Annotated in this window: 207 protein-coding genes, 4 tRNA genes and 3 pseudogenes (2 of these 214 running past the window's edge); 98 read left to right on the forward strand and 116 right to left on the reverse strand. The window is 71.8% G+C overall.

The features are described from left to right. Both PHZ_RS11165 and PHZ_RS11170 read right to left on the reverse strand, forming a co-directional pair. Positions 1–134, reverse strand: partial view of a phospholipase C/P1 nuclease family protein gene (locus PHZ_RS11165; RefSeq protein ID WP_012522588.1) — the 5' end (the start) only. It extends 886 nt beyond the left edge of the window; 134 of the gene's 1,020 nt are visible here — the first part of the coding sequence; the start codon lies at positions 132–134; its stop codon lies beyond the left edge, outside the window. A gap of 40 nt (positions 135–174) precedes the next feature. Next, a complete protein-coding gene (locus tag PHZ_RS11170) occupies positions 175–756 on the reverse strand; it encodes a glutathione S-transferase family protein (protein ID WP_012522589.1) in 582 nt (193 codons plus the stop codon). A 105-nt stretch (positions 757–861) separates the two neighbouring features. Here PHZ_RS11170 and PHZ_RS11175 point away from each other — a divergent pair, with 105 nt between their 5' ends. The 4 genes and pseudogenes from PHZ_RS11175 to PHZ_RS11185 all read left to right on the forward strand — a co-directional run bounded on the left by PHZ_RS11175 (position 862) and on the right by PHZ_RS11185 (position 3,544). Next, a complete protein-coding gene (locus PHZ_RS11175) occupies positions 862–1,374 on the forward strand; it encodes a GNAT family N-acetyltransferase (RefSeq protein ID WP_236611819.1) in 513 nt (170 codons plus the stop codon). Between the two features lie 209 nt (positions 1,375–1,583). Continuing rightward, positions 1,584–2,063: a 3D domain-containing protein gene (locus tag PHZ_RS11180; RefSeq protein WP_041373442.1), complete on the forward strand. Its 480-nt coding sequence runs from the start codon at positions 1,584–1,586 to the stop codon at positions 2,061–2,063. 28 nt (positions 2,064–2,091) lie between these two features. Then, positions 2,092–2,211, forward strand: a pseudogene (locus PHZ_RS23835) (AAA family ATPase); the annotation flags it as partial. Positions 2,212–2,299: 88 nt separating this feature from the next. Beyond that, on the forward strand, positions 2,300–3,544 hold the full coding sequence (locus PHZ_RS11185) for a DUF2254 domain-containing protein (protein WP_041373443.1): 1,245 nt from the start codon (positions 2,300–2,302) through the stop codon (positions 3,542–3,544). Between the two features lie 7 nt (positions 3,545–3,551). Here the strand turns inward: PHZ_RS11185 and PHZ_RS11190 are convergent, their stop codons facing one another. The 6 genes from PHZ_RS11190 to cobA are packed head-to-tail and all read right to left on the reverse strand — an operon-like array spanning position 3,552 to position 8,482. After that, on the reverse strand, positions 3,552–4,367 hold the full coding sequence (locus PHZ_RS11190; protein ID WP_012522592.1) for a ferredoxin--NADP reductase: 816 nt from the start codon (positions 4,365–4,367) through the stop codon (positions 3,552–3,554). 19 nt (positions 4,368–4,386) lie between these two features. Next, entirely contained in the window at positions 4,387–5,124 is a 738-nt protein-coding gene (locus tag PHZ_RS11195) for a phosphoadenylyl-sulfate reductase (protein WP_041374119.1), read from the reverse strand. Between the two features lie 2 nt (positions 5,125–5,126). Beyond that, positions 5,127–5,627, reverse strand: a complete 501-nt coding sequence (locus PHZ_RS11200) for a DUF934 domain-containing protein (RefSeq protein ID WP_012522594.1) — start codon at positions 5,625–5,627, stop codon at positions 5,127–5,129. After that, on the reverse strand, positions 5,611–7,266 hold the full coding sequence (locus PHZ_RS11205; RefSeq protein WP_041373444.1) for a nitrite/sulfite reductase: 1,656 nt from the start codon (positions 7,264–7,266) through the stop codon (positions 5,611–5,613). Before PHZ_RS11205 ends, PHZ_RS11200 begins: the two co-directional genes overlap by 17 nt. A gap of 8 nt (positions 7,267–7,274) precedes the next feature. Then, on the reverse strand, positions 7,275–7,634 hold the full coding sequence (locus tag PHZ_RS11210) for a DUF2849 domain-containing protein (RefSeq protein ID WP_012522596.1): 360 nt from the start codon (positions 7,632–7,634) through the stop codon (positions 7,275–7,277). Continuing rightward, positions 7,631–8,482, reverse strand: coding sequence for a uroporphyrinogen-III C-methyltransferase (cobA, locus tag PHZ_RS11215; RefSeq protein WP_012522597.1), 852 nt, complete (start codon positions 8,480–8,482; stop codon positions 7,631–7,633). The genes PHZ_RS11210 and cobA overlap by 4 nt, the downstream gene beginning before the upstream one ends. Before the next feature lie 174 nt (positions 8,483–8,656). Here cobA and gcvA point away from each other — a divergent pair, with 174 nt between their 5' ends. Together gcvA and PHZ_RS11225 are read left to right on the forward strand one after the other, a co-directional pair. Continuing rightward, positions 8,657–9,613 (forward strand): transcriptional regulator GcvA, encoded by a 957-nt coding sequence (gene gcvA, locus PHZ_RS11220; RefSeq protein WP_012522598.1) that lies wholly within the window; start codon positions 8,657–8,659, stop codon positions 9,611–9,613. Positions 9,614–9,632: 19 nt separating this feature from the next. Further along, positions 9,633–9,953 (forward strand): chorismate mutase, encoded by a 321-nt coding sequence (locus PHZ_RS11225; protein ID WP_012522599.1) that lies wholly within the window; start codon positions 9,633–9,635, stop codon positions 9,951–9,953. On the opposite strand, the gene PHZ_RS11230 is transcribed toward PHZ_RS11225, so the two are convergent. Both PHZ_RS11230 and PHZ_RS11235 read right to left on the reverse strand, forming a co-directional pair. Continuing rightward, complete coding sequence (locus tag PHZ_RS11230) at positions 9,950–10,483, reverse strand: DUF1993 domain-containing protein (RefSeq protein WP_012522600.1); 534 nt, start codon at positions 10,481–10,483, stop codon at positions 9,950–9,952. The two genes, PHZ_RS11225 and PHZ_RS11230, sit on opposite strands and share 4 nt — an antisense overlap. Before the next feature lie 60 nt (positions 10,484–10,543). Further along, positions 10,544–10,861: an Hpt domain-containing protein gene (locus PHZ_RS11235; protein ID WP_187149070.1), complete on the reverse strand. Its 318-nt coding sequence runs from the start codon at positions 10,859–10,861 to the stop codon at positions 10,544–10,546. Positions 10,862–10,984: 123 nt separating this feature from the next. On the opposite strand from PHZ_RS11235, the gene PHZ_RS11240 reads away from it, so the two are divergent. The 6 genes from PHZ_RS11240 to spt all read left to right on the forward strand — a co-directional run bounded on the left by PHZ_RS11240 (position 10,985) and on the right by spt (position 16,757). After that, positions 10,985–11,060 (forward strand) — tRNA-Lys (locus PHZ_RS11240). Between the two features lie 137 nt (positions 11,061–11,197). Next, on the forward strand, positions 11,198–12,562 hold the full coding sequence (locus PHZ_RS22715) for a lipopolysaccharide biosynthesis protein (protein WP_012522602.1): 1,365 nt from the start codon (positions 11,198–11,200) through the stop codon (positions 12,560–12,562). Beyond that, on the forward strand, positions 12,559–14,250 hold the full coding sequence (locus PHZ_RS23460) for a fatty acyl-AMP ligase (RefSeq protein WP_012522603.1): 1,692 nt from the start codon (positions 12,559–12,561) through the stop codon (positions 14,248–14,250). The genes PHZ_RS22715 and PHZ_RS23460 overlap by 4 nt, the downstream gene beginning before the upstream one ends. After that, on the forward strand, positions 14,247–15,176 hold the full coding sequence (locus tag PHZ_RS11255) for an NAD-dependent epimerase/dehydratase family protein (RefSeq protein ID WP_041374121.1): 930 nt from the start codon (positions 14,247–14,249) through the stop codon (positions 15,174–15,176). Before PHZ_RS23460 ends, PHZ_RS11255 begins: the two co-directional genes overlap by 4 nt. A gap of 109 nt (positions 15,177–15,285) precedes the next feature. Continuing rightward, complete coding sequence (locus PHZ_RS11260; protein WP_012522605.1) at positions 15,286–15,537, forward strand: acyl carrier protein; 252 nt, start codon at positions 15,286–15,288, stop codon at positions 15,535–15,537. Positions 15,538–15,539: 2 nt separating this feature from the next. Then, positions 15,540–16,757 (forward strand): serine palmitoyltransferase, encoded by a 1,218-nt coding sequence (gene spt, locus PHZ_RS11265; RefSeq protein ID WP_012522606.1) that lies wholly within the window; start codon positions 15,540–15,542, stop codon positions 16,755–16,757. A gap of 6 nt (positions 16,758–16,763) precedes the next feature. Here the strand turns inward: spt and PHZ_RS11270 are convergent, their stop codons facing one another. From PHZ_RS11270 to PHZ_RS11280, 3 genes are read right to left on the reverse strand one after another with little or no spacing between them, the layout of a single operon-like run. Then, entirely contained in the window at positions 16,764–17,660 is an 897-nt protein-coding gene (locus tag PHZ_RS11270; protein WP_012522607.1) for a hypothetical protein, read from the reverse strand. Beyond that, positions 17,657–18,571: a diacylglycerol/lipid kinase family protein gene (locus tag PHZ_RS11275; RefSeq protein WP_041373445.1), complete on the reverse strand. Its 915-nt coding sequence runs from the start codon at positions 18,569–18,571 to the stop codon at positions 17,657–17,659. The genes PHZ_RS11270 and PHZ_RS11275 overlap by 4 nt, the downstream gene beginning before the upstream one ends. Further along, on the reverse strand, positions 18,568–19,689 hold the full coding sequence (locus PHZ_RS11280) for a CDP-alcohol phosphatidyltransferase family protein (RefSeq protein ID WP_012522609.1): 1,122 nt from the start codon (positions 19,687–19,689) through the stop codon (positions 18,568–18,570). Before PHZ_RS11280 ends, PHZ_RS11275 begins: the two co-directional genes overlap by 4 nt. A gap of 80 nt (positions 19,690–19,769) precedes the next feature. Between PHZ_RS11280 and PHZ_RS11285 the strand changes: the two genes are divergently transcribed. The 6 genes from PHZ_RS11285 (at position 19,770) to PHZ_RS11310 (ending at position 25,365) form a co-directional block, all read left to right on the forward strand. Beyond that, positions 19,770–20,681, forward strand: a complete 912-nt coding sequence (locus tag PHZ_RS11285) for a metallophosphoesterase family protein (protein ID WP_012522610.1) — start codon at positions 19,770–19,772, stop codon at positions 20,679–20,681. Positions 20,682–20,749: 68 nt separating this feature from the next. Further along, a complete protein-coding gene (locus PHZ_RS11290) occupies positions 20,750–21,184 on the forward strand; it encodes an HIT family protein (RefSeq protein WP_041373446.1) in 435 nt (144 codons plus the stop codon). A gap of 53 nt (positions 21,185–21,237) precedes the next feature. Further along, on the forward strand, positions 21,238–22,398 hold the full coding sequence (locus tag PHZ_RS11295) for an LptF/LptG family permease (protein WP_012522612.1): 1,161 nt from the start codon (positions 21,238–21,240) through the stop codon (positions 22,396–22,398). Beyond that, positions 22,395–23,450, forward strand: a complete 1,056-nt coding sequence (locus PHZ_RS11300) for an LptF/LptG family permease (protein ID WP_012522613.1) — start codon at positions 22,395–22,397, stop codon at positions 23,448–23,450. The genes PHZ_RS11295 and PHZ_RS11300 overlap by 4 nt, the downstream gene beginning before the upstream one ends. Further along, positions 23,450–24,616: a GNAT family N-acetyltransferase gene (locus PHZ_RS11305; RefSeq protein WP_012522614.1), complete on the forward strand. Its 1,167-nt coding sequence runs from the start codon at positions 23,450–23,452 to the stop codon at positions 24,614–24,616. The genes PHZ_RS11300 and PHZ_RS11305 overlap by 1 nt, the downstream gene beginning before the upstream one ends. Continuing rightward, on the forward strand, positions 24,613–25,365 hold the full coding sequence (locus PHZ_RS11310; protein ID WP_012522615.1) for a nucleotidyltransferase family protein: 753 nt from the start codon (positions 24,613–24,615) through the stop codon (positions 25,363–25,365). Before PHZ_RS11305 ends, PHZ_RS11310 begins: the two co-directional genes overlap by 4 nt. On the opposite strand, the gene PHZ_RS11315 is transcribed toward PHZ_RS11310, so the two are convergent. The 3 genes from PHZ_RS11315 to PHZ_RS11325 form a co-directional block, all read right to left on the reverse strand. Continuing rightward, positions 25,362–26,117, reverse strand: coding sequence for a phosphocholine cytidylyltransferase family protein (locus PHZ_RS11315; RefSeq protein ID WP_012522616.1), 756 nt, complete (start codon positions 26,115–26,117; stop codon positions 25,362–25,364). The genes PHZ_RS11310 and PHZ_RS11315 overlap by 4 nt on opposite strands. Positions 26,118–26,341: 224 nt before the next feature. Continuing rightward, the gene (locus PHZ_RS11320; protein WP_012522617.1) at positions 26,342–26,602 is read right to left on the reverse strand and encodes an SWIB/MDM2 domain-containing protein; all 261 of its coding nucleotides are present in this window, start codon (positions 26,600–26,602) and stop codon (positions 26,342–26,344) included. 117 nt (positions 26,603–26,719) lie between these two features. After that, positions 26,720–27,196: a hypothetical protein gene (locus PHZ_RS11325; protein WP_041373449.1), complete on the reverse strand. Its 477-nt coding sequence runs from the start codon at positions 27,194–27,196 to the stop codon at positions 26,720–26,722. Positions 27,197–27,385: 189 nt separating this feature from the next. Here PHZ_RS11325 and PHZ_RS11330 point away from each other — a divergent pair, with 189 nt between their 5' ends. Further along, positions 27,386–29,020 (forward strand): acyl-CoA synthetase, encoded by a 1,635-nt coding sequence (locus PHZ_RS11330; protein ID WP_012522618.1) that lies wholly within the window; start codon positions 27,386–27,388, stop codon positions 29,018–29,020. A 35-nt stretch (positions 29,021–29,055) separates the two neighbouring features. On the opposite strand, the gene PHZ_RS11335 is transcribed toward PHZ_RS11330, so the two are convergent. The 5 genes from PHZ_RS11335 to galE form a co-directional block, all read right to left on the reverse strand. Beyond that, complete coding sequence (locus PHZ_RS11335) at positions 29,056–30,375, reverse strand: M20/M25/M40 family metallo-hydrolase (protein ID WP_012522619.1); 1,320 nt, start codon at positions 30,373–30,375, stop codon at positions 29,056–29,058. Between the two features lie 17 nt (positions 30,376–30,392). After that, on the reverse strand, positions 30,393–30,779 hold the full coding sequence (locus tag PHZ_RS11340; protein ID WP_012522620.1) for a helix-turn-helix domain-containing protein: 387 nt from the start codon (positions 30,777–30,779) through the stop codon (positions 30,393–30,395). A 29-nt stretch (positions 30,780–30,808) separates the two neighbouring features. Beyond that, on the reverse strand, positions 30,809–31,036 hold the full coding sequence (locus tag PHZ_RS11345; RefSeq protein WP_148216844.1) for a hypothetical protein: 228 nt from the start codon (positions 31,034–31,036) through the stop codon (positions 30,809–30,811). A gap of 110 nt (positions 31,037–31,146) precedes the next feature. Continuing rightward, a complete protein-coding gene (gene glf / locus PHZ_RS23600) occupies positions 31,147–33,417 on the reverse strand; it encodes a UDP-galactopyranose mutase (protein WP_041374123.1) in 2,271 nt (756 codons plus the stop codon). 309 nt (positions 33,418–33,726) lie between these two features. Continuing rightward, positions 33,727–34,773, reverse strand: a complete 1,047-nt coding sequence (gene galE / locus PHZ_RS11355; protein ID WP_012522622.1) for a UDP-glucose 4-epimerase GalE — start codon at positions 34,771–34,773, stop codon at positions 33,727–33,729. Positions 34,774–34,888: 115 nt separating this feature from the next. On the opposite strand from galE, the gene PHZ_RS11360 reads away from it, so the two are divergent. Continuing rightward, positions 34,889–37,141 carry a family 1 glycosylhydrolase gene (locus tag PHZ_RS11360; protein ID WP_049758214.1) on the forward strand — a complete coding sequence of 751 codons (2,253 nt, stop codon included), beginning with the start codon at positions 34,889–34,891 and terminating at the stop codon, positions 37,139–37,141. 18 nt (positions 37,142–37,159) lie between these two features. Here PHZ_RS11360 and PHZ_RS11365 read toward each other — a convergent pair whose 3' ends face one another. Genes PHZ_RS11365 through PHZ_RS11390 form a run of 6 tightly spaced genes read right to left on the reverse strand, consistent with a single transcriptional unit; the run spans position 37,160 to position 42,332 of the window. Continuing rightward, positions 37,160–37,357 (reverse strand): hypothetical protein, encoded by a 198-nt coding sequence (locus tag PHZ_RS11365; protein ID WP_041373451.1) that lies wholly within the window; start codon positions 37,355–37,357, stop codon positions 37,160–37,162. A gap of 49 nt (positions 37,358–37,406) precedes the next feature. After that, positions 37,407–38,030 (reverse strand): 2-dehydro-3-deoxy-6-phosphogalactonate aldolase, encoded by a 624-nt coding sequence (locus PHZ_RS11370; protein WP_041373452.1) that lies wholly within the window; start codon positions 38,028–38,030, stop codon positions 37,407–37,409. After that, a complete protein-coding gene (locus PHZ_RS11375) occupies positions 38,027–38,938 on the reverse strand; it encodes a 2-dehydro-3-deoxygalactonokinase (RefSeq protein ID WP_012522625.1) in 912 nt (303 codons plus the stop codon). Before PHZ_RS11375 ends, PHZ_RS11370 begins: the two co-directional genes overlap by 4 nt. Continuing rightward, positions 38,938–39,690, reverse strand: coding sequence for an SDR family NAD(P)-dependent oxidoreductase (locus PHZ_RS11380; protein WP_012522626.1), 753 nt, complete (start codon positions 39,688–39,690; stop codon positions 38,938–38,940). The genes PHZ_RS11375 and PHZ_RS11380 overlap by 1 nt, the downstream gene beginning before the upstream one ends. Then, on the reverse strand, positions 39,690–41,414 hold the full coding sequence (locus tag PHZ_RS11385; RefSeq protein WP_012522627.1) for an IlvD/Edd family dehydratase: 1,725 nt from the start codon (positions 41,412–41,414) through the stop codon (positions 39,690–39,692). Before PHZ_RS11385 ends, PHZ_RS11380 begins: the two co-directional genes overlap by 1 nt. Positions 41,415–41,474: 60 nt before the next feature. Continuing rightward, positions 41,475–42,332 carry an SMP-30/gluconolactonase/LRE family protein gene (locus tag PHZ_RS11390; protein WP_041373453.1) on the reverse strand — a complete coding sequence of 286 codons (858 nt, stop codon included), beginning with the start codon at positions 42,330–42,332 and terminating at the stop codon, positions 41,475–41,477. Between the two features lie 134 nt (positions 42,333–42,466). Here PHZ_RS11390 and PHZ_RS11395 point away from each other — a divergent pair, with 134 nt between their 5' ends. From PHZ_RS11395 to PHZ_RS11410, 4 genes are all read left to right on the forward strand, one after another. Then, entirely contained in the window at positions 42,467–42,709 is a 243-nt protein-coding gene (locus PHZ_RS11395; protein ID WP_041373454.1) for a hypothetical protein, read from the forward strand. Between the two features lie 115 nt (positions 42,710–42,824). Then, positions 42,825–44,114 carry a family 1 glycosylhydrolase gene (locus tag PHZ_RS11400; protein ID WP_012522629.1) on the forward strand — a complete coding sequence of 430 codons (1,290 nt, stop codon included), beginning with the start codon at positions 42,825–42,827 and terminating at the stop codon, positions 44,112–44,114. Positions 44,115–44,118: 4 nt separating this feature from the next. Further along, on the forward strand, positions 44,119–45,195 hold the full coding sequence (locus tag PHZ_RS21690) for an aldose 1-epimerase (protein WP_012522630.1): 1,077 nt from the start codon (positions 44,119–44,121) through the stop codon (positions 45,193–45,195). A 25-nt stretch (positions 45,196–45,220) separates the two neighbouring features. Further along, entirely contained in the window at positions 45,221–45,502 is a 282-nt protein-coding gene (locus PHZ_RS11410; protein ID WP_041373455.1) for a hypothetical protein, read from the forward strand. 1 nt (position 45,503) lies between these two features. Here the strand turns inward: PHZ_RS11410 and PHZ_RS11415 are convergent, their stop codons facing one another. Then, positions 45,504–47,588 (reverse strand): response regulator, encoded by a 2,085-nt coding sequence (locus PHZ_RS11415; RefSeq protein WP_012522631.1) that lies wholly within the window; start codon positions 47,586–47,588, stop codon positions 45,504–45,506. Position 47,589: 1 nt separating this feature from the next. Then, entirely contained in the window at positions 47,590–53,448 is a 5,859-nt protein-coding gene (locus PHZ_RS11420; protein ID WP_012522632.1) for a HAMP domain-containing protein, read from the reverse strand. Positions 53,449–53,737: 289 nt separating this feature from the next. Between PHZ_RS11420 and PHZ_RS11425 the strand changes: the two genes are divergently transcribed. After that, positions 53,738–54,517, forward strand: coding sequence for a nucleotidyltransferase family protein (locus tag PHZ_RS11425; RefSeq protein ID WP_012522633.1), 780 nt, complete (start codon positions 53,738–53,740; stop codon positions 54,515–54,517). After that, a complete protein-coding gene (locus tag PHZ_RS11430) occupies positions 54,501–55,259 on the forward strand; it encodes a metallophosphoesterase family protein (RefSeq protein ID WP_012522634.1) in 759 nt (252 codons plus the stop codon). The genes PHZ_RS11425 and PHZ_RS11430 overlap by 17 nt, the downstream gene beginning before the upstream one ends. On the opposite strand, the gene PHZ_RS11435 is transcribed toward PHZ_RS11430, so the two are convergent. From PHZ_RS11435 to PHZ_RS11470, 8 genes are read right to left on the reverse strand one after another with little or no spacing between them, the layout of a single operon-like run. Beyond that, on the reverse strand, positions 55,256–55,807 hold the full coding sequence (locus PHZ_RS11435) for a DUF1003 domain-containing protein (protein ID WP_012522635.1): 552 nt from the start codon (positions 55,805–55,807) through the stop codon (positions 55,256–55,258). The two genes, PHZ_RS11430 and PHZ_RS11435, sit on opposite strands and share 4 nt — an antisense overlap. Before the next feature lie 37 nt (positions 55,808–55,844). After that, entirely contained in the window at positions 55,845–56,855 is a 1,011-nt protein-coding gene (locus PHZ_RS11440) for a UDP-glucuronic acid decarboxylase family protein (RefSeq protein ID WP_012522636.1), read from the reverse strand. A gap of 11 nt (positions 56,856–56,866) precedes the next feature. Next, positions 56,867–57,964 (reverse strand): CgeB family protein, encoded by a 1,098-nt coding sequence (locus PHZ_RS11445; RefSeq protein WP_012522637.1) that lies wholly within the window; start codon positions 57,962–57,964, stop codon positions 56,867–56,869. Next, positions 57,961–59,055, reverse strand: coding sequence for a CgeB family protein (locus tag PHZ_RS11450; protein ID WP_012522638.1), 1,095 nt, complete (start codon positions 59,053–59,055; stop codon positions 57,961–57,963). The genes PHZ_RS11445 and PHZ_RS11450 overlap by 4 nt, the downstream gene beginning before the upstream one ends. Continuing rightward, on the reverse strand, positions 59,052–60,161 hold the full coding sequence (locus tag PHZ_RS11455; RefSeq protein WP_012522639.1) for a CgeB family protein: 1,110 nt from the start codon (positions 60,159–60,161) through the stop codon (positions 59,052–59,054). The genes PHZ_RS11450 and PHZ_RS11455 overlap by 4 nt, the downstream gene beginning before the upstream one ends. Next, a complete protein-coding gene (locus PHZ_RS11460; RefSeq protein ID WP_041374127.1) occupies positions 60,158–61,258 on the reverse strand; it encodes a glycosyltransferase family 4 protein in 1,101 nt (366 codons plus the stop codon). Before PHZ_RS11460 ends, PHZ_RS11455 begins: the two co-directional genes overlap by 4 nt. Beyond that, on the reverse strand, positions 61,258–62,304 hold the full coding sequence (locus PHZ_RS11465; RefSeq protein WP_041373456.1) for an SDR family NAD(P)-dependent oxidoreductase: 1,047 nt from the start codon (positions 62,302–62,304) through the stop codon (positions 61,258–61,260). The genes PHZ_RS11460 and PHZ_RS11465 overlap by 1 nt, the downstream gene beginning before the upstream one ends. Beyond that, positions 62,301–63,413: an NAD-dependent epimerase/dehydratase family protein gene (locus PHZ_RS11470; protein WP_012522642.1), complete on the reverse strand. Its 1,113-nt coding sequence runs from the start codon at positions 63,411–63,413 to the stop codon at positions 62,301–62,303. The genes PHZ_RS11465 and PHZ_RS11470 overlap by 4 nt, the downstream gene beginning before the upstream one ends. Positions 63,414–63,905: 492 nt before the next feature. Between PHZ_RS11470 and PHZ_RS11475 the strand changes: the two genes are divergently transcribed. From PHZ_RS11475 to PHZ_RS11495, 5 genes are read left to right on the forward strand one after another with little or no spacing between them, the layout of a single operon-like run. Beyond that, the gene (locus PHZ_RS11475; protein WP_012522643.1) at positions 63,906–65,054 is read left to right on the forward strand and encodes an inositol-3-phosphate synthase; all 1,149 of its coding nucleotides are present in this window, start codon (positions 63,906–63,908) and stop codon (positions 65,052–65,054) included. Beyond that, entirely contained in the window at positions 65,054–65,830 is a 777-nt protein-coding gene (locus PHZ_RS11480) for a TIGR04290 family methyltransferase (protein ID WP_012522644.1), read from the forward strand. Before PHZ_RS11475 ends, PHZ_RS11480 begins: the two co-directional genes overlap by 1 nt. After that, the gene (locus tag PHZ_RS11485; RefSeq protein ID WP_012522645.1) at positions 65,827–66,747 is read left to right on the forward strand and encodes a glycoside hydrolase 5 family protein; all 921 of its coding nucleotides are present in this window, start codon (positions 65,827–65,829) and stop codon (positions 66,745–66,747) included. Before PHZ_RS11480 ends, PHZ_RS11485 begins: the two co-directional genes overlap by 4 nt. A gap of 2 nt (positions 66,748–66,749) precedes the next feature. Continuing rightward, positions 66,750–67,271 carry a protein-tyrosine phosphatase family protein gene (locus PHZ_RS11490; RefSeq protein WP_012522646.1) on the forward strand — a complete coding sequence of 174 codons (522 nt, stop codon included), beginning with the start codon at positions 66,750–66,752 and terminating at the stop codon, positions 67,269–67,271. 1 nt (position 67,272) lies between these two features. Beyond that, positions 67,273–68,820: a hypothetical protein gene (locus PHZ_RS11495; protein WP_012522647.1), complete on the forward strand. Its 1,548-nt coding sequence runs from the start codon at positions 67,273–67,275 to the stop codon at positions 68,818–68,820. A gap of 128 nt (positions 68,821–68,948) precedes the next feature. Here PHZ_RS11495 and PHZ_RS11500 read toward each other — a convergent pair whose 3' ends face one another. The 3 genes from PHZ_RS11500 to PHZ_RS11510 all read right to left on the reverse strand — a co-directional run bounded on the left by PHZ_RS11500 (position 68,949) and on the right by PHZ_RS11510 (position 73,378). Then, positions 68,949–70,223, reverse strand: a complete 1,275-nt coding sequence (locus PHZ_RS11500) for a spinster family MFS transporter (RefSeq protein ID WP_012522648.1) — start codon at positions 70,221–70,223, stop codon at positions 68,949–68,951. Positions 70,224–70,278: 55 nt separating this feature from the next. Continuing rightward, entirely contained in the window at positions 70,279–72,492 is a 2,214-nt protein-coding gene (locus PHZ_RS11505) for a TonB-dependent receptor (RefSeq protein ID WP_012522649.1), read from the reverse strand. Positions 72,493–72,685: 193 nt separating this feature from the next. Further along, a complete protein-coding gene (locus PHZ_RS11510) occupies positions 72,686–73,378 on the reverse strand; it encodes a TetR/AcrR family transcriptional regulator (protein ID WP_012522650.1) in 693 nt (230 codons plus the stop codon). A 150-nt stretch (positions 73,379–73,528) separates the two neighbouring features. On the opposite strand from PHZ_RS11510, the gene PHZ_RS11515 reads away from it, so the two are divergent. Continuing rightward, positions 73,529–74,812, forward strand: coding sequence for a DUF418 domain-containing protein (locus tag PHZ_RS11515; protein WP_012522651.1), 1,284 nt, complete (start codon positions 73,529–73,531; stop codon positions 74,810–74,812). A gap of 21 nt (positions 74,813–74,833) precedes the next feature. Here the strand turns inward: PHZ_RS11515 and PHZ_RS11520 are convergent, their stop codons facing one another. The 3 genes from PHZ_RS11520 to PHZ_RS11530 all read right to left on the reverse strand — a co-directional run bounded on the left by PHZ_RS11520 (position 74,834) and on the right by PHZ_RS11530 (position 78,955). After that, positions 74,834–76,180 (reverse strand): type II and III secretion system protein, encoded by a 1,347-nt coding sequence (locus PHZ_RS11520; RefSeq protein WP_236611820.1) that lies wholly within the window; start codon positions 76,178–76,180, stop codon positions 74,834–74,836. Between the two features lie 142 nt (positions 76,181–76,322). Beyond that, complete coding sequence (locus PHZ_RS11525; RefSeq protein ID WP_083770899.1) at positions 76,323–78,251, reverse strand: sensor histidine kinase; 1,929 nt, start codon at positions 78,249–78,251, stop codon at positions 76,323–76,325. Further along, the gene (locus PHZ_RS11530; RefSeq protein ID WP_201765239.1) at positions 78,230–78,955 is read right to left on the reverse strand and encodes a response regulator; all 726 of its coding nucleotides are present in this window, start codon (positions 78,953–78,955) and stop codon (positions 78,230–78,232) included. The genes PHZ_RS11525 and PHZ_RS11530 overlap by 22 nt, the downstream gene beginning before the upstream one ends. A 140-nt stretch (positions 78,956–79,095) precedes the next feature. Here PHZ_RS11530 and PHZ_RS11535 point away from each other — a divergent pair, with 140 nt between their 5' ends. From PHZ_RS11535 to PHZ_RS11545, 3 genes are all read left to right on the forward strand, one after another. Further along, a complete protein-coding gene (locus tag PHZ_RS11535; protein WP_041373457.1) occupies positions 79,096–79,635 on the forward strand; it encodes a hypothetical protein in 540 nt (179 codons plus the stop codon). 173 nt (positions 79,636–79,808) lie between these two features. Next, a complete protein-coding gene (locus tag PHZ_RS11540) occupies positions 79,809–80,345 on the forward strand; it encodes a hypothetical protein (protein WP_041373458.1) in 537 nt (178 codons plus the stop codon). A gap of 163 nt (positions 80,346–80,508) precedes the next feature. After that, the gene (locus tag PHZ_RS11545) at positions 80,509–81,036 is read left to right on the forward strand and encodes a hypothetical protein (protein ID WP_041373459.1); all 528 of its coding nucleotides are present in this window, start codon (positions 80,509–80,511) and stop codon (positions 81,034–81,036) included. Positions 81,037–81,103: 67 nt separating this feature from the next. Here the strand turns inward: PHZ_RS11545 and PHZ_RS11550 are convergent, their stop codons facing one another. After that, on the reverse strand, positions 81,104–81,358 hold the full coding sequence (locus PHZ_RS11550; protein WP_012522655.1) for a polysaccharide biosynthesis/export family protein: 255 nt from the start codon (positions 81,356–81,358) through the stop codon (positions 81,104–81,106). Between the two features lie 245 nt (positions 81,359–81,603). Here PHZ_RS11550 and PHZ_RS23605 point away from each other — a divergent pair, with 245 nt between their 5' ends. The 4 genes from PHZ_RS23605 to PHZ_RS11565 all read left to right on the forward strand — a co-directional run bounded on the left by PHZ_RS23605 (position 81,604) and on the right by PHZ_RS11565 (position 86,183). Continuing rightward, a complete protein-coding gene (locus PHZ_RS23605; RefSeq protein WP_236611821.1) occupies positions 81,604–83,658 on the forward strand; it encodes a hypothetical protein in 2,055 nt (684 codons plus the stop codon). Between the two features lie 170 nt (positions 83,659–83,828). Continuing rightward, complete coding sequence (locus PHZ_RS11560; RefSeq protein ID WP_012522657.1) at positions 83,829–84,821, forward strand: GSU2403 family nucleotidyltransferase fold protein; 993 nt, start codon at positions 83,829–83,831, stop codon at positions 84,819–84,821. After that, on the forward strand, positions 84,818–85,108 hold the full coding sequence (locus PHZ_RS22730) for a hypothetical protein (RefSeq protein WP_148216845.1): 291 nt from the start codon (positions 84,818–84,820) through the stop codon (positions 85,106–85,108). Before PHZ_RS11560 ends, PHZ_RS22730 begins: the two co-directional genes overlap by 4 nt. 397 nt (positions 85,109–85,505) lie before the next feature. Beyond that, entirely contained in the window at positions 85,506–86,183 is a 678-nt protein-coding gene (locus PHZ_RS11565) for a TetR/AcrR family transcriptional regulator (RefSeq protein WP_012522658.1), read from the forward strand. Here the strand turns inward: PHZ_RS11565 and PHZ_RS11570 are convergent. The 3 genes from PHZ_RS11570 to PHZ_RS11580 are packed head-to-tail and all read right to left on the reverse strand — an operon-like array spanning position 86,180 to position 88,934. Further along, entirely contained in the window at positions 86,180–87,343 is a 1,164-nt protein-coding gene (locus tag PHZ_RS11570) for an MFS transporter (RefSeq protein ID WP_148216846.1), read from the reverse strand. The genes PHZ_RS11565 and PHZ_RS11570 overlap by 4 nt on opposite strands. Then, positions 87,340–87,990: a class II aldolase/adducin family protein gene (locus PHZ_RS11575; RefSeq protein WP_012522660.1), complete on the reverse strand. Its 651-nt coding sequence runs from the start codon at positions 87,988–87,990 to the stop codon at positions 87,340–87,342. The genes PHZ_RS11570 and PHZ_RS11575 overlap by 4 nt, the downstream gene beginning before the upstream one ends. Next, positions 87,987–88,934 (reverse strand): carbohydrate kinase family protein, encoded by a 948-nt coding sequence (locus tag PHZ_RS11580; protein WP_012522661.1) that lies wholly within the window; start codon positions 88,932–88,934, stop codon positions 87,987–87,989. The genes PHZ_RS11575 and PHZ_RS11580 overlap by 4 nt, the downstream gene beginning before the upstream one ends. Before the next feature lie 84 nt (positions 88,935–89,018). Between PHZ_RS11580 and PHZ_RS11585 the strand changes: the two genes are divergently transcribed. Then, positions 89,019–90,296: an aminotransferase class III-fold pyridoxal phosphate-dependent enzyme gene (locus PHZ_RS11585; RefSeq protein WP_012522662.1), complete on the forward strand. Its 1,278-nt coding sequence runs from the start codon at positions 89,019–89,021 to the stop codon at positions 90,294–90,296. A gap of 48 nt (positions 90,297–90,344) precedes the next feature. On the opposite strand, the gene PHZ_RS11590 is transcribed toward PHZ_RS11585, so the two are convergent. Further along, a complete protein-coding gene (locus PHZ_RS11590; protein ID WP_012522663.1) occupies positions 90,345–91,895 on the reverse strand; it encodes a N,N-dimethylformamidase beta subunit family domain-containing protein in 1,551 nt (516 codons plus the stop codon). Between the two features lie 223 nt (positions 91,896–92,118). Here PHZ_RS11590 and PHZ_RS11595 point away from each other — a divergent pair, with 223 nt between their 5' ends. After that, complete coding sequence (locus PHZ_RS11595; protein WP_041374134.1) at positions 92,119–94,350, forward strand: TonB-dependent receptor; 2,232 nt, start codon at positions 92,119–92,121, stop codon at positions 94,348–94,350. Between the two features lie 240 nt (positions 94,351–94,590). Further along, on the forward strand, positions 94,591–95,052 hold the full coding sequence (locus tag PHZ_RS11600) for a hypothetical protein (protein WP_148216847.1): 462 nt from the start codon (positions 94,591–94,593) through the stop codon (positions 95,050–95,052). On the opposite strand, the gene PHZ_RS11605 is transcribed toward PHZ_RS11600, so the two are convergent. The 3 genes from PHZ_RS11605 to PHZ_RS11615 form a co-directional block, all read right to left on the reverse strand. Then, entirely contained in the window at positions 95,049–97,859 is a 2,811-nt protein-coding gene (locus tag PHZ_RS11605) for a TonB-dependent receptor plug domain-containing protein (RefSeq protein ID WP_012522665.1), read from the reverse strand. The genes PHZ_RS11600 and PHZ_RS11605 overlap by 4 nt on opposite strands. 104 nt (positions 97,860–97,963) lie before the next feature. Continuing rightward, on the reverse strand, positions 97,964–99,013 hold the full coding sequence (locus PHZ_RS11610; protein ID WP_012522666.1) for a tetratricopeptide repeat protein: 1,050 nt from the start codon (positions 99,011–99,013) through the stop codon (positions 97,964–97,966). Positions 99,014–99,042: 29 nt separating this feature from the next. After that, positions 99,043–100,110 (reverse strand): dipeptidase, encoded by a 1,068-nt coding sequence (locus PHZ_RS11615; RefSeq protein ID WP_012522667.1) that lies wholly within the window; start codon positions 100,108–100,110, stop codon positions 99,043–99,045. A 209-nt stretch (positions 100,111–100,319) separates the two neighbouring features. Here PHZ_RS11615 and PHZ_RS11620 point away from each other — a divergent pair, with 209 nt between their 5' ends. Next, complete coding sequence (locus PHZ_RS11620; RefSeq protein WP_012522668.1) at positions 100,320–102,095, forward strand: DUF885 domain-containing protein; 1,776 nt, start codon at positions 100,320–100,322, stop codon at positions 102,093–102,095. A gap of 9 nt (positions 102,096–102,104) precedes the next feature. Here PHZ_RS11620 and PHZ_RS11625 read toward each other — a convergent pair whose 3' ends face one another. Then, positions 102,105–102,560 carry an Lrp/AsnC family transcriptional regulator gene (locus PHZ_RS11625; protein WP_012522669.1) on the reverse strand — a complete coding sequence of 152 codons (456 nt, stop codon included), beginning with the start codon at positions 102,558–102,560 and terminating at the stop codon, positions 102,105–102,107. Positions 102,561–102,742: 182 nt separating this feature from the next. Between PHZ_RS11625 and amaB the strand changes: the two genes are divergently transcribed. Further along, on the forward strand, positions 102,743–104,281 hold the full coding sequence (amaB, locus tag PHZ_RS11630) for an L-piperidine-6-carboxylate dehydrogenase (protein ID WP_083770901.1): 1,539 nt from the start codon (positions 102,743–102,745) through the stop codon (positions 104,279–104,281). A 56-nt stretch (positions 104,282–104,337) separates the two neighbouring features. Here the strand turns inward: amaB and PHZ_RS21695 are convergent, their stop codons facing one another. From PHZ_RS21695 to PHZ_RS11645, 3 genes are all read right to left on the reverse strand, one after another. Beyond that, positions 104,338–105,018: an acyl-CoA dehydrogenase family protein gene (locus tag PHZ_RS21695; protein WP_012522671.1), complete on the reverse strand. Its 681-nt coding sequence runs from the start codon at positions 105,016–105,018 to the stop codon at positions 104,338–104,340. A gap of 5 nt (positions 105,019–105,023) precedes the next feature. Then, a complete protein-coding gene (locus tag PHZ_RS11640; RefSeq protein ID WP_012522672.1) occupies positions 105,024–106,175 on the reverse strand; it encodes an acyl-CoA dehydrogenase family protein in 1,152 nt (383 codons plus the stop codon). 67 nt (positions 106,176–106,242) lie between these two features. After that, on the reverse strand, positions 106,243–107,139 hold the full coding sequence (locus tag PHZ_RS11645; RefSeq protein WP_012522673.1) for a LysR family transcriptional regulator: 897 nt from the start codon (positions 107,137–107,139) through the stop codon (positions 106,243–106,245). A gap of 94 nt (positions 107,140–107,233) precedes the next feature. On the opposite strand from PHZ_RS11645, the gene PHZ_RS11650 reads away from it, so the two are divergent. From PHZ_RS11650 to PHZ_RS11695, 10 genes are all read left to right on the forward strand, one after another. After that, on the forward strand, positions 107,234–108,397 hold the full coding sequence (locus tag PHZ_RS11650) for a CaiB/BaiF CoA transferase family protein (RefSeq protein WP_012522674.1): 1,164 nt from the start codon (positions 107,234–107,236) through the stop codon (positions 108,395–108,397). Between the two features lie 149 nt (positions 108,398–108,546). Beyond that, positions 108,547–109,599, forward strand: a complete 1,053-nt coding sequence (locus PHZ_RS11655; protein WP_012522675.1) for a phosphotransferase family protein — start codon at positions 108,547–108,549, stop codon at positions 109,597–109,599. Beyond that, positions 109,596–111,293 (forward strand): class I adenylate-forming enzyme family protein, encoded by a 1,698-nt coding sequence (locus PHZ_RS11660; protein ID WP_012522676.1) that lies wholly within the window; start codon positions 109,596–109,598, stop codon positions 111,291–111,293. Before PHZ_RS11655 ends, PHZ_RS11660 begins: the two co-directional genes overlap by 4 nt. 161 nt (positions 111,294–111,454) lie before the next feature. After that, a complete protein-coding gene (locus PHZ_RS11665) occupies positions 111,455–112,945 on the forward strand; it encodes a flavin-containing monooxygenase (protein WP_201765240.1) in 1,491 nt (496 codons plus the stop codon). A 65-nt stretch (positions 112,946–113,010) separates the two neighbouring features. Then, a complete protein-coding gene (locus PHZ_RS11670) occupies positions 113,011–113,430 on the forward strand; it encodes a nuclear transport factor 2 family protein (protein WP_041373461.1) in 420 nt (139 codons plus the stop codon). 76 nt (positions 113,431–113,506) lie between these two features. After that, positions 113,507–113,746, forward strand: a complete 240-nt coding sequence (locus PHZ_RS11675; RefSeq protein WP_041373462.1) for a biotin/lipoyl-containing protein — start codon at positions 113,507–113,509, stop codon at positions 113,744–113,746. Position 113,747: 1 nt separating this feature from the next. Then, positions 113,748–114,731: a thiamine pyrophosphate-dependent dehydrogenase E1 component subunit alpha gene (locus tag PHZ_RS11680; RefSeq protein ID WP_012522678.1), complete on the forward strand. Its 984-nt coding sequence runs from the start codon at positions 113,748–113,750 to the stop codon at positions 114,729–114,731. 1 nt (position 114,732) lies between these two features. Further along, the gene (locus PHZ_RS11685) at positions 114,733–115,704 is read left to right on the forward strand and encodes an alpha-ketoacid dehydrogenase subunit beta (protein WP_012522679.1); all 972 of its coding nucleotides are present in this window, start codon (positions 114,733–114,735) and stop codon (positions 115,702–115,704) included. A 56-nt stretch (positions 115,705–115,760) separates the two neighbouring features. Then, positions 115,761–116,129 carry a TA system antitoxin ParD family protein gene (locus PHZ_RS21700; protein ID WP_012522680.1) on the forward strand — a complete coding sequence of 123 codons (369 nt, stop codon included), beginning with the start codon at positions 115,761–115,763 and terminating at the stop codon, positions 116,127–116,129. A gap of 3 nt (positions 116,130–116,132) precedes the next feature. Next, positions 116,133–116,759, forward strand: a complete 627-nt coding sequence (locus tag PHZ_RS11695; protein ID WP_012522681.1) for an AAA family ATPase — start codon at positions 116,133–116,135, stop codon at positions 116,757–116,759. A gap of 42 nt (positions 116,760–116,801) precedes the next feature. On the opposite strand, the gene PHZ_RS11700 is transcribed toward PHZ_RS11695, so the two are convergent. After that, on the reverse strand, positions 116,802–117,338 hold the full coding sequence (locus PHZ_RS11700; RefSeq protein WP_012522682.1) for a cupin domain-containing protein: 537 nt from the start codon (positions 117,336–117,338) through the stop codon (positions 116,802–116,804). Between the two features lie 112 nt (positions 117,339–117,450). After that, positions 117,451–118,140, reverse strand: coding sequence for a GntR family transcriptional regulator (locus PHZ_RS11705; RefSeq protein WP_012522683.1), 690 nt, complete (start codon positions 118,138–118,140; stop codon positions 117,451–117,453). A 312-nt stretch (positions 118,141–118,452) separates the two neighbouring features. Between PHZ_RS11705 and PHZ_RS11710 the strand changes: the two genes are divergently transcribed. Next, positions 118,453–119,685: a CaiB/BaiF CoA transferase family protein gene (locus PHZ_RS11710; protein WP_012522684.1), complete on the forward strand. Its 1,233-nt coding sequence runs from the start codon at positions 118,453–118,455 to the stop codon at positions 119,683–119,685. 49 nt (positions 119,686–119,734) lie between these two features. After that, positions 119,735–120,154 carry a GlcG/HbpS family heme-binding protein gene (locus PHZ_RS11715; RefSeq protein WP_012522685.1) on the forward strand — a complete coding sequence of 140 codons (420 nt, stop codon included), beginning with the start codon at positions 119,735–119,737 and terminating at the stop codon, positions 120,152–120,154. Positions 120,155–120,216: 62 nt separating this feature from the next. Here PHZ_RS11715 and PHZ_RS11720 read toward each other — a convergent pair whose 3' ends face one another. Beyond that, positions 120,217–121,566, reverse strand: coding sequence for a spinster family MFS transporter (locus tag PHZ_RS11720; RefSeq protein ID WP_012522686.1), 1,350 nt, complete (start codon positions 121,564–121,566; stop codon positions 120,217–120,219). A 113-nt stretch (positions 121,567–121,679) separates the two neighbouring features. After that, entirely contained in the window at positions 121,680–123,029 is a 1,350-nt protein-coding gene (locus PHZ_RS11725) for a spinster family MFS transporter (RefSeq protein WP_012522687.1), read from the reverse strand. Positions 123,030–123,267: 238 nt separating this feature from the next. On the opposite strand from PHZ_RS11725, the gene PHZ_RS11730 reads away from it, so the two are divergent. The 3 genes from PHZ_RS11730 to PHZ_RS11740 all read left to right on the forward strand — a co-directional run bounded on the left by PHZ_RS11730 (position 123,268) and on the right by PHZ_RS11740 (position 126,186). Further along, complete coding sequence (locus tag PHZ_RS11730; RefSeq protein WP_012522688.1) at positions 123,268–125,001, forward strand: thiamine pyrophosphate-binding protein; 1,734 nt, start codon at positions 123,268–123,270, stop codon at positions 124,999–125,001. Further along, the gene (locus PHZ_RS11735; protein ID WP_012522689.1) at positions 124,998–125,399 is read left to right on the forward strand and encodes a nuclear transport factor 2 family protein; all 402 of its coding nucleotides are present in this window, start codon (positions 124,998–125,000) and stop codon (positions 125,397–125,399) included. Before PHZ_RS11730 ends, PHZ_RS11735 begins: the two co-directional genes overlap by 4 nt. A gap of 133 nt (positions 125,400–125,532) precedes the next feature. Continuing rightward, on the forward strand, positions 125,533–126,186 hold the full coding sequence (locus tag PHZ_RS11740; RefSeq protein ID WP_012522690.1) for a GntR family transcriptional regulator: 654 nt from the start codon (positions 125,533–125,535) through the stop codon (positions 126,184–126,186). Positions 126,187–126,207: 21 nt separating this feature from the next. Here PHZ_RS11740 and PHZ_RS11745 read toward each other — a convergent pair whose 3' ends face one another. After that, positions 126,208–127,554 (reverse strand): spinster family MFS transporter, encoded by a 1,347-nt coding sequence (locus PHZ_RS11745; RefSeq protein WP_012522691.1) that lies wholly within the window; start codon positions 127,552–127,554, stop codon positions 126,208–126,210. Between the two features lie 156 nt (positions 127,555–127,710). Next, complete coding sequence (locus tag PHZ_RS11750) at positions 127,711–130,101, reverse strand: TonB-dependent receptor (protein ID WP_012522692.1); 2,391 nt, start codon at positions 130,099–130,101, stop codon at positions 127,711–127,713. Positions 130,102–130,644: 543 nt separating this feature from the next. On the opposite strand from PHZ_RS11750, the gene PHZ_RS11755 reads away from it, so the two are divergent. Beyond that, complete coding sequence (locus tag PHZ_RS11755; protein ID WP_012522693.1) at positions 130,645–132,381, forward strand: N-acyl-D-amino-acid deacylase family protein; 1,737 nt, start codon at positions 130,645–130,647, stop codon at positions 132,379–132,381. A 24-nt stretch (positions 132,382–132,405) separates the two neighbouring features. Here PHZ_RS11755 and PHZ_RS11760 read toward each other — a convergent pair whose 3' ends face one another. Beyond that, positions 132,406–132,651 carry a hexameric tyrosine-coordinated heme protein gene (locus PHZ_RS11760; protein WP_012522694.1) on the reverse strand — a complete coding sequence of 82 codons (246 nt, stop codon included), beginning with the start codon at positions 132,649–132,651 and terminating at the stop codon, positions 132,406–132,408. Between the two features lie 165 nt (positions 132,652–132,816). Next, a complete protein-coding gene (locus PHZ_RS11765; protein ID WP_012522695.1) occupies positions 132,817–133,707 on the reverse strand; it encodes a universal stress protein in 891 nt (296 codons plus the stop codon). Positions 133,708–133,973: 266 nt separating this feature from the next. On the opposite strand from PHZ_RS11765, the gene PHZ_RS11770 reads away from it, so the two are divergent. The 7 genes from PHZ_RS11770 to PHZ_RS11800 all read left to right on the forward strand — a co-directional run bounded on the left by PHZ_RS11770 (position 133,974) and on the right by PHZ_RS11800 (position 140,225). After that, positions 133,974–136,871 carry a monovalent cation/H+ antiporter subunit A gene (locus PHZ_RS11770; protein ID WP_012522696.1) on the forward strand — a complete coding sequence of 966 codons (2,898 nt, stop codon included), beginning with the start codon at positions 133,974–133,976 and terminating at the stop codon, positions 136,869–136,871. Beyond that, positions 136,871–137,203: a Na+/H+ antiporter subunit C gene (locus PHZ_RS11775; protein WP_012522697.1), complete on the forward strand. Its 333-nt coding sequence runs from the start codon at positions 136,871–136,873 to the stop codon at positions 137,201–137,203. Before PHZ_RS11770 ends, PHZ_RS11775 begins: the two co-directional genes overlap by 1 nt. 4 nt (positions 137,204–137,207) lie before the next feature. Next, positions 137,208–138,788: a monovalent cation/H+ antiporter subunit D gene (locus PHZ_RS11780; protein ID WP_012522698.1), complete on the forward strand. Its 1,581-nt coding sequence runs from the start codon at positions 137,208–137,210 to the stop codon at positions 138,786–138,788. Next, on the forward strand, positions 138,785–139,273 hold the full coding sequence (locus PHZ_RS11785) for a Na+/H+ antiporter subunit E (protein WP_012522699.1): 489 nt from the start codon (positions 138,785–138,787) through the stop codon (positions 139,271–139,273). The genes PHZ_RS11780 and PHZ_RS11785 overlap by 4 nt, the downstream gene beginning before the upstream one ends. Further along, entirely contained in the window at positions 139,270–139,551 is a 282-nt protein-coding gene (locus PHZ_RS11790) for a K+/H+ antiporter subunit F (RefSeq protein ID WP_041373463.1), read from the forward strand. Before PHZ_RS11785 ends, PHZ_RS11790 begins: the two co-directional genes overlap by 4 nt. Beyond that, positions 139,548–139,907, forward strand: coding sequence for a monovalent cation/H(+) antiporter subunit G (mnhG, locus tag PHZ_RS11795; protein WP_012522700.1), 360 nt, complete (start codon positions 139,548–139,550; stop codon positions 139,905–139,907). The genes PHZ_RS11790 and mnhG overlap by 4 nt, the downstream gene beginning before the upstream one ends. Before the next feature lie 132 nt (positions 139,908–140,039). Then, positions 140,040–140,225, forward strand: coding sequence for a hypothetical protein (locus PHZ_RS11800; RefSeq protein WP_041373464.1), 186 nt, complete (start codon positions 140,040–140,042; stop codon positions 140,223–140,225). Position 140,226: 1 nt separating this feature from the next. Here PHZ_RS11800 and PHZ_RS11805 read toward each other — a convergent pair whose 3' ends face one another. Together PHZ_RS11805 and PHZ_RS11810 are read right to left on the reverse strand one after the other, a co-directional pair. Then, positions 140,227–141,408: a mechanosensitive ion channel family protein gene (locus PHZ_RS11805; RefSeq protein WP_012522701.1), complete on the reverse strand. Its 1,182-nt coding sequence runs from the start codon at positions 141,406–141,408 to the stop codon at positions 140,227–140,229. A gap of 62 nt (positions 141,409–141,470) precedes the next feature. Continuing rightward, positions 141,471–141,974, reverse strand: coding sequence for a DUF2267 domain-containing protein (locus PHZ_RS11810; protein ID WP_012522702.1), 504 nt, complete (start codon positions 141,972–141,974; stop codon positions 141,471–141,473). Between the two features lie 138 nt (positions 141,975–142,112). Here PHZ_RS11810 and PHZ_RS11815 point away from each other — a divergent pair, with 138 nt between their 5' ends. Further along, positions 142,113–142,526, forward strand: coding sequence for a four-helix bundle copper-binding protein (locus tag PHZ_RS11815; RefSeq protein WP_012522703.1), 414 nt, complete (start codon positions 142,113–142,115; stop codon positions 142,524–142,526). A gap of 24 nt (positions 142,527–142,550) precedes the next feature. Here the strand turns inward: PHZ_RS11815 and PHZ_RS11820 are convergent, their stop codons facing one another. Genes PHZ_RS11820 through PHZ_RS11850 form a run of 7 tightly spaced genes read right to left on the reverse strand, consistent with a single transcriptional unit; the run spans position 142,551 to position 150,015 of the window. Beyond that, on the reverse strand, positions 142,551–143,324 hold the full coding sequence (locus tag PHZ_RS11820; RefSeq protein WP_201765241.1) for a 3-keto-disaccharide hydrolase: 774 nt from the start codon (positions 143,322–143,324) through the stop codon (positions 142,551–142,553). After that, positions 143,321–143,890, reverse strand: a complete 570-nt coding sequence (locus tag PHZ_RS11825) for a gluconate 2-dehydrogenase subunit 3 family protein (protein ID WP_012522705.1) — start codon at positions 143,888–143,890, stop codon at positions 143,321–143,323. Before PHZ_RS11825 ends, PHZ_RS11820 begins: the two co-directional genes overlap by 4 nt. After that, positions 143,890–145,617, reverse strand: coding sequence for a GMC oxidoreductase (locus PHZ_RS11830; RefSeq protein ID WP_012522706.1), 1,728 nt, complete (start codon positions 145,615–145,617; stop codon positions 143,890–143,892). Before PHZ_RS11830 ends, PHZ_RS11825 begins: the two co-directional genes overlap by 1 nt. Position 145,618: 1 nt before the next feature. Continuing rightward, positions 145,619–146,680, reverse strand: coding sequence for a sugar phosphate isomerase/epimerase family protein (locus PHZ_RS11835; RefSeq protein WP_012522707.1), 1,062 nt, complete (start codon positions 146,678–146,680; stop codon positions 145,619–145,621). Then, on the reverse strand, positions 146,677–147,804 hold the full coding sequence (locus tag PHZ_RS11840) for a Gfo/Idh/MocA family protein (protein WP_012522708.1): 1,128 nt from the start codon (positions 147,802–147,804) through the stop codon (positions 146,677–146,679). Before PHZ_RS11840 ends, PHZ_RS11835 begins: the two co-directional genes overlap by 4 nt. Continuing rightward, positions 147,801–148,760: a sugar phosphate isomerase/epimerase family protein gene (locus tag PHZ_RS11845; RefSeq protein ID WP_012522709.1), complete on the reverse strand. Its 960-nt coding sequence runs from the start codon at positions 148,758–148,760 to the stop codon at positions 147,801–147,803. The genes PHZ_RS11840 and PHZ_RS11845 overlap by 4 nt, the downstream gene beginning before the upstream one ends. 31 nt (positions 148,761–148,791) lie before the next feature. Beyond that, positions 148,792–150,015, reverse strand: coding sequence for an MFS transporter (locus tag PHZ_RS11850; protein ID WP_012522710.1), 1,224 nt, complete (start codon positions 150,013–150,015; stop codon positions 148,792–148,794). Positions 150,016–150,102: 87 nt separating this feature from the next. On the opposite strand from PHZ_RS11850, the gene PHZ_RS11855 reads away from it, so the two are divergent. Then, a complete protein-coding gene (locus tag PHZ_RS11855) occupies positions 150,103–151,119 on the forward strand; it encodes a LacI family DNA-binding transcriptional regulator (RefSeq protein ID WP_012522711.1) in 1,017 nt (338 codons plus the stop codon). Here PHZ_RS11855 and PHZ_RS11860 read toward each other — a convergent pair. The 5 genes from PHZ_RS11860 to PHZ_RS11880 form a co-directional block, all read right to left on the reverse strand. Beyond that, positions 151,116–151,802: a 3-keto-disaccharide hydrolase gene (locus tag PHZ_RS11860; protein WP_012522712.1), complete on the reverse strand. Its 687-nt coding sequence runs from the start codon at positions 151,800–151,802 to the stop codon at positions 151,116–151,118. The two genes, PHZ_RS11855 and PHZ_RS11860, sit on opposite strands and share 4 nt — an antisense overlap. Positions 151,803–151,813: 11 nt before the next feature. Next, positions 151,814–152,452 (reverse strand): gluconate 2-dehydrogenase subunit 3 family protein, encoded by a 639-nt coding sequence (locus PHZ_RS11865; protein WP_012522713.1) that lies wholly within the window; start codon positions 152,450–152,452, stop codon positions 151,814–151,816. Next, positions 152,449–154,149, reverse strand: coding sequence for a GMC family oxidoreductase (locus tag PHZ_RS11870; RefSeq protein ID WP_041373465.1), 1,701 nt, complete (start codon positions 154,147–154,149; stop codon positions 152,449–152,451). Before PHZ_RS11870 ends, PHZ_RS11865 begins: the two co-directional genes overlap by 4 nt. 234 nt (positions 154,150–154,383) lie before the next feature. Continuing rightward, positions 154,384–158,118, reverse strand: coding sequence for a DUF4347 domain-containing protein (locus PHZ_RS21705; protein WP_049758222.1), 3,735 nt, complete (start codon positions 158,116–158,118; stop codon positions 154,384–154,386). Positions 158,119–158,249: 131 nt separating this feature from the next. Further along, complete coding sequence (locus tag PHZ_RS11880) at positions 158,250–159,188, reverse strand: hypothetical protein (protein ID WP_148216849.1); 939 nt, start codon at positions 159,186–159,188, stop codon at positions 158,250–158,252. Between the two features lie 864 nt (positions 159,189–160,052). On the opposite strand from PHZ_RS11880, the gene PHZ_RS11885 reads away from it, so the two are divergent. After that, positions 160,053–161,396, forward strand: coding sequence for a nucleotide sugar dehydrogenase (locus tag PHZ_RS11885; protein WP_012522718.1), 1,344 nt, complete (start codon positions 160,053–160,055; stop codon positions 161,394–161,396). Positions 161,397–161,406: 10 nt separating this feature from the next. On the opposite strand, the gene PHZ_RS11890 is transcribed toward PHZ_RS11885, so the two are convergent. Further along, positions 161,407–161,970, reverse strand: coding sequence for a polysaccharide biosynthesis/export family protein (locus PHZ_RS11890; RefSeq protein ID WP_012522719.1), 564 nt, complete (start codon positions 161,968–161,970; stop codon positions 161,407–161,409). A gap of 397 nt (positions 161,971–162,367) precedes the next feature. Between PHZ_RS11890 and PHZ_RS21710 the strand changes: the two genes are divergently transcribed. The 4 genes and pseudogenes from PHZ_RS21710 (at position 162,368) to PHZ_RS11915 (ending at position 167,828) form a co-directional block, all read left to right on the forward strand. Next, complete coding sequence (locus tag PHZ_RS21710) at positions 162,368–163,168, forward strand: transglutaminase-like cysteine peptidase (protein WP_012522720.1); 801 nt, start codon at positions 162,368–162,370, stop codon at positions 163,166–163,168. 86 nt (positions 163,169–163,254) lie between these two features. Further along, the gene (locus tag PHZ_RS11900) at positions 163,255–164,550 is read left to right on the forward strand and encodes an O-antigen ligase family protein (RefSeq protein WP_012522721.1); all 1,296 of its coding nucleotides are present in this window, start codon (positions 163,255–163,257) and stop codon (positions 164,548–164,550) included. A 452-nt stretch (positions 164,551–165,002) separates the two neighbouring features. Beyond that, a pseudogene (locus PHZ_RS11905) lies at positions 165,003–165,776 on the forward strand (IS110 family RNA-guided transposase); the annotation flags it as partial. An 886-nt stretch (positions 165,777–166,662) separates the two neighbouring features. Then, positions 166,663–167,828, forward strand: a protein-coding gene (locus tag PHZ_RS11915) for an IS3 family transposase (protein WP_407946656.1) whose coding sequence is annotated in 2 segments (ribosomal slippage) — positions 166,663–166,921 and positions 166,921–167,828 — 1,167 coding nt in all. Because the reading frame shifts where the segments join, the coding sequence is not laid out codon by codon here. Between the two features lie 345 nt (positions 167,829–168,173). On the opposite strand, the gene PHZ_RS22160 is transcribed toward PHZ_RS11915, so the two are convergent. Next, entirely contained in the window at positions 168,174–168,392 is a 219-nt protein-coding gene (locus PHZ_RS22160; RefSeq protein ID WP_083771026.1) for a helix-turn-helix domain-containing protein, read from the reverse strand. 60 nt (positions 168,393–168,452) lie between these two features. Between PHZ_RS22160 and PHZ_RS11920 the strand changes: the two genes are divergently transcribed. The 4 genes from PHZ_RS11920 (at position 168,453) to PHZ_RS11935 (ending at position 175,677) form a co-directional block, all read left to right on the forward strand. Continuing rightward, positions 168,453–168,968, forward strand: a complete 516-nt coding sequence (locus PHZ_RS11920) for an RNA polymerase sigma factor (protein ID WP_049758223.1) — start codon at positions 168,453–168,455, stop codon at positions 168,966–168,968. 15 nt (positions 168,969–168,983) lie between these two features. Beyond that, entirely contained in the window at positions 168,984–169,961 is a 978-nt protein-coding gene (locus tag PHZ_RS11925; protein WP_012522724.1) for a FecR family protein, read from the forward strand. Between the two features lie 119 nt (positions 169,962–170,080). Then, positions 170,081–173,152 (forward strand): TonB-dependent receptor, encoded by a 3,072-nt coding sequence (locus tag PHZ_RS11930; RefSeq protein WP_012522725.1) that lies wholly within the window; start codon positions 170,081–170,083, stop codon positions 173,150–173,152. Between the two features lie 5 nt (positions 173,153–173,157). Beyond that, a complete protein-coding gene (locus PHZ_RS11935) occupies positions 173,158–175,677 on the forward strand; it encodes a prolyl oligopeptidase family serine peptidase (protein ID WP_012522726.1) in 2,520 nt (839 codons plus the stop codon). 1 nt (position 175,678) lies between these two features. On the opposite strand, the pseudogene PHZ_RS23610 reads toward PHZ_RS11935, so the two are convergent. The 4 genes and pseudogenes from PHZ_RS23610 to PHZ_RS22735 all read right to left on the reverse strand — a co-directional run. After that, positions 175,679–177,328, reverse strand: a pseudogene (locus tag PHZ_RS23610) (asparagine synthase-related protein); the annotation flags it as partial. Positions 177,329–177,353: 25 nt separating this feature from the next. Beyond that, positions 177,354–177,977, reverse strand: a complete 624-nt coding sequence (locus tag PHZ_RS11945) for a lasso peptide biosynthesis B2 protein (protein WP_148216850.1) — start codon at positions 177,975–177,977, stop codon at positions 177,354–177,356. An 80-nt stretch (positions 177,978–178,057) separates the two neighbouring features. Next, positions 178,058–178,180 carry a hypothetical protein gene (locus PHZ_RS23775; RefSeq protein WP_269079159.1) on the reverse strand — a complete coding sequence of 41 codons (123 nt, stop codon included), beginning with the start codon at positions 178,178–178,180 and terminating at the stop codon, positions 178,058–178,060. A gap of 92 nt (positions 178,181–178,272) precedes the next feature. Further along, positions 178,273–178,893, reverse strand: coding sequence for a GntR family transcriptional regulator (locus PHZ_RS22735; RefSeq protein ID WP_049758224.1), 621 nt, complete (start codon positions 178,891–178,893; stop codon positions 178,273–178,275). A 198-nt stretch (positions 178,894–179,091) separates the two neighbouring features. Here PHZ_RS22735 and PHZ_RS11955 point away from each other — a divergent pair, with 198 nt between their 5' ends. The 3 genes from PHZ_RS11955 to PHZ_RS23110 all read left to right on the forward strand — a co-directional run bounded on the left by PHZ_RS11955 (position 179,092) and on the right by PHZ_RS23110 (position 180,748). Next, entirely contained in the window at positions 179,092–179,535 is a 444-nt protein-coding gene (locus PHZ_RS11955) for a hypothetical protein (protein WP_041373469.1), read from the forward strand. A 58-nt stretch (positions 179,536–179,593) separates the two neighbouring features. Continuing rightward, positions 179,594–180,517, forward strand: a complete 924-nt coding sequence (locus PHZ_RS11960) for a toprim domain-containing protein (RefSeq protein ID WP_012522730.1) — start codon at positions 179,594–179,596, stop codon at positions 180,515–180,517. Positions 180,518–180,586: 69 nt separating this feature from the next. Then, the gene (locus PHZ_RS23110; protein ID WP_187149071.1) at positions 180,587–180,748 is read left to right on the forward strand and encodes a hypothetical protein; all 162 of its coding nucleotides are present in this window, start codon (positions 180,587–180,589) and stop codon (positions 180,746–180,748) included. 204 nt (positions 180,749–180,952) lie between these two features. Here the strand turns inward: PHZ_RS23110 and PHZ_RS11965 are convergent, their stop codons facing one another. Next, positions 180,953–181,246 (reverse strand): type II toxin-antitoxin system TacA family antitoxin, encoded by a 294-nt coding sequence (locus tag PHZ_RS11965; protein WP_049758225.1) that lies wholly within the window; start codon positions 181,244–181,246, stop codon positions 180,953–180,955. Positions 181,247–181,431: 185 nt separating this feature from the next. Here PHZ_RS11965 and PHZ_RS11970 point away from each other — a divergent pair, with 185 nt between their 5' ends. Together PHZ_RS11970 and PHZ_RS11975 are read left to right on the forward strand one after the other, a co-directional pair. Then, on the forward strand, positions 181,432–183,447 hold the full coding sequence (locus PHZ_RS11970; RefSeq protein WP_049758226.1) for a ParB/RepB/Spo0J family partition protein: 2,016 nt from the start codon (positions 181,432–181,434) through the stop codon (positions 183,445–183,447). Between the two features lie 274 nt (positions 183,448–183,721). Further along, a complete protein-coding gene (locus PHZ_RS11975) occupies positions 183,722–187,963 on the forward strand; it encodes a strawberry notch family protein (RefSeq protein WP_012522733.1) in 4,242 nt (1,413 codons plus the stop codon). 3 nt (positions 187,964–187,966) lie between these two features. Here PHZ_RS11975 and PHZ_RS11980 read toward each other — a convergent pair whose 3' ends face one another. After that, positions 187,967–188,281: a hypothetical protein gene (locus PHZ_RS11980; RefSeq protein WP_148216851.1), complete on the reverse strand. Its 315-nt coding sequence runs from the start codon at positions 188,279–188,281 to the stop codon at positions 187,967–187,969. 161 nt (positions 188,282–188,442) lie between these two features. On the opposite strand from PHZ_RS11980, the gene PHZ_RS11985 reads away from it, so the two are divergent. The 8 genes from PHZ_RS11985 (at position 188,443) to PHZ_RS12020 (ending at position 194,315) form a co-directional block, all read left to right on the forward strand. After that, entirely contained in the window at positions 188,443–188,802 is a 360-nt protein-coding gene (locus PHZ_RS11985; RefSeq protein ID WP_041373471.1) for a single-stranded DNA-binding protein, read from the forward strand. 32 nt (positions 188,803–188,834) lie between these two features. Next, entirely contained in the window at positions 188,835–189,245 is a 411-nt protein-coding gene (locus PHZ_RS11990) for a single-stranded DNA-binding protein (protein ID WP_012522734.1), read from the forward strand. A gap of 126 nt (positions 189,246–189,371) precedes the next feature. Next, the gene (locus PHZ_RS11995) at positions 189,372–189,629 is read left to right on the forward strand and encodes a hypothetical protein (protein WP_041373472.1); all 258 of its coding nucleotides are present in this window, start codon (positions 189,372–189,374) and stop codon (positions 189,627–189,629) included. A gap of 82 nt (positions 189,630–189,711) precedes the next feature. Further along, a complete protein-coding gene (locus PHZ_RS12000) occupies positions 189,712–190,182 on the forward strand; it encodes a GcrA family cell cycle regulator (protein ID WP_049758227.1) in 471 nt (156 codons plus the stop codon). Between the two features lie 64 nt (positions 190,183–190,246). Then, complete coding sequence (locus tag PHZ_RS12005; protein WP_012522736.1) at positions 190,247–191,026, forward strand: sulfite exporter TauE/SafE family protein; 780 nt, start codon at positions 190,247–190,249, stop codon at positions 191,024–191,026. A 242-nt stretch (positions 191,027–191,268) separates the two neighbouring features. Continuing rightward, positions 191,269–192,201: a DUF2493 domain-containing protein gene (locus tag PHZ_RS12010; protein ID WP_012522737.1), complete on the forward strand. Its 933-nt coding sequence runs from the start codon at positions 191,269–191,271 to the stop codon at positions 192,199–192,201. Positions 192,202–192,507: 306 nt separating this feature from the next. Further along, positions 192,508–193,752: a DUF3363 domain-containing protein gene (locus tag PHZ_RS12015; protein ID WP_012522738.1), complete on the forward strand. Its 1,245-nt coding sequence runs from the start codon at positions 192,508–192,510 to the stop codon at positions 193,750–193,752. A gap of 224 nt (positions 193,753–193,976) precedes the next feature. Further along, positions 193,977–194,315 carry a hypothetical protein gene (locus tag PHZ_RS12020; protein WP_041373473.1) on the forward strand — a complete coding sequence of 113 codons (339 nt, stop codon included), beginning with the start codon at positions 193,977–193,979 and terminating at the stop codon, positions 194,313–194,315. Between the two features lie 1,173 nt (positions 194,316–195,488). Here the strand turns inward: PHZ_RS12020 and PHZ_RS12025 are convergent. Both PHZ_RS12025 and PHZ_RS12030 read right to left on the reverse strand, forming a co-directional pair. Continuing rightward, a tRNA-His gene (locus tag PHZ_RS12025) sits at positions 195,489–195,565 on the reverse strand. 52 nt (positions 195,566–195,617) lie between these two features. Further along, complete coding sequence (locus PHZ_RS12030) at positions 195,618–196,376, reverse strand: LytTR family DNA-binding domain-containing protein (RefSeq protein WP_012522740.1); 759 nt, start codon at positions 196,374–196,376, stop codon at positions 195,618–195,620. Positions 196,377–196,535: 159 nt separating this feature from the next. Here PHZ_RS12030 and PHZ_RS12035 point away from each other — a divergent pair, with 159 nt between their 5' ends. Next, positions 196,536–197,690: an acyltransferase family protein gene (locus tag PHZ_RS12035; protein ID WP_012522741.1), complete on the forward strand. Its 1,155-nt coding sequence runs from the start codon at positions 196,536–196,538 to the stop codon at positions 197,688–197,690. Between the two features lie 61 nt (positions 197,691–197,751). On the opposite strand, the gene PHZ_RS12040 is transcribed toward PHZ_RS12035, so the two are convergent. From PHZ_RS12040 to PHZ_RS23115, 15 genes are all read right to left on the reverse strand, one after another. Continuing rightward, entirely contained in the window at positions 197,752–198,462 is a 711-nt protein-coding gene (locus PHZ_RS12040) for an energy transducer TonB (RefSeq protein ID WP_012522742.1), read from the reverse strand. Positions 198,463–198,472: 10 nt separating this feature from the next. Beyond that, positions 198,473–198,907 carry a biopolymer transporter ExbD gene (locus PHZ_RS12045; protein WP_012522743.1) on the reverse strand — a complete coding sequence of 145 codons (435 nt, stop codon included), beginning with the start codon at positions 198,905–198,907 and terminating at the stop codon, positions 198,473–198,475. A gap of 5 nt (positions 198,908–198,912) precedes the next feature. Then, positions 198,913–199,818 carry a tonB-system energizer ExbB gene (gene exbB, locus PHZ_RS12050; protein WP_012522744.1) on the reverse strand — a complete coding sequence of 302 codons (906 nt, stop codon included), beginning with the start codon at positions 199,816–199,818 and terminating at the stop codon, positions 198,913–198,915. 464 nt (positions 199,819–200,282) lie between these two features. Further along, positions 200,283–200,358 (reverse strand) — tRNA-Phe (locus PHZ_RS12055). An 85-nt stretch (positions 200,359–200,443) separates the two neighbouring features. Next, the gene (locus tag PHZ_RS12060) at positions 200,444–200,614 is read right to left on the reverse strand and encodes a DNA gyrase inhibitor YacG (protein WP_041373474.1); all 171 of its coding nucleotides are present in this window, start codon (positions 200,612–200,614) and stop codon (positions 200,444–200,446) included. Further along, entirely contained in the window at positions 200,611–201,651 is a 1,041-nt protein-coding gene (locus PHZ_RS12065; protein WP_041373475.1) for a ribonuclease E/G, read from the reverse strand. The genes PHZ_RS12060 and PHZ_RS12065 overlap by 4 nt, the downstream gene beginning before the upstream one ends. Next, a complete protein-coding gene (locus PHZ_RS12070; protein ID WP_012522746.1) occupies positions 201,648–202,235 on the reverse strand; it encodes a Maf family protein in 588 nt (195 codons plus the stop codon). Before PHZ_RS12070 ends, PHZ_RS12065 begins: the two co-directional genes overlap by 4 nt. A gap of 20 nt (positions 202,236–202,255) precedes the next feature. Beyond that, the gene (gene infA, locus PHZ_RS12075; RefSeq protein ID WP_012522747.1) at positions 202,256–202,474 is read right to left on the reverse strand and encodes a translation initiation factor IF-1; all 219 of its coding nucleotides are present in this window, start codon (positions 202,472–202,474) and stop codon (positions 202,256–202,258) included. A 108-nt stretch (positions 202,475–202,582) separates the two neighbouring features. Beyond that, positions 202,583–203,041, reverse strand: a complete 459-nt coding sequence (locus PHZ_RS12080; RefSeq protein WP_012522748.1) for an arsenate-mycothiol transferase ArsC — start codon at positions 203,039–203,041, stop codon at positions 202,583–202,585. Between the two features lie 8 nt (positions 203,042–203,049). Further along, positions 203,050–203,529, reverse strand: a complete 480-nt coding sequence (locus PHZ_RS12085; RefSeq protein ID WP_012522749.1) for a UPF0262 family protein — start codon at positions 203,527–203,529, stop codon at positions 203,050–203,052. 141 nt (positions 203,530–203,670) lie between these two features. Further along, positions 203,671–204,249 (reverse strand): SH3 domain-containing protein, encoded by a 579-nt coding sequence (locus PHZ_RS12090; protein ID WP_012522750.1) that lies wholly within the window; start codon positions 204,247–204,249, stop codon positions 203,671–203,673. A gap of 107 nt (positions 204,250–204,356) precedes the next feature. Continuing rightward, the gene (hisD, locus tag PHZ_RS12095) at positions 204,357–205,646 is read right to left on the reverse strand and encodes a histidinol dehydrogenase (protein ID WP_012522751.1); all 1,290 of its coding nucleotides are present in this window, start codon (positions 205,644–205,646) and stop codon (positions 204,357–204,359) included. Positions 205,647–205,689: 43 nt separating this feature from the next. Then, positions 205,690–206,115 (reverse strand): DUF2948 family protein, encoded by a 426-nt coding sequence (locus PHZ_RS12100; RefSeq protein ID WP_148216852.1) that lies wholly within the window; start codon positions 206,113–206,115, stop codon positions 205,690–205,692. 5 nt (positions 206,116–206,120) lie between these two features. Then, positions 206,121–207,413: a UDP-N-acetylglucosamine 1-carboxyvinyltransferase gene (murA, locus tag PHZ_RS12105; protein ID WP_041373476.1), complete on the reverse strand. Its 1,293-nt coding sequence runs from the start codon at positions 207,411–207,413 to the stop codon at positions 206,121–206,123. An 88-nt stretch (positions 207,414–207,501) separates the two neighbouring features. Continuing rightward, a complete protein-coding gene (locus tag PHZ_RS23115; RefSeq protein WP_187149072.1) occupies positions 207,502–207,648 on the reverse strand; it encodes a hypothetical protein in 147 nt (48 codons plus the stop codon). A gap of 97 nt (positions 207,649–207,745) precedes the next feature. Here PHZ_RS23115 and PHZ_RS12115 point away from each other — a divergent pair. The 3 genes from PHZ_RS12115 to PHZ_RS12125 all read left to right on the forward strand — a co-directional run bounded on the left by PHZ_RS12115 (position 207,746) and on the right by PHZ_RS12125 (position 209,743). Continuing rightward, a tRNA-Thr gene (locus PHZ_RS12115) sits at positions 207,746–207,820 on the forward strand. 94 nt (positions 207,821–207,914) lie between these two features. After that, on the forward strand, positions 207,915–209,042 hold the full coding sequence (locus PHZ_RS12120) for an MBL fold metallo-hydrolase (protein WP_012522754.1): 1,128 nt from the start codon (positions 207,915–207,917) through the stop codon (positions 209,040–209,042). A gap of 155 nt (positions 209,043–209,197) precedes the next feature. Then, entirely contained in the window at positions 209,198–209,743 is a 546-nt protein-coding gene (locus PHZ_RS12125; RefSeq protein ID WP_012522755.1) for a DUF2239 family protein, read from the forward strand. Here PHZ_RS12125 and PHZ_RS12130 read toward each other — a convergent pair. Continuing rightward, positions 209,740–209,928, reverse strand: a complete 189-nt coding sequence (locus tag PHZ_RS12130) for a hypothetical protein (RefSeq protein WP_041374159.1) — start codon at positions 209,926–209,928, stop codon at positions 209,740–209,742. The genes PHZ_RS12125 and PHZ_RS12130 overlap by 4 nt on opposite strands. A gap of 55 nt (positions 209,929–209,983) precedes the next feature. On the opposite strand from PHZ_RS12130, the gene PHZ_RS12135 reads away from it, so the two are divergent. Continuing rightward, positions 209,984–210,271 carry a hypothetical protein gene (locus PHZ_RS12135; RefSeq protein WP_148216853.1) on the forward strand — a complete coding sequence of 96 codons (288 nt, stop codon included), beginning with the start codon at positions 209,984–209,986 and terminating at the stop codon, positions 210,269–210,271. A gap of 157 nt (positions 210,272–210,428) precedes the next feature. Here PHZ_RS12135 and PHZ_RS12140 read toward each other — a convergent pair whose 3' ends face one another. The 6 genes from PHZ_RS12140 to PHZ_RS21720 form a co-directional block, all read right to left on the reverse strand. Then, positions 210,429–210,812 carry a BlaI/MecI/CopY family transcriptional regulator gene (locus PHZ_RS12140; RefSeq protein ID WP_012522756.1) on the reverse strand — a complete coding sequence of 128 codons (384 nt, stop codon included), beginning with the start codon at positions 210,810–210,812 and terminating at the stop codon, positions 210,429–210,431. A gap of 3 nt (positions 210,813–210,815) precedes the next feature. Beyond that, a complete protein-coding gene (locus tag PHZ_RS12145; protein WP_012522757.1) occupies positions 210,816–211,304 on the reverse strand; it encodes a MotA/TolQ/ExbB proton channel family protein in 489 nt (162 codons plus the stop codon). 92 nt (positions 211,305–211,396) lie between these two features. Then, positions 211,397–212,887: a L,D-transpeptidase family protein gene (locus PHZ_RS12150; protein ID WP_049758228.1), complete on the reverse strand. Its 1,491-nt coding sequence runs from the start codon at positions 212,885–212,887 to the stop codon at positions 211,397–211,399. A gap of 104 nt (positions 212,888–212,991) precedes the next feature. Then, positions 212,992–213,228, reverse strand: coding sequence for a hypothetical protein (locus tag PHZ_RS22745; RefSeq protein WP_049758229.1), 237 nt, complete (start codon positions 213,226–213,228; stop codon positions 212,992–212,994). 90 nt (positions 213,229–213,318) lie between these two features. After that, positions 213,319–215,634 (reverse strand): putative bifunctional diguanylate cyclase/phosphodiesterase, encoded by a 2,316-nt coding sequence (locus PHZ_RS22170; RefSeq protein ID WP_012522759.1) that lies wholly within the window; start codon positions 215,632–215,634, stop codon positions 213,319–213,321. Positions 215,635–215,723: 89 nt separating this feature from the next. After that, positions 215,724–217,448: a FecR family protein gene (locus PHZ_RS21720; RefSeq protein WP_012522760.1), complete on the reverse strand. Its 1,725-nt coding sequence runs from the start codon at positions 217,446–217,448 to the stop codon at positions 215,724–215,726. Between the two features lie 257 nt (positions 217,449–217,705). Here PHZ_RS21720 and PHZ_RS12170 point away from each other — a divergent pair, with 257 nt between their 5' ends. Next, entirely contained in the window at positions 217,706–219,256 is a 1,551-nt protein-coding gene (locus PHZ_RS12170) for a ShlB/FhaC/HecB family hemolysin secretion/activation protein (RefSeq protein ID WP_041373479.1), read from the forward strand. Between the two features lie 63 nt (positions 219,257–219,319). On the opposite strand, the gene PHZ_RS12175 is transcribed toward PHZ_RS12170, so the two are convergent. The 5 genes from PHZ_RS12175 to PHZ_RS12190 all read right to left on the reverse strand — a co-directional run bounded on the left by PHZ_RS12175 (position 219,320) and on the right by PHZ_RS12190 (position 222,607). After that, the gene (locus PHZ_RS12175) at positions 219,320–219,577 is read right to left on the reverse strand and encodes a GlsB/YeaQ/YmgE family stress response membrane protein (RefSeq protein ID WP_012522762.1); all 258 of its coding nucleotides are present in this window, start codon (positions 219,575–219,577) and stop codon (positions 219,320–219,322) included. Between the two features lie 262 nt (positions 219,578–219,839). After that, entirely contained in the window at positions 219,840–220,313 is a 474-nt protein-coding gene (locus PHZ_RS12180; RefSeq protein ID WP_012522763.1) for a response regulator, read from the reverse strand. A gap of 93 nt (positions 220,314–220,406) precedes the next feature. Then, positions 220,407–220,568, reverse strand: a complete 162-nt coding sequence (locus tag PHZ_RS23120; RefSeq protein WP_183281667.1) for a hypothetical protein — start codon at positions 220,566–220,568, stop codon at positions 220,407–220,409. A 195-nt stretch (positions 220,569–220,763) separates the two neighbouring features. Next, positions 220,764–222,104, reverse strand: coding sequence for a hypothetical protein (locus PHZ_RS12185; protein WP_012522764.1), 1,341 nt, complete (start codon positions 222,102–222,104; stop codon positions 220,764–220,766). Continuing rightward, positions 222,101–222,607, reverse strand: a complete 507-nt coding sequence (locus PHZ_RS12190; protein WP_041373480.1) for a terminase small subunit-like protein — start codon at positions 222,605–222,607, stop codon at positions 222,101–222,103. The genes PHZ_RS12185 and PHZ_RS12190 overlap by 4 nt, the downstream gene beginning before the upstream one ends. A gap of 81 nt (positions 222,608–222,688) precedes the next feature. Between PHZ_RS12190 and PHZ_RS12195 the strand changes: the two genes are divergently transcribed. After that, positions 222,689–222,901, forward strand: a complete 213-nt coding sequence (locus PHZ_RS12195; RefSeq protein WP_041373481.1) for a hypothetical protein — start codon at positions 222,689–222,691, stop codon at positions 222,899–222,901. Between the two features lie 25 nt (positions 222,902–222,926). On the opposite strand, the gene PHZ_RS12200 is transcribed toward PHZ_RS12195, so the two are convergent. Next, complete coding sequence (locus tag PHZ_RS12200) at positions 222,927–224,432, reverse strand: S41 family peptidase (RefSeq protein WP_012522765.1); 1,506 nt, start codon at positions 224,430–224,432, stop codon at positions 222,927–222,929. Between the two features lie 59 nt (positions 224,433–224,491). After that, positions 224,492–224,738 carry the 3' portion of a VOC family protein gene (locus tag PHZ_RS12205; protein ID WP_012522766.1) on the reverse strand. Its footprint extends 224 nt past the window's final position, so only the last 247 of its 471 coding nucleotides appear in the window; its start codon lies off the right edge, out of view; its stop codon occupies positions 224,492–224,494.

Raw genomic sequence — 224,738 nt, forward strand, 5'->3', positions numbered from 1 at the left:
GGCGGCAGGGCGCGCGCCGCGGCCTCGCCGGCCATGCGGTGGCCGGCGCTGCCCCAGGCGAGGGCGGCGGTCGGGGCGGCGGCCAGGGGCGCGGCGAGCGCGCCGGCGAGGGCCAGCGGGAGGAGACGTTTCATGCGCCCGGTTTGCGGGCTCGCACGGCCGAACGCAAGCGGCTCAGGCGATGCCGAGCGCCGGCTCGACGCGGCCGATCCAGGCCTGGACGCGCGGATAGTCGGCGAGGCGGAAGCCGCCCTCCCCGGCCATGCGGGTGTAGGCCACCAGCGCGACGTCGGCGAGGCTGAGGCGCTCGCCCACCAGGAACGGCGAGGCGACGAGGCCGTCCTCCAGCCGCTGCAGGGCGGCCTGCCCGCGCTCCACCAGCTTGGGATCGAGGTCGGCCGGGTCCTTGCCCAGGTAGCGCACCTGGAAGCGGGCGACGGCGACATAGGGCTCGTGGCTGTACTGCTCCCAGAACATCCACTCCAGCATCCGGGCGCGGTCGTAGGCCGCGTCGGGGATCAGGTCCGAGCCCTCGGCGAGGTGCAGGATGATGGCGTTCGACTGGGCCAGCGGCTGCCCGCCCGGCAGGACCACCGTGGGGACCTGGCCGGCCGGATTGATCGCCAGGAACTGCGGCGTGCGGGACTCGCCCTTCAGCACGTCCAGCTCGATCCAGCGGTAGGGCCGGCCCAGGTAGTCGGCCGTCCACTTCACCTTCAGGCAGTTCCCCGACTTGGAGTCCCCATAGATTTCCATGCGCCCGCCTCCCGGTTCCAAGCGGCGCTGTTATGCCAAATGGGCGCGGGATCAAGCGATTCCGCTCGGCTCGACATCGAGAGCCGACGTCCGCAATGTCCGCCCATGACCGACGATGCGCCCGCCCGCTGGCGGCCCATGGAGACCCGCGACCTGGACGGGGTGGTCCGCGTCGCCGCCCTCGCCTTCCCGCACCACTTCGAGGACCGCGGATGCTTCGCCGACCGGCTGGCGCTGCATCCGCAGGGCTGTTTCGCGCTGGAGGACGCCGGCGAGGTGGTCGGCTACCTGATCGCCTATCCGTGGCGGCTAGGTTCGGCGCCGGCGCTCAACACCGGCCTGGACGCCCTGCCCGAGGGCGCCGACGTCCTCTACCTGCACGATCTGGCGCTGGACCCGAGACTGCGCGGGCGCGGGCTCGCCAGGCCGGCGGTCGAGGCGCTCGTCCGCCGGGCGCGCGAGGACGGCTGGCCGGCCATCTCCCTCGTCGCGGTCAACGATGCGGAAGGCTTCTGGCGGCGGCTGGGGTTCGAGACGGTGCAGGACCCGCGCCTGGCCGAAAAGCTCGCCAGCTACGGCGAAGACGCCCGCTACATGGTCCGCCGACTCCCCGCCTGAGCCGACCGGCGGCTGCAGATTTGCATGCGACCCGGCCGGTCCGACGAGCGTCTGCACGCCAAAATTCCCCGCAAGATCAATTGGCTGACGCCCGCAGCGCGATGAGAATTTCTGACGAGCATGCGACGGATGGGCCCGCGGGGTTGCCGCGCGGGAGCGATACCGCTAGGACTCGGGCACCAGTTCAACGACGAAGGAGGACGCCGTCCATGCGACGCCGCCTCGCCGCCCTGGCCGCCTTTTCCCTCATCGCCACGGCCTCAAACGCGCAAGCCGCGCCGAACGATCCCGTCGGCGACCTGATCACCTCGGTGATGACCGGCAGCCTGCCGGGCGCGCCGGTCTTCAACCTGAAGGCCACGCTCTATCATGCGGGCGCCAAGGGCGTCGGCGCCCTGGACAGCCTGGGCTGCAAGGTCGTGGCCATGCGCACGGTCGCCATCGACAAGAAGCTGATCCCGCGCCGCAGCGTCCTGTTCATCAAGGAGACCGTCGGCCTGAAGATGCCCGACGGCAAGACGCACGACGGCTACTGGTACGCCTCGGACGTCGGCGGCGCGATCAAGGGCGAGCGCATCGACCTCTACACCGGAAGCGGCGCGTCCTCGATGAAGCCGGTCCAGAAGCTGAACCTGGCCAAGCTCACCGCCGTGAAGGTCGGCGAGTTCAAGGGCTGCCCGCCGGCGTAGCGCCTCGCTCGCCTAGGCGAGCCACCCCATGTCCGACCGCTTCTTCGCCCTCACCGGAGGTCCCGGCGCGGGCAAGACCACCCTGCTGCGCCATCTCGCCGGGCTCGGCTGCGCCGTCGCGCCCGAGAGCGCGCGCGCCGTGATCCGCACCGAGGGCGGCCGCCCGCCGCCGCCTAGCGCGACGGCAGGGCGGAGCCGAGCGGCCGTTGCCGCGTTCGGTCTGCGGGAGGCCGTCCTTGCCAAGCTGGCTCTTTCAACTCAGCCGGGCCCTCAACCGCCTGTGGGTCACGGTCGGCCTCTACAGCGCGCTCGGCATCGCCGCTGCGCTGGCCTCGGCGCAGTTCGGCCATCTGGTGCCAAGCGACTTCTCGCTGAAGCTCGGCTCGGACTCGGTCGACGACATCCTCTCGATCCTGGCCAGCAGCATGCTCGCCGTGGCGACATTCTCGCTGGCGACGCTGGTCACCGCCTACACCTCGCTGGTGGGAAGCGTGTCGCCGCGGGCCGCCGAGCTGCTCGTCTCGGACGGGGGCGTGCGCCGTTCGCTGGCCACCTTCGTGGGCGCGTTTGTCTACAGCATCGTCGGCATCATCGCGGTGCACACGGGCTACTACGGCGCCGAGGGACGGGTGATCCTGTTCTTCGTCACCCTGGCGGTGCTGACGCTGGTCGTGCTGGCGATGCTGCGCTGGATCGGCCAGCTGTCGCAGCTGGGTCAGATCGGCGACCTGGTCGGCCGGGTCGTGGCCGTCACCGAGAAGGCGCTGCGGGCGCGGCCCATCCTGTGCGCACGCGCCTCGGAGGGCCGGCCGGCGGGGGAGCCAGACTGCACGCTGACCGCCGACGAGGTGGGCTATGTGCAGAACGTCGACCTCGACGGCCTGGCCGCGTTCGCCGAGCGGCGCAGCGTCCGGGTGCATCTGGAGGTGCTGCCGGGAGAGCTGGTGCACGCGGGCGCGAGGCTCGTATCCGTCGAAGGCGCCCGGCTCACCGACGAAGAGACCGAGGAGCTGCGCGGCAAGATCGCGGTCGGCGCCCGGCGCACCTTCGAGCAGGACCCGCGCTACGGCCTGACCGTGCTCGGAGAGATCGCCGCCCGCGCCTTGTCGCCCGGGGTCAACGAATTCGGCGTCGCGCGCGAGGTGACCGCGCGGACCGTCCGGCTGCTGGCCGAATGGACGCGCGAGGCGGAGGAGCCCGACACGCCGCCCGACGTGACCGTCCCGCCCCTGGGGATCGACGCGCTGCTGGAGGAGGCCCTGGGCCCGGTGGCGCGATACGGCGCCAGCAATCCCTCGCTCCAGTGCGAGCTGCAGCGCGCGCTGCTGGCCCTGGCCCGGACCGACGACGCGCGCATGGCGGCGGCGGCGCGGAGGCTCTCGCGGGCGGCGCTGGGCCACGCCCGCGCGGCGCTGAAGCGCAGGGGAGATTTCCTGGAGGTCCGGCGCGCCTCCGCGCCGGTCCTGCGCGGGGACGCGTAGCGGCGCCTCAGGTCTCGACGAAGGCCTTCTCGAGCACGAAGTCGCCGGGCTGGGCGATCGAGCCCTCGACGAAGCCGCGGTCGAGGAGCTGCTGCTTCAGGTCCACCAGCACCGAGGGGCCGCCGCACAGCATTACGCGGTCGACGGCCGGGTCGAACGGCGGCGTCCCGAGGTCGCGGAACATCTGGCCGCTCTCGATCAGGTCGGTGATCCGGCCGCGGGTCTTGAACTCCTCGCGGGTGACGGTGGGGTAGTACTTCAGCTTGGGGGCGATCATCTCGCCCAGGTACTCGTCTTTCGGCAGGTCGCGCTCGAACAGCTCGCGGTAGTTCAGGTCGGCCACCTGGCGGACGGTGTGGGTGACGATCACCTCGTCGAAGCGCTCGTAGACCTCGGGATCGCGGGCCAGGGACAGCCAGGGGGCCAGGCCCGTGCCGGTGCCCAGCATGTAGAGGCGCTTGCCCGGCTTGAGGCCGTCGAGCACGAGGGTGCCGGTGGGCTTGCGGCCGATCAGGACCTCGTCGCCGACCTTCAGGTGCTGCAGGCGCGAGGTCAGCGGACCGTCCGGCACCTTGATCGAGTAGAACTCCAGCTCCTCGTGCCAGGCGGGGCTGGCGATGGAATAGGCGCGGACCAGCGGCTTGCCGTCCTCCTTGGTCAGGCCGACCATGACGAACTGACCGCTCTGGAACCGGAAGCCCGGGTCGCGGGTGGTGCGGAACGAGAACAGGCTGTCGGTCCAGTGCTGGACCCAGGTCACGGTCTCGACGAAGAAGGCGCTCGAGGCTTTGGCGGCCGGTTGCGCGGCGGTCACGGCGTTCATCAGCTTTCTATCCCGGCGATCAGATGTCGCCGCCCACGTTGTTCGCGGCCCCCGGCGCGCGCACCAGATGTATGCCGCACTCGGTCTTGTCCAACCCTTTCCAGCGCCCGGCGCGGACGTCCTCGCCCTCCTCCACCGGCTGGGTGCAGGGCCAGCAGCCGATCGAGGCGAAGCCCTGGGCGACCAGCGGATGCGCCGGCAGGTCGTTCTCGGCGGCATAGGCCTCGAGATCTTCCCTTGTCCAGTTGGCGAGCGGGTTGAACTTCACCTTCCCGTCGGAGGGCTCGACCACGGGCAGGTTCAGGCGGTCGCCGCCGTGGAAGCGCTTGCGGCCGGTGACCCAGGCCTCGAAACCCTCCAGCGCCCGGTCGAGCGGCAGGACCTTGCGGATGTGGCAGCAGGCGTCGGTGTCAGTGCGCCACAGCTTGTTCTGCGGATCGGTGGTCGCCAGGTCCTGGTAGGCGGGGCGCAGGTCGCGCACGTCGGTCAGGCCCAGGCGGGCGGCGAGCTGCTTGCGGTAGTCCAGCGTCTGGCCGAACAGCATGCCGGTGTCGAGGAACAGCACCGGGATGGCGGGGTCCACCCTGGAGGCGATGTGCAGCAGCACCGCGGATTCGGCCCCGAACGAGGAGACCAGGGCCAGCTTGTCGCCGAAGGTCTCCAGCGCCGCCTCGATCACCGTGCGCGGATGCGCCCGGCGCAGCTCGGCGTCGAGGCGGGCGGCCAGGGTGTCGCTGCGTGCGGCGTCGTAGGCCAGGCTCATGAGTCCCGCTCCACGAAGGCGGGTTCGCGATCGTCGGCCGCGCGCTGGTAGACGTGCCGGAAGCGGCGGGTGGCGGCCTCCCACTGTTGGGCGCCCGAGCCGTCGGCCGGCTCGAAGGCGTCGAAGCCGCAGCGGAGCATGAAGCCCGCCTGCTCGCGCAGGACGTCGCCCACGGCGCGGATCTCGCCCTTGTAGCCCAGGCGCTCGCGCAGGATGCGGGCGTTGGAATAGTGGCGCCCGTCGCGGAACTTGGGGAAGGCCAGCGCGACCACCGCGATCCGCGGCAGGTCGTAGGCCAGCGCCTCCACCTCCTCGCCCGCCTCGAGCCGGACGCCGACGGCGCGGCCCTCGGACAGCAGGCGGTCGCCCTCGGCCTGGAAGCGGGTCAGCGACAGGATCACGTCGCCGGGGACGAGTTCCTGGTCGTCGGCGACGTAGGTGAAGGGGTCCTCGACAGGCGCCATGCGCCCGTCGCGCAGCCTAATGTGCGTCGGCATAGACGGCCTCCTTGAACGGCGCCACGCCCGTGCGGCGGAAGGTGTCGAGGAAGCGCTCGCCGTCGCGGCGCTCGCGCAGGTAGACCTCGACCATCTGCTCGACGGCCTCGGTGACCTTGTCGGCGGGCAGCGCCGGACCGAGGATCTGGCCCAGGGCCGCGTCGTCCTCGCCCGAGCCGCCCAGGGTGACCTGGTAGAACTCCTCGCCCTTCTTATCGACGCCCAGGATGCCGATGTGGCCGACGTGGTGGTGGCCGCAGGCGTTGATGCAGCCGCTGATCTTGATCTTCAGCTCGCCGATCGTCTCGGCCCGCTCGGGATCGGCGAAGCGCTCTGCGATGTGCTGGGCCACCGGGATCGCCCGGGCGTTGGCCAGGGCGCAGTAGTCGAGGCCCGGGCAGGCGATGATGTCGCTGATCAGGTCGATGTTCGGCGTGGCGAGCCCGGCGGCCTCCAGCGCCGCCCAGACGGTCGGCAGGTCGTCCAGCTTCACGTGCGGCAGCAGCAGGTTCTGCTGGTAGTTCACCCGCACCTCGTCCAGCGAGTAGCGCTCGGCGAGGTCGGCGACGACCTCCATCTGGCCCGAGGTGATGTCGCCCGGCGTCTGGCCCGGCGTCTTCAGCGAGACGTCGACGATGGCGTAGCCCGGCTGCTTGTGCGGGTGGACGTTGTGCCGGAGGAAGCGGGCGAAGGCGGGGTTGGAGGCCTTGGCGGTCTCCAGCGCCTCCGAGCGCGCGGGCAGCGTCTCGAACGCCGGCCGGAAGTCGGTGCGGATGCGGGCGAGCTCGATGTCGGGCAGGTCGGCGTGGCCGGGGTCGGACTTGGCCCATTCGGCCTCGACCTGGCGGGCGAACTCCTCGGCGCCCAGCGAGGCGACCAGCACCTTGATGCGCGCCTTCCAGATGTTGTCGCGGCGTCCGTAGCGGTTGTAGACCCGCAGGATCGCCTCCAGGTACGACAGAAGGTGGCGGGTCGGCAGGAACTCGCGGATCGTCGCGCCCAGGTACGGGGTGCGGCCCAGGCCCCCGCCCACCATCACCTCGAAGCCCAGCTCGCCGTCGCGGCCCCGGCGCATGGCCAGGCCGATGTCGTAGATCTTGGCCGCGGTGCGGTCCTTGGCGGCCGCGGTCACGGCGATCTTGAACTTGCGCGGCAGGAAGCTGAACTCGGGGTGCAGAGTCGACCACTGGCGGATCGCCTCGGCCCAGACGCGCGGGTCGTCCAGCTCGTCGGCCGTCGCGCCGGCATAGGGGTCGGCGGTCACGTTGCGGACCACGTTGCCCGAGGTCTGCATGGCGTGCATCTCGACGTCGGCCAGATGCCCCAGGATCTCGGGGGCGTCCTTCAGCTTGATCCAGTGGAGCTGGAGGTTGGTCCGGGTCGTGAAGTGGCCGTAGCCCTTGTCGTAGGTCGAAGCGATCCAGGCCAGCTTGCGCAGCTTCTTCGAGGTCAGCGTGCCGTAGGGGATCGCGATCCGCAGCATGTAGGCGTGGAGCTGCAGGTAGAGGCCGTTCATCAGCCGGATCGGCTTGAACTGCTCCTCGGTGATCTCGCCGGCCAGGCGGCGGGCGACCTGTTCGCGGAACTCCGCCGTCCGGTCGGCGACGAAGTCCTTGTCGATGGCGTCGTAGCGGTACATGGCCGCCCTCACTTGCGCTTGATCAGGGCGACGCGGCCGGTGGAACGGGCCGCGCCATGGGCGCGCCGCAGGGCCGCGATGTCCTCGCCGCCCGCGGCCTGCTTGCCGTGCTGGGTGTGGTTGCTGGGCCCGAGGGCGCGGATACGCTCGCGGAAGCTGAGCGGCGCCCAGAGCCCTTCGGATTCGACGACGTCGATCAGGTAGGCGTCGACGACGACCGTGTGGGCGGACTTCGCCTGCCCCTCGGCCTCCTCGGCGCGTTCGGGCTCGTCGAACAGCTCGGCCTCGGCGAAGCGCTCGACCCAGTGGCCGGCCTTCCAGAAGACGACCTCCCCGTCGGAGAGGCGGTTGGCGGTCAGCACCTTCATGCGCGGGCCTCCCGGATCAGGGTTTCGGTCTGCGTCGCCCCCTCCCCGGCCGCCCCCTGCTCCTGGGCCAGGGCCATGGCCTCGCCGACGATCAGCAGGGCCGGGCCGCGCAGGGCGGCGGCGGCCTCGGCCAGGCCGGACAGGGTGGTGGTGAGGCGGCGCTCGTCGGCGCGCGAGGCGTTCTCGACGATCAGGGCCGGCGTCGCCCCATCGCGGCCGGCGGCCATCAGGCGCCCGGCGATCGCGGCGGCCTGCGACAGGCCCATGTAGATCACGACGGTCTGGTTGGCCCGCGCCAGGCTGGCCCAGTCGAGGTCGGGCTCGGCGCCCTGCGCGGCGTGGCCGGTGACGAAGGTGACCGCCTGAGCCGAGCCGCGGTGGGTCAGGGGCGCGCCGGCGCTGGCCCCGGCCGCCAGGGCCGCGGTGACGCCGGGGACGACGTGGCATTCGACGCCCGCCGCGCGGCAGGCCTCCAGCTCCTCGCCGCCGCGCCCGAAGATGAAGGGATCGCCGCCCTTCAGGCGCACGACGCGCAGGCCGTCCTGGGCGAAGGCGACCAGCATGCGGTTGATCTCGTCCTGGGCGTAGGAATGGCGCGACTTGCGCTTGGCGACCGAGATGCGCCGCGCCGAGGCGGGCGCGAGGTCCAGGATCTCGTCCGAGACGAGGCCGTCGTGGACGACGACGTCGGCGGCCTGCAGGGCCTTCAGCGCCTTGAGGGTGAGCAGCTCGGGATCGCCCGGGCCGGCGCCCACGAGCCAGACCGCACCCGGCTGCGCGGCGCGGGTTCCGCCGCCCAGCACCACGAGCCGGTCGGCGCGCCTTCGCTTCAGGTCTCGCTGTGCCATATTTTAGGTTCTCTAAAAGCGCTGTACTCTGGAATCAGAGCGGGACGGACTTGCGCCCGCCCCGCCTTTCGCCCGCCGGCGAAAAGGGCCGATACACCAGCGGACGCTTGCAATAAGTGGCCGGGGCGCCCAATTCGCAACCCAAGGACTTCTGCCGGGGCTGTCAGAGATTCTATGGAACGGAACAACCAGCGTCGCCGGCTGCCGCCGCTCAATGCGCTACGCGCCTTCGAGGCCGCCGCGCGCCACCTCAACTTCAGCCGGGCGGCCGACGAGCTGGCGGTGACGCCGGGGGCGGTCTCGCAGCAGATCCAGAATCTGGAGGACTACGTCGGCGCGGCGCTCTTCAAGCGCACCCCCAAGGGCCTGCTGCTGACCGACGCGGCCCAGACCGCCCTGCCCGCCCTGCGCGAGGCGTTCGACCGCCTGGCCGAGGCCGCCAGCCTGCTCACCGCCGCGGTGGACGGCCGGCGCCTGACCCTGACCGCCGCCCCCTCCTTCGCCGCCAAGTGGCTGGCGCCGCGCCTGGGCGCCTTCGAGCGGGCCCACCCGCAGGTGGACGTGTGGCTGAACGCGGGCATGGAGCTGGTGGACCTGACCGCGGGCGAGGTGGACATCGCCATCCGCTACGGCGCCGGCCGCTATCCGGGGCTGGAGGTCACGCGGCTGATGAGCGAGACGGTGATCCCGGTGATCAGCCCCGACCTGCTGGCCCAGCAGCCGCTCGACACGCCGGAGGACCTGGCCAACCACGTGCTGCTGCACGACGGCTCGCCCGACCTCGACGATTCCTGCCCCGACTGGTCGATGTGGCTGGCCGCCCGGGGCCTGCGGGGCGTCGACGGCCAGCGTGGGCCGCGCTTCAACCAGTCGAGCCTGGTGATCGAGGCCGCCGCCAACGGCCGGGGCGTGGCCCTGGCCAAGCGGGCGCTGGCCCAGGCCGACCTGGAGGCCGGCCGCCTGGTCGCGCCATTGCAGATCGCCACCGCCGTCGACTTCGCCTATTACCTCGTCCATCCCAAAGCCAAGGGTCGGCTGCCGCAGGTGAAGGCCTTCATCGGCTGGATCGAAGCGGAGGCCCGCGCGCACGAAGCGGCGCTCGCGGCCATCGACAACGGCGCCGGCATCTGACGACCAGACGACGAGAGTCATGACGCTGATCACCGAAGACCGCCCCGCGCCCGCGGACTGCACCACCATGGCCGAAGTCCGGAAGGGGGTGGACGCCCTCGACCGCCAGCTCGTGGCGCTGCTGGCCGAGCGCCAGCGCTACATGGACGCCGCCGCGCGCATCAAGCAGGACCGCGAGACGGTCCGCGACAACGCCCGGGTCGAGGACGTGGTGGCCAAGGTGAAGGCCGAGGCGCGGCGCATGGGCCTGTCGGAGGAGATCGCCGAACCCGTCTGGCGCACGCTGATCGAGCAGTGCATCCGCTACGAGTTCGGCGTCTGGGACCGGATCCGCAGCTAGGCGGGTTCGGCCTGCGCCAGCGGAACGGCGCCGGCCAGGTAGTCCAGCTTGCCCAGCGGCACGCCTTCCTTGCGCAGCAGCGCGTAGGCGGTCGTCACGTGGAAGAAGAAGTTCGGCAGCGAGAACTTCAGCAGGAAGTCGCGGCCGGTGAAGGTGAGCGTGCGGTTCGGCAGCGGCAGCTCGATCGTGGCCTCCTCGCGCCCGTTCACCTGCTCGGGCTTCACGCTCTCGACGAAGGCGATGGTCTTCCCGATCCGCTCGCGCAGCTCCGGGAAGGTGGTCTCGACGTCGGGGAAGCTGGGCGGGGCCAGCCCGGCGAGCCGGGCCGCGCCGCCCTTGGCCGCGTCGCTGGCCATGTGGATCTGCCGGTTCAGCGGATGCATGTCCTCGATCAGGCGCGCCCCGGCATAGGCGTCGGGGTCGCGCCCCTCCGCCTTCGCGTGGGCCTCGGCCTTGTCGAGGAGGGCCGCGAGGTTGCGCAGCATCTGCAGGTAGACGGGGATCGAGGCTTCGTAGAGCGAAAGCGACATGCGGCGGACCTCCAAGGCCAAGGTTGAGGGGTGGGAGATAGGCGCCGCGGCCGAACGCCGCTAGCCGCCGCCGATGCGGGTGAGATAGCCCTCGACCTCGGCCACCGCCGCGTCCAGCTCGGCCCGCACGGCGGCAAGGTCGGAGGGGGCGCCGTGCTCGGCCCGGTCGGCCGCCTCGCCCAGCGCCAGGGCGCCGATGCCCCGCGCCGCGCCCTTGATGGTGTGGGCCAGGTCGCGCCAACCCTCGCTTGGCCCGCCCTCGCCGGGATCGGCCAGCCGCTCGGCCCAGGCCTGCGCCTGCTCGCGGAAGACGACCAGGACGTCGGTGACCACCTGCATGTCGCCGGCGCAGTACGTCTCCAGGTGGTCGAAATCCACCGCTCCGCCGCCGCTTCCGGGCCCTGTCGACATTCCGCGCCTCAACCGCCTTGCCAACGCCGCTTTTTTGCGTATGTTCCGCGCCCTCGCCGCCGGCCCCCGCAAGGGCGCCGGAGCCGGGACGGGTGTATAGCTCAGTTGGTAGAGCAGCTGACTCTTAATCAGCGGGTCCAAGGTTCGAATCCTTGTACACCCACCACTTTCCCCCTCTGAATCCAGGCCGTTAGGGCGGGCGTCGCGGGGCGACGCGTCCGGAGCCCCCATGTTATCTGGCGACGGGCCATCTGCGGCGGGGGCGGCGCGGGCGAGATCGATGACCACGGACCGGAGCCAGGCATGACCGCGCAGGCCGAAGCCGGCGTCGGCGCCATCCTGAAGCGGGTGGTGGCGAATGCGGGCGTGCTGCTGGGCGGGCGTTCGGTGAACGCGGTGCTGGGGCTCGCGTACCTGGCGGTCGCCGGCCGCAGCCTGGGCGCGGCGCAGATGGGCGTGCTGGTGCTGATCACCGCCTTCGCCCAGTTCCTCGGCGACGTGGTCAAGTTCCAGTCCTGGCAGACGGTGATCCACTACGGCGCGCGGCCGCTGGCCGAGCACGACCGGACGGCCTTCCAGCGGATGCTGCGGTTCACCATCGTGCTGGACGTGGCCAGCACCGTGCTGGGCGTCGCCATCGGCGTGGCCGGCGCCTTCGTCTTCGCCGACGAGCTGGGCTGGGACGGGGCCATGGCGCCGGTCGCCGCGCTCTACATGCTGAGCATCGTGTTCCTGGTGTCGGCGACCCCGATGGGGCTGCACCGGCTGTTCGACCGCTTCGACGTGCTGGCCCAGCAGACGGCGCTGGTCGGCTTCGTGCGGCTGCTGGGCAGCGGGGTCGCCTGGGCGGCGGGCGGCGGGGTGCCGGCCTTCCTGCTGGCCTGGGCGGCGGGCAGCCTGGCCGGCTGGATCTACCTGATCGCCATGGCGCTGATCGAGCTGCGGCGGCGCGACCTGCTGGCGGGCTTCTCGTGGCGCGGGCGACTGGCCGAAGGCCTGCCGGGCGTCTGGCGCTTCGCCTGGAACACCAACCTGGCGGCGACGCTGGACGTGGCCTTCACCCATGTGGCGACCCTGCTGGTCGGCGCCCTGGTCGGACCGGCGCAGGCGGCGTTCTGGCGGGTGGGCCGGCAGGTGGCCGACGCCATCGCCAAGCCGGCCAAGCTGCTCACCCCGGCCCTCTATCCGGAACTGGCGCGGCTGCGGGCCGGCGACCGGCACGACGCGATGTGGCGGCTGGTGCGGCACGTGGCCGTGCTGGCCGGCGGCGTGGGGATCGTGCTGCTGGGCGTCGCGGCCGTCGCGGGCGGCCCGCTGCTGAGCCTGGTGATGGGCAAGGCCTTCGCCCCGGCGGCGGGGGTGATGACCTGGCAGGTGGCCGCCGCGGTGATCGGCATCTTCGCCCTGCCGCTGGAGCCGATGCTGGTCTCGCTGGGCAAGCCGGGGCTCGCGGTGCGGGTGCGGCTGGCGGTCAGCGCGGCCTTCCTTGTCGCACTCCCCTTCCTCGTGAGCGCGTTCGGCCTTACAGGAGCCGGCGCAGGCCTGGTCGCGGCGGCCGCCGCCATGGCCCTGGGCCTGCTCGGGTTCATCCTGAGGGAGAACGGGACCCGGCGCCGGGAGACGCCGCCCCCCTCCGGTTCCGACGACAGTCTGAAAGGCGAAGCTTGACCCCTACCCCCACCGCTCCCGACCGGCCCTTCCGACTGGGCGGGTTCGCCACCCTGACCGAGGCGCTGGACTTCGCCGCCCAGGGGCCCACGGGCGTGAACCTCTACGGCCTGCGCGGCGAGCTGGTGCTCGCCCTGTCCTACGCCGAGCTGCGCGAGCGGGCCCGCGCCCTGGCCGCGCGCATCCTGGCGGCCGGGATCCGGCCGTTCGACCGCGTGGGCCTCGTCGCCGAGACCGACGCCGACTTCGTGGTCGCCTTCTTCGCCTGCCAGCACGCCCGGGTGACGCCCGCGCCGCTGGGCGGCCGCGAGGCCTATGTGGAGCAGATCGGCCGGATGCTGGGCTCGGCGCAGGCCTCGGCCGTGTTCGGCCCCGAGGCCCTGATCCCGTGGCTGCAGGAGGCGGCGCAGGCCGCCGGCGTGAGGCTCGCGGCCCGCGTCCAGGACCTGCCCGAGGCGCCCGCCGCCGACCTGCCCGCGCCGACGCCGGACGATCCCTGCTACGTGCAGTTCTCCTCGGGCAGCACGCGGCACCCGACGGGCGTCCTCTGCACCCACAGCGCCTTGATGGCCAACACCACCGCGATCACCCGCGACGGGCTGAAGGTGGTCCCGGCCGACCGGGCGTTCTCGTGGCTGCCGCTCTATCACGACATGGGCCTGGTGGGCTTCCTGATGGCCCCGCTGGCCAGCCAGATGACCGTGGACCTGATGCCCACGGGCGCCTTCGTGCGCCGGCCGCTGCTGTGGCTGGACCTGATGTCGAAGAACCGGGCGACGATCTCGTACAGCCCGACCTTCGGCTACGAGCTGTGCGCCCGCCGCGGCGACGGCACGCGCGAGGGGCTGGACCTGTCGGCCTGGCGGATCGCCGGCTGCGGCGGCGACATGGTGCGGCCGGGCCCGCTGATGGCCTTCGCCGAGACGTTCGCGCCCGCCGGCTTCTCCCCCACGGCCTTCGTCGCCAGCTACGGCATGGCCGAGGCGACGCTGGCGCTGACCATGGCGCCGCTGGGCCAGGGACTGCGGTTCGAGACCGTCGACGTCGACCGGATGGAGCGCGACGGCGTGGTCGTCGGCGGCCGGGAAGGCCGCAGCCGGGCCTTCGTCCGCTGCGGGCCGGTGCTGCCCGGCCACGAGCTGGAGGTCCGCGACGAGGCGGGCGCCGCCCTGCCCGAGCTGAAGGTCGGCCGGGTGTTCGTGCGGGGCCCCAGCCTGATGCGCGGCTATTTCGGCGAGCCCGAGGCCTCGGCCAAGGTGCTGGGGCCGGACGGCTGGCTCGACACCGGCGACCTGGGCTTCCTGGTCGAGGGCGAGATCGTGCCGACGGGCCGCGCCAAGGACCTGATCCTGCTGAACGGCCGGAACGTCTGGCCGCAGGACCTGGAATGGTCCGCCGAGAGCGAGATCGGCAAGCTGCGCAGCGGCGACGTGGCCGCGTTCTCGGTCGACCGCGACGAGGGCGAGCAGCTGGTCGTGCTGGTGCAGGCGCGCACCAGCGATCCCGAGGCGCGCCGGGCGCTGGCCGACGACGTCGCCGCCCTGCTCCGGGCCCGGCACGGCGTGGAGGCCCACGTGGAGCTGGTGGGGGCGCACGCCCTGCCGCAGACCTCGTCGGGCAAGCTCAGCCGGTCCAAGGCCAAGGCGCTGTACCTGGCGGGCGCCTTCCGGGCGGAGGAGCCGGCCTGACGCGGCTCGCCGCCGTCACCGGCGCCACCGGCTTCCTCGGCCGCCGGATCGTCCGCGCGCTGGCCGAGGACGGCTGGCGCGTGCGCATCCTGGCGCGGCGCGATCCCTTCGATCCCCTGTGGCGCGACCTGGAGCCCGAGCTGGTGCTGGGCGACCTGGCCGATTCGCGGGCCCTGGAGGCCCTGTGCCGCGGCGCCGACGCCGTGATCCACGGCGCGGCCCTGGTGAAGGCCCGCAGCGCCGGCCATTTCGCGGCGGTGAACCGGGAGGGCGCGCGCCGGCTGGCGGCGGCCGCCGGCGAGGTCCCCCACGTGCTGCTGGTCTCGAGCCTGGCGGCGCGGGAGCCGGCCCTGTCGCCCTACGCCGCCAGCAAGCGCGCCGCCGAGGACGCGATGGCCGAGGCGCTGGGGCCGCGACTCACCATCGCCCGCCCGCCGGCGATCTACGGCCCCGGCGACCGCGAGCTGCTGCCGGTCTTCCAGGCGGCCTGCCGGCTGCCGGTGCTGCCCGTGCTCAACCGGACCGCGCGGGTGGGCATGATCCACGTGGAGGACGCGGCGCGCCAGATCGCCGCGCTCGCCGACCGGGCGCCCGGCCGCACCGTGGCGCTGAGCGACGATCGCCCCGAGGGCTACGGCTGGCCCGAGCTGATGGCCGAGGCCGCCCGCGCCGTGGGGCGCGCCCCGCGCCTCGCCCGGATTCCGAAGGCGCTGGTCCATCTCGTCGGAATCACAAATGATTTCAGCGCCGCGCTGGGGGCGGCGCCGATGCTGACCTCGGGCAAGGCGCGCGAGCTGCTGCATCCCGACTGGAGCATCCCGCCCGCCGAGCGGGCCGAGGACCTGCCGCCCCCGCGGCACACGCTTTCGGGGGGATTTCGGGACACGGTGGCGTGGTATAGGGCCGCCGGCTGGTTGAAACATTAGCTGCGGTTTTGTGACGTGCGGCGCAGCGGAAGGTGGAAATCCTAGGCCAACGTGCTTAGGTACCCCCGCTGCGCAAGCGATGTGTGCCGACGTGGGGGCGTACAAGATGGTGGAACTCGCGACGGATCTGACCGTACGCGAAGTCGCGAAAGCGGCCGAGACCGTTCTCGGCCGCCCCGTCAACGTGACCCACGAGACGGACATCGCGCGCGATCTCGCCGTCGATTCGCTGGCCCTGATGAACATCGTCATGGAGCTGGAGGATCGATTCGACCTGTCGATCCCGCTCGACCGGCTGGCCACGGTGCAGACCGTCGGCGACCTTTCCGAACTGATCAACACGCTGCGGATGAAGGCTTAAGGATGGGGCTTCTCGACAAGCACCTGGGCTATCGCGCCCCCCTGGAAGGCATCCGCGCTGCGGGCGCCGACCCGTCCAACGTCCGGTTCGACGCCGTGCTCTCGCCCACTGAGGGCGTGCTGGCCGGCCAACCGGTGATCCTGCTGGGCACCAACAACTATCTCGGGCTGACCTTCGACCCGGCCTGCATCGAGGCCTCGGCCGAGGCGGTGCGCGAATGGGGCACGGGCACGACCGGCTCGCGGTTCGCCAACGGCACCTTCGCCGGCCACACGGCGCTGGAGCAGGCCCTGGCCGGCTTCTACGGCCGCAAGCACGCGATGGTCTTCACGACCGGCTACCAGGCCAACCTGGGCACGATCTCGGGCCTCGTCGGCCGCGGCGACCATCTGATCCTGGACGCCGACAGCCACGCCTCGATCTATGACGCGGCCAAGCTGTCGGGCGCCGAAGTCATCCGCTTCCGCCACAACGACCCGGACGACCTGCACAAGCGCCTGCGGCGCCTGGGCGACGCGCCCGGCGGACGGCTGATCGTCGTCGAGGGCATCTACTCGATGATCGGCGACGTGGCCCCGCTGAAGGAGTTCGTCGACGTCAAGCGCGAGATGGGCGGCCACCTGCTGGTGGACGAGGCCCACTCCATGGGCGTGCTGGGCGAGAAGGGCCGCGGCCTGGCCGAAGCGGCCGGCGTCGAGGACGGCGTCGACTTCATCGTCGGCACCTTCTCCAAGAGCCTGGGCTCGGTCGGCGGCTTCCTCGTCTCGGACGAGGAGAACTTCGACCTGCTGCGCATCGTCAGCCGGCCCTACATGTTCACCGCCTCGCTGCCGCCGGCGGTGATCGCCTCGACCCTCACCGCCCTGAAGCGGCTGGAAGACGAGCCCGGTCTGCGCGCGCGGCTGTCGGCCAACGCCGACCGGCTCTACGAGGGCCTGCGCGACATGGGCTATGCGGTCGGCCCGCACGCCAGCCCGATCACCGCCGTCGAGATGCCCGACCAGGCCACCGCCGTCGGCATGTGGAACGCGCTGCTGCAGAACGGCGTCTACCTGAACCTCGCCATCCCGCCGGCCACGCCCGAGAACAAGTCGCTGCTGCGCTCCAGCGTCAGCGCGGCCCACACGACCGAGCAGATCGACACCGTCCTCGGCGTCTTCGAGCAACTGGGCCAGGAATTCGGCCTGCTGGCCGGCCGCCGCCGCGCCGCCACCGCCTAGCCCACGCTAGCCTCGGGGCCGGCGCGCCCGCCGCAGTCGCCACAGCACGCCGGGCGCCGCCAGGATCGGGTGGCGCTCGCGGAACGGCGTGACCTCCAGGGCGATCCCGGTGTGCTTCTCGATCTTGTAGGCGGCGTAGCGGGCCGCGCCCTCGAAGGTGAACGCCGCCTTGGCGAGCCGGGCGAGGTTGAGCGGCTTTCCCAGGGCCGCGCGCAGGCCCCAGCGCGGCAGCCCCCGCTTCCGCGGCCAGTAGACCCCGTCCATCTCGGCGAACTCGACCCCCGCAGCCTTCCAGGCGAGCGGCAGGACGGCGGCGAAGCGGCCGGCGTTCGGCCCCAGCACCTGGTCGGCGCGGTCGGGGCTCTCCACCCGGAACTCGGCGGCGTAGGTCCGGCGGAACAGGGCCGCCCAGTAGGCCTCGGCGGGCCCCTGCTCGGGCCCCAGGGCGGCGGCGTAGCGGGAGGCGGTCTTCACCGCCTCGGCCACCGCCGCCGGCACGGCCGCAGCCTCGCCGCCCGCCCAGGCGACGGCGGCCGGCTGGACGAAGCGGGTCCAGATGGTGGTGTCCAGCGTCCGCCCCTCGGCCGCCCGGCGGAAGACGTCCAGCGGCAGGGTCGCCACCTTGGCCTGCAGGCGCCGGCCCTCCCAGTCGAACTCGTGGTAGCTGACCTCGGGCCAGAGCACCCGCTCGGCGAGGCCGTGGAAGCCGCTGCGGTGCGGCCGGCGGGTCAGACGGTAGAAGTCCAGGAGGCCCGACAGGTCGCCCGTCCTCAGCGTCGAGCCGTAGTAGAGGATCGCCACGTCGCGGGAAGGGTCGGCCAGCCCGGCGGCGAAGGCCGTGACCGCGGCGGGCAGCGGACGGGCCAGCTCCTCGCCGATCAGGGTCTCCAGCGGCCCGCTCACACGAACACGAACTCCAGGTCCGGCCCCTGGCGCACGGTGAGGTCGCCGCCCGGATAGATCTCGCCGTCCAGGGTGAAGCCGCCCTCCATCGACACCGACAGGCTGGAGACGTCCCGCCGGCGGTAGCCTGCCCGCTCGAGCCACGGCGGCTGCGCGCCGCGCAGGATGGTGGGGACGGCCATCGGCAGGCGCCGCGGCGGCGCCTCCACAGCCAGGGCCTTGAGGCCCTCATGCGGCGGACCGAACGGCTGCAGGCCGAGGGGGAAGCGCTTGAGCGTCGCGGCCAGGACCAGGAACCAGTCGCGGGTCTCGGGGGCGGCCTCGCCCAGGGCCAGCGTCGCCGGCTCGCCCCGGCGCCAGGGATCCTGCGGGCCGCCCGCCAGCGTGCGCGCCGCGGCGCCGGCGATGGTCATGACGATGGCGGCGTTGTCGAAGAAGCCGAGGCCGTGGGTGCGCTGGGCCAGCTCGGTGCCGCGCACGAAGGCGCCCATGCCGAACAGGAAGCCGCGCAGCTCGGGCTCGTCCGCGCCGGCGCGGACCACCTCAAGGCAGGCCCGGACCTTGCGCTTGGCCGGGTCGCGGGCCGCCGCCAGCATGGCCCGCACGGGCGTTCCCAGCGGCACCCCCAGGTCGAGCGCAAGCGCATTGGTCTTGCCGTTGGGGATCACGCCGAAGGTCGGCAGCCGGTCGCCGTAGGCCTCGGTCGCCCGGGTCAGCACGTCGCGCACCGTGCCGTCGCCGCCGTCGATGACGACGAAGTCCACGCCCGACTTGGCGAACCAGGCCAGGGCCTCGGTGAGGTCGTCCGGCCGTTCGGGCACGGCCTCCAGCACGCCAGGCGGCGCAAGGGCGGGCGCCCCCGCCAGGTTGCGGTGGCTCTTGAGGTTGCGGATGACGCCGGCGCGGATCAACGCGAGAGCCAGGAGACGACCCGGCCTTTCGGCATGGCCATCGCCTGCACCACCTGGGCCAGGTGGACGACGAGGCAGATCGCCGTCCAGACCGCCACCAGGAACAGGCCGATCTCGGGCCTGCCCGCGAGCCATGCCAGGGTCAGCACGATCAGGTTCGGGTTCCGCCGGGCGGTGATCAGCCGGAAGAAGCTGTCGAACGGACGCCAGGCGTGCACGTGGAAGCCGAAGAGGCGCATGAACACCCCCTCCTCCACCCGCTGCAGCACGTAGCCGGCCAGGATCACGCCCAGGGTCAGCTCGGGGAACGGCGGCGGCAGGCCGACCTGGAAGCAGCCGACGTACCAGGCCCACCACCAGAAGGGCGGATGGACGAGGTCGATGCCGTGGTCGAAGACGTTGCCCCACTTCGACGAGGTCATGGTGGTGCGGGCCAGCTTGCCGTCCACCGTGTCGAGGAAGGTCATGATCCAGCCGGCCAGCAGGCCCCAGCCGAACTCGCCGATCCAGAACAGCCAGAAGGCGGCCAGGACCAGCAGGAAGCCCGCGAAGGTCACCATGTTGGGCGTCAGCTTCGCCTCAGCGCACCAGCGGGTGACGATCCGCGCCGGAACCGGCCAGACGTACTTGGTGACGACGTCGGTGACGCCCTTGTACGAGCCGGCGAAGGTGCGGGCCTCGATGGCGCGGACGTTATCGGCGGTCAGCCGCTCCAGCACCGGCGCCTCGCGCTTGCGCAGCGCCTCGTTGTAGGCAAGCTCGGCCGGCGACAGCGCCTGCAGCCCCGGAGGCGCGCGGCCGGCCTGCAGGTCCGCCGACGCCGCCGCGGCGTCCGCCGCCGGCACGTGGGCCGCCACCGCCCGGCCGTCGTCGGTCACCAGCACCGTTCCGGGGCGCCGGGACAGCGTCGCCACCAGCCCCTCGTCATAGACCCAGTCGCCCAGGGTCAGCACCACCGTGCGTCCCGAGGCGACGTCCGCCGCCTCGGCCGGCTCCACGCCCGCGCGCACATAGGTCCGGCGCAGCCGCTCGCGCGCCGTCATCCCCCACAGCCGCACCTCGCCCGAGCCCAGGATGAGCCCCAGCGGCGCGGTCTTGCCCTCGCCCGTGTTCGTCAAAAGTCTCGCGCGCCTCTCACGCAAATCACCGGAACCTGATACCCAGCCGGCGCGCCCCTTGGATAGAACGCGGCCCCGAATTGTCCACCTTCCGCCTCGCGCACCTGTCTGACCCGCACCTGCCGCCGCCGGCCCGGGCGCTGCGGCTGGCCGACATGGCCTCGAAACGGGCGCTTAGCCGCTTGGCCTGGCGACGCAAGCGCCATCGCCACAGCCCCGCCGTCCTCGACGCCCTGATCGCCGACCTGCGGCGATGCGCCCCGGACCACATCGCCATAACCGGCGACCTCACCAATTTCGCGACACACGAGGAATTCGCCGCCGCCGCCGAGTGGCTGAGGACCCTGGGCGATCCCGCCTCCGTCACCGTCAGCCCGGGCAACCACGACGCCCTCGTCGCCCACCGCACGCCCGACCGGTTCGCCCCCTGGGCCCCCTGGCTGGGCGATACGCCGCAGGCCGACTTCCCGCACGTGCGGGTCCGCGGGTGCGTGGCGATCGTCAACGCCTGCACGGCGGTCCCCACCGCGTGGCGCCTCGCCCAGGGCGCGCTGGGGCAGGACCAGATCGCGCGGCTCGAGGCCGCCCTGCGCCGGGCGAAGGCCGAGGGGCTCTACCGAATCGTCCTGCTGCACCATCCGCCCGCCGAGGGCGCCGTGTCGGCCCGCAAGGCGCTGACCGACGCCGGCCGGTTCCGGGCGGTGCTGGAGGCGGTCGGCGCCGAGCTCGTGCTGCACGGCCACGCCCACGACGCCCTGCTGCACCGCATCCCCGGCCCGCAGGGGGCCATACCGGTGCTGGGGGTCCCCTCGGCTTCGGCCCCGCCGGGCGGCCACGACCCCGCGGCCCAGTGGCGGCTGATCGAGGTGACGCGCCGGAGCGGCGGCTTCTCCACGCGCATCGAGGCGCGGGGGATCGCCCCCGGAAACACCGTCGAGCGCCTGGGCGCCTACGCCCTGGCCGCCGACCGGGCCGCGGGCCTGGCGGCCTAGCGCGCCGGGGCCCGGCTCCCTATGATCTGCCGGCGGCTGCGCCGCGCTTCACCGGACATGGACACGCCGTGACGAACCCCACCGCCCGCAAGTTCGGCTATCCGCGGACGAAGGTCGCCGAGACGGCGCACTGGCTGGTGCTGGTCCGACCGCAGCAGCCGACGTTCGGCTCGCTGGTGCTGGTCTGCAAGGAGGACGCGCAGGCGTTCTCGGACGTCAGCCCCGCCGCCTTCGCCGACCTGAAGGTCGCGGTGAGCGGCATCGAGGACCTGCTGCGGCGCGCGGTCGGCTACGAGAAGATCAACTACCTGATGCTGATGATGGTCGATACGGACGTCCACTTCCACGTCCTGCCGAGGTACGAGGGATCCCGCGAGCACGGCGGGCGGGCGTTCCCGGACGCCGGCTGGCCGGGCCAGCCGCAGCTTGCATCCCACGTCGCCCTGGACGATGACGAGGCCGCGGCCCTGGCCGCCGACTTCGCCGCGCGCTGGCAGGCCTGAAGCGCCCGCGACCCGGGGGGAATGTGAGCCTCATCGACCGTTACCTTCTCCGGATGGCGTTCTGGCCCATGGTCGGGGCCACGGCGGTGACGCTGGTCGCCCTGCTGCTGGAACGGATCCTGCGCCTGCTGGACCTGCTGTCGGAAAGCAGCGAGCGGTTCACCTTCGTCGCCCAGCTGGCCGTCAACCTCGTGCCGCACTACGTGGGCCTGACCCTGCCCGCGGCGTTCTTCATCGCCCTGATCATCGTCGTGAACCGGATGAATCAGGCCTCTGAGATCGACGCCCTGCTGGCGGCCGGCGTCTCGCTGACGCGGCTGGCGGCGCCCTATCTGGTGCTGGCGGGGGTTCTCAGCTTCCTGACGCTGATCGTGTTCGGCGCGCTGCAGCCCTACAGCCGCTACGCCTACCGCGCGGTGCTGCACGCGGCCCAGAACGCCGGCTGGAGCGGCCAGGTGCCCGAGGGGACGATCATCGCCCCCAACGACGACCTGATCATGACCACCGACCAGGCCGACGCCGCGGGCCAGCGGCTGACCCGGGTGTTCATCCGCCGCCTGACGCCCGAGGGACGCGAAGAGGTCACCACGGCGGGCGTCGCCGAGCTTCGCCGGACCGCCGACGGTAAGAACGTCACCCTCATGCTGAAGGACGGCCAGCAGCTGCGCTTCAACCGGCGCGGCGAGCCCGAGCTGCTCTCGTTCGAGGACTTCACCATGCAGCTGCCGCTGAGCGGGCCCGCCCGGCTGCTGCGCGCCCGCGGCGGCGACGAGCGCGAGCTCAACCTCTTCGAGCTGGCCAAGAAGGCGAACGATCCCCAGTCGGTGATCCCGCGCGAGACCCTGCTGGCCGAGCTCTACGGGCGCCTGGCGCGGGCGCTGGCCCTGCCGCTGCTGCCGCTGCTGGCCGTGCCGCTGGGCCTGTCGGCCAAGCGCAGCGGCCGCGCGCCGGGGGTGATCGTGGGCGGGATCTTGCTGCTCGCCTTCCACCACCTCATCCAGCTGGGCCAGAGCTTCGCCGAGACGGGCCGCGCGCCGGCCGAGGCGGGCGTCGGGATCCCCTTCGTCGCCTTCGCGGCGATCTGCTTCACCGTCTTCCTCACCAGCCGCAAGCGGCCGGGCGAGACCCCCGTCGGACGGGTGATGGAGCACCTGGCGAACGTCATCGTGCGCGTGCGCAAGCGGGTGAAGCTGCGCCGGAAGGCCCTGCCGTGAGCCTCGGCCTCTACCTCTTCAGGCTCGCCTTCGGCCGCATCCTGGCGGCGCTGGCGGTGCTGGTCGGCATCCTGCAGATCCTCGACCTGCTGGACGTCACGACCGAGATCCTCGACCGCGAGCTGGGGGCGCAGGGCGTGGCCTACTATGCGCTGCTGCGCCTGCCGCGGCTGGTCGAGCAGGCCGCGCCGCTGGCGGTGCTGGCGGGCTCGCTGTTCGCCTTCGCCAAGCTGGCCGGCGAGAGCGCGGTGACGGCGATGCGCTCCACCGGCATCTCGGCCTACCGGATCACGCTGCTGGCGCTGCCGGCCGCGGCCCTGGTCGCCGCCGCCCAGCTCGTCATCGGCATGGCCGTCGCGCCCCGCACCGACGCGGCCCTGACCCGCTGGTGGCAGGCCACCACCCCGCGGGAAGAGGTCAAGCCGCAGGACGTGATCACCTTCCGGGTCGGCGACGACATCGTCTCGGCGCGCCCGTCGGCCGACGCCCAGCGGATGTCGGAGGTCGTCATCTACCGGCGCGACGGCGCCGGCCGGCTGGTGCAGCGCACCGCCGCCGACGCGGCCGTCTACGATCAGGGCGCGTGGCGGCTGATCGCCCCGCGGTTCGAGGCCATCAGCGAGGGCGAGGTGCAGACCGGCGCCGCCGAATCCATGACCTGGACCCGGTCGCTGCGGCCCGCCGACGTCCGCGCCCTGCAGTCCGGCGGCTCGACCATCTCGGCCGCGGAGGCCCGGCGCGCGCTGCACGGCGGCGTCTCGGTGCGGCCCAAGACCTACTACGACACCCAGCTCCACCGCGCCTGGGCCGCGCCCGCGGCGTGCCTCGTCATGCTGCTGCTGGCCGCCCCGGCCGCCCTCGCCAACTTCCGCGGCGGAGGGACCACGCTGATGGTCCAGTGCCTGGCCGCGGGGCTGCTGTTCCTGGTCTTCGACGGCGCCTTCACGGCCCTCGGCGAGAGCGGCGCGGCGCCGGCCATGCTCGCGGCCTGGGGGGCCCCCGTCATCTTCGGGGCCCTCGGCGTCACGGCCCTGCTCTACCTGGAGGGCTGATGGCCTACGACCGCCCCGCTTCCGCCGTGCAGGTCGTCCCCGTGGCCTCGGCCGCCGAGCTGGAGCGGTTCATCCGCGTGCCGATGCGGCTGGGCGCCGGCGACCCCAACTACATCGCCCCCCTGCTGGCCGAGCGGCGCGAGGCGCTGAGCGCCAAGGGCAACCCGTTCTTCGCCCACGCCGACGTGCAGTTCTGGCTGGCGGTGAAGGACGGCCGCGACGTGGGCCGGATCAGCGCCCAGATCGACCACCTGAACCCGCAGACCCGCGAGGGCTACGGCAACTTCGGCCTGATCGCCGCCGAGGACGACGCCGAGGTGTTCGCCGCCCTGTTCGCCGCCGCCGAGGCGTGGCTGCGCGAGCGCGGCTGCCGCGCCGCCCTTGGCCCCATCAACCTGTCCACCAACGAGGAGGTGGGCCTGCTGGTCGAGGGCCACGACACACCGCCGATGTTCATGATGGGCCACGACGCCCCCTGGACCGGGAGCCGCATCGAAGGCCAGGGCTACGCCAAGGCCAGGGACCTCTACGCCTACGCCTGCGACGTCTCGCACGACCTGCCGCCGTCGATCCTGCGCCGGGTGCGCAAGGCGCCGCCCGAGGGCGTGGTGCTGCGCAAGCTGGACATGAAGCGGTTCGGCGAGGAGGTCCGCACCCTCACCGAAATCCTCAACGACGCCTGGTCGGGCAACTGGGGCTTCACGCCCACCACCGAGGCCGAGACCAAGCAGCTCGCCAACGCCCTGAAGTTGGTGCTGGACCCGGACCTGACCTGGTTCGCCGAGATCGACGGCGAGGCCGCGGGGTTCATGGTGCTGCTGCCGAACGTCAACGAGGCGATCGCCGACCTTCGGGGCCGGCTGGCGCCGTTCGGCTGGGCCAAGCTGCTGTGGCGGCTGAAGGTGCGGCGGGTGAAGACGGGCCGCGTGCCGCTGATGGGCGTGAAGCGCCGGTTCGCCGGCGCCCACCGCGGCCAGCTCCTGCCCTTCCAGCTGATCGACGCCGTGGTGCAGGAGGCCCGGCGCAAGGGCTACCAGCGCTACGAGCTGTCGTGGGTGCTGGAGGACAACCTGCCGATGCGGCGGATCTGCGAGGCGGGCGGCGCGCGGATCTACAAGACCTACCGGCTCTACGAGAAGGCCCTCGACGACAAGGGTCTGGCGTGAACGACCTTTCGGCCCTGATCCTCGCGGGCTCGCGCGGCGGCGCGGACCCGGTCGCCGACTACGCGGGCGTGGCGCACAAGGCGTTGATCGAGCTGGAGGGACGCACCCTGCTCGCGCGGGTCGCGGAGGCCCTGAAGGACGCCGGCGCAGGACGGATCGCCGTTTCCTGCAGCGACCCGGCCGTGGCGACGGCCGCCGAGGCGCTCGGCCTGGAGGTGCTGCCGGCCGCCGAGGGCCCGAGCCTCAGCGTGCGCGCCGCCGCCGAGCGGCTGGGCTTTCCCCTGCTGGTCACCACCGCCGATCACGCCCTGCTCCGCCCGGAATGGATCGCCCGCTTCCGCGCCGACTTGCCGGCGGACGTGGACGTCGCGGCGATGATGGCCCGCCGCGCCGAGGTGGAGGCGGCCGCGCCGGGCACGCAGCGCACCTACCTCAAGCTCTCGGACGGCGAGTGGTCGGGCTGCAACCTGTTCTGGCTGCAGAGCGAGCGGGCGCTGGGCGCGGTGGCGTTCTGGCGACGGCTCGAGGCCGAGCGGAAGAACCCGGTGGCCATGGCCGGTCTGCTGGGACCGGGCATCCTGCTGCGCTACCTCGCGGGACGCCTCGGGATGACCGACGCGGTCCGGCGGCTGGGCGAGCTGGCGCACGTGCGGGCCGCGGTCGTGCCGACGCCCTACGGCCTGGCGGCCGTGGACGTGGACAAGCCCGCCGACCTCGACCTGGTGCGCAGGCTGGTCGGCGAGGCCTAGGCCTTCACCATCTCCTTCGCGGCCCAGCCGGCCGAGAGCCTGGTCAGGTTGTCGACGTCGGCGGGGAAATCCATCTCGCCCCACTGCAGCCCCTCGATCGACTGGACGCGGACGTCCACGCCGGCCTTGGCCAGCTCGTCGATGACGCTGAGGTACCAGCGCTTGAGGCCCTCGGGCCGGCGCAGGGCCTGCTCCACGCCGGCCTGGAACTTGGCGGCGCCGGCGGGCGAGAAGCGCAGGAAGCCGATGGACTCGGCGTCGTAGGCCTCGATGGTCTTGCCGATGGCCAGGAGGCGGCCGTTGTCGGTCAGCACCTTCATGTCGTCGGCGTCGTAGCCGCCCTTGCGGTCGACGGTGACGGTGATCTCGGCGGGCGGCGCCTCGATCAGGCGCTCGACGATGCCCGGGCCCGGCAGGGTGTCGCCGTTCAGCAGCAGGACGTCGCGGTCGAACTCCTGGCGGACGATCCAGCACGAGGCGAGGTTGTCGGCCACCGAGTAGAAGGGGTTGAACGCGGTCCGCACCGGCATGCGCAGGCCCAGGCGCGCGACCTCGGCCTCCACCGCCTCGGCGCGGAAGCCGGTGACGATCACCGCCTCGTCGATCCCGGCGGCCTCCAGGCGCATCAGCTGCCAGGCCAGGAGCGTGCGCCCCGACAGCTCCACGAGGCACTTCGGGCGGGTTTCGGTGAGCGGGAGCAGGCGCTTGCCCTGCCCGGCGCTCAGGATGATGGCTCTGTTGGGCGACTTCACGAACGCATCCCTGGCAGACGTTCCGGCGAAGGTGAACCCTGAAGGGACGCGGGCGGCCCGCCCGTGATCCTTTGCCGCGGCTGCGGCGCCACCCCCGTTTTCGTCCCTTATCTAGTTTCCGTTCCGGAAATGTGAAGAAACCCCGCAGGGCGAGCGGCCCGCGGGGTTCCTTTTTTGTCGATCGACTGGCTGTCCGCGGCGCACGAGCGCCGCGGCGAACGCGCCTACTTCAGGTGCTTCGCCAGGTGCTTGTTCATCTCGAACATCGACACCTTGTCCTTGCCGTCGAAGATCGGCTTCAGCTTGGCGTCCGCGATGATCTCGCGCTTGTTCTGCGGGTTCTGAAGGTTGTTCTTCTTGATGTAGTCCCAGATCTTCGAGACGGTCTCGCCGCGGGACAGTTGCCCCGACCCGACCACAGCCGCCAGTTCCGACGAGGGCGTCAGAGGCTTCTGCAGGGCGTTCGTGTTCTTTCCAGTGGCCATGGGCTCCCCCAGCTAAGAGTTCCGCGACGGGCCGGCAGGGGCGCCGGGACTGAGTCGCTTGCTCGTATCCTAACGCGGCGTACGCTTCGCGCTACAGGGAAGCGCAGCCGTCCTTGCCTAGTGGTAGGCGCCGCCTGTGGACGGATCGACGGCCCGGGCCGCGTCGCGGTCCAGCGGACGGCGCGCCTCGGGCGAGCGGCGGATGTCGTCGTCGCCCCCGGCGGCCTCGGCCATGTCGTACTCGGCATGGGTGGCCGCCTCGGTCAGCGGGTCGAGGCGCTTGTTGCGAGTGGCGTACCGATAGGCCCCGTAGGCGAGCGCTCCACCCAGGATGAGCAGGCCGCCCACGAAGGTCATCAGCAACCAGCCCATGCCGCCGGCGTCCACCTCGCCCGGCCCCGGCCCGTTGGCGGCGGGATCGCCCAGGGCGCCCATGATGCCGAAGGCCGTGGTCAGCGTGAACGCCCAGAAGGCGGCGGCCAGCGCCCAGGCCAGCCAGATGAAGATCTTGCCGCCGACCCCGGCGCCGGTCGTCCCGGTTTCGGAGCTGACGGCGTAGCTGTCGTCGAATTCGCTGTAGGGCCGTACGGCCATGTCGCGTCTCCAGGTGTGGCTCGGCCGCAAGCGGCGGCCGTTCGCAGTTCCAACACCGACGGGCCGCAGGCGTTCCCGCTTCGGACCGGGGACGCGCCCGCGGGGGGGACCCGGCGGCGTTTGACTTCCCGGGCGTCCGCCCCCTCAACTGGCCGGCAAAAGACCAGAAGAGACGTTGGGAGGAATGCGATGGCGGGATGGACCCTGGTCGCGGTGTGGGAGGCGATCGCCGCGGCCCAGCCGGAGCGGCCGGCCCTGATCCAGGGCGAGCGGACCGTGAGCTGGGGCGCCTTCGACGCCCGGGCCGACGCCCTGGCGGCGCACCTGATCGGCAAGGGGCTGGGCCGGCAGGCCAAGGTGGCCGCCTACCTGTTCAACGGACCCGAGTACCTCGAGACCTATTTCGCCGCGTTCAAGGGCGGCTTCGCCCCGGTGAACACCAACTACCGGTACGGGCCCGAGGAGCTGCTGTACCTGTTCGACAACGCCGACGCCGAGGCGATCGTGTTCCACGCGGGCTTCGCCGGGACCCTGGAGGCGATCCGCGACCGCCTGCCGAGGGTGAAGGCCTGGGTCGCCGTGGCCGAGCCGGGCCACGCCGTCCCGGCCTGGGCCGAGGACTACGAGGCCATCGCGGGGCGCACGCCGGCGGAACGGCCCGCGCAGGCGCCCTGGGGACGCTCGGGCGACGACCTCCTGCTGCTCTACACCGGCGGCACCACCGGCATGCCCAAGGGCGTGATGTGGCGCCAGGACGACCTGTTCAACGTGATCGGGGCCGGCGGCCACGCGGCCATGGGCGTGGAGCCTGTGACCTCGCTGGAGGAAGTGGCGGCCCGCCTGGAGAGCCCCGGACACGTCCGCCCCACCGCCCTGATCGCCTGCCCGCTGATGCACGGCACCGGCCAGTTCTCGGCCTTCATCACCCTGAACCTGGGCGGGACGGTCGCCACCCTGCCCTCGCGCAAGTTCGACGCCGCCGAGCTGTGGAACGAGGCCGAGCGCCTGAAGGCCGACAGCATCGCCATCGTCGGCCTGGCGTTCTCCACCCCCATGCTGGAGGCCCTGGAGGCCCACCCCGGCCGCTGGGATCTGTCGTCGGTGAAGCTGATGAGCTCGTCCGGCTCGATGTGGAGCCAGGAGAACAAGCGCGGGCTGCTGCGCCACGCCACCAATGCGGTGATCTACGACAGCCTGGGCTCTTCCGAAGCCGTGGGCCTGGGCGCCTCGGCCTCGGCGCCTGGCCAGGAGGCGGCCACGGCGGCCTTCATGCTGGGCCCCAACTGCGCGGTGTTCACCGAGGACGGGCGGCGGGTCGAGCCGGGCTCGGGCGAGCGCGGCATGGTGGCGGTCTCGGGCTTCCTGCCGACGGGCTACTACAAGGACCCGGAGAAGAGCGCCAAGACGTTCCGGACCTTCGAGGGCCAGCGCTGGTCGGTGCCCGGCGACTGGGCCGAGGTGAACCCCGACGGCACGCTGAAGCTGCTGGGCCGCGGCTCGGTCTGCATCAACACCGGCGGCGAAAAGGTCTTCCCCGAGGAGGTGGAGGAGGCCCTGAAGACCCATCCGGCGGTGCGCGACGCCGTGGTGGTGGGCGTGCCCGATCCGCGCTTCGGCGAGCGGATCTGCGCCGTCGTCGAGCCCGAGGCGAACACCGAGCCCACGCTCGCGGACCTGTCGCAGCACGTGCACGGCCGCCTGGCCGGCTACAAGGCCCCGCGCGAACTGGTGCTGGTCGAGAGCATCGGCCGGGCCCCCAACGGCAAGGTGGACTACAAGGCCGTGAAGGAGCGCGCCCTGGCCGAGCTGGGGACGCCGGCCTAGCCGAGGGGCCTAGCCGAGGGGCCTAGCCGAGGGGCCTAGCGGCTGCCGCGCGGTTCGCGCGACAGGCGGGTCATCAGCAGCGCGGCCCGCTTGGCCTGGACCTCGAGGCTCGTGAGGTCGATCGTCTCGCCCGGGGCGTGGCTGTTCTCGCCGGCCGGACCCAGGCCGACCAGCCCGTCGATGAACGAGACGAAGGCGATGTCCCCCGCCCCGCGTCTGGCGGGGTCGCCCTGCGGCATCTCGGCAAGGCCGAGGGTGCGGTTCACCTCATTCAGCCTGGCCAGCAGGGCCTTGTTCCCCTCGGTCGGGGCCATCGGCGGATAGCCGGTCTCCTCGAAGGTCAGGACGGCCTCGGTCTTCGGCAGGTGGCGGGCCACGATCGCCTGCATCTTCGCCCGCACCCGGGCCTCCTGCTCGTTGGACAGCGTGCGGATGTCGCCCACGGCGACCGCCTCGGCCGCGATGATGTTGGACTTGCCGCTGGCCTGGCCGCCGGTCCGGCCTTCGTTGACCGAGGCGTTCGCGCCGCCGACGAGGATGCCCACGTTGTAGGTCAGGTTCGGCTCGGCCAGTTCGCGCCGGAACGCATCGAGGATCCGGGTCAGCTCGTAGACCGCGCCGCAGCCGGGCCCCTCCATGCAGACCCCCGAAGAGTGGCCCGAGCGCGCCGTGGCCCGCAGCGTCCAGGACGTCGCCGAGCGGCGGGCGATCGCCCCGATGTCCCGGCCGCCCTCGCGCGAGAGGCCCTCGAAGTCCAGCGCCACGTCGCTGGCGCGGCCGGCGGCGATCAGGTCGGCCCGGCCGATCGACAGCGGCGCGCCCGGCTTCTCCTCGTCGCCCGTCAGCACGACGGTGATGTCGGCGTCCTTCAGCGTCCCGGCCGCCTGCATCGCCCGCAGCGCCGCGATCATCACGACCATGCCGCCCTTGTCGTCGCCCACCCCCGGCCCCTCGGCCACGTCGCCGCGGCGGGTCCAGGCCTGGAACGGGCTGTCGGGTTCGAAGACGGTGTCGAGGTGGCCGATCAGCAGCAGCCGCTTGCCGCGCCCGTTCCCCTTGTGGACGGCCACGATGTGGCCGGCCCGGTCGGTCGCCTTCATGGGGACCCAGCGCACGTCGAAGCCCAGCGGCTCCAGCTCGGCGCGCATCATCCGCCCAACCTGCTCGACGCCGGGCAGGTTCATGGTGCCGGAGTTCACCTTCACCAGGTCTTCCAGCAGCTTCACGCTGCGCTCGCGCTCGGCCTCGACGGCGGCGATCATCGCGCGCTCGGCCGGCGTGGGCGGCGCGGCCTGCGCCGGCGCGGCGGACGCGAGGGCGAACGCCCCCAGGAGGGCGGCGCAGGCGGTCTTCATGGGAATGGCTCCGGGTTTCAGCCCGGCTGACTACGCAGGCTGCGGACGAATTCGACAAGGGCCGAGCGCGAGGCGCCGCGCGGCAGGTCGGCGTAGGCCTTGAGCAGTTCGAGCGCGCCGGGCTCGGCCAGCAGCGCGGCCACCTCGTCCACGGCGCTGGAGGTCGGAGAGGCCTCGCCGAACATCTCGGCGACGGGCACGCCCAGGGTCCGGGCGATGCGGGCCAGCATGGAGGCGCTGACGCGGTTGGCGCCCCGCTCGTACTTCTGGATCTGCTGGAAGGTGACGCCGGCCGCCTCGGCCAGCGCCTGCTGCGACAGGCCCTTCAGCTTCCGGAGCAGCCGGATGCGCGCGCCCACCGCGACATCGACGGGATCGGCGATCGCCTCGGGTTTGCTGGCCATGCGCGCTCCGGAACCTCTGCAGTAGTGCCCTATCGCGTCCGGCTCGCCTCGTCATCGGCGGGCGGGGCCACGCCTTGCGGGGCGCCCCGGTCCGAGATGGCGTAGCAGGCCTCGGCGATCACGATCCCGACGGCTCTCCGAAGGGCCCCGACCGCCGGATCGACCCGCTCCAGCGCGATCAGTTCTTCCTCGTAGGGCGCGAGCAGTTCCACAAGGTTCTGCGCCAGTCGCCTGGCGTGCTCGGGATTGTGACTCATCTCGGCCCCCTTGGGGCGAGCCTGAGCGAGGGGGCCTGCGAATGCAAGCAGCCCCCGGTTGGTGACCGGGGGCTGCGGCTCGCCGGGCTACACGCGGCGGTTGCCGGAACTCAATTGGCGGCGATGGCCTGGGCGGCGGTCTGGGCCTGGATGACGGCGCGCCCTTCCCGCTCGGCGATGCGGCGGAAGGTGGCGAGCGCCTGCCCGGTGACCTGGTCCATGTTGTAGTAGCGGTAGGTCGCCAGCCGCCCGACGAACAGCACCTCGGGCGTGTCCAGGGCCAGGGCCTCGTACTTCTTGTAGAGCGCCTGGTTCTCGGGCCGCGGCACCGGATAGTAGGGGTCGCCCTCGGCGCTGGGATACTCGTAGGTGACCGTCGTCCGGCGAGAGGCCTGGCCGGTCATGTGCTTGTATTCGCTGACCCGGGTGTAGGGGACGGCCTCGTCGGGATAGTTCACCACCGCCACCGGCTGGAACCACTCCTGGTCCAGGGTCTCGTGCCGGAACCGGAGGCTGCGGTAGGGCAGCTTGCCGAAGCGGTGGTCGAAGTACTCGTCGACGGGGCCGGTGAAGATCAGCCGGTCGAAGTCGGCCTCGTCCCGGACGTCCTCGTACTCGACCCCGAGTTCGATGGTCAGGCCCTTCTGGTCCAGCATGTTCTCGAACATGCGGGTGTAGCCGTCGAGCGGCATCGACTGGAACTTGTCGGTGAAGTAGCGGTCGTCGGTGTTGGTCCGCGTCGGCACGCGGGCGGTGACCGCCTTGTCCAGCTCGGACGGATCCATGCCCCACTGCTTGCGCGTGTAGCCGCGGAAGAAGGTCTCGTAGAGCTCGCGGCCGACCTGGCTGACCACCACGTCCTCGGACGAGCGGATCTTCTCCACCGGCTCGGCCCGAGAGGCCAGGAACGCCTCGGCCTCGGCGTCGGTCGACAGGTTCACGCCGTAGAGCATGTTCAGGGTGGTGCGGTTGATCGGCATCGGCACGTGCAGGCCGCTCTTCACGCAGGCCAGCACGCGGTGCTCGTAGGGGCGCCACTTGGTGAACTGCGACAGGTAGCGGAACACCTCTTCCGAGTTGGTGTGGAAGATGTGCGGCCCGTACTTGTGCATCAGCACGCCGCCGGCGTCCTTCTCGTCGTAGGCGTTGCCGCCCACGTGCGGACGCCGGTCCACCAGCAGGACCCGCTTGCCCAGCTGGCTGGTCAGCCGCTCGGCCAGCACCGAGCCGGCGAAGCCTGCGCCGACGATCAGGTAGTCATAGGGCTTGGTCCGGGAGGCGGCGCGGATCGCCGGCGCGGCGACCCCGGCCTCGGCCATCAGCTCGGCCCTGCCCAGCTCGCGCGCGGCGAGCACGCGGCCGATCTCGAGGTTCATGCGCGTGAACGTCTCGTCCCACGACAGCGCCGAAAGCGCCACGTCCACCGCCTTCAGCCAGTCGCCGCGGAGCCGCGAGAGGGCCAGGGCCTGGTCGCAGGCGGCGATGAAGTCGTCGTGCGAGGCGGCGACCTTCACCGCCTCCAGGTCGCCGTAGTGGCGCACCACGTCCACGATCGGGGTCGAGACCACCGGCCGGCCGCCCGACAGGTACTCGGGCGTCTTGGTCGGGCTGATGAAGCGGGTGGACTCGTTGATGGCGAACGGCATCAGGGCGACGTTCCAACCGCCGAGATAGGTGGGCAGCTCCTCGTAGGACTTGCCGCCCAGGTAGTGCAGGTTCGGCCGGCGCGGCAGGCTGTCGGGATCGATCTTCACCACCGGCCCGACGATCACGATGCTCCAGTGGGGACGCGCGTCGGCCAGCGCGGCCAGCAGGCCGAGGTCCATCCGCTCGTCGACGACGCCGTAGAAGCCGAACCGGGGCCAGGGCAGCTGCGCCTGGTCAGGCGCCTCCTCGCGCATCACCCGCGCCCTGGCGAAATGGGCCCGATCGACGCTGGAGGGGAACGGGTGGATGTTGGGGTGGCGGTCGCGCTTGGCCTCCCAGAGGCTGTAGCCGCCGGTGAAGACCACGTCGGCGGCGGCCATCAGCTCGCGCTCCAGGCTGGTCAGCTCGGGCGGGGCGAACTTGAAGTTCGCCAGCTCGTCCATGCAGTCATAGACCGTGCACGCCGCCTCCAGATGGCGCGAGAACGGCAGCATCATCGGGGTGTAGTACCAGCGCAGCAGATCGCCCGGGACGCTGGCGACCACCTCGTCCAGCAGGGTCTTGAGCAGCTCGTCGCGCCGCTCGGCCGTCAGCCCCTCGGGCAGCGAGGGCGTGGCGACGATCACCCCGCTCTCCGGGCACACCTTGCTGTCCAGGCGCGGCGGCGAGCCTTCGGGGGTCCAGACCGGCTCCTCCCAGAAGATCACCTTCCGGGTCTGGGCGAAGCGGGTCATCAGATGCTGGGGACGCTGGAAGACGAAATCCCACCGGAGGTGGGAGAAGCAGATCAAGGTCTCTCGACCTCGGGAATGCGATCCTGCTTGCGGAGGACACGGCTCAGCGCCGACGGCGCTCGGAACCCAAGGCGTGTTCAAGGGCGCATTCCTTTTGGATTGTAAGACACACGAAGCCCGCGGACTTAACCCCTGACAGCAGAATTGGTTCCCGCCCTCTTCTTGAGACTGGCCAAAAGTATTCAGTAATCAAAAGATAGCCGCAGAAAGCTAGACCGCGACTTTAGCTTAAGTCGGAAAGTCGACTGTTCAGCTCGCGGTTTCAGCTTTGCGGCCGCCGGCGCGGCGGCCCGATCCGTAAGCCGGCTGGGCCTCCCACCGCAGGGCGTCGGCGACGATGCGGTCGAGGGTCGAGCAGACCGGCTCCCAGCCGAGCAGATCCCGCGCCCGCGAGGCGTCGGCCACCAGGCTCGGCGGATCGCCGGCCCGGCGGGCGCCGATGCTGTGCGGCACGGGCCGGCCGAGGGCGCGGCCGACGGCCTCGACCACCTCGCGCACAGAGTGGCCCTGCCCCGTGCCGACGTTCACCGCCTCGTAGGCGCCGGCGGGCAGGTCGACCTCCAGGGCGGCGACGTGGGCGGCGGCCAGGTCGTTCACGTGGATGTAGTCGCGCAGGCAGGTGCCGTCCGGGGTGTCGAAGTCCTCGCCGAACACGGTCAGCGGCTTGCCCTCCCCCAGCCCCGCGGCGATGGCGAGCGGCAGGAGGTGCGTCTCAGGCTCGTGGGCCTCGCCGATCCGGCCGGAGGGGTCGGCCCCCGCGGCGTTGAAGTAGCGCAGCGCCACGGCCGTCAGGCCATAGGCGCGGCACTGGGCCTCGATCATCCACTCGCAGGCCAGCTTCGTGTCGCCATAGGGGCTGGCGGGCGCCTTGCCGGCGCTCTCGGGGATGGTCTCGAGCGGCCCTCGCCCGCCCTGGCCGTAGACCGCCGCGCTGGACGAGAACACCAGCCGCTCGACCCCGCGCTCGCGCATGGCGGTCAGCAGGCTGACGGTGCCGCCGACGTTGATCTCCCAGAAGATGTCGGGCTGGGCGACCGAGCGGCCCACCTCGATCAGGCCGGCGAAGTGGATCACCGATTTGACGCCGTGGTCCGAGATCGCCTCGGCCAGCGCGCGGGTGTCGCGGATGTCTCCGTGGACGAAGGCGCCCCACTGGACGGCCTCGCGGAAGCCTGAACTGAGGCTGTCGAACACCACGGGGAAGAATCCCCGCTCGCTCAGAGCCTTCGCGGTGTGTGCGCCGATGTAGCCGGCTCCGCCCGTCACCAGGACGGCGGGCTTCGATCCCCGATCCATGCGGCCGATAATTCCCGCCCCCGGGCGCCGGTTCCAGCCCCATTCGGCAGGATGGGGAACGATTGCTTCCGCGGCGGCTTTGAACCGTCGGGTTGTGACGGGAAAGCCAGGGTCGATGCCGACACTCGAGCTGTGGGGCGGTCACGAATGCACCGTGAACCGTGTGGGGACCGCGTTCCACGACCAGACGGTCAGGTCCGGGCACCACGACCGCATCGAGGACCTCGACCGCTTCGCCGAGCTGGGCCTGAAGGCGCTGCGCTATCCGGTGTTGTGGGAGCGGACGGCCCCCGATCGGCCCGGCGAGCACGACTGGCGTTGGACCGACGCGCGGCTGGCGCGCATCCGCGAGCTCGGCATGCGGCCGATCCTCGGCCTGCTCCACCACGGCAGCGGGCCACGCTACACAAGCCTGGTGGACGAGGGCTTCGCGCGCCTGTTCGCCGGCTACGCCCGCGCCGCCGCCGAGCGGTATCCCTGGGCGCGGGACTGGACCCCGATCAACGAGCCGCTGACCACCGCGCGCTTCTCGGCGCTCTATGGCCACTGGTATCCCCACCTGGCGGACGAGCCCTTCTTCTGGGCGGCCCTGCTCAACCAGATCGACGGCACGCGCCTGGCCATGCGGGAGATCCGCAAGGTCAATCCCGACGCCCGGCTGATCCAGACCGAGGACCTCGGCCGCACCTACGCGACCCGCCTCCTCGCCGGCCAGGCCGAGTTCGAGAACTGCCGGCGGTGGATGACCTGGGACCTGCTGGCGGGCCGCGTGACCCGCGGGCACCCGATGTTCGAGCGGCTGGCGGCCTGCGGCTTCGCCGACCGGCTGGCGGCCATCGCCGACGATCCCTGCCCGCCCGACATCCTGGGCGTGAACCACTACCTGACCAGCGAGCGGTTCCTGGACCACCGGCTAGACGCCTATCCCCCCGAGCGACACGGCGGCAACGACCAGACGGCCTATGCCGACGTGGAGGCCGTGCGGGTCGTCCTGCCCGCTCCCGGGGGCCTGGAGGGCGTGCTGGAGGAAGCCTGGGCGCGCTACGGCCTGCCGCTGGCCGTCACCGAGGCCCACAACGGCTGCACCCGCGAGGAGCAGGTCCGCTGGCTGCGCGAGGCCTGGGAGACCGCCGAGCGCCTGCAGGGCCGCGGCGTGGACATCCGCGCGGTCACCGCCTGGGCCCTGCTGGGCACGTTCGACTGGAACAGCCTGCTCACCCGCGCCCTCGGCCACTACGAGGTCGGCGCCTTCGACGTCCGCGCCGAGCCGCCGCGTCCTACCGCCATCGCCGCCGAGCTGAAGCGGCTCGCCCAGGGCGGGCCGCCGCATCCCGGGACGGAGGGCCCCGGCTGGTGGCGGCGCGACATCCGCCTGGAGTTCCGGCCGGTGTTCCGGCACGTGGAGACCCCCGAGCCGCGCTCGGCCTGGCAGGCGGGCCGCGGGGCGCGCCAGCCGCTGCTGATCGTCGGGGCCACCGGCACCCTGGGCAAGGCGCTGGCCCGCGCCTGCGAATGGCGCGGCATCGACTATCGCCTGACCAGCCGGGCCGAGCTTTCCCTGGACGACGCCGACTCCATCGCCGCCGCCCTCGACGGCTGCGGACCGTGGGCGGTGATCAACGCCGCCGGCTGGGTGCGGGTGGACGAGGCCGAGGCCTGCGCCGCGGACTGCCTGGCGGCCAACGCCGACGGCGCGGTGCGGCTCGCGCGGATCTGCGCCGAACGGGGCCTGCCCCTGGTGGGCTATTCCAGCGACCTGGTGTTCGACGGCTCGGCCGGGCGGCCGTACGTGGAGAGCGACCCGCCGGCGCCGCTGAACGTCTACGGCGAGAGCAAGGCCCGCGCCGAGCGCGAGGTGCTGGCCCTGGGCGGGCAGGCGCTGATGATCCGCACCGCGGCGTTCTTCTCGCCGTTCGATCCCTACAACTTCGCGGCCCATGTCGTGGGGACGCTGTCGGCGGGACGCGAGTTCGTGGCCGCCGAGGACCTGGTCGTCTCGCCGACCTACGTGCCGGACCTGGTGGACGCCAGCCTCGACCTGCTGCTGGACGGCGACGCCGGCCTGCGCCACCTGGCCAACGCCGGAGAGGTGAGCTGGGCCGGCTTCGCCCGGATGATCGCCGCCGAGCTGGGCCTCGACGCCGGCCGGGTGCTCGGCGTCCGGGCCGACAGCTTCGGCTGGGCCGCGGCGCGGCCGCAGCACGTCCCGCTCTCGACCGAGCGGGGCCGGGTCATGCCGAGCCTCGAGAATGCGGTCGCCCGCTACGCCGCCATCGTGCGGGAAGCCGAGTTCGCGCCCGAGGCCGAGGCCATGGCCGACCTCGCCCATCCGGAGACGCTGGTGCGCCGGGGCGCGCCGCCGACCTGACGGCGCGCGGCCGCCGCGTCAGTGGCTGGCCTGGTCGTCCTCGACCTCGAAGACGTCCTCCTCCACTTCCGAGAGCAGCTCGTCCAGGGCGTCGATGATCGCGTCCAGCTGTTCGGGCGAGGTGGCGAATTCGATGGTCTCGCCGCCGTCGGCCTCGAGGTGCAGGACGAAGTCCTCCTCGCGGACCGAAATGGCGAACTTCGTGAGCTGTCTCATGGGGGGCCCTCCAGATGGCCCCCCGATAACCGTTCGCGACCGCGAAGGTTCAGCGCAGGGCGCGCGCGGCCTCGACGACGCGCGCCGCCTTGGCCGCGGTGTCGGCGACCGGCTGGCCCGCCCGGTAGAGCTCGCCGCCGAGGCCGAAGGCGCGCGCGCCCGCCGCCCACCAGTCGGCCATGCTGTCCGGCCCCACCCCGCCGACCGCCCAGACCACCGCCTCGTCGGGCAGGACCGCCTTGAGCTGCTTCAGGTGCGCCGGGCCGTAGGTGACCGCCGGGAAGAGCTTCAGGTGCCGGGCGCCGGCGTCCAGGGCCGCGAAGGCCTCGGTGGCGGTGGCGAAGCCCGGCGCGGGATCGAGGCCGAGCGCCACGGCCCGGACGATCACCTCGGGCGAGGTGTTCGGCGCCACGATGATGCGCCCCCCGACGGCGGCGACGGCGTCCACCGCCGCGGCGTCCAGGACGGTGCCGGCGCCGATCGCCATGCGACCGACGAAGGCCTCGGCGATCCGGCGGATGCTCTCCAGCGGCTCGGGGGAGTTGAGCGGGACCTCCACGCCGCGGACGCCGGTCTCGTAGAGCGCCTGGACGTGGTCCACGGCCTCGTCGGGGCGGATCCCCCGCACGATGGCCACCACCGGACATTCCAAGAGGGCCGCTTCCAGCTTCATGACCGCGCCTTCCGATAGAGGTCGAAGAGGCCCGCGACCGCCGCGGCCTCGCCGTCATGCAGGTCGGAACTCACGCCGCGCGTCTCAAGGGCCCGGGCGTAGAGCGCGCACAGCGCCGGGTCGCCCAGCAGGTCGACGTGCGCCAGCCCCTCGCAGCCCAGCAGCCGCGGCAGGGCCGCGACCTCGGCGCCGATCAGCAGGCCCGAAAGGTAGGCCGGCGTGCTCTCGGCCGGCCGCCCCTGCCCCACCACCCGCGCCCGGGCGGTGAACAGGCGCGCGGCCAGGGCGTCGCCGTCGCCGGCGGCCGCGCAGCCCTCGTCGAAGGCGTCCATGTCGTCGGCCGGGGCATCGCTCTTCAGCACGCTGTGGGCCTTCAGCACCGCGAACAGCTCGCCCGTCATGGCGGTGACGAACCGCACCAGCCGACCCTCCTCGAGGACCATCCACTTGGCGTGGGTGCCGGGATGGCAGATCACCCGGCGGCCCTGGCGGCGGGCGGGATCGGCGGCCAGCCAGCCGAACGCCTGGGTCTCCTCGCCGCGCATGACGTCGCCGCGGCCGTTGAAGCCCTCGAAGCGGACGCCGGGCACGATCCGCACCCAGTCCGCCCCCTCCACCGCCATCAGCCGGCGCGCGAGGTCGTCCGGTCCGGCCGGGGCGTCGACGTAGGGCGCCTCGCGCCAGCCGAGGTTCGAGCCCACCATGCCGCAGAGAATGGCCGGCAGGCCTTCCGCGCCGAGGGCCGGCCGCACCTCCTCCCGGAAGCGCCGCTCGGCCTCGCCGGCGCCGATCTGCGAGACCCCCAGGCCGGGGAAATCGCGGTCGCCGACGATCCCGCCGCCCGCGTCCAGCGTCCAGGCGCGAAGGTTGGTCGTGCCCCAGTCGCAGGCCAGCAGCGCGGCGCCCATCAGAGCCGCCCCGCATCGACGATCAGGTTCTGGCCGGTCATCATCCGGCTCTCGTCGCTGGCCAGGAACAGCGCCGCCCGGGCGATGTCCTCGGGAAGGATGCGGTCCTTCAGGGCCACCTGCTCGCGCCAGGCGGCCTCGGCCTGCGGCGTCAGCCACAGCTCCAGCTGGCGCTCGGTCACCACCCAGCCCGGCGACAGGGCGTTCACCCGGATGCGGTCGGGGCCCCATTCGCGGGCCAGCCCCTTGCTGAGGGAGTTGATCGCGCCCTTGGCCGCCACATAGGTCGCCATGTGAGCCGGCCCCCACAAGGCGTTGATCGAGCTGACGTTCACGATCGAGCCACCGCCCGCCGCCTTCATCATCGGATAGACCGCCACCGAGGCCGCGAACGCCGGATCGAGGTTCACCGCCAGGCCCTTGCGCCAGGCGTCCATCGAGGTCTCGGCGGCCTCATGCCGCGTGTCGTTGGCGACGTTGTTGATCAGGACCGTGACGGGCCCAAGCGCCTGGGCCGCGTCGCGGATCGCCGCCTGCAGCGCCGGCACGTCGGTCACGTCGCAGCGGCGGAACCAGGCGCCCTGCCCCAGCCGCCCGGCCAGGGCCTCGCCCGCATCGGCCTGCAGGTCGACGAAGGCGACCTTGGAGCCCTGGGCGTGGAACTGCTCGACGAAGGCGGCCCCGATGCCCGAGGCGCCGCCGGTGACGAAGACCACGCGGTCCTTCATGCCGGGATAGATCGCCCCCGCCATCAGTGGGACTCGCGGGTGACGTCGGGGCTGGACTTGCCGACCAGGAAGTCGAGGTCGGCGCCGCGGTCCGCCTGCAGCACGGTGTCGATGTAGAGCTTGTACCAGCCGCGGTCGAACTGCGAGGGCGTGCGGGCGGCCTCCCACTCGGCGCGGCGGCGGGCCAGCTCGGCCTCGTCCACCAGCAGGTCGAGGGTGCGGCTGGGGCCGTCGAAGGCGATCTCGTCACCGTTCCGCACCAGCGCCAGCGGCCCGCCCGCCTCGGCCTCGGGCGAGACGTGCAGGATCACCGTGCCGTAGGCCGTGCCGCTCATCCGCGCGTCCGAGATTCGGACCATGTCGCGCACGCCTCTGTGCAGCAGCTTGGGCGGCAGGGCCATGTTCCCCACCTCGGGCATGCCGGGGTAGCCCTTGGGGCCGCAGCCCTTGAGCACCAGGATCGAGGTCTCGTCCACGGGCAGGTCCGGATCGTCAATGCGGGCGTGGTAGTCCTCGATGTCCTCGAAGACGACCGCGCGGCCGCGGTGGGTCAGCAGGGCCGGCGTCGCGGCGCTGGGCTTCAGGATCGCCCCGCCGGGACAGAGGTTGCCGCGCAGCACCCACACGCCCGAGGACGGCCCGACCGGCGCCTCCCGCGTGCCGATCACCTCGCGGTTCCAGACCTCGGCGGCCTCGGCGATCTGGCCCTGGGTATGGCCCGAGACGGTGATCGCCTCGCGCCGCAGCAGCGGCCCCAGCTCTTTCATCACCGCCGGGCAGCCGCCGGCGTAGCAGAACTCCTCCATCAGGTATTTGCCCGACGGCATCAGGTTCACCAGCAGCGGGACCTCGCGGCCGATGCGGTCGAAATCCTCCAGCGACAGCTCGATCCCGACCCGCCCGGCCAGGGCCAGCAGGTGGACCACCGCGTTGGTCGAGCCGCCGATCGCGGCGTGCATCAGGATGGCGTTCTCGAACGCCTCGCGGGTGAGAATCTGCGAGAGCCTGACGTCGTCCTTGACGAGCTGGACGATGCGGTTGCCCGTGAGGTGAGCGAGCGTCTTGCGGCGGGAGTCCACGCCGGGCAGCGCGGCGTTGTTCGGCAGGCAGACGCCCAGAGCCTCCATCAGGCTGGCCATGGTCGAGGCCGTGCCCATGGTGTTGCAGGTCCCGTGGCTGCGGCTCATCGAGCTCTCGGCCGAGAGGAAGTCCGTCAGGCTCATCTCGCCCGCCCGCACCGCCTCGGAGAAGCGCCACACATCGGTGCCCGAGCCGATGTCGCGGCCGTGCCACTTGCCGTTCAGCATCGGGCCGGACGAGACCACCATGGTCGGCAGGTCGACGCTGGCCGCGCCCATGAGCTGGCCGGGCGTGGTCTTGTCGCAGCCGCCCAGCAGGACCACCCCGTCGATGGGGTTGGCGCGGATGCTCTCCTCCACCTCCATGGCCAGGAGGTTGCGGAACAGCATGGCCGTAGGCCGCATCTGGGTCTCGGGCAGGCTCATGGCCGGGAACTCGATCGGCACCCCGCCCGCCTCCCAGACGCCGCGCTTCACGTACTCGGCCAGGTCGCGCAGGTGGAACTGGCAGGTGACCAGCTCGGACCAGGTGTTGCAGACGCCGATGATCGGCCGGCCGTCGAAGACGTGGTCCGGCAGGCCCGTGCCCTTGATCCAGCTCCGGTGGATGAAGCCGTCGCGGTCGTGCTTGCCGTAGCTCCGTTGGCTGCGCAGCGGCTTCCTGGCCATTCCCGACCCCTCGGCGTTCCCGTGATGCCCGAGAGATAAACCCCCGAGCGGGGCCGGGGTTCAGCCCTCGAACACCGGCAGCGGCAGGCCCTTCACCCCCACGTCGATGGCGAACAGGCCGCCGGCCAGCGGCTGCTTCGCGCGGGCCTCGTCCGACAGCTCGTCCCAGGCGCTGGTGACGTAGAGCGTGGAAAGGTCCGGGCCGCCGAAGGCGCAGCTCGTGGGCTGCTCCACCGGCATGCGGACGATGCGGTCCACCTTGCCGTCCGGGCTGTAGCGGACGATCCGCCAGCCGCCCCACTGGGCGTTCCAGAGGTAGCCCTCGGCGTCGACCGCCGAGCCGTCGGGGGAGGCCTCGGTTCCGCGGGTGTGGGCGAACTCGCGCACCTTCGACAGGTCGGCCGTCTCGTGCGCGAACAGCGTCTGCAGCTTGGAGTCGGCCATGTAGAGCGTGGCCCCGTCCGGGCTGAACGAGACGGTGTTCGGGATGTGGATGCCGGTCAGCACCCGCGTCGTGGTCCCGCCCGGGTCGGTGCGGAAGACGCTGCCCGGCCGCTTGCCGCCGTCGTCGTCCATGACGCTCCACCAGAAGCGCCCCGCCATGTCGATCTTGCCGTCGTTGGTGCGGAACCCCTCGCCCAGGTCGTAGGGCCGCACGACCTTGACCACGCCCTTGCCGGGGTCGGCCAGCGCCAGGCCCTTCTCGGTCGCCATCAGCAGCCCGCCCTTGGCGCGGGGCACGGCGGCGCTAGCGCGCATCGGCAGGTCGAAGGCCCCGCGCTCGCCCCCGACGGGCTCGTACCAGGACAGCCGCCGGCCCTTGATGTCGAACCAGTACAGCCGCTGCTCGGCCGGCGACCACACCGGCCCCTCCCCGAGACGGTCCGCCGCATTCACTACGCAATGGATATCGACCACATGGCCTCCGAGGTCGGACTTGAGAATCGTGCGACTTTCCGTGGATCGCCTGCGACACCCTGCCGTCGCCGTTTGGGTTACGTTCAGACGCCGCGGACTACTATCTTAGACAGAGAATCGGGAGGGGATCCCAAGTGTCGCTGTCCAGCTATTCCGACGTCTTCGCGATCAATCACGATCGCGGGTACGACGAGCACATCTCCGTCGGCGACCTCGTGCGCACGGGGCCCAACCTCTTCCCGCATTTCGAGGTCCTCGCCATCCACGGCGACAAGGCCTGGGTCCGCAACGTGCAGAACGGCTCGGACCACCTAGCCATGCTGTCCCGGTGCCGGAAGATCAACGGCCAGCCGCCGCTCGACCAGGCGGCCGAATAGGCGCCGCGCGCCGCCGATCACCGCAAACTGAACCCCCGTCCCGCCCCGGAGTTGTAGCTTCGGGGAGCGATGTCGCTCGCGCGAGGAAAGGGGAGGACGGACCATCTCCGCCTTCATGTTCGCCACCGGGATCGAGAACTCGATCCCGAAGATCCAGAACGGCAGCATCCGCATCGACCAGATGGAGGCGTGCGGCCACTACCGCCATTGGCGAAAGGACTTCGACCTCGTCGAGGAGCTGGGGCTGCGATACCTCCGCTACGGCCCGCCGCTGCACACCAGCTTCCTCGGCCCCGACAGGTTCGACTGGGAGTTCGCCGACGTCACCTTCGCCGAGCTGCGGCGCCGCGACATCAACCCCATCGTGGACCTGTGCCACTTCGGCGTGCCCGACTGGATCGGCGACTTCCAGAACCCGGACTTCCCCGAGCTGTTCGCCAGCTATGCGGCGGCCTTCGCCCGGCGCTTCCCGTGGGTCCAGCTCTACACGCCTGTGAACGAGATGTTCATCTGCGCCCAGTTCTCGGCCAAGTTCGGCTGGTGGAACGAGCAGGGCACCACCGACCTGACGTTCGTGACGGCGCTCAAGCACATCGTCCGGGCCAACGTGCGGGCCATGCAGGAAATCCTGAAGGTCCGGGCCGACGCGATCTTCATCCAGAGCGAGTCCTCAGAGTACTTCCACGCCGAGAACCCGCTGGCCATCAAGCCAGCCGAGATCGAGAACTCGCGTCGCTTCCTCTCGCTCGACCTGAACTACGGACACCGGGTCGATTCCGAGATGTACGAGTACCTGATGGACAACGGGATGACGCGGGAGGAGTACCACTTCTTCCTCGGCAACTCGCTGCGCCACCACTGCATCCTGGGCAACGACTACTACTGGACGAACGAGCATCGGGTGTCGGCCAACGGCATGCACCGGGCCTCGGGCGAGATCTTCGGCTACTCCGAGATCACCCGGCAGTACTACAACCGCTACCGCCTGCCGGTGATGCACACCGAGACCAACATCGCCGAGGGGCCGAACGGCGACGAGGCGGTGAACTGGCTCTGGAAAGAGTGGGCCAACGTCCTGCGCGTGCGCAACGACGGGGTGCCGACCGTCGGGTTCACCTGGTACTCGCTGACCGACCAGATCGACTGGGACGTGGGCTTGCGCGAACAAAACAACCGCGTCCACCCTGTCGGCCTGTACGACCTCAACCGCGAGATCCGCCCCGTGGGCCTCTCCTACAAGCAGCTGATCCAGGACTGGCACGAGGTGCTGCCCACCCAGAGTGTCTGCCTCACCGTGCCCATCGTCCCACCGGCCGAGTACGGAGATCCGATCTCCGAGCGCCACCGCGTCGAGGCGCGGCGCCTGCGAGCCTACGAACTGGCCACCGGCGGCGAGGGCGGCTGAGCCGATGCGGATCGGAGGCGCGCCGGTCGTCCGGCTGACCGCCGAGGCTCCCGCGGGCGCGCCGGCGGGGACTCCGGGCTTCGTGGAGGCCGAGATCCTGCCCGGCCGGGGCATGATGACCCTGCAGGCCAGACTGCGCCTGCCGTCGGGCGAGATCGTGGACGCGCTGTTCGCCCCGCCCGCCGCCGAGGCCGCCCGCGAGCTGGACGGCGGGGCCGAGGACTTCGCCGGCAACAAGGCCTTCGCGTTCGGCGGCGCGGTGCTGGCCCCCTTCGCCAACCGCATCCGCGGCCGCGCCCTGCCCGGCGCCCGCGAGATCGAGGCCGACCTCGACGGCCGCACGGCGCGCCTCCCGCGCAACTGGGGCGGCAAGGCGCCGGGCGCCGAGCAGTACGCCATGCACGGCCTGATCCTCGATGCGCCCGTCCCGTTCGAGCAGCCCTCCCCCGCCCGGGTGACCGGCGTTCTGGAGGCCGGCGACTTCGGCGGCCGCTGGCCGTCGCGGGCGGTGCTCGGCTTCGAGTATCGGCTGGAGGACGGCGCCCTGGCCCTCTCCATCACCGCCCGGAACGTCGGGGACGAGACGCTGCCCATCGGGCTGGGCTGGCATCCCTACTTCGCCCTGCCGAGCGGCCAGCGCCGGCAGGCGCGCCTGCGGCTGCCCGCCGACCTGCGGGCCGAGGTGAACGACTACGACGAGGTGCTGCCCACGGGCCGCCTCTCGCCCACGTCCGGCGGCCCCTATGACTTCGGCGGCCCGGACGGGGCGGCGCTCGGCGACCTCTATCTGGACGACTGCTTCACCGGGCTGCGCCGCGAGGACGGCCAGGCGGTGGTCGACGTGCGCGACCCGGCGGCCGGCGTCGGCCTGCGCCTCGCCTCGCGCTCGCCGCATGTGAAGGCGATCCAGGTCTTCGCGCCGCCCGACAAGCCGTTCGTCGTGGTCGAGCCCCAGTTCAACCTGGCCGATCCCTTCGGCGCCGTCTGGCCGCGCGAGGTGGACACCGGCATGGCCCGGCTGCAGCCCGGCGAGCAGCTCTCCTACGACGTGCGGCTGAGCGCCTTCGCCGTCGGAACCTGAACCCGCTTGGCGGCTTCTCCCGCCCATGAACCGCGCACGAAAGAGTGAAACGAGCGAATCCTCCTGTGAAGTCATCGACTTCGATGAGGCGCTGCTCGACTCGTGCCCGGCCGACGAGAAGGCCGAGCTGATGACCGAGGCCCGCATCCTCGCCCAGGCCTTCGCCGGGCAGGGCGCGACCGAGACCCTGGAGGAGATGGCCGAGACCCTCTCCGCTGGCTACCGCGACGCCGAGATGGACCGGCCGCACGCGCGCAAGCTGTCGGCGGCGCTGAAGCGGCTCGCCCGGGATCCGTGGACCGACTGAGCTATTCGGCGGCGGCCGAGGCCCGGCCGCGCTTGCGCTTCCTCTCGGACCGGTCGAGCAGCTTGCGCAGCATGGAGGCCATGGCCGAGGTCTCGTAGGGCTTGTCGAGCAGCGGGAACTCGGCGCCCTCCATCACCTGGCGCTCGCCTACGAAGCCGGAGGTCAGCAGCACCTTCAGCCCCGGCCGCAGCTCGCGGGCGGTGCGCGCCAGGCTGACGCCGCTGACCCCGCCCGGCATCACCACGTCGGTGAACAGGAGGTCGATCTCGGCGCCCGAATGGATGATCTGCAGCGCCTCGGAGGCGTTGGTCGCCGTCTGCACCTGATAGCCCAGGCCGGTGAGCACATCGAGCGTCAGGGCGAGCACGGTGGGATCGTCCTCGACCAGCAGGATCCGCTCGGCGCCGCCGACAATGGCGCGGGGCGTCTCCTCCGGCCGCACCTCGGCCTTGGCCCGGGTGGCGGGCAGCAGCAGGCGGAAGACGGTGCCCCGGCCCGGCTCGCTGTCGACCTCCACCTCCCCGTCGGACTGGCGCACGAAGCCGTAGACCTGGCTGAGGCCGAGGCCCGAGCCCTTGCCGACCTCCTTCGTGGTGAAGAACGGCTCGAACACCCGCTCGCGCACCTCGGGGCTCATGCCGCAGCCGGTGTCGCCGACCTCGACGACCACGAAGCCCAACCCCTCCGCCGCGGACCGCCGCTCGGTGCGCACGCACAGCCGCCCGCCCTCGGGCATCGCGTCGCGGGCGTTCACGGCCAGGTTCAGCAGCGCGGTTTCGAGCTGCGTCGGATCGACATGGGTGTTCAGGGGCTCGCCGTCGCCGCCCAGCTCGAGGTCGAGGGTCACTGCCTCGCCGACCGCCTGGCGCATCAGCGGCGCGAAGTCCTGGATCAGCGCGTTCACGTCCAGGGTCACCGGCGACAGGTGCTGGCGGCGCGAGAACGCCAGGAGCTGTCGGGTCAGGTCGCGGCCGCGCTCGGCCGCCTGGCGGATTGCGTCGATGCGCCGGGCCCGACGGGCCTCGTCCTCCTGCTTGCGGGCGAGCATGTCGATGTTGCCCAGCACCACGGTCAGCAGGTTGTTGAAGTCGTGCGCGACCCCGCCGGTGAGCTGGCCCACCGCCTCCATCTTGCGGGCCTGGGCGAGCTGCTCCTCGAGGCTGCGGCGGTCGGTGGCGTCGAGCAGGACGCCGAAGATCTCGCGCGCCTCGCCGTCGTCGCTGGGCGCGATCACGCCCTGGTCGTGCAGCACCCGGTACTGGCCGTCGGCGCAGAGCCAGCGGAACTCGCAGGCGTAGTGGCCGATCTTCACCGCCTGGGTGATGGCCTTGGTCACCCGCTCGATATCGTCGGGATGGATGCGGCCGGCGCCGAAGTCGGCCTCCTCCAGGAAGCGGTCCGCGGGGAAGCCGGTGATCTCCTTCACCGACTCCGAGACGAACAGCGGCGTAAAGGGCGGCTCGACGCTGCGCGAGGTGAAGACGATCGGCATGGCCTTCAGGATCGCCGCCTGCTGCGCCTCGGCCCGCCGCAGCGCCTTCTCGGCGCGGGCCTTCTCGGTCTTCACCCGGCTGTGCTCGTCCAGCAGCCACTGCTTGTAGGCGGACTGGCGGTTCGCCTCCTGGGTCTTGAGGTAGAGGTCCACGAAGACCTTGGTCTTGGCCTTCAGGATGAAGGGGTCCACGGGCTTGAAGACCACGTCCACCGCCCCGGCCGAATAGGCCTGGAAGATGTGCGCCTCGTCCCGGAAGATCGCCGTCAGGAAGACGATCGGCGTGTCGGCCGTGCGCTTGCGCGAACGGATCAGCGCCGCGGTCTCGTAGCCGTCCATCCCCGGCATGTGCAGGTCGAGCAGGATGAGGGCGAACTCCTCCGAGAGCAGGCGCTTGAGCGCCTCCTCGCCCGACCGGGCCACCACGAGCTCGTGGCCGAGATCCTCCAGCGCCTGCACGGCGGCGAAGGCGTTCCGCTCGTCGTCGTCGACGATGAGAATCCGGGCCTTCAGCGGCGCGTCCAGGTCGGGCGGGGCCTGAGCCTCCGCCCCGCCGGGGCCTGCCGGATATCTGGCGGGGACGGCGTTCGTCACATCAGCTCGCTTGCGGCATGAGGGAGACGACGGTGTCGCTCGCCAGCTTCATCGCGTCGGCCCGCTGGATCGAGACCCGCAGCACCGAGATGAGGTGGTCGATGTCGACCGGCTTGGAGACATAGTCCGAGGCCCCGGCCTGGATGCATTTCTGGCGGTCGCCCTTCATCGCCTTGGCCGTCACCGCCACCACGGGCAGGTCGGCGAGGGCCGGACGCGAGCGGATCTCGCGGATCGTCTCGTAGCCGTCCATGTCGGGCATCATGATGTCCACCAGCACGACGTCGACGTCCGACTTCGCGTCCAGCGCCTCCAGGCCGGCGCGGCCGCTCTCGGCGTAGCTGAGGTCGATGCCGTACTCCTCGAGCGCCGAGGCGAGCGAGAAGATGTTGCGGATGTCGTCGTCGATGACCAGGACCTTGCGGCCGGTCAGGACGGCGTCGTCATGCCGGTTCTGGCTGAGCTTGGCCTTGGCCGGCGGCGGCAGCTTGTCGATCGGCGCGTGCAGCAGGAGGCTGGCCTGGTCGATCAGCTGGTCCGGCGTGCGGGCCATGCGGACCAGCCCGCCGAACACCGCCAGGCGCAGGCGCCGGTCGTCCTCGGGCTCCAGCTCAACGGGGGCGAACACCACCACGGGCGTGCAGCGGCCCTCGGCCTGCTTCAACTGGTCGATCAGCTGGGTGGCCGGAAGGGCCGAGCTTTCGACCACCACCGCGTCGGGACGGTCGGCGGGCGGCCGGCCGGCGACGGCGGCGAAGTCGTCCACGATCTCCACCTCGGCGAAGCACTGCCGCAGGGCCTCGGCCGCCTCGCCGTCTCCGCCCACCAGGGCCACGCGGCGGTCGCTCTTGTCGACGAAGCTCTTCACGCCCTGCAGCGTCGAGACCACGACCTCGCGCTCCACCGGCTTGTGGGTGAAGCCGAAGGCGCCCATCGACAGCCCCAGCCCCTTCTGGTCGTCGGCCGAGATGACGTGCACGGGGATGTGCCGCGTCTCGGGCGTGCGCTTCAGCAGGTCCAGCAGGGCCAGGCCGTCCATGTCGGGCAGGCCGATGTCCAACATGATGGCGTCGGGGCCGAAGCGGCGGGCCAGCGCCGGGGCGGCGGCCCCCTCCCCGGTCACCACGCCCTTGAAGCCGGAGTCGTGGACGAGGTTCAGCAGGATGGCGGCGAACCGCGGATCGTCCTCCACGATCAGCACCACCGAGTCGCCCGCGCTGATGCTGTCGCGATCGTCGGCGACCGCCTCGGACGGCTCGTCCGAGAAGCCGGCGGGGATCATCATCGGCCGCGACAGCGTCGGCAGGCCCGCGCCGCGGGGCGCCGACGGCGCCTGGGCCGGACTGAAGTTGAGCGGCAGGTAGAGGGTGAACGTCGAGCCCTTGCCGGGCTTGGATTCCACCTTCAGCTCGCCGCCCAGCAGGCGGGTGATCTCGCGGCTGATCGACAGGCCCAGGCCCGTGCCGCCGTACTTGCGGCTGGTCGTGCCGTCGGCCTGCTGGAAGGCCTCGAAGATGATCCGCTGCTTGTCCTCGGGGATGCCGATGCCGGTGTCCTCGACCGAGAAGGCCAGGACCTGGCCGGCGGTGTTGAGGTGGTCGTTCGTCGAGCTCCAGCCGCCGTGCGCCCGGGCGATCTTCAGCTTCACATGGCCCTTCTCGGTGAACTTGAAGGCGTTCGACAGCAGGTTCTTGATGATCTGCTGCAGGCGCTTGTCGTCGGTGTACATCGACCGCGGCAACGCCCCGTCCAGCTCGACCTGGAACTCCAGCTTCTTGTCGGCGGCGATCTGGGCGAACGTCCGGTCGACCTGGTCCTTGAGGCCCGCGAAGGCCATCTCGCCGATGTCGAGCGTGACGGTGCCGGATTCGATCTTCGACAGGTCGAGGATGTCGTTGATCAGGCCCAGCAGGTCGGCGCCCGCGTCGTGGATGTTGCGGGCGAACTCCACCTGCTTGTCCGACAGGTTGCCCTGGGCGTTGTCGGCCAGCAGCTTGGAGAGGATGAGCAGGCTGTTCAGCGGCGTGCGCAGCTCGTGGCTCATGTTGGCCAGGAACTCGGACTTGTACTTCGAGGTCAGGGCCAGCTGCTCGGCCTTCTCCTCCAGCGCCAGCTTGGCCTGTTCGACCTCGCGGTTCTTGGCCTCCACCTGCTGGTTCTGGATCGACAGCAGGTGCGCCTTCTCCTGCAGCTCGGCGTTGGTCTGCTGCAGCTCCTCCTGCTTGGTGCGCAGCAGCTCCTCGGACTGGCGGAGCGAGGCGGCCTGCTGCTCCAGCCGGTCGTTGGTCTTCTTCAGCTCCTCCTGCTGGGCCTGCAGCTCGGACGTCAGGAGCTGGGACTGCTTCAGGAGGCCCTCGGTCCGCATGTTCGCGGCGATGGTGTTCAGCACGATGCCGATGGATTCCATCAACTGGTCGAGGAAGGCCATCTGGGTCTCGTTGAACTCGCCGAAGGTGGCGAGCTCGATCACCGCCTTCACCTCGCCCTCGAACAGGGCCGGCAGGACGATGATGTGGGCCGGCGGCGCCTCGCCGAGGCCCGAGCTGATCTGCACGTAGTCCTTCGGCACGTTGGACAGCAGGATCCGCGACTTCTCGTAGGCGCACTGGCCGATCAGGCCCTGGCGGAGCTTGAACTGGTTGGCCAGGTGCTTGCGGTTGTTGAAGGCGTACGAGGCCGCCAGGTTGAGGACCGTCTGGCCCTCCTCGTCGCGGTCGGAGACGTAGAAGACCGCGTGCTGGGCGTTGATCAGCGGCGCCAGTTCGGACAGCACCAGGTTCGACACCGTCGAGAGGTCCCGCTCGCCCTGCAGCATCCGCGTGAACCGGGCGAGGTTGGTCTTCAGCCAGTCCTGCTCGGTGTTCTTGAGCGTCTGCTCCCGCAGGTTGCGGATCATCTCGTTGATGTTGTTCTTCAGCTCCTCCACCTCGCCCGAGGCCTCGACGGTGATCGAGCGGGTCAGGTCGCCCTTGGTCACCGCCGTCGACACCTCGGCGATGGCGCGCACCTGGGTGGTGAGGTTGGCGGCCATGCCGTTCACGTTGTCGGTCAGGTCGCGCCACAGGCCGGCGGCGCCCGGCACCCGCGCCTGGCCGCCCAGCTTGCCCTCGATGCCCACCTCGAAGGCCACGTTGGTCACCTGGTCGGCGAAGATGGCCAGGGTCTCGATCATGCCGTTGATGGTGTCGGCGAGCGCGGCGATCTCGCCCTTGGCGTCCAGGGTCAGCTTGCGCTTCAGGTCGCCGTTGGCCACCGCGGTCACGACGTCGGCGATGTTCCGCACCTGACCGGTCAGGTTGGCGGCCATCATGTTCACGTTGTCGGTCAGGTCCTTCCAGGTGCCGGCGACGCCGGGGACCTGGGCCTGGCCGCCCAGCTTCCCCTCGGTGCCCACCTCGCGGGCCACCCGGGTCACTTCCGAGGCGAACGAATTCAGCTGGTCCACCATGGTATTGATGGTGTTCTTCAGCTCCAGGATCTCGCCGCGCACGTCCACGGTGATCTTCTTGGACAGGTCGCCCTTGGCCACCGCGGTGGTGACGTCGGCGATGTTCCGCACCTGGCCCGTCAGGTTGGCGGCCATCAGGTTCACGTTGTCGGTCAGGTCCTTCCAGGTGCCGGCGACGCCCTTCACCTGCGCCTGGCCGCCGAGCTTGCCCTCGGTGCCCACCTCGCGCGCCACCCGGGTCACTTCCGAGGCGAACGAGTTCAGCTGGTCCACCATGGTGTTGATGGTGTTCTTCAGCTCCAGGATCTCGCCGCGCACGTCCACGGTGATCTTCTTGGACAGATCGCCCATGGCCACCGCGGTGGTCACCTCGGCGATGTTCCGCACCTGGCCCGTCAGGTTGGCGGCCATCAGGTTCACGTTGTCGGTCAGGTCCTTCCAGGTGCCGCCGACGCCCTTCACCTGCGCCTGGCCGCCCAGCTTGCCTTCCGTACCCACTTCCCGCGCCACGCGGGTCACTTCGCTCGCGAAGGCGTTCAGCTGGTCCACCATGGTGTTGATGGTGTTCTTCAGCTCCAGGATCTCGCCCTTCACGTCCACGGTGATCTTCTTGGAGAGGTCGCCGTTGGCCACGGCGGTGGTCACCTCGGCGATGTTCCGCACCTGACCGGTCAGGTTCGCGGCCATGAAGTTCACGTTGTCGGTGAGGTCCTTCCAGGTGCCGGCCACGCCCTTCACCTGCGCCTGACCGCCCAGCTTGCCCTCGGTGCCCACCTCACGGGCCACCCGGGTCACCTCGCTCGCGAAGGCGTTGAGCTGGTCCACCATGGTGTTGATGGTGTTCTTCAGCTCCAGGATCTCGCCGCGCACGTCCACGGTGATCTTCTTGGACAGGTCGCCCATGGCCACGGCGGTGGTCACCTCGGCGATGTTCCGCACCTGGCCCGTCAGGTTGGCGGCCATCAGGTTCACGTTGTCGGTGAGGTCCTTCCAGGTGCCGCCGACGCCCTTCACCTGGGCCTGGCCGCCCAGCCTGCCTTCCGTACCCACTTCCCGCGCCACGCGGGTCACTTCGCTCGCGAAGGCGTTGAGCTGGTCCACCATGGTGTTGATGGTGTTCTTCAGCTCCAGGATCTCGCCCTTCACGTCCACGGTGATCTTCTTGGACAGGTCGCCGTTCGCCACGGCGGTGGTCACCTCGGCGATGTTCCGCACCTGACCCGTCAGGTTGGCGGCCATGAAGTTCACGTTGTCGGTCAGGTCCTTCCATGCGCCGGTGACGCCTTCGACTCGGGCCTGGCCGCCTAGCTTGCCCTCGGTGCCCACCTCGCGCGCCACCCGGGTCACTTCCGAGGAGAAGGCGTTCAGCTGGTCCACCATGGTGTTGATGGTGTTCTTCAGCTCCAGGATCTCGCCGCGCACGTCCACGGTGATCTTCTTGGACAGGTCGCCGCGCGCCACGGCGGTGGTCACCTCGGCGATGTTCCGCACCTGGCCCGTCAGGTTCGCGGCCATCATGTTCACGTTGTCGGTGAGGTCCTTCCAAGTGCCGGCGACGCCCTTCACCTGGGCCTGGCCGCCGAGCTTGCCTTCCGTACCCACCTCGCGGGCCACGCGGGTCACTTCCGAGGCGAACGAGTTCAGCTGGTCCACCATCGTGTTGATGGTGTTCTTGAGCTCGAGCACCTCGCCCTTCACGTCCACGGTGATCTTCTTGGAGAGGTCGCCGTTGGCCACGGCGGTGGTCACCTCGGCGATGTTCCGCACCTGGCCCGTCAGGTTGGCGGCCATCAGGTTCACGTTGTCGGTCAGGTCCTTCCAGGTGCCGGCCACGCCCTTCACCTGCGCCTGACCGCCCAGCTTGCCCTCGGTGCCCACCTCGCGGGCCACGCGGGTCACTTCCGAGGCGAACGAGCCCAGCTGGCCCACCATGGTGTTCACGACCTTGCCGATCCGCAGGAACTCGCCCCGCAGCGGGCGCTCCTCGTTCTCCAGGTCCATGGTCTGCGACAGGTCGCCCTTGGCCACGGCGCCGATCACGCGGGCCATTTCGGCGGTCGGGTGGATCATGTCGGTGATCAGGGTGTTCACCGCGTCCACCGAGGCCGCCCACGAGCCCTGGGCGCCCGGCAGCTTGGCGCGATGGCTGATCTTGCCCTGGCGGCCGACGGTGTCGCCGAGCCGCTCGAATTCCTTGGTCATGCGGTCGTTCAGCTCGACCACGTCGTTGAACGCCTCGGCCAGTTCGCCGGCCACGCCGGTCAGCCCGCGCGGCATCCGCACCGAGAAGTCGCCCCGCCGGAAGGCCCGCAGGGCGGCGAGCAGCTGGGCCGTGTCGACCTCTGTCTCGGCGTCGCGCGCGGCGCGCGACCTGGCAGGCTTCGCGGATTTCGCGGCGGCGTTGGCGGACATGGTTCCCCCGAGGGCGAGCGTTGCTGCGGTGGGGGGATACTGCCCCGCGCTTCGGCCTGACCTCGAAAGGCACAGGTCGGCGCCAAGACACACCCCGCCCGTTCCGGTGAACGTGGGGTCGCGCGCGGGGGTTCCACGGCCTGTCAAAATTTGCTGGGAGGCGGGAGAGCGGGCCCGAGGCTAGCCCATCGCCGGGAGGCCGCCAAGAATCCCGCACGGAACTTGACCCTGTGGGCGCCGTTTCCGGCCCAGGGGCGTCCGGTCCCCGGAAGGAGCGAAACCCCACTGCATGTCGCAGCCCTTTGACGACGCCGTCTTCGAGCCGCCGCCGGACGCCGAGGCGTTCTACGCCGAGAGCCTGAGGCTGCTCAACGAGTCCGGCATCCCGTTCCTGCTCTCGGGCACCTATGCGGTGAGCGCCTTCACGGGGATCGTGCGGCCGACCAAGGACCTGGACGTGTTCTGCAAGGCCGGCGACTACCCTAAGATCCTGGCCTACTTCCAGGAGCGCGGCTACCGCACCGACGTCGAGGACGAGCGCTGGATCGCCAAGGTCTGGGAGGACAACCGGTTCTTCGACGTGATCTTCGCCATGTCGAACGGCACGGCGCCGGTGACGGACGCCTGGTTCTCGAGCTGCGACACGATCCACGTCTATGGCGCCGAGGCCAAGATCACCCCGCCCACCGAGCTGATCGTCTCCAAGATGTTCATCCAGGATCGCTACCGCTACGACGGGGCGGACGTGGCGCACGTCATCCTGCGGGCCCACGACCGGATCGATTGGCAGCGGCTCATGACCTACATGGAGCCGTACTGGGAGGTGCTGCTGTGCCACCTCCTGAACTTCCGTTTCATCTACCCGACCGAGCGCGACCTGATCCCCCGCTGGGTGATGGACGAGCTGTCCGCGCGCCTGAAGGCCCAGGTCGGCTTGCCCCCCGCGCGGGTGAAGGTGTGCCGCGGCCGCCTGTTCAGCCCGCGGGACTACGTCATGGACATTTCGGAATGGGGCTTCGCCGACGTGGTCGGCAAGGGCCTGGAGGAGCGGCATGAACCCATCGCCTGACGCCACGCCGCCTGACCCCATCCACAACGGATCGGTCCGGGTCGCGGCGATCGGGGACCTGCACGTCGGCGAAGGCGCCCGCCAGCCGTACCGCGAGCTGTTCGCGCGGATCAGCCAGGAGGCCGACGTGCTGGCGCTGTGCGGCGACCTGACCAACTTCGGCAAGACGCCCGAGGCCGAGATCCTGGCCGAGGACCTGCAGGCCTGCACGATCCCGGTCGTCGGCGTGCTGGGCAACCACGACCACGAGTGCGGCCAGCCCCAGGAGGTCTCGCGCATCCTGCACCAGGCGGGCCTGAAGCTGCTCGACGGCGAGGCCTACGAGATCGACGGCGTCGGCTTCGCCGGCTGCAAGGGCTTCATCGGCGGCTACGGCCGGCACATGCTCTCGGCCTTCGGCGAGCCCGAGATCAAGGCCTTCGTCCAGGCCGCCGTGGACGAGAACCTGAAGCTCGAGAGCAGCCTGCGCATGCTGCGCAACGACCGCATCGTGGTCGTCACCCACTACGCCCCCGTTTTGGAGACCGTGGCCGGCGAGCCGCCCGAGATCTTCGCCTTCCTGGGTTCGGCCCGCATGGGCGAGACGATCGACCGCTTCGACGGGGTCAAGGTCGCCGTGCACGGCCACGCCCACCGCGGCGCCTATGAAGGCCGGACGGCGCGCGGGGTGCCGGTCTACAATGTCGCCAAGCCGGTGCTGAACCGGGACGTCGGCGTCGAGTTCGCCGTCTTCGACGTCTAGGGCGGCTCGCGCTCGTCCTGGGCCAGCTCCTCGAGCACGGCCTCGGGCGCGACCTCGCGGCTGATCTCGTCGATCTTGGGACGCTCGACCTCGACCCCGGCCTTCTCCGCCAGGGCCGTCGTCATCTTCACGAGCTGGGTGATCTCGTACTCGGCGAGCAGGTTGATCTGCAGGTCCAGGGCCGCGCGCTTCTCGCCGATCGCGGCGTTGCGGTTCTGGCTGATGAGCACGAAGGTCGAAAGGAAGATCGCCTCCACCGAGGCCACGGTGGCCAGGATCACAAAGGTCGGATCGAAGCGCTCGACCCCCGGCACGAACCCGAGGTTCACGGCCACCCACGCCGAGACCAGGGCCACGTGCAGGCAGACGAAGGTGAGCGAGCCGGTGAAGGCGGTGATCCGTTCGGCGATGCGCTCGCCGATCCCCGCCTGCGCCTCCTCGCGCGCCCGCTGGGCCCGCATCGCCTCGATGTTCCGCCGCAGGACGAGGCCCATGTCCTCCGCGGCGGGCGGCGGGTAGGTCAGCTTCTCGTTCGCGGGCCGGGACATGGCCGAGGAATTCCCGTGAGCGGGCGCCGTTCCGCCCTCAGGCCGAGAGCCGCACGACGTCCGCCCGCTTGCCTTTCCGGTCGCGGCCCTCGCGGGCCTCGAACCAGGCGATGGTGGCGCGAAGCCCCTGCTCCAGCGGCGTCTTCGGAGTCCAGCCCAGCAGCCGCTCGGCCTTGGAGATGTCGGGCCGCCGGCGCCTGGGATCGTCCACCGGCAGCGGCCGGTGGACCACCTCGGACGTCGAGCCGGTCATGGCGAGCACCAGGTCCACCAGCTCCAGGATCGTCCGCTCGGCGGGATTGCCGATGTTCACCGGCCCCGGCTGGGCGCCGTCGTATTCCATCAGCCGGACGAGGCCGTCGATCTGGTCGTCCACGTAGCAGAAGGAGCGGGTCTGCGAGCCGTCGCCGAAGACGGTGATGTCCTCGCCCGCCAGGGCCTGGCTGACCACGTTCGACACCACCCGCCCGTCGCTGGCGTCGAGACGGGGGCCGTAGGTGTTGAAGATCCGCACGACCCGTACCTCGGCCTTGCCCAGCCGGTCGTAGTCGAAGCAGAGCGTCTCGGCGGCCCGCTTGCCCTCGTCGTAGCAGGCCCGGGGGCCGGTGCAGTTGACGTTGCCCCAATAGCTCTCGGGCTGGGGATGGCTCGCCGGATCGCCGTAGATCTCGCTGGTGGAGGCCTGCAGGAACCGCGCGCCGGAGGCCTCGGCCAGCTTCAGCAGCTGCCGGGTCCCGATGACGCTGGTCATCAGGGTGTGTTCGGGGTCGGCCTGGTACAGCGGCGGCGAGGCGGCGCAGGCCAGGTTGTAGACGCGGTCGAAGCGCATCTTGGCCAGGCGCGACGGCAGGGCGTCGACGATGTCGGCCTCGACCACCTGGAAGCCGTCGCGCCCCTCCAGCCGCTGCAGGTTCTCTCGCCGGCCGGTCTGGAAGTTGTCGAGGCAGACGACATGGGCGCCCTCGGCCGCCAGGCGCTCGCACAGGTGGGAGCCCAGGAAGCCCGCGCCGCCGGCGACGAGGATGTTCTTGCCGTGTCCGTTCTTCATGGAAAAACCCTTCAGCGCCCGTCGCCTGCCAGCAGAAGTTCAGGAGAGTTGCGAGCCCCGGCCGCCGACAGATGCGCCTCCAGCTCGGCCGCCCGGTGGACGGCGGTGTGCCCGCAAAGGATCCGCCGGCGCGCGCCCTCGGCCATCGCGTCGCGCGCGGCGTCCGGCATGGCGAGCGCCGCCAGCACCTCGTCCGGCGCCTCCGCCAGGACGATCTCGCGCCCGGGCTCGAACAGCGTCTCCAGTCCCTCCCAGACGTCGGAGATCAGCGGGGCGGCGCAGGCGCCGGCCTCGAACAGCCGCACGCTGGGGCTCCAGCCCGCCGCGATCATGTCGGCTCGGGTGACGTTCAGCGCGAACCGGCTGGCCGAGTAGAACGCCGGGTGCTCGGCGGGCGGCACGTGCTCCAGACGCTCGACGTTGGCCGGCCAGTCGATGTCGGCGGGATACTGGGGTCCGGCGACGCAGAACCGCAGGTGCGGCGCGCGCCGGGCGGGCTCCAGCAGCAGGCGCTCGAGCGTCGGCTGGCGGTCCGGGCTGTAGGTGCCGAGGTAGCTGAGATCCCAGCGGTGGGGCGTCGGCGTGGGCCGGTAGGCCTCCTCGTCCACCGAGCAGTAGAGCGCCCGCGCCGCCGGGGAGCCGTAGCGCCGCTCCAGTTCGCGCAGGGTCGGACCGCCCGTGAAGGAGAGATAGACGCCATAGCCGGGAATGACCTCCGGCGAGAGATACTCGTGGTCGCCCGCCGCCAGTTTGGCCAGGGTGACCGGGGTGTCGATGTCGTAGAAGGCGGTCACGCCCCGTGCGGTCGCCTGCACCCAGCGGCCGACCTCGACGCCCTCGGGGACGTACGAGCCGACGATCACGGCGTCGGCGCGCTCGACCGCGCCCGCCCAATGTCGCCTCAGCTCTTCGAGATCGCGATAGAGGGCGAGCTGGCAGAAGCCGGGCTCGGGCAGGTCGCGGTGGCTCGCGTACCAGGGGGCGTCGCGCTCCAGGAACACCACCTGATGGCCGCGCGCCGCGAAGGCCCGCAGCAGCGCCCGGTAGGTGGTGGCGTGGCCGTTGCCCCAGGAGGACGACAGCGTCAGGCCAAGGACGACCAGCTTCACGCGAGGCTCCTTTCCCGCCTGGCGGCGGCTTCCTGCCTGAGGAGGGCGTCCACCTCGGCGGCCCGGCGGGCGTAGGTGTGCTCGGAGGCGATCCGCTGGCGCGCCGCCTCGCCGATGGCGCGGGCGCGCTCGGGCGTGAGGGCCTGCAGGTGCTCGGCCACGTCCTGGCCGTCCCGGGCCACCAGCACCTCCTCGCCCGGGGTGAGGAACAGCTCGATCCCCTCCCAGGCGTCGGTGATCAGGCAGGCGCCCGCGCCCGCCGCCTCGAACACGCGCGTCGCGGGCGAGAAGCCCACGTCGGCCATGGAGTCCCGGGCGACGTTCAGCACCGCCCGACCCGAGCAGTTGAAGGCGTTGTGGTCGTTGGTCCCCACGTGGCCCAGGCGCCGGACGTTGGCCGGCATCGGCTTGTCGTCCCAGCCGTTGCCGCCCAGCACGAAGCGGCGGTCGGCGAGCCGTTCGGCGGGCTTGAGGAAGAACTCCTCGACGCGCGCTTCGCGGTCGGGCAGCCGGTTGGCCAGGAAGTTGAGGTCGCCCGCGAACCGCTCCTGCGAAGGCGCCGGGTGGTGGGTGGCAGGATCCAGGGCGTTGTAGATCGGCCGGCACAGCCGGGCGCCGAAGCCTTCGTACGCCCGCACGACCGGCGGCCCGCCGCCGTAGGTCAGGACCATGTCGAGCTGCGGCAGCACCCGGTGCAACACCGCCTCGGGGCTGGCCCGCAGCTCCGCCAGGGTGGCCGGCGCGTCGACGTCCCAGAAGATTTTCACCGCGTGCGGCCGGGCGAGCGCCATGACGCCCTCCAGCAGCTCGTCGTCGAAGACCCCCACGCCGCTGGCCTTGACCACCACGTCGGCCTCGGCGGCCGCGCCCATCACCGTCTGCAGGGCCGTCTCGGTCGCCGGATAGACGACCACCTTCGCCCAGTCCGGCGGATCGATGTCGCGGTGCTTCTGCCGGTCGAAGGCGTCGGGCTCGTAGAAGGTCACGTCGTAGCCGCGCCGGGCCAGCTCGCTCAGCATGCCCCGGTAGTAGGTGGCCGCGCCGTTCCAGTAGGCGGACAGCAGGCTCGATCCATAGAAGGCGATCTTCATCCGGCGACCTCGAGTTCGGGGGCGGAGAGCCGGCGGGCCACCGCCAGCAGTTCGTCGGCGCGGTGCGCGCAGGTGTGGCGGGAAAGGATGGTCTCCAGCCCCGAGCGGACGAGTTCCGCGCGCAGACCGGGATCTTCGCTCAGGGCGCGAAGATGCGACGTCATCTCGTTGGAATCCCTGGCGATCAGATAGTCACGCCCCGGGCGGAAGAGCGCCTCGGAGTCGCTCCAGGGGGCCGAGACCAGCGGGACGCCGCACGCCAGCGCCTCGAACACCCGGATCGTCGGGATGCCGGGCAGGACCTGGGTGTAGAACCGCCGCGGCACGTGGACCGTGGCCAGGTGGCGGGCGAAGACCTGCGGCGCGCGGGCGTTCGGCAGCCAGCCGCGGTAGCGGGCGCCGTGCCGGGCCAGCATCGCCAGCGCCGCCTTGGGATAGCGCACCCCGTAGACGTCGAGCGGCAGGCCCGCGGCCCGGGCCGGCGCGAACAGGAACGCCTCCAGCTCGGCCGTGCGCTCGCCGTCGCCCCAGTTGCCGATCCAGACGAGGCCCTCGCGCGGGCCCTCCTCGGCCGGCGGACGGAACAGGCGCACGTCGGCGGCCTCGTGCCAGGTGAAGACCCGGTCCTTCCAGCCCCAGCGCCGGTAGACCTCGGACAGCGTCTCGCCGAAGGCCAGCACGCCGTCATAGCCGGACAGGTCGAAGGCGCGGATCGCCTCGGGATCGCTCACCGCGCGGTGGTGGGTGTCGTGGAACAGCAGGGTGAAGCGCCCGCCCGCGGCCCGGCGGCGGCCGACGGCGGCGACCAGCTTCGGATCGTTCCACTCATGGACGATGACGAGGTCGGCGCCGTCCAGCGCGCGGTCGAGGTCGAGATCCGGCCCGAAGGTCTCGGACGCCAGCTCGGGATAGGCCTCGCGGTAGGCCGCGAGCCCGGCCTCGCCGTGATCGTCCAGCAGGTTCTGCAGGCTCCAGGCGCCCTCAGGCTCCAGGACGCGAACGTCGTGGCCGCGGGCGATCAGCTCGCGCAGCACGCCGCGCAGGAAGTGGGCGTTGCCGTGGTTCCAGCACGAGGCCAGGGAATGGGTGAAGTAGACGACCCTCACGCCGCCGCCTCCTGGCCGGCCCGGGCGAAGAGCTGCGGGCGAAGGCGGCGGTAGACATCCAACATGCCGGCGCTCATCGCCTGGACGGAATAGGTCCCCGCCCGGACCCGCGCCTGCTCGGCCAGCGCCGCGCGCGCGGGCTCGTCCGCCAGCAGGCGTTCGATGGCGCGAACGAAGGCGGCGGGATCGTAGGGATCGACGAAGACCGCCGCGCCCTCCCAGAGCTCGCGAAAGGTGGGGATGTCGGACAGCACGAGGGCGCAGCCGGCCTGGGCCGCCTCCAGCACGCCCAGGCCGAAGGGCTCATAGAGGGCCGAGGACGCGAAGATGGGCGCGCGCCCGAGCCACTCCGCCACCCTGCCCGCCGGCAGCCGCCCCAGCGCCTGGGCATGCTCCAGGCGGGTGCGCGCGCCGTTCGGCCCCTCGACGGGGCCCGCCGCGTAGAGCGGGACCGGAAGCCGAGCGGCGGCGGCGTCGAGGACGGCGAGGTTCTTGCCCTCGTCCCACAGGCGGCCGGAGGTGAATACCATCGCCTCGCGCTCGGCGGCCGCGACGTCCGCCGGGGTCCGCCCGTTCCACACCACCTGCGGCGCGGGCAGTTCGTAGGTGAGCGCCGTCGCCTCGGCGAAGGCGCGCGTCGGGGCGACCAGCACGTCGCAGGCGTGAAGGCCCTGCCACAGCGCCTGGGTCCGCCAGCGGAAGTCGTCGGGCATCGGGCCGTCCTTCACCGCCGCCCACCAGGTGGCGAGGCAGGAATGGCAGGCGCCCACCACCGGCGCCGGGAAGCCGCCGATCGCCGCCAGCGCCGGACTGTTCAGGTGGATCAGGCTTGCGCCGACCCCGCGGGCAAGGCCGCGAATGGCCGCGCCGACCTCCAGGATCTCGGCTGGCTCGGTGGCGGTCCAGTCCAGCGGCAGGCCGGTGTCGACCAGCTCCAGGCCGGCGACCTGCTGGGCGGCGCGCACCTGGTCGGCGCGCGGCGGCGGGCCCAGGTTCACCAGCGTGGTGCGCACGCCGGCGCCGGCGAGGCCGGCCGCAAGATCCAGGGCGTAGGTCCAGACGCCGCCGACGGCGTCGGCCGTCATCAGCACCCGCATCAGGCGGCCTCGACGGGGCGGCGCGCCGTCCCGGCCGGTCCGCGCTCGGCCGCCAGCCACCGGGCGAGGTCGGCGACGCCTGCGCGCCAGTCGCGCGGATCGGCGAGCTGCAGCGCCTGCTTGGCCGCGGACGGATCCGAGACGTAGTAGCGCTGGTCGCCGGCGCGCCAGTCCGAGAACCCGACCTCGACCTTCCGGCCGATCACCTCCTCGATGTAGCCCAGCAGCTGCAGCAGGCTCACCGCATTGCCGGGGCCGCCGCCCAGGTTGAAGGCGCGACCGGCGACCTCCTCGATGCGCCGCCAGGCGGCCATGTAGGCGTCCACCGTATCGCCGACATGCATGATGTCGCGCACCTGCCGGCCGTCGCCGTAGACGACGATGGGCTGTCCCTCCAGGGCGCGGATCAGGAAGTGGGCGACCCAGCCCTGGTCCTCGGTGCCCATCTGGCGCGGGCCGTAGATGCAGCTCATCCGCAGGACGCAGGTGGGCAGGTCGAAGCTGCGGGCGTAGTCCAGCACGTACTGGTCGGCCGCCCCCTTGGAGCAGCCGTAGGGCGTGTGGAAGTCCAGCGGCCGGGCCTCGGAGACGCCCCGCGCGCGCAGGTCCGCATCCTTGGGACGATAGGCCTCGCCCGCGAGCTCCAGCGGAACGTCCGCCAGGTCGCCGTAGACCTTGTTCGTGCTGGCGAAGATCACCGGCGTGCGGCGCCTGCGCGCCGCCTCCAGCACGTTCAGCGCGCCGCGGACGTTGATCTCGAAGTCGTCCATGGGCTGCACGAGGCTGGTGGTCACCGCCACCTGGGCCGCCAGGTGGAAGATCACCTGGACGTCCCGGGCCGCCTCGGCGACGGCGCGGGCGTCCCGCACGTCGGCCTGGACGCTGGTGATCTTGCGGCCGTGCCGGGCCTTCAGCCAGGCGAGGTTCCGCTCGACCCCGGGCCGCGCCAGCGCATCGAAGACCACGACCTCGCAGCCCTCGGACGCCAGCCGGTCGGCCAGGTTGGCGCCGATGAAGCCCGCCCCGCCTGTGACGAGCGCCCTCATGCGACCAGCCCGCGCATTTCGAGTTCGCGCCGCGCCTCGACGACGCGGTCCTCGGCCTCCTGGCGGGCGACCCACTCGGCGAGCTCGGCGAGGCCTTCGGCGAAGTCCTCCCGGGCCTCGTAGCCCAGCACGTCGCGGGCCTTGGCCAGGTCGGGGATGCAGTGGCGGATGTCGCCCGCCCGCGCCTTCCCGGCGATCTCGGGCGTCAGGTCGGGGCGGCCCATGGCCTTGGCCTGCAGAAGCGCCACCTCCTCGACCGTGCGATCGACGCCCGAGCCGATGTTGAACACCTCTCCGTCGGCCCGCGGGTTGTCCAGGGCGAGCAGGAAGGCCCGCGCCACGTCGCGGACATGGACGAAGTCGCGCCGCTGCTGGCCGTCCTCGAAGACCATCGGCGCCTGGCCGTTGGCGATCCGCGAGGCGAAGATGGCGAGCACGCCGGTGTAGGGGTTCGACAGCGCCTGGCCGGGCCCGTAGGCGTTCCAGAGCCGCAGGGCCGAGCCGCCCATGCCGTACTGCTGCGTGAGGGTGAGCGTCAGCCGCTCCTGCACGAACTTGCCGATGGCGTAGACCGACTTCAGCCCGCCGGCCTTGGTCTCGGGCGTGTGGACCGGGGTCATCGGCCTGCCCTGCTCGTCCAGCGGATCCCACGAGCCGTCCGGATTGCGCCCCCCGCGGATCACGTCGTCCCGCAACTCGCCGTCGGCGGTGCGATAGAGCCCCTCCCCGTAGATCGACATGGACGAGGCCACGACGACCCGCTCGACCGGATTGTCGATGAGCTGCTGGAAGAGGACGGCCGTGCCGTAGTCGTTGACAGAGGTGTAGCGGTCGACCGCGTACATGCTCTGGCCCACGCCGACCTCGGCCGCCAGGTGGACAACCTGGTCCACGCCGGACAGCGCCTTCAGCACGGCGGCCTCGTCGCGGACGTCGCCGACGATCAGCTCGGCGTCCGCGGCCAGTTCGGCCGGACGGGCGCGGGTGGGGTGGACCTGCTCGATGAGGCTGTCGAGGATGCGGACGCGGTCGCCCCGCGCCAGCAGCGCCTGGGCCACGTGACGGCCGATGAACCCGGCGCCGCCGGTGATCAGGATGGTCTTGCTCATATACGGCCTACTCCGCGTCCAGGATTTCGGCGCGGCCCGGGCCGGGCGCCGCAGGTCCTTGCAGGTGGAGGAAGAGGTTCGGCCGCGGCGCTGTTCCTTCGCGTGCTAGGCGCCGGGGGCCGGCCGCCGCGCCCCCTTCCCCGCAACTGCGGATCGCGTCATGGTGGATCTGCTTCTTCGCCTGGCGCATTGCGTCCCTCGCAGCTGCCTTCCCGCCAAGCTAACCCTTCATCTTCATGTAAGTTCCCGCCCCTGCGGCAGTATTCGTTCCATCGGATACAGCTTTGCTGTCGCGAAAATTCTCGTGATCCGGAACACGCGAAACAAATGATGCAACCTCAGCCGTTCGCATAACTGTATTCCTCAAGCTCGACCTCCCAGATCAATTGATACAGTCGTTCCAACGGTGGAGCTCGCCAGGAACAAACCTTCTGCCAAGCTGTTTGTAGGGAACTGCCGGCGTGGGGGCCGGCAGGAGAATGCAGGGGTCCGATGAGCCGCAGGAAGCTTCGAGTTGGGATCGTCGGCGTGGGGAACTGCGCCTCCTCCTTCGTCCAGGGGTTGTCCTATTACGGCGAGGCCACGGCCAACGAACCGCCGCCGGGCCTCATGCACGTGGAACTCGGCGGCTATCACGTCGGGGACATCGAGCTCGCCTCGGCCTTCGACGTCCACGCCGGCAAGGTCGGCCGCGACCTGGGCGAGGCGGCGCTCGCCCCGCCGAACAACACCATGGTCTTCGCCAAACCCGGCAGGACGGGGGTGACGGTCGAGCGCGGCCCGACCTTGGACGGCATCGGCCAGTACCTCGCCGGAGACATCGAAGAGGCCGACGTCCCGCCCGTGGACGTCGCCGAGACGCTGAAGCGGACAGGCACCGAGATCCTGGTCTCGTACCTGCCCGTCGGCTCGCAGCGGGCGACGGAATACTACGCCGCCCAGGCGCTGGAGGCGGGCTGCGCCTTCGTCAACTGCATCCCGGTGTTCATCGCCTCGGACCCGGTGTGGGCGAAGCGGTTCGAAAAGCGCGGCGTGCCGATCATCGGCGACGACATCAAGAGCCAGGTCGGCGCCACCATCGTCCACCGGGTGCTCGCCAACCTGTTCCGGGAGCGCGGCGTGCGCATCGACCGGACCTATCAGCTCAACTTCGGCGGCAACTCCGACTTCAAGAACATGCTCGAGCGCGAGCGCCTGAGCTCGAAGAAGATCTCCAAGACCCAGGCCGTCACCAGCCAATTCGACGTGCCCCTCGACGCCGACGACGTCCACGTGGGGCCCAGCGATTTCGTCCCCTGGCTGACCGACCGCAAGTGGGCGCACATCCGCGTGGAGGGCACGACCTTCGGCGGCGCGCCGCTGAACGTCGAGCTGAAGCTGGAGGTGTGGGACAGCCCCAACTCGGCCGGCATCGTGATCGATGCGGTCCGCTGCGCCAAGCTCGGGCTGGACCGTCGGCTCGGCGGCCCTCTGCTCGGCCCGTCCAGCTACTTCATGAAGTCCCCGCCCGAGCAGTACACCGACAACGAGGCGCGCGAGCGGACGCTGCGGTTCATCGCGGGCGACGACCAGCCCCTGCCGACCCCCGTGGTCGCCCCCGGGGCCGCCAAGATGCGCGCGAAGGTGCAGCTGGCCTCCTGATGACGACGCTATCGAAAGACGAGATCCGGTCGCGGGCGCGGGCCCTTGGCCAATGGTTCCACAACATCGACCTGGACGGCGTGCCCACGGCGCCCGACCACTTCCTGAACGACTATCCGAACGTGAAGTGGCAGCGGTTCCGCCACGCCATCCCCGAGGACCTGTCGGGCAAGACGGTGCTCGATATCGGCTGCAACGCCGGCTTCTACTCGATCGAAATGAAGCGACGCGGCGCGGACCGGGTGGTGGGCGTCGACTTCGACGACCGCTATCTCGAGCAGGCCCGCTTCGCCGCCGAAGTAAAAGGCGCCGACATCGAGTTCCGCAAGCTGTCGGTCTACGACGTGGCCGAGCTGGGCGAGCGGTTCGACATCGTCCTCTTCATGGGGGTGCTCTACCACCTGCGCCATCCGCTGCTGGCCCTGGACCTGATCCACGACCACGTGGCCGGCGACCTCCTGATCTACCAGTCGATGCAGCGCGGCTCGCCCGAGGAGGCCCCGGTCCGCCGGGACTACGACTTCTTCGAGCAGGACCACTTCGACGCCGCCGGCTATCCGAAGCTGCACTTCATCGAGCACGAGTACGCCGGCGACTGGACCAACTGGTGGGCGCCCAACGCCGCCTGCTCGGCCGCCATGCTGCGCAGCGCCGGCTTCGAGATCCTCGAGCATCCGGAGGAGGAGGTGTTCGTCTGCCGGGTGACCGAACGGCCGAAGCCCTGGGGCGCCGTCTATCCGGCCCGGCCGCGAACCAACGGGAAGGGGCACGCGTGATCGAAGCCGCCAAGATCTGGAACGAGCCGAACAACAAGTCGCACTGGGACCCGAACCTCGACCCCGAGTGGGACCTGTTCGCGAACATGACGAGGCTCGCCGGCCAGGCCATCGCCGCCGAGAACGGCGGCCTCACGCGCGTCCTGGGCGGGATGTCGCCGATCGATCCGCACTTCCTGAAGCGGCTGGAAGCCCGCGGCGTGATGGACCACGTCGACGTGGTCGCCGTCCACGGGTTCCCGCTGGACTGGAACCTCTGGCAGATCGACGAGTGGCCGGCCAAGGTGGACGAGATCGCCGCCGTCACCGACAAGCCCGTCTGGATCACCGAGGTCGGCGTCTCCAGCTTCGGCTCGGAAGAGGTGCAGGCCTGGGGCGTGACGAAGACCGCCGAGCTCCTGGTGGGCAAGGTCCCGACGATCCACTGGTACTCGCTGTACGACCTGCCCAAGACCTGGGAGGCCACGACCCGGCACAAGGAGGCCGAGGGCTCGTCCTACTATCGGCACTTCCACATGGGCCTGCTGCGCGAGGACGGCTCGCCGAAGCCGTCGCTGGAGGCCTATGCGCCCCACGCGGCCGACATGGGCCTGTGCCAATGGTTCCACTTCGAGGATCACCGGCTGGACGAGGCGGTCGCCTGGATGAAGCGCCTGGGCGTGCGCAAGCTGCGCACCGGCCTCTCCTGGGCCGACAGCTTCCGGCCGGACGCCGACCGCTGGTTCGACCGGCAGATGGAGGCTCTGGCGGACTTCGACGTCACCGTCACCTTCTGCTTCACCCCCGAGCACCGCGGGATCGAGCCGCACCACACGAGCCCGCCGCAGGTCGCCGAGGAGTTCGCCGAGTTCTGTGCATCCATGGTTCGGCGCTATGCGCCCGCCACGGCCGGCCGGGCCGCCTTCGCGGCGGAGTGACGATGCAGGGCTTCTCGCCCAACTTCAGCTGGATCACCCATGACCTCGCGGTGGGCGGCGCCTTCCCGCGCGGCGCGGCGGCGATCCTGGCCAAGGACCACGGCGTCGGCGCGGTGGTGGACGTGCGGCTCGAGGACTGCGACGACCCGGACGAGCTCGCCGCCTGCGGCCTCAGCTTCCTGCACCTGCCGACCGTGGACCTCTGCGGTGTGAGCCAGCCCATGCTGGACGCCGGCGTCCGGTTCGCCCGGACCGTAGCGGCCGAGGGGCGGCGCCTGCTGGTCCACTGCCAGCACGGCATCGGCCGCTCGGCCACGGTCGCGCTCTGCGTGATGGTCGACCGGGGCTACGAGCCGCTCGATGCGCTGTCCGTCGCCAAGGACGCCCGGGCCCTCGTTTCGCCCAGCCAGGCGCAATACGAGGCCTGGACCGCCTGGATGCGCCGGCGCGCGCCCCAGGCCGCCATCCCCAGCTATCACGAGTTCGGCTGCATCGCTTACCGGCGCCTCGCCCAGCAGGCGTGAGATGCTGGTCTACGGCGACCACGTGCGGGCCGTCGACGTGGCGCGGACGCTTGCGGCTCCTGCGGGCGATCCCACGGCCGACTTCATCGCGCTCTCCGAGCTGGCCCAGGGCCTCCTGGACGCCGAGTTCGAGGCGCGCGGGTGCGACGACCTCACGCCCCTGCACGCCGCCGCCGTCGCCGACCTGAGAGCCCGCGCGGCCCGGATCGCCGCCGCCTGGGACGGGCGGCCCGCGCCGCCACCGCCCGTCGCCGCGCTGACGGGGCTCGCCCTGCCGCAGACCGTCAAGGCGAAGACCGCCGAGGGTCACGCCTTCTACGCGGTCTACCCCGAGGCCTACCTGGAAGCGGCGCGCGCGGTGGGATGGGCCGCCCCGCCGTTCGTGCTCGGCCTGCGCAGCATCGGCCTGGGCCTCGCGGCCATGGTGGCCGAGGGCGCAGGCGCCGCCGAGGTGGTCAGCCTGCGTCCGGTCGGCCCGCCGTTCCGGCGCGAGCTGCGGATCGCGCCGGGCCTGCGGGCGCGGCTGGCGGCGCACGCGGGCCCCTTCGCCGTGGTGGACGAGGGCCCCGGGCTTTCGGGCAGCTCCTTCGGCGCGGTCCTCGACCTGCTGGAGGGCCTGGGCGTCGGGCGCGAGCGGATCGTCGTCTTCCCCAGCCACGCGGGCGATCCGGGGCCCGAGGCCTCCGCCGCCCACCGGGCGCGCTGGGCCGGCCTGCGCAAGGCGGCCGTGGACTTCCCCGCGCTCGCGGCCCGGCGTCCCCTGCCGACGCGGTTCGAGGACGTGACCGGACCCGTTCACGCCGTGGAGGACCTCTCCGGCGGCGCCTGGCGGGCGGGACGTCCCCTCCCCGCCTTCCCCCGGCAGGAGCGGCTGAAGTTCAGGCTGCGCACCGCCTCGGGCGACTGGCTCGTCCGGTTCGCGGGGCTCGGCGCGGCGGGCGAGGCCAAGCTGGCGCGGGCCCGGGCCCTGCACGCCGCCGGGTGGGGTCCGGAGGCGGCGGCCCTGCGCTGGGGCTTCCTGCTGCTGCGCTGGGTGGACGGGGCGCCGGCGCGCCCCCGCCCCGACGAGCTGGCCGGCTATCTCGCCTTTCGCGCCTCGCTGGAGGGCGGCGCCGGGGCGTCCCTGGACGAGCTGGCCGACATGGTGCGCGTGAACGCTGGCGAGCTGGGGCTGGACGTCCGCGCGCAGGTCCCGGCCGTGACGCCGCGGCCGGTGCAGGTGGACGCTCGGCTGCACGCCTGGGAGTGGCTGAGGACGGCGGGCGGCCGGCTCCTCAAGACCGACGCCCTGGACCACGCCTGCGCGCACGACCTCGTCGGATGCCAGGACATCGCCTGGGACGTCGCGGGCGCGGCGGTCGAGCTGGGACTTTCGGAGCCGGAGGTCCGGGCGCTGGCGCAGGCCGCGGGGGCCGACATGCGGCTCGTGGCCTTCCACCGCCTCGCCTACCCGGCCTTCCAGGCGGGCCTGTGGACCTTCGCCGGCGAGACGGCCGAGGTCGCCCGCTACCGCGCAGCGCTCGACGGTGCGAGCCGGGCCGCGGCGTGAAAAAAAGGCCGCGCCGGTGAGGGCGCGGCCAAGTCATTAGGGAGGAAACGCCCAAAAGGGCGAGACCTTCATGCCTCTTTGCTGCACTGCACGCAAGTCACAAATTCAGCCCCACGTGAAATGATGCGTTACTCGACCCAGTCGTGGTGCAGCCGCCGCGCCGCCAGGACGAACAGCCCGGCGCTGACCAGATAGAAGCCGAGACCGGAATAGATCGCGTAACGTAGCGATTCCGCACCGAAATGCGGCGCGAGCGCATCCGAGACAGCGCCGAAGAACCAGGTCCCCAGCCCCAGACCGATCAGGTTGTTGACGAACAGGAAGCAGGCCGAGGCCGTCGAGCGTTCGGCGGGCGCGACAAGATGCTGCACCGCAGTAATCACCGGCCCCAGCCAGACCAGGTTGAGCCCGGTGGGGATGAGGAACAGGACGAAGGCCAGCCACAGGTTCTGGGCCTGGATGGCCAGGAAGAAGCAGGGCAGCGCCACGAGGAAGGCCGCCGCCGGCACCAGCAGGTAGAAGGCCGGGCGGGCCCGGCCCAGGCGGTCGCCCAGCCAGCCTCCGAGCCAGACCCCGGCGACGCCGCCGACGAGGGTCATCGAGCCCAGGAAGAGCGAGCGGTCCACGAGGTTCATGCCCAGGCTGCGCTCGAAGAACGACGGCAGCCAGAAGGCCACGCCGTAGCCGCAGACCGACGAGGCGGCCGCGCCCAGCGAGATGAGCCAGAACGCGGGCTTGGCGAGCAGCCGGCCGATGCCGCCGCGCGGTGGGGCGGCGCCGGCGGGGATGGGGGCCGCCGGCCCTTCCATGGCGCCCCGCGGCGGCTCCTTGACCACGAGGCGGAAGATCGGCGCCAGGGCGACCCCGGCGAGGCCGACCACGATGAAGGCCGCCCGCCAGTCGATGGCGTGGGCGATCAGGCCGCCGAACAGGATGCCGAGGGCCGAGCCGATCGGGATGCCGAACGAATAGGCCGCGAGCGCCCTCGCCCGCTGCTCCTTCGGGAAGTAGTCGGCGATCAGCGAATAGGCCGGGGCGACGCCGCCCGCCTCGCCCACGCCAACGCCCATGCGGCACAGGAACAGCTGCCAGAAGCCGCCGGCTAGGCCGCACAGGGCGGTGAATCCGCTCCACAGCGCCAGCGCCCCGGTCATGATCCAGGTCCGGCTCCAGCGGTCGGCCAGCCAGGCGATCGGAATGCCGAGCCCAGTGTAGAACAGCGCGAAGGCCAGGCCCCCCATCAGCCCGAGCTGGCTGTCGGTGAGCCCCAGCTCCTGCTTGATGGGCCCGGCGAGGATCCCGAGGATCTGCCGGTCGAGGAAGTTGAAGGTGTAGGCGAGGATCAGGATCGCGAGCACGACGATCCGGTAGCCGCCGCTGGCGGCGCGGGCGTCCTGGGCCATGGAGACTCCGGCGAAGGAAAACGCCCGGCTCGGGTGAGCCGGGCGTTGGCCGATACTAGAACTTCGCTTCGAGCGAGAGCGTCACGGTCCGCGGCGGGCCGTAGTAGGCCGTCACCGAGTTGCCGAACAGGCCGCCGGGGAAGTTGTAGCCGCCGATGCGGTACTCCTCGTCGGTCAGGTTCCGGCCGTGCAGGCCGACGCGGTACTTGTCGTCGGCCGAGGTCCACACCACGCTGGCGTCCACCAGCCAATAGCCGTCCTGGTCGAGGATCGAAGGCACCTCGAACATGTTGAACGACGAGCGGTAGGACGCCGAGGGAATGAACGCGATCGAGCCGTTGTCGCCGAGGTCGTGGGTGTAGGTGAGGTTCACCGACCCGTTCCAGTCGGGCGTGTTCTGGAACACGCGGCTGTCGGCGAAGTCCTCGGTCTGGCCGGTGGCCGGGTTGAAGGCCTGGTACTCGTCGAACTCGGCCTTGATGTAGCCGAGCGAGAAGTTGGCGGTCAGGCTGTCGGCGAGGACCGCCGAGCCTTCCACTTCCAGGCCGTACATGTGCGACTTGCCCACGTTCAGCACCTGGCTGGCGATCGACGTGCCGACGGGGGTCTGGATGGTGACCTGCTGGTCCTCGTACTTGGCGTAGAACACCGCGGTGTTCAGCGTCAGGCGACGGTCGAAGAAGTAGCCCTTCAGGCCGCCCTCGTACGACTGCACCTTCTCCGGCTGGTAGCCGTCGGCCGAGTCCGGCGTCAGGATCTGGTCGGCGCGCATGTCGAAGCCGCCCGATTTGAAGCCCTGGCTGTACGAGACGTAGCCGGTCAGGTCCGGGCTGATCTCGTAGCTGGCGCTCACCCGCGGGGTGAACTTCTCGTAGGTGTCGGAGCTGGTGAAGTTCGACCGGAGCAGGCCCGGGACGGCGAGATTGTTGCCGAACAGCGGGCTCTTCAGGCCGGTGAAGTTCTGGCGATAGACCTGGCCGGTCTTCTCGTCGCGGGTGTAGCGGCCGCCGACCGACAGCGACAGCTGCTCGGTCACGTCGTAGCTGACGTCGCCGAACACCGACCAGCTTTCGGTGTCCACGTGACCGGCCGTGGCGGTCGTGGTGTTGAGCTGGCCCAGCACCGTGTCGAAGGCGCCGGCGGCGGTGGCGTTCAGGTAGTAGACGCCGAACACGCCCTGCAGCCGGTCGCCCGAGTACAGCAGCTGCAGTTCCTGGGTGAACTGGTGGTCGTTGTAGCGGGCCGGAATGTCGAGGTACGGCGCCTGCTCGGCGTCGAAGTCGATGGTGCCCTCGGTTTCGCCGGCGCGGTAGGCGCTGATCGACTTCAGGGTGATCACGTCGTTGACGTTCCATTCGCCCAGGAACGAGACGCCGCGGGCTTCCACGAAGTTGTGGTCGCCCGAGCCGGCGCGGGTGTCATAGACGTCGTCCAGCACCTCGCCGCCCGGAACGGGCTGGCCGAGGACGTTCAGCGTCGGCAGCTCGCGGTGGCCGTGGCGGGGGTTGGAGCGGTCGGTGACGATGTCGCCCGCCAGGCGGAAGAACAGGTCCTCGGTCGGGGTGAACTCGAGGGTGGCCCGGGCGGCGGTCACGTCCTTGTCGTAGTGCTCGGCGCCCGTGACGATGTTCTTGCCGAAGCCGTCACGGTTGAAGCTGGCCCAGGTGAGGCCCACGCCGACGTAATCGTTCACCCGGCCCTTGGCCGAGGCGACGATGTCGCGCTGGTCGTACGAGCCGACCTGGCCCTTCAGCTTCAGCTCGGGCTCGCCCTCGATCTTGGCGGTGACGTACTTGATGGCGCCGCCGATGGTGTTGCGGCCGTAGAGCGTGCCCTGCGGCCCGCGCAGCACTTCCACCCGCTCGATGTCGAAGATGTCGAGCACCGCGCCCTGGGGACGGGCGATGTAGACGTCGTCGATGTAGAGGCCGACGCCCGGCTCGAAGCCCCACAGCGGATCCTGCTGGCCGACGCCGCGGATGAAGGAGATCAGGGTCGAGTTCGAGCCGCGGGCGACCTGCACGGTCGTGTTCGGCGTCGACTGCTGGAGCGTGGTCAGGTCCACGGCGCCGGTCGCGGCCAGGCGCTCGCCCGACAGCGCGGTCACGGCGACCGGGACGTCCTTCAGGCTCTCTTCGCGGCGCCGCGCAGTGACCACCAGCTCCTCGACCAGGCCGGGCTCTTCCGCGGCGACCTGGGCTTGGGCGAGAGCCGGAACGGCGGACCAGGCGGCGCCCGCGAAGAGGGCCGCCTTCACAAAGGCTTTCATCTGCATCCTCCCGATGACGCGGTTGCCGATCCCCCTCTGGGTCCGGTGGCGTCAGGCAATTTCACCAATAGGCGAATTAGCCGCAGTGTTGAGTGATCCGCGGGCGGCGCGCCAGAGGGCGGCGGACACCGCCTGACCGTTTTTTGATCAGGTGATGAATTTTTGTCACAGCACCGCTTGGCGGCCTTGCGGCCTACGGCTTGCGGCGGACGACCTCGCTGATTCCCGCGGCGCAGTAGGCGTAGAGCCGTGCGCGGACCGCCTCCAGGTCGGTCGAGCGGCACAGGCCGTCCGACAGCTGGTCGATGCGGCCGGTCTCGGACAGCGCCAGCATCATCGAGCCCGTGAGGAACTGGTAGCACCAGTAGAGGTCGCGGATCTCGGCGTCGGGCAGCGCCTGCTTCAGCGTGTCGATCAGCTTGTGCACCACGGGATCGAAGAACCGGTGCATCGTCTCGCCGCCCCAGGCGGGCGTGTTGTTCACCAGCGCCACGAGGCGGAAGTAGTTCGTCCAGCCCTCGTCGTTGGTCATCGACAGGTCCAGGAGCGGGCCGATGAAGGCCTCGATGACGCCCTCCACCTCCAGCCGCCCGGCGTTAGCCGCCTTGTAGGCGCGCATGGCCTCGAGGCGCGCGGTGTTGAGGATCTCGGCGCGGCGGGCGAAGACGCTGTCGAACAGCTCGCGCTTGGCGCCGAAGTAGTAGTGGATCAGGGCCGTGTCGACGCCGGCCTCGGACGCCACCTGGCGCACGGTCACGCCGTAGAAGCCGTGGCGCGAGAACAGGGCCTCGGCCGCGTCCAGGATGGACTCCCGCAGGTCCGGTCCCTGCCCCTTGGGCCGCCGTCCCCGCGCCGCCGCGCCCGATTTTCCGTCCGCCCGCGCCATCCGCTCCCGCCCAAGCCTCATCCGGCGCTAGGTCGCAGAAACCCGCCGGTCAAGCCCCCTGGCCAAGGTCCATAGGGGTAACGCGGTTCGCCGACGTTGACATGCCGCGCGGGGCGCACATGCTCGCCCGCTCAACGGGGGAAGCAAGGAATGTCGGCCGCCACGACGCCCGCGGGCGAGCGTCACCAGTCCATCGACGCCGTGCGCGGCTTCGCCGTGCTGGGCATCCTGCTGATGAACATCGTCGGCATGGGCCTGCCCTCGTTCGCCTACCTGGACCCCACCTACGCCGGCGGCGCCGAGGGCGCCGACCTGTGGACCTGGGCGGCCAGCAACGTCCTCGTCGACGGCAAGATGCGGGCGCTCTTCACCATGCTGTTCGGGGCCAGCGCCGTGCTGATCGCGGAGCGCGCAGCGCGCAGCGAGGGGGGCCTAGGCCCCGCCCAGACCCACTATCGCCGACTGTTCTGGCTGCTGCTGTTCGGCTTGGCGCACGCCTTCCTGGCCTGGTACGGCGACGTGCTGACCCTGTACGCGGTGGCGGGCCTGCTCATCTTCCCGTTCCGCAAGCTGCCCGCGCGGATGCAGATCGCCCTGGGCGCGGCGATCCTCCTGCTCCTGCTGACCAAGAACGTCTGGATGTCGGGCCAGATCGAGGCCCTGCGGGCCGCCGCGCTTGCGCCCGGCGCCGCCGCCGAGACCGTCCAGGCCTGGCGCGAGACCTCGATGACGATCTCGCCCCCGCCCGAGGCGAAGGCCGCGGAGATCGCCCTCTTCCAGGGGAGCTTCGCCGACGCGATCCAGGCGCGGGCGAACCTGCTGGGGCTGTTCTACGCCTTCCTGTTCCCGACCGAGATGCTGCCCGAGGCCGTGGGCCAGATGTTCGTCGGCATGGGCCTGTTCCGGCTGGGCTTCTTCACCCTGGGCTGGAGCGGCCGCGCCTACGGCGCCCTGATCGCCTTCGGCTACCTGGTCTGCGTCCCGGTCACGGCCTGGCTGGCGTGGCTGATCTGGAAGAGCGGGTTCGATCCCCTGACGCTGCACGAAATGCAGGTGTGGCAGCAGCTCACCCGCCCGTTCATCGGCCTGGCGCACGCCGCCGTGCTGCTGCTGGTCGTCCGGGCCGGCGTCGCACGCGGACTGGTCGGGCGGCTGGCCGACGCCGGCCGGATGGCGTTCAGCAACTATCTGATGAGCTCGGTCCTCACGAGCCTGGTGTTCTGCGGCTACGGCCTAGGCCTGTTCGGCGAGCTGTCGCGCTTCCAGCTCCTGGGCGTGGTCGCCGGGGTGTGGGCGTTCATGCTGGGATGGAGCACGCCGTGGCTGCGGCGCTTCCACTACGGCCCGTTCGAGTGGGCCTGGCGCTCGCTGGTGCAGTGGCGGCTGCAGCCGTTCACCCGCAGGCCGGCGGGAGCCGCCGCGGCCGCGGGATAGGTCGACCGGCCGCCTACGCCGTCACCTGCGGCCGCGGGCGACGAGGGCCTCAAGCCCCGGATCCGGCGTGTCGGACGGCCGCGCGCCGTAGGCGGCCGGGGCCGGCAGAACCTCTCCGAACAGCCGCCCCGCCACGGCGGCGGCGTCGAACGCCGGGCCGCTGTCGTCCTCGGCGCGGCGGACCGAGATCAGCGCCAGCACGTCCCGGCGGCTGGCGCCTCGCCCCTTGGTGGAGAGGCCCGGAACCGGCGCCGCCGTGAGCGAGCCGGTGCGCGTCTTGCGGCGGGTCAGCGAGCCGGTGGAGCCCACGACCACCGCCTTGCCGAAGGGCACACGGGCGGAGGCCTCGACCCGCGACTTGTCGGTCTGCAGGAGGCTCGCGCCGCGGCCGGCGTTGTTGACGCTCTGGCCGGTGATGTTCGACAGCTCCAGCGCCACCGTCAGGTCCACGTCGTGCTCCCCGATCCGCTCGGGCGTCACCTCGAGCGAGATGCCGACATCCCGCTCCACCGGATCGCTGTCGTCGGACAGCGGCACGATCAGCACCGAGCCCCCCTCCAGGAACTTCGACGTCTTGCCCTGCCGCGCGAGCACGACGGGGCTCGCCTCGAGCGAGACCCGCGAAAGGTCGCGGCTGGCCAGGTTCAGGGAATAGGTCACCGCCGGCAGGGTGACGGTCACCTGGCCGTCTGTCCCTTCATCCTCCCCGCCGTAGCTGTAGTTGACGAGGGTCCCCTCGAACTGCAGGGCCAGGCTCTCCAGCAGGTTGACGCCCTCGTTGAAGTTGGCGCTGCGCGTGTCGCGGATCAGGAACGCCTCGATGAGGATGTTGCGTTCCTCGTCGGCCGCGACGGGCGGCCGCGCAGCCGGCGCCGGCTGCGGGCGCCAGGCCTCGCCCCCGGCGAACGCCTGGCGAAGGAACGGCGCCTCGCCGCCGGCCGCCTCGGCCTGCCGGAAGGCGAGCCGGGCGAGCTCGGGCTCCTGCGCGCGGTAGGCCGCCAGCGCATAGGGCAGCGCCAGGTCGCCGAGGCCGCCACGCCGCTCGGCCGCTTCGGACAGCGCCGCCAGGGCCTCCCGGTATTCGCCCAGGCGGTAGTGCGCCGCCGCGAGCGCCGCCATCGGCTCCCACAGGTCGGGCGCCAGGCGGCCCGCTGTGCCGAAGGCGCTCTTGGCGAGCTCGACGTCGGCGCGCGTACGGCCGGCCCGCTCCATCAGCGCAAGGCCCGTGGTCAGGTGGGCGCGCGCGTTCAGCGGCTCGCGCCGGGCGGCGTCGAAGCCAGCCGGCTCGCCCGGGACGCCGGCCAGCGCCATCGACCGTTCGAGGCCCGGGGCGGCGCACCCGCCCATCGTCGCGGCGAGCGCCGCCAACGAGACGGCGAACGCGGCCGCCCGTCGGTCCCGCGCACTGTTGCGAGCAAATCCGTCCACCACCGTCCCCCGTGTCAGCCCAGCCGACGCGATAGTCAGCGGGACGGCTGAGGGACATCCCATGTTTATGGGACCGCCGTGGCTAGGAGACGGCTTCGCGCTCGGTCCCCTGCCCCGCCCCCTGCCCCACCCCCTGCCCCACCGGGGCGGCCGGCAGCCGCAGGACGACGCTGGTCTCGCCGTCGGACCGGCCGACGGTCAGGCTCGCTCCCAAGCGCTCGGCCCTGGCTTTCATGTTGCCGAGGCCGCGCCCGGCTCCCTCCGCCTCGAACGGCGCGTCCGCGAGCTCCTGCCCGTCGTCGCGCACGGCGACGACGACGCCGTCCTCGTCGGCGAAGACCTCGACCCGCACCCGCGTGGCGCGGGCGTGCTTGACCACGTTGGTGACCGCCTCCTGGACGATGCGCAGCACGTCGAGGGCCTGGGCCGGGCCCAGGGTCTCCAGCGCCGGCACGTCGCCGACGCGCCACTCCAGCGTCAGGCCCGAGGCGCGAAGCTGCGGTTCGGCGCGCTCGCGCCAGGCGCCGAGCACCAGCGACAGATCCCCGCCGTAGTCCTCCAGCGAGCCGATGATCAGCCGCATGTCGGTCAGGGCGGCGCGGGCGTGGCCGGCGATCTCGCGGTGCGACGGGTCCGGGCTGTCGGCCAGGGCCAGGATCGAAGCCAGCTCCCCGCCCAGCCCGTCGTGCAGGTCGCGCATCAGGCGCGCGCGCTCGCGCTCCACGGCCTCCGCCTCGCGGCGGGCGCGCAACTCCTCGAAGGTCTCGCGCAGCTGGGCCTCGACCTCGGCCACCCGCTCGCGCAGCACGTCCGCCGTCTCGTCCACCTTCCGCATGGCCCGGATGAAGCGCAGGGTCATCAGGGTGGCGACGGTCGCCAGGAAGCCCGTGTAGGCCACCCGCATCAGGAAGACCCGCGAGGGATCGGCGGTCGCCACCATCATCACGTCCCGCGCCAGGAACACGAGCACCATGACGAGGCCCAGCGAGACCAGCAGCGCGTCGCGGTCCCCGCGGAAGGCGGCGCGAAGCAGGATCAGGGTCGAGGCCGTGAAGTAGAGGGCGACCGTCGCCACCGCCGCCCGCAGGACCCAGAAGACGACTTCGGGCGGCGGCCAGGCGACGAAGATGGCGGTGAAGGCCAGCGGGGGGACGGCCAGCAGCCAGCTCCAGCGGCCCGGCCGCTGGCCGCTCAGGACCCGGCAGAACATCAGCGTCGCGGCCGCCTCCCAGCCGACCAGGACGTTCCAGAACGGGCGCTCCAGCGCGCCCAGGCCGAAGTCGGGAATCAGCACCGAGCCGCGCAGGGCCGCCAGCATCATGGCGGCCGCGAGCCAGCCGAACTCGGTCTCCCGCGGCCGCGCCACCCAGATCAGGCCGAACATGCAGGCCAGGGCGATCTCGGCGCCGACGGCCACCGTGGGCGCGACCGCCGCCGCGAACCACCGGGCGTGGTAGAACGGCCGCAGCTTGTCCCTCGGGCCGATGAAGATGCGGTCCAGGGCGATCGGCCGGCCCGGCCGCGCCGAGACCATGATCTTGAACTGGTTCGCTCCCGGCTCCAGCACCTCGGCCAGGTTGGGCACATAGGCCGGCAGGGTCGCGAACCTGAGGTCGCGCATCATGTACAGCTCGGCCATGGCGATGCGCCGCCCGTTCACCTGGATCGCCACCGCATCGGCGAAGGAGGGGATCAGGAGCGCCGCGTCCCGCGCCTCGTCCTTCGTGAGCCGCAGCTCGAAATCGCACTCCAGATGGCTGCGGTCGCCCGGGTTCGACCGCGTCGCGAACGGCAGATGAAAGATCTTGGCCTGGCCTTCGAACGCGTCGGGGACAACGCGCCGGCACTCCACGGTCTGGACCGCAAGGCTGTAGTCGGGCTCGCGCGAGGCGGTCAGCATGCTCGCCACGCCCAGCAGCGCCAGGACCGCGATCATCCAGCCGAGGGCGATCGCCTGGCGCCATGCCGCCGTCGAGGCGGACCCGCCGCTCAGATCCGGATCAGGCCGCACTGGACCGCCTCGTAGACCGCCTCGCCTCGGGTCGCGACCTGGAGCTTGCGATAGATGGCCTTGATGTGGCTGGGAACGGTGTGGCGCGAGAGGCCGAGCCGGTCGGCGATCTCGTTGTAGGTCAGTCCCTTGGCGATGCCCCAGAGGATGTCCAGCTCGCGCGGGGTCAGGTGGGGCGCCTCCTGCACGGGGGCGGGACGCGCGCCGCTTTCGGCGCGGGCGCGCTTGACGATGAACCGGGCGATCGAGGGGGAGATGGGCGAGCCTCCCGCCAGCACCTCGAGCGCGGTCGCATGGACGTCCTCGGGCAGCGCGTCCTTCAGGATGTAGCCCGAGGCGCCGGCCGCGATGGCCGCCAGGATGGTGGTCTCGTCGCCGAGGACCGAGATCACCAGGATCTCCACCTGCGGATAGCGTTCCCGCGCCTCGGCCAGCAGGTCGATGGCCAGGCCGTCGGGCAGCCGAATGTCGGCGACGATCAGGTCGAAGGCGCGCGCCTCCAGGAGCCTGCGCCCCTCGGCGAGGGTCGCCGCGGTCGAGACCGCGCAGTCGCCCGGCTCGGACAGGGCCGCCGCCAGACGCTCGCGGATCGCCCGCTCGTCCTCCACCAGGAGCACCTGATGGGTCCTGCCGCCTCCAGCCCCCGCGCCGACGCCCATTCCGGCCCCGGCCGCCCCGGCGCCCACTGCCTCGTCCCCCGCCATGGCGCAAGCTTAGCCGCAGCCGGCGGGCTCGGGCCACCCCATGAATATGGGACCATGGTCATGGGATACTGGCGGGACGCTGCCTGGCGCATGTCCTTCGCCGCCCCGATCCGGGGGACCGCAGGATATCGAGGTACGACATGCGCATCCTATTCATGGCCGGGGCCGCCGCGGCCGTGCTCGTCACCACGCCCGCCACGGCGAAGGAGCTGCACTGCAACGTCCGCAAGGACATCGTCGACCAGATCGACGGCAAGGAGCTCAAGCTGATCAATGAGAAGTACAACATCAAGGTCAAGGACACGTACACGAAGAAGAAGGACCGGGTGACGAGCAACGACTACAACAAGTTCGTCCACATCAAGTTCGGGGAAGAACTGTCTAAGGACTACTGGACCAACGTGCAGATCCGCCCGCGCACCAGCGGCGAATGCCTCAACAGGATCACCGGAAGCGACAGGCGGTACGGGGACGTCGACATGTGGTCCGGCGCCTACTGCGACACCCGGCAGCACAAGCGCGCCGGGAAGCTTGGAATGGAGCCGACCGCCACGCCCGACAGGCTCTGGGTGGCCGTGGGCAAGGCGTTCACGACCACGAAGATCAGCCACTTCGCGAGCTTCTGGGATGACACTCACGACGGGTTCGTCCTCGTGGGCGTCTGCGTCGAGAACAAATAGCGCCCCTCACGCCGCCTCGACGGCGCGCGGGTCTGCGGCGGAGGCGCATCAGCCCACCGACGCAGACCCGGTCCCATGATCGGGGCGCCATCTTCATGGGATACAGTCCGGCCGCGGCCCGGCGCATGTCCTCATCCCACCCCGATCCGGGGGGACGCACATCGAGGTACGACATGCGCATCATCGTCACCGCCGCGGCCGCCGCCGCGCTCCTGGCCGCCGCGCCCGCTGCCGCCAAGGAGATGCACTGCAACGTCGATCGGGACATCGCCGGCCAGATCGACGGCAAGGTGGTCAAGCACCACGGCACGACCTACCGGCTGAAGGTCAAGGACAAGTTCAAGGGGACGCCCGACGGCGTGTCCACCCGGGACTACAACCGGTTCGTCAACGTCAAGTTCGGAACGGAGAAGTCACCGCTGCACGACCCCAACATCAACGCGCGCGTCCGGCCACGCCGTGGGGACGAGTGCCTCAACCGCATCGAAGCGATCCACCCCGACCAGGTCGTTCCGCTCTGGGAGGGCGCGCACTGCAACACCAAGCAGCACAAGAAGGCCGAAGCGGTTTGGCTGGTTCCGATCGGGGAGCCGATCTTCTGGGGCGTCGGCGCCGCCCGCACCACCACGAAGGTCAGCCATTTCGCCACCCTGTATGTGAAGCAGGACGATGGCTACCACCTGAGCGGCGCCTGCGTGGAGAACAGGTAGCCGCGCAAGGCCCGGACGCCGGGGCGGCCAAGGCTGCCCCCGGCGCGCCGCCCCCGCCATCCCATGAACGGGGGACCATGGTCATGGGATACCCGCAATCGGCCGAGCGGCGCATTTCCTCGCCCACCCCGATCCGGGGGGAACGCACACACCGAGGTACGACATGCGCATCATCTTCACCGCCGCGGCCGCCGCGGCCCTCATGATCGGCACGCCCGCCCTGGCCAAGGACATGCACTGCAACGTCAACAAGGACTTCGCGCCGATGATCGACGGCAAGGAGGTCAAGTCGGGCGGCACGACCTACAAGTTCAAGGTCAAGGACACGTTCAAGGGCGTTCCCGACAGCGTGTCGACCAGCGACTACAACGGCTTCGTCAACATCAAGTTCGGCGCCGAGCGGACGACGAGCAAGTCGGTGAACGTCCAGGTCCGCCCACGCAAGTCGAGCGAATGCCTGAACGGCGTCTACGACGACAACAAGAAGCAGATCTGGGGCGGCGCCTACTGCGACACCAGCAACCACAAGAAGGCGTCCAGCCTGACCCTTCGGAAGTCGGACTCGAACCCGGCGCTGTACATCGCCGCCGGCGCCGCGACGACCACCTCGAAGCAGAACCACCTCATGGGGCTCTACACGCTCCAGGGCTCGGAGTACGTGCTCTCCGGCGCCTGCGTCGAGAACAAGTAGCCCCACGCCTCGCCCGCCCCCGCGGGGCGGGCGAGGCTCTCCGGCGCGAGCGCCAAGCGGCGCGCGCCTAGAAGAACCGTTCGCCGATGCGGATGGTGTCGCCGGGCGCGACCTGGGTGGTGCTGGTCAGGGGGAAGGATTCCTCCTCGTCCCCATCGGCGCGCTTGATGAACACCTTGTTCTTGTTGGCCCGGTAGGTGAAGCCCTCGGCGGTGGCGACGGCGTTCAGCACCGTCAGCCCGTTGGTGTAGGGGTACTCGCCCGGCTTGTTGACCTCGCCGTCCGGATCGAACGGAGGACCTCCAGAGCCACAATCTCCCACTTCTCAAGTAGATTCCGCGACTTACCGGCCGAATAGCCGAGCCGGCGGCCGCCGCCGGGCCGGTTTGGCGGGCGAATTTCCGGGCGCCGGCCGAGGGGTTTTGGCCCCGATCCGCGTCTCTACCTTGAAGGCCGGGAAGGGCGGACATGGACGAGAGATGGCGCGACCCCGCGCTCGGGCGGCGCATGGCCGACTTCGCGCACCGACGCGCGAGCGCGCTCCTCTCGCCGCCGGAAGCGCGCGCCTTGAGCGACTACCTCCAGCAGCTGGTCCGCGAGGGACGCGCCCCGCCGCCGCGCGGCCGCGGCTTCGACTGGCGCGCCATCGCCGCGGCCACGGCCATCCCGCTCGAGAGCCTGCAGCGGGCCCGCGACGGCCTGCTCCCCGGCCTGCAGGCGCTCCGCCGCGAACTGCGCAAGCCGCCGAGGCTCCGCCCGCCCCGCCCCCCACGGGGACGCCCCTGCGGGCCCATCGAGGACCTGCCCCCCGCCGCCCACGACCCCACGCCCGAGCCGGCGGCCTTCCACCTGTCCCTGGCCCGGCAGATGCGCCGACACGGCGACACCGTGCACGGCCTGACCCGCTGGCTGCGCGCCAAGGGCCACCCCACGGCCCGAGGCACGCTGAAGGCCTGGCTGCGAGGGACCAAGGCGCCGCGCCACCGCGACAGCCTGGCCGTCCTCGCCCGCCTGGAGACCCGCTGGGGCCTGGCGGCCGGCCATTTCCGCGCCAGGCTGCCCCATCCGGGCCGCGCCGTCGCCGGCCAGAGGCTGGAGGCCGTCCCCGAAAGCGAGCGCCGGCACCTCGCCTGGCACCTGCCCGAGGATTTCGACCGCCGCCCCGCCACCGAGCAGGAGGAGATCCTGGCCTGGGTGCACCGGGTGATCATGCGCGGCGCCACCGACTACCGCCGCTACCAGGCCTTCGCCGTGCGCGCCCGCTACGGCCTGCGGTTCCCCGGGCTCCAGCCGGTCGGCGAGGCCGCCCGCCTCGCCCCGCCTGGCCTTACCGCCGAGGTCGAGGCGCTGGTGGCCTTCAAGACCGCCCGCTTCGCCCCGGTGGGCCTCGCGCGCGAGGGGGTCTGGTCGGCGGCGACCGCCGGCCAGAAGGCGACCCATCTGGGCCTCTTCTTCGGCGCCCTGGCGGCCGCCCCCGAGGGGCCGGCGCGCGGCTACGGCGCCCCGGCCGAGGCCTTCACCCTGGCCATGCTGGTCTTCCCGCGGCTCTGGGACTGGCACCTGGCCTGGCGCGAGGCGCGTCGCGGCTTCTTCACCGCCTGGGAGTACGACATGCTGGCCTTCGCCCGCAGTCTCACGGCCGCCCAGACCGGCTGGCTCACCCAGTCGCCGCAGCTGGCGCAGCGACTTTCCCCCCTCCCCGGCCTGATCGAAGCCTCCGACATCGCCCGGGCGCAGGCGGACTGGGCGCGGGCCTGCGCCGACTTCCATCGCCATGCCGGCGTCCGGCGCCGCGAGATCGACCGCCTGCGGCGCGTCCACAACGATCCCTTCGAGCCGATCGCGCCCGTCCTGGAGGCCCAGAGCCCGCTCGGCGAATACCGCAAGATCGCCGAAGAGGTGGCGCGCCGGCGGCCCTGTCCCCGCCGCTATCCCCTGGCCGCGGCCGAGGCCAGCCGGGCCGTGCTGATGATCCGGCTGGGCCTGCACCTGGGCTTCCGGCAGCGGAACCTGCGCGAGCTGCTGGTCTGCCGGCGCGGCGCCCGGCCGCGATCGGAACGGGAGCTTGCGGAGCTGCGGCGCGGGGAGCTGCGCTGGAGCGAGAGGGCGGGCGGCTGGGAGGTGTTCGCGCCGTGCCTGGCCTTCAAGAACGCCCGCTCCTCGTTCTTCAGCGGCCGGCCGTATCGCCTGGTCCTGCCGGACGTGGCCGGCCTCTACGACGAGATCGAGGCCTATCTGGCCGAGGCGCGGCCGCGCCTGCTGCGCGGCGCTGACGATCCCGGGACGTTCTTCGTCAAGACGATGAAGTCGCCGAACGGCGCGGCGGCCTACGACGGCACGGCCTTCTACCAGGCCTGGCGATGGATCATCCAGCGGCACGGGGTCTTCAACCCCTGGACGGGCCGCGGCGCGATCGCGGGCCTCCTGCCGCACGGGCCGCACAGCGTGCGCGACGTGCTCGCCGCCCATGTGCTGAAGCACACCGGCTCCTTCGAGCTTGCGAGCTATGCGATCCAGGACACGCCCGAGACCGTGGCCCGCCACTACGGCCGGTTCCTCCCTCAGGACAAGGCGGAGCTGGCCGGGCGGGTGCTGAACGCCGCCTGGAGCGATGAAGACTGACCGTATCCACCGCATACGTCCCGCAGCTGGCGCGCCTCCCGCCACAAAGGTCGACGGCTCGGCGCCCTGGCGGTCGGGCGCTGGGTCGGCAGGCCCCGCGCCTTACAGACAAACCTCTCGATGGTGTCTGTAATTGGATGTATACAGACACGATACAAGGACCTGTCTGTATGTCCCTCGACACCCTTTCACCGGCCCTGCAGACCTTGTTCGCCGAGCTGCTGCAGCAGACGGAAACCGCGCCGCAGGCCGGTTCGGTCTACCGCCGGACGCTCGCCGGCGGCGAATACATCTACGCCAAGGTTCCCGTAGGGGCGACGCGCATCGACCGCTTCGTCGGCAGGAGCGGCGACCCGGAGGCGGAAGCCCGCGCCGCCGCCTTCCAGCAGGGCGCCCGGCTGGCCGCCCAACGCCGGCGGCTCGTGGGGATGCTGCGACGTGAACGGCTCTCGGCGCCGGATCGCACCACCGGGGCCGTGCTCGACGCCCTGGCCCAGGCGGGCCTGTTCCGGGCCGGAGCCGTTCTGGTGGGCACCGCCGCCTATCTCCTCAGCGAGCCGCTTGTCGGCGCACGCCTGCCGTCCGCGACCTTGATGACCGCGGACCTAGACCTTGCAGCGGCCAGCGTCGCCCTTGCAGCGGAACCGCCCGAACCGCTCGAGACCATCCTCAAGCGGGCGGATCCCTCCTTCGAGGGCGTGCCGCAACTGACGCCGAAGGCGCCGCCGTCACGATACCGCAACGCCCAAGGGTACCTCGTCGACCTCGTCACCCCCACCCGCACGCGGAACGACTCCAACCCCGTGCCGCTCCAGGGGCTGGACGCCGGCGCGGCCCCTCTCCAGCACCTGGCATGGCTGATCGAGACGCCTGTGCGCACGGTCTCGCTCTGGGGAGCCGGGGCGGCGGTGACCGTGCCGCACCCGGCCCGCTTCGCGACCCACAAGCTGATCCTCGCCCAAAAACGGGACGGCGCCGGCCGCCTGAAGCGCGCGAAGGATCTCGCCCAGGCGCGCGCCCTCATCGAGGCCCTGCAGACGCAGGATCCCTTCGCCCTCGAAGACGCCATCCAGGACGCCGCCGGACGGGGGGAGAGTGGATGGCGCGCGCCCCTCATGCGATCGCTGAAGGAGCTTGGCCTCGTCCACCTCCTCGAAGGGTGAACGCCGTTAAATCGTCATCGCGGCTGACCTCGCCGGCTATAATCGCCGGAGCTCCGCCCGCAGATCCCCGGCAGACGGCCTGCCCCCGGGACCTGGCCTGCGCCGATCTCGATCAGGCGCGCCGCGCGGAGGTCCTGGCACGATTGCGCAGTGCGCTTTCCTCTAACAAGACCTTCAACAAGTTCGACACCATCGACAATCAGGTCGCCCGTGATTTCGACGAGTACGAGCTCGAGCGCGAGACGGCCGGTCCGGTCTTCCAGCTCGGGGCGCGGATGACGTTCTGAGCCGCACCCGCGGCCGCGGGGCGGCCCGGCCCGGGGGGCGCCAGGCCGAACTACGGCGTCGGAGACCGCCACTTCGTCGAGAGCGCCCCGAGCGGCCGGCCTCGCCCGACATCACCCGCAAGCACATCTATGAGGAGCGCGCGGCCGCGCCCCGGGCCGCCGACGAGGTGCGCACTCGATGCCGAAGGACTTCCCGGACGCAGTTCACGGATCCATCGCCCGCGCGATCGCCGCGCGTCTCCATCGTCTGAACACCGCCGATGAGCCCCTCCGCGCCTGACGCGCCTGGGCGCGATCCAAGGCCGTCGCGAGCAGCGCCGAGGATGACCTCCTAGGATCAATGGGCTAGCTTGGCGCGCCCTGGCGCCCGGCGCCTGTGACTTTCCGACGAGGTGAGATGCCCAAGCGCGCCACGACCGCGGAGACGGCCCCGGTTGAACTCGACGCCCGCGCCATCCCCTCCCAAAGTCGGGCCCGCAACACCTACGAGGCGGTTCTGACGACCGCCGGGGAGCTGCTCGGCGAGGTGGGGTTCGAGCGGCTGTCGACGAACCTGGTCTGCGAGCGTGCGGGGATGACTCCGCCGGCCCTCTACCGGTACTTCCCGAACAAGTACGCGATCCTCAGCGCGCTGGCGCGGCGTCTGATGGAGGCGCAGGACGAGGCCGTATTCGCCTGGGTGCAGGCGGGCGGCCTGCAGGCGGCGAGCCTGCAGGAAAACGTCGAGAAGAACGCCCGGATGCAGCAGGAGGTGAACGAGATCACCCGCCGCAGCCCCGGCGGCGTCTGGATCATGCGCGCCCTGCGCGCGGTGCCCCTGCTCCGCGACATCCGCATCGAGTCCCGCGACAAGGTCGCCGCCCACATCAGCGCCCAGCTGACGGCCATCTATCCGCACGTGCCCGAGGCCGAACTGTTCCGCGCCGCCCGGCTCACCACCGAGATGATGTACGCGGCGACCGAGATGGTGCTCGAGGATCCCGCCGAGGACGAGGCGCGGATCAATGAGGACGTCTGCTGGATGGTGGTCCTGCACTACCAGCGGCTGTCCGACCGCTACGCCGCCGCCCGCTAGAGCGCCACGGCCGCGCGACGGCGGGCCGTCACCGCGACGACGCCGACGATCAGGGTCAGCGCCAGGACCAGGCAGGCCCCCGCCAGCTTCATCGCGCCCGCCGCGTCGCTGTCGCCGACGAGAAGCGAGGCCGCCAGCGGTCCGGCGCTGCTGCCCAGCAGCTGGGCGGCGCCCAGCTGCATGGCGGCGCGGCGCGACGGGTCGATGGCGATCAGCAGCACGGTGTGGAACGGCAGCACGAACAGCCAGAGGAAGCCGAACACCGCCACCAGGCCCATGAACGCCGCCCCGGAGGGGTGCGAGGACAGCGCGGCGACGAGGCCGAGGTTGATCAACCCGGCGCCGATCAGCACCGGACCGGGCCGGAGGCGGCCGCCGGCGACGGTGGCCACCAGCCCGCCGAGCACCTGCATGGCGAGCGCCGCGGCGACGGCGTCGTGCGCCTGGGCGGGCGGCAGGCCCGCCGCGGCGGCCAGGGGCTCGAGGTACACCCAGATGGCGACGATGAAGGCCATGTAGAGGAAGACCGCGGCCAGCCCCGCCCAGGCCAGCGGCGACAGGCCGCCGCCGCCTTCCGCACGGTGCGGCAGCGGGGCGTATCCCCGGGGCGCCGCCAGGGCCGCGCCGGCCGCCGTCGCGGAGATCACCGCCAGGACCACGAGCGCGCCGTCGACGCCCCAGGCCGCCATCGCGGTCCGGGGCAGCAGCGCCGCCAGCACCATCTGCGCGAGGGTCTGGACGGTGACGAAGACCCCGGCCTGCCGTTCGGGCCGCGCCGAGCGCGCGATCATCCCGACGGTGGACCAGAGCATCACCCCCGCGAAGACGCCGGTGGCGGCGCGCAGGCCGATCAGCGCGCCGTCCGCCATCCACAGCGTCGCCAGGTTGCACAGGGCGTGGGCCAGGGCCGCGACCGCCAGCTTGGCCCGCAGCCCCGTCGGGCGCAGGAGCGCGGCCGACGCCCCGCAGGCCAGGCCCAGCGCCAGCAGCTCGACGGTGGCGGCCACCCCGATCCCGGCGACGGAGAGGCGGCCCGCCTCCATCAGCCCGCCCAGCACCACCGGCTGCAGGCCCGCGATCAGCAGGGCGACCACGCCGATGTAGAGGACGGGAAGGCTCAGCGGCTGCGGGGTGCGCAGCGGCTCGGCCGTCACGCTCACGCCTTCTGCCCGTAGGCGCGGAACTGGACCATGATCTCTTCCATCTGGGCCTCGGAAAGCAGCTTGGGCCCGCCGATGGCGAGGCAGCCCCAGTAGACCGCCGCCTGTTCCTCGATCTCCTCGGCGATGAGCAACGCATGACCCAGGCTCGGCGCCACGGCGATCTGTCCGTGGTTGGCCATCAGGGCGGCGTTGCGCCCGTCGAGCGCCTCGACCACCGCGTCGGCGAGGGCTTCCGAGCCGAAGGTCGCGTAGGGCGCCACGGGCACGCTCGCGCCGCCGCTGACGCCGACCATGTAGTGCACCGCCGGGATCGGCCGCCCGGCGCAGGCCAGGATCGTCGCGTGGCGCGAGTGGCAGTGGACCACCGCCCCCGCGTCCGGGCGCCGTCGCAGGATCTGCAGGTGCATCCGCCATTCGCTCGACGGCTTCAGCTGTCCCTCGGCCACGGCGCCGTCGGCGCCGACCCGCACGATCGTTTCCGGCGTCAGCCGCTCGGGTGGAACCCCGCTCGGGGTCACCAGCATGCCGTCGCCGCAGCGGGCCGAGACATTGCCCGAGGTGCCGCGGTTGAGACCGCGGGCGTCCATCGCCCGCATCACCTCGACGATCCGGACCCGGAGCTTCTCCTCGTCGGGCGCGGTCATCCGGCGGCGTCCTTCAGGGTCATGGTCTTCATCGCCTCCAGCACCCCCGCGTAGCTCTCCAGGCGGCCGAGCGTCGCCAAGCCCTGGGCCACCAGGGCCGCGACCGCGGTCGCGAAACGCGCCGCCTCGAGGGGCGCCATTCCTCGGTCGAGCGCGGCGATGAACCCCGCGCAGTAGGAGTCGCCGCAGCTGGTGGTGTCCAGCGGGGTGATGTCATAAGCCGGCAGCATCGTCCGCTCGGCGCCGAGCGCGACGTACGATCCCGCGCCGCCGTTCTTGATCAGCACCGCGCCCGCGCCGAGCGCAAGGAAGAACTCCGCCGCCGCGTCCAGGCGCTCGGCCCCCGACAATGCGAAGGCCTCGCTGACGCTGGGCATGAAGTAGTCGACGTGCGGCAGCAGGCGCTCCAGTTCGGCCAGCGCCGTCGGCTGGGGCGAGATCAGGTCGCAGGTCACGATCGCCCCGGCGGCCTTGGCCGCCTCCACGACGGCGAGACCGGGCCCCCCGTCCGCGCCCGGCCCGCCGATCGCCGCATAGTGCAGGAAACGGCACCGCCCGGCGGCGGCGATCACCGCCTCTCCAGTGGGCGCGAACAAGCCCGCGCCCAGGGCATGGAAGTTCGGGCGCCGGCCCTGGGAGTCGATCGTCAGGACCGTCGCCGACGTGGGATAGCGGTCCAGGACCGCCAGGAGGCCGGTGTCGATCCCCTGCTCTTCCAGGCCCAGGCGCACCACGCGCCCCATGAAGTCGGCGCCGATGCTTCCGGCCAGCCGCGTCGCGACGCCCAGCCGGGCGGCGACCATCGCGGCGCCCGCCGCCGTGCCGGCCGGGGCGACGGCGATGCCATCCACCAGCCGCGTGCCCTCGCCCGTCGGCAAGGCGTCGATCGGCCGGGCCACCATGTCCAGCGTGGTCAGCCCGATCGCGAGAAGCCCGTGACCCATGATCCCCCCTGATGAACTCCGGTTGATTTGTACCCACGCGGCGATAAGCTAGTCAAAACTATCTTTCTGCCTGGGGGCTGACCGATGTCCTGGACGAACAGCAAGAACACGGACCTCGTCGAACGGGCCCAGGCGGTGATCCCGATGGGCATGTACGGGCACCAGTCCGTGCTCCTGCTGCCGGACGACTATCCGCAGTTCTTCCGCCGGGCGAAAGGCGTCCATCTCTGGGACGTCGACGGCAACCGCTATCTCGATTTCCTCTGCGGCTACGGGCCGAACCTGTTCGGCTACGGCGACCCCGAGATCGACGACGCCTACATCGCCCAGCTGCGCGAGGGCGACACCATGACCGGGCCGGGCGAGGTCATGGTCGAGCTGGCCGAGGCGATGGTCGGCCTCATCGCTCACGCCGACTGGGCCATGTTCTGCAAGAACGGCACCGACGCCACCACCATGGCGCTGATGATCGCGCGGAACCACACCGGCCGGAACACCGTCGTGCTGGCGCGGGGCGCCTACCACGGTGCCGCGCCCTGGTGCACCCCGCTGAAGAAGGGGGTCGCGCCCGGCGACCGGGCGAACCAGGTGTTCTACGACTACAACGACGTCGAGAGCCTCGAGGCGGCGGTGCGCGAGGCCGGCGACGACCTGGCGGCGATCTTCGCCTCGCCGATCAAGCACGACACCTTCGTCGACCAGGAGCTGCCCGATCCGGCGTACGCCCGCCGGGCCCGCGAGCTGTGCGACGAGCGCGGCGCGCTGCTGATCGTCGACGACGTGCGGGCCGGCTTCCGCCTCGCGCGCGACTCGAGCTGGTCGCTGGTGGGCGTGAAGCCCGACCTGTCGAGCTGGGGCAAGGCGATCGCCAACGGCCACCCGATCTCGGCCCTGCTGGGCGCGGACATCTGCCGGATGGCGGCGGCGACCATCTACGCCACCGGCTCGTACTGGTTCTCGGCGGCGCCTATGGCGGCGGCGCTGAAGACCCTGGCCCGCATCCGCGACACCGACTACCTGGAGCGCACGCAGGCGCTCGGCCGGCGCCTGCGCGAGGGGCTGGACGAGAGCGCCGCCCGACATGGACTGGCGCTCCGTCAGACCGGCCCGGCCGAGCTGCCGCTGATCATGGTGGACGACGATCCGACGCTCGCGAAGGGCTATTTCTGGACCCAGGCGCTGATGAAGCGCGGGGTCTACTTCCACCCCTGGCACAACATGTTCATCTGCGCGGCCATGACCGAGGCCGACATCGACTTCGCCGTCGAGGCGGCGGACGAGGCGTTCAAGCTGCTGAAGGCCGCCGGTCCGCTGGAGGCGCCCGCCAAGCTGGGCTTCATGAACCAGATGCTCGACCACTAGGTCCGGCGGGAGGGGCTTGCGCGCCCCTCCTGCGGCCGTCCTCGCCGCTCACGCCGGCCGTCCGGGCCGGCTCACCCCGAACCGGCGCAGCACGTTGTGGGTGACGCCCTCCACGAAGGGGTCGCGGGCGCCGAGGCCGTGGGCCCATTCGGTCGTGCCGCTGTTGAACACCTCGCCCTTGCCGCGCCTGAAGCTGGCCAGCACCGCGTGCCCGCGCAGCACCTTCTGCTGGGCCTTCGCGCTCGTATCGCCGAACATGACGTCGGCGATCACGTCCAGCTTCTCGGGGGGAATGATCGGATTGTAGCCGCGGCCCGCCTCCTCGCCGAAGGCGCAGGGCGCGACGCCGATGATCTCCAGGTTCGCGGGCACGCCCAGGGCGGGGATCGCCCGCGGAAGGCCGTCGTCGCCGAACTCGAACCGGCAGCCGTCGCTCTCGTAGCCGATCAGCGGCAGGTCCGCGCCCAGCAGATCCCCGTAGAAGAGGTCCGTGCCTTCCAGCGCCCAGTGCCGGTCGTCGTAGACGGTGAAGCCGCCCTGTCCGCGGGATACGCACATGCCGAGCCGGTGGTAGCCGGCGAACACGAAGCTGAGGCCGGTGATCTCAGCCTCGGGCTTTCCGAAGGCGGGATGCGACCACAGGTGCGTGGCCTCGGCCGGAGGCGCGTCTTCGGCCTCGAAGCCCTTCCACTTGTGGCAGACGTAGGTCTTCCCGCCGTCCTCCCACCGGACCTTCCAGAAGCAGGTGTTGCCGGAGAAGATCGCGGCGTAGCCGCCGGCGTCCACGAACCGCTCGACCTGCTCGCGCTGGCCGGCCGACCAGTACTCGCTGTGACCGACGAACAGGACCGCCGCGTAGCCGGACAGCAGGTCGGGCTCGGCCTCCAGATCGTAGTCGGTGGCGTAGTCCAGCGTGTAGCCCTCCGCCTCGGCCCAGGCGACGAAGACGTGCTCCCACTTGTGGAGGAAGCCGGCCGACCCGTCGTAGGGCGAAGCGCGATGGGCGGCCATCCACGCGGGATCCGAGGCCCACGGCTTTTCGCGGAAGCCGCGCTTGCGCAGGTTCACCAGGCGGGGCGGATCGGCCGGCGGAGCAACGATCAGGGGCGGAAACGGCCGCTGCGTCGACAGCACCCCGATCGCCTGGTCCATCGCCTGGGCGAACGGGACCTCCCCGCTCATCAGTCCGGCGACGTTGGCGTAGGCGTTCGCGCCGCCCCAGTAGTTGTAGGACTGGTAGGTGTTGGTCGCCAGCACCAGCAGGGCGGTGGCGCGCCGCTCGCCCACGGGCGGCTTCACGCACACGAAGTGGTGGGCGTCCTCGCCGTCGGCGTCGGTCAGCACGATGTCGTAGTAGCCGGACGCCCAGTCCCGGCCGACCTCGACCTCCAGCGCGGCGGGCCAGCCGCAGCCGTCGCGGTCGGCGTGCGGCGGGACGGGATGGTCGCCCACCTCGATCCCCTCGAGCCGCAGCACCTCGGCGCGGGCCGCGCCCACCCGGGCGACGGACAGCCGGCAGGGGCTGCGCGCCGCGCTGGCGTGCAGCGTGAACGTCTCGCCGGGGCGGACGCTGAGGCGGTCGGTGTAGCAGGCTGGCATTGTCGGCTCCCTCACATCGCTGAAACTTGGCTGTCACCGTCGCCCGAGACCGTCCCTCAATCGGCCTCGACCTTTCGGCGCCTGCCCGGGCGTCACCGCCACGGCAGGGCGCCGCAAATCACGCCACCGGCGGCCGGCCCCAAGGCCGTCGTCGGCGAACTTGGCTTTTCATAGCTTTTACTATCGTATACCTCTCGTCGCAAACACGACACGGGGGATGACCATGAGAGCCATACTGCTTGCCGGCTGCGCGGCCTTCGCGCTGACCGCCGGGACCGCCGCCGCGCAGGACGGCCCCGAGTTCGCGATCGAAGAAGTCGTGGTGACGGCGCAGAAGCGCAGTGAGAACCTGCAGGACGTGCCCGTCTCGGTGACCGCGCTGTCCGGCGAGGCCCTGGCGGACCGGGGCGTCACCAACGTCACCGGGCTCAACAACCTGGCGCCCGGGCTGCGGGTCAGCAGCGGCGACGCCGCCGCCAACCCCAAGATCTTCATCCGCGGCGTCGGCCTCAGCGACTTCAACCCCAATTCGTCCAGCGGCGTCGGCATCTATGTCGACGGCGTCTACGTGAGCTCGCCGCTGGCGCAGATGGCGGGCTTCTTCGACATCGGCCAGATCGAGATCCTGCGCGGGCCCCAGGGCACGCTGTACGGCCGGAACACCAACGGCGGGGCGGTGAACGTCACGACCAAGCGCCCGACCCGCAGCTTCTCGGCCGAGGCCTCGGCCGAGTACGCCACCTACGACGCGGTCAATCTGACCGGCGCGGTGAGCGGGCCGCTCATCGAGGACGTGCTCTTGGTCCGCGCCGCGGGCCAGCTGGTGAAGGACGACGGCTACACCTACAACCGCTTGACCGGGAACGACCTGAACGACACCGACTATTGGGCCGTGCGCCTGTCGGCGCTCTACACGCCCCGCGAGGACGTCGAGGCGCTGTTCCAGGTGAACCGCTTCGCGAACCGGGGCGACGCCACCCAGCCGCAGCATCGCGCCCTGTTCCCCCTGACGGCGGAAGCCGCCGGTGCCGACGGCTTCTGCGCGCCGGGCTTCTATGGCTCTGGCCAGTGCGGCGACGCCTTCGGCTACGCCGATCTCGACGACGACGACCGGGCGACGGCGGTGAACCAGGAGGGCAAGGACAAGATCGACCTCTTCGGCGCGTCCGCCCACGTCACCTGGGACCTCGGCCCTGTCTCGCTGGTGTCCGTGACCGCCTACTCGTGGGCGCACCGCAACGCCTTCGAGAACACCGATTCCAGCCCTGCCCGGATGATCGAGATCAACTATCTCGCGCGGCAGCGGCAGTTCACCCAGGAACTGCGGCTGCAGTCCGACGGCGGTCCGGACGCCCGCCTCAACTGGGTGCTCGGCGGCTACTACATGGACGAGACGGTGAAGGACGCCTCCACCCAGGACGTGCTGGGCGATCTGCGCCCGCTGTTCCCCGACGGCTTCAGCCTCGCCGACAGCGTGGGGGCGTTCAGCTATCCCTACACCCAGGAGACCAAGAGCTATGCGATCTTCGGCCAGGCCGACTACCGCCTGACGGAGCGCCTCGTGGGGACCGTCGGCCTGCGCTATTCGGCCGACGACAAGTCCTTCGATTATCGCAGCCAGGCCGAGGGCGGCCTCATCGTCCTGCTCACCTCGCAGCAGGACAAGACCTTCTCGGCCTGGTCCGGCCGCCTCGGCCTGCGCTACGAGGTCAGCGACGACCTCAACGTCTATGCGACCTACAACCGGGGCTTCAAGAGCGGCGGCTTCTTCGGGGGCCTGGCCACGACGCCCGAGGAGCTCATCCCCTACGACAACGAGCAGCTCGACGCCTACGAGGTCGGCCTGAAGTCGCAGCTGTTCGACCGCCGCCTGCGCCTCAACCTCTCGGCCTTCTACTACGACTACCAGGACCAGCAGGTCTTCGCCCAGGCGCTGCGCAACGGGCTGACCGTGCTGGTGCTCGACAACGCCGCGAACTCCGAGGTGTACGGCGCCGAGGTGGAGGCCACGGCCCGGCTCAGTCGGAACCTGACGATCGACGCGGGCCTGTCGCTTCTGGACGCCAAGTACGGCCAGTATGTCTCGGAAGGCGACGATTTCACGGGCAATCGCCTGCCGCAGTCGCCGAAGGTCACGTTCAACGCCGCCGCCAACTACGTCCGCCCCCTGCCCTGGGGCGGCGACGTGGTGGCCACGGTGGACGCCGCCTATTCGTCGAAGATCTACTTCGACAACTCCAACGCCCAGCGCCTGTCGCAGGACGGGGTCTGGGTGTTCGGGGCGCAGGCCGGCTGGCGCGCTCCCGGCGGCGGGCTTGAAGCTGGCCTCTTCGCCCGCAATCTCTTCGACGAGACCTACGCCGTGTCGATCTCGAACATCGACAGCCTCGGGGTTGACCTGCTGACCCTCAACCGGCCGCGCAGCCTCGGCGTCTATGTGCGGTATCGCTACTAGAGGGTAGAGGGCCGCCGGGACAGTCCTAGGCCGTCACCCCATGACCTAGGCAGCGCGAGGCGTTGAAGCGACGGCCCAGAGCGCCTCGTCCATTCCTCCTCCTTCGTCAACGCCTTGACCCCGCTCAAGGCGTCCCCTGCTGCACTCGCCAGTCTGGCGGTGGGGGCGAGAGGGTGGAATGCGGACCTTCAGCTGCTTCACGACCGAACCGGGGGCCGCGGTCCCACGCTGTCCTTCGTCATGGCGTCGGACGCCGCCCGCGCCCGCGCGCTCGCGCGCCGCGAACTGCGGGACTGCCGGGCGCCGGCGCGGATGGAAATGTACGAGGGCGACGAGCTCGTCTTCGTGGAGGCCGGGGGCGACGGCGCCGCGCCGGCCGCCGCCCGGGGGGTCCACACGACCGCGGACCGGACCGCCGCACGTCCCGACGAACTGGGGCGGCTAATCAATCGGCTGCAGATCTGGCGTTACAGCCTGGATCTCGCCCTCGCCCGGTCGTGGGCGCATCGCGCCCTGCTGGAGGCCTTGCTGCATCTGGAGAGGACGCGGTTCGCTCCGCCCCCTTCGGTCCCGGAAGCGGCCGAGGCCCTGCGGGCGCTCCGGCGCGCCCGCCAGGGCCGCCTTGCCCGATTGAGGCCAAGAAAAAGGGGGCCGGCGCGAGCCGGCCCCCGATGGAGCGTCAAGTCCCTGTGTGGGGCCTAGAACTTGGCGCTCACGCCCACGAAGAGGTAGCGGCCGATCATGTCGTAGGTGTTCGGGTCCGTGTTGGACTCGATCGGCGACGACAGCATCGGCGGGTCCTTGTCGAACAGGTTCCGCACCCCGCCGTAGACGGTGAACCGGTCGAGGTCGTAGGCCGCCCGGACGTTGTGGTACCAGTAGGCGCCGACCTTCGGATTGGCGATCCCCGCCTTCGGGTTGGCCACGCCGGCCGCCAGGTTGTTGGCGTACTTGCGGTCCTTCACCGACGACAGGTACTCGACGTTCCAGGTCAGCTCGAGGCCGGCCGAGGCGTAGTTCAGGGTCGCGTTGGCGCGCCATTCCGGGATCGCCGGCGTGTCGCCGCCCACCGTCCCGACCCGGTCCGTCGGCGCGGCGGTGTCGTTGGCGCGGAAGACGTTCTTGTCGACCCAGGTGCCCATCAGCGTCGCCCGCAGGTCGGCGTCGTCGTCGCCGATCCCCAGGCTGTCCATCGACCAGCGGTAGGACGCGGCCATGTCGACGCCCGAGGTCTTCAGGCTGGCGACGTTGGCGAGCGGCACGCCGAAGTCGACGATCTCGTAGGTCGTCGGCGAGCGCGAGAAGGTGCGGCAGAATGGGTTGTTCGCATCGCCCGAGGCGAAGCACCCGGCCAGCACGCCCTGGGCGCCGCCGCCCAGACGCTCGATCGCGTCCGAGATCTCGATGTCGTAGTAGTCCAGCGTCAGGCTGAGGCCCGGGATCTGCGAGGGCGTGTAGACCATGCCCAGCGTCAGCGTGTCGGACTTCTCGGGATCGAGGTTGGGGTTCGAGACCAGCCGCGCCTCGAGCGCCGCGCCGTTCTGCTGGTAGCTGCCCAGCGCCGAGGCCGGCACGCCCTGGGCGACGCAGAGCGCCGCGACCTGGCCCGACGGGTTGGCCGAGGCCGAGCAGGGGTCGACGATGAACGGATAGGTGTTCACCAGGCCGCCGAACAGCTCGGTGATGTTCGGCGCCCGCACCGCGCGCTGGTAGAGGGCGCGGAAGCGGATGTCGGGGTTCACCCGCCACTCGCCGCCGGCCTTGTACGTCCACACCTCGCCCGCGAGGGAGTAGTCGGAGTAGCGGGCCGCCAGCTCGAGGCCGACGTAGTCCATCATCGGGGCGTCGGCGATCAGCGGCACGATCGCCTCGCCGAACAGCTCCTTGACGCTGTACGAGCCGGCGGTGCGGTTGCGCTCGCCGAAGCCGGCCGAGGCGAAGTCGAGCAGCACCGGCGCCGGGTTGTCGACGCTGGAGATCTTCCGCCACTCGGCGCCGATGGCCGCCTTCACCTCGCCCGCGGGCAGGGTGAACAGGTCGCCGGTGGCGTAGGCCGAGGCCACCTGGTCGGTGATCTCGGTCGAGCTGATGTTGTCGACCAGCAGATAGTCGACCAGCTCGGGCGACCAGTTGGTCAGGTTGGTGACCAGCACGCAGCGCGGGTTGCCGTTGGCGCACTTGGTCGGATCGGCCGCGCTCGGCGTCGAGGCCTCGACGAAGGTCCGGCGGGAGATGTCGCCCTTCTGCACCTCGGTCGTGGCGACGTGGCTGTAGCTGTAGCTCACGCCCCACTGCCAGCTGTCGGACAGGCGGCCCTCGAAGCCGCCCAGCAGGCGGTAGATGTCGCGGTTGAAGGCGATCTCGCGCTTGGGGAACGGCTCGGGCGCCAGGAAGCGCAGCGAGAACGGCGCGTTCGGATCGGGCCGGGCGTTCAGCAGCGCGCGGATCTCGGGCGTGATGAACGAGGCGTTCGCCGGCAGGCCGGGGACGTTGGTCGTCTGGCGGATGTTCGGCGCGGTCGGCGACAGGATCGCCCGCGAGTCGAGGTTGTTGTAGGTCACCTCGACGAAGCCGGAGATGTCCGGGGTGAACTCGTACTCGCCGCGGCCGTAGACGTTGACGCGGTCGAGCGGGATCTGGATCGCGTAGTCGCCGCGGGCGTCGAAGTTGAAGTCGGAGTTCACGAACGGACGCGGGATCATGTTGTCCAGCGCGTAGTCGCGGTTGACGAAGCCGCCCGAGCCGTTCGGCGTCGGAATGCCGACCAGGGTGCCGCCAAGGCGGCCGGCCGAGCCGGACGGCACGAAGTTGCCGTTGGCGTCGATGTAGCTGACGACCGAGATCGGACGCTCGGTGCCGCGCAGCTTCTTGCGCTGCTCCAGGCTGACGTGCAGCCAGGCCGAGGCCTTCTCACCCGCCGCGCCCATGGTGGCCGAGGCGTTCCAGGCGTCGGCGTCGCCCTCGTCAGAGACGCCGTACTGGGCGTCCATCTCGAGGCCCTGGAAGCGGTCCTTCAGGATGAAGTTCACGACGCCGGCCATGGCGTCCGAGCCGTACACGGCCGAGGCGCCGCCGGTGACCACCTCGACGCGCTCGACGAGCGAGGCCGGGATGTTGTTGACGTCGACGATGCCTTCCTGGGTGGTCGGCACGAAGCGGCGGCCGTTCACCAGCACCAGCGTCCGCTTGGCGCCCAGGCCGCGCAGGTTCAGCGTCGCGGTCGCGTCGGCCGAGCCGGCCACGTTGGTCGACTTGGTCGCGCCGGCGATCAGCTGCGGCAGCGAGTTGAGATACTCCTCGACGTTGTTGGCGCCGACGACCGCGATCTCCTCCTGGCTCACGGTGGCCACCGGGCTGGAGCTCACCAGGTCCTGGCGCGCGATGCGCGAGCCGGTGACCACGACCTCGGCGACTTCGCCGTCCTGGGCCTGTGCCGCGGGCGCGACCGCCAGCAGCGCCGCGGTCGCGGTGGAGGCGGCCAGCGCCCCCCGCCATGCGGATCGAAGCATAGAAAACCCCCTTCTCTCTCGTTGTGTGTAGGTGTCGTCAGGTCATGCGGGGGCGGCCGCGGCCGCCCCCATGGTCTGGCCTCGTGGTACGGCTTGGGGTCCCGTCAGGGGGCCTCGGCGCCGTAGAGCAGCACCCAGTCCGCCTCGGCCTGCACCCGGGCGAAGAAGCTCCAGGTGTCGATCTGCATGGCGCGGCGCAGGTGCTCCTTCGCCTTCTCGGTCTCGCCCTTGATCAGCCAGTAGTTGGCCAGGCTGTAGCTGGACGAGGCCTTGATCCCGTCCGAGGTGGAGAAGGCCTTTCCGGAGTCGCGGTCCGAGAAGAAGTCGGCCGGATCGCGCAGATGCTTGAACAGCATCACGCCGTCGAAATAGTTGTTGCCCTCGAGGTTGGTGCTGAGGTCGCGCAGGTCGTAGTCGTAGGCGTCGAGCAGGGCCTCGGCCTTGTCGGTCTCGCCGCCCCGCGCCAGCGCCAGGTACTGCCAGTAGGTCGCGGCGGTCACGTCGGGCGCGCCGCCGGTGGCCAGCGCCACCTCGCGCGACTTGCTGAACCACTTGGCCGCATCGTCGTAGTCGTGCTTGGCGAAGTAGGCCTGGCCGAGGTGGTAGTAGAGGTAGAACTGCACCACGTCCGGCGTGGACGGGAAGTAGTCGGGGCCCAGCTTCTCGCGCTCGAGCGGCTTGTCCTTGTAGAGCTCGGCGGCGCGCAGGCCGTCCTGGATCGACTTGTCGAACTCGCGCAGGTTGAAATAGCGGTGCGCCCGGTGGCGGAGCAGCTTGGCCGAGTTCGGGTACTTCTTCAGGCCGGCGCTGTAGACCTCGATCGATTCGCGCGCGAGGCCCTGGTAGCCCAGCAGGCGGCCGTACCAGGTGGCGCTGTCGATCGTCATGTCGCGCTCGTAGGCGGCCTTGGCCTCGGCGACGGCGCGCAGCAGGTTGTCGGTCGCTCCGACGTTCACCGGGTTGGGGCCGCGGGTGTACATGGGCCGGCCGAACAGGTCCTTGCCCTGATAGACCTGCGGCTCGGCGCTCTGCTGGCTCCCTTGGGCCTGACTTCCCTGGGCCTGACTTCCCTGGGCCTGAGCTCCCTGGGCCAGGGCGACGCCCGGCAGGGCGAGCAGGACGGCGGCCGCGATCGGCGCAAGCTGACGATGCATGGAACTCCCCTCGTTCGCGGGCGGCCGGCTCAGCCGACCACCTCCGCGTAGATGCGGCGCACGTTCGCGCCCAGAAGCTTGTCGAGTTCGGACGGGCGGAAGCCGCGCTTGCGCAGCTCGTCCCGCACGACGGTCATCCGGTGCGGCCCGTTCAGCCCCTCGAGGTACATGGGCCAGTCCGCGGCCGAGAGCTGGGGGCCCTCCTCCTTCAGCAGGATCCGCAGCTCCTCCTCGGTGTCCGGGATGACGCGGTGGTCGCGGTCGCTGCCGATGCCGACGTGCTCGATCCCGGCGACCTTCACCGCATGGACGATGTGGTCGAAGTAGAAGCCGAGGTTGTCGCGCTTCAGGTCGGTGACGAACCGGCGGATCTGGGTGATGCCGATCACGCCGCCCTTGGCCGCCACCGCCCGCAGGTTCGCGTCGGTGGTGTTGCGCGCATGGTCGCGCAGGTCCTTGCAGGCGGTGTGCGAGATGATCATCGGCCGCCGCGCCGCCGCGATGGCCTCGGCCATGGTCTTCATGCCCGCGTGGGACAGGTCGAGCAGGACGCCCTCGGCCTCCAGCCGAGCGATCAGCTCGCGGCCGTGGGCGGTGAGCCCGACGTCCTGCGGCGCGTAGCAGCCCGACCCCGACAGGTTGGTGTCGTTGTAGGTCAGCTGGATGCTGGTGACCCCGCGGGCCTTCAGGGCCGGCAGCCGGGCCGCATCGCCCTCGACCGGCGTGGAGTTCTGCAGGTTGTAGTAGACGGCCAGCTTGCCCTCGCGCGCCGCGCGTTCGGCGTCGGCGATCCGGCGCGCGCGGATGTAGTGGCGCGGCATGCTGTCGAGATAGCGGTCGTAGAGGTCGAGGTCGGCGTTGGTCTGGGCGTAGGCCTCGGCCGCGGCCACCTTCGGGTCGGTCACCGTCACCGCGATGGCGCGGGTCCCGCTGGCCAGGATCTGGTCCACCAGCTCGGGCGTGTAGACCGTCCGGATCTCGCCAAGGGCGTCGAACACCAGCGGCGGTTTCGGGGCGGCGGCGCGGGCCGCGCCGGCCGCCGTCAACGCCAGCAGGCCGCCCGCCAGAAGGCGGCGACGATCCAGACCCTGCGACATCCTCTCCCCCTGTTTTCCGGCCCGCGCGGCTTGATCCGAGGCGAGAATTCCCGCACCAATCAATCCGCCGGCGAGCTCTTACAATCTGTAAGCGAAACCTCGCTAGTTCTTGACATATTAGTGACCATCTTTTCCTTTTTGGCAAGCGCCTCCCGCTTGTCAGCCCACTTCTGTGCGGCAGCCGAGGTCGGCGCGGGGGGATTCTGCAGATGCGACTTTCCATTTTGGCAATCCGGAGCGCCGCAGCGGGCGTGGCCGCCCTGCTGGCGACGACCGCCTGGGCCGAGCCGTCCGCGGACGGCCGGTTCGATTCGCTCGCCCGGGAGCACTGGGAAGCCTTCATCCAGGAGCGGCCGCTGTTCGCCACGGACGCCGGCGATCCCCGCTACGACGATCGCCTCGAGCGCGTCCGTCCCGAGGACTTCCAGCGCCGCGGCGCCCTGGCGGCCCGCTATCTGGAGCGGCTGCGCGCAATGGATCCCGCCACGCTCGGACCCGAGCGCCGCACGGCGTACCGGGCGCTGGAGCGCGACCTGACGCTGCAGGCCGAGATGGGCTTAAGCCCCGGCGCGCTGCTGCCGCGCCTCTATCCGATCAACTGGCACCAGACGTTCGTCGAGTACGCGCACCGCGTCCGCCTGCAGACTCCCGAGCAGCACCGGACCTATGTCGGAAGGCTCGAGGCCTTCGCGGTGCAGCTCGACGATTTCCGCGTCCTGCTCGAGGCGGGCCTGCGGCGCGGCTACACCCAGCCGTGTGGCAGCCTCGACCACTTCTCGGCCGAACTGCGCGCCGCCCGCAGCCGGACGCCCGAGGAGAGCGGCTATTTCACGCCCCTGCGCGCGCCGGCGGACCTGCCCGCCGCGACCGCGGCCGAGCTGCAAGCGGCGGCGGCCGGAACGATCCGGGAGCGGATCCATCCGGCGCTGGATCGCCTGATCGCCTTCGTGGACGGGCCCTACCGCACCCGCTGCCGCACCAGGGTCGGCCTTTCGGAGGTCCCGGGCGGGGCCGCCTGGTATGCGACCCTCGCGCGCCACTACACCACCACCGACACGCCGGTGGCCGAAATCGAGGCCCTGGGCCTGGCCGAGGTCGCGCGCCTGCGCGGCGAGATGGAAGCGGTCATGCGCGAGACCGGCTTCACCGGCGACTTCCAGGCCTTCGCGGCGATGCTGCGCGAGGATCCGCGCTTCTACGCCACGACCGAGGCCGACTACCTGGCCCGCTCGGCGGTCGTGGCCAAGGCGGCGGACGCGGTCCTGCTGCGCTACTTCCACCCGGAGGACCTGCCGCGGCTGCCGTTCGCGATCGAGCCGATCCCGGCCGAGCTCGCGCCGGGCGCCTCGGCGACCAACTTCTACCCGCCGAACGCCGGCGAGCGGAAACCGGGGATCCTCTACCTCAACACCTACGACCTGAAGGCGCGGCCGCTCTACGAACTGCCCGGCCTGACGCTGCACAACGCCATGCCGGGCCACCACCTGCAGATCGTCCTGCAGCAGGCCATGGCCGACCTGCCGCCGCAGGTGCGCTACGGCGACATGGTCGCCTACACCGAGGGCTGGTCGCTCTACGCCGAGTGGCTCGGCGGCGAGATGGGCCTCTACTCCGATCCCTACGTGCGGTTCGGCCAGCTCAACATGGAGATGTGGCGCGCGCTGCGGCTGGTGGTCGATCCGGGCCTGCACCTGCACGGTTGGACCCGCGAGCAGGCGGTGACCTACATGCTGGAGAACTCGGCCATGTCCCGCCGGGCGATCGAGCACGAGGTCGACCGCTACATCTCCTGGCCGGCGCAGTCGCTGTCCTACCGGCTGGGGGACCTGAAGTTCCGCGAGCTGCGGGCCAGGGCCGAGGCCCGGCTGGGCGAGCGGTTCGACATCCGCGACTTCCACCACGCCGTGCTGGCCACCGGGACGGTCCCGCTGTCGGCCCTCGATGCGGCCGTGGAGGACTGGCTCGCCGCGCAGGAGGCTCCCTAGCGGGAGCCTCTAGGCGGGCTCCCTCGGAGCAGGCTCCGCCATCAGCCGATCGCCCAGCACCATGTAGGTCTGGGTCCTCTCCACGCCGTCGAGCATCTCGATCCCATGCAGTATGCCCTCCAGGTCCTCGTACCGATCGGTCTGCAGTTCGACGAGCACGTCGAACTCGCCGGTCACGGTGCAGACGTAGCGCACCTGCGGGAAGCGCCGGATCACCTCGAGGATCTCGGTGGCTTTCTGCGGATTGCGATTGAGCAGGACGTAGGCCCGGATCGCCGTTCGCGAGAAGCTGGGCTTGAGCTCGACGGTGTAGCGTTCGATCGCCACCTCCTCGAGCTTGCGCAGCATGTTCTGGAGCGTGGGCCGCGAGACGTTGAGGTCGCGGGCCAGGTCCGAGACCGTCCGGCGCGCGTTCTGGCGCAGCAGGTCGAGCAGCTGGTGCTCCTTGCGCGTGAGCGTCGTCATCCGTCCTGTCCGCACCGCCTCTCGGGCCTGGTCCCGGAACGGTGTCACAGCCCCGCCCCAAGGTCATCCGCCCTGCCCGCGCCCTCCGGCGCGCGCCGCCAATCTGCCAATCGCAATGGCAGATTGGCGGCCACTCTGCAAACAGCACCCAAAAAAGTGTCAAATTTCGAGTTGGAGATTCCATGAGCGTGCGTCCCACCTTTTCCGCCGCGCCGGCCGAGCCGGCCGCGACTCAGGCCGTTCGCATCCTGCAGAGCTGGGGGCTCGACGGCCTCGATACGGGCGACCTTGAGGTCCGGAGCCCGATCGACGGGACGCGCCTGGCGCGCCTGGCCTGCGACAGCCCCGAGGACATCGACGCCAAGGTGGGCCGCGCGCAGGCGGCGTTCGAGACCTGGCGGCAGACTCCGGCCCCGGTGCGGGGCGCCTTCGTCCGCGAGCTGGCCGAGGTGCTGCGCGAGCTGAAGTCCGAGCTCGCCGCCCTGGTCACCCTCGAATGCGGCAAGATCCGCAGCGAGGCCGAGGGCGAGGTGCAGGAGATGATCGACATCTGCGACTTCGCCGTCGGGCTGTCGCGGCAGCTCCACGGCCTGACGATCGCGTCCGAGCGCCCGCAGCACAAGATGTTCGAGACCTGGCACCCGATCGGCCCGGTGGGGGTCATCTCGGCCTTCAACTTCCCGGTCGCCGTGTGGTCCTGGAACGCCGCCCTGGCGCTCGTGTGCGGCGACAGCATCGTCTGGAAGCCGTCGGAGAAGACGCCGCTGACCGCCCTGGCCTGCGCCCGCGCCTTCGCCGAGGCGGCGCGCCGGTTCGGCCGCGCCCCCGAAGGCCTGCTGGAGGTCGTGATCGGCCGCGCCGAGGCCGGCGCCCAGCTCGCCGCCGACCGGCGCCTGCCGCTGATCAGCGCCACCGGCAGCACCGCCATGGGCCGCAAGGTGGCGCAGGCCGTCGGCGCCCGGCTCGGCCGCAGCCTGCTGGAACTGGGCGGCAACAACGCCATCGTCCTGACGCCCAGCGCCGACCTCGACCTCGCCGTCCAGGCCATCGCCTTCGGCGCCATCGGCACGGCCGGCCAGCGCTGCACCACGACCCGCCGCCTGTTCGTGCACGAGACCGTCTACGACGAGACCCTGGCCCGGCTGGAGGCGGCCTACGGCCGGGCGCCGGTCGGCGACCCCTTCGAGGCGCAGACCCTGGTCGGGCCCCTGATCGACCGGCAGGCGTTCGAGGGCATGCAGGCGGCCCTGGCCAAGGCGGCCCAGGACGGCGGGCGCGTCGTCGGCGGCGAGCGGGTGCGGGAGGACCTGGGGGCCGAGGCCTACTACGTGCGGCCGGCGCTGGTGGCGCACTCGGGCGCGGAGAACGTCTTCGAGGAGACCTTCGCCCCGATCCTGCACGTGTTCCGCTATCGCGACCTGGAGGACGCCATCCGCCGCAACAACGACGCGCCCCAGGGACTCTCGTCGGCGATCTTCACCACCGACCTGCGCGAGGCCGAGCTGTTCACCTCTGCGACGGGCAGCGACTGCGGCATCGCCAACGTCAACATCGGCACCAGCGGGGCCGAGATCGGCGGGGCGTTCGGGGGCGAGAAGGACACCGGCGGCGGGCGCGAGAGCGGCAGCGACGCCTGGAAGGCCTACATGCGGCGCCAGACCCAGACGACCAACTACGGACGGACGCTGCCGCTGGCGCAGGGCGTGCGGTTCGAGCTCTAGGCCGTCCGCGCCTCCCGGCCCGCGTCGCGATCAGCCGCGTGGGCCGGGCGCCTCGCTCAGAGCGCCCGCGCCAGGGAGGTGAAGTCGCGCGGATCCTGCATGGCCCAGTCGCCCAGCCGCCGGGCCCACCAGCTCTCGCCGCCGTGGGCCAGGGACAGGGCGCGCAGCCGGCGGGTGAGGCGGTGCAGCACGTACTCGTCGCTGACGCCGATGGCGCCGTGGACGGCGTGGGCGATGGCCGCCACCCGGCCGGCGGCCTGGTTGCAGCGGATCTTGGCCGCCGCGGCCCGGCGTTCGGAGACCTCCAGGGGGCCCCCGACGAAGGCCGCCTGGGCCGCCATGCGCGCGGCCATCGCCTCCTCGGCGAGGACCGCGATCTGGTGCTGGACCGCCTGGAAGCGGCCGATCTCGCGGCCGAACTGCTTGCGGGTCAGGGCGTAGTCCGCGGTCAGCGCCTGCACCGCCTGCATCGCCCCGGCCATCTCCCCGGCCGCCAGCGTGGCGGCCAGCGCCCGCGGGACCGGATCGGCCGCCCGCGCCGCCATGGCCTGCAGCACGTCGGGCGCGCCGGCCTTCGCCCCTGTCGCCAGGGCGAGCGGGAAGACCTCCTCCAGCGTGAGGCCGGCGTCGGCGGTCAAGAGGTCCAGGAAGCCGGACTCCTCGAGCGCGGGCCAGGGATCGTCCGCCGGCAGGCTGTCCAGCAGGCGCGCGTACTGTTCGGCGATCAGGTCGCTCATTCGGGTCACCTCAGGCCGAGGCCGCGGGCGATGATCCCGCGCAGGATCTCGCGCGTGCCGCCGCGCAGGGAGAACGTCGGGCACATGCCGGCCACGTATTCCAATGCCGCCAGCAGGTGACCCGGGACCGAGCCCTCGGGCTCGCCCGCCAGATGGTCGGCGATCAGGGCGGGGATCTGCTGTTCGAAGGCGGTCCCCAGGTCCTTCACGACCGAGGCCTCGACCACCGGGCTCTTGCCCGCCGCGAGCATGGCGGTGACCGAGAGCGACATGTTCCGCAGGGCCGAAAGCTCGGCCAGCAGCCGGCCGGCCAGCACGCGCTCGGCGTCGGTGACGTTCCCCCTGCCCCGCACATGGTCCAGCCAGGCGTCCACCAGCACGGTGGAGGAATAGATCCGCTCGGGGCCCGAACGCTCGAAGGCCAGCTCGGCGTTCACCTGCTCCCAGCCGGCGCCCTCGCGGCCCAGCAGCGCGTCCTCGGGCAGGACAACCTCGTCGAAGTGCACCTCCGAGAAGTGCTCGTCGCCCGCGAGGTCGCGGATCGGCCGCGCCGTCACGCCCGGGGCGCGCATGTCGATCAGCATCTGGGACAGCCCGGCCGAGCGGTCCTCGGGCGTCCCGCTGGTGCGCACCAGGGCGATCATGAAGTCGGCCTTGTGGCCGTAGGTCGTCCAGATCTTCGTGCCCGACAGCTTCCAGCCGCCGTCCACCTTCTCGGCGCGGCTCCGCACGCTGGCCAGGTCCGAGCCCGAGTTCGGCTCGCTCATGCCGATGCAGAAGAAGGCCTCGCCGCGGCACACCGCCGGCACGATGCGCTGCTTCTGGGCCTCGGTCCCGTAGCGCAGGATCAGCGGCGCGCTCTGGCGCTCGGCGATCCAGTGGGCGGCCACCGGCGCCCCGGCCGCCAGCAGCTCCTCGATCAGCACGAAGCGGGCGAAGTGGCTGCGCCCGCCCCCGCCGTACGCCTGCGGCAGCGTCAGGCCGACCCAGCCCTTGGCCGCGAGGGCGCGGGTGAATTCGGCGTCGAAGCCCATCCAGGTGCGGGCGCGGGTCGCGGCGGGAACGCCGGCCAGCCGCTCGGCCAGGAAGGCGCGGACGGGGCCGCGCAGCGCCTCGTCCTCGGGCGGAATGGTCGCAAGATCCAGGGTCTCCAGCATCGACGGCGACGCTACGGCCGGATGGCGCCCGGAGCCAATATCGAATTCGGGCAAACCAATATGCCGCCTAGATCGTTTGGGCGGCTTCCCGCGCCGTGGCCGCGAACGCCTGCACGGTGAGGCGGCGCTCCCCCTGCCGGGTCGCCAGGCCGAAGCCGATCTGCAGCGGACGTCCCGCGGCGGTGAGCTCCAGGCAATGGACCCGCCCCTCGGCCGCCCGCCGCATCACCGACGGGACGAAGGCCAGGCCCAGGCCGCTCTCCACCAGGGCGATGAGGGTGTGGATGTTGGCCGCCTCCTCCGCCACCCGCGGCAGGAAGCCCGCCGCCTCGCAGGCCATCAGCGTCTGGGCGCGGATGTTCGGCGCGTGCACCCGGTCGTACATGACGAAGGCCTCGTCCTTCAGGTCCTCCAGCCGGACGCGGCCGGCGGCGGGCGGTCCCCATGCCGGCGGCGCGATCAGCATCAGCGGCTCCTGGGAGAGCGGCTCCAGGGCCACCGAGGCCTCCTGCAGCAGCGGCGTGCGCACGAGGGCGACGTCGAGCTCGCCCGCCTCCAGGCCGCGCAGGCCCTCCAGGCTGGTCGCCTCCTTGAGACTGAGCTCGATGCCCGGATGCTGGGCGTGGAAGCGCGGCACGATGGCGGGCACCAGGCCGTAGGTGGCCGATCCGACGAAGCCGACGCGGACCCGCCCCCGCTCGCCCCGGGCGGTCTGGCGGGCCGCCTGCGCGGCTGCGTCGGCGGCGGCGAGGGCGTCGCGGGCGGGCCCCAGGGCCGCGCGCCCGGCCTCGGTCAGCGTCACGCCGCGGGCGTGCCGCTCGAACAGCGCCGCGCCCAGCTCGTCCTCCAGCTTGCGGATCGACAGGGACAGGGGCGGCTGGGTCATGTTCAGCGCCGCCGCCGCCCGGTGGAAGTTCAGGGTCTCGGCGAGGGTGACGAACTGCCGAAGCTGGCGCAGCTCCACGATATGCCTCCGCTATCGATCATCGACGCAATGATATTGGCCGGAGGCCCACGGGGCCAATAGGGTCGCGCCGCAAAAGGAGGCCCGGGCCCGCATGCTGCCGCTGGAAGGCGTGAGAATCCTGGATCTCGGCGCGGTGCTGATGGCGCCCTATGCGGCCCAGTGGCTGGCCGATTTCGGCGCCGAAGTCATCAAGGTCGAGCCGCCCGCCGGCGACACCACCCGCCGGATCGGGCCGACCGCCGAGCCCGGCATGGCCTCGGTGTTCCTGGGGGCCAACCGCAACAAGAAGAGCATCGTCCTCGACCTGAAGACGCCGGCCGGCCGCGATGCCCTGCTGGCGCTCGTCGACGGCGCCGATGCGCTGCTGCACAACAACCGGCCGCAGAAGATGAAGGCCCTGGGGCTCGGCCCCGAGACGCTGCGGGCGCGCAATCCGCGCCTCGTCTACGCCTGCCTGCACGGCTTCGGGGAGACAGGCCCCTACGGCGGCCGCCCGGCCTACGACGACATCATCCAGGGCATGTGCGGCCTGGCCGACCTGGCGGGCCAGCGGACCGGGGCGCCGGCCTACCTGCCCACGGCGGCCGCCGACAAGACCGCCGGGATGGTCGGCGCGATCGCCATCCTCTCGGCGCTCGTGCGCCAGCAGCGGACCGGCGAAGGCGCCTATGTCGAGGTCCCGATGTTCGAGGCGCTGGTCGCCTACACTGCCGTCGAGCACCTCTACGGCCGCCACTTCGATCCGCCCAAGGGACCCGCCGCCTATCCGCGGGTGATGACGCCCGAACGGCGCCCCTTCGCCACGGCGGACGGCCACATCTGCGCCCTGCCCTACACCGACGCGCACTGGCGGCGGTTCTTCGAGGCGGCCGGGCGGCCCGAGCTGGCCGACGATCCCCGCTTCGACGGCGTGGCCGCCCGCACCGAGAACATCGGCGAACTCTACGCGATCGTGGCCGAGATCCTGGCGACCCGCACGACGGCCGAATGGACGAAAATCCTCGACGGGATCGAGGCGCCGAACGGGCCGGTGAACAGCCTCGACGACCTGATCGCCGACCCGCACCTGGAGGCGGTCGGCCTGTTCGAGACCCTGGAGCAGCCGGACGGGGCGCGGCTGCGCATGACGGGCGTGCCGGTGCTCATCGACGGCGAGCGTCCACCGGTGCGCATGCCGCCGCGGCTGGGCGAACACACCCGCGAGGTGCTGCTCGCCGCCGGGCTCTCGCCGGAGCAGGTCGAGGCCCTGGCCTGACCGCACGAGAGGCCCTGGGGCGCAATTTGCATCCAGTCGTCGCGGCGGAGTCGCCCCATCTCCGTGAAGAGACCCTCGGAACGGATTGCATACTTGAATGCAATCTTGAGTCCCAGCTAAGCTGGCGCCGACAACAAGGAAGGACGCCCATGCCCTCGGAGACCGAGGCCCTGCCCCGCGCCGACGACGTCGACGCCACAGCGCTCGGACGCTGGATGCAAGGCTCCGTCGAGGGCTTCGCCGGACCGCTAGAGGTCCGCCGTTTCGCCGGCGGCCAGTCCAACCCCACCTATCAGCTCGTCACGCCCGACCGCCGGTACGTGCTGCGGCGCAAGCCGCCCGGCGCCCTGCTGGCCTCGGCCCACGCGGTCGATCGCGAGTTCCGGGTGATGCACGCCCTGGGCCGCGCCGGCTACCCCGTCCCGCGGACCTACGCCCTGTGCGAGGACGAGGCCGTCATCGGCTCGATGTTCTACGTCATGGAGATGGTCGAGGGCCGCATCCTCTGGGACGGGCGCCTGCCCGACCATGCGCCCGAGGAAAGGGCCGGAATCTACGAGGCGCAGATCGAGGCGTTGGCCGCCCTGCACAGGCTGGAGCCGCAGGCCGTGGGGCTGGCGGACTTCGGCCGGCCCGGCAACTACTTCGGCCGCCAGGTCGCCCGCTGGACCCGGCAGTACCGCGCCTCGGCCGGGCCGGACTATCCCGAGATGGAACGGTTGATCGAGTGGCTGCCGCAGAGCCTGCCGCCCGAGCGGCCCGCCCGCGTGGTCCACGGCGACTTCCGCCTCGACAACATGGTCCTGCATCCCGACGAGCCGCGGGTCGTCGCGGTTCTGGACTGGGAGCTCTCGACCCTGGGCGATCCGATCGCCGACCTGACCTACTTCCTCATGCACTGGGTGACGCCGGCGCATGAGCGCAATTCGCTGAACGGCCTAGACCTGCCGGCGCTGGGCATCCCCACCCTGGAGCAGGCGCTGGAGCGCTACCTGGAGCTCACCGGCGACCGGATGGCGGTCTCGCTGGACTGGTGCCTGGCCTACAACCTCTTCCGCCTCGCGGCGATCCTGCAGGGCGTGGCGGGACGGGCCCGCGCCGGCGCCGCCAACAACGCCCGCGCCTTCCAGGCCCAGGACCGCGTCGGCCCGCTGGCGACCGCCGCCTGGAGCTTCGCACGCCGCGCCGGAGCCGCAGCATGAGCTGGCCGGCCGCAAGCATCGCCGAGACCCTGGCCCGGCTCACCGCGCCGGGCATGCCGTTCGAGACCGCGCCGGTGGAGGTCCATGGCCGGACGGTCCGCGCCTATGTCCGCGCCAAGCCGCACATGCGCGCGGTGCTCGACGAGAGCCGGCGCTTCGGGGACCGCCCTTATCTGGTGTTCGAGGACGAGCGCCTGTCGTTCGAGACCCACTGGCGCGCCGCCAGCGCCTTCGGCCGCCTGCTGGTCGAGCGGTACGGGATCGCGAAGGGCGACCGGGTCGCCGTGGCGATGCGCAACTTCCCCGAATGGTCGGTCTGCGCCTGGGGCGCGCTGGCCGTCGGGGCGGTGCTGACCCCGCTGAACGCCTGGGAGCCCGGCCCCGTGCTCGCCCGGATGCTGGCGGACAGCGGCGCCAAGGTGGTGGCGGTGGACGCCGAGCGGCTGGAGCGCCTGCGCGGCGAGGCTGTCGACGCCGAGCTGATCCTGGCCCGGGGCGCGGGAGACGCCCCGACGCTCGCGGACCTGATCGGCCCCTACGCGGACCTGCCGGACGCGCCGGCGCCCGATCCCGGCCTGTCGTCCGACGATCCCGCGACGATCTTCTACACCTCCGGCACCACCGGACAGGCCAAGGGCGCCTGGGGCACGCACCGGAACATCGCCACCAATCTCGTGAACACAGGCTTCAGAGCGGCCCGGGCGGCGGTGCGCCGGGGGGATCCGTGGCCGCCGCCTGCCGCCGCGCTTCCCGCTCCCCGTGCGCAGCTCCTGCCCCTGCCCTTCTTCCACGTCACCGGATTCCATTCCGCGCTCGTCCCCGCCATGGCGAACGGCGGGACCCTGGTGCTGATGTACAAGTGGGACGCAGGCCGCGCGCTGGACCTGATCGCGCGGGAGCGCATCCAGGGACTGACGCTGGTGCCCACCCAGGCCTGGCAGCTGGTCGAGGCGGCCGAGGGCTCCGAGGTCGACCTCGGCTGCGTGGACACCGTGGGCTACGGCGGGGCCGCCGCCGCCCCCGAGCTGGCCGAACGGGTCCGCGCCGTCTTCCCGGCCGCCTGGCCCGGCCAGGGCTACGGCGCCACCGAGACCTCGTCCCTCACCGCCGCCAACAGCCACGAGGACATGATGGAACGCCCGGGCAGCGTAGGGATCGCCGCCCCCTGCTGCGACCTGCGCGTCGTGGACGCCGAGGGCAGCGACGTCGCGCCGGGCGAGCCCGGCGAGCTTTGGGTGTCCGGCCCCAACGTGGTGCTCGGCTACTGGAACCAGCCCGAGGCCACCGAGGCGGCCTTCGGCGGCGGCTGGTACCGCACGGGCGACATCGTGCGCCGGGACGCCGAGGGGTTCATCACCCTCCTGGACCGCGCCAAGGACATGCTGATCCGCGGCGGCGAGAACATCTACTGCGTCGAGATCGAGGACGTCCTGATGAGCCATCCGGCGGTCGCCGAAGCCGCCGTGATGGGCGTGCCGGAGCGCGTCCTGGGCGAAGTGGTGGGCGCGGTCGTGCGCCTGCGGGACGGATGGGCCGCGGCGCCGGAGGATCTCAGGCGCCACGCCGCCGCCCGCCTGCCGTCCCACAAGGTCCCGGTGATCCTGCAGCTGCGGGACGCGCCGTTCCCCCGCAACGCCGCCGGCAAGGCGCTGAAGCGCGAGCTCCGGAGCGAGCTGCCGGCAAGGCTCGCCTGACGGAGAGGACGCTCAGAACGCAACCTTGCATCCAAGTTTGCCCGCCGGACACGGGCAGGTGCTGAATTTCGCCAATAATTGCATCCAATAAATTGCGTGCGGTGGGCCGTTGAGCTAGGACTTGGGCAACCGTCACGGAACAGTGCGGAGGGAGGGCGCCGGTGAGCCACGCCTTGGAGAATGCAGACGCCGCAGCCGCCGGTCAGGGCCTGCGCCCGATCCGCGTGGCGGTGATCGGCGCGGGCATGGCCGGCATCCTGGCGGGCGCCAAGCTTCGCGAGCGCGGCGTCGACTGCGTGATCTTCGAGAAGGCGGACCGCGTCGGCGGGACCTGGCGCGAGAACACCTATCCGGGCCTGGCCTGCGACGTGCCGGCCCACTGGTACACCTATTCCTTCGCCCGCAATCCGGAGTGGGACACGCTGCTGGCCGCGGGGCCGGACATCCAGGCCTATTTCGAGCGTGTGGCGCGCGACTACGGCGTGCTTCCGCTCGTCCGCTTCGGCGACGAGGTGGTGAGCCTCCGGTACGTCGACGGCGGCTGGGAGGTCGCCACCGCGTCGGGCCATCGCGACCGGTTCGACGTGGTGATCAGCGCCGCGGGAGTGCTGCACCATCCCAACATCCCCAAGTTCGAGGGGGCGGAGTCCTTCAAGGGGGCCATGTTCCACTCCGCGCGCTGGGATCACAGCACGCCGCTGGACGGGCGCCGCATCGGCGTGATCGGCACCGGTTCGACCGCCGCCCAGCTCACCGCCGCGCTCGTGCCGCGCGCCGAGCGTTTCGACCTCTTCCAGCGCACCGCCCAATGGGTGCTGCCGCGCCCGAACCTGGCCTACACCGACGAGGAGAAGGCAAGGTACCGGGCCGACCCCGCGGCCCTCGAGGCCCTCGTCCAGCAGTACCGCTCCAAGACGATCGACGGCTATGCGACCGCCGTCCTCGACTACGACTCCCCGCAGCTCGCCGAGATCGAGCGCCTGTGCCGGGAGAACCTGGAGACGGTGCGCGATCCCGACCTGCGCCGCCGGCTGACGCCGGACTACCGGGCCGCGTGCAAGCGGTTGGTGATCTCGAGCGAGTTCTACGGCGCGATCCAGCAGCCCAACGCCAACCTCGTCACCGCGCCCATCGCGCGGATCGAGCCGGAAGGCGTGCGGACGGCCGACGGGATCCTGCACGAACTGGACGTCCTGGTGCTCGCCACCGGCTTCCACACGGACCGCTTCATCCGCCCGGCCAAGGTGATCGGCCGTGGCGGCGCCGACCTGGACGCGGTGTGGGGCGACCACCCGGTCGCCTACCTCTCGGTGACGGTGCCGGACTTCCCGAACTTCTTCATGCTGGGCGGGCCGAACAGCCCGGTGGGGAACTTCTCGCTCATCGAGACCTGCGAGTGGCAGCTCGGCTACATCCTGCAGCTGCTCGAGGGCATGCGCCGCGGCGACTACCGCGAGGCGAGCGCCACCCACGAGGCGATGGACCGCTTCGAGGACGAGCGCCGGCGGGCGGCCGAGCGGACCGTGTGGGTGACCGGCTGCAAGAGCTGGTACCTCGACCGGCACGGCGTGCCGGCGTCCTGGACCTTCACCTACGCCCGCTTCGTGGAAGAGATGACCGCGCCGCGGATGGAGGACTTCGAGACACGATGAGGCCGGCCGGTGCGGCCCGCCCTCGTGGCGGCGCTCCGGCGCGATGGACAACCAGGGAGGAGAGGATGGTCACTCGGGAGATGATCGCCAGCGCTCTGCGGCGACTGAACGAGGCGGAGAACAACCGCCCCCAATCCACCGTCGAGGAGACGAGCGCCCGCATCGACAAGCTGATGGCGCCGGACGTCCACGGCTGGCGCAACGGCGTGGCGGTCCCCGACCGCGCGACCGAGCGGGCGGCCGAACGCATCGGCTTCGGGGCGCTGGAGGACTACCACCGCACCATCGAGCACATGATCATCGAACCGCCGATGGCCTCCATCGGCTGGACGATCCGCGGCTCGTACAAGGACCACAAGGTCGTCGCCCCCGGCGCCTCGATCTTCGAGTTCGGCGATGACGGCCTCATCCGCCGCTACTGGATGTACACCAACCCGGCCGACTTCTCGTACCGCGCCGACTACGCCGCGAGCCTCAAGACCTGAGCCGCGCCGCTCCCGACAGGCGGGGGCCGCGCGCCTGGCCCCGCCCCACATCCGACTACGACTGGAGAGACCCGAGATGGCAGTCAGCGTGCTTTTTCCCAAGAGCGGGATGGGCATCACCGAAGGCACGATCGTGAAATGGCTTAAGGCCGTCGGCGACCGCGTCGAGCAGTCCGAGATCATCGCCGAGATCGAGACGGCCAAGACCGTGCTCGAGATCGAGGCGCCGGTGGCCGGCGCGCTGGCGAGCATCCGCTTCCAGGAGGGCGACGAGGTCGAGGTCGAGGCCGAGATCGCCACGATCGAGGAAGGCTGACATGGCGCTCGAGGCGGCCCAGCAGCTGGACCTGTTCGCTCGGATGCTCCGCATCCGACGGTTCGAGGAAGCGCTCATCGCGCATCGGCCGGTGGGGCACCTCAGCATCGGACAGGAAGCGGCCATTGCGGGCGCCTGCCTGGCGCTGCGCGACGACGACTACGTCACCGGCACCCACCGCTCCCACGGCCATCCGATCGGCAAGGGCGCCGAGATCGCCCCGCTGATGGCCGAGATCTTCGGCAAGCGCACCGGCATCTGCCGGGGGCTCGGCGGGTCCATGCACCTGACCGACACCAGCCGCGGCCTGATCGGCGAATCCGCCATCGTCGGCGGCGGCCTGCCGCTGGCCACCGGCGCGGGCCTGAGCATCCAGGTCCGCAAGACCGACCAGGTGAGCCTCTGCTTCTTCGGCGACGGCGCGGCCAACCAGGGCACCTTCGGCGAGAGCCTGAACATGGCCGCCGTCTGGAAGCTGCCGGTCATCTACTTCTGCGAGAACAACGGCTACGCGGTCACGACGCCCGTCGAGAAGTCGCACGGCCAGCCCGACATCGCCCGCCGGGCGAACGGCTACGGCATGCCCGGCGTGATCGTGGACGGCCAGGACGCCGAGGCGGTCTACGACGTGACCCGCGCGGCCGTCACGAGGGCGCGTTCGGGCGCCGGCCCCACCCTCATCGAGGCCAAGACCTATCGCTTCGACGAACACTCCAACCGCCTGGCGATCCCCATCCGCTATCGCAGCGAGGAGGAGATCGAGCACCACCGGACCCAGCGCGACCCCATCACGCTCTATCGCGCGGTGCTGGTCTCGCGCGGGCTGCAGGCCGACGTGGAGGCGATCGAGGCCGAGGTCGCCGAGACCATGGCCGCGGCCGTCGAGTTCGCCAAGGAGAGCCCCGAGCCCGAACTGCAGGACCTGCTGGACTGCATGTACAGCCTTCCCATCCATTTTCCGCCGCGCGGCGAAGGGGTCTTCTGACGTGCGCAACTCGACCCAGAAGCTCACCTACTTGCAGGCGATCATCGAGGCCCAGCGCGAGGAGATGCGGCGCGACGAGCGCGTGATCCTCATGGGCGAGGACATCGCCGTCTACGGCGCCCAGACGCTGTTCGACGAGTTCGACGAGAGCCGGCTGCGCAACACGCCCATCTCGGAGAACAGCTTCACCGGCGTCGGCGTCGGCGCGGCGCTGACGGGCCTGCGGCCGGTCGTGGACCTGACCATCGCCAGCTTCGTCTACCTGGCCTCCGACCAGATCATCAACCAGGCGGCCAAGCTGCGGTTCATGACCGGCGGCCAGCTGAAGGTGCCGCTCGTGGTGCGGACCAACACCTTCTACAACAACAGCACGGCCGCCCAGCACGCGGACCGCCCCTACCCCCTGTTCATGAACGTCCCCGGCCTGAAGGTCGTCGCGCCGGCCACGGCCGCCGACGCCAAGGGCCTGCTGAAGTCGGCCATCCGCGACGACGACCCGGTGATCGTCTTCGAGGACATGAACCTGTGGGCCAAGAAGGGCGAGGTGCCGGTCGACGACGAGTTCCTCGTGCCCATCGGCAAGGCCGACATCAAGCGGCCCGGCTCTGACGTGACGATCGTCTCGATCGCCGGCTGCCTGATCGCCGCCCTGGCCGCCGCCGAGACGCTGAGCCAGGAGGGGATCGAGGCCGAGGTGATCGACCTGCGGACGATCGCGCCGATGGACCGGGAGACCATCCTCGGCTCGGTGGCCCGCACCGGCCGGCTGGTGATCGTGGACAACTCCCACAAGGTGGGCAGCGTGGCCTCGGAGATCGCGGCTGTCGTCGTCGAGGAGGCCTTCGAGAGCCTGCGCAAGCCAATCCGGCGGGTGGCCACGCCCTCGGTGCAGATCCCCTACAACCTGAACCTGGAAAAGCAGCTCTATCCGAACAAGGACCGGGTCGCCGAGGCCGTCCGCAGCCTGCTGTAGACCGCGCCTTGAACCGCACGCGCCCAGGTGTCATTATGGCACCCAAGGAGCGCGCCATGGCCTCGTCATTCGCCACCGTGAAGCTGAACACCCGGCTCGTCGACGCCGCGCGAGAGGAAGCCGAGCTCTTTCACCGCTCCCTCTCGGGCCAGATCGAGCATTGGGCCACGCTCGGCCGGGCGCTGGAGACGGCGCAGGGGGTTTCGCTGGACCGGGTCCGCGCGGCCCTGGCCGGCGGCCTGAAGATCGAGGACCTGTCGGATGTGGAGCAGGACGCGTTCTTCGCGAACCTCGGCGAGGCGTTCGACAATCCGGCGCCGGACCTGAAGGCCGGCTACGCCGCGCTTGGCAGGCAGACCAAGGCGGCCAGGCGCAAGTCCTCCGGGCGCAAGTCCTCCGGGGCCAAGGGGCGCAACGCGGCCTAGGGCGTGGCCGCCCCGCTCTTCCACGTCATCGCCGGGCCGAACGGCGCCGGCAAGACGACCTTCTACGAGCAATGGCTGCGGATCCGGAGCGCGGCCGAATTCGTGAATCCCGACCTGCTCGCCCGCGCCGCCCTCGGCCGTTGGTCGCGCACGCGTGAGGACGCCCAGCTCGGGCAGGACCTTGCCCAGGCGCGGCGGCAGGCCCTGATGGCCGCGGGCGAGAGCCTGGTGACGGAAAGCACCTTCTCCCACCCCTCCAAGCTCGAGCTGCTGGCCGAGGCGAAGCGCGCGGGTTACCGGGTCGCGGTCTATCACCTCAGCGTCAGCGACGCGGACTTCGCCGTCGAGCGGGTCGCGGTCCGCACCGCGCTCGGGGGACATCCCGTTCCGGAGGCGAACATCCGCGGGCGCTACGCACGCAACGGCCCGCTCATCCGGTTGGCCGTCCTTGCGGCCGACTTTGGCCTGGTCTTCGACAACAGCGTCGATGGCCAGCCGCCCCGACAGCTGGCGACGTTCGCCTCCGGCGTCGCCACGCGCGCGGCGGCGGACCTGCCCGGCTGGGCGGAGGCGCTTTACGGGGACGATGTGGAGGCCGTGCGGCTGCCGGCCGCGCCGGGTAGACCCTGAGGCCATACCCCGGCGCGCCGCCTAGGCCCGCGCCCCCCGGGCCTAGGAACCCACGCCTTCGGCGACCGGCTCCACCAGGCCGAAGGGCTGGGCCTCGTCCTGCCACGCTTCGCGCCGGGCGGCGGCCTTGTCGGCGATCTTCGCCCAGGCGGCCGGGTTCTTCGACTTGAAGACGATGTTCCAGGAATTGGCGTGGCGGAACTCGATGAACTCCACGCCCTCAGCCCCGGTGAAAAAGGTGTAGGCCGACCCCGCCGGGACGAAGAAGCCGTCGCCCTTGCCGAGGGTCTCGGTCCCGACCGTGAGTTCGCCGGCGATGACGAGGTAGCAGCAGTCCACGTCGTGGCTGTGCAGCGGCAGGGGGTAGTCGCTCTTGTGCCAGGCGTAGGCCAGGCTGAACCCGGGCACGTTGATGAGGATCTTGGCGAAGCTGCCGTCCCTCACCCCGGCCGCGACGGCGCCCTTGAGCCCGTCGGAGATCTCCGGGGTGAGCCCCTCGAAGCGCAGCACCTTGGACTCGTCGAGCGTCGGCGCCGTAGCGGCGCGAAACACCTGGAACCTGGGCTTCTCGTCGGCCATGGGAGCGCTCCGGTTTCGCAAGACTGCATGCAGACTAACGCGCCCAGTCAAGGCGGTCCACACGTCAGCGACAAGGAAATCCCTGCCCTTGCATGCAATGGGCGCTGAGGCCCTATCCGGCCGCCCTATCCGGCGCGGCCTGGGCCTGCGAGGCCGCCTCGGTGGCGAACGAGCGAAGCAGCGCGTTGCGGCCCGAGAGGATGTGGCTGGTCATCACGCTGCGGGCCCAGACGCCGTCCCGCGCCGCGATGGCGGCGACGAGCTCCAGGTGCTGGGCGGCGCTGCGGCGCATCTCCTCGAGGCTGTAGCGGCGGAAGGTGCGCAGCACGAGCGGCACCTCCACGATCGAGGCGAGGGCCACATCCAGGCGGGGGTTGGCGGCGGCGGCGATCACCAGCCGGTGGAAGTCGCTGTTGATCTGCGCCACCTGGTCGACCACGTCGGCGTCCTGGCGCTCGACCGCGTCGGCCATTTCGCGCGCGAGGCGCGTCAGCTCGGCGACGGCGGCCTCGTCCGCCTCGAGCGCGGCGGCTTCGGCGGCGTACCCCTCCAGCAGGACCCGCAGGTCGTAGATCTTGTGGATGTCCCGTTCGTTCCAGCTGGCGACGAAGGCGCCGCGGTTCGGGTAGATCACGATGAGACCTTCCGACTGCAGCCGCCGCATCGCCTCCCGCACGGGAGTGCGGGAAAGCCCGCTCGCCGCCGCCAGGTCCTGCGCGGTGATGTGCGCCCCCTGGGGGTACAGCCCGTTCATGATGCCGTCGCGAATGGTCCGATAGGCCCGCTCAACCGCATCCGCCATGACGCCTTCGCCCCCGTCCGTCTCACCGGATTGAGTACGACATCCGGGCGCTCGTCGTCGAGCGCAGGCGACTCGGCGCGCCACCTTGCGCCATATGGATACAAATCTCGGATCGGCCGATTGCCGGCCCGCGCAGCAGCCCGCAACCAAAGCCCCTCAAGATGGCGCATTCGTTTGTTGTTTTTATTGGCTTTATGAGATGATCGGCCGCGATGAAGCGCCACAGACGGGTTGCGCCCCCTTCCAATGATCGCATACAATTTCATCGAAGCGCTCGAGCAGGGCGCCACGGGAAGCGTTGGGGGATCGAGCATGGCGGCGCAGCAGGGTCAGGGCGCGGGCCGCGCCTTGGAGGGCGTGACGGTCATCGACCTCACCCACATGCTCTCCGGCCCCTACGCCACCATGCTGATGGCCGACCTGGGCGCCCGGACCATCAAGGTCGAGCCGCCGGGCGCCGGGGAAGGCACCCGCAAGCTGCTGCGCGACACGCCCGAGTACGCCCGGGACGGCATGGGCGCCTACTTCCTGACCCTGTGCCGCAACAAGGAGAGCGTCGCGCTGGACCTGAAGTCGGCGGCCGGCCGCGAGGTCTTCTACGAGCTCGTGAAGCACGCCGACGTGGTGGTCTCGAACTTCGGGGTCGGCGTCCTCGAGCGGCTGGAGATCGATCACGCCGTCCTCGTGCGGCACAATCCCCGGATCATCACCTGCGCCATCTCCGGGTTCGGCGAGACCGGCCCGGCCCGCAACCGACCGGCCTTCGACCTCGTCGCCCAGGGCATGGGCGGGGGCATGTCCCTGACCGGCCACCCGCACGACGAGCCGCTGCGCGCCGGCATCCCCATCGGCGACCTCGGCGGCGGCCTGTTCGGCGTGATCGGGATCCTGTCCGCGCTGCAGGCGCGCGAGCGCACCGGCGTCGGCCAGCATGTCGACATCTCGATGTTCGACTGCCAGCTCTCGCTGCTGAACTACATGGCCACCATGTCGCTGATGTCGGGCAAGTCGACCGCCCGCGCCGGCAACGGCCACTTCGTCCACGTGCCCTACAACACCTTCCGGACGAAGACCCGCCACCTGATCATCGCGGTCATCACCGACGGCTTCTGGCGCAGTCTGGTGGACCTGCTGGACGACGAGGAGCTGCGCCGGCCCGAGTTCGACCACCAGCCGGGACGTCTGGCCGAGAAGGCCTACATCGAGGCGCGCGTGCAGGCCGCCTTCGAGCGCGAGACGTGCGAGTACTGGCTGGAGCGGCTGGCGCAGGTGCGCATTCCCGCCGCGCCGGTGAACGACATCGCCCACGCCTTCGCCGACGAGCAGGCGATCGCGCGCAACATGCGCGTCCGCGTCCCCCTGCCGGGCGGCGGAGAGATCGAGCAGCCGGGCAACCCGGTGAAGCTCTCGGAGACCGCGGCCGAGGTCTACACCCCGCCCCCGCGCCTGGGCGAGCACACCGCCTCGGTTCTCGAGACGCTCGCCGGCGTCGGCGCCGAGCGCCTCAAGGACCTCGCCGAAGCCGGCGTCGTGCAGTTGGGCTAGGCCCAGACGGCCGCGCGGCCGGATACATCCCTTTCCCCAGGAGGACGCCATGACCCTAACCATCCCCCACGCCAGCATCTCGCAGGCCGCCGCCGACAGGCTGATCGAGGCCGCCACCGCCAAGGCCGCCGAGATGGGCCTTTCCATGGTCATCGCCGTGGTCGATGACGCCGGCGTGATGAAGGCCTTCCGGCGCATGGACGGCGCCCCGCTGCTCAGCGTCGAGATCGCCAAGGACAAGGCCTACACCGCCGCCGCCTACAAGATCCCGACCCACGCCTGGTTCGACTTCATCAAGTCCGACCCGCCGCTGCTGCACGGCATCGTCCACACCAACCGCCTGGTGGTGTTCGGCGGCGGCTATCCGGTGGAGGTCGACGGCCAGGTGGTCGGCGGCATCGGGGTCAGCGGCGGCCACTACAGCCAGGACCAGGAAGTGGCGGAAGCCGCCCTCGCCGCCCTGAAGTAGGCGGCGCGAAGACGCCCCCCGCCGCCCCTCTCCGTTCGGGCGCGGCGGGGCCGGCGTCGCGGTCAGCGGATCGCCTGGGCCTCCGCGGCCTCCGCATCCGCCAGATCCTGCCGCAGGTAGCGTCCCGCCACGAGGAAGCTGACGCAGGCCAGGATATCGACGGCCGCGCACAGCACGATGGCGCGGCGGAGGCCCTCGGCCTCGCCCAGGGACGCCGAGAAGGCGTCGCTCATCAGGCCCACCGTGAGCGGGCCGAACCCCATTCCCAGCGCGCTGCCCACGAACAGCACCAGGGCGATGGCCGTCGCCCTCGCACGCTCGCCGGCCAGGTTCTGGACGGCCAGCGAGGCCGGCCCGTTCCAGAGGTTGTTCAGGAAGGCCGGCGCCGCATAGAGCGCCAGGGACCACGCGCCGCTGGGGACCGTGAACATCGCCATGTAGGCCAGCGCGCCGAGCAGCGCGCCGCCAGCCGGGATCCAGGCGTAGGCCCGCGGATCACGGGCGCCCCAGCGGTCGCCGACATGGCCGCCGAACCAGCTGCCGAGGGCGCCGGCGCTGGCCCCGATCAGGCCCATGCCCAGGCCGATCACCGCCAGCGGCCCCACGCCCAGCGCCTGGCCGATCCGCGCGACGTCTTCGCCGTGGACCCGCAGGTAGAAGGAGGCGGCGAAGGCGTTGGCGCCGTAGCTCATGAAGGCCAGCAGGCCCACGCCGACCATGATCAGCACGAAGGCGCGTCGGCCGGCGAGCTCGCGGAGCACGGCGCCGAGCGGCCGCTGGACCGCCGGCGCGACGGCGGCCGGGGCCCGGCGGGGGTCCTTCAGCGTCAGCAGCACGAGGAGGCCGATCACCAGCCCAGGAGCCCCGGCGATCACCAGCGTCCAGCGCCAGCCCACCGCCTCGGCCAGGAGGCCGCCCGCGGCCAGGCCGACGGCCGCGCCCACCGGCTTGCCCAGCCCGAACTTGCCGAGCGCGCCCGCCCGCCGCTCGGGCGGATAGTGGTCGACGATCAGGGACTGGGCGGGCGGCTGGCATCCCGCCTCACCGACCCCGACGCCGATCCGCAGCAGCAGCAGCTGGACGAAATTGGCGGCCGCCCCGCTCATCGCCGTGAAGGCGCTCCAGGCGAGGATCGCCAGGCCGACGATGCGCACCCGGTCCCCGCGGTCGGCGAGCCGCGCGATGGGCACCGCCGCCAGGCTGTGCAGCAGGGCGAACGACAGGCCGGTCAGCGCCCCAAGCTGCCAATCCGCCAGGTGCAGGTCGCGCTTGATGGGCTCGGCGAGGACGTTGAGGATCTGCCGGTCGAGCAGGTTCAGGGCATAGGCGCTGGTCAGCAGCACCATCAGGTAGGCGCGGTAGGCGCCCGCCGGCGGCGAGGCCGGCCGATCCTGCGTCTTCGCAAGCGTCATGATCGCCCCGCCGGCTGTGGAACTCAGATCAGCTGACCGTAATGGATGCAATCTGCTTGTCTACAGCGATGATCCCGCCCGCATCCTCTAGGTCGGGAAGATGATTGCATTCACTAGAAGAGCGTCTTGGCCTCTTCGTCCGCCACGGCGCGGGCCCGGGCGCGGGCCAGGCGCATGCCGATGACCAGCAGCAGCGCGGCCAGGCCCAGGGCGCCGGCGGTGGTGGCCGCCAGCGACTTGCCGATGTGCTCGGGCCCGCCGAACACATAGTCGGTCATGGCCGCCGTGGCGGTGGGCGCCACGCCCAGGCCCAGGACGTTGACCACGGTGAGGTAGACCGCCCCGGCCTGGCCCCGCATCCGGTTGGGCGTGAGCACCTGCACCATCGCCCCCTGCAGGCCGCCGATCATGCAGGCGGTCAGCATGCCGGCGCAGAACAGGACCAGGGCGACGGTGGCGTCGGGAGACAGGTAGGCGCCCAGGAAGAACGGCGCCTGCAGCCCCGCGATCCACAGGGCCACCCAGATGGGAGCCACCGGGTCGCCGGCCTTGCGTACGCGATCGGCCCAGGCGCCGCCCAGCAGCACGCCGATCGTGCCGAAGATGGCGTAGCCGAGGCCCATCAGCAGCCCGACCCGCGCCACGCTCATCTCGTGCACCCGCATGAAGTAGGTGGGGCCCCAGACGGTGAAGGCGTAGTTGCTAATGGCGAAGCCGGAAAAACCCAGGAACATCAGGATGAACAGCGTCCGGTGCTCCAGGAAGTAGGCGGTCACGTCGCGGGAGGCGACCGGCGCCGCGCTCTGCCCGCGCCGCGGCGGGTCGCGCAGGGTGAAGCGCACCAGGAGGGCCACCAGCAGACCCGGCAGGCCAAGGCCGATGAACAGCGCCTGCCACGGCGCCAGCGGCCCCACGATCGGCAGGGACGGCTGGGCGATCTCGGCCCAGGCCAGGATGAGGCTACCGAGATAGACGGCGAACCCGCCGCCGATCGACGCGCCCGAGGCGTAGATCCCCATCGCGAAGCCCCGGCGGTGCGGCGGGAAGCTGTCGGGGATCGTCGAATAGGCGACCGGATTGACCGCCGCCTCGCCAACGCCGACCAGCATGCGCCCGACGAACAGCTGCCAGAAGTTGGTGGCCAGGCCGCAGCCCGCCATGGCCAGGCTCCAGACGCTGATCCCGAGCGTGAGGGCTGGCGGCCGCGCGCGGCGGTCCACCCAGCGGCCGAACGGGAACGAGAAGATCACGAAGCAGACCACGAACGCGAGGCCCGCCAGCGCGCTGACCTGCGTGTCGGTCAGGCCCAGGTCGCGGCGGATGGGATCGACCACCAGGCCGAGCGCGATCCGGTCCACGAACGCGAAGATGTAGGCGAGCATCAGGACGCCCACGCTGTAATAGGCGTAGGCTGGCGACGGATACGGCTGCCCCTCGACGGCCCCCGACGGCATATCCCGCATGCGCTCCCCCTCGATCCTGGCCGCCTTTGGCGACGGCTCGCCACCTGTCATTGCATACAAGCTGGATGAGCCAACAGATATTTTTCCGCCACTCGCCCATCCAACCCTAGACATTGAGGGGGGTTTTGGGTCACCTGTCGAGGATATTGGATGCAGATTTTGCACCCTGCATCCGCGCGAGCCATCCGCCGGACAGCCTAAGCCGGCGAACCGAGTCTAAGAACAGTTTGGGGGAAACATGACCAAAAAGCGCGCAGCGGGCGAGTTGGCGGCCGCCGCCCTGGCGGGCCTCGGCGTCACGGAGGTGTTCGCGCTGCACGGCAGCCACCTCGATCCCCTGTTCATGGCCTGCGAGGAGTTCGGCATCCGGCTGACCGACACCCGCCACGAGGCGTCGGCGGGCCACGCGGCCGACGCCTACGCCCGCGCCTCCAACGGCAAGCTCGGCGTCTGCGCCGTCACGGCCGGGCCGGGCTTCACCAACGCCCTGACGGCGATGGCCAACGCGCACCTCGACCGGATCCCCACGCTGTTCATCGCCGGCGCCGCGCCGCTCCGGGAAGCGGAGGCCAACACCCTGCAGGGCGGCTTCGACGCCGTCGCCATGGCCCGGCCCGTCACCAAGTGGGCGCAGCGGGTCAGCGAGCCCGACCGCATCGTCGAGTTCATCCGCCGGGCGGGCGAGATCGCCCTCAGCGGCGCACCCGGGCCGGTGTTCCTCGAAATCCCCATCGACGTGATGTTCTGGCCGATCGACCAGGCGCCGCCGGACGTCTCCACCTGGAAGCGGCCGCCGCGCCCGGCGCCGGCCCCGGACGTCGTCGAGGCCGTGGTCGAGATGTTCCGCAAGGCCGAGCGGCCGGTGATCATCGCCGGCGGCGGAGCGGTCCTGACCAACTCCGGCGAGCGCCTGCGGCGGCTGGCCGAACTGGTCGGCGCGCCGGTGATCGCCAGCCAGAAGGCGCTGGGCGCCCTCCCCGACGACCACCCCTACTACGCCGGCGCCGCCGCAGGCCTGGCCGCGGCGGCCGCCTCGGGCGAGCCGGCCGACGCCGTGCTCCTCGTGGGCGCCCGGATGGGCATGTTCCTCGGCGGGGCCATGGGCGCGATCATCCCCGAGGGCGCCTATGTCGCCCAGATCGAGTCGAACCCGGAGGAGATCGGCCGGGTGCGCATGGCCGACCTGCCCATCGTGGCGGACGCGGGGGCGACCCTGGACGCCCTGATCCAGCGGGCGGGCGGCGAGGACTGGCCCAAGCGGGAGGCCTGGGCGGCCAAACTGCGCAGCTTCCGCGGCAATGTCCGCAAGGCTTTCGCCGACGCGCCGGTCAATTCCCGGCCGGGCGCCATCCATCCCGGCCACGCGGTGGCGGCGATCATGGACGCCCTGCCCGAGGGGACCACCGTGGTGGCCGACGGCGGCGAGGCGGGCAACTGGGTGGGCGACCTGGTGCGCTCGCCGGGCGCCGGCCGGTTCCTGCGCTGCGGCTATCTCGGCTGCCTGGGCATCTCGCCGGGCTTCGCGATCGGGGCGGCCCGGGCCACCCCCGGCCAGCCCGTGGTCTGCTTCGCCGGCGACGGCGGGGCGGGTTTCCACATCCAGGAACTCGACACCATGGTGCGGCACAAGCTGCCGATCGTCACGGTGATCCTGAACAACGCCGAATGGGGCATGTCGCGGAACGCCCAGAACCTCCTCTACGGCAAGAACCGGGAGGTGATCGTGGCCTTGCAGGACACCCGCTATGAGGACGTGGCTCGCGGCTTCGGCGTCGAGGCGGTGCGCATCGACCGCTACGAGGACCTCGAGCCGGCGGTGAAGGCCGCCTTCGCCGCGGGCGAGCCCCGCTGCCTGAACGTCATCATCGACGCCGGCGTCATGCATCCGCGGACCCGGATGATGGTGGGCGACGTCAGCGGCGCGGACGGGGTTCCGATCCCCTACTACGCCAACATCCCGACGGGCCGGTGAGCGAGCCCTGGCCCGGGGCCGCGGCGGCGCTGGCGGCCGCGGAGCGGCTGTTCTGGACGGTGGAGCACGGCGACCTGGAGGCGCTGCGCGACATCTTCGCCGACGGCGCCGCGGTCTGGCACAACACCGACGAGGCGCTGACCGACATCGAGACCACCATCCGCAACCTCGCGCGGATCCGCGGCGAGGCCCTCGACTTCCGCTATGTGGACGTGCGGCGCCGGCCGACGCCGGACGGCTTCGTGCAGCAGCACACCCTCCTCGTCCGGATGCCGGACGGCCGTGAGATCCGAGACCTCTGCTGCTGCGTCTGCCGCGTCGAGAACGGGCGCATCGCCACGATGGAGGCCTATCACGACAGCGCCGCCACGGGCGTCATGCCGCACAAGGCCGGCTGAGCGATTCTGCCGGCCTCAGGCGCAACCAGTGCATCCAAGTCGCGGCCACCCAGACTCAGTCGAGGCATTGCAGCCTTGCAACCTCGCCCGTTTTGAATGCAATACAGGCTGAGAGGCGGGGAATACCGAGACTATGGCGGCGGCAGTCGACAAGGCCTACCAGACCATCCGCGACGGCATCATCAGCGGGGTCTACCAACCGGGCGCCCACCTGACGGCGCAGGACCTGGCGGCCGCCAGCGGCCTCTCGCGGACACCGGTGCGCGAGGCCATGCGCCGGCTCCAGTCGGAAGGGCTCATCACCCTCATTCCGCACCGCGGCGCGTTCGTGGCCAACATGGACGAGCGGGACATCCACCGGATCTACGACCTTCGCGTCGTGCTCGAGAGCTACGCCGCCGAGACCGCCGCGCTGGAGGCCGACGAGGCCAGCATCGCGGCCCTCGAGGATCTGGCCGCCCAGATGGAGGCGGCGCTGGATCGCGGCGGGCCGCACGTCGTCGAGGAGATCACGCGGCTCAACAACGCCTTCCACAAGGCGATCGTCGCCGCGGCGGCCAGCCCGCGGCTGGAGGTGGCGCTGGCCGCGATCGTGGAAGCGCCGCTCGTCCTTCGCACCTTCCGCCGCTACAGCCTCGAGGAGATGCGCCGCAGCGCCACCCAGCACCTGGAGCTCGTCTCGGCGATCCGGGCGCGCGACGCCGCATGGGCGCGCAGCGCCATGGCCAGCCACATCCTCTCCGGCCGCAACGCCCTGCTCCGCTCGCTGGCCGCCGCGGCCGGCTGAGGCGCCGCCGCCGCCGCCACGTCAGCCCGCCAGGGCCTCGCGTTCGGCGACCTCCGCCAGGTCCGCGCGGATCGAGCGGCTCGCCAGCACGTGGCAGAGCGCGGACAGCACCCCGACCGTCGCACCCAGCAGGATGGCCAGGCGCAGCCCCTCGGCCTCGCCAAGGGACGGAGCGAAGGCGTCGCTCATCGCGCCGATGAGGAGCGGCCCGAGGCCGAGGCCAAGCGCGCTGACGACAAAGAGGACGAGCGCGAGCGCGGTGGCCCTGGCGCGCTCGCCCGCCAGGCTCTGGATGGCGTGGGCGCCGGGGCCGTTCCAGAGGTTGGCGAAGAACGAGGCGGCCGCGAACAGGGCCAGGGAGCCGGCGCCCGCCGGGACGGTGAACATGGCGGCGTAGGCGAGCGCCGTCAGCGCCGAGCCCGCGGCGGGGATCCAGACGTGGGCCCGGACGTCGCGCGCGCCCCAGCGGTCGCCGAGACGCCCGCCGATGAAGGTTCCGGCCGCCCCGCCCGTGGCGCCGAACAGCGCCATGCCGACGCCGATCACGCCCAGAGGGCCGACGCCGAACGCCGCGCCCAGGGCGGCGATGTCGTCCCCGTGGACGCGCAGATAGAAGGAGCCGGCGAACGCCATCGCGCCGTAGTTCACGAACGACAGCAGGGCCACGCCGAGCGTGACGAAGACGAAGGCGCGACGTCGGGCGAGGGCCCGCAGGACGAGGCCGAGCGCGGGCTGGGGCGGCCTGGGCGCGGCGCGCGGACCGGCCAGCGGATCCTTGAGCGTCAGGAGCACCAGCAGGCCGATGACCACGCCGGGCGCTCCGGCGGCCACCAGCGTCCCGCGCCAGCCGATATGCTCCACGAGCAGGCCCCCGGCGGCCAGGCCGATGGACGCGCCCACGGGCGCGCCGAGGGCGAACACGCCCAGGGCGCCGGCCCGCCGCCCCGGCGGATGATGATCGGCGATCAGCGCCTGGGCGGGCGGCGCGCAGCCGGCCTCGCCGACGCCGACGCCGACCCGCAGCAGCAGCAGTTGCACGAAGTTGGCGGCCGCGCCGCAGGCGGCGGTGAAGAGGCTCCAGGCCAGCACGGCGAGGCCGATGATGCGGACCCGGTCGCCCCGGTCCGCGAGCCGGGCGATCGGCAGGGCCGCGACGCTGTACAGCAGGGCGAACGACAGGCCGGTCAGGGCGCCGAGCTGCCAGTCTGCGAGGCCCAGGTCCCGCTTGATGGGCTCGGCGAGGACATTGATGATCTGCCGGTCCAGCAGGTTGAGCGCATAGGCCGCCGTCAGCAGGACCATGAGATAGGACCGGTAGGCGCCCGAGACCGGCGCCCGAGCTTCCTGCGCTTCAGCGGCCGCCGTCATCACGCTCTCCCTGCCCGGCCCCGGCTTCACCCACCGCCCGGTCGCGCCGCCCCGCCGAAAAAGAAGAGGAGCGGCCGCTGGGGCCGCTCCATTGCGCGCAGCTGCGGGGGGAGGGTCCGCAGCCCGCGTCCGTCACTGGCGGCGAACCGCCGACGATCAGAAGTTGACCTCGAGCTTCACCCCCACCGTACGGCTGCTCTCGATCGAGGGGATGTTGGAGTAGCCGACGGTCGACAGCGGGGTGCTGCCGGCGGTCCCGGCGTCCAGAGGCGTCTTGAAGATGCCGGTGACGAAGTACTCGTCGAGCAGGTTGCGGGCGAAGCCGCTCACCCGCCAGCGACCGTCGTCGGGTCCGAAGCTGACATTCGCGCCCAGCAGGCCGTAGGACGGCACGATGCTGTTGGGGTCCGCAGCCCCCGTGTAGGTCTCGTCACGCCAGTTGTAGGTCAGCGAGGCGCCGAACAGGTACTCGCCCAGGACGGGACGCTCGTAGTTCAGGCCCACGTTGAAGGTGTGCTTGGGCGCGAAGACCAGGGGATAGCCGCCGGCGTTGAACTGCAGCACGCCCGGCGCCCGCGGGCTGATGTAGGTGCACTGCCCCGGAACGGTCGCCGGGTTGGCGTAGCGGTCGTTACACTGGATGGCGAAGTCGATGTACTCGGTCGGCACGTAGGCGTACGCGCCGCGAAGGGTCAGCTCCGGGGTCGCCTGGAAGACGACGTCCGCCTCGAGGCCCTTGGTCTTCAGCCCCCCGGCGTTGGTGGTGATCAGGCTGCGCACCGCCGGGTTGTTCGGGTCGACGACCGTGGTCTGGCCCTGGAAGTTGGAATAGCGGGAGCGGAAGAGCGCGACCGTGGCCACCAGCCGGCGGTCGAAGAAGGCGCCCTTCAGGCCGACTTCGTAGTTGGTGACCGTCTCGGCGTCGACCTCGAACAGCGGCTGACCGCGCGCGTAGGAGATGAGCGGACCCTTGTAGCCCGTCGAGTAGGTCGCATAGACGTTCACGTCTGGCACGACCTCGTACTGGACCGAAACGCGTCCCGAGACGTCGTCCACGCTCTTCGAACGCGTCGCGACCTCGTTCATGCCGGGGACCTTGCAGGCGCCGCCCAGGGCGAACGCCACCTGGCACACGTTGCCGGCGTCGTAGGCGATGCTGTCCAGGGACACCTTGTCGTCGGTGTAGCGGATGCCGCCCGTGATCGAGAGCCGGTCGTCGAGCAGCCGCAGCGTCCCCTGGGAGAACGCGGCCAGGCTCTCGGTGGTCGAGTCCTGCGCGGAGATGCAGCACCGGACGGGACCGAAGGCGGTGGTCAGGCTGATGGGCGAGCTGTCGGGAATGAGGGCGAAGGTGCCGGCCTGCAGGCCGATCGTGAGGTTGCGCGACTTGTAGTAGAAACCGCCCACCGTGTAGTCGAGGTTGCCGTAGGTGCCCTCCAGCCGCAGCTCCTGGCTGAACTGCCGCTGGCGAAGCTGGGTCACGTTGGTGGAGAGGATCCGCCGCGGCGATGAGTCGACCTCGAGGTCCTCGTTCGTGTCGATCTCGTAGTAGCCGGTGATCGCCTTCAGCACCGCCCCGCCGCCGAGGTCGTAGGTCAGGCGGCCGGAGACGCTGTCGTTGACCGTCTTCACCCCGGTGGGGCCGTCCCAGGCCCCGGCGAGGTTCTTCGGGCCGGCCGTAACGCCGTACTTGGCCACCTCGTTGCAGGGAACGATGACCCCCTGCGTGCCGCTGAAGCCGCTGCCGCAGCTGCGGAGCGTCCAGATGCCGTTGCCGGAGTCCTCGTTCTCGATGTGGGCGCCGACCAGGTAGAGCTCGGCCCGGTCGGTCGGCTTCCAGAGCAGCTTGGCCCGCCAGCCGCGCATCGTGTAGCCGGAGAGGTCCTTGCCGGTGAAGCGGTTCTCCACAAAGCCGTCGCGGCGGTTCACGAAGCCCGAAAGCCGGAAGGCCGCCGTCTCGCCGAGCGGGATGTTGACGTTGGCGCCGACCCGCATCTCGTTGTCGGTGGCGTAGGAGACCGTGGCGTCGCCGAGGTATTCGCCCAGCGACGGCTTCTTGGTGATGATCTGGACCACGCCGGCCGAGCTGTTCTTGCCGAACAGCGTGCCCTGCGGCCCGCGCAGCACCTCGACCCGCTCGATGTCGGTCAGGGCCTGGTAGGACGGACCGGCGAAGCTGATCTCGGGCAGCCCCTGCACGATGTCGTCGATGACGATGGAGACGCTCTGCTCGCTCGAGATGAGGACCGACTGGGTCCCCACGCCGCGGATCAGGAAGCCGCCGCCGAAGTTGGTGTTGTAGGTCAGGCCCGCGGCCAGCTGAGTGAGTTCGGTCACGCTGGCGAGGTTCGCGTCCCGCAACGTGTCGCCGCCGACCACGGCCACCGACAGCGGCACGTCGAGCAGGCTCTGCTCGCGACGCTGGGCGGTGACGATCAGTTCCTCGACCGCCGTCGTCTCGCCGCCGGCCTGGGTCAGCGCCGGCGAGGCGACCCCCAGCAGGCTGGTGGTCGACAGCAAGGCCAGCAAGTACCGCTTGTGGTTCATCTACTTCCCTCCCCGTTGGCCTCTGCAGGGCCGATCCGCGACAGCGCTTTGATCGGCGAGGGTTGGCCCCTCGCCCGTTTACTCCCTCAATGCATACACATCGATTAGACTGGATGCAATCTGCTTTCCATCGCCCCGGCATAGGCAGGATAATCCGGAGATATGGACATATGTGAATGCAAACGATCGCGCATGGCGTGCAACTTGAGGTCGCGTCAGCGCCGGCTGAAACGCCAGAGGCTCGCCCCACGCACGTCGCTGCCCCATCGGAGCCCCTGGAGGCCCATACATGACCCCTGCATGCAATGACCCTGCAAGACGCCAACGCCGCCGCTCCGGCCGCGCGCCGCCCGGACCGGACAGCCGGCTCCACATCGCGCGGATAGCGAAGGCGAAGCTGGCCCCCCTCCCCGTGCTGCGCCGGCAAACGTGACTTGACCGACTTGGCGCGAGGCGTCATCCGTGAGCACCTAATTGCATACAATTGCATCGATCGCGCGCGCCGATCTGCGCCCGCGGTCCAGGCGCTCAGGGAGGGCGACCATGGAGAAGGCCTTCGACCTCGTTCTGCGGGGCGGCTCGGTCATCGACGGTTCCGGCAAGCCGGCTTTCGTGGCCGACGTCGGCGTCAAGGCGGGCCGTATCGCGGCGGTGGGCCGGATCGCAGCCGCCGGCGCCGAGGAGATCGACGCGCGCGGCCAGCTGGTCACCCCGGGCTTCGTGGACGTCCACACCCACTACGACGGGCAGGCGACCTGGGGCGAGCAGATGCAGCCCTCCTCCTGGCACGGCGTCACGACCGTGGTGATGGGCAACTGCGGGGTCGGATTCGCGCCCTGCCGTCCGAACGACCGCGAGCGGGTGATGCGGCTGATGGAAGGGGTCGAGGACATCCCCTTCCCGGTCCTCGACGAGGGCCTGCCCTGGAACTGGGAGACCTATCCCGACTACCTCGACAGCCTCGCGGGCCGCCGCTTCGACCTCGACATCGGGGGCCTGCTGCCGCACGCGCCGCTGCGGGTCTACGTCATGGGCGAGCGGGGCGCGAACCGCGAGCCGGCCACCCCGGACGACATTGCGGCCATGGCGGCGATCGCCCGCCAGGCCATCCGGGCGGGCGCCCTCGGCTTCTCCACCTCCAAGACGCTGAACCACCGCACCAAGGACGGGGAATCCACCCCGACCCTGGGGGCCGCTGAGGACGAGCTCACCGGGATCGCCATGGCTCTCGCGGCCGAAGGGCGCGGCGTGATCGAATACATCGGCGACTATTTCGACCCGGCCGAGGAATTCGCCATGCTGCGGCGGCTCGTCGAGAGGTCGGGTCGTCCCCTGTCGTTCGGCCTGGCCCAGATCAGCGACCGGCCGGGCGACTACAAGATACTGCTTCAGAAGCTCACCGAGGCGGCGAAGGCCGGGCTGCCGATGGCGGCGCAGGCGGCCCCGCGAGCGATCGGCATCCTATTCGGGCTGGAGCTGACGCTGAATCCCTTCCTGCAGCACCCCTCCTACGCCGAGATCCGCGACCTTCCGCACGCCGAGCGGGTCGCGCGCCTTCGCGATCCCGATTTCCGCGCCCGACTGCTGGCCGAGGGCGGCTCGGCGGAGCGGCTGCGGGTGATCGAGCTGCAGAAATGGGACCGGATGTTCCTGCTGGGCGACGAGCCCGACTACGAACAGGCGCCCGACCAGACCGTCGCCGCCATCGCCGCCCGCCAGGGCCGAACGCCGGCCGAGGTGGCGCTGGACCACATGCTGGACCGGAACGGCCGCGGCATCCTCTACCTGGCCTTCGCCAACTACGTCTCAGGCGACCTCAGCGCCGTGCACGAGATGCTGAGCCACCCCGCCGTGGTGCCGGGTCTGTCCGACGGCGGCGCGCACGTCGGCACCATCTGCGACGGCAGCTTCCCGACCACGACCCTGGTCCACTGGACGCGGGACCGCACCCGGGGACCGAAGCTTCCGCTCGAGGAGATGATCCGCAAGCAGACCAGCTATGCGGCCGACCTCGTGGGCCTGGGGGATCGGGGCCGCATCGCCCCGGGCTATCGGGCGGACCTGAACGTCATCGACTACGAGCGTCTCCGGCTGAAGAGCCCGCAGGTCGCCTACGACCTTCCGATGGGCGGGCGCCGGCTGATCCAGCGGGCGGAAGGCTACACCGCGACGATCGTGGCCGGCGAGGTCACCTATCGGGACGGCGAGCCGACCGGAGCCCTGCCGGGACGGCTGCTTCGGGGGCCGCAGTCGGCGCCGGCGGCGCTCGCCGCGGAGTAGGCGCGCGCTGCAGGAGCCTCGCCGCTAAGCGCGGGCGCTCCGCCAATAGTCGTTGGCCGCCGCGACGGTCTGGAAGTTCACCGCCACGACGTGGGCGATCTCGATCAGCTCGCCGGAATCCCGCTCGTATTGCGTCCTGAGCTCGTCGCGCACCTCCGCCGACGGCTGAGTCAGCTTGACCGCCATCCGCGAGAGCTTGAGCGCGAGCTGATAGCCCGCCTCGGGCGTATCGGTCTTGAGGGTGGGGAGCCAGGATCCTGCATCAGCCATGGGAAACGCCTTTCACGAAAGCGGCTCGGAGGCCGCGAAACGGCGGGCGCGCCGCGACGACGGCGATGCGCCGCGACCGGCGCCGGGACCCGCAGCGCAGACACCGTACGAGACCCCGTCCCGGTTCGCCAGACCCGGGCCCGCGTCCATCGGCCGGCGCCGGCGTCAGTCGGCTGGCCGCTCGGCCCGCACCACCAGGACGTCGCTGGGGATGCTCTCGACGATGCGCGGCCCCTTCCCGACCACCACGACGTGGAAGAGGCGGTTGCGCTCGTAGGCGCCGATCACCGTCAGGTCGGCGCCCTGTTCCATCACATAGGCGCCGAGCATCACCTCGGGCGGCCCATGCTCGACGAGCGGCAAGATGCGCTCGCGACGCCCCTGCGGAAGCTGGGCCTCGTCGAGGAAGCCGCGCAGGGTCCCGGTCTCGAGCTCGGCGAAGTCATGGCCCAGCTTGGTGTCGAGCATGTAGCCCCGGTAAGGGAGCTCGTAGGCATGCATCACGGTCATGGCGGCCTCGGGAAAGAACTCCGCCGCCACCTCGACGCCCCGCCGCGACTCCGGCGTGAAGTCGACCCCCGCGAGCACGTGGCCGTAGGGGCCGTTCGGCCGGCGCTTGACCACGAGCACCGAGACCGGGGATCGCCGGAAAAGCTCGTCGATCGTCCGGCCGACCCCCGCCAGTCCGAACGGCCGGTGGCGACCCAGGCCCAGCACCACCAGGTCCGCGCCTTCGTTCGCCACCGCGTTGAGGATCACCTGGGGCGCGGGCCCCTCCTCCACCACCACGCGCAGGCGGGGGCAAGGTCCGCGCACGTCCTCGCGGATCTGCCGCTCGACCAGCGCCGCCGGCTCGGGCGGTCGTCGCCAGGAGGGGAGCCGTCGATAGTCGGGCAGGTCGCCCGCGCCCTCGATCGCATGCACCACCGTCAGCTCGGCGTGCCACTGGGCGGCAAGTTGCGTCGCCCGATCGAGCGCCCGGTCGCCCCGGCCGCTCAGGTCGGTGGCGAGCAGGATCTTCTTCGGTGGGATGGACGCCTTGGGCTGATCGGACACGGCCTCACCTTGGTGACATGCACAACCGCCGCGCGGGATCACGGGATTGTGGAGATTTTCCACCCGATGATCTAGGTCGCCCCAATCAATATTCAAAACAACTTCGCGTTATGCTTCGAGTGGAGCACCCCGCACCCTGAACACCCCGCGGACCGACGTTTTTTCTTTCCTGAGTTCCGCGCCCGCAGCTTGAACCCTCCTTCCGAACCGGGGAGGATGGCGCGCGGCGCGAGACACCGCCGATACACGATCCGGAGGAGCCCTGGGTGACGCGCGAATGGCTGCTGGTCCTGCTGCTGGCCCTTCCGTTCGTCGCGAGCTTCGCGGCCGCGCTGCTCAAGCCCCATGCCAGGAACGTGGCCGCCGGCCTGGCGATCGGCGCCATGCTCGCCGGCCTCAGCCTCACCGTCGCGCTGTCGGGCGAGATCTCGGGCGGCGAAGCGGCGCGGTTCACGGTCGCCTGGGCGCCCAGCCTCGGCCTCGAGTTCAACCTGCGGGCCGACGGCTTCGGCTGGATCTTCCTGATGCTGATCTGCGGCGTCGGGCTGCTCGTCAGCATCTACGCCCGCTACTACATGTCGGCGGCCGATCCGGTCCCGCGGTTCTATTCGCTGCTCCTGGCGTTCGCCGGGTCGATGATCGGCCTCGTCCTGTCGGCCAACGTGATCCTCCTCGTCGTCTTCTGGGAGATGACGAGCCTGCTGTCGTTCCTCCTGATCGGCTACTGGCACCGCGGCGCCGCCGCCCGCGAGGGCGCGCGCACCGCACTCATCGTCACCTCGGCCGGCGGGTTCTGCCTGCTGGCGGGCCTGCTGCTGCTTGCCCGCATCGCCGGCAGCCTCGACCTGGGCGTGATCCTGGCGCAGGGCGACGCGATCCGGGCCAGTCCCCTGTACGCGCCGGCGACGGTGCTGATCCTGCTGGGAGCCTTCACGAAGAGCGCCCAGTTCCCGTTCCACTTCTGGCTGCCCCAGGCCATGGCGGCGCCGACGCCCGTCTCGGCCTACCTGCACTCCGCGACGCTGGTGAAGGCCGGCGTGTTCCTGCTCGTGACGCTCTGGCCGGTGCTGTCGGGCACGGAAACCTGGTTCTGGATCGTCACCACGGCCGGGCTGACGACGCTGCTGCTCGGCGCCGTGCTGGCCACCTTCCAGAACGACCTCAAGGGCGTGCTCGCCTATTCCACGATCAGCCACCTCGGGCTGATCACCTTCCTGCTCGGCCTGGACAGCCCGCTCGCCTGCGTCGCGGCCATCTTCCACATCGTCAACCACGCGATCTTCAAGGCCTCGCTGTTCATGGCCGCCGGCGCGGTCGACCACGAGGCAGGCACACGGGACATGCGCCGGCTCGGCGGCCTCGTCCGCTGCATGCCGGTGACGACGGTTCTCGCGACGGTGTCGGCCGCCGCCATGGCCGGCGTGCCGCTGCTGAACGGCTTCCTGTCGAAGGAGATGTTCTTCGAGGAAACCCTGGCCGCGCGCCGCGCCCTGCCGACCCTCGTCGCGCTGGCGGCGAGCGTCTTCTCGGTCCTTTATTCGCTGAGGTTCGTCGGCGGCGTCTTCTTCGGCCCGGCGCCGGCGAATCCGGCGAGGCAGGCGCATGAGCCGCCCGCGTGGATGGTCGCGCCGATCGGCCTGCTGGCGCTGGCCTGCGTGGTGGTCGGCGCCCTGCCCGCCCTGACCGTCGGCCCGTTCCTTCGGCGCGCCGCCGAATCCGTCCTCGGCGACCAGGCCCCCGCATACAAGCTCGCGATCTGGCACGGCCTCACGCCGGCGTTGGGCCTGAGCATGCTGGCGCTTGCGCTTGGGGTCGCGCTCTACCTGGTCTTCCGGCGGCGCCTGCTGTGGCCGCGCGACATCCGCCTCGGCCTGCCGAGCGGCAAGGCGCTGTTCGACCGCGGGCTGGACATCGTCGCCGACGTCGTCCCCGGCTGGATCGCCCGCCGGTTCCCCGCGGGACGGCTGCAGCCGCAGCTGGTGTTCGTGCTGGCTTCGGCCCTGGCCCTGGCCCTCCTCGCCCTGACGACCGGCGGCCCCGTCCCGGCGTTCGGCCCCTCGGCCGTCGACCCCGCCTTCGCCGGCCTGTGGACGATCGGCGGCGCCTGCGCCATCGGCGCGGCCATGGCGGCGAAGTTCCACCGCCTCGCCGCCCTCGTGCTGCTCGCGGGAGCCGGCCTGATCTCGTGCATCTCCTTCGTCTGGCTGTCAGCGCCCGACCTTGCGACCACCCAGCTGCTGGTGGAGGTGGTGACCACCATCCTCATCCTGCTGGGCCTGCGCTGGCTGCCGCCGAGGATCCCCATGCCCGAGGCGCGCGGGCTGGCCACACGCCTGCGGCGCGCCCGCGACGGCGCCCTGGCGCTGGCCGCCGGCGCGGGCATGGCCGCCTTCTCCTATGCCGTGATGACCCATCCGATCGACGACTCGGTCTCGGCGTTCTTCCTCGGCCAGTCCTATGTCGCCGGCGGCGGGCGCAACGTGGTCAACGTGATCCTGGTCGACTTCCGGGCCTTCGACACCTTCGGCGAAGTGACCGTGCTGGCGATCGTGGCCCTGTCGGTCTTCGCCCTCCTGCGGCGGTTCCGACCGAGCCCCGAGAGCATCGCCACGCCCGTCCAGCGCGAAGGCCAGCAGGCCGCCGAGGCCATGAACGTCGAGGGCGCCCGCGCCCACGCCTTCATGGAGTACTTGCGGGTGCCGGGGCTGATCATCCAGCTGATGGTGCCGGTGATCCTCCTCTTCGCGGCGCACCTGTTCCTGCGGGGCCACGACCTGCCGGGCGGCGGCTTCTCGGCGGGCCTGACGGCGTCCGTCGCGCTGATCCTCCTCTACATGGCGGGCGGGGTGCGCTGGGTGGAGGCGCGCGTCCGGGTGCTGCCGCTGCGGTGGATCGCCAGCGGCCTGCTCCTGGCCCTCGTCACCGGCGCGGGGTCGCTGGTGCTGGGCTATCCGTTCCTGACGTCCTACTTCACCTATCTCGACTGGGGTCCTCTCGGGCGGACGCCTGCGGCGACGGCCGTGCTGTTCGACCTCGGCGTGTTCGCCGTCGTCGTCGGGGCGACGACCCTCATCCTCGTGTCGCTGGCCCACCAGTCCCTGCGCCGCGCGCGCCAGGGGGCCGCGGACCGGCGGCCCGAGTCCGAGCTCGGGAAGGCGCTCTGATGGAGATCGTGCTCTCCGCCGCGATCGGCGTCCTGACGGCCTCCGGGGTCTGGCTCCTGCTACGGCCGCGCACCTTCCAGGTGATCGTCGGCCTGACCCTGCTCTCCTACGCGGTGAACCTCTTCATCTTCTCGATCGGCGGCCTGCGGATCGGCGCCGAACCCATCCTGCGGCACAAGGCCGGGACCCTGGCCGAGTACGCCGACCCCCTGCCCCAGGCGCTGGTGCTGACGGCGATCGTGATCAGCTTCGCCACCACCGCCCTGCTGCTCGTCGTGGTCCTCGCGGCGCGCGGCCTGACCGGCGCCGACCACGTCGACGGCAAGGACTGACGCGGTGGCCGAGCACCTCCCCATCCTGCCGATCCTGCTGCCGCTGGCCTTCGGCGCGCTCCTGCTGCTGGCCGGCGGCCGCCGGCGGCGCCTGGAGGCCGCCCTCGCGCTGGGCGGGTCCCTGGCCACCCTTTTCGCGGCGCTCGCCCTGGCGGTCGCGGTGGACGGCGCCGAGGGCTCGCTCTCGCTCACCTACCGACTGGGCGACTGGCCGGCGGCGGTGGCGATCGTGCTCGTGGCCGACCGGCTGGCCGCGCTCATGGTGCTGCTCGCCACCACCCTGGCGCTCGTCACGAGCGGCTTTGCCCTCGTCCGCTGGTCGCGCCTTGGCCCCTACTACAGCGCGCTCACCCAGTTCCTGCTCATGGGGCTGAACGGCGCCTTCCTGACGGGCGACCTGTTCAACCTGTTCGTCTTCTTCGAGATCCTGCTCGCCGCCTCCTACGGCCTGCTGCTGCACGGATCAGGCGAGCGGCGGGTCGCGGCGGGGCTGCACTACATCGTGCTGAACCTCGCCGCCTCGCTGCTGTTCCTGATCGGCGTGAGCGCGATCTTCGGCGTCACCGGCACCCTCAACATGGCGCTCCTCGCCGAGCGCATCCCCGAGGCTTCGGACGGGGCGCGGGGCCTGCTCCATGCGGGGGCGGCGATCCTGACGGTGGCCTTCCTGGTCAAGGCGGCGGCCTGGCCGCTGGGGTTCTGGCTGCCCCGGGCCTACGACGCCGCCGTTCCGCCCGCCGCCGCCATGTTCGCGATCATGACGAAGGTCGGGATCTACGCCGTGCTGCGCTTCGGGCTGCTGCTGTTCGGCGACGAGGCGGGCGCCTCCGCGGGCTTCGGGCGCGACTGGATCTTCGCCATCGGCGGGGCGACGCTCGCGGTCGGCGTGGTGGGGATGCTGGCGGTGCGCGACCTCGGCCGCATGGTCGGTTACAGCCTGCTCGTCTCGGTCGGCACGCTCCTGGGCGTCGTCGCCTTCGCAGACGCGCAGGCGCTCGCCGGGGCGCTGCTCTATCTGGTGATCTCGACGCTGGGCGCGGCGGCGTTCTTCCTGCTGAACGGGCTGATCGGGCCCGACGAATTCGAGGACGCGCCGACGCTGGAGGCCTACGACCCCGAGGACGATGGCCTGTCCGGGGATGAGGACGAGCGGCCGATCCTGATTTCCGCCCCGATCGGCGTCCTGAGCGGCGGGTTCCTCGTGTGCACCCTCATCGTCGCCGGGATACCGCCCCTGCCCGGCTTCCTGGCCAAGGTCGCGATGCTTGCGCCGCTGCTGCAGGGCCCCGCCGGACCGCTTCCAGGCGCCGCGCCGGTCATGGCGGCGATCATCATCGGCTCGAGCCTCTTCGCGCTGATCGCCCTGGCCCGCGCCGGCATCCAGATCTGGTGGGCCGAGCCGGACCGGATCCCGCCGGCGATCCGCCTCGGCGAGGCGGCCCCGCTGGGGCTGCTGCTGGTTGCCCTCCTTGCGCTCACGTTCGTCGTGGAGGCCCCGATGGGCTTCATGCAGCGCACCGCGGCCCAACTCCTGGCTCCCGACCGGTACATGGGCGCCGTCCTCGACCGGGAGGGCGGGTCGTGAGGCGGCTGCTCCCCTATCCGACCATGAGCCTCTTCCTGATGGGGACCTGGCTGGTCCTCAACCAGAGCCTCGCGGCGGGCCATCTGCTGATCGGCGCGCTCCTCGGGCTTTCGCTCGGGGCGGCCTTCGGCAGGCTGCAGCCGCCGCCGCTTCGCATCCGCAACCGCCGAAGACTCCTGCGCCTGGCGGTCGTGGTCTTCGGCGACGTGATCCGCTCCAACATCGCCCTGCTTCGGATCCTCGTCTCGGGCCGCATGCGCACGGTGCGCTCGGGGTTCGTCACCATCCCGCTCGGCCTCACCGATCCCTACGGCCTGGCCGTGCTCGCCTGCATCATCACCGCCACGCCCGGCACCATCTGGATGAGCTACAAGGCCCGCGAGGGCCTGCTGCTGATCCACGTCTTCGACCTGATCGACGAGGACGAGTGGATCCGCACGATCACCCAGCGCTACGAAGCGCCCCTGAGGGAGATATTCGAATGAGCGCCGCCCTGCTGACGGCCGCCGTCACGCTCGCCCAGCTCATGCTCGTGGTCGCCATGGGCCTCTACATTTTCCGGATGGTGCGCGGCCCGCGCGCCCAGGACCGGGTGATCGCACTCGACGCCTTCTATGTCTGCGGCATGCTGCTCCTCGTCACGCTCGGCATGCGCACGAGCAGCACGCTCTACTTCGAGGCCAGCGTGATCATCGCGCTGCTGGGCTTCGCCAGCACCGTGGCGATGGCCAAGTTCCTGATGCGCGGCGAGGTGGTCGAATGAACGGGGCGGCGAGCATCCCCCTGCCCGTGGCGGCGCTGATCGGCGTCTGTCTCGTGGCGGGGGCCTTCCTGGCCCTGATGGGCGCCATCGGCCTCGTGCGCCTGCAGTCCTTCTACGAGCGCGTGCACGCCCCCACGCTGGGATCCAGCCTCGGCATGATGCTGATCCTGACCAGCTCGGTCCTCTACTTCTCGACGATCCGCGGGGAGCTCGTCCTGCACGAAATCCTGATCGCCGTCTTCCTCACCCTGACCACCCCGATCAGCCTCATGCTGATCGTCCGGGCCGCCCTCGCCCGCGACCGGCGCGAAGGCGCGCCGGGGGTGCCGCCGCTGGAACCCGAAGACGCGAGTTGACCCCGGCGGTCCGGATTGAGAGCCCATGCGCCTTCAAGTAGTTTTGAAGCAAGATTACTTGAGCGCTTTCGATTTGTTGTTGTTGAAAACGCCTCACCGCCTCCCGATGTATTCGGGCATAAGGAGGCAAAGATGCAATTCGCCAGCAACCAGAACACTCATGGCCGCCGATCGGGCCGCGCCACACGTGGCGCGCCGGGTCTTGACGTGGCAGCGCACGCCATGCGCGCCCAGGCCCGCCAGGAGCAGCTGCTGGACGAGGCCCTCGAGGAAACCTTCCCTGCGTCCGACCCCGTGGCCGTCATGCGCCTGACGTAGGCTAGCGGCGAGCGCCGTCGTCCGGCGCGGGCGCAGGCGCCACGGCGAACCCGCCTTCCGGGTACGGCAGGATCATCCGGCCGTCGGGCGCGGCGGTGAAGGTGGTCTGGGTGGGATAGGCGAATTCCAGGCCTTCGGCGTTGAACCGGCGCAGTATGGCGAGCCCGATGCGGTGGCGGATGGCGTAGATCTCCTCCCAGTCGGGTCGGTAGACGTCGAACTCCACCTCGAAATCCAACGAGCTCGCGCCGAAGCCCACGAAACCCGAGCGGACGAAGCTGGCCCCTTCCGCCTCGACGATCCCGCGCAGGACGTCGGGGATGCGCGCCGCCAGGTCCGGGTCGGTCTGGTAGATCACCCCGATGGCGAACTTCAGACGCCGGTGATCGAGCGTCTGGTAGCTGGTGATCTCCTTCTGCAGGAGATTGGCGTTGGAGATGATCTTGCGCTCGCCGCTGATGGCGCGCAGGCGCGTGCTCTTCAGGCCGATCTTCTCCACCGTGGCCGTGGTGGTGTCGTAGTTGATCGTCTCGCCCATCCGGAACGGCTTGTCGAAGATGATCGAGAGCGCCGCGAACAGATCGGAGAAGATGCCCTGGGCGGCGAGGCCGATGGCGATGCCGCCGATGCCCAGGCCGGCGACGAGGGCGGTGACGTTCACGCCTACGTTGTCCAGCACGACGATCACGGCCACCGCGAAGATGGCCACGGTCACCAGCAGGCGGATGATGCCCATGGCGTTGGCGAGCGTCTCCCCCTGCCCCTCCTCGGCCGTGCGGCGCTCGATGAGGCCGAGCACCACCTCGCGAAGCCAGACGGCGGCCTGGAACGCGGCGACGATGGTGAAGAGGAAGTCGATCGTCCGGGCGAGCGGCGCCGGCGGGTCGGCGTAGCCGCCGACCAGCTTGGCCGCGGCGAGCATCAGGAAAAGCTGGGTGGTGCGGCTGGCGGCCCGCCCCACCAGAGCGCGGAAGCCGAGCGGCGCGCCGGGCTTGTCCTTCAGGCGCGCGAAGACGCTGCGGGCCAGGCTGAGGCCCAGGTAGACGACGAGGCCCGCCGCGAGCGCGATGACGATCTCGGTCCCGTTGGCCTGCACCCAGGTCTGCAGGTCGCGCCAGACCTGGTCGGGGGCGACCTGGACCTTCGGCGCGGTGAAGACGGCGGGCTTCTCGCTGCTCTGCATGCCCCTTCCGTAATCGGGCGGAGGGGGCCTGAACAGGGGTCAGGACGCGCCGGCCGACCGGGTCAGGCCCGCGCGGGCTCGCCCGTCTCGCCGTAGCGCCCGCGCTCGCCCTGCACCGGCGGCGGGTGCACATCGAGCGCAGCGTTGCGCCAGGCCTCGCGGATGTCGCCGGGCAGCGCCTCCTGGACCTTGCGCACCTGTCCCTCGGGCAGGTGGCGCGAGAGGGCGCGGAAGACGGAGAGGATCGCGTCCTTGGGATCCACCGGCCGGGTGTCCGTGAGCCACTCGGAGACCTCGGCCGTGAATTCGTCGAAGTCGCGGCAGTCGCTGGGTTGCCGGGCCGGCTGGTACTGATCGTAGAAGACGCCGCGGATCAGGAGCGGCAGTTCGGCCGACAGGTGCGCGCACACCTCCACCGGAAGCCGGTCGCGCAGCTTGTGCAGCACGGTCGACAGCACCTTCCAGGCGACCTGCCGGTCGGGCCCGATCTCGGCCGTGATCTCGTTCAGCCAGATGTGCGTGGTCTGCAGGGTCTTGTCGAAGACCTCCAAGCCGTTGGTGCTCATTGAGCCCTCCTTGGTGAGATCTCCCCCACCGGCAGTCTCTCACGGAACGGTGTTCCGGTCCCGGCCAAATGTGGTCGTGGGAACATCGGAGAGCGCCCAGGGTTGGGTTCGCAATCCCCTCAGCCCAAGGAGCCTGCCATGCACGCCATGCAGATGATTTCCACGCATCCGCACGTCCGCGGGAACACCAACGACGCCCTCATCCGCTGCATCGAGGACTGCTACGACTGCGCCCAGACCTGCTCGTCCTGCGCCGACGCCTGCCTGGGCGAGGACATGGTCAAGGACCTCGCGCAATGCGTGCGCACGTGCCTCGACTGCGCCGACGTCTGCTACACCACCGGGGTGCTGGCGACGCGCCGGACCGGGTCGAACGAGGCGCTGATCGCCTCGATGCTCGAGACCTGCGAGGCGGCCTGCCGCATCTGCGCGCAGGAGTGCGAGCGCCATGCCGACATGCACGAACACTGCCGCATCTGCGCCGAGGCCTGCCGCCGCTGCGAGCGCGCCTGCCAGGAAGCCCGGGCCACCTTCGGCCAGACGGTGCAGTAGACGGGCGCGGAGGGGCGGCGCCTCTCAGGGCAGCTCCAGCACCTCGATGCGGCGGAACTCGATGGGGTGCCCCTCCCCCTGCAGCGAGATGTAGCCGCTCTCGAGCGGCGCGGCCTCCGCCGGGAAGGCCGACGGGTCGGCGCCGAGCTGGGCGTACTCGGCCGGCGCCAGGCGAACGTCGGTGTATTCCATGACGACCTCGCCGTTGATCCTGTGGCGGACGAGACGGCCGCCCCGCACCTCGGCCTCGAAGCGGACCCACTCGCCCTCGGGATAGGTCGGCGAGGCCGAGCTGAGGCAGTGCTCCCGGCGCGGCGCCCCGGCGATGGAGATCGTCACCCCCGGCGTGCAGACGTTGCCGGTCGGCCGGGTCTCGCCCGGCGCGCCGCCCAGGAGCTGGGCCTCCACCGAGACCGGGAAGCTCTGGTCGAGGCTCATGGTCTCGGGCGCCTGGCCGTGCAGCATCACGCCGCTGTTGCGCACCGCCCAGGCCGGGGCGCCCGGCGTCTGCGGTCCCACGAAGCGGTACTCGAAGCGCAGCCGGTAGGACGACAGCGGCGTGCGGTAGATCAGGTGGGCGAACTCGTCCTTGAACACCTCGTACCTGTCGTACGAGACCCGCAGCACGCCGTCGTCGACCCGGAAGGTGTCGCGCCAGTTCTCGCCCAGCGGGCGATGGTTCACCTTGGGGATCCAGCCCGACAGGTCGCGGCCGTTGAAGATCGGCCGCCAGTCCTCCGCCGCCGCGGCGGGCGCGGCGGCGGCGAGGGCCATGGCCAGCAGGCCAGCGCGGATCACGTCGCCCAGCCCCGGCCGATCTCGGCCAGCGGCACGCAGCCGCGGTAGGCGCCGGGGACCGGATCGTAGCGCAGCGCCTGGGTCGCTCCGGCGCGGGACGTGAAGTAGCCGACGGTCGCCAGCTCCCGCACGGCCGGGAACCAGTGCGGGCGGGGCGGCCGGGCCGTGGCGGCGGCGCGGCCCTCGGCGTCGGCGGTCCGGAGCAGCTCGTCCTGCCGCTCGGGCGGCAGGGCGGCGAAGGCGGCGCCGAACCGGGCCCGCGCGGCGGCGTCGAGGCCGGCGAGCCCCGCCCGCAGCCGCTCGGCCTCCTGCGGTTCGCACCAGCCGGCCAGCGCCCGGTCGATGAACTGGGGCACGCCGGCCGCGGCCGCCCCGGGCGTGTCGGTCGCAGGGATGATCCGCTCGCAGGCGGCGGCGAGCGTCCTTGCCTCGTCGGTCGAGAGCGCCGTCGGCGTCCAGGCGGGCACCGCGGCGGCGGCCTGCGCGTGGGCCACCACCGGCGCGATCCAGAGCGCGGCCAGCGCGCCGGCGAACGCTTCGCGGCGGTTGAGGATCGGGGTCGCCATCAGAGGTCTCCCTTCCGGCCCGCCTCGGCCGCGTACGCGGCGGCCCGAGCGGTCAGCGCCATGTAGGTCAGCGACGGGTTCACGCAGGCCGACGAGGTCATGGCCGCCCCGTCGGTGACGAAGACGTTCGGGCACTCGTGAAGCTGGTTGCGGGCGTTGAGCACCGAGGTCGTCGGATCGCGCCCCATGCGGGCCGTGCCCATCTCGTGGATGCCCAGGCCCAGGGCGTAGTCGCCCTCGTAAGGCGCCACGTTCTTGAAGCCGGCGGCCTCCAGCATCTCGGCGGCGGCCGCCGCCATGTCCTTGCGCATGGCCGCCTCGTTGTCGCCGATCGCGGCGTCGAAGCTCAGCGTCGGCAGGCCGTAGCGGTCCTTCACCTCGCGGTTCAGGGTCATGCGGTTGTCGGCGTAGGGCAGGATCTCGCCGAAGCCCCCCAGCCGCACGCCCCACGGGCCCGGCTGGCTGAGAGCCTGCTTGCGCTCGGCGCCGAAGCCTTCCGTCGGGCGGTCCCAGCCGAGCCGCCCGGCGCCTCCCTGGTAGCCGAAGCCGCGCAGGTAGTCCGGCCGACGGCTGGCGGCGTCGCCGAGATTGCGGAAGCGCGGGATGTAGAGGCCGTTCGGCCGCCGTCCCGAATAGTACCTGTCCTCGAACCCGTCGACCAAGGCCGAGGCGCCGACCCCCAGGTGATGGTCCATGAGGTTGCGGCCGACCTGGTCCGAGCCGTTGCCGAAGCCGTTCGGGAAGCGCGCGCTGGCCGAGTTCAGCAGGATCCAGGCGCTCGCCACCGCCGAGGCGCAGAGGAAGACGACGCCCGCGTAGAACTCCTCCTCCTGGCCCGTCTCGGCGTCGAGGATCCGCACGCCGGAGGCCCGCTGCCGCCGCTCGTCGTAGACCAGGGTGGTGACGATGGAATTCGGACGCACCTGCAGGCGGCCAGTCCGCTCGGCCGCCACCAGCGTCGCCGCATTGGAGCTGAAGTAGGCCCCGAACGGGCAGCCGCGGATGCAGAGGTTGCGGTACTGGCACTGGCCGCGCCCGAGCGCGAGCTGTTCCTGCGTGGGCGCCGTCAGGTGCGCCGTGCGGCCGATGGTGATCCGCCGGTCGGGAAAGCGCGCCTCGGACCGTTCCTTGAAGGCCTTCTCGACGCAGTTCATCTCCATCGGCGGCTGGAAGACGCCGTCCGGAAGCTGCGGCAGGCCCTCGGCCTGGCCCGAGACCCCGATGAACCGCTCCACATGGTCGTACCAGGGGGCGAGGTCGGCGTAGCGGATGGGCCAGTCGACCGCGATCCCCTCGCGCGCATTGGCCTCGAAGTCGAGGTCGGACCAGCGGTAGCTCTGGCGGCCCCAGGTCAGCGAGCGGCCGCCGACGTGATAGCCGCGGATCCAGTCGAACCGCTGGGTCTCGGCGTAGGGGTTCTCGTCGTCCCGGACGAAGAAATGCCGGGTGTGCTCGGTGAGCGCGTAGCCCGTGCGCTGCTGCACCGGGTACTTCGCCCTCAGCTCGGCGGCGGGCAGACGGCCCCTGGGATATTGGGCGTCCCAGGGATCGGCGGCGGCGGTCGGGTAGTCGAGGACGTGCCGCACCGGCCCGCCGCGCTCCAGCACCAGGGTCTTCAGCCCCCGCTCGGTCAGCTCCTTGGCCGCCCAGCCGCCGGTGATCCCGCTGCCGACCACGATGGCGTCGTAGGTTCGCTCGGCCCGCGCGCGGTTGTTCAGGTTGGCCATCTCAAGCGTCCCCCAGCCCAAGAAGTCGCCGGTTGGCGGCCGCGTCCGTGCCCGCGCCGGCGAAGTCGTCGAACGCCCGCTCGGTCACGCGGATGATGTGGTCGCGGATGAAGGGCGCGCCCTCGCGCGCGCCGTCCTCGGGGTGCTTGAGCGCGCACTCCCACTCCAGCACCGCCCAGCCGGGATAGTCGTAGGCGGCCAGCTTCGAGAAGATCGCGCCGAAATCGACTTGGCCGTCGCCCAGCGAGCGGAAGCGACCGGGCCGGTCCACCCAACCGAGATAGCCGCCGTAGACGCCGGCGCGCCCGGTCGGCCGGAACTCGGCGTCCTTCACGTGGAAGGCGCGGATCCGGTTGTGATAGCGGTCGATGAAGGCCAGGTAGTCGAGCTGCTGCAGCACGAAGTGGCTGGGGTCGTAGAGGATGCTGGCGCGCGGGTGGCCGCCGACCGCATCCAGGAACCGCTCGAAGGTCGCCCCGTCGTGCAGGTCCTCGCCGGGATGGATCTCGTAGCAGGCGTCGACGCCTGCCTCGTCGAACGCGTCGAGGATCGGCCGCCAGCGCCGCGCCAGTTCGGCGAAGGCCTCCTCGATCAGGCCCGCCGGCCGTTGCGGCCAGGGATAGACATAGGGCCAGGCCAGGGCGCCCGAGAAGGTGGCGTGGGCGGACAGGCCGAGCCGCCGGCTGGCCTTCGCCGCGGCCTTCAGCTGGGCCGTCGCCCAGGCCTGGCGCTCGGCGGGCCTGCCGCGCACCTGCGGCGGCGCGAATCCGTCGAACAGCTCGTCGTACGCCGGATGCACCGCCACGAGCTGGCCCTGCAGGTGGGTGGAGAGCTCGGTGATGGCGAGGCCCTTGTCGGCCAGCATGCCCTTGACGTCGTCGCAGTAGGCCTGGCTCTCGGCGCCCCGCTCCACGTCGAAGAGGCCCCCGACGCCGGTCGGCAGCTGCAGGCCCACGTACCCCAGGCCCGCGGCCCAGTCGGCCAGCGTCTCCAGCCGATCGAACGGCGGCTCCGGTCCCACGAACTGGGCGAGGAAGATCCCGGGCCCCTTCAGCGTCCTCATGCGATCCTCCCGTCCAGCGCGACCCAGCCGGACTCGTCGCGGCTGGCGGCGACGGCGGTCTCCACGAAGGCCATGCTGCGGACGCCCTCCTCGATATCGGGCACGGGGTGCGCGTCCGCTCGTCCCTCCGCGATCGCGTCGGCGAAGTCGCGGTAGAGGTTGGCGAAGGCCTCGATGAAGCCCTCGGGATGGCCCGTGGGAATCCGCGAGGCCGCCTGCGCCGGCCCCGACAGATAGACGGAGGCCGCGTGCAGCGTCTGGCTGGGGCCCTCCAGCCGGTCGATCGTGAGCTCGGACGGCCGCTCGTGCGACCAGGTCAGGCCGCCGCTCTCGCCATAGACCTGGAGCTTCAGGCCGTTGCGGGCGCCGGCCGAGATCTGCGAGGCGATCAGCACGCCCCGCGCACCGCCGCCGAACCGCAGCAGCACGTTGCAGTCGTCGTCCAGCCGCCGTCCCGGGACCACCGTGCCGACGTCGGCGCACAGACGCTCCACGCGCCGGCCAGAGACGAATTCGGCGAGGTTGAAGGCGTGCACTCCGATGTCGCCGATGCAGCCCGCCCCGGCCAGGGCGGGATCGGTCCGCCACTCGGCCTGCTTGGCGCCCTCGCGCTCGCGCGGCCGCGACAGCCAGCCCTGCGCGTACTCGACGACGACCTTGCGGACCGACCCGAGATCTCCCCGGCGGACGATCTCCCGCGCCTCGCGCACCATCGGATAGCCCGTGTAGGTGTAGGTCAGGCCGTAGAGGCGCCCCGAGGCGGCGACGGCGGCGGCCAGCTCCCGCGCCTCGGCCAGCGTCCGGGTCGCGGGCTTGTCGCTGATGACGTGCAGCCCGGCCTGCAGCGCGACCCGCGAGACGGCCAGGTGGAGGTGGTTCGGCGTGACCACCGCCACCGCCTGGGCGCCGTCCTCGCGGCCCGCCTCGGCGGCGATCATCTCGGACCAGTCGGCATAGCCGCGCACACCCCAAGCCTGCGCTGCGGCGGCGCTCTTGTCCGGATCGCGGCTGAAGGCGCCGGCCACCAGGCGGATGCGGCCGTCCAACTCGGCGGCCATGCGGTGCACCGGGCCGATGAAAGCGCCCGGCCCGCCGCCGACCATGGCCAGCCGCAGGACGCTCATGCCTGGAGCCCTCCCAGGAAGTCGTGGCTGATCCGGGCGGCCTCGAGCCGGGGCCGTTCGAACGGCGGCTCCTGCTCGACGAAGAAGCCGCGCACCCCGGCGGCGTGCGCGGCCGGCAGCAGGCGCTTCCAGTCGAGACGCCCCGAGCCCACTTCCGTGGGCTCCATGCGCAGGTCGAAGTTCGGCCGGGTCGAGGCCTTCACGTCCTTCACGTGCATGAGCGTGAAACGACCCTTGTGCTTCTGCAGATAGGCCGCGGGATCGACACCCGCCGCGGCCATCCAGCCGACGTCGGCCTGGAAGGTGACCAGCGCCGGATCCGTGCGCGCCAGCAGGATGTCGAGGCCGGTCGGGCCGCCCTGCCCTGCGCCTTCCTGCGGCGCGAACTCGAAGTTGTGGTTGTGGTAGCCGACCGTGATCCCGGAGGCCTTCAGCGCCGCGCCCTTCTCGTTCAGGAAGTCGGCGTTCATCTTCCAGTCGTCGCCGGTCAGGGCGCCCATCATCCGGCGGTAGACGTCGGCGCCGCTCGCGCCCTCCGCCGCCTTCCGCGCGTGGTCGGGGACGTAGGGACTGGGCATGACCGCCTGGGTGACGCCGAGGGTGGCGAGGTCGTCCGCCAGCTTGGCCAGGTCGCCGTCGAAGCCGCCGCGGGCCTGGATGTGGGCGCTTGGGCAGGCCAGGCCCGCCCGGTCCAGCGCCGCCTTCAGCTCGGCGGCCGTGCGGCCCATGAAGCCCGGGATCTCGACCGTGCGGTAGCCGATGGCGCGGACCGCCGCGAGGGTCGCGTCGAGGTCCTTCATGCCCTCCGGGCCGAAGGTGTAGAGCTGCACGCCGATCGGCAGGCCGGTGCGGGCGAAGAAGGCCGCGGCGGCCGCCTCCCCCGCCATGCTCAGGCCCGCCGCGGCCGCTCCGGCCGCCAGGAAGCCTCGCCGATGGAGTTGGGGCATGGACGGCATGGAGCGCCTCCTTCGCTTGTCGGTGGAGCGGTCACGGCGTGACGGGACCCGCGGGCCCCTTCTGCGGCGGGCGGAAGAAGAGCGCGAGCAGCAGCACGGCGACGAGGGCCATGCCGGTGGGGACCAGGAACAGCGTCTGGTAGTCCACCTGCGGCCCGGCGGCCGTCGCCGTCGTCAGGCGGCCCATGAGGTGCGGGAAGAGGAAGCTCGCGACCACGCTGCCGACGCCGAGGATCAGCAGGTTGAACAGCCCCTGGGCGCTGGAGCGCACGTCCTCCGGGAAGGCGGCGTCCACGAAGATGTAGACCGTCGCGAAGAAGAACGCGTAGCAGATCCCGTGCAGCAGCTGCACCGCGACGATCACGGGCACGCTGTCGGGGAAGAAGGCGAAGACGGCGAAGCGCGCGGCATGGCCCAGGACGCCGACGATCAGCGTCGCCTTCCAGCCGATCCGGATCAGCACGCCGCCCAGGATGAACATGGTGACGATCTCGGCCAGCTGGCCGAGGCTGAGGACCACCATGGAGAGGTTGCCGGCGATCCCCACGCGCTGGGTGAGGAAGGCGTCCGCCATCACGAAGTAGCCGTTGTGGATGACGCTATCGACGAAGGTCACCACGAAGAGCACGGCTACGAAGGGCACGCGCAGCAGTCGGAAGGCCTCGCGCCAGGCCAGCGGGTCCGCGGCCTCGCCGCCGCGCTTGGGCGGCGTGTGCGGCAGGGTGAGGCTGTAGGCGGCCAGTGCGAACGAGACGACGGCGGCGACGATGAAGATCGAGCGCACCTGCTGCGGCTCGGCCCCGGCGCCCAGCAGGAACACGAAAGGCCAGCTCACCAGCATCCAACCGACCGTGCCGCCCATGCGGATCGCGCCGAAGTCCCGCGCCGGCTCGGCGAGGTTGGCGAAGGCGACCGAGTTGGCGACCGACAGCGTCGGCACGTACAGCAGGCTGTAGACGAGGTAGCCGGCGAAGAAGGGCCAGAACTCCGCCTGGAAGGCGGTGAAGAGCAGCGCCAGGCCGCTCAGCAGATGGCTCGCCGCCATGAACCGCTCGGCGGCGAAGTTGCGGTCGGCGAACTGGTTGGAGAAGAAGATCCCGAGCAGGGCGGCCACGCCCCACGAGCTGCCGACCAGCGACTGCTGCCACGGCGCGAAGCCCAGCATGCCCATGTAGGGGAACAGCTTCGGCGCCCAGGCGCCCCAGACGGCGAGCTGGAGCACCATCATCAGAAACAGCCGAGCCTTGACGCCCATGCCTCGCCTCCCCCGGCGGCGAGAACTCTTGTGCGGCCCCGCTCGCGCGATGTAATCGATTACACGTTCAAGCCGGCGGTGCAAGCTATGGCCACGATCCAGGATGTCGCCCGCGACGCGGGCGTCTCGACCGCGACCGTATCGCGCGTGCTGAGCGCCCCGGAGCGCGTGGCCGAGGCGACGCGGGCGCGGGTGCTGGAGTCGGTGGAGCGGCTGGGCTACGCGCCCAACGTGGCGGCCAAGAGCCTGCGCACGCTGAAGACGGGGAAGATCCTCGTCACGGTCCCGGATATCTCGAACCCGTTCTTCTCGCAGGTGATCCGGGGGGTCGAGGAAGCCGCGACCGCGGCCGGCTACGCGGTGCTGCTGGGCGACACGCGCCAGGAGGCGGCGCGCGAAGACCAGTACGCGCTGCTGCTGCGCCGCAAGGAGGCCGACGGGCTGATCTTCCTCGGCCACCGGCTGCCGCCGGCCCTGGCCGAGCTGGTGGCCGCGCAGGGCGCGAAGGCCCCCATCGTGAACGGCTGCGAGTTCAGTCCCGAGCTCGGCGTGCCCAGCGCCCATATCGACAACGCCCGCGCCGCGGCCGAGGCGATGGAGCACCTCTACGGACTGGGCCACCGGCGTGTGGGCGTGATCACCGGTCCCCTCGCCAGCCCCCTGAGCCGCGATCGCCTGGCCGGCGTGCAGGCCGCCGCCGCGCGCCGGGGGGCCTGGGGCCTGAACATCGTCCAGGGCGACTTCTCGATCGAGTCTGGCCTTGCCCAGACGCTGGCGCTGCTCGACGCCGAGCCGCGGCCGACGGCGATCTTCTGCTTCAGCGACGAGATGGCCATGGGCGCGCTGACGGCCCTGCGCCGCCGCGGCCTCTCATGCCCGGCGGACGTCTCGGTCGTGGGCTTCGACGACATCCGCTACGCCCGCCACATGGACCCGCCGCTCACCACCGTCAGCCAGCCGAAGGAGGCGATCGGCCACGAAGTCGTGCGCCTGCTCCTCGACGTGCTCTCGGGACGGGTGGACACGGTGCGCCACGTCACCCTCGCCCACCGCCTGGTGATCCGGGCGAGCACCGGGCCAGCCTTCGGGCCTGCGGCGGGCTAATCCAGCGGCCGGATCTTGATGTTGCGGAAGAAGACCGGGTCGCCGTGGTTCTGGATGGCGATGTGGCCGGACTTCGCGGCGGCGAACTGCGGCCAGGCCCTGAATTTGGTGGCGGCGACCTTGGCCCTGAACGCGTCAGAGTCGAGGTCGTACTCGGCCACCTTCACCCCGTTCAGCCAGTGCTCGCCCTTGCCGCCCCTGAGCACCAGGCGGCTGTGGTTGAACTCGCCCACCGGGCGCGTCGCATCGGTCGTCGGCGCGTAGAGCCCGTAGAGCGCCCCGGCCTGCTCGACCACCGGCTCGCCCCGGGCGTTGTCGACGATCTGGTACTCGGGCCCGCTCTGGTAAGTCTGCGTCCCGGCCTCGGTGACCCGGAACATCACGCCCGAGTTGCCCTTGGGCCCCACCTTCCAGTCGAACGCGAGTTCGAAGTCGCCGAAGGTCTCCTTCGTCATGATGTCGCGGGAGGTCTTGGGATCGGGCCCCAGCATTCCGTCCGTCACGGTCCACCCCGCGTCGGGCTCGGGCGTCTTGAAGCCGCGCCAGCCCTCGAGCGAGCGGCCGTCGAACAGCAGCCGCCAGCCCGCCGCCTTCTCGGCCGCCGTGAGGGTGTTGTCGGCGGCGGACGCCGCCTGTCCGACCATCGCGATCGCCATCGCCAGACCAAGCACCGCAGCGCGCATCGCGTTCCCCCTCACAGGCCGAGCGCCTTCAGGCGCTGTTCCAGCACCGCCCGGACCTCGGCCGAAGGGCCCGGGTCCGAGGTGCGCACCTCGTTGCCGATGTAGCCGATGTCCCTGAAGCCGGCTTCGGTCGTGTAGTAGGCGCCGACCGTCAGCGCCCGGAAGCGCTTGAAGAACGCGCGCGTCGCCTCGTCAGGCGAGCGCGGCAGGGCCGCCAGCGCGGCGGACCGGCGGGCGCCGTCGCCCCGCACCAGGTCGGGGATCAGCGCCTTCAGCCCATCGCGGATCACCGACCGGTCGGCGGCCTGATCCGGATAGGGCGCGCTCACCCATTCGTCGATGAAGTCGGGGATTCCCAGCGCGCTCGCCGCCGGCGCGGTCGCCGTGGCCGGCAGGATGAAGTCGGCGAGGATCGCCGCCGCCTGCAGCTCGTCGTCCGAGAGCAGCCGCGGCCAGGGAGCCTTGACCGGAGGGTTCAGCTTGGGGTCGGTCCCGTAGCCCGCAGCCGCCGGCCCGGGCGCCACCGCCTGCCGATAGACGACGACCCCGGCCCCGCCGGCGGCGGCGGCCGCGCCGACCGCGCCGACCCAGATCAGGGCCGTGCGCCGGTCGATCTTGCGCTGGTACGGTTTGGGGGCCTGATCGCTCACAGCTCACCCCGCTTGGCCAGGTTCGCCAGGTGATCGCTCGACCGCCAGGCGAGCGCCAGGATCGACAGCGTCGGGTTCTTGTCCGGGCTGGAGACCAGCACCGCGCCGTCGGTGACGAACAGGTTCGGGACCGCCCAGGCCTGGCCGTACTCGTTGACCACCGAGTCCCGTTCCGAGGCGCCCATCCGCGCCGTCCCCACTTCGTGGATCATCTCGCCGCCCTTCGAGATGGCCTTGCGGCCGTCGCGCTCCACCTCTCCCACCGGCTTGCCGCCCAGCCGGTCGATGACTTCCAGGAAGGTCGTGACCATGTGGGCCGCCTGCCGCGTCTCGGCCTCCCCCCACCGCCAGTGGAAACGCAGGACCGGGATGCCCCACTTGTCCTTCGCCTGCGGGTCGAGCTCGCAGTAGCAGTCGTCGTTGGGGATCATCTCGCCGCGGCCGTTGAAGCTGATCACGCTGCCGTAGCGGCGGCGCAGGGCGGCGCGCAGGTCCTCGCCGACGCTGGCGTCGTCCTCTAGCAGGCGGGCCACGCTCATCGAGGGCATCTGCCGCCCGCCGCCGATCTCGATGTGGTAGCCGCGCGGAAAGCCGAGGGCCTCGTGCCGGTCGTAGCCCCACCAGGGCACGTAGGTGTGCGAGACGCTCATGCCGTCGTCGTTGGTCGGCGGCAGGTCCTCCAGCGCGGGGAACCGGCCGGTGACGTTCACGCCCACGCTGTCCATCAGGTAGCGGCCGACCATGCCGTGCGCGTTGCAGAGGCCGTCGGGAAACGCCGCGCTCTTGGAATTCAGCAGGATGCGCGCCGTCTCGCCCGAGCCGGCGGCCAGCACCACCGCGCGGGCGGTGACGGAATGGTGCGCGCCGGTGGCGCGGTCGACGAAGGTGACGCCCTTGGCCTTGCCCGTGCGGTCCAGGTCGACCTGGTAGACGAGCGCGTTGGTCCGGATGGTCAGGTTTCCGGTCGCGAGCGCCGGCGGGATCAGCACGGTCGTGGACTGGAAGTTCGCCCCGATGGCGCAGCCCCGGCCGCAGGGCGTGGCGAAGACGCAGGTGTTGCGCCCCTCCATGGCCTGGGTGACCACCGCCCCGTGCATGGGCACGACCGGAATGCCCATGGCCTCGAAGGCGCGAGCATAGAAGATCTCGAAGGCGCGCGGCGGCGGGCTTTCCATGAGGCAGCCCGGCGGCGAGTCCGGCGTGTTGACGAGACCGCGCGGCGGCGCCGCTCCCGTCACCCCAATCAGCTTCTCGGTCCGGTCGTACCAGGGAGCGAGGTCGTCGTAGGTGATCGGCCAGTCGTGGCCCAGGCCGTCCCGGCTCTTCGGCTTGAAGTCCAGCGGCCCGAAGCGCAGCGAGATTCGGCCCCAGTGGTTGGTCCGCCCGCCCAGCATCCGGGGCCGCCACCAGATGAAGGGCTCGGAGCCCTCGGCCACGGTGTAGGGCTCGTTCGGCACCTCCCAGCCGCCGTCCACGGTGGCGTCGTAGAAGCCGAAGGGCTTGTCAGGCGTCGAGACCCCGCGCAGGGGCGCCTCGGCGTTGGTGTTGTACATCGGGGTCTCGGCGACCGGGTCGTAGTCGCGGCCGGCCTCCAGCATCAGCACCTTCAGGCCCGAGCGCGTCAGGTGGTAGGCGCTCATCCCGCCGCCGGCGCCGGAGCCGACAACGATCACGTCGTAAGGCTCGGTCGCGGCCACGCTTGCACCCCCGAAGCAAGACAGTTGCAGGCCCGAGGTTGGCGCCGACACGCCCGCTCGCCAAGAGGCGTCACCGCGCAGGCGGCGTAGCTCTGGAAGCTGCGGGCCCGCCAACACCCGCAGGGCGACGCCGGGGCGGACCCGCTCCGGGGGAGAACGCCGAACGAGCGCCTTTGGGCGAGCCGGCTGTCCCTGCAGCGCCGGAACTGCGCGGACGGGGGCCGGCGGCCCTCGTCAGCCGCCGACGATCCAGCCGTCGCCGAGGGTCTCCAGGCGCACGTCCGCAAGCACGACGCGCTGGCCGCCGCCGAGGCCGACGATGGTGTCGGCGCCGTCCTGGCGAAGCGTGTAGCTGAGACCGGCGTCCAGGTGCAGGCGGTCGCCCTCCTGAACGTCGAAGTCCAGGATGCGGTCGACGCCGCCGCCGGCGAACACCAGGAAGCGGTCGGCGCCGGCGCCGCCGATCAGGACGTCGTCTCCCTGGTCGCCGGACAGCGTATCCGCACCGTCCCCGCCCTCCAGCCGGTCGGCGCCCTGGCCGCCGTGGACGACGTCGGCGCCGAGCCCGCCCAGCACCGTGTCGTCGCCCTGGTTGCCGTGGACGAAGTCGCTGCCCTCGCCGCCGTCGATCCAGTCGCCGGCGTCCGCGCCGGGGACCAAGCCGCCGCCGCCCCAGACCACGTCGTCGCCCGCCCCGCCCTGCAGCACGTCCGCGCCGAGGTCGCCGAAGAGGGTGTCGTAGCCGAGGTCGCCGAGGGCGATGTCGTCGCCCTGGCCGCCCCGGACCACGTCATGGCCCTGACCGCCGTGCAGGGTGTCGCGCCCCTCGCCGCCGTGGACGAAGTCGTCGCCGACGTTGCCGTGGACATGGTCCTCGCCGGCCCCGCCCCAGACCTGGTCGGCGCCTTCGCCGCCGGACACCGCATCGTCGCCGTCGTCGCCGAACAGGCGGTCGTCGCCGCCGGCCGAGGCGACCGTGTCGGCGCCGCCGCCGCCGTGCAGCACATCGTCGTCCGCGCCGAGGAAGAGGGACTGGTCGGCGCCGTCGCCCCAGACGCTCTGGGACCCTGCGCCGCCGATCACCCGGGCCGCCCCGACCACCGCGGCGAAGCCGACGTTGTCGAGCTGGAGAGTCACGCCCGAGGGCAGGCTGCGCGTGTCGATCACCAGGGCCGTGTTCGGCGTGCCGGGCGCGATCGGAGCGCCGCTGATCACCAGGGGCGCGGTCGGCGGCGCCACGCCGGTCGGCGCGGTCGGCGTCAGGGTCTGGACGATGAGCGGCGCGTCGGGCGAGAGGCCCTGCAGGAAGCCCGAACCGCCCCCGGTGAGCTGGATCTGGTCCGTCGAGCCGGGGGCCGTATGGGTCTGGATGGCGCGGATGAGATCGGCGAGCGAATTGCCTGCCGGCTGTGGGGCGCCGGGGCCGGTCGCCTGCAGCCCGAGGCCGACGGGGACTTGGGCAAGCAGCGGCGGCGGCCCGGATCCGCCCGTCACCAGGGGGATGTCGGCCACCGTCGTATCGCCCACCTGCTCGGGCCGGGTCGAGGTCACGACCGGGATGGTGATGACCTGGGACGTGGAGCCGTCCGGGTTGGTCACGGTTCCGGTCTGCACCGGCACGCCGTCGATGGTCTCGTTCGAGGTCGGGGGCGGCGGAGGCGGCGGCGGCGGCTCCGGCTCCGGCGGCGGGGAAGGCGCCGTGACGTCCAGCTCGATAGCCCGGGTCACGGGCTCGGCCGCCAGGCCGTCGCTGACGTGGAGGTCCACCCTCGCCGGACCGGGTGCGGCCGCCGTGAAGGTCGCGGCCGCCAGCTGGACGTTGATCTCCGCCGCGGACCCCGCGAGCTGGACCCCTTCCCGCTCGGGATCGGTGTCGGTCACGCCGTCCAGCAGGCCGTTGACCGCCACTAGGGTGACCGTGAGCGGGTCGCCGTCCGGGTCGGACACGGCGACACCGGTCAGCGCCACCGGGGCGCCGACAAGGACCTTCAGCGGCTCGGCCGGCGCGCCGGAGATGGACGGGGCTCCGTTGGCCTTGGCCCACAGATTGATCCAGGTGATGGTCTCGTCGCGGCCATCCGTGACCTCGACCCGGATCAGCCCGTGCCCCTTGTGCCCCGCGGTGTAGGTGAGGCCGGCGAGCTGGGCGTTGATCTCGCCCGCGTCGCCGACGAGCTGCAGGCCCTCCGCGGCCTCGTCCGCGTCGGCCGCGCCCGCGATCTCGCCGTGCTCGGCGACGAGGGTCACCGTCAACGGATCGTCGTCCGCGTCAGCGACCGTGAAGTCCGGCAGCGGCGAGGCCACCCCCCAGCGGACCGTCACGTCGTCCAATGTCAGGCCGTGCAGGGTCGGCGAGGCGTTGGGGGGCGCGCTGAGCCACAAGGTTCCCCAGGTCGGGAACAGCTGGCGGCCGTCTTCCAGGCTCATCTGAAGGAAGTCCAGCCCGCCCTGGTCCACCTTGACCGTGGCCGCGGCGAGTTGGGCGTTGATCTCCTCCGCCGTGCCGACGAGCTGGATCCCGTCGGCCTCCCCGTCCGCATCGGCGAGCCCGATCAGCTCGATCGCCCCGGGAATGATCGTCAGCACCAGGGAGTCCCCGTCCGCGTCCGAGACGGTGAAATCAGGCAGGTCCACCGCCCGCCCCGCCGCCACGGGCGCTGGGCTGTCGGCGTCGTTCAGCCCCGCGAAGGCCGGCGCGGCGTTGCCGCCCGTGGCGGTCATCATGATGACGCCCGAGGCCGACAGGGCGCCGTCGCTCACGGCGATGTCGATCCAGGCCAGGTCGTCGCCGCGGTCGGCGGTGAAGGTCATGCCGGACAGCAGGGCGGTGAGTTCGGCTGCAGACCCGCTCAGCTGGATTCCGGCGACATCCGGGTCCGCGTCCGTCAGTCCGCCGATCACGCCGTTGTAGCTGGTCAAGGTCGCCAGCAGCGGATCGTCGTCGAGGTCCTCGACCACCGGGTCGAGCACCTCGATCTCGACGCCGGCCGGCGCCTCCGGCTGAGGGACGATCGGCACGAGGATGCTGGGGGCGCGGTTGCCGGCGGGCGGGTCGCCGCCCTCCCCGTCCCCGGAGCCCTCGCCGCCCGCGGAGACGTTGTACATCAGCGATCCGGCGGCGACGTCGATCCCGTCGGTGACCGAGATGTTGATCCAGGCGAACCCTTCCGCATCCGGCGTGAAGGTGAGCCCGGCGAGCTTGCTGTTGAGGTCCGCCGCCGTCCCCCTCAGCTGGACGCCCGCCATTGTCGGATCCTCGTCCGTCACCCCGCCGATGAGGCCGAAGCCGGGCGAAAGCGTCACCTCCAGGAGGTCGCCGTCGGCGTCGCCCACGGTCAGGTCCGGGGCCTCCACCGTCGCGCCCGCCGCGGCCGTCGGCCAGGGCCAGGGCACGCCCTCGAGCGTGGGCGGGGTGTTGGCGGCGAGCAGGCCGGCATAGGCCTCGAGGGCGGGCGTCACGAACGCCACCGCCGGGCTGCCGGCGTCGCCGTCAGAGGCGACGTCGAGGTTCCAGTCCCCGCCAAGCCCGGCGCCTCCGGTCGGCGTGGCCGACGCCGCGACCCGGGCGCCCATCGCCTGGGCCAGCGCCGCGACGAACGCCCGCCCCTCGGTCCCGGCCCCCGCCCGGCAGCCGTAGACCAGCACCTGGCCGGCGGGCCCCAGGGCCTGCCCGAAGGCGGCCAGGTCGCGGGACCGCGCCCCGAGCCCGGCCCGGTCCAGGCGCAGCGACCCCAGCGTCAGCGCTCCGGGTTCGCCATGGGAGACCAGGTGGATGGCCTCCAGGCCGCGGCGCGTGCGCAAGGCCTCGGCGATGCGGGACAGACCGTCGTCCGACTCAGGCAGGACCTGGACCTCCACGCCTTCGCGCAGGCCGGCGAGCAGCACCTCGATGTGCGGCACGTCGGACAGGATGAACAACAGTTCGGCGTCGTGGGCAGGCGCGCGAGCCGGCGCGGCGTGATGCGGCATGGTTCCCCCCGGAACGGACGATCAGGGCCCTCGCCGCTATCACGAGGCCGCGGCCGCGGGTCCGGGCGCGCGCCCCGAATTGGGGGATTTGGGCGCCGCGGCGCCCCAGAATGGGGGGCGCGCCCGCCTCGCTAGCGGGTCGGCTCCAGGGCGGCGCTTCGCTCCGCCTCCCATTCGGCGAGCAGGCCCTGGGCGTCCAACGCGGCGAAGAACCGGCGCAGATTGGCAAGGTGCGCCGAGGTGAACGCCCCCCACTCGGGCCGATCGAGGACGTCCGGGGGCAGGACCAGGCCCCTGGTCGTCCGCAGGCAGCGCCCCTCCGCCGTCAGCCGCAGGATGTACCGGCGGACCGTCTCCTCGGGCAGCCCCTGGCGACGCGCGAGCGCGGCGACGGACACGGGCCGGGGGCTCGTCCCCGGGCCCCCTTCGGTGTTCGCCCGCAGGATCGACAGGAGGAGCATCACGGTCACCAGATCGCCGAGGTTGCGGGTGACGCTGTCCAACGATCGCAGCAGGTGATCGCCCCAGATGCGCATGACCCTGCGGTGGGGGAAGGCGCCGGGCGACGGCGCCTCCGCCGGGTGGCGCGGCGGACCGAGCGCGCCGAGCGCACGCAGTTCGCCATAGAGCCGGCCCAGGCGGGCGCAGGTCTCGAGCGCGGGGCCTGTGTAGTGTTCGGACGCCAGCACCCGCTGGGGCACCACCACGCCGCGCGGGCTCAGGACGCAGACGCCTTCGGCGGCCATCCGGTGGACGCGGCGTCGCACGGTCTCGGCCGGCAGCCCGAGCGAGTCCGCCAGCGATCGGATGCTGACCGGCCGGCGGAGCTCGTCGGGCGGCGGCGCATCCAGCCCGTCGAAGGCCGTCTGGCGATCGGGGTCGCGCAGCAGCGGGGCGACGTTGGCCTGGGTGATCGCGATCATGATGGCCGCGTCGAGGGTCGACCGCTCGCCCGGCGCCGCGCCGGCCCGCTCCGGGCGACGCAGGAAGCCGATCTCATTGAGGTCCGCCACGAAGGCGGCCGTCAGGCGTGCGGCCTCCTTGTCCACCCAAGACGACGTCGTACTCAACTGACGCTCCTCGTTCCCGCCGAGGGGCCCCATGGCGCGAGAGCCCCGGCGGTGCGCGCCCGCCAAGGTTAGGATCGTTCGGCGCCCCTCTTCAACCGCCCCACCCCTTGCAGGCCGCCCCCGTAACCAGGGGCCGGCCGCCGGCCAGTGGGGAGCGGTCGCCGCCGCTCGTTGATCCGCGTCAAGGGCGATCCGCCGCCAGCGCCCTATGACGGCGTCGGCGAGGACGCCGCCGCTGGCGGACGCCCACTCTGCCGGAATGTCCGAATCAAGGGATGGTGGGCGACATACCGCCCGCGCGGCGGACGCGGCCTTGCGCTGCATTGAGGGCTTGGGGATTGCCGATGGCGGCCGCCGATCCGCGCACAGCCTTGAGCCTCTCGGCCGGTCACCTGCTCGACAAGGTGAGACCGGCCGCATGCTCCTCGACCTCGTGGACGCCCTGATCGTGGTGACGATCACCCAGGCGAACGTCGAGCCGGTGTTGCGCGATCCTGCGCTCGAGGCCGCCTAGGCGACCTACGAGGCGCCCCCGCCGGACGACATCCGGCGGCGATCAGCATCAACGGGGTCGCCCGGTCGCTGAGGCTGCCCTTCGAGACCGTGCGCCGCCGGGTGGTCCGGCTCACGCGGTTCGGCCTCTGCCGGCAGGGGCCGGACGGCCTCGTGGTGCCCACGGCCCGCGTCAACGGTCCGGGCCATCGCCGGGCCCTGGACGCCGCCTACGAGCGGCTAGGGCGGCTGCACGCCGCCCTCTCAGACCTCGGGCTCCTCGATGCGGCCTCGCCGTCGGCGGGCGGGCGAGCGTCCGCTGGCGCTCGATGCGGGTTTGTGCAGACGAGCGTACGCCTTTAAAGGCGCGTCATGGACGACGCTGACGCGACCCCCTTCGACCGCCTGCGCGCCGTGCTCGCCGACCGAAGCGCCGTAGTGGGCGTGATCGGGCTGGGCTATGTCGGCCTGCCGCTGGCCGTGGCGGCCGCCCGGCGGGGGCTGTCCACCATCGGCTTCGACATCGATCCGGCGAAAGAGGCCCGCATCAAGGCGGGCCGCTCGTACATCGACGCGGTCGCGAGCGATGAGCTCGCCGCGCTGGTGAAGGCCGGACAGCTCACCGCCACCACCGCCTACGACCGCCTGGCGGAGTGCGACGTCATCGTCATCTGCGTGCCCACCCCGCTCAGCCGGCACCGAGATCCGGACCTGTCCTACATCGAGACCACCGGCCGCGAGATCGCCCGGCGCCTGCGCCCGGGTCAGCTGGTCGTGCTGGAGTCCACCACCTACCCCGGCACGACGCGCGAGGTTCTGAAGCCGATCCTGGAAAGCTCGGGCCTCGTCTGCGGCCGCGACGTCTTCGTGGGCTTCTCGCCCGAGCGGGAGGATCCCGGCAACGCAGCCTTCGACACCGCGTCCATCCCCAAGGTCGTCGCCGGCGACGGGCCGCAGGCCTCGGAGCTGGTGCAGGCGTTCTACGGCGCCGTCGTGCAGCAGGTGGTGCCCGTCTCCTCGCCCGACGTGGCCGAGGCGGTGAAGATCACGGAGAACGTCTTCCGGGCCGTGAACATCGCGCTCGTCAACGAGCTGAAGCTGATCTACGGCGCGATGGGCATCGACGTTTGGGAGGTCATCGAGGCGGCCAAGACCAAGCCGTTCGGCTACATGCCCTTCTATCCGGGCCCGGGGCTGGGCGGCCACTGCATCCCCATCGACCCCTTCTATCTCACCTGGCGCTCCCGCGAGTTCGAGGTGCCTACGCGCTTCATCGAGCTGGCGGGCGAGATCAACACCGCCATGCCGAACCATGTCGTCGACGTGCTGGCCCGCGCGCTGGACGAGCGGCTCCGGCTGGCGGTCAGCGCCTCGCGGGTGCTCGTCGTCGGCCTGGCGTACAAGAAGAACGTCGAGGACGTGCGCGAGAGCCCGTCCTTCAAGCTGATGTCGCTGCTCGAGGCGCGCGGCGCCAAGGTCGCGTTCCACGACCCGCACGTTCCCGAGGCGCCCGTCACCCGCGAGCACCCCGAGTTCGCGGGCCGCAGGTCCGTGGCGCTGTCGGCGGAGACGCTCAAGGACTTCGACGCCGTCCTGATCGCCACCGACCACGACGCCGTCGACTACCGCCTCCTCGCCGAGGCCCCGCTGGTCGTGGACACCCGCAACGCCATGGCCCGCCACGGCGTCCAGGGCGAACACATCATCAAGGCGTAGAGCGAAGCCGCTAGAAGAACCGTTCGCCGATGCGGATGGTGTCGCCGGGCGCGACCTGGGTGGTGCTGGTCAGGGGGAAGGATTCCTCCTCGTCCCCGTCGGCGCGCTTGATGAACACCTTGTTCTTGTTGGCCCGATAGGTGAAGCCCTCGGCGGTGGCGACGGCGTTCAGCACCGTCAGCCCGTTGGTGTAGGGGTACTCGCCCGGCCGGTTCACCTCGCCCAAAATATAAAAAGGCCGATAGTTCAGCACCTCGACGCTGACCCGCGGCTCCTTCAAGTAGCCGTCCTTGAGCGCGGCCTCGACCCGATCCTGGAACTCGCGGGCGGTGAGTCCGGCGGCCTCCACTTCGCCGATCAGCGGCAGCGACACCTTGCCCGATCCGCCGACTTGGAACTCACCGGTCAGGGAGGCCTCGCCGTAGGTCAGGACGCGGATCTTGTCGCCCGATCCCAGGCGGTACTCCGGCACTTCGCGGGTGGATTCGGACTTCTGGGCGAACGCCTGGGCCGGAAGCAACGCCCCGACGGCGATGAGGGCTGCGGCCACGAGCAGCCCGACGATGGTCTTCATGAAGCAACGCTCCCGCACGCGCGGTCCCCTCGAACCCGGGCTTTGTACTTCACGGGGGCTCCGCACGAAATACCCGGCGCGCGCGCCCTGCCGCAACCCATGGACGCACCAAGCAGGCGGGATGCGCCGCAAAGCATGCCTAACAAGGCACTAAGTTCATATCACCGATATTCATAACTCATTTAAGGTAAACAACCGTGGAACCATAGTTGTTCTATTTGAATAAATCATACCTCTACAGCCGCCGTTAAAGCGCAGCGAGGCAAAAGACACGCAACAACCCAAGAAATGGGGTGTGGTGGTGTCTTATATCAGAACAGTTGCGCAGTACGCGCTCATGCTTGGTCTTGGCCTCTCCGCCGCCGCCTGCGCGACGATGCCGGAGCCTTCGGCCCCGATGGCGCTGGGGAGCGCAGCGAGCGCCCCGCGCGGCTTCGTCGAATTCTGCGAACGCCAGCCGGCCGACTGCGGCGCGACGACGGAGGAGCTGGCGACGCTGCGGGACTCGAGCGTCCAGCAGGCCACGATGGCCGGCCCCATACCGGTCCGCTTCGACTGGAGCGGCGTCTTCGGCGCCACCGGCGCGGTCAGCCCGGCCGCAGCCCCGCGGCCGCCGGTCGCCGGCGGGGAGCTGGCGGCGGTCTCGTTCGACTGGTCGGCGACCTTCGCCAAGCAGCCGACCGCGGCGGCGCCCGTCGTGGAGGCGGCGACCGAAGCCTCCCCGGAACCGGCGGCCGCCGCGCCCGCCGAGGCGCTCGCCCTGACGCCGCAGCTTTGGGCGCAGGTCGTCCGCGCCAACGACCAGGTGAACCGCGCGATCGCCCAGAAGACCGACGCCGAAGCCTATGGCGCGCCGGAGTTCTGGAGCCTGCCGATCGCCGCCGGCGCCCGCTACGGCGACTGCGAGGACTATGTGCTCGAGAAGCGCCGCGCCCTGCTGGCCGCCGGCGTTCCCCAGCGGGCTCTGTCGATCGCCGTCGTGAACACGCCCGAGGGCGACGCCCACGCCGTCCTGCTGGTCGAGACGGCCGCCGGCGCCTACGTGCTCGACAACCTGACCCCTTGGGTCCTGCCGTGGACCAAGACCGCCTATCGGTGGCGTGAGCGCCAGGTGGCGGGCTCTGCGGCGCGATGGGCTATGGCCGCCCCCGGCGCCCAGCCGGCCGACGCCGCTCTCTTGCTCGCCAGCCTCCGGTAGGGTCTCCTCCGCCGACGAGCGGGGGCGACGTGCAGATTCGGCCGGAGACAGGGCGTCCGGCGGCGTGGTGGACGCCGCGATGGTGGATGCAGGATGCGCGCTGGCTTGCGCTGGCGGCGCCCGGGCTGATCTTCGCCGGCCACGCCTTCTACGGCGCCATGCTGCCGAAGACCGCGCTGACCCTGGCCTTGCTGGCCGCGCTGACGCTCGCGGGCGCCGCGCTTGCGCCCGGCCTGCGGCGCGACCTGGACCGGCTCCGCCCCCCGCTCCTGCCCGCGGCGGCGTTCGCCCTGGTCCTGCTGATGGCTCTGTGGTCGCTGACGCCCTTCGCGCCCGGGGGGCCCCACCCCGTCTGGGACTACGTCGATGCGGGGACGGCCGCGACGACGGTAGACAAATCCCAGACCCTGCTCGAGTTCACCAAGCTGCTCGGTCTTGCCGCCGTGTTCGGCCTGGGCCTCGCCCTCGGCGGCTCGGACAGCCGCGCCCGGGCCGGCGCGAACACGATCGTGGCGTTCGGCGCCGCCCTGGCCGCCTGGTCGTTCTTGGACTGGGCGGGCGGCGACCTCGATCGGGGCGTTGGACGTCACCGGCTGGAAGGCCCGTTCGAAGCGGCCAACACCTCGGCGACCCTCTTCGGCGTCCTGCTGGTCCTGACCCTCGGCCTCGCCGCCTCGGCGGTCCGCGGCGCGCCCCCGGGCCGGCGGCTGACGGCCATGGCGCCGTTCCTGGCCGCCGCCCTCCTCTTCCTCTTCTCGCTGATCGCGACAGCGTCCCGCGCCGGCCTCGCCTCGACCGCCGCGGGCCTGGCCGTCTTTGTCGGCCTGCAGCTGTTCGGCAGGCGCCAGGCGTGGCCGCGCGCGGCGCTGCTCGCCCTGGCGGGCCTCGCCCTCCTGGCGGGCGCCATCTTCGTCGGCGGCGACGTCCTCGTCGACCGCTTCCTGGAAGACGATCTCGCGGAGGACGGCCGGGCGATGCTGTTCCAGGCGCACTGGGACGCGTTCAAGGCCGCCCCCTGGCTCGGTTACGGCCTGGGCTCGTTCGACCTCGTCAACCGCCTGATCCTCAACGCCGGTAACATCGAGGAGATCTGGGCCACCCGCGCGGCGCACAACGTCTATGTCACCTGGCTCGAGCAGGGCGGCGTGCTGGGCGCCGCGCCGATGTTCGCCTGCGTGGGCGCGCTCATCTGGACGAGCTTGCAGGGAACCCTGCGGCGCAGCCGCCTGACAAGCCCGCTCTATGGCCTGCTGGCGGCCAACGTGGTGTTCCTCGTCCACGGGGCGTTCGACTTCGCGCTGGAGACCTATTCCATGGCCGCGCTGTGGAGCCTGCTGCTCGGCCTGCAGTTCGCCGCCTCGCAGGGGCGGCCGCGCCGATGAGGCCGCCGCCCCTCCCCTCGCTGCTCCTGGCGGTCGCCGGCGCGACGGCCGGCGCCAGCCTGCTGGGTCTTGTCTCGCTCAACACGGGAGCTGCGGTGGTCGCGGGCCCGCTGGCCCTCGGCCTCACCGGCGGGGTCGACGAGGCCGCCTATCAGGCCCTCTCGCCGCCGGCGCGGCTGGACGTCGCCGAACGCAAGGCGCGCCAGGCGCTCGCCCTTTCGCCCTACCAGAACAACGCCCGCCTCCGGCTGGCCTACATCGAGACCGTCCGCCACGGCCACGTCACGCCCGCTGCGTCGGCCCTGATCGACCAGTCTTACGATCTGCTGCCCGTCGACGCCGATGTGGCGGCCTGGCGGATCCGCTTCGCCCTCGAGCACTGGTCCGAAGTCTCGGTCAGAACGCGGCAGGCGGCGCACGCCGAGGTCGAAGCCTTCTCGCGGGTGGGTGGCAGCGAGACCGACGCCAACGACGCCGAGGCGATCTGCGAGGCGGTGACGCGGCCGACGATGCGGTTCGTGGCGATCAAGTCCGAGCAGCAGCAGGCGGCCCTGGCGCTGCACCGGACCCGAGATCTGCTGGTCAAGCAGCGCACCCAGCTGGTCAACATGATCCGCGGCCTCCTGGCTGAGTTTGGGATCGAGATGGCGCGCGGCCTGCATCATGCCCTCGACCTAGCCGCACGGGTTGCTCAAGGCGCTGCGCCGGACGTGCCCGAGCTGGCGGCGCGAGTCATCACCGGCCTGGCGGGCCAGATCGGCGATCTGCAGGTCCGTCTCACGGCGCTGGAGAAGGAGCTGCTGACCTGGCATCGGACAAACGAGCTGTCTCAGCGCCTCAGCACCATCCCTGGCGTCGGCCTGATCTCGGCCACGGCGCTTGCCGCCTCAGTCACCGACGCCAGCCGCTTCCGCTCCGGGCGGCAGTTTGCGGCCTCGCTTGGCCTAACACCGCTGCAGAACTCCAGCGGCGGCAAGGAGCGGATGGGGAGGATCTCACGGATGGGCGATCGATATCTGAGACGCCTGCTGGTCGTCGGCATGACCTCGCTCGTGCGCCGTGCACGAACAAGACCGGACTCGGTCGACCCGCGCATCGCTGCGATGCTGGCGCGCAAACCCGCTCGCGTGGTGACGGTGGCCGCGGCCAATCGCACCGCCCGTGTCGCCTGGTCGATCATGGCCCGCGGCGGCGTCTACCGCGCGCCTCAGGGCGTGACCGCCTGACAGATTAGCTGATCGTCGACGACCAGCTTCCGGAGGTTGCGAGCGCGATGTGAAGTGATGGCGAACCGGTCAGACCGGGAGCTGGGACACCCCGCGTAGTGTCCAAGGCGTCGAAGCCTGCAAAGCAGAGTGGGACCCAGCTTGCGGACACCATCAGGGCCAGCAGTCCTTGAAACGACTGCATCAACAGGCCGGACACAAGACTGCACCCGACCCAGCCGCCAAAACATCAAATCGAGCCTTGCAACGCGGGAGCCATCCACACAGGACATGACGGCCAAGCCTATGAACGAGAAGTGCGGATGAGCCAGCAGACGGAATGGTACTATTGGTTCCGGCAAACGACGCCAAAGCCGCCAGGCGGCTGGGTTTTGTGTGGTCCGTTCAAAACGTAGGACGAGGCAAAACACGACCGCGAAGCCTCGAAGGCCTGGGATGCGGAGCTCAGCACGCCCTTCTCCGCTCCAAGTCGGCAGGATGCCGAGAAGGCCATGCCCGCCTGAGCTCAGGCATTCTACCTACTCGTTGGCCACCACTGCGCGCCGTCACAGACGGCGTGCCCGCGCCAGGAGGACTGTCACACGCTCATGAGATCTGGGTGAGAGTGCGGCAGGTGGCGGCGAGAGAGGGAACCCCCTCGCGGCAGTCGAACCCATTGTAAAGACACGCCATCTCTGCCGTCGGGCGTGACGGTTGCGATAGCACTTGGTAAGAGTTCCTCTTCGAGGAGAGATGACCACAGCAGCAGAGCGCGCAACCCTTGCGACTCTGTCTCTGCTCCGCTTATCGTTGGTTGCGGGCTCTTGTGCAAAAAGGGTGGGCGGTGACCTGCCCCCTTCCTGATCCCTCGGTTTGAGTGAGAGTCCGTCACCCTGAGGAGACGGACGTGAAGAAGAGCAGGTTCAACGAGGCGCAGATCATCGGCGTGCTGCGGGAGCAGGAGGCCGGGAGCCCGACGGCGGAGGTTTGCCGGCGGCATGGGATCAGCGAGCAGACCTTCTACCGGTGGAAGGCGAAGTACAGCGGCATGAACGTGTCGGATGCCCAGAAGCTGAAGACGCTGGAGGACGAGAATCGGCGACTGAAGAAGCTCTTGGCGGAGTCCATGCTCGACGTGTCGGCGCTGAAGGACCTGCTGGGAAAAAACTGATCGGGCCTGCAGCGCGCCGGGAGGCCGTGCTTCGCCTGATGGCGGAGCGCGGCTTCTCGCAGAGGCGCGCCTGCGGGCTGGTCCAGGTCGATCCGAAGACAGTGCGCCGCGTGGCCCAGCCAGGCGATGCGGAGGTACGCGCCCGGCTGCGGGGCCTGGCGGCGGAGCGACGCCGCTTCGGCTACCGGCGGCTCGGCATCCTGCTCGAGCGTGAAGGCGTCAGCATGAACAAGAAGAAGCTCTTCCGGCTGTACCGCGAGGAGGGCTTGGCGGTGCGAAGGCGGCGCGGCCGCAAGCGCGCCACCGGCACGCGGGCGCCCATGGCGCTGCCGGACGGGCCGAACCAGCGCTGGAGCCTGGACTTCGTGGCCGACACGCTGAGCTGGGGCCGGCGCTTCCGGATCCTGTGCATCGTCGACGACTTCACCCGCGAGGCGCTGGCGCTGGTGGTCGACACCTCGATCGGCGGCCATCGCATGGCCCGCGAGCTGGACGCCCTGATCGCCCGGCGCGGCCGGCCGGCGACCATCGTTAGCGACAACGGGACCGAGATGACCAGCCGGGCCATGCTGGAATGGACCAACCGCACCGGCGTCGACTGGCATTACATCGCGCCCGGCAAGCCGCAGCAGAACGGCTTCGTCGAGAGCTTCAACGGCAAGCTGCGCGACGAGTGCCTGAACGAGGAGGTCTTCGCCAACCTCGCCGAGGCCCGGGCTGTCATCGAGCGCTGGCGGCTCGACTACAACCACGTCAGGCCGCACTCGGCGCACGGCGGACTGACCCCGGAAGCCGTGCGTCTGAACCCCGCGGCCGGCCGGCTGCGCAACTTGATCAGCTCCACCGCCCGGCCGCTACCGCCGGCGCTGGAGATCAGCTACCAACCCCCTGGGCTCTCATAATGATCGAGGGACCGGCGGGGGGCAGGTCACGCAGGCTCGCAAGTTCTGAGTTCTGCGCCGGCCTGATCAGGGGCGGTGATCGCCCGTAAGCGCATGGCGCCGGGTCGCGCGAAGTAGGCAGCAAGAGATGATCTTGTGAGCCAGCCAGCGCTGCACCCGAAAGCGGCAGGGCTCGTGCCCGCGACCTCGGCAGGCACCCGGAACGAGCGGACCAGGTGCGGCCGCCTTGGCCAACAACTGTAGGCCGACCCATTTGCTTAGTCGCCGCCAACTAGGTGTGATCGGCCGCTAGCCCGCTCAGTTGACGGGACCCCTGCCGCTATCACAGGCGGCGAGCGATGGGCTTCAGCTCTTGGGAGTTGGGGTAACGAGGTCAACAGGCGTGCTGTCGAGGGCTTGCGAGAGCACGAACAGCGAGACCACCGTTGGATTTCGCCGCCCAAGCTCCAGCTCACTGATGTAGCCTTGGGTGAACCCTGTCCGCTCGGACAGCTGCTCCTGCGTAAGGCCGCGTGCAAGGCGCAAGCGCCTTACATTGCTCCCGACCAGTCGCCGCATATCCATGCGGCCAAGCTGGACGGAGCTGATGGGTCGGGTTTATCTACTATAGTAGATATTCGGCAGGTGCCCGCCGTGTCCCTGGGAAAAGCGCTCGACCGCAGCCACTCTGATGCCGCTGAAATCGTGACGGCCACAGACGCAGGTCTGCTCTTCAGACAACACCGGTCTTGGCTACAGAGCTTCCTAGCCCGTCGCTTCGGTGCCGAACTCGCGGAAGACTTAGTCCAAGAGGCCTTCTCCAGATGCGCCCGCGTAAGCGGCGCCATCTCGAACCCGCGGGCGCTGCTCGCAACCCTCGCGAGGCGCGCGGCGGCCGATCAGTTTCGGAGGGAGCGGGCGCCTGAGACCGTCGGGGTCGCGGAGCCCGAGGGCGGCTATCTGCCGGACCAGCTCGAGCGGGTGCTGGTGCAGCAACTTGTGCGCGAGCTACCGCCCAAGGTTCGGGAGGTGTATCTGTTGGTTCGGGTGGTAGGTCTGACCTACGCCGAGGCGGCGGAGCGGTGCGGGATCTCGGTCAAGCGCGTGGAGGCGCGGATGACCGAGGCCCACAAGCGCTTCGCCGCCCTGATGCGGGATTAGCGGCGGCGCTTTGGCATGACCGATCAGGCGGAGCTCTCGCGGGCGGAGGCGGAGGCGGCCGAATGGTTCGAGCGGCTGCGCCGGCCGGCCGTGACGACCCGCGCCCTTAGGGATTTCCACGCCTGGAAGCGGTCCGAAGTGAACGCGGCGGCCTTCCGGCGGGTGGAGGCCGGCTGGCGGGCGACCGGGGCCCTGGTCGGCGATCCGGAGGTGCAGGCGGCGGCGCGGGAGGTCCTGGCGCGGCGGCCGCTGCGGCGCCGGCGCGACTGGCGGCAGATCCTGGCGCCGGTGGCGGCGGGCGGGGCCCTGGGCCTAGTGCTGCTCGGGGCCTGGGTCGACCGGGCCCTGATCCCCGCCTACCGCACGGGCGTCGGCGAGCAGCGGTTGGTGGTGCTCGAGGACGGCTCGCGGGTGCGGCTGAACACCGACAGCGCCGTGCGGGTGGCCTACTGGGGCGATGCGCGGCGGGTCTTCCTGCGGCGGGGCCAGGCGTTCTTCGAGGTGGCGCACGATCCGGCCCGCCCCTTTCGGGTGGACGCCGGCGAGGCGGAGGTGCGCGCGCTCGGCACCCGGTTCGACGTGCGGCGGGAGGCGGACGGCGTGGCCGTCACCCTGCTGGAAGGGCGGGTGCGGGTGGAGGACGACCGCGGCGAGGCGGCCGACCTCGAGCCGCGACAGCAGCTGCGGGTGACCGACGCGGGCCTGGGCCGCGTGCGGCCGGCCGCGCCCGAGGCGGCGAGCTGGACCACCGGTCGGCTGGTGTTCCACGACGCCCCGCTGGCGGCGGCGATCGCCGAGGCCAACCGCTATTCGGCGCGCAAGGTGGAGCTCGTGGGCGCGCCGCGGCTGGCGGCGGAGCCGGTGAGCGGGGTGTTCGACGCCGGCGACGTGGAGGCCTTCGCCGCGGCGGTGGCCGAGGCGTACGGCCTGCGCCGCACGGCGGGGCCGGCCGGGGCGATCCGCCTGGCGCCGGCGGCGGGCGCCGCGGGCTGACAGATATTTCCGAGGGTGTTTGGCGTCTTCTTCCGACTCCACCCCATGACGACGGAATTGGCCGTGTTCGGCCGGGCTGCTGTGGCCCGGCGGGCCCTCACCGTCGCAGTGGGGGAAACATGATCCAGGCGAAAATGGCCGGGCGCGGCCGGCGCCGGGCGCTGCTGGGCGCGGCGATGGCGGCGCTGCTGGCGGGCGCCGCCCAGGCGCAGACGCTGCATGCGGTGGACATTCCGGCGGGGCCGCTGGACGCCGCCCTGCTGGCGCTCGGCCAGCAGACCGGCGAGCAGCTGTTCTTCCGGCGCGACGTGGTCGCCGGGCGGCAGGCGCCGGCGCTGCGCGGCCGCTACACCCCGGAGGCGGCGCTGGCGCAGCTGCTGGGCGACGGCGAGCTGGCGGCCCGGCGAACCGGCCCCGGCGTGCTGGTGGTGCAGCGGCGCGGCGAGGCGCCGGCGGAGCCCGGCGCGGAGGCGTCCCGCCCTTTCGGCCACGGTGAGGGGGACGCCGACGCCTTGGGGTGGGATTCGAGATCGGCCGGGATGCTGGCTACCGCGCCGCCCGCGCCGACGGCTCCCACCACCGTCGAGGAATTGCAGGTCACCGGCAGTCACATCCGCGGGGGACGGAGCCCCTCGCCCTTGATCGTGGCCACGCGCGCCGACCTGGAGCGGACCGGCCAGACGACCATCGCCCAGGCGCTGCGCAGCCTGCCGCAGAACTTCGGCGGCGGGGCGGCGGAGGGAACGGCGCTGACCGGTGCGGACCGCTCCGGCAAGAACGGCGCCTTCAGCACCGGCATCAACCTGCGAGGCCTGGGCTCGGGCGCCACCCTGGTGCTGGTGAACGGCCGCCGCATCGCCGGCTCCGGGGCGTTCGGGGACTTCGCCGACGTCTCCAGCATCCCCACGGCCGCCGTGGAGCGGGTCGAGGTGCTGCTCGACGGCGCCTCCGCCCTCTACGGCTCGGACGCGGTGGGCGGGGTGGTGAACATCATCCTGCGCCGACGTTTCGACGGCGGCGAGCTGCGCCTGCTGGGCGGCGCCGCGACACGGGGCGAGCCGGCCGAAGGCCAGGCCTCCATCGTCGCCGGGCGCCGTTGGGCCGGCGGGGGCGCCCTGTTCGCCTACGAGCTCCAGCGGCGGGACGACCTGCCCGCCGCCGACCGACCGTTCAGCGCCTCGGCGGACCTGCGCCGCTTCGGCGGCGCCGACCAGCGGCAGGCGAACAGCTTCCCGGGCAACATCCTGCGCACCGACCCGGCGACGGGGATCACGGGGCCGGGCTGGGCGATCCCCGCCGGCCAGGACGGCGTCGGGCTCAGCGCCGCCGACTTCCAGGCCGGAACCGCCAACCGCGGCGAGCCCCGGCAGGGCAGCGACCTGCTGCCCCGCCAGACGCTCAACGCCGTCTACCTGGCCCTCGACCAAGACCTCGGGGAACGCGTCGGGCTCACCGCCGACGCCCGCTACAGCGTGCGGCGCTTCAAGACCCAGGCGCTGCCCGGCACCGCCAGCTTCACCGTCAATCGCAACAATCCGTACTTCGTCTCCCCAACCGGCGCGGCGAGCCATGCGATCGGCTATTCCTTCGTGGGGGACCTGCCCAACCCGGTGATCTCCGGCGCCGTCGACACCCTGGCGCTGACCGGCGGGGCCGACGTCCGGCTGCCCGCCGGCTGGCGGGCCGACCTGCACGCCGCCTACGCCCAGGAGATCGACGAGGCGCGCACCACCGGGATCGTCAACAGCGCCCTGCTGAGCGAGGCGCTGGGAACCGCGGCCGACCGGCCCCAGACCGCCTTCAGCACCGCCCGCGACGGCTTCTTCAACCCGTTCGTCGGGACGGCGGGCGCCAACAATCCGGCGGTGCTCGCCTTCGTCGGCTCGGGCTTCACGACCAGCCGGAGCCGCAGCGCCGTGACATCCGGCGGACTGCAGCTGGACGGTCCCCTGTGGGCGCTGCCCGGCGGTCCGCTCAAGGTCGCCCTGGGCGCCCAGGCCCGCCGGGAGACCCTGGAGCGCAGCGGGCACAACTACGCCAACTCGGTGGCGCCGACTCCGACCACCCCGGTGGACGTGGCGCGGACGGTGCTCGCCGGCTTCGTCGAGGCCCGCGCCCCGCTCGTGGGACCCGCCAACCGGCGGCCGGGGCTGGAGAGCCTCGAACTCTCCGGCTCCGTGCGGATGGAGCGCTACTCCGACGTCGGGACCACGACCAATCCGCGCCTGGGCCTCATCTGGGAGGTCCTGCCGGGGCTCGCCCTGCGCGCGACCTACGGGCGCTCCTTCCGGGCGCCGGCGCTGCGGGAGGTGCGCGACCCGATCTCCTACAGCCCCTCCCTGCTGCCGTTCGGCGGCGGGCGGGTGCTCAGCCTGATCCTCAATGGCGGCAACCCCGACCTCGCCCCCGAGACGGCGGAGTCCTGGACCGCCACCCTCGACCTGGCGCCGCCCAGCTGGCCGGTGTCGCTGCACGCGACGCTGTTCGACGTGCGGTTCGACGACCGCATCGAACGGCCCGTGCAGCAGAGCTTCACGACGGCGCTGAGCGATCCGACCCTGGCGCCGTTCGTGGATCGCATCGCGCCGGGGCTCGATGAGGCCGACCTCGCCCGCATCAACGCCCTGATCAACAGCCCGCTCTATTCGAGCGTGAACGGCGTCTTCCCGGGCGAGCAGTACGGGGCCATCGTCGACAACCGATATGTGAACACCGGCGGCCTGCATGTCCGCGGCCTGGATCTGTCGGCGAACGGCCGCTTCGACGTCGGGCGCGATACGCTGAGCCTCGCCGCCAGCGGGACCTACATGCTCGATCACGAGCAGCAGGTGACCCCGGCCGCACCGGTCGTCGAACAGCGGGGCGTCGTCGGCTTCCCCGTCCGCTTCCGGGGTCGGGCGACGGCGGACTGGACGCGGGGCGACGTCACCGTGGGCGCGGCCCTCAACCACGTCGCCGGATACCGCGACGGCCTCGGCGCGCGGATCGGCGATCAGACCACTGTCGACCTGCAGCTGCGCTGGGAGCCCGCCTCCGGCGTCCTGAAGGACACGGCGGCGAGCCTGACAGTGCGGAACCTCTTCGACGCCGACCCGCCGTTCTACGACAATCCCTCCGGCCTGGCCTACGACCCGGCGAACGCCGATCCCGTCGGCCGCTATGTCGTGCTGCAGCTCTCCCGCCGCTGGTAGCCTCCATGCTGAGACGCATGCTGCGCGCGGCGCTCGCCGCAGGCCTGGCCCTCTGCGCCGGCGCCGCGGCGGCGCGGCCGTTCACGGTCGAGGATCTCCTGGCGCAGGAATCGTTCGGCGCCGCCGCCTTCGATCCCACGGGGCGCTGGCTGGTGTTCGAGCAGCGGGACCCCTACCGCAGCGCGGACCGCTTCGACCTCGACAAGCGGACGAGCCAGAGCCTCGGTCGGCTGCGCATTGTCGATCTCGCGGCCGCCGACGCGCCCCCGCGGTCGCCGTCCGGCGATCCTCGCGGGCTGGCGCTCGGCGCCTTCGCCCCCGGCGGGGCGCACGCGGCGGTCTACCGGCTGGACGGCCGTGCGTGGCGGCTCGGAATCCTGACACTCGCCACCGGCGAGGTCCGCTGGCTGGACCTGACGCCGGAAGCCGACGCGCGGGGTCCCGTCCTGGCCTGGCTGTCCGACGCGGCGTTCCTGGTGATCGTCCGCTCCGACGGAGAGCCGCCCCGCCCGATCCGCTCCGTCGGCGTGCGCGCGGCCCGCCTGCCGAGCGCCTGGGCGGCGACCGCCTCGGGGGCCGGCGCCCACACCGTGCTCGGCAGCGGCCGGCACCTCGGCGTCCGGGCGCGCGCCGCCCCGCGCCTATTGCTGGCCATCGACGCGAGGACCGGCTCCGCGCGCAGCCTCGCCGAGGGCGAGTTCTTCGCCCTGGCGCTCGCGCCGGACCGCCGGCGGGTGGCGCTGCTCGCCTCCGGCGAGGACCTGGCGTTGCGCGCGGACCGTCCGGCGCGAGGTCCCGCCGGGAACGAGACGGAGGCGACGCATCTCACCCTGCTGGATCTCGCCACGGGGCGGACCCTGCGGCCGTGCCCGGACTGCGATCTGCTGCCTCAGCTGCTCGCCTGGTCCCCGGACAGCCGCGCCCTGCTGGCGGTGGCCCGCGGCGCCGACGGCCTCTGGACGAGCGGGCGGCTGCAGCGGATCGACGCGCGGACCGGGGCCGTCGCGCCCGCATGTCCGGGGGTCGCCCCCACCTTCACGCTGAACCCCGCCGCAGCGCAGGCCGGGTGGCTGGGGACGGCCCCTCTGGTGTTCGGCCGGCCCGCGGGATCGGCGGCGGAGATTCTTCCCGACTGGCGTCTCTGCGGGCCCGCGGGCGGCCGCAGCCTCACGGCCGGGGTTCCCGGACCAGCGGCCGAGGTGGTGGCGGTGGGCCGCAAGGCCGTCGTCGCCTTGAGCGGCGGCCGCCTCTGGACGGTCGACGGCGCGGGCCGGGCGCGACTCGTCGCGCCGCTTGCGGCGGCCGGACCGGTGCGGCCGATCCGGCGCGAGAGGGGCCAGGCCCTTCCGGAGGCCGCGATCGTCGCCCAGACCACCGAGGCGGGCCGGAGCCTGTGGCGGGTGTCAGCCGACGCGGTCGCGCCGCTTGGAAGCCTGCTTGGCGTGGAGGGCGAGATCCTGGCCGCCTCCGCCGAGGCAAGGGCGGTGCTGCGGCGGCGGGCGGAAGTCTCGGGCGTGGAGCGCCTGGTGCTGGCCCGGGGGGCGGATCGGCGCGAACTCGCTGTGATCAATCGCGCCGTGGCGGACACCGACCCGCCGGAGGTGACGGCGGTTCGCCATCGGGGCCTTGGGGGCGAGCCCTTGACCAGCTGGCTGCTGCTTCCCGAACGGCCCGCCGGCTCTCTCCCGCCCCTGCTGATCCGGCCCTATCTCGGCCAGACGTTCCCGGTTCCGCCACGCGATCCGCCGCTCGAGCGCGGCTTCGTGCAGAACCTGCGCGTGCTCACCGGGCGCGGCTACGCCGTGCTCGTCCCCAGTCTCCCAGCGCGGGAGGACGGCGAGCCGGCGCAGGGCTTGGCGGAGCGGCTGCTCGAAATCGTCGCGGCCGCGGCGGCCACGCCAGCCGCCGCGGGGCGGTTCGACCCGGAGCGCCTCGGGCTCGTGGGCTTCAGCAACGGCGGCTACAGCGTGCTCGCCGCGGTCACCCAGTCGACGCGCTTCCACGCGGCGGCGACCTTCGCAGGGCCCAGCGACATGGCCGCCGCCTGGTCGACCTATGCCGAGGGTCAGGTCCTTCTGCCGGAGGACGGCTATATGACCGCCTGGGCCGCCGGTCTCATCGAGCGCACCCAGAACAGCATGTTCGCGCCGCCCTGGCGGGACCCGGCGCGCTACACGCGGAACAGTCCGCTCTACGCCGCCAGTCGCATCGAGACGCCGGTCCTCCTCTTCCACGGCTCGGAGGACGCCCTGCCCCTCGCCCAGTCGACCGCTGTCTTCTCGGCCCTCTTCAGGCAGGGCAAGGACGCGCAGCTGGTCGTCTACTGGGGCGAGGGCCACGGGCTCGCCAGCCCGGGCAACGTGCGGGACTACTACGCCAGGCTGTTCACCTTCCTCGATGCGCACCTGAAGACGCCCGCCCGCGCGGGGCCGGTGACGCGTCGGGAACCCGCCGCCGCCACGCCCGGGCCCACGCCTCCACCGCCGTCGCCCACAGGATCGACGCCGGCCGCTCGCCCCAGATGAGGCGCTCGCTGGCGAGCGCATGCTCGAGGGCCGGGCGGTCGAGGACACCCGCCGCGCAGAGCGTCCCCTCCAGCAGGTAGGGGCGGAGCAGGTCGAGGTTGCGCGCGACGACGTGCGCGTAGTGCACGGTGTGGTCGCCCTTGCCACGGCGGGCGACCACCTCCGGCGGCAGGCGGCCGGCGAAGGCCCGGCGCGCCAGCGGACGGTCGTAGCCCTCCCCGGCGAGCTCATAGCTCGGGATGGAGAGGCAGAGCTCCATCACCGGCTGCGAGAACAGCGGAAAGAGCATGTCGGCCGCTGCACGCCGGCGGCTGTCGGCCTGATGCAGATGCAGCGTGGACAGGGCGAGGATCTGGAGGCGCTTGCCGGGAGGCGCGTCGGCCGCCTCCGCCGCGCGGACCCACGGGTGCGCGCCCACGTCCGGCGCGTCCACGACATAGGGCGAGACCCGTCCAGCGGGCGACGCGAGGTCGCGTCGCCTCGCTCTCGCCAGGACGCCCCACACGGAGCGCCGGGTGCGGCGGGCGACATTCGCCAGGAGGGGCGAGCGGAAGGCGCGTGGGCCGAGGTCGCGCAGGGCGTCGGCGAAGATCGCCTCGCTCGGCATCTGGTAGAAGGCCGCGTCGCCCCCCTCCCCCGAGACGATCGCCGTCGCCCCGAGCCGTCGGACGACATCCAGCTCCGCCCGGTCGCGGTCCGGTTCGATGGCCGCCATGGTCGGCCAGACGTCCAGGGCGAGCTCCTCGATCTCCTCGAGGTCGAGCGGCCGCGCCCGACGCGCGAACGTCTGCAGCTCGCCCCCGGCCCGACGGGCCACCGCCGCCGCGTAGGTGCGTTCGTCCGCCTCCCGCTCGGCGCCGACACAGTTGAGCCAAGCCGCCACCCGCCCGGCCTCCCCCGTGGCGGCGATCGCCGTCGCGACGATGGCCGAGTCCAGGCCGCCCGAGACCTCCACCACAACCCGGTCGTGGGACCCGACCAAGCCGCTGACGGCGCGGTCCACGCGCCGGACCAGCGCCTCGGCCGGGGTCGGATTCCGTCTATCCCGGGAGACGAAGTCGGCGGGCGTCCAGATCGTCGTCGGCGAGACGCCGGGGACGTGCAACCAGGCGATCTGGCCGGGACAGGCCCCCTGGATTCCGTCCAACAACGGCAGGTCGCTGGCCGCGCTCGGCGCCGCGGTGAAGCGCCGGACGCGCTCCCAGTCGATCGCCAGGCGGGGCGGCGACACGGCGGCCGGCGTGCGCACGGGATCCGAGGCGATGACCACCTCCCCTGTGCGAAGGGTCCAGGCGTAGGCTCCGAGCTGGCCGCCGGGGTCCCGGAACAGCCCCGCCCCGCCCCGGGGATCGAGCAGGATCACGGCGTAGGCGCCCCAGCCGACGGCGCAGAGGTGGCGCGCCGCCCGCACCGGGTCCTCCCAAGCCACCGAGGGGTCCTCGCAGGGATGGGTCGGGCCGCCCGTGGACGACAGCAGATCGCCGAGGACGACACCCCCGCCCCTGGGGAGCACACGCACCGGCAGCGCGCCGCTCCGGTCCGTCCAGACGGTGAGCCTTGGCAGGCGCGCCACGCACCGCCAGGCGGCCGAGCCCTCGATCGCCGCCAGGACCTGCGTCGACGGCTCCTGGACGGCGGGCGGCCGCCACATGGCGAGGAAGCCGGTCCGGCGCACGTCAGGTCACCAGGATCGGCTCGAACGCCTGGAGGCGTTCCGGGACGTCGTCGAGCGCGACGTCGCCCCATTGCAGCCAGCAGTGCGCGCGGAAGGGCCAGGTCGCCACCCCGAAGACCCACTGGGCGTCATGGCCGTGCCGGCGCAACCAGCGCCGCAGGACGAAGGACCTCACGAGGCACTTTCCGGGTATGGGGGCATAGGGAATCCAGCCGTGGAAGTCGGCGACCAGGCGCGTCAGGTCCTCCGACGGCGGGCGATCGGGAGGTGGCGGCGCGGGGCCGGCGGCGGCGAGGATCTCGGCGAAGCTCCGGCCGCGGTAGCGCCGCAGCACGTCCACGGTGACCGCGAGCACCTCGGCCGCATGCCGCGCCCGGGCCGGCGGCGGCGAATGGGGCAGCAGCGTCGTGCGCACGCGGGGCGCCGCTGCACGCGCTGCGGGCGCCGCGTCGCGATGGCCGAGCCAGCCGGCCATCCGCATCTGGTCGGCCACACTGGGGTCGCGGACGACAAGCGCGCCGTTCGCGCGCAGTTCCACGGCGCCGCCGGCGCCCGGCAGGCAGCTGTAGGCGTCCGCGCCGATGTCGAGGAACACGAGGTCCTCGCCGACGAGCGCGGCGTGCACATCGGATCGCAGGCGGAGGCGATGGCGCGGCGCGGTCATGCGAGAAGCCCGCCGCCCCGGAGGGCGGCGGAACCCCTTCGTCAGTCGTCGAAGCCCTCGTCGGGGTTCAGCTCCTGACGGATGCCGACGCCCTGGTTGGTCGAGGCCTTGGCGCCGCCGAGGCAGATGAGCCGCGACACGGGCGGGTGCAGACGCGTGTTCATGTCGGTTCTCCCAGTTTCGTCGCCGGATGACGACCCGGGAATTCCGCGCCGGCGGGAGTCTCTATTCAATCTATATCCGCTCTATTGTGCGTCTATAGGAGGCCGGCCCGTCGGATGCAGGTCTGGGCGAGGCGGTCGGCCGCGGCGATCCGCCGGCCGTGGAACCGGCGCAGCGCCTGGGCGATCTCCGCCGGGGAGTCCTGCGCGGCCGAGCGCAGGAGGTCCTGGGCCTCCTGCGCGAGCTCGTCCAGGACCAGCGGCTCGGTCCGCCGGACCGGTCCCAGCTGGGTGGCGACGCCGCGGTAGGCGGAGAGCAGCGCGGGGCTGGCGCGGGCCCGCATCCAGGCCATCCAGAACTCCTCCAGCGCGACCACCGGCTCCGCCTCCAGATCACCGGGCGCGGGCGGCGCCTGCTGCACGCTGCGCTCCTGGGCGAGCAGGATCAGCAGCTGGGACAGGCCCAGGCGGTAGAGGTCGGCGACATCGGCGGCGGTCAGACGACGGACGAAGAAGCCCTGGCCGCGGCGCTCCTCGACGAGCCCCTCCCCGGCGAGGCGGGAGAGGGCTTCGCGGATCGGGGTGGCGCTCAGCCTCAGCTCGTCGGCGACGATCACCGCGGGGATCCGGTCGCCGGGCGGGAAGCGGCCCTCGCGCAGGCGCCGCCGCAGGGCCTCCAGGGCGGTCTCGAACGCCTCCTCCCGCTCCGATCCCATGACGCACTCCCGCTGATCGGGCGACCATAGGTTGTCCAAAGATCGCGATTGGCAAGGCGAGGCGGCGAACACTGGCGTATTCTTGGGGAAATCCGCAACAGGGTTGCGGTCGACCCGCAATACTGTTGCGGGTTTCACAGTATACTGAACCCGCCTGGGTTGTCCGGCGTTTCTCCGCTGCGGAGCAGACGTGGCGGGATGGCGTCGATGAAGGCGGTGGAGACCTGGGGCGGCGAGGCGCCGCCGAGCGTGGAGCAGGTGCTGCGGCGGATCGCCTTCCACATCCGCCAGCGCATCGCTGAGCCGGGCATGGTCGAGCGCGTCACGGCCCGGGCGCGGATCACCCGCAAGACCCTGGCCCGCTACGCCAGTTTCGAGCCGCTCGCCCCGACCGCCGCCGACCCGCGCAACGGCGGACCGCGCCGGCTGGACCTGTTCGTGGCGATCTGCCGGGCCCTCGACGAGAACCCGGGCAAGGTGCTGTGGGCCGCCACCCTGGCGGCCGACTATGCGGCCATGCGCACCCTGCTGGAGGCGGAGGTGCACCTGCAGCGGGAGCTGCGGATCCTCGCCGAGCCAGGCGGGCCGCGGAGCCTCGCCCTGCGCCTGGTGCGCGAGCCGGCCAGCGGACGGGGCGGCTGAAGGCCCGAGGAAGGGCGGCGGACGGCCCCTTGAGGACCGGAGGCGAAGGAGACCGACCATGTCCGCATCCCCCGGCGGCCGTCCCGCCACGCTGCACGCCATAGTCGCCGCCCTCGGCGGCGACCTCTACGCCGGCGGGCGACGGGCCAATGTGCCCGCGCCCGGGCACAGCCGCGCCGACCGCTCCGTCTCCCTGCTGCTGGACGGCGACCGGCTGGTGGCCCACAGCTTCGGCGGCGCCACCTGGCGCGAGGCGCTGGACGACCTGCGCGCCCGCGGCCTGATCGACGCGGAGCACCGGCTGCTGGACGGCGGGGCGGCCCCCGCGCCCGGCCCGGCGCCGGCCGCGCCCGACCGATCCGCCCGGACAGCGGCGGCGGCCCGGCTGTGGGCCGAGGCGGGGCCGCTGCGGCCCGGGACGGCGGCCGCCCTGCACTGCCGGCGGCGCGGGGCGCCCCAGGCCGCGGAGTCCCCGGCCCTGCGGGCGCATGCGGCCGCCCCGACCTCCCTCTACCGGCCGGGCTTCCGGCGCGCCCCCGCCCTGGTCGCCGCGGTGCGCGCGCCGGACGGGCCGCTCACCGCCGTGGAGGTCACCTACCTGACCGACGACGGCCGCCGGCGGCGGATGACGGCGGCGCGGCGGGTGGCGGGCGTCCTGCCGCCGGGCGCCGCCGTGCGGCTGGCCGATCCCGGCGCCGAGATGCTCGCCGCCGAGGGGGTGTTCACCGCCCTGTCGGCGATGCGGGTCTTCGGGCTGCCGGGCTGGGCTCTGCTCGGCGCGCACAACCTGGCGCGCTGGACGCCGCCGGACGGCGTCCGGCGGGTGCTCATCGCCGCCGACAACGGACGCATCGGCCTGGCGACGGCCGACCGCCTGCAGCGCCGGCTCCGGGAGATGGGGCTGCAGGCGCAGGTGCGCCCCCCGCCCGCGCCCTTCGGCGACTGGAACGATCTTCACGGCGCCAAGGCCGAGGCGGGCTGAGGCGGTCGGACGCGGCGCTTGCGCCGACGGGCGACTCGCCTCCCGAGTCGCGGCGGAAAGGGAAGTCCCGTGATCGAACCCGCGCCCAGGCTGAAGACGCCGCCGCCCCCGGCTCCGAACGGGCGCGTCCGTGGTCCGGAGGCCGTGGCGGAGCCGGAGCTGATCGTGACGGAGGCCGAGCTGGTGGCCGTGGTCGAGGCGTTCCGGGAGAAGATCGAGGGGCGGGGCTGAGCCCGAATGAGCACCCCCGGCCCTGACGGGGACCGGGGGCTCTGGCGGCGGAGACCACGGGATCGCCGGTGGCCGCGGTGACGGGGGACTTGCCACCGCCGCCGACCGCCAAACCGCGCGGCGGCGGCCGCCACTCGTTGAGCTGCGGCTCCCGGGAGGTGAAGTCCGCGAGTTCATGGGCGTCAGTCAGCCGCGCCGGCGGCGTCAGGTCTCCCACGGGGCCTTGGTGTTCAGAAGCTCGACGAGGCGGTCCGACGGACGGGCTTCGTCGAGGCGGGCGAGAAAGGCCTGGAACTGCGCGTCTTCGAGGGTGAAGCACCGCCGATCGGGCAGGACCGCCTCCGCCTCCTTGCACGCCGTCTGCAGCATGAACTCGGACCGCGTCTTTCCGACGGTCTCGGCGGCCCGGTCGATGAGGTCGGGACGTCGGGCCGCGGCGGGGATGCTGATGGACATGCCGCGGGTGGCGTCCGGACGGTCCAGCGCACCTGTCGCCATGACGATCCTCCTGTGTGGACAATGCATATACGCATTGTGTTGACATCGCCGATACGACCCGAGGATCGCCGCGAGGTTGCGTCGCCCCGCGCCGGCCCGGCGATCGGCGGGCGGAGGGGGAGGCAGGGCGGGGTCGGGCGCCCGGCCCGGGGGTGGTCCCCGACGGCCGGGCGGAGAGCCCATCCATGTCCGATCCTGCGATTGCGGCGCCCGAGGCGCGCCTGCCCGTCACCTTCCCGCTCCGCGACCTGGCCGTCGCGCCCGAGAACCTGCGCTTCGGCGAGCCGCCGGACGAGGGGATCCCGCAGCTGGCGGAGGCCCTCCTGGCGGCCGGCCTGCTGCAGCCCCTCACCGTGCGGCCCGGCCGCCGCCGGGAGAAGCCGGCCATGGTGCTCGACGGCCGGCGCCGCTGGCTGGCCCTGACCTCGCTGCGGGAGGCCGGGCGCATCGCCGCCGACCATCCGGTGAGCGCTTTCCTCGAGACCGACCCCGCCCGGCAGGCCGCCGCCCTGGTGCTGACCAACACCGGGGTGCCGGCCCACATCGCCGACGTGATCGCCGCCATCGGCCGCATGCTGAAGGCCAGGCTCACCGTGGCGGCGATCGCCGGGGCGCTCGGCTACGCCGAGCTCGAGGTGCGGCGGCTGGCGGCGCTCGCCGACCTCCATCCCAAGGCGCTCGAGGCGCTGAAGGCCGGCCGCCTCACCCTGCGCCAGGCGCGGCTGCTGGCGCGGCTGCCCGACCGGCGCGAGCAGGGCGAGCTCGCCGGCCAGGCCCTCGCCGGCCACGGCTTCCCGGAATGGCGGATCACCGAACGGCTCGACCGCGAGCGGCTCACCGCCGCGGACCGGCGCTTCCGGCTGGTGGGGCCCGGCGGGTACGCGGCCGCCGGCGGGCGCACCGAGAGCGACCTGTTCGGCGAGCGCCCGGACGTGCTGCTCGATCCCGAGGCGCTGGAGGCCGCCTGGACCGCCCGCGCCGAGGCGCTGGCGGACGTCCTGGCGGCGCCGGGTCGGGAGGTTCGGATCGCCTCGGCGATCCCGGACCCGGACGCCGCCCTGGAGCCGTTCGGGCACGCCTGGGGCGACGGCCTGGACGCCGCGGCGCTCGACGTCTGGCGGGCCGCGGAGGCCGCGGCGGACGAGGCGCGCGCGGCGCTCGCCGACCTCGACCTCTCGGACGGCGCCAGCGACCCGCTCATCCGGACCTATCTGGACGCCCGGCTGACCGCCCTGGTCGCCGGCGAGCCGCCGCGGCCGGTCAGCCTCGTGCAGGTCTTCGCCAGCGGCCGCACCGGGCTCGAGCTGTCCGCCTATGGGCCGCCCGGCGAGGCGCCGGAGTCGGCCGTCGAGGCCGGCGCGGCGCTGGACGACGAACAGGGGGACGCGGGCGCGGCGGCCCATCGGCCCGCCTCGTCGGCCCCGGTCCGGTGCGTGGCGCCGGCGCCGCCCCCGGAGCTCGAGGGCGTCAACCACGCCCTGCACGAGGTCCGCACCGACACCGCCACGCGGGCGCTGATCCGGGCGCTGGCAGACGATCCGGGGAGCGCGGTCGTGGCGCTGACGGCGCGGCTCTTCTCGGTGATGGTGCTGCGGCAGGGGCTCGGCCGCGGGGGCGGGGCGCTGACGCTGCAGGCGGAGGCCTACGGCCGCCCGGGGGCCTCGCCGATCGGCCCTCTGGACGGCGAGGTGCGCCGGCGGCTGGCCGAGCGGCGGGCCGCCTGGGAGGCCTCGGGCCTGTCGCCGATCGCCTGGGCGGCGGGCCTGCCGCACGGCGAGCGGATGGCGATGCTTGCGGAGCTGACGGCGCTCGGCCTCGACCTGCGCGAGGCGCGCACCAGCCAGGTCCGGACCGCCGCGCGGGCGGAGGCGGCGGAGATCGCCGCCCTGTGCGGCGCCGACGTCGCCCTGCACTGGACGCCGGACGAGGCCTTCCTCGCGGCGCACCCCAAGAGCCGGCTGCTGGCCATGCTCGATGAGATGGGCGCGTCGGACAGTCGCGCCGGCGGCTGCCGCAAGGACGAGCTCGTCGCCCTGGTGGCGGAGCGGGCCGCGGAGCGAGGCTGGGCCCCCGCCTATCTCTCCTGGGCCGCCGCGCTGCCGGACGCGCCGGAGCCCGCGGAGAGCGAGGCCGAGGCGGCGGACGCGGCCGGCGCCGACGGCGTCCCGACGCCGCCGGACGGGGCGGCGATCGCCGCCTGACCGGACCGCCCGACGGCGCCGCCCGTCGCGAACGCCGGGGAGCCCCGCGGCCTGGAGCGGCCGCGGCCCCGGGGTGGGCACGTCTAGGAGCGCTCCGCGGCCGTCCGTCTTCAGGAGCCGCCTCCCACCTGTGCGCCCGTCGGGCCGACGACGCCCTTCCGCCCTGGCCAGCGGGAGGGCGTCGTCTTCCGGGGAGCGGGAGGCAGGCCGGGGTCGGGCGAGCCCGGCGGACCGGAGGGAGGCGCCCGCCGCGCCGGGCCGACGGGAGCTCCCCATGACCGCCCTGCCCCTCTTCGCCGCCGCGTCCGGCGCCGACGACCGTCCCGCCAACCTGCTCGCCGCCGCCCGGGCCCTTGCGCCCCACCTGGCGCGCGGCCGCCCCCTCGACCGCCGGCTCGTGTCGGGCGCGCTCACCACCGCCTTCGGCGCAACCGACGCGGAGGGCGCCTGGGACTGGCGCGACGCCTATGACGCCGTCGAGGCCGCGATGGTGCTGCAGGTGCGCCGCGTGAGCGCCCAGGTCGGGCGGCTCGAGGCGGCGCCGGCCGAGGCGACGGCGGTGCTGGACGGCGTCTCGGCCCTGGGGCTCACCCAGACGCGCCGCTCCGAGGAGCAGCTGGCCCTGGACCAGTTCTCGACCCCCGCGCCGCTCGCCGGGCTGGTCGTGCTCGCGGCGCAGGTGCGGCCCGGCGATGCGGTGCTCGAGCCGTCGGCGGGCGTCGGCATGCTCGCCGCGGTGGCCGAGGCCTGCGGCGGCGCGGCGACCCTCAACGAGCTCTCGGACCGGCGCGCGGGCCTGCTGGACGGGCTGTTTCCGGCCGCCTCCCGCTGGCGGCGGGACGCCGCGCTGCTGCCCGACCTGCTGCCGCAGGCCGGCGGCTTCGACGCCGTGGTCATGAACCCGCCCTTCGCGGCGCTCGGCTCGCACCTGATGGCGGGGCTGCGCTGCCTGGCGGACGGCGGCCGGCTGGCGGCGATCGCGCCTGCCTCGGCGCTGGAGGACGCCCAGTTCCTCGGCCGGCTGCGGGGCGAGGGACGGATCGTCGGGCGGCTCGCCCTGCCGCCCCGCGCCTTCGCCCGGCACGGCACGGGGGTGGAGACGGGCCTGCTGGTGATCGACCGCTGCGCCGGCGACGGCGGATTGGCGGCCGGCGCGGCGGCGGGGACCCTGGCGGAGGCGGCGGCTTGGGCGGCCGCGCTGCCGGAGCGGCCGACCGCCCGGCCGCGGCCCGTGCGGGCCGCCCCGGCCGCCCTGGCGCCGCGGGTCCGCAGCGCGGCGGGCGCGGGCCTGCGGTTCCTGGCGGACGCGGCGCCCCTCGACCATGCGGCGGCGCCCTGGGCGGGCGAAGGCCGCGACGTCGGCCTCTACCAGGCCTGGCGCGGCCGCCTGGCCATCGCCGGCGCCCAGGCGCATCCCACCCCGCTGGTGGAGGCGGCGGCGATGGCCTCGGTGGCGGCGCCGGTCCCGTCCTACCGGCCGCGCCTGCCCCCCGCCCTGGTGCGGGACGGGCGGCTGTCGGACGCCCAGCTGGAGACCGTCGTCTACGCCGGCGAGGCCCACGCGGCGCAGCTGCCGGGCTGGTGGGTCGTGGGCGAGGCGGCGCACGCGCTGCGGCTCGCCGCGGCCGAGACGCCCGGCGCCGTGCGGCTGCGGCGCGGCATGTTCCTCGGCGACGGCACCGGCGCCGGCAAGGGCCGGCAGATCGCCGCCGTCATCGCCGACAACATGGCGCAGGGGCGCGTGCGGGCGCTCTGGCTGTCGCGCAACGAGGCCCTGCTGGAGGACGCCCGGCGGGACTGGCGGGCGATCGGCGGGGCGGCGCACGACGCGGTCCCGCAGAGCCGCTGGAAGCAGGGCGAGGCGATCGGCCTGGAGCGCGGTGTGCTCTTCACCACCTACGCCACCCTGCGCCAGCCGGCTCGCGGCGGCCGTCCCTCGCGGCTGGACCAGATCGTCGCCTGGCTCGGCGCCGCCTTCGACGGGGTGATCGTGTTCGACGAGGCCCACGCCCTGGCGAACGCCGCGGGCGGCGCGGGCGGGCGCGGGGCGAAGGCCGCCTCGCAGCAGGGCCTGGCGGGCCTGATCCTGCAGAACCGGCTGCCCGACGCCCGCGTGCTCTACGTCTCGGCGACAGGCGCCACCGAGCCGGCCAACCTGGCCTACGCCGGACGCCTGGGCCTCTGGGGCGGGCCGGAGGCGCCCTTCGCCACCCGGGCGGACTTCCTGGACGCCGCCGAGGCCGGCGGCATCGCCTTCATGGAGTTGGTGGCGCGCGAGCTGAAGGCGCTGGGGCTCTATGTGGCGCGCAGCCTGTCGTTCGAGGGGGTCGAGTACGAGCCCCTGGAGCATCCGCTGACCGCCGAGGACGTGGCGCTGTGGGACGCCTGGGCGGGCGCCTTCCAGATGATCCACGGCCGTCTCGACGCGGCGATCCGCGCCGTGGGCGTCTGCGACGACGAGGGCAAGGTCCGGAGCGGGGCGGCGCTGAGCGCCCTGCGCTCGGCCTTCGAGAGCGCCAAGCTGCGCTTCTTCGGCCACCTGCTGGCCGGGCTGAAGGCGCCGACCCTCGTGGCCGCCATCCGGCGGGACCTGGCCGAGGGGCGCTCGGCCGTCGTGCAGATCGTCTCCACCAACGCGGCCGTCGCCGCGCGCCGACTGGCGGAGATCCCGCCGGAGGAATGGACCAACCTCGCCGTCGACCTGACGCCGAAGGAGTACGTCCTCGACTATCTGAAGGGGGCCTTCCCCACCGCCCTGATGCAGGCGGTGGAAGGGCCGGACGGGGAGACGGTGCTCACGCCGGTGCTGGAGGACGGCCGGCCGGTGCACAGCCAGGAGGCCCTGCGGCTGCGGGACGAGACGATCGCCGGCCTGGCGGGCCTGCCGGCGGTGCCGGGCGTGCTGGACGCGCTGCTGGAGGCGCTGGGGACCGGCGCGGTGGCCGAGATCACCGGGCGGGCGCGGCGGGTGGTGCTGCGGGAGGGCCGGCGGATGGTGGAGCGGCGGGGCCCCTCCGCCGCCAAGGCCGAGACCGACGCGTTCATGGACGGCCGCAAGCGGGTGCTGGTCTTCTCGGACGCCGGCGGCACGGGGCGCAGCTACCACGCGGCCGTGGAGGCGGTGAACCGCGCGCGGCGGGTCCACTACCTGGTCGAGCCCGGCTGGCGGGCGGACGCCGCCATCCAGGGGCTCGGCCGCACCCACCGCACCCATCAGGTCTGCGCGCCGCTGTTCCGGCCGGTCACCACCGACATCCACGGCGAGAAGCGGTTCCTGTCGACCATCGCCCGGCGGCTGGACTCCCTGGGGGCGCTCACCCGCGGGGAGCGGCGGGTGGCGGGGGCGGGCCTGTTCCGGGCCGAGGACAACCTCGAGAGCCCCTGGGCCCGCCGCGCCCTGCTCGTACTCTACGGCGCCCTCGCCCGCGGCGAGCTCGCCAGCATGACCCTGGCGGCGTTCGAGGCCAAGACCGGGCTGAAGCTGCTGGACGCCGAGGGCCTGCTGAAGGGGGCCGACGCCCTGCCGCCGATCACCACCTTCCTCAACCGGCTGCTCGCCCTGCGGATCGCCGACCAGAACGCCCTCTTCGCGGACTTCGAGCGCATCCTCGCCGGCGTGCTGGACCGGGCCGCCGCCGGCGGCGAGCTCGACCACGGGGTCGAGGACATCGTCGCCGACGAACTGCAGGTGCTGTCGGAGGAGACGGTGCGGGTCGATCCCGCCTCCGGCGCCGAGACCCGGCTGACGGCCTTTTCCCTGCGCACGCCGCGGCGGCTGCTCGGCCTCGCCGAGGCGCTGGCCCGGGCCGAGGCCCTGGGGGCGGCGGCGGTCCTGGCCGTCAACGGGCGGTCCGGCCGGGCCGCGCTCGTGGAGCTCGGCCTGACCACCACCGGCGACGACGACCGCCTGCTGCCTGCGGTGCGCCTCGTGCGGCCGGAGGATCGCAGTCTGACGCCGCTGAAGGCCTTCGAGGAGTCCGCCTGGGCGCCGGCCGCCCCGGATGCGTGGCGCGCCGCCTGGCAGGCGGAGATCGACGCCGCCGATCCCTGGCGGCGGCGCGAGCTCGTCCTCGCCACCGGCCTGCTGCTGCCGGTCTGGGCGCGGCTGCCGGCCAAGGCCGCCCAGGTGCGGCGGGTGAAAGCGCCGGACGGCCGCCGCTGGCTCGGGCGCGTGCTGGACCCGGCCCAGGCGGCGGGGCTGAAGGCGGCCCTCGGGGTCTCGAGCCTGGCCCAGGCCTGGGCCGACGGGCGGACCGTGCTGCGCGAGACCCTTGAGCGGGGCGTTCAGCTGGGCCTGGAGGGCGGCCTGTGGCTGCGGCGGGCGCGGGTGATGGACCGCTGGCGGCTGGAGGTGGTCGGCGGCGCCGCCGACCGGGCGGCGCTCACCGGGCTCGGCGCCTTCGTCGAGATCATCGCCTACACGCCGCGCGTCTTCGCGCCCGTCGATCGGCCGGAGGTCGTGGCGGCGGTGCTGCGCCGCCACCCGGTCGTGCAGGTGCTGGAGCCCGGGGGCTGACGATCAGTCGGCCTCGGCGAGCTCCGCCCGCGGCGCGACGGCCGCCACGATGTCGGCGTGCTCGGCCTCGCGGACCGCCCGCGCCACGTTCAGGCGGACATAGACGGCCGCGCCGTCGCGGCCCTTCAGGGCCGCCGCGGCGGGAGCCCGCACCTGAGTCAGGCCGCCCGCGGCGGCGCACAGCAGGAACTCCGCGCCGCTCCGGCCCCGGCGGACCACGACCAGATTGCCGGCCATGGCCGGCAGGGCGTCCAGGGACGCGCGCCGGAACCGGTAGGTGGTCCCGGAGGCGCCCGCCACGTCGAGGAAGTCGCTCATCGGTTCGGCATAGCCCGTGGGGGACGGCTTCGCCAGCACCCGGCGCGCGACCGGACGTCACGGCGACGCTTCGCCGTGGAGCGAAGGAACGGAAGGGCGTCGGGGGGTGAAGCCGGACCGGGAGGCGGTCTCTCGGCGGCTTCGGATCTTGGGAGACTGACATGCAGAACGTGATGTTCGTAGGCCGCCTGGCGGCCGATCCGCAGGTGACCGACGACTTCGGCAAGGCGGTGTTCCGGCTGCTGGAGAACCGCGGCCGCGACGCGGCGGGCGCGGAGCGCGTCGTCGGGGTGAACTGCGTCAGCTGGGCCAGGGGGCTCAACGAGAAGGTCGTCGCGCCGGGCCTCGCCCGCGGCTGCGAGGTGATGGTGGTGGGCGCCTTCGTCGACACCGTCTACGCGGCCCGCGACGGCGTCCGGCGGGCCGCCAAGGAGCTGGTGGTGCGCCGCCTCGCCGTCCTCGACTGGGCCGGCGAGCGCCCCACCCCCGCGGCCGCCGGGTCTGAGCCGCTGGCGGCCTGACCGGCCATTCCCTGAAAGCTAGGAGATCGATCATGCAGACCGTCACCGTCGAAGGCTATCTGGCCGCCGATCCGTCCATCCTCACCGCCCAGGGCTCGGGCAAAAAGCGCGCGAGCTTCCGCCTGCTTGAGACCGCCCGCTTCCGGCGCGGCGACGGCCAGTCGGCCGAGCGCACCACCGGCTTCAACTGCGTCTGCTTCAACGAGGCGGCCGCCGAGGGCTACATCGCGCCCTACGCCCGCAAGGGCTCCCGCGTCGTGGTCACCGGCCATGTGGAGAACGACACCTGGACCGGCCAGGACGGGGTCGTGCGCTACGACCTGCGGCTGGTCGTCGAGCAGCTGCGGATCAAGGGGCGGCGCGAGGCGGCCGAGGCCGCGCCTGAACAGGCGCCCGAAGACGACGACAACGCCGTCGATCCCGGGGCGGACATCCCGTTCTGACGGGAACGCTCCCTGGCGGGTCGCCGATGGCCGGTCCCGAGGGGCCGGCCATCCCTTTTGCGGCCCCGGGGCGGGGCCCGGCGGGACGTCTTGACGGCGCACGCAGGCGGACGGTCATGATTGGGGATGACCGAGGCGGCCGGCCCCTTCCCGCTCTACACCCTGATCTACTGCCGGGACGACGGGCTCGGGCAGCCGAGGCGGGCGGCCTTCGCCGAGGCGGCCGAGGCCCGGGACCATGCCCGTCGGACGCTCCTGGCGCGTGCGGGCTGCTGGACCTCCGTCGTCGTGGCCCGCGGGGTCGACCTCGAACTCACCTTCATCGGCGCCTGGGACCGCGACGCCACCGGCGCCCTGGTCTGGGACAACGCGGACCTCGCCTGAGCGGCGCGCACGGCGGGATCGGGCGCGAAGCGAAGGGAAGGACGGGCGGCGGGCGAGCCGATCGGGCTCGTGGAGGTTCGCCATGTCTTCGTCCGGGTCCTGGACGCGCGAGCGCGTCATCGCCCTCACCCGCCTCTGGTGCGACGGCCTCAGCGCCGCCCAGATCGCCGCCGCCCTGGGCGGCGTCACCCGCAACGCCGTCCTCGGCAAGGTCCACCGGCTCGGGTTGAGCGGCCGCGAACGGCCCGCGCGGCCGGGGGCGCGGCGCGCGCCCGGCCCGCCGCGTCGTCCGGTCCGCGCCCCGCGCCGGCCTGCGCCGGCTCGACCGCTGCTCCGGTCCGCCGCCCCGCCGCCGGAAGGGCCGGGCCTGGCCACGGTGCTGACCGTGGGCGCCCACACCTGCCGCTGGCCGGTCGGCGACCCGCTCGCGCCGGGGTTCACCCTCTGCGGCCGGCCGGCGGTGCGGGGCGCCTACTGCGAGGGTCACGCCGCCCGCGCCTACCTGCCGGCGCGGCCGCACGACCATCTGCTGAAGATGGCGGGGCTGGCGTGACCGGCGGCGGGCCGCCCGCGCCAGGCCTTCGCGGGACGCGAAGGCTGTCTTCCTGGATGCCGCCTTGCCGCGGCCGGACGGCCCTCGCACCGTGGGCGGGATGCAGGAGCTGCTGATCGTCGGGGCGGCCGGCCTGCTGGCCGGCGCCATGAACGCGCTCGCCGGCGGCGGCTCGTTCGTGTCCATGCCCGCGCTGATCGCCGCCGGGCTGCCGTCGGTCGCCGCCAACGCCACGAGCACCGTGGCCCTGTTCCCCGGCGGCGCCGCCAGCGCCTGGGTCTATCGCGGCGGCGTCCGGCCCTTCGCGGCGGCGCCCTTCCCCGCCCTGGTCGCGGCGACCGTCGCAGGCGGCTTCGCCGGGGGCCTGCTGCTGCTGTGGACGCCGAGCGCCACCTTCGACCGGGTGCTGCCCTGGCTGCTGCTGGCGGCGACGGCGATGCTGGCGGGGGGGCCGCGGATCGCGCCGCGGCTCGCCGGCCTCGCCGGGCGGCCCGCGGTGCTGCTGCTCCTCCAGTTCGGGCTGGGGGTCTACGGCGGCTACTTCGGCGGGGCGGTGGGCATCATGATGATGGCCGCCTGGCGGATGCTGACCGGCGCCGAGGTGCGGGACCTGCAGGGCGCCCGCACCCTGATGGTCACCGCCGCCAACGCGATCGCCGTGGCGACCTTCGTCGTCGCCGGCGCGGTGGCCTGGCCGTTCGCCCTGGCGCTCGGCGCCGGCGCCCTGGCGGGCGGCTACGCCGGGGCCCACGCCGGGCGGCGGTTGCCCGCGCGCGTCGTCAAGTGGACGACGGTCGGTCTCTGCGCCGGGGTGACCGTCCTGTTCTTCCTGCGAAGCCTCTGACCCCGCTCCCGGCGCGGTCCCGCGCCGGACGGCGCGCCCGCCTGGTCGGCGGGCGCAGACACCCCCACGCAACACCCTCCGATCCTATCACGTCACCCCGGCGGTCAACGGCCTGGCGGCCGTTTCCCTGCGCTCCGCCTCCGGCTCCGCTCCGGTGACCGCCCGGGACCCGACGTGGGCGGGGAGAGGGTCGTTGCGCATTGGGCGCAAGCGACGTGCTTCAGACGGATGGAGTCCTCGCCATGACCTTCTCCCTTCACGCCTTCTCGTCCTCGGACACCGCCTTCGACGTCCAGGCCGCGGCGCTGGAAGACCCGCGGCCGCATCCCACGGAAGCGGCGCTCGTGCAGCTGGGCCAGGCCCTGATCACCGAACTGCTCGACCTCGTGGGCGACACCGCCCTGGAGGACGTGCAGACGATCCTCTGCGAAAGCCTGATCGGGGCGTTCCATTCGGCGGCGGGGCGGATCGAGCGCGAGGCCGACCGGGCGCGCGACCGCGTGCGCGTCCTGGAGCGCGACTTCGACGGGTCCGAGATGGCCGACACCGAGCTGCAGGCGGCCACTCGGGAGACCCGGGCGGCGGACGTGGCCCAGGCGGCGGCCGAGCTCGTGCGCGACGCGGCGGCCGAGGCCTACGCGGTGCAGACCGGCCAGGTCTGGACGGCCTGGCGCGGCAGCCGGCGCGGGACGCGGCTGACGGCGGCGGAGCTGGAGGCCAAGCAGGTGGCCCGGGCGGCGGCGCGACGGAAGTCCGGCGAAGCGGACGTGAGGGGGCCGATCGTGGCCTTACGGGCGGCGCCGTTCGCGGACGGCGCGGAGGACGCCCGGCGGATCTTCGACGCCCTGAACTGGGCCCAGGCCCAGTGGCCGGACATGGTGCTGGCGACGACCGGCGCCCGCGGCGCGGAGCGGCTGGCGATCCGCTGGGCGCAGCAGAAGCGCGTCACCCTGGTGCTCGCCCGGGCCGACTTCGACCGCCACGGCAAGGCGGCCCCCTTCCGGGCCAACGACGAGCTGCTGGCGCTGGAGCCGGTCTGCTGCCTCACCCTGGCGCAGTCGCTGGAGGGCGAGCGCCGCGGGCGATCGCAACCGTTCGGGCCGGCCCTGAACCTGGCGCAGCAGGCCCAGGCGCGCGGGCTGCGGCATGTCGCCATCCGGGCCAAGGCGGCCTAGCTTAGCCGTCTCCAGTCTGATCCTGACCCGCTCGGCGCCGGCCGGGCGGGTTTCTTCTTTCGGCCGCCGCGGAGGGTCGGGACTCAGGCTAAGCATTCCCCGTACGTGAACTTTGCCTGCGTTGGATGACTGTTGATCCCGCATGATGAAGTTTGCTCGGAATCGTGTTTTCGGGCGTCAGGGCAAGATAAAAGGAAGTGTGCGGCGCTTCGTTTTGCTCTAGGCTTTCAGCCGGTTAGGGCCGCGACCGCCGCATGAGGCGAGTTGCGGCGACGTAAGCTGTCAGCAGCCGCCGGAGCCTTTCCCATGCTGGTGCGCGAGGCGATCCAAGCCCGCCTGCCGGAGCCGAACGCCGGGTACGAACGGACGGCGGCGGCGCGCCTGCCGGCCTTCCTCAAGTCCGATCAGCTGCGGGTCCGCACGCTGCTGCTGCAGCGGCTGTCCGCGTCCCGCCTGTTCGCGATCGGCGACCGCGCGGGCGTGCTCAGCACCGCGCAGCGGCGTTCAGGCCGGTCGTTCCGGCTAGACCTGCGGCAACGGGTGATCGTCAAGGCGCTGGTTTCCAAGCACACCGGCCACGGCGCCGCCCGCGGCGAGGCCCTGGCCAGGCACGTGGCCTATCTCGGCCGGTCAGGGGCGGGCGTAGACGGAGCCCGGCCCGCCTTCTTCGATCGAGCGACGGACGATCTGGACGCATCCGCCGCCACCGCTGCCTGGGCGGCCGACCGGCACCACTTCCGCTTCATCGTCTCGCCCGAACACGGGGAGCGGATTTCCGACCTGACGGGCTACACACGCGAGGTGATGCGCCGGGTGGCGGCCGACCTGGGTCAGCCCACGCTGCAGTGGTTGGGGACCTGCCACTTCGACACGGATCAGCCGCACGCCCACGTGCTGGTGCGGGGAAGGCAGGCGAACGGCAGGGATCTGGTGATCCCGCGCGACTACATCGCCTATGGCTTCCGCGCGCGGGCGCAGGAGGTCGCTCAGGAACTGTTGGGCGACCTGTCGCGCGCCAATGCGGAGCGGCGGATCTGGCGTGAGACCCATGCCGATCGCTTCACGGGCTTCGATCGCCGCCTGCTAGCCTCGGCGGACGGCGACGGCCTTGTCGACGACGGGTTGGGACAGGGCGGGGCCTGGGCGGCGCTGCTGCGGGGCCGCCTGCGCCACCTCGAGGCGCTGGGGCTCGCCACGCGTCAGGGCCGGCGCTATCGGCTCGATCCGTCGCTGGAGCCTCAACTCCGCGCCCTGCAGCTGAAGCGCGACATCATCCGGACCCTTCATGCGCGCCGGCTGGAGGGCGGCCGAAAAGTTCGGGAGCTGGGCGTCGGCGAGCGGGTCCGCGGGCGTGTCGTCGCGACCGGCGAGCACGATGAGCTCGGCGCGCTCCGCTGGGTGGTGGTGCGCGACGCCGAGGGCGCGGAGCGCTACACGCGGCTGGCCTTCCGAAGCGACGCAATGCGAGTGGGCCAGACGGCGGAGCTGGTGGGGGGCCTACAAGGCGCCCAGGTGATCGGCCGCACCCGGTCTTCGGGTCTTTCCCGCTGACTCTAGGTGGCGCATGACATCACGTTTTCGGGAGCGCAGGCTCCACGCGGCGCCGCGTGAACCAGGAAGAAGACGCCGCCCGTCCCGCCTTCAGGTCGCTGGTCAAAGGTGAAACCACCTGAACCGCTTGCGACCGCCCGCCGCTCGTAGCCGCGTGCTGGACAAGCGCGCCCGTCGGCGCGTTGCTTGATCGCCTCCACCCGAACGACGACGCGGAGCCGGATATGGACGATCTTCCCAGGGCGTGGCCGGCGTTGATGGACCTCGACACGGCCGCCGACTACCTGCAGCTCCGGCGCGGCGCGCTCCTCCGCGTCCTGGCTCGGGAGAACGTGCAGGCCGTGGACGTCGGCGCGCGACTGCTGCGCTGGCGGCGGCGCGACCTCGACGACCTCGTCGCCCACCTGCCCGCTTACGGCTCCGGTCGGCAGGCGGCGACTTCTCGCCCAGGAGAGGAAGGAATGGACCGGGTGCTCGCCGCCGTCGAGCGGCGGGCGCTCGCGCGCCGAGGCAAGACCAACAGGATCCGCCATGAAGTACGTGAATCGCGTCCAGCGTCCTGACGGGACGATCCAGCTCTACCTGCGCAAGCGCGGGCTGCCGGCGGTCCGGCTGCCTGACGACCTGCCGCCGCGGGCCCTGGAGCAGCACGTCGCCCGGCTGATCCGGGACCTCGTCCCGGGTGGGACTGGCGCGTTGCGAGGCACCCTCGCCGCCGCCGTCCGGGTCTATGAACTGGAGAGCCCGGAGTTCCGGGCGCTCGCGAAGTCCACCCAGTACGAGTACCGCCTGATCCTCAAGGAGTTCGACGAGGACCTCGGGAGCGTGGCGATCTCGGCGTTCACCCCGGCCTTCGTGGATCGGCTGAAGACGTCCTGGGCCAAGCGGGGCTATCGGGCCGCCAATCTGCGCCTGCAGGTGCTCAAGAACGTCCTGAAGCCCTGCCTGGTGTCCGGCCTCCTGGAGAAGGATCCGTTCCCGCTGGTTGGCCAGGTGCGGCGGCCGCGCGCGCTCAGGGAACCGCACCTCATCTGGTCGGACGAGATGTTCGAGGTCGTCGCCCAAGCCGCGCTGGACGCCGGCAAGCCTGGCCTGGCCCGCGCGCTCGCCATCGCCCGCTACGTCGGCGCCCGGCGGGGCGACCTCGTGGCCATCCCGAGGACCGCGCGCCAGAACGGACGGTTCCGGTTCATGTCGGGCAAGCGGCGCGTGCGGGTGGATGTCGCGGAGGACCCCCAGCTGACCCGTTGGCTGGAGCGGACGCCCGACGCCCCAGAACAGCGGCCCCGCCGCGGCCGAAAGGTCCCGCCTGGCGCGGAACCGGCGGCGACCACGACGATCGTCTACAACGTCGCCGGCCGCCCCTACACGGAGGACGGCCTTGCCCTCGAGCTGCGCAAGCTGCTGGCGCGGCTCCATGCGCAGGGGCGGATCGACAGCGACCGCTACGACCTGCATGGCCTGCGCCACACCTGCGGGGTGGAGCTCGCCCTGGCCGGCTGCAGTGACGCGGAAGGGGCCGCGATGATGGGTCACGGCAGTCCGTCGAGCTTTGTTCAGTACCGCCGGCAGGCCGATCGCGTCCGTCTCGCCGACGCCGCGGCGACTCGTGTCGCGGCGCTGCGGGAACAACGTTCGAACAAAAAGTGCAACGGCGAGTGCAACAAAAGTGCAACGAGGCCGACTTGGAACGAAAAAGGACCGGGAAATTTCCCAGTCCCTTCAAGGCCTTACGATGGTACCGCCTCTCCGGATCGAACGGAGGACCTCCAGAGCCACAATCTGGCGCTCTAACCAACTGAGCTAAGGCGGCGCATCGCGAGGGCATGCTTCTAGTCGCGCGCAGCCCCCCAATCAAGCGCCCGTCAACGATCGAGCAACGGACGGCGGTAGCGCCGCGAGCCCGCGAGCTCCCGGCCGTCGGCCAGCCGGACGGTGAAGTCGCCCGAGGGCTTGGAGGCGATCTCCGCCACGGCGTCGCGGCGCACGAGCCGTGAGCGGTGGATCCGGACGAAGCCCGCGTCCGCGAGCTGGCGCTCCAGCTGGGTCAGCGAGGCGCGGTGCAGCACCGGCCCGGCCTGGCGGTTCAGCTCGACGTAGTTGCCGGCCGCCTCGACCCAGAGAACGTCTGACAGCGCGACGAAGCGCCGGCGGGCGCCGTCGCGGACCTCCAGCACTTCCGGTGGCGCGCGCCCCGCCTCCTTCCGCTGCCCCAGCGCCGTCCAACCGACATAGAGCGCGACCAGCACCGCGTAGACCGGCAGGTCCTGGCGCAGCTCGTAGGGCCAGTCGCGGAGCGGCAGCAGCGGGTCGTAGGCGTCGCCCAACCCCCGGTAGATCACGCCCCGCAGCGCGCCCATCCCCAGCACGTGCAGCAGCGACATCGCCAGCAGCGTCGCCGCATGGATCCCCAGCCACCGCAGCGGAGGCGCCGTCAGCGGCCAGGCCCGCCGGGTCACCCAGAGCACCGCCGGCAGCAGGGCCAGGAGCACGACGACGCTCGTGCCCTCCCAGACCGCCGGCTCCCAGGCCGGGATCGGGCGGCCGATCCGCTCGCGTTCGTCCAGGACGTTGAGCGTGTTGAAGACCGCCACGGTCAGGGCGATCGCCGCCGCAGCGGCCATGAACAGGAGATCGCGTCCACCGCTCGTCACGCGGGGGGCGCCGTTCGTCACTTGAGGCGACGAGGCCGTCACCGGCGGTCCGCCGCTCGTCCCGCGGCCGTGGACGCCCCGGACCGGCCCGCCGGAAGCTCGCCCGCACCTGTCAACCGGAGCTTGTCCATGGCCTCATCCGACGCCCGTCGCCACGACCTCGACGCCCTGCGGGTCGGCGCATTCCTGCTGCTGATTCTCTACCACCTCGGCATGTTCTACGTGCCCTGGGGCTGGCACGTGAAGAGCGCCCACATAATCCCCGAGCTCGAGCCGCTGATGGGCCTGCTCAATCCGTGGCGGCTCAGCCTGCTGTTCGTGATCTCGGGCGCGGCGACCCGCTTCATGATGGAGAAGGTTTCGCCCGGCCCGTTGGCGCGCCAGCGCTCGCAGCGGCTGCTCGTCCCCCTGCTGTTCGGAATGCTGGTGGTGGTGGCGCCGCAGAGCTGGGCCGAGGTGGTCGAGAAGAACGGCTATGCCGGCGGCTTCCTCGATTTCTGGCCACGCTACCTCTCGTTCGACCAGAGCTTCGGCATCATCCTGCCGACCTACAATCACCTCTGGTTCGTGGCCTACCTGTGGCTCTACACCATGGCCGCGCTGGCGGCGGCGCCTCTGCTCGGGCTGGCGGACCGCTGGGCCGGACGGTTCCTGACGGGCCCCGGACTGTTCGTGCTGCCTGCGCTCGCCTTCGGCCTTTTCCGCGCGACGGCCGGCCGGGCGTGGGGCGAGACCCACATCATCTGGGCCGACGGCTACGCCCACCTGCAGTACGGCGCCTCCTTCATCATCGGCCTGCTCCTCGCGCGGCAGGATCGCGCGTGGGATCTGCTGCAGCGGGTCCGCGCGCGGACGGCGCTTGCCGCAGCCGCCTTCGCCGCGACCGGCATCGCCCTTGCCCTGCTCTGGAACGTCGAGAACCTGCCCGGCTGGCCGGGCGCGGCCTTCGCCTTCCTGCGGGAGGCCTACGCCTGGGCCGTCATGTGCGCGCTGTTCGGCTACGCCCGCCGCTACATCCGTCGCGGCTCGCCGCTGCTCACCACCCTGAACGAGGCGGTGTTCCCCTTCTACATCGTCCACCAGACGGCGATCGTGCTGGCCGGACACCTGCTGACGCCCCGGGGCCTCCCGGCGGCGGCTGAAGCGGCTGCGATCCTGGCGGCCACGGTGGCGAGCTGTGTGGGGACCTACGCCCTCGCGCGCGCCGTCCCGGCGCTACGGCTTCCGCTGGGGCTCAAGCCCCTGCCCCGCGCGCCACGAACCGCCCCGGCGGCCGCGGAATAGCGGACAAAGAAAAAGCCCCGGCCGCTTTCGCGACCGGGGCTCTTCATTCGAGGGGTCAGCCTCAGCCTCTCGGGAGGGTGAAGCGGATCGGGATCCGCACCGTGCCCCCGTCGACGGGCTGGCCGTCCTTGGTCTGCGGCCGCATCTTGAAGAGGCGGCTCATGCGCATCGCGGCGTCGCCGAAGCCCATGTCGGCCGGGGACTCCGCGGTGACCGAGCAGCCCTCCAGCGTGCCGCGGGCCGTGACCCGGCAGCTGATGGTGGCGCTGCCTTCAACCTCCATCCGCATGGCCCGGTCCGGATAGTACCGGGCCAGGTCCTCGCCAGAGGGACGACGCTGCCAGTCGGGATTGGTGATCACCGACGGACGCGGCGGCTCGGGCGGCGGAGCGCGCGGAGGCTCGGGCGTCTCGATCCGGCGCTCGACCGGCGGAACCGGCAGAGGCGGGATGCTCGGGACGTCCGGCACCGCGACCGGCGGCCTGGGCTGCAGCTTCGGCGGCGGCGGCGGCGGCGTGTTCGGCGGCGGCGGCGGCGGAGGCGGCGGCGGCGGCGGCGGAACGGGCTTGATGATAGCCACGTCCGTCACCTCGTCCGAGTACTCCTTGTACTTGGGCTCGAAGCGCGTCTTCCAGAGGTAGACGCCGAGCGCCGCGTGAACCGCGATCGACAACGCGATGGCGACCGTGATGCCCTTGCTGCGCTTGGGCTTGGGGTCGTCGAACGGGTTGTGCCGGACGTGGACGGCTTCGTTCGGTGATGTCTCAGCCATGCTTCACCACCTACTGCTCTTCACCGACGAGAGCCACGCTGTAGAACCCGTTGTCCTGCAGCATGTTCATCACGCCCATGAAGTCACCGTACATCACGTCCTTGTCGGCCCGGATGAAGATGCGTTCCTTGGTCGGGTTCCGCGTCCCGCCCAGCTGCTGACGGAGATCATCGCCCAGGGTCGACAGGTCGGTCCTGAAGTCCTGGATGAAGATGCTGCCGTTCGACTGGATCGAGATGTAGACCGGCTTCGGCGGATTCACGCCCGGCGGTGCGACGGCGGGCGGCAAGGCCACCTTGACCGTCACGGCCGCCATGGGCGCGGCCACCATGAAGATGATCAGAAGAACCAGCATCACGTCCACGAAAGGCGTGACATTGATGTCGGCGTTCTGATCTTCCTGATAGCGGTCCGCCCCCCCGGAACTCGAGAGTTTGGCGGCCATCTAGCTTAGGCTCCCTTGTCGAGCTGGCGCGAGATCGCGTTCATCAGTTCGGCGACGAAACCCTCGGTGCGGGCGCCGTAGGCCGAGATGCGGGTCTGGAAGTAGTTGTAGAAGATAACCGACGGGATGGCGGCGAAGAGGCCCAGACCGGTGGCCAGCAGAGCCTCGGCGATGCCGGGCGCCACGACGGCCAGGTTGGTCGTGTTGGTGTTCGCGATGCCGATGAACGAGTTCATGATCCCGTAGACGGTGCCGAACAGACCGATGAACGGACCGTTGGAGCCGACCGAGGCCAGGAACTGCATGCCGCCCGAGAGGCGACGGCCGAGCGAGGCCTGAACCGCGCCGACAGCGGCCTGAGCGCGCATCAGGGTGGTTTCGCGGTGGTCGCCGGTGATCGACAGGCCGGCCTGACGGCTCAGCTCGACTTCCTGGGCGGCCGCGGCGGCCATGTCGGCCAGCGGGTTGCCGTCGAACTCTTCCGACATCGCGATGCGGTTCATGTCGTTGATCGACTTCGCGCCGCGGAAGTTCTCGAGGAAGCTGTCGGTGACGCGATTCAGCGAGCGGAACTCGAGGATCTTCGTCAGCAGGATGGTCCAGGTGAACACCGAGGCCAGGGCCAGGCCGATCATGATGACCTTAACGACCGGGTCGGCGTCCATGAACATCGTGCCGACGTTCAGCTTGCCGGCGTGCTTCATGGTCGGCGGTTCAGCGCTTTCGCCAGCGGCCGGAGCGGCGGCGTCAGCGGCGGGAGCCGCGGCAGCGTCGGCCGGAGCCGCAGCAGCGTCGGCAGCGGCGGGCGCAGCGGGGGCCGCAGCCTCCTGAGCGAACGCCGGCGCGCTCGCCATCAGCGCAACGGCGCCGACGAGAGCGAGGAAGGGAGTCTTCAGTTTGTTGTCGAGCATCTGTCGCCAGTTCCTGGTTGGTCTAGCACGATTGGCCGGAGGGTCGTCGCGCGAGAGCGTCTCCACCCTAGTTGAACATGCCCGGAGCCCCGAGGCGCATGCGCGCTTCAGGACGCCAGAGCCGCTGTCGCTGCGCCCGACCCGGAACGCGTACTCCCAACTAGGCGTGGGAATTGGCGTTACGAAGGCGGGCGACTTCGAACTCCCCGCGAGGAAACCGAAGTCTTACCGCTTTGTTAGACGTGCGGCTCGGGTCCTTTGGCAACCCCTTATCGAAGCGTCAAGGGGCAGAAGCTTGCGCGGAAGCGCGAAATTATTGTGTCAGGCGACCGGATTGTGCGCTGCACACCAGGCGACCTTCGAACGCCTGCGCTTTCACCATCGCAAATGGCCTTTCCTTGCTGCAGCGCAACAAGTGAAGGAACCTGGGTCCGGGAACGGGGTGTTCGGGAGACCGGCGGGGGTGGTGCCTGGGGGCGGATTCGAACCACCGACACGCGGATTTTCAATCCGCTGCTCTACCAACTGAGCTACCCAGGCTTAAGGCCGCCCGCGCGGGAGCCGCGTCTATAGAAGAGCCGCTTCGGCATGTCCAGCGAGCCCGCGCGGGAGATTTTCGCAGCCGCTAGTCGTCAGCCCGGTCCTTGTCCCGGGCGCTCTCGTCTTCCTCCGCAGGAACGGCGTACACGCCGGCCAACCAGCGCTGGAGATCGACGTCGGCGCACCGCCGCGAACAGAACGGGCGATACGCCGGGTCCGTCGGCTTGCCGCAGATGGGGCATCCCGCCTTGCTCATGCCCGCCGCACCTCGAACCTGTCGCGAGGCCTGCCCGCTTCGGCGGCGATCGAGAACCGCGCACCCATCGCCTCCGCCAGACGGACCAGCAGCGGCTGGGCGCCGGCGGCCACGTCCGGCGAGCAGAGCCCGGTGAAGCGTCCGCCGCGGTCCGCCTCCCCTTCCCGCTGCAGCTCGCGGATCAGCCGCTGGGCCAGCGTCCGGTCCGAGAGCGCGCCGTCGTCGCGGCAGAGCAGTTCGGCGGTCGGCCGTTGCCGGCGCGGAAGCGATATCTCCATCGTGCCGAACCGGCCGACCGGACCGATGGCGACGCCGGGATTGTCCGGTCCAAAGGCCGCACGGGCAGCTGTCATCAGCGCATTTCCGTCGTGGCCGCGCCCGACCAGATCGATCACCACGATCCCGCCCAGCCCCTTCAGCCGCAGCAGCCGGGCGGCCTCGGCCAGGGCGGCGAGGTTCGCCTGGCGCGTCACCCGTTTGGCGTCGGCGCCCTTGCGCTCGCCCAGGTCCACGTCGATCGCCGTGAGGGCGCGGGTCGGCTCGATGGCCAGCGCGCCGCCGCCCGGCAGCGGATGCAGCACCTCAAGCGCCTGGGCCTCGGCCTCGTCGGCCATGTCACGCGCCTCACGTCCCTCGACGAGTTCGGCGTCGCGCGCATGCGCGCGAAGATACTGCGCCGGCTCGGGCGCCGGCTGCAGCAGCCGCGCCGGCCCCTCGGCCGGTCCGATCAGGCGCGCGATGGCCAGCTTGCCGCGACGCGGCTCGCTGCGGATCTCGATCTCCACGAACCCGCCCCGCGCCGGCCGCGCGTCTGGCTTGAAAGGCAGGATGGCCGAGGCGCCGGCGCCGAGGTCGAGAAAGGCGGTGGCGAGCGCAGGCTCGACGGTCTCCACCCGGGCGGCGAGGCGAGCGCCCAGCAGCAGGCGGCCGTCGTCGCCGTCACGCCGGATCACCAGGCGTTCGGGACGCCCGTCCAGCGTCACCACGCCCCGGGTCTCCCCGACGCCGCGATCGAGATAGGCGACACGCGTGCTCATGGCAGCTTGTATCCGAGGCCGGTCAGAAGGTTCGCGGTCTCGTAGAGCGGCAGGCCGACCACCCCCGAATAGGATCCCTGCAGGTCGATGACGTAGGCGCCCGCCCGGCCCTGGATCGCGTAGCCGCCCGCCTTGCCGAGCCCCTCGCCCGACCGGATGTAGGCGGCGATCTCGGCCGGCGAGAGTCGCTTGAAACGGACACGGCTCTCCACCAGCCGGCTCACGGCCCGTCCGTCGGGGGCCGCCACGGCGATACCGGTGAGCACCCGGTGCGCGCGCCCGGACAGCAGCGCAAGGCACTCGGCCTCTTCGGCTTCGTCTTCCACCTTGGGCAACACGCGGCGGCCGACCGCCACGACCGTGTCGGCGGCCAGGACATGGGCGCCCGGATGCCGGGCGGCCACGCGCGCAGCCTTCTCGGCCGCGAGCCGCGCAGCGAGATGGCGCGGGAGTTCCTTGGGTCGGGGGGATTCGTCCAGCTCGGCGGCGTCTATGGCGTCTGGCTCCACGCCGATCTGGCGCAGGAGATCAAGCCGCCTAGGGCTTGCGGAAGCCAGGACGAGGCGCTGCGGCGTCGGCGGCAAGGCGTCGTCCCTGGCCTGGCTCAGCGGACGCGGAAGGTGATACGGCCCTTGGTCAGGTCGTACGGCGTCATCTCCACCAGCACCTTGTCTCCGGCCGAGACCCGGATGCGGTTCTTGCGCATCTTGCCGGCGGTGTGGGCGATGATCTCGTGGTCGTTCTCGAGCTTCACGCGGAACGTCGCGTTGGGCAGCACTTCACTGACGACGCCCGGAAACTCGAGCAGCTCTTCCTTGGCCATGCAGGCTCCTGATCGAGATAAAACGACGGCTCGCGCCTCGGGGCCGCGAGCCGGATTCTCCACAGCGAATATAACGCATCCGAAGGCGGCAGGTCGATGGTTCTGAGTTCAACGCCGGAACCGCTCGGCGATTCGCGCGGCCAGCGCATCCCGGACCTGGCGATAGGCCTCCAGCCGGCTCTCGCGGGAGCCCTCGGCCAGGGTGGGGTCGAACGTGGGCCAGTACTCGATCTCGGAGGCCCGCCCCCGCGCCATCTCGACCGCCCGGTGTTGCGCCTCCGGCGTCAGGGAGATGACGAGATCGAACGAGTCGTCGTCGAGCTCGTCGAAGGTCTTGGCGCGATGCTCCGCCAGGTCCAGGCCCACCTCGCGCATCACCTCGGCCGCCAGGGGATCGACCCCGCCGTCGTCCTCGTTCCCGGGGGGCCTCAGCCCGCAGCTGTCGACGAAGACCCTGTCGCCCAGCAGGCGCTTGAGCAGCGCCTCGGCCATGGGCGAACGGACCCGATTGAGATTGCAGGCGAAGAGGACCGCATCGGGCAGCCGCGCCTCCGGATCGGACGTCATCGGGCCGGTCAACCCCGCCAATGCAGCGCGCAGATCAGCGTGAACAGCCGCCGCGCCGTGTCGAGATCGGTCTCGATCTTGCCCTTGAGCCGGGTCTGCAGCAGTTCCGAGGCCTCGTTGTGGAGACCCCGCCGGCCCATGTCCAAGGCCTCGATCTGCGCGGGCGTAGAGTTGCGGATCGCCTGGTAGTAGCTCTCGCAGATCATGAAGTAGTCGCGGATCAGCCCGCGGAACGGCGACAGCGACAGGATGTGCCGCCGCTCGTAGCCGGGGCCCCTGACGTCCAGCACCAGCCGGTTCTCCACCAGCCCCATGCGCAGGTCGTACGGACCGTGCTCCGCGCCCTCGGGCGCGAAGTAGTTGTCCTCCAGTAGGTCGAAGATCGCGATCTGGCGCTCCTGCTCCTGGTCGCGCGAGACCGCAGCGAGCGACTCCTCGTCGAGCTCGACACTCTGCAATCGGTGTTTCTGTCGCGCGTCGTCGGCCATGTCGTCCGGGGCGGAGGATGCGCGTCGAGCTTTATTGCAAACGAGGGGGCGCCGTCATCCCGCACCTGCGAGGGTAAAGGCCAGATACGAAAAAACGCCCGGCGCGGGAGCGCCGGGCGTCGCTTGTCTCTAGTCGGTGGCTCAGTAGCCGTAGGCGTACCGGCGACCCTCGGGCCGGACGAAGTCGTTGCGGACGTAGCCCACGCCGACGCCGTCATGGCCCACCAGAATCCAGTCCGTTCCGCGAACCTCGGCCAGCGCCTCGAACCGCTCGCCGGCCCGCAGGCGGCCCACCCGCGCCGAACCGGTCGTGGGCGCAGCCCGCAGGTTCACGCCCGTGGTCGCCACGAACGTCCCGCCGATCTTGCTGTAGCGGGCAGGCGCGATGTCCGACGAGAGGCGGTAGCCGTCCCGCTTGTAGGTCGAGCCGTAGCGGGCTTCGACCCGGTCCTTCTGCAGTTCGCATCCGATCGCCGAGCCGGCGGCTGCGCCGGCGCCCGCGCCGACCACCGTCTCGAGACCGGGCTGGCGGCCGCCCACCTTGTTGCCGATGAGGCCGCCGACGACGGCGCCGAGCACGGCCCCGACCTCCTGCTTTCCGCCCGGAGCCGAGCAGCCGGTCACGCCGGCGTTGGCGCTCGTCGCGCCGCCGAAGGCCAGGGCGCCGGCGAGCATCGCAGCGGCCATGCCGCCGCCGAAGGTCTTGGTCGAATTGCGCATGGTCATCTCCGTCCTTCGCGTGATCCGATTTCGCGACGGTAGGGAGCTTGGCCTGAACGGGTCCGGAGCCCGTTCGACAGGAATTGTTCAGCTTTCCGAACGGGCGTTCAGCCGCCCGGCGGCTCCAGGCGGATGGAGGCGGACCGGGCATGGGCCGGCAGCCCCTCGGCCTCGGCCAGGGCGATGGTGGCGGGCGCGAGGGCGGCGAAGGCCGCGGGGTCGCACTTCACGAACGAGGTGCGCTTGAGGAAGTCGAAGAGGGAAAGGCCAGAGGAAAACCGCGCCGCCCGGCTGGTCGGCAGGACGTGGTTCGATCCGGCGACATAGTCGCCCACGGCCTCCGGCGCATGCCGGCCGAGGAAGATCGCCCCGGCGTGCCGGACGCGATCGGCCAGCCGCTCGGGCGCCTCCACGGCGAACTCCACGTGTTCGGGGGCGATGAAATCGACCAGGCCCGGAGCCTCGTCCAGCGGCGCCATGACGATCGCGCCGTGATCGCGCCACGAGGCGGCGGCGTCCTCGCCGGTGGCGAGGGTCGCGAGTTGCGCCTCGACCGCCCTGACCACCCGCTCGGCGAAGGCGGCGTCGTCGGTGATCAGGATGGATTGGGCGGCGGGGTCGTGTTCGGCCTGGGACAGCAGGTCGGCTGCGATCCAGTCCGGGTCGTTCGCACCGTCCGCGACGACGACGATTTCGGAAGGGCCGGCGAGCGCGTCGATGCCCACGACGCCGTAGACCCGCCGCTTGGCCGCGGTCACGAAGGCGTTGCCGGGCCCGACGATCTTATCGACCGGCCGGATGGGGCCCGCGCCATAGGCCAGCGCCGCCACGGCCTGGGCGCCGCCCACCCGCCAGATCTCGGTCACGCCGGCGGCCTGCGCCGCGGCGAGCACCGCAGGCTGCAGCCGGCCGGGCGGCGTCACCATGGCGATCCGGCCGACGCCGGCCGCAGCCGCCGGGACGGCGTTCATCAGCACGGTCGAGGGATAGGCCGCCCTCCCCCCGGGGACATAGATCCCTACGGCGTCGAGCGGCGTCCAACGCCAGCCGAGCTCCACGCCCGCCTCGTCGGTGAACCGCTGGTCCGCCGGTCGCTGCCGCTCGTGATAGGCGCGGATTCGGGCCGCAGCGAAGGCGATCGCCTCGCGAACCTCCGCAGGACATGCCGCCGCGCCTTCGGCGATCTCGGCCGCCGAGACGCGTATGGTTTCCTCGGTGACGTCGACGCGGTCGAAGTCGCGCGTGAAACGCAGTAGGGCGTCCAGCCCCTCGCTCCGCACGGCCGCCAGCACGTCCCTTACGACCGCGTCCACGTCCTCGGGCGTATCGCGGCGCTCGGCGACGAACGCGGCGAAAGCCTCTTGGAAGCCCGGGTCTGTGAAGGCGAAACGGCGCATGGCGCGCCTCTTTAACGGCGCGAGCGGCGGAACGCTACGCCGCTTAGGATTCGTGCGCGGGCGTGCGCGGCGTGGGCCAGGGCTGCGAGACGTCCGCCAGCACGGCGTCCACACACTCCACTTCGGCCCTGAGGTCGCCGCCCCCGGCGAAGCTGAGCATGACGATCCCGCCCGGCTCCTCGCCCGGCTCGAAGGTCAGGGCCAGGAGTTCGATCACGGCGTCCGGCCTGTCGCGACGGACGTTGCGCGCCTGCACCTTCAGCACGCCGCCCAACTGCAGGGCCGAGCGGACCCGCTGCCGGGTCCCCGCCTCCCAGCGGAACCGGTTGAAGGCGACGGTCAGCTGGCGCGCCCTGGGCTCGTAGCGGATGTCCCCAACCTTCCCGACCGCGTCTTGGAGCGCGGCGGACAGCACCGCCAGATCGTCGGCGTCCTGCGCCAGAAGTCTCAGGGGGCCGGTCTCGCCCATGCGTCTCAGTCCTCCTCGCCCGTTCCGTCGCCCTTGATGCGGCGGATCTGCGCCCCGCACGCGCCAAGCTTCTCTTCCAGGCGCTCGAAACCGCGGTCGAGGTGGTAAACGCGGTTGACGACCGTTTCGCCTCGGGCCGCAAGGCCGGCGATCACCAGGCTCACCGACGCGCGCAGGTCCGTGGCCATCACCTGGGCGCCTTCGAGAGCCTCGACGCCCCGCACGCGCGCCTCGCCGCCATGGACGGTGATGTCGGCGCCGAGCCGTCGCAGCTCGGGCGCATGCATGAACCGGTTCTCGAAGATGGTCTCCTTGATGACGCTTTCGCCTTCGGCCAGCGTCATCAGCGCCATGAACTGCGCCTGCAAGTCCGTGGCGAAGCCCGGATAGGGATCGGTCTCCACGTCCACGGCCTTCAGCCGTCCGCCGTTCCGCTTCACGGTCAGCCCGTCGTTGTGGGCCGTCACCTCGACGCCGGCCTCGACCATCTTGTCGACCAGCGCCTGAATGAAGTCGCTCCGGGTGCGGGTCAGGCGCACCTCGCCGCCGGCCATCGCCGCCGCCAGCGCATAGGTGCCGGTCTCGATTCGGTCGGCGAGCACCGCGTGCGTCGCTCCCGACAACCGCGCGACGCCTTCGATCTGGATCACCGAGGTGCCCGCGCCGGAAACCTTGGCCCCCATCTTGTTGAGGCAGTCGGCGAGATCCTCGATCTCGGGCTCGCACGCCGCGTTGCGGATCTCGGTATCGCCTTTAGCCAGCACCGCCGCGAGCAGTGTGTGCTCCGTGGCGCCCACGGATACGAAGGGAAACTCGATCTCGGCGCCCCTAAGCCCGCGGGGGGCCTGGGCGTAGACATAGCCTTCGTGCAGGTCGATCCGAGCGCCGAGCGCCTCGAGCGCCTGCAAGTGCAGATCCACCGGCCGCGCGCCGATCGTGCATCCGCCGGGTAGCGACACCTTGGCCTGCCCCGAGCGCGCCAAAAGCGGCCCCAGCACGTTGAACGAGGCCCGCATCTGGCGGACCAGGTCGTAGGGCGCGAACCCACTGACGATCTCGCGGGTCGTGAGCAGGGTCTCGGATCCCTCCGGCCCGTCGGACTCCACGACCTCGGCGCCGAGCCTCTGCAGCAGCTTGCCCAGAAACCGCGTGTCGGCGAGCCTCGGCATGTTGGTCAGCCGCAGCGGCTCCTCGGTGAGGAGACTCGCCGCCATCAGCTTGATCGCGGAGTTCTTGGCGCCGCTGATCGGGATCTCCCCCTTCAGCCGCGCGCCGCCGACAATGGCGATGCGGTCCAATCGCAATCCTTTGCAGCACGTGGGGCCGCGCGGAGCCGCGGACGCCTTTCGCGATATCTAACGTGCGCGCCGGCTGGCGCAATGGCCGTCAGTCGACGTCCGGTGCGGGCGGGTCAGCGGGTTTGGGCGCGCGGGCCGGCGCCTTCCGGCGGCGCAGATTCGCCCGCAGCGCCGCGGCAAGCTTCGCCTCCTTGGGGTCGGCCGGGGCCGTCCGTCCCTTGTCGTTGCGATCCATGCGCCACGGGTGCGGCGAGGCGTCCCGTCCGTCAAGCGGCTTGGCTTTCGATTGGGGCTTCACGAGCCGCGCTTCGCCCGCTATAGCGCCCGCCTTCGCCGCCGTAGCTCAGTGGTAGAGCGCATCCTTGGTAAGGCTGAGGTCGGCAGTTCAATCCTGCCCGGCGGCACCACGTCTCCCCGGCCCTTGAGGGTCGGGGAGACGCCAACTCCCCCGTTAAATCGATTTCACTCGCCTCATCCGCACACCCATGGCTCGGTGTGGCGATGAGTCTTTCCCGTCTCACATCGGCGGCGATCTTCATCGCCCTCCTGGCTGGCCGGGCGCACGCACTGGAGCAGCCGGCGAACGACGCGGGTCCTGCGGGGTACCGTCAGGAGCTGACGGCCGTCGCCGACGGCGTCTGGGTGCTGGCCCAGCCACGCTTCCTCGTGCAGCCGGCCGGCAATGTGACGATCGTGGAGCAGGCCGACGGCGTGGTCTTAGTGGACGCCGGCGGATCGCCCGGCGCGGCCCGCCGGCTCGTGGCGGAAATCCGCCGCCTTACGCCAAAGCCGGTCAAGGCGGTGATCATCACCCATTGGCATGGCGACCACCCACAGGGCCTGGAGGTCATCCTCTCCGCCTGGCCGCAGGCGCGGACGATCTCGACGGCCGCGACTCGCGCCCACCTTTCCGATCCCAAGACGATGAACACGCCTGGCGCGCCCGACGCCAAGGCCGACGCCGACCTTCGTGAGCGAACCGACGGCTTCGCCGCCTACTGCCTGGACATGGCCGCCAAGGCCAAGACGCTTGAGGAGAAGGCCGGCTGGGAGGAGAGCGCCGCGCTTTTCGGGGCCTATGCCGATGATATGGCCGGCGCTGTCACGATCGCTCCGGCGGAAGGCTTCATTGACCGGCTCGTCATCCCGGATTCCGAGCGACCAGTGGAAGTGCGCTTCCTGGGCCGTGCGAACACTGACGGCGACGCCGTGGCCTGGCTTCCACGCCAGGGGGTCCTCGTCGCCGGCGACGTAGTGGTGGCCCCGATACCGTTCGGCTTCGGCAGCTACCCGGGAGATTGGCTTCAAGTCCTGCGCCAAGTCCGCGACCTGTCCTTCCGGGTGCTCGTCCCCGGACACGGGCCGCCGCAGCGGGACAGAGCCTACATCGACCGTCTCGCGGCGGCGATCGAGGACATCCGCGCGCAGGTCGCGCCTCTCGCTGCCGAGGGACTCAGCCTGGAAGATGCGCGGCGGCGGCTGGACCTCTCGGCCCAGACGCACAGCTTCGCCGGGGACGATCCGTGGCTGCGCCGCTGGTTCGAAGCCTACTGGATCACACCCATCGTCGCCTCGGCCTATAGGGAGGCCAGAGGCGAGCCGATCGCACAGAGCCTCAAGGGCGAGTAGTCCGCGCGACCGTTGTGAACGGGCGCGAAGACCAGCTCTGACCCGATCAAGGCGACAAGAGCACATACACCTGCGATGGATGCACCCAACGGAGCGCCGCCAGATTCACCCGGAGGAAATTGACGTCTTCGAGCGAACAGGCGCCTATCCGGCGAATGTCCTTCACCGCATTCAGGGGCGTGCGCTGCATCGCGACCGGCGATTTGGCGCAAGTCTCGCTGGCGATCGAGGCCGCGGACCCGCACGCCGGCGATCTCCTGCTCTTCGACGATCGCACCGGCCGCGCAGTCGATGTTGACCCGAGGACTGGACGGCCGGCCGCGACTGACTCGCCCGATGCTCCGACGCGGCCCAGCCGCGGCCGCCCGAAGCTCGGAGTCGTCGCCCGGGAGGTCACGCTCCTGCCCCGCCATTGGGAGTGGCTCGCCGGCCAGCCCGGCGGCGCCTCGGCCGCCCTGCGCCGCCTGGTCGAGGACGCCTCCCGGAGCAGCCGCGGCGCCGACCGCGCCCGCGCCGCCCAGGAGGCGGTCCATCGGGTGATGACGACCCTTGCCGGAGACCTGCCGGGCTACGAGGAGGCCCTGCGCTCGCTCTACGCCCGCGACGATGCGGGATTCGACGCGCTCGTCGGCGCCTGGCCGGAGGACGTCGCCGCCTATCTCCGGCGTCTTGCGCAGGCCGAGCGACAGGCGCGGACCTAGCGACGGCTCCGCGCCGCCGCCTCCAGCGCATGCTCGGCCTGGTGCGTCTCGACCGCCAGCCGGCGGGCGGCGTCGCAGGCGACGATCTCGGCCCCGCGACGGGCGAAGCCGACCTCCAGGTCAGCGAGCGTCGGCGCCTCGGGCAGCCGGTGGAGTTCGCAGGGCCGGGTCGCCTCCGGCGGCATCGCCAACTGGGGCGCAGCCGGCAAGGCCGGGGTTCGCGTCGCACAGCCGCTCATCGTGAGCGCGCAGGCGAGCAGCGCGCCCGGGATCAAGGGGTTCATCGGCGTCCTCCGATTGATGGGCGTCTCGGGCGAGCTCGGCCACGGCGCGGTCCGCCGCCGTCCGCTGGCGGACCACGATCTCGGCGCGCTGGGCGCTTTCTCGCTCCCCGCGGGTCTCGACTTCAGCGACCGCCGCCGCCGCACGGGCGGCGGCGGCCTTGGACCGCTCGCCGGCCGCTCCTTCGATCCGGCCCTTCCAGTAGGCGCCGGTGACAAGGAGGATCAGCAATCCTGCCGCCACTAGGGCCGCTGTCAGTCGCAAGCTCATGGCATAAGTCCTGGGGCGTAGCCTCCGCCGGGCTTCCGCGTCAGCACCTGCCGGCGCAGCCGCGGGTCGAACGAGATGTGAACCCAAAAACGCGCGGGAATGTCAAGAACAAAATGCGAACAAACGTCCAGCCTCATTCCCCCTCCTCGGCGTCGAGATCGTCCAGCAGCCGCCGCAGACGGGCCCGGTCTTCGGACGACAGCGTGGTCGTGCGGGTGAAGTGCGCCACCAGCGGCGCCACCTGGCCGCCGAACAGGCGGTCCAGCAGCCCCTGACTCTCGGCCGTGACGTAGGCCTCGCGGCTGACGCGGGGGGCGTAGACCACCCGCGCACCGGTCCGTTCCGAGGCGGCGGCGCCCTTCTTGATCAGCCGGGCGATCAGGGTGCGCACCGTGGCCTCGCCCCATCCCTGGCCCGGCGCCACCTCGGCGACGATCTCCTCGGCGCCCAGCGGCCCGCGGGCCCAGAGCGCCTCCATGATCACGCTCTCGGCCGCCGATATGCGGGGCGGGGCCATGGCTCAGGCCGCCGCGCGCCGGATCCTGGCCTCCAGGTGCCGTTCGCAGACGACGGCGACCGTGGAGGCGAGCAGTCCCAGCATCACCGCTAGGCAGGCCTCGGCGAAGCCGGGGGCCAGGACCGTCAGGCTGGGCGCGGGGCGCACGTTGGCCACGCCGATGAAGCTCCACAGCAGGATGAAGCTGGCCGTCAGCACGCCCAGCATCACGCCGCCCGAGCGGATGATCCTCAGCCAGCCCATCGCCCCGGCCAGGGCCGGAGCGTCCGCCTGCCCCACCTTGCGCAGGCTCATCGCCCAGATGATCAGCGAGGCGGCCGCCCCCGCGATCAGCAGGACCATCGCCGTCTTCACTTCCACCGAGGCGTCGGCGAACACGTCCCCGAACGTCAGCCGTTCGGCCGCCGGAACCACCGTGTAGCCGTCCTGAGCCCTCGCCACGGCGGGGACCGCCGCCGTCGCAGCCAGCAGCGCCAGTACCTTGGATCGCATCGAAACCTCCCGTTTTTACGTATGTAGAAACGTCAAGCTACAGACGTAAAACCGGAAGTCAACTCCGTTGGCCAGGCCGCTGGTTCCTCGGATCAGTCGCCGCCGACGGCGCTGATCGCGCCGGCCGCGTGGCGGCTCGCCCAACCGGCGTCCAGTCCGTAAACATCGGGCCGGAAGATGAAGCCGTCACTCGTGGGCGCCGCCGTCAGGTAGGTGATGTAGACGGGCGCCGGCTCGGCGAGGTCGATCCGGCGCTCCTCGCCGCCCACTGCCAGGGCGGCCTCGGCCTTGTCCCCGCCGGCCAGCAGCCGGGCCAGGCTCATGGCGTCCTCGAGCCGCACGCACCCGGAGCTGGCCAGCCGCTGCGAGCGGGCGAAGTCGCCGCGGTGCGGGGTGTCGTGCAGGTAGATCCCCAGCGGATTGGGCAGCATCAGCTTGACCTTGCCCATCATGTTCTTCGGACCGGGCTTCTGGCGCACCCGCACGCTCAGCGCTCCCGCCGCGACCGCGCGCCAGTCCACCGCCGCCGGGTCCAGCACGACGGCGTCGGCGGTGTAGTCCGACAGGACCTCAAGCCCCTCCTCCTCGATGTAGCCGAGGCCGTGCTCCAGCACCTTCGGGGCGATCGAGGTCTGCACCAGGTCTTCGGGGACGTTCCAGTAGGGATTGAAGATCAGGTGGCTGACCATCCCCACCATCATCGGAGTCGGCTGGCTCGGCTTGCCCGTGACCACCTTCATGGCGGCCAGCTGCTGGCCGTGGTCGTAGTACCAGAGCTGCCCGGCGGCGGCGTCAACCAGGATGAACCGCTCGCCGAACGAGGCCGGCAGGGCGCTCGCCCGCTCCAGGTTCGCCTCCACCAGGCGCTCGTAGTGTGCGGCCCCGGCGTTCAGCGCCTCCAGCGTCGTGCGGTCGGCGCGGCCGGTGTCCGGCAATCCATGCGCCCGCTGGAACGCCCGCACGGCGCCTTCCAGCACCTCGTCGTAGGCGCCTCCGGTGTCGGGCAGCCCCAGGCGCAGGCGAAGGAGGTCCACACGCGGGTCGCGCACGCCCGGCGCCAGCTCGCGCCCGGCCGGGATGAAGATTTCGGGCAGGCCGCTCCACTGGGCGCGGTAGCGCTCGAGCGCGCGGTCCAGATTCTCGACGATCGGGTTGCGGGCGGCGAGCGCGGCCTCCAGGTGCTCCTGCAGCGACGCGGCCTCGGCGGCCGCCTCCAGGGCGGCGCGGCCGCGCCCGGCCCGCGGCAGGAGGCGCGGATCGACGAACGCCAGCAGCTCGCCCTCGCCGACCTTCGGTCCGGCGGCGGCGCGCGCGGCCCAGGCGCTCGACAGCGCGATCTCGAACTCGGCCAGCCGCCACGGGTCGTCGGGTCCCGCCGCGGCCTCGATCTCCAGGGCCCGCGCCAGCTCAAGGGCCTCCGGCCTCGGCCGTGCTTGCGTCCATAACGGCCGGAAGCCGCGCGCGCGGTAGAACGCCGCCACCTCGGGGTCGGCGGCGTCGATCTGGCTCCGCAGCGCGGCCGCGATCGCCTCCTCCGGCGCGACCGAAGGCGCCGGCGGCGGTTCGGCCGGTCCTTGCGCCAACGCCGGCCCCGCCAGCGTCAGCGACGCGGCAGCGGCCAGCGCGGCGGCGACGCACGCGCGCCCGGTCCGCCGTGGAGCGGGCGCGCGCGGCCTTTCGGCTGGGATCAGCCGCGTTCCCCGGCGCGGGTCGCGGCCGCGTCGGCGGCGGTCCCGGTGTCCGCCGGAGCCGGCGCGGGCGCGGCGGCCGGGGCCGGAGCGGGCGCCGGCGCGGGAGCCGGAGCAGCCGCGTAGGTGTTCACCGAGGTCCCGGTGTCGGCGGCGGCCATGTCGTCGTTGGTCGAGGCGCAGGCGCCGAGGCCCACCAGGCCGGCGAAGGCGACAGCGCAAACAGCAGCACGCATTCGAAGTCTCCCATCAATGTCTGACGGCGCTTCAAGCGGCGCTCGGCGGCCAAGGTTCCCTAGCTTCACAAAACAGTGGTCGGATTGCCGTCACGCGGCTCGCGCGGGCCGCGAGCGGCTCTCGAGGAAGGCGTGGAGTTCCCCGATCGGCAGGGCTTTCGAGACCAGGTAGCCCTGGACCACGTCGCAACCCATGGCCGCCAGGGCGGCGAGCACGGAGCGCGTCTCAACCCCCTCCGCGACCACCGACATCCCCAGGCTGTGCGCCAGGTCCACCGTGGACTTCAGTATCAGCCGGTCCCGCGCGCTGTCGTTCACCGCCGCCACCAGCGACTTGTCGAGCTTCAGCTCGTCGGCCTCGATCAGCTTCAGGTACGACAGCGACGACAAGCCGGTGCCGTAGTCGTCGATGGCGATCTTCAGCCCGGCGGCGCGGAACTCGGCGATGGCCCTCATGGCCTCGTCGGGGTTGCGGATGATCGCCGACTCCGTGATCTCGAGGCACAGGCGATTGGCATGACCGGCCGCCGCCCTGGTCAGGCGCTCGCGGAACGTCCGGTCCGCCAGCAGCCCGGCCGAGACGTTGACCGCCACGGTCAGGTCGTGCCCGCCCGCTCCCAGGGCGCCGAGGTCTGCCACCGCCTGCGCGATCCCCCATTCGGTCAGGGCCCGGATCATGCCGGTCTCTTCGGCGGTGGAGATCAGCAGGTCCGGCGCGATGGGGCCCCGGCTCGGATGGGTCCAGCGCACCAGCGCCTCGACACCAGTCACCCGGCCGCTCTTGGCGTGGACCTTGGGCTGGTAGTGCAGCGCCAGCTCCCCGGCCGCGAGCCCCCGCCGCATGTCGCTCATCAGGGCCAGGTTCAGCGACGGATCCCCGACCTTGGCTTCGTGAAAGGCCAGGGCGCGCCGGTCAAGCTCGCGCGCCCGGTCCAGGGCGATGCTGGCGTGCTCCAGCAGGGTCTCCGCCGTCTCGCCCCGCCGGCGATACGCCGCCCCCACGCGCACGAACGCGTCCACCGGCAGATCCTCGATCGCCAGCGACGGATCCAGGCGCTCGACGCGGCGCACCCGGGTCCGGAGCGCCTCGGCCGTGCGCGCCGAGATGACGACGCCCAGGACCGAGCTGGAGAGGTGGGCGACCAGCGGCTCGCCGCTCGCCTCGCCGATCCGGGACGCCACCTGCCGCACCACTTCGTGGAAGCGTCCGTAGCCGATCGCCCCGCGCAGGACGCTGACGCGGTCCAGGCCGACGGCGAGCACGGCCACGGACCGGCGCCGGTCGCCCGTCATCCGCCGGCCGATCTCCTCCAGCAGGGCGCGCCGGTTCGGGAGGCCGGTCTCGGGTTCGTGCATGGCCTGGTGCAGGAGGGCCGCCTCACGCTCGCGCACGATCGCCTCGGCCCGTCGTCTGAGTTCGGCGCGCACCGTCCAGATGAGGCACAGGCCCTGCGCCAGCAGCACGGCGCCGGCGTCCAGGCTGACGGGCGCCAGCGCCTGCAGCATCAGCGGCAGCCCCACCGCCCCGGCGGCCACCAGCGCATGCTGGCGCAGCATCGGCGAAAGCTCGAACTGAGCCCTCGGCCGCAGGAGGAAAGCCACCGCGCACGCGAGCGCCAGGATCGCCAGCGGGTGCGCCGGCCGCAGCGCCCGACCGCTCATCAGGCTCTCGTAGGCGAGGGCGTGCAGATGCACGCCCGCCATCACGCCGGCCTTCGGCGCCGCGAACTCGTCGCCGAGTTCCAGCGCCGTAGCTCCGATCAGGATCCGGCGTCCGTCCACCAGCGCCGGGTCGAAGCGGCCCGTCCGGACGTCCTCGAAGCTCAGCCGCCCGAAGGTCGGACGGATGCCGTAGTCGATCAGGAAGTCCTCGGTCCGACCGTAGGGCGTGTCCGCCAGCAGGGCGGCGATCGAGGGGCGGAAGTCGTCTTGGCCGCCGAAGCCCAGGCTGTAGCGGCGCACGCGCCCGTCGGCGTCCACCGGCACGTTCACGCTGGCCAGCAGCGCCTGGTCCGCGAGGCCGTCCAGGGGCGAACTCTCCACCAGGCCGCCCTGCTCGCCGGCCTTCTGCACGAACGTCGGCAGGACCACTTCGCCCGGTCGCCGGTCGATGGCGGCCTTCAGCGCCGCATCGCCCTCCGGAGAGGACCGGGCGCTGAAGTCCACATCCAGCGCCACCACCTCGGCGCCCGCGTCCTGCAGGTTGCGGATCGCCTGGGCGAAGCGCTCCCGTCCCCAGGGCCAGCGGTCCGCCGCCCTCAGGCTGGCCGCGTCGATCTCGACCACCGTCATCGTGCCGGTCGCCGGCCGCTCGAGAAGGTCGAAGCGCAGGCGGGCCAGGCCGTCGTCGATCGGCCGCAGCAGGCCTGCGGCCTGGGCCAGGGCGACGCAACAGCCGATCAGCACAAGGCCGGCCGCCCTGGTCAGGAAGCCGGCCCGCGCTGGGCGCTCACTCAGCAGCTCCTTCGGGAGCCTTCTTGGCAGGCGAAAGCGAATCAATTGCCCTTGCCGCCGCCCTTCCCGGGATTGCCGCCGTCGTTCGACGGAGGCACGGCGCCTCCCCCGCCCCCACCGTTCGAGCCGCCGCCGTTTCCATTGCCCCCGCCGGCGCCGTTGCCGTTCCCGGCGCCGGGCGGCGAGGCGGCGGCGTCGCCGTTCCCGCTGCCCCCGGCGTTGTTGGTCCCCGGACCGACCCCGTTCCCGTTGCTGTTGCCAGCGCCCACGCCATTGCCGGCGCCCCCGGCGTTGTTGTCGCCCGGACCGACCCCGTTCCCGGCGCCGCCGGCGTTGCTGTTGCCCTGGCCTACCCCGTTGCCGTTGCCGTTGCCCCCGGCGTTGTTGGTCCCCGGACCGATCCCGTTCCCGTTGCCGCCAGCGTTGCTGTTCCCGGGGCCGGCCCCGTTCCCGTTGCCGCCAGCGTTGCTGTTCCCGGGGCCGGCCCCGTTCCCGGCGCCGCCGGCGTTGCTGTTCCCCTGGCCGACGCCGTTCCCGTTGCCGCCGGTGTTGCCGTTCCCCGGACCGACGCCGTTCCCATTGCCGCCAGCGTTGCCGTTCCCCGGACCGACGCCGTTCCCATTGCCGCCGGCGTTGCTGTTCCCCGGACCGATCCCGTTCCCGTTGCCGCCAGCGTTGCTGTTGCCCGGGCCCACGCCGTCGCCGGCGCCCCCGGCGTTGCTGTTCCCCGGACCGACCCCGCTCCCGTTGCCGCCGGCGTTGCTGTTGCCCGGACCGGCCCCGTTGCCGTTGCCGCCAGCGTTGCTGTTGCCCGGGCCCACGCCGTTGCCGGCGCCCCCGGCGTTGCTGTTCCCCGGACCGACCCCGTTCCCGGCGCCATTGCCGCCCGCGTTGCTGTTGCCCTGACCGGGCCCGGCGCCCTGAGCCGGCCCGGAGCCGGCGGCTCCACCGGCGTCCGCACGCCCACCCCCGGGCGTGTCGGGACGGCCTCCCGCCTCGGCGCGCGCTTCGACTTCACGCCGCGCCAGCACGATCGGCGTCGCCGCCGCGCTGGCGGCGGCGACCGCCTGCATCGCCTGCCGCTCGGGCGCTGCGGCCTGCGGCTGGACGGCGTCGCTGCGGGCCGCGCCCGGCGCGGGGCCGGCGCTCGCCAGGACTTGCGCCCCCGGGCCTTCCACCAGCCCGCCCGAGACCGTCCTGTAGTCCAGCGGGGTCAGCGTCAGCGGCTGAGCCTCGACCGGCGTCGCCGCCGGCGTGGCCACGTTGAGCTGGGTGGGGGCGTCGCGCAGGATAGAGCCCGTGGCGCCCGGGGCCACGTCCTTCGCCTGGCCGCCCTGGTTCGCACGCACTTCCACCAGCCCTTCCGCCACGTGGACGGAATCCATCTGCAGGTCGACGGTGACGGTGAAGGTGGTGCCCTTCACGATGGCGGCCAGCAGCGGGGTCTCCACCCGGAAGTGCTGGCTCGGCTTCTTGTCCACCTGGAAGAGCACGGCGCCCAGGTCCTGGACGATGCGGGTCAGGCCGTCACGGCTGTCCGGCGCGACCGTCATGCGGCTGTTGGGCCCCAGCGTGATCTTCTGCGCGCCGTTCGACAGCGCCGCCCGTCCGCCACCGGCCGTGGTGACGGTCGAGCCCGTCGGCAGGGCCTGATCGGCGACGCCGGCCTGGACCTCCCGGCCCGGCGCGGCCACGCGCACCACGCCGCTGACCTCGACCAGCCGCCATTCGGCCGCCTGCGCTGTGTTGAAGCTCAACGTCGCCATGCAGGTGAACGCCGCCGCGAGCGTTAATCGAACCTGCCGCATTCTGCATCTCGTTCGTGTCGGCCGCGTTCGGCGACCTATGATCTTTCACGCCTTTAAACTGTCTTGCTGAATCGACCGCTAACGTTCGTGGTTTCTTTTATTCGTTAAAGCCAACTTTAACCCCGCACCCGGATGATCGACTTCTTCTGGCGTCGAAGAAGTAGACTATTAACCACGTGGCGGACCTTAAGGCACATCTTGCAGGAGTCGCGGCTATGCTGGCCGGCGCTGTGGGCCTCGCGGCGCCGCCGCCCGCCCGTGCGGCCGACTCTGCGCCGGCCGGCTGCACAGCCGGTCCCGACGCCTGCTTCGTGCTGACGTCTCTCACCATCGACGGGGTCACCGCCTATCCGCTGAAGGCGCTCGCCCCGCTCTACGCCGACCACCTCGCCCGCGAGGTGAGCGTGGAGGACCTCGTGCGCATCGCCCAGGCGATCACCGACAAGTACCGCGCCGACGGCTATTTCCTGTCCCGCGCTGTCGTCCCGCCGCAGACCGGCCCCCGCGGCCACGCCCGCCTCGTCGTGCTCGAAGGCTATGTCGGCGAAGTCGAGGTCACGGGCGACGCCGCGCCTGCGCTGGAGGGCCTGCTGGCGGGCCTCACCGAACGTCGGCCCCTGCGGCTGGCCGACCTCGAGAAGCGCCTCACCCTGGCCACCGACCTGCCGGGCGTCCGCGCCCGCACGATCATCGAGCCGATCCTGGACGACCCGGCGCGACATCGCCTCGTCGTCCGCTCGGGCCTGCAGCGCTGGACGGCCAGCCTCTACGTCGACAATCGCGGCACGCGCGCCGTCGGCCCCGAGCAGGCCTACGCCCGGGTCGGCCTCAATTCCCTCGCCCGCGCGGGCGACCAGCTCGCCTTGTCCGTGCTCACCGTCCCGGACGACCCCGACGAGTTCGCCCAGGGCGAGCTGTCCTACGGCGCCTCCCTGGCCGACGGCTCCAGGCTGCGCGCCGCCGTCTCCGCCTCCCGCTCCCGCGAGGGGACCAGCCCGCTGAACAACACCGTCGGCAACGAGAGCCGCGCGCTCAACCTGCGGCTCGCCCGACCGGTTGTGCGGGAACGCAAGCGCGCGCTCTGGGCCGCCGTCGCCTTCGACGCGCGCCATGTCGAACAGACGTTCTTCAACGGCGCCCGCTACGAGGACGAGCTGCGGGTCCTGCGCGGGTCGCTGCAGGCCGACCGCTGGAGGGCGTCCGGCTCCACCAGCCTGTTCCTGCAGGTCTCCCGCGGGCTCGACGGCCTCGGCGCGTCCGACGACGTCTCCACCGCCCACTCCCGCTTCGATGCCGACGGCCAGTTCTGGAAGGTGAATGTCGCCGGCTCGCACTACACCGACCTGGGGTCGCGCGCGGGCCTGTACGTGGCCGCCGACGCTCAGTGGGCGCCGCATCCGCTCCTGCTTTCCGAGGAGTTCGCGCCCGGCGGCCTGCCCTACGGCCGGGGCTACAACTACGCCGAGATCTCCGGCGACAGCGGCCTGGCGGGCCTCGCCGAGGTCAGGGTCGGCTGGGACCCGGGCCTCAGGCCCCTCACCTTCTTCCAGTCCTACGCCTTCGTCGACGCGGCCAAGGTGTGGAATCGCGGCCCCGTCGCCGGCGCCCGTTCGGCGGCGTTCTCCTCGGCCGGCGCCGGCGTGCGCCTCACGTTCCGCGACAAGGTCACCCTGCGCGTAGAGGCGGCGCGGCCGCTGACCCGCACCCCCTGGGTGGCCGGCGACAAGGACTGGCGCCTGTTCGCCTCGCTGTGGGCGGGGTTCTAGGCATGCGAAGGCCGGCGGGGATCACTCCGCCGCCGGCCTTGTCTTCGGTCTTCGACCGCGCGGTTAGGCGCGGCGGCGCTGGAAGAGGCCCAGCAGGAAGAGCAGCAGGATCGCGCCCGCCGTCGCCGTCAGCAGGCTGGGGATCACGCCCGAGCCGGTGTCGAAGCCCAGCATGGTGGCCACGAAGCTGCCGAGGAACGCGCCGACCACGCCGACGATGAGGTTGGTCAGCAGCCCGTGGTTCCGCCGCATCACCTTCTCGGCGATCCAGCCTGCGAGGATGCCGATGATGATCGCGCCGATAATGCCTACGCCGTCCATGAAACATGTCTCCTCTGTGTCCGCGGCGGTAATGCGGTTCGGCGGCCTGGGTTTCATCAGGAGCGCGTGACTGCAGCGCTCCGCGCATTCCGCCGCACGCGGTGCAACCGCTGGGCGGTGGCGCGGAATCATCCGCGCCGGGAGCCTCCGCGCCGATGTCCTGGCGTCCTCTCGGGATCGGTGCGTACCTCGCCAGCGTGCTCGGCGGCCTGGCGCTCGGCGCGGCGCTTTCGGCGGCCGCGGCCCTCGCCGCCCGGCTGGTCTAGGTCTTGCGGCGCTCGGGTCCGCCGTACCCGGGATCGGCGTGCCGCCTGCGGTCAGGTCCCATATAGTCCGGCGCGCGCACGAATCCCCGGGGACGCAGGATCACCGACTGCAGCTTGGCGTAGAGGTCGCGGGGCGCGAACGGCTTGACCAGGAATTCGTGCGCGCCGGCGTCGCGCGCCTCGGCCACTTTCGCCGGCCGTCCGTCCGCCGACAGGACGATCACGGGCAGATAGGGGTTCAGCCCTTCGTTGCGGATGAACCGCAGGAGGGCCAGGCCGTCGTCGCCGCCCAGGTGCTGGTCCAGGATGACGATGTCCGGGTTCGCCGCCGGCAAGGCGCGCAACGCCGCCTCGGTCGTGGCGGCCTCATGCACGTCCTGCGCCCCCCAGCTCGCCAGCAGCGAGCGGACGATCGTCGCCGTCTCGTGGCTGTCGTCGATGATCAGGAAGTGGACTTTGCTGAGGTCCATGGGGACGCGCGGGGGACTGACCCCCCTCGCCTAGCCGCGGCCCCGCCGGGCCGGAACGAACCCCCGGTTGCCGCCCGAACGCGCCGGTTGCGGCTACTCCTGCTGTTCCTTCAGGTGGGCCCGGGTCTCGGCCATGTCGCGCCAGAGGGCGGCGATGCGCAGGAAGGCGGCCCGCTCCTCCTCGTCGGCGGCGCCCAGGGCCATGCGCTCGGCCTCCTCGGCCTGCTGCAGATACTGGCGGATCTTCTCGCTCATGTGCGCCTCGCTACGCCATCCTAACGACCTTGCGCCGCCGACGCGACCCACCCACCCCGCCCGCGCGTCATCCTTTGTTGGGAACCCGACATGTCCCGGCGGGTTACGGTGCTGCGGCGCCGACGAGCCCCCGACTGCGCGCCGCAGTGTCACCGGACGGCGCCCCCGGCCTCGAAGCCGGGGGCGCCTTGCCGTCTAGCCCATCCAGGACAGCGGCCCGCCCGCGCTCCGCACCGCCCGTCGCGGCTCGGCCGCCCCACGCCGGTGCATGGCGAATTCCCCGAAGGCGTCCGCTCCGTGGCTGGCCTGGTCGTGCAGCGGTCCGGCGTAGCTGTGGGTCGCGCGGCTCCACCGCTTGCGGTAGGTCCGCAGCCGTTCGAGCCCCTGGTGGCAGGCATCCGCGTCGAACCAGGTGAGCGGGATCATCAGCCGCGCCGCGTTCACCCGCTCCTCCGGGTCCGCCGCCTGTCCCACCGCGATCCCCGACATCCCCAGCGAGGCCAGCGTCTCGTAGCGCGAGCGGCCGGTCGCCAGCTCGCGCACCATCACGTCGTGCGGCAGGTGGTGGGTCCCCCACAGGTACGGCTTGCTCCCGATCGCCTGGCGGACGATCTCTGGCAGGCCCTCGCCGCTGGTCTCGAAATAGTCGATCGCGCGGACCTCCCGGCCCACCTGCTGGAAGAACCAGATCGCCGTGTAGTCGTCGATCCCGAGGTCCCAGGCGGTGTCCACACGGGCGGCTGGATCCCAGGGAACCCGGCCGATCCGCCCCGCGCGTTCGGCCTCGCCCAGCAGCGTCGCGTAGTAGGCGCCCGGCGCGGCGGCGTCGAAGTCCACCAGGTACTCCGAGGCGAAGCGCGCCTCCCCCTCCTCCCGCGAGCCCAGCTCGGCGATCAGCTCGGCCCGCTCCTGGTCCAGCTGCGCCTTCGTGAACACCTCGGTGTCCGTGGCCGGGGACTTCAGGCAGAACCAGCCCGCTTCCCGCTGCCGGCTCTCGAAGGCGCGCGTGGCGTGGTTGCGCCCCCGCGGCGTCCAGAGGAACAGCGCCCAGCCGCCGTTCTCGGCCAGGATCGGCCGGATGAACCCCCAGGCCTGCGGCTTCGACAGCGACCACTCCGAAAAGACCACGCCCCGCGGCGAGGAGCCCACCAGGCTGTCGTAGTTGTCCGATCCCACCACCTGCCAGACCGAGCCGTTGTTCAGCTCGACCTTCATCTCCTGGTCCAGGGTCCGCTTGCGCACGTGGATCGGGAAGGCCTCGTTAATCCGCCGCACGCCCGTGTGCGGGTTCACCGCGTCCCAGATCGCCTTGCGCCCCTGCGCCGCCTCGGGCAGCAGGTGCCAGTAGACGCCGGGCTTCTCCAGCGCCTCCACCGCCGCCCACTGCAGCGCCACCTCGTCCTTGCCCCAGCGCCGATGCGCCGCCACGTCGGCCCGGCGGCAGCCGTCCACCAGGGTCTCCCACAGCTCCACCTGGTGCGGCCGCGGCTCCCAGGTCAGCGGCAGCCCCTTCTCCCGCGTCCGCCGACGGCTCACTTGCGCCTCCGCTTGGGCTCGCGCGGGACCTCGCGCACATAGGTGCGGCCGTCCTCGCCCACGTACTTCTCGAAGCGACGGATGTAGTAGGTGACCTGCGGCTCGGCCGGCCGCTCCTCGGCCTTGGCGCCGTAGCGCTGGGGCGCGCCCCGCGCCGCGTGCCAGTGGAAGGTGCTGACCTTCAGCCGGTCGGCCGTGACCGTCGCCGCCGTCGTGGCCTCGGCCACCGCCAGCGCCTTCTCCGCCTTCAGGTCCGCCGCCATCTCGCGGGCCATCTCCAGCGCCTCGGCGAACTCGGGATGCCGTCGCCGCCAGCGGTAGAGGCAATCGTACGATGGCATGTCCCCCTTGCCGGCGATCTGGTGCCACAGCTTGCCCTCCGAGATCCGGCGGCAGATCTCCTCTCCGACCGCCCGGGAATAGCGCACGTGGCTGATGACTCCGTTGGCGTCGGGAATCTTGCGGCGGCTCGGTTGCGGCCGCCGCTTGGGTTTCTCACCCATGGTTTGCTCCTGTGGATGAATTTGCAGCCAAATCGGCCGGGGCGCGTTGACTGAACGCCGTTACCCCGTGTGTCTTCGAGAATGTCCGAACCCTATCGCCGCAAAGCCGAGGCCCTGCTCCAGGAGGCGTCCCGCACGCCGAACATGAAGGAGCGCGGCCGCCTGATCGACGAGGCCATGCACTGGCACCGTCTGGCCCTCGACGCCCACGAGCACGACGACGGGCGCACCAACGACAATCGGGATGACCTCGCCGACCTGAACGCCGACCGCGAGGCCGACGGGCGCGGCTGAGCCCTCGCCGCGCGGCCAGGCGACGTCAGCGAGGCCGCGTCTCGCGCACGTGCGCCACCGCCGCCGCCAGCATGCGGTCCTCGGCGTCCCCGATGGGCTGGCGCGCCAGCGGCGTGTCCGGGACCACGCCGCGCAGGGTCTCGTCGCCGCTGGGGCGCACGAACCAGCTCTTCGGGTACGAGACGCTGTAGCCGGTGTGCGGCAGCTCGAAGTGCACGGTCGAGGCGTAGGTCGTCGGCACGTCCGCGGTCTCCTCGCCCAGCACCGTCCCGAAGCCGTAGTCCTGGATTAGGGCCGCCACGGACGTGGCGTTCGAATAGCTGTGGCGGTTCACCAGCGCCCACACCCGCCCCTCGTAGCGGGGGCCGGCCCGCGGCGGCGTCAGCGGGATCTCGAAGGCGTAGCGGACGCCGTTCGGCTGGGCCGCCTCGGCCGCCATCAGCCGCGCCAGCATCCGGTCGGGCGCCGGATCCTCCGCGCGCTGGCGCGCATACCAGGCCTTGGTCGGCGCGCTCGCCTTCAGCATGAACCGCGAGGCGAACCGGAACGGCCGGTCGGCGAACCAGGCGACCATGGCGTCGCTGAAGCTGTTGTCCCCGCCGGGATTGTCGCGCAGGTCGACGATCAGGTCCGAGGCTCCCGACGTCAGGATCGTCCCGAACGCCGCGTCCAGGAAGGCGCGGTAGGCGCTGTCCTCGTACGAGGGAGACGGTCCGGCCGCGTCGGCCGCGGTGTTCATGAACGGGCCGGGCCGCAGATAGGCGATCCCATCCCCCAGCAGCCTCACCTCGCGGGCGTTGAAATCGGCGCCGATCCGGGGCGTCGGATGCGCCCGCCCGATCTCGCCGAGCTGCGGATAGGTCACCGCCGCGACCCGGCGCCGGACCACCGCCCCCTCAGGCCCGCGAACCGTCACCGTCAGCGCGTCCCGCTCGCCCAGCTCGACCCACAGCAGGGCCGGGAAGCTCTGCTCCATCTGCGCGTGGGCCATGTACGGCCGCTCGGCCGAGACATAGGCGCCCAGCCGCTCCAGCCAGGCGTGGGCGGGCTCGCCCTCGATGGACAGCAGTTCGGTCCCGGCGGCCAGCTCGCCAGCAGCGTCCGCCGTTCGCGTCAGGCGGACGCGCGTCCCGTCCACGCGGACGAAGATCGGCAGGAAGGTCCCGCCCGCGCGGATGTGGGCGACGAACTCTTCCGCCGGCGCCTCCAGGCGGGCATGGCCGATTCGGCCGTAGGCGGCGAGCTTCTGCAGCGTCCCGGCCGCCTCGCGACGCGTCAGCGGCCGGTCCACCCCGGCCGTCAGGCGCGCCAGCTGCGCCTCGTACTCGGCGCGGCTGCGATGGGCGAACAGGTCGTAGTGGCCCGCCTCCAGCGTCTCGTAGAGGTGGCGCAGATCCGCCCGCACCGCCTCCGCCGGCAGCAGGCCGGCAGGGTCCGGCGCCTGCGCCCGCGCCGCCCGCCCCGCGGCGGCGGGAGCGGCGCCGGCGGCGGCCAGGAGGGCCAGGGACCGGCGGCGCGTGAAGCTTGGCATATTTCGCAGTAGCCCTCCCCGCCGGCCGCTTCAACAGCGGTGGACTCGCCGCCGGGGACTCAACCCCGCGCCGCCGCCTCCAGCGCCGCGATGTCCAGCTTGACCATCTTCAGCATCGCCTCGGTGACCCGCCGCACCTTCGCCGGATCCGGATCGTTCATCAGCTCGCCCAGGCGCCGTGGCGCGATCTGCCACGACAGCCCCCAGCGGTCCTTCAGCCAGCCGCACCGCTCCACGCTCCCGCCGTCCTTCAGGGCGTCCCACAGCCGGTCGATCTCCTCCTGGGTGTCGCACTCCACCATGATC

Source organism: Phenylobacterium zucineum HLK1, from assembly GCF_000017265.1.
Taxonomy (GTDB): domain Bacteria; phylum Pseudomonadota; class Alphaproteobacteria; order Caulobacterales; family Caulobacteraceae; genus Phenylobacterium; species Phenylobacterium zucineum.

Coding starts and splice junctions, on each gene's coding strand:
- PHZ_RS11170 (WP_012522589.1), bottom strand. CDS start 756: ATGGAAATCTATGGGGACTCCAAGTCGGGGAACTGCCTGAAGGTGAAG.
- PHZ_RS11175 (WP_236611819.1), top strand. CDS start 862: ATGACCGACGATGCGCCCGCCCGCTGGCGGCCCATGGAGACCCGCGAC.
- PHZ_RS11180 (WP_041373442.1), top strand. CDS start 1,584: ATGCGACGCCGCCTCGCCGCCCTGGCCGCCTTTTCCCTCATCGCCACG.
- PHZ_RS11190 (WP_012522592.1), bottom strand. CDS start 4,367: ATGAACGCCGTGACCGCCGCGCAACCGGCCGCCAAAGCCTCGAGCGCC.
- PHZ_RS11200 (WP_012522594.1), bottom strand. CDS start 5,627: ATGCCGACGCACATTAGGCTGCGCGACGGGCGCATGGCGCCTGTCGAG.
- PHZ_RS11205 (WP_041373444.1), bottom strand. CDS start 7,266: ATGTACCGCTACGACGCCATCGACAAGGACTTCGTCGCCGACCGGACG.
- PHZ_RS11210 (WP_012522596.1), bottom strand. CDS start 7,634: ATGAAGGTGCTGACCGCCAACCGCCTCTCCGACGGGGAGGTCGTCTTC.
- cobA (WP_012522597.1), bottom strand. CDS start 8,482: ATGGCACAGCGAGACCTGAAGCGAAGGCGCGCCGACCGGCTCGTGGTG.
- gcvA (WP_012522598.1), top strand. CDS start 8,657: ATGGAACGGAACAACCAGCGTCGCCGGCTGCCGCCGCTCAATGCGCTA.
- PHZ_RS11225 (WP_012522599.1), top strand. CDS start 9,633: ATGACGCTGATCACCGAAGACCGCCCCGCGCCCGCGGACTGCACCACC.
- PHZ_RS11230 (WP_012522600.1), bottom strand. CDS start 10,483: ATGTCGCTTTCGCTCTACGAAGCCTCGATCCCCGTCTACCTGCAGATG.
- PHZ_RS22715 (WP_012522602.1), top strand. CDS start 11,198: ATGACCGCGCAGGCCGAAGCCGGCGTCGGCGCCATCCTGAAGCGGGTG.
- spt (WP_012522606.1), top strand. CDS start 15,540: ATGGGGCTTCTCGACAAGCACCTGGGCTATCGCGCCCCCCTGGAAGGC.
- PHZ_RS11295 (WP_012522612.1), top strand. CDS start 21,238: ATGGCGTTCTGGCCCATGGTCGGGGCCACGGCGGTGACGCTGGTCGCC.
- PHZ_RS11305 (WP_012522614.1), top strand. CDS start 23,450: ATGGCCTACGACCGCCCCGCTTCCGCCGTGCAGGTCGTCCCCGTGGCC.
- PHZ_RS11320 (WP_012522617.1), bottom strand. CDS start 26,602: ATGGCCACTGGAAAGAACACGAACGCCCTGCAGAAGCCTCTGACGCCC.
- PHZ_RS11325 (WP_041373449.1), bottom strand. CDS start 27,196: ATGGCCGTACGGCCCTACAGCGAATTCGACGACAGCTACGCCGTCAGC.
- PHZ_RS11330 (WP_012522618.1), top strand. CDS start 27,386: ATGGCGGGATGGACCCTGGTCGCGGTGTGGGAGGCGATCGCCGCGGCC.
- PHZ_RS11335 (WP_012522619.1), bottom strand. CDS start 30,375: ATGAAGACCGCCTGCGCCGCCCTCCTGGGGGCGTTCGCCCTCGCGTCC.
- PHZ_RS11340 (WP_012522620.1), bottom strand. CDS start 30,779: ATGGCCAGCAAACCCGAGGCGATCGCCGATCCCGTCGATGTCGCGGTG.
- PHZ_RS11345 (WP_148216844.1), bottom strand. CDS start 31,036: ATGAGTCACAATCCCGAGCACGCCAGGCGACTGGCGCAGAACCTTGTG.
- glf (WP_041374123.1), bottom strand. CDS start 33,417: ATGACCCGCTTCGCCCAGACCCGGAAGGTGATCTTCTGGGAGGAGCCG.
- galE (WP_012522622.1), bottom strand. CDS start 34,773: ATGGATCGGGGATCGAAGCCCGCCGTCCTGGTGACGGGCGGAGCCGGC.
- PHZ_RS11360 (WP_049758214.1), top strand. CDS start 34,889: ATGCCGACACTCGAGCTGTGGGGCGGTCACGAATGCACCGTGAACCGT.
- PHZ_RS11365 (WP_041373451.1), bottom strand. CDS start 37,357: ATGAGACAGCTCACGAAGTTCGCCATTTCGGTCCGCGAGGAGGACTTC.
- PHZ_RS11370 (WP_041373452.1), bottom strand. CDS start 38,030: ATGAAGCTGGAAGCGGCCCTCTTGGAATGTCCGGTGGTGGCCATCGTG.
- PHZ_RS11375 (WP_012522625.1), bottom strand. CDS start 38,938: ATGGGCGCCGCGCTGCTGGCCTGCGACTGGGGCACGACCAACCTTCGC.
- PHZ_RS11380 (WP_012522626.1), bottom strand. CDS start 39,690: ATGGCGGGGGCGATCTATCCCGGCATGAAGGACCGCGTGGTCTTCGTC.
- PHZ_RS11385 (WP_012522627.1), bottom strand. CDS start 41,414: ATGGCCAGGAAGCCGCTGCGCAGCCAACGGAGCTACGGCAAGCACGAC.
- PHZ_RS11400 (WP_012522629.1), top strand. CDS start 42,825: ATGTTCGCCACCGGGATCGAGAACTCGATCCCGAAGATCCAGAACGGC.
- PHZ_RS21690 (WP_012522630.1), top strand. CDS start 44,119: ATGCGGATCGGAGGCGCGCCGGTCGTCCGGCTGACCGCCGAGGCTCCC.
- PHZ_RS11410 (WP_041373455.1), top strand. CDS start 45,221: ATGAACCGCGCACGAAAGAGTGAAACGAGCGAATCCTCCTGTGAAGTC.
- PHZ_RS11420 (WP_012522632.1), bottom strand. CDS start 53,448: ATGTCCGCCAACGCCGCCGCGAAATCCGCGAAGCCTGCCAGGTCGCGC.
- PHZ_RS11425 (WP_012522633.1), top strand. CDS start 53,738: ATGTCGCAGCCCTTTGACGACGCCGTCTTCGAGCCGCCGCCGGACGCC.
- PHZ_RS11430 (WP_012522634.1), top strand. CDS start 54,501: ATGAACCCATCGCCTGACGCCACGCCGCCTGACCCCATCCACAACGGA.
- PHZ_RS11435 (WP_012522635.1), bottom strand. CDS start 55,807: ATGTCCCGGCCCGCGAACGAGAAGCTGACCTACCCGCCGCCCGCCGCG.
- PHZ_RS11440 (WP_012522636.1), bottom strand. CDS start 56,855: ATGAAGAACGGACACGGCAAGAACATCCTCGTCGCCGGCGGCGCGGGC.
- PHZ_RS11450 (WP_012522638.1), bottom strand. CDS start 59,055: ATGAAGATCGCCTTCTATGGATCGAGCCTGCTGTCCGCCTACTGGAAC.
- PHZ_RS11460 (WP_041374127.1), bottom strand. CDS start 61,258: ATGCGGGTGCTGATGACGGCCGACGCCGTCGGCGGCGTCTGGACCTAC.
- PHZ_RS11465 (WP_041373456.1), bottom strand. CDS start 62,304: ATGAGGGCGCTCGTCACAGGCGGGGCGGGCTTCATCGGCGCCAACCTG.
- PHZ_RS11470 (WP_012522642.1), bottom strand. CDS start 63,413: ATGAGCAAGACCATCCTGATCACCGGCGGCGCCGGGTTCATCGGCCGT.
- PHZ_RS11475 (WP_012522643.1), top strand. CDS start 63,906: ATGAGCCGCAGGAAGCTTCGAGTTGGGATCGTCGGCGTGGGGAACTGC.
- PHZ_RS11480 (WP_012522644.1), top strand. CDS start 65,054: ATGACGACGCTATCGAAAGACGAGATCCGGTCGCGGGCGCGGGCCCTT.
- PHZ_RS11490 (WP_012522646.1), top strand. CDS start 66,750: ATGCAGGGCTTCTCGCCCAACTTCAGCTGGATCACCCATGACCTCGCG.
- PHZ_RS11495 (WP_012522647.1), top strand. CDS start 67,273: ATGCTGGTCTACGGCGACCACGTGCGGGCCGTCGACGTGGCGCGGACG.
- PHZ_RS11500 (WP_012522648.1), bottom strand. CDS start 70,223: ATGGCCCAGGACGCCCGCGCCGCCAGCGGCGGCTACCGGATCGTCGTG.
- PHZ_RS11505 (WP_012522649.1), bottom strand. CDS start 72,492: ATGAAAGCCTTTGTGAAGGCGGCCCTCTTCGCGGGCGCCGCCTGGTCC.
- PHZ_RS11510 (WP_012522650.1), bottom strand. CDS start 73,378: ATGGCGCGGGCGGACGGAAAATCGGGCGCGGCGGCGCGGGGACGGCGG.
- PHZ_RS11515 (WP_012522651.1), top strand. CDS start 73,529: ATGTCGGCCGCCACGACGCCCGCGGGCGAGCGTCACCAGTCCATCGAC.
- PHZ_RS11530 (WP_201765239.1), bottom strand. CDS start 78,955: ATGGCGGGGGACGAGGCAGTGGGCGCCGGGGCGGCCGGGGCCGGAATG.
- PHZ_RS11535 (WP_041373457.1), top strand. CDS start 79,096: ATGCGCATCCTATTCATGGCCGGGGCCGCCGCGGCCGTGCTCGTCACC.
- PHZ_RS11540 (WP_041373458.1), top strand. CDS start 79,809: ATGCGCATCATCGTCACCGCCGCGGCCGCCGCCGCGCTCCTGGCCGCC.
- PHZ_RS11545 (WP_041373459.1), top strand. CDS start 80,509: ATGCGCATCATCTTCACCGCCGCGGCCGCCGCGGCCCTCATGATCGGC.
- PHZ_RS11560 (WP_012522657.1), top strand. CDS start 83,829: ATGTCCCTCGACACCCTTTCACCGGCCCTGCAGACCTTGTTCGCCGAG.
- PHZ_RS11565 (WP_012522658.1), top strand. CDS start 85,506: ATGCCCAAGCGCGCCACGACCGCGGAGACGGCCCCGGTTGAACTCGAC.
- PHZ_RS11575 (WP_012522660.1), bottom strand. CDS start 87,990: ATGACCGCGCCCGACGAGGAGAAGCTCCGGGTCCGGATCGTCGAGGTG.
- PHZ_RS11580 (WP_012522661.1), bottom strand. CDS start 88,934: ATGGGTCACGGGCTTCTCGCGATCGGGCTGACCACGCTGGACATGGTG.
- PHZ_RS11585 (WP_012522662.1), top strand. CDS start 89,019: ATGTCCTGGACGAACAGCAAGAACACGGACCTCGTCGAACGGGCCCAG.
- PHZ_RS11590 (WP_012522663.1), bottom strand. CDS start 91,895: ATGCCAGCCTGCTACACCGACCGCCTCAGCGTCCGCCCCGGCGAGACG.
- PHZ_RS11595 (WP_041374134.1), top strand. CDS start 92,119: ATGAGAGCCATACTGCTTGCCGGCTGCGCGGCCTTCGCGCTGACCGCC.
- PHZ_RS11600 (WP_148216847.1), top strand. CDS start 94,591: ATGGCGTCGGACGCCGCCCGCGCCCGCGCGCTCGCGCGCCGCGAACTG.
- PHZ_RS11605 (WP_012522665.1), bottom strand. CDS start 97,859: ATGCTTCGATCCGCATGGCGGGGGGCGCTGGCCGCCTCCACCGCGACC.
- PHZ_RS11610 (WP_012522666.1), bottom strand. CDS start 99,013: ATGCATCGTCAGCTTGCGCCGATCGCGGCCGCCGTCCTGCTCGCCCTG.
- PHZ_RS11615 (WP_012522667.1), bottom strand. CDS start 100,110: ATGTCGCAGGGTCTGGATCGTCGCCGCCTTCTGGCGGGCGGCCTGCTG.
- PHZ_RS11620 (WP_012522668.1), top strand. CDS start 100,320: ATGCGACTTTCCATTTTGGCAATCCGGAGCGCCGCAGCGGGCGTGGCC.
- PHZ_RS11625 (WP_012522669.1), bottom strand. CDS start 102,560: ATGACGACGCTCACGCGCAAGGAGCACCAGCTGCTCGACCTGCTGCGC.
- amaB (WP_083770901.1), top strand. CDS start 102,743: ATGAGCGTGCGTCCCACCTTTTCCGCCGCGCCGGCCGAGCCGGCCGCG.
- PHZ_RS21695 (WP_012522671.1), bottom strand. CDS start 105,018: ATGAGCGACCTGATCGCCGAACAGTACGCGCGCCTGCTGGACAGCCTG.
- PHZ_RS11640 (WP_012522672.1), bottom strand. CDS start 106,175: ATGCTGGAGACCCTGGATCTTGCGACCATTCCGCCCGAGGACGAGGCG.
- PHZ_RS11650 (WP_012522674.1), top strand. CDS start 107,234: ATGCTGCCGCTGGAAGGCGTGAGAATCCTGGATCTCGGCGCGGTGCTG.
- PHZ_RS11655 (WP_012522675.1), top strand. CDS start 108,547: ATGCCCTCGGAGACCGAGGCCCTGCCCCGCGCCGACGACGTCGACGCC.
- PHZ_RS11660 (WP_012522676.1), top strand. CDS start 109,596: ATGAGCTGGCCGGCCGCAAGCATCGCCGAGACCCTGGCCCGGCTCACC.
- PHZ_RS11670 (WP_041373461.1), top strand. CDS start 113,011: ATGGTCACTCGGGAGATGATCGCCAGCGCTCTGCGGCGACTGAACGAG.
- PHZ_RS11675 (WP_041373462.1), top strand. CDS start 113,507: ATGGCAGTCAGCGTGCTTTTTCCCAAGAGCGGGATGGGCATCACCGAA.
- PHZ_RS11680 (WP_012522678.1), top strand. CDS start 113,748: ATGGCGCTCGAGGCGGCCCAGCAGCTGGACCTGTTCGCTCGGATGCTC.
- PHZ_RS21700 (WP_012522680.1), top strand. CDS start 115,761: ATGGCCTCGTCATTCGCCACCGTGAAGCTGAACACCCGGCTCGTCGAC.
- PHZ_RS11700 (WP_012522682.1), bottom strand. CDS start 117,338: ATGGCCGACGAGAAGCCCAGGTTCCAGGTGTTTCGCGCCGCTACGGCG.
- PHZ_RS11705 (WP_012522683.1), bottom strand. CDS start 118,140: ATGGCGGATGCGGTTGAGCGGGCCTATCGGACCATTCGCGACGGCATC.
- PHZ_RS11710 (WP_012522684.1), top strand. CDS start 118,453: ATGGCGGCGCAGCAGGGTCAGGGCGCGGGCCGCGCCTTGGAGGGCGTG.
- PHZ_RS11715 (WP_012522685.1), top strand. CDS start 119,735: ATGACCCTAACCATCCCCCACGCCAGCATCTCGCAGGCCGCCGCCGAC.
- PHZ_RS11720 (WP_012522686.1), bottom strand. CDS start 121,566: ATGACGCTTGCGAAGACGCAGGATCGGCCGGCCTCGCCGCCGGCGGGC.
- PHZ_RS11725 (WP_012522687.1), bottom strand. CDS start 123,029: ATGCGGGATATGCCGTCGGGGGCCGTCGAGGGGCAGCCGTATCCGTCG.
- PHZ_RS11730 (WP_012522688.1), top strand. CDS start 123,268: ATGACCAAAAAGCGCGCAGCGGGCGAGTTGGCGGCCGCCGCCCTGGCG.
- PHZ_RS11740 (WP_012522690.1), top strand. CDS start 125,533: ATGGCGGCGGCAGTCGACAAGGCCTACCAGACCATCCGCGACGGCATC.
- PHZ_RS11745 (WP_012522691.1), bottom strand. CDS start 127,554: ATGACGGCGGCCGCTGAAGCGCAGGAAGCTCGGGCGCCGGTCTCGGGC.
- PHZ_RS11750 (WP_012522692.1), bottom strand. CDS start 130,101: ATGAACCACAAGCGGTACTTGCTGGCCTTGCTGTCGACCACCAGCCTG.
- PHZ_RS11755 (WP_012522693.1), top strand. CDS start 130,645: ATGGAGAAGGCCTTCGACCTCGTTCTGCGGGGCGGCTCGGTCATCGAC.
- PHZ_RS11760 (WP_012522694.1), bottom strand. CDS start 132,651: ATGGCTGATGCAGGATCCTGGCTCCCCACCCTCAAGACCGATACGCCC.
- PHZ_RS11775 (WP_012522697.1), top strand. CDS start 136,871: ATGGAGATCGTGCTCTCCGCCGCGATCGGCGTCCTGACGGCCTCCGGG.
- PHZ_RS11790 (WP_041373463.1), top strand. CDS start 139,270: ATGAGCGCCGCCCTGCTGACGGCCGCCGTCACGCTCGCCCAGCTCATG.
- mnhG (WP_012522700.1), top strand. CDS start 139,548: ATGAACGGGGCGGCGAGCATCCCCCTGCCCGTGGCGGCGCTGATCGGC.
- PHZ_RS11800 (WP_041373464.1), top strand. CDS start 140,040: ATGCAATTCGCCAGCAACCAGAACACTCATGGCCGCCGATCGGGCCGC.
- PHZ_RS11805 (WP_012522701.1), bottom strand. CDS start 141,408: ATGCAGAGCAGCGAGAAGCCCGCCGTCTTCACCGCGCCGAAGGTCCAG.
- PHZ_RS11810 (WP_012522702.1), bottom strand. CDS start 141,974: ATGAGCACCAACGGCTTGGAGGTCTTCGACAAGACCCTGCAGACCACG.
- PHZ_RS11815 (WP_012522703.1), top strand. CDS start 142,113: ATGCACGCCATGCAGATGATTTCCACGCATCCGCACGTCCGCGGGAAC.
- PHZ_RS11825 (WP_012522705.1), bottom strand. CDS start 143,890: ATGGCGACCCCGATCCTCAACCGCCGCGAAGCGTTCGCCGGCGCGCTG.
- PHZ_RS11830 (WP_012522706.1), bottom strand. CDS start 145,617: ATGGCCAACCTGAACAACCGCGCGCGGGCCGAGCGAACCTACGACGCC.
- PHZ_RS11835 (WP_012522707.1), bottom strand. CDS start 146,680: ATGAGGACGCTGAAGGGGCCCGGGATCTTCCTCGCCCAGTTCGTGGGA.
- PHZ_RS11840 (WP_012522708.1), bottom strand. CDS start 147,804: ATGAGCGTCCTGCGGCTGGCCATGGTCGGCGGCGGGCCGGGCGCTTTC.
- PHZ_RS11845 (WP_012522709.1), bottom strand. CDS start 148,760: ATGCCGTCCATGCCCCAACTCCATCGGCGAGGCTTCCTGGCGGCCGGA.
- PHZ_RS11850 (WP_012522710.1), bottom strand. CDS start 150,015: ATGGGCGTCAAGGCTCGGCTGTTTCTGATGATGGTGCTCCAGCTCGCC.
- PHZ_RS11855 (WP_012522711.1), top strand. CDS start 150,103: ATGGCCACGATCCAGGATGTCGCCCGCGACGCGGGCGTCTCGACCGCG.
- PHZ_RS11860 (WP_012522712.1), bottom strand. CDS start 151,802: ATGCGCGCTGCGGTGCTTGGTCTGGCGATGGCGATCGCGATGGTCGGA.
- PHZ_RS21705 (WP_049758222.1), bottom strand. CDS start 158,118: ATGCCGCATCACGCCGCGCCGGCTCGCGCGCCTGCCCACGACGCCGAA.
- PHZ_RS11885 (WP_012522718.1), top strand. CDS start 160,053: ATGGACGACGCTGACGCGACCCCCTTCGACCGCCTGCGCGCCGTGCTC.
- PHZ_RS11890 (WP_012522719.1), bottom strand. CDS start 161,970: ATGAAGACCATCGTCGGGCTGCTCGTGGCCGCAGCCCTCATCGCCGTC.
- PHZ_RS21710 (WP_012522720.1), top strand. CDS start 162,368: ATGGCGCTGGGGAGCGCAGCGAGCGCCCCGCGCGGCTTCGTCGAATTC.
- PHZ_RS11900 (WP_012522721.1), top strand. CDS start 163,255: ATGCAGGATGCGCGCTGGCTTGCGCTGGCGGCGCCCGGGCTGATCTTC.
- PHZ_RS22160 (WP_083771026.1), bottom strand. CDS start 168,392: ATGGATATGCGGCGACTGGTCGGGAGCAATGTAAGGCGCTTGCGCCTT.
- PHZ_RS11925 (WP_012522724.1), top strand. CDS start 168,984: ATGACCGATCAGGCGGAGCTCTCGCGGGCGGAGGCGGAGGCGGCCGAA.
- PHZ_RS11930 (WP_012522725.1), top strand. CDS start 170,081: ATGATCCAGGCGAAAATGGCCGGGCGCGGCCGGCGCCGGGCGCTGCTG.
- PHZ_RS11935 (WP_012522726.1), top strand. CDS start 173,158: ATGCTGAGACGCATGCTGCGCGCGGCGCTCGCCGCAGGCCTGGCCCTC.
- PHZ_RS23775 (WP_269079159.1), bottom strand. CDS start 178,180: ATGAACACGCGTCTGCACCCGCCCGTGTCGCGGCTCATCTGCCTCGGC.
- PHZ_RS22735 (WP_049758224.1), bottom strand. CDS start 178,893: ATGGGATCGGAGCGGGAGGAGGCGTTCGAGACCGCCCTGGAGGCCCTG.
- PHZ_RS11955 (WP_041373469.1), top strand. CDS start 179,092: ATGGCGTCGATGAAGGCGGTGGAGACCTGGGGCGGCGAGGCGCCGCCG.
- PHZ_RS11960 (WP_012522730.1), top strand. CDS start 179,594: ATGTCCGCATCCCCCGGCGGCCGTCCCGCCACGCTGCACGCCATAGTC.
- PHZ_RS11965 (WP_049758225.1), bottom strand. CDS start 181,246: ATGGCGACAGGTGCGCTGGACCGTCCGGACGCCACCCGCGGCATGTCC.
- PHZ_RS11970 (WP_049758226.1), top strand. CDS start 181,432: ATGTCCGATCCTGCGATTGCGGCGCCCGAGGCGCGCCTGCCCGTCACC.
- PHZ_RS11975 (WP_012522733.1), top strand. CDS start 183,722: ATGACCGCCCTGCCCCTCTTCGCCGCCGCGTCCGGCGCCGACGACCGT.
- PHZ_RS11980 (WP_148216851.1), bottom strand. CDS start 188,281: ATGAGCGACTTCCTCGACGTGGCGGGCGCCTCCGGGACCACCTACCGG.
- PHZ_RS11985 (WP_041373471.1), top strand. CDS start 188,443: ATGCAGAACGTGATGTTCGTAGGCCGCCTGGCGGCCGATCCGCAGGTG.
- PHZ_RS11990 (WP_012522734.1), top strand. CDS start 188,835: ATGCAGACCGTCACCGTCGAAGGCTATCTGGCCGCCGATCCGTCCATC.
- PHZ_RS11995 (WP_041373472.1), top strand. CDS start 189,372: ATGACCGAGGCGGCCGGCCCCTTCCCGCTCTACACCCTGATCTACTGC.
- PHZ_RS12000 (WP_049758227.1), top strand. CDS start 189,712: ATGTCTTCGTCCGGGTCCTGGACGCGCGAGCGCGTCATCGCCCTCACC.
- PHZ_RS12010 (WP_012522737.1), top strand. CDS start 191,269: ATGACCTTCTCCCTTCACGCCTTCTCGTCCTCGGACACCGCCTTCGAC.
- PHZ_RS12015 (WP_012522738.1), top strand. CDS start 192,508: ATGCTGGTGCGCGAGGCGATCCAAGCCCGCCTGCCGGAGCCGAACGCC.
- PHZ_RS12020 (WP_041373473.1), top strand. CDS start 193,977: ATGGACGATCTTCCCAGGGCGTGGCCGGCGTTGATGGACCTCGACACG.
- PHZ_RS12030 (WP_012522740.1), bottom strand. CDS start 196,376: ATGGCCGCTGCGGCGGCGATCGCCCTGACCGTGGCGGTCTTCAACACG.
- PHZ_RS12035 (WP_012522741.1), top strand. CDS start 196,536: ATGGCCTCATCCGACGCCCGTCGCCACGACCTCGACGCCCTGCGGGTC.
- PHZ_RS12040 (WP_012522742.1), bottom strand. CDS start 198,462: ATGGCTGAGACATCACCGAACGAAGCCGTCCACGTCCGGCACAACCCG.
- PHZ_RS12045 (WP_012522743.1), bottom strand. CDS start 198,907: ATGGCCGCCAAACTCTCGAGTTCCGGGGGGGCGGACCGCTATCAGGAA.
- exbB (WP_012522744.1), bottom strand. CDS start 199,818: ATGCTCGACAACAAACTGAAGACTCCCTTCCTCGCTCTCGTCGGCGCC.
- PHZ_RS12060 (WP_041373474.1), bottom strand. CDS start 200,614: ATGAGCAAGGCGGGATGCCCCATCTGCGGCAAGCCGACGGACCCGGCG.
- PHZ_RS12065 (WP_041373475.1), bottom strand. CDS start 201,651: ATGAGCACGCGTGTCGCCTATCTCGATCGCGGCGTCGGGGAGACCCGG.
- infA (WP_012522747.1), bottom strand. CDS start 202,474: ATGGCCAAGGAAGAGCTGCTCGAGTTTCCGGGCGTCGTCAGTGAAGTG.
- PHZ_RS12080 (WP_012522748.1), bottom strand. CDS start 203,041: ATGACGTCCGATCCGGAGGCGCGGCTGCCCGATGCGGTCCTCTTCGCC.
- PHZ_RS12085 (WP_012522749.1), bottom strand. CDS start 203,529: ATGGCCGACGACGCGCGACAGAAACACCGATTGCAGAGTGTCGAGCTC.
- PHZ_RS12090 (WP_012522750.1), bottom strand. CDS start 204,249: ATGCGCAATTCGACCAAGACCTTCGGCGGCGGCATGGCCGCTGCGATG.
- hisD (WP_012522751.1), bottom strand. CDS start 205,646: ATGCGCCGTTTCGCCTTCACAGACCCGGGCTTCCAAGAGGCTTTCGCC.
- PHZ_RS12100 (WP_148216852.1), bottom strand. CDS start 206,115: ATGGGCGAGACCGGCCCCCTGAGACTTCTGGCGCAGGACGCCGACGAT.
- PHZ_RS23115 (WP_187149072.1), bottom strand. CDS start 207,648: ATGGATCGCAACGACAAGGGACGGACGGCCCCGGCCGACCCCAAGGAG.
- PHZ_RS12120 (WP_012522754.1), top strand. CDS start 207,915: ATGAGTCTTTCCCGTCTCACATCGGCGGCGATCTTCATCGCCCTCCTG.
- PHZ_RS12125 (WP_012522755.1), top strand. CDS start 209,198: ATGTCCTTCACCGCATTCAGGGGCGTGCGCTGCATCGCGACCGGCGAT.
- PHZ_RS12130 (WP_041374159.1), bottom strand. CDS start 209,928: ATGCCGCCGGAGGCGACCCGGCCCTGCGAACTCCACCGGCTGCCCGAG.
- PHZ_RS12140 (WP_012522756.1), bottom strand. CDS start 210,812: ATGGCCCCGCCCCGCATATCGGCGGCCGAGAGCGTGATCATGGAGGCG.
- PHZ_RS12145 (WP_012522757.1), bottom strand. CDS start 211,304: ATGCGATCCAAGGTACTGGCGCTGCTGGCTGCGACGGCGGCGGTCCCC.
- PHZ_RS22745 (WP_049758229.1), bottom strand. CDS start 213,228: ATGCGTGCTGCTGTTTGCGCTGTCGCCTTCGCCGGCCTGGTGGGCCTC.
- PHZ_RS21720 (WP_012522760.1), bottom strand. CDS start 217,448: ATGGCGACGTTGAGCTTCAACACAGCGCAGGCGGCCGAATGGCGGCTG.
- PHZ_RS12170 (WP_041373479.1), top strand. CDS start 217,706: ATGCTGGCCGGCGCTGTGGGCCTCGCGGCGCCGCCGCCCGCCCGTGCG.
- PHZ_RS12175 (WP_012522762.1), bottom strand. CDS start 219,577: ATGGACGGCGTAGGCATTATCGGCGCGATCATCATCGGCATCCTCGCA.
- PHZ_RS12180 (WP_012522763.1), bottom strand. CDS start 220,313: ATGGACCTCAGCAAAGTCCACTTCCTGATCATCGACGACAGCCACGAG.
- PHZ_RS23120 (WP_183281667.1), bottom strand. CDS start 220,568: ATGAGCGAGAAGATCCGCCAGTATCTGCAGCAGGCCGAGGAGGCCGAG.
- PHZ_RS12190 (WP_041373480.1), bottom strand. CDS start 222,607: ATGGGTGAGAAACCCAAGCGGCGGCCGCAACCGAGCCGCCGCAAGATT.
- PHZ_RS12195 (WP_041373481.1), top strand. CDS start 222,689: ATGTCCGAACCCTATCGCCGCAAAGCCGAGGCCCTGCTCCAGGAGGCG.
- PHZ_RS12200 (WP_012522765.1), bottom strand. CDS start 224,432: ATGCCAAGCTTCACGCGCCGCCGGTCCCTGGCCCTCCTGGCCGCCGCC.